We start from the raw sequence: 226,997 nt of genomic DNA, 5'->3' as shown, positions 1-226,997 counted from the left end.
ATGAGTGCCGGGCTGATCGCCGGCGTGGTGCTCGCGCTGAAGATCGCCCTGCTGCTCGAAATGCCGCTCACCCCGCTGCCCGAGGTGGTCTCCTCGACGCCGCAACAACTTCCGATCATCGTCATCGGCAGCATCGGCGCGTCCGCCTGCTTCGCGCTCGCCTCGTATTCGACGCTGCGCGCGATGATCGTCGCGGGCGCGGCGGGTGCCATCGGCGGCGCGGTCTACGGCGCGTTGATGCTGACCGATTTCGAGGCCGTCAGCTCGTCCGCGGCGGCCGCCACGCTGGTCGGCTTCTGCGGCGGCGTACTCGCCAGGCGACTCAAGGTGACGCCGCTCGTGGTGGCTGTGTCAGGCATCACTCCCCTGCTCCCGGGCCTCTCCACCTATCGTGGTCTATACCAATTGGGCGTTGAACAAGGCGGCAACATCTCCACGTTGATGACCGCGGTCGCCATCGGGCTTGCCCTGGCAGCGGGTGTGGTACTCGGTGAATACCTGGCGCAGCCGGTGCGCACGGGCCTCGGCAGGCTCGAACGCAAATTCGCCGGGCCGCGGATGGCGGGTCCCATGGAACCCGCCGAACGACGCTTGGAGTGATCGCGCGACGCCCGGCCGTCGCGCGAGCGCGCGATAGGGTTCTTCCCTAGGGCAGCGACCCGCGATTTTGAGGGAGCGGCTGGTGGACGACGGCATTCTTGAAACAACTCCGGCGGAGACGGGCGGATCGGCAGCCGCGGACTTCGTCGTGGTGGCGAATCGGCTCCCGGTGGACCTCGAACGGACCGCCGACGGGAGCAGGCGCTGGACGGCGAGTCCCGGTGGGCTGGTGTCGGCCCTCGAGCCGTTCCTGCGGTCCCGCAAGGGCGCCTGGGTCGGCTGGCCGGGTGTACCCGACGTCGACGTCGAGGAATTCGACGACGACGGTCTGGTGCTGCACCCGGTCTCCCTGACCTCGGACGACGTCCGCGACTACTACGAGGGCTTCTCGAACGCGACGCTGTGGCCGCTGTACCACGACGTGGTGGCCCGGCCGGTGTTCGACCGGAGCTGGTGGGAGTCCTACGTCCGGGTGAACCGGCGCTTCGCCGAGGCGAGCGCGAAGGTCGCCGCCGAGGGCGCGACCGTGTGGATCCAGGACTACCAGTTGCAGCTCGTCCCGGCGATGCTCCGCGAACTGCGCCCGGATCTGCGGATCGGGTTCTTCCTGCACATCCCGTTTCCCCCGGTCGAGCTGTTCATGCAGATGCCGTGGCGGACCGAGATCGTCCGCGGCCTGGTCGGGGCCGACCTCGTCGGTTTCCACCGACCGGGTGGCGCACAGAACTTCCTGTGGCTGGCGCGACAGCTGGCCGGTCTCGAATCCAGCCGGGGCGCGGTCGGTATCCGCACCCGCCCCGGCCTGATGCAGGTCGGCGACCGTACGGTGCGGGTCGGCGCGTTCCCGATCTCCATCGACGCCATCGGCCTCGACAAACTCGCCAAGACCAAGGGCGTCGCCGAACGCGCCGCCCAGCTGCGGCGTGATCTCGGCAATCCGAAGAAGGTCCTGCTCGGCGTCGACAGGCTCGACTACACGAAGGGCATCGACCTGCGGCTGCAGGCACTGCACGAGCTGCTGCACGAAGGCCGCGTCCGCCCGGAGGACGTCACGTTCGTCCAGCTGGCCACGCCGAGCCGTGAGCGCGTCGAGCACTACCAGCGGATGCGCGGCGACATCGAGCAGATGGTCGGGCGGATCAACGGCGAATTCGCCAGGGTGGGCCGCCCGGTCGTGCACTATCTGCACCAGTCGGTCAACCGGACGGAACTGGCCGCGTTCTTTTCGGCGGCCGACGTCATGGTGGTCACTCCTTTGCGTGACGGGATGAACCTCGTCTGCAAGGAGTACGTCGCCTGCCGCCACGACCTCGGCGGCGCGCTCGTGCTGTCCGAGTTCGCCGGCGCCGCGGCGGAGTTGACCAGTGCTCTCCTGGTCAACCCGCATGACCTGGATGGGGTGAAGAACGCCTTGGAGACTGCCATTACGCTCGACCCCGCAGAGGGACGCCGCCGTATGCGCGCCATGCGTCGCCAAGTCCTCACGCATGACGTCGACCGCTGGGCGCGCTCGTTCCTCCAGGCGCTCGGTACCGAACCGGCCGACTGACTCTTCCCCCATACCCCGCATACTCCCCGAGGAGAAATCGTTGACCGCCGAGGCACTGCCCGCCGAGCTGAGGCGCGCGATTGTCCAGGTCGCGCGCACGCCGCGGCTGCTGGTCGCCTGCGACTACGACGGCACGCTGGCTCCGATCACGGCCAATCCGGACGAAGCCCGGCCGCTGCCCGAATCGGTAGGCGCGCTCAGGTCGCTGGCCGGCCTGCACGAGACGACCACCGCGGTCATCTCGGGCCGCGCCTTGCGCGATCTCGCCACCCTGTCCCGTCTCCCGGCCGAGGTGAACCTGGTCGGCAGCCACGGGTCGGAGTTCGACATCGGCTTCATCCACGCACTCGACGACAAGGCCCGTGAGCTGCACAGAAGGCTTGAGGCCGAGCTGGAAAACCTGGTACTCGACGTGCCGGGCGTCTCGCTCGAGGTCAAGCCCGCGAGCATCGCGGTGCACGTCCGCCGCGCCGAGCACGAGGCGGGCCGCCGCGTGCTGCGGGATGTCCACAATGGCCCTTCGCAGTGGGAGGGCGTGTCCACGACCGACGGCAAGGAGGTCGTCGAGCTCGCGGTCGTCCAAACGGACAAAGGCCGCGCACTGGACACCCTGCGTCATCAGGTCGGCGCGACCGCGGCGGTCTTCGTCGGCGACGACGTCACCGACGAGAAGGCGTTCGCCCGCATCACCGGCCCGGACCTCGGGGTCAAGGTCGGCGACGGCGAAAGTCTCGCGCAGTTCCGGGTCCCGGACACCGTCGACGTCGCGCTGGTGCTCGCGTTCCTGCTCGAAGAGCGCCGGAACTGGCTTTACGGCGAGCAGGCCCCGCCGATCGAGCGGCTGTCGATGCTGGCCAACGAGCGTTCGGTCGCGCTGGTCACGCCGGACGCCCGGCTGACCTGGCTGTGCCACCCCGGCCCCGACGCGCCCGCGATCTTCGCGGACCTGCTCGGCGGTGCCGCCGCCGGCCACTTCTCGATCAAGCCGCACCGCAACGGCCTTCCGCTCGGGCAGCGTTACCTGCCGAACACCATGACGGTGGAGACCCGCTGGTCGCGGCTGCTCGTCACCGACTACATCGAGCCGGAGAGCCCCGCGCACCGCACGGACCTCGTCCGGGTGATCTCGGGCGAGGCGGCGGCGGAGATCGTGTTCGCGCCGCGGCCCGAATTCGGCGGCGTGCCGGTGAAGCTGGTCGCACAGGGCGACGGGATCCTGGTGCAGGGTACTTCCGAGCCGTTCGCGCTGCGTTCACCGGGCGTGGAGTGGGAGATCACCTCCGACGGCATGAACGACACCGCGACGGCGCTGGTGACCCCCAGCCAGGAGAAGCCGGTGGTGCTCGAACTGCGCTGCGGCACCACGGATCTCGGACCGCACGAATTGTCCGAAGTGGAGCGGCGCGCCCGCGCGGGCGACTACTGGAGCACCTGGGCGCAGACGCTCAAGCTGCCCAGCGTGCAGACCGACCTGGTCGGCCGCTCGGCGCTGACGTTGCGCGGACTGGTCAACACCGACACCGGCGGCGTGCTCGCGGCGGCGACGTCGTCGCTGCCGGAGGAGATCGGCGGCGTCCGCAACTGGGACTACCGCTACTGCTGGATCCGTGACGCGGCCATGACCGTGCGTGAGCTGGTCCACCTCGGCTCGATCGAGGAAGCGGAGGGCTACCTTCGCTGGCTGCACGGCGTGCTGTCGACCTTGGCCGGGCCGGAACGGCTGCACCCGCTGTACACCTTGGCCGGCAGCGTGATCGGTGCCGAGGCGGTCATCGAGTCGCTGCCCGGGTATGCCGGATCGCGGCCGGTCCGCGTCGGCAACCTGGCGAACCACCAGGTGCAGCTGGACGTCTTCGGTCCGGTCGTCGAACTCGTGCAGACGCTGGCCGAGGCGCGTGGCGAACTCCGCGACGAGGACTGGCAGATGGTGCGCGCGATGGCCGAGGCCGTCACGCGGCGTTGGAACGAACCGGACCACGGCATCTGGGAGGAGCGGCACGTGCCGCGCCACCGGGTGTACTCGCGGGTGATGTGCTGGGTGACCATCGACAGGGCGATCAAGCTGGGCGAGGTCTACGGCCGCGAGGTGCCGGGCGCGTGGCCGTCGCTGCGCGACGAGATCGCCACCGACGTGCTGGAGAAGGGCTGGAACGACGAGGTCCAGGCCTTCACCACCGCTTACGACGGCACCGACCTCGACGCCGCGTCGCTGTTCGTCGGGCTGACCGGGTTGATCGACCCGGCCGACCCGCGGTTCCAGTCGACGGTGACCGCGATCGAGGCGGAGCTGCGCAGTGGATCCACTGTGTACCGTTACCGCCGCGACGACGGGCTTCCCGGCGGCGAAGGCGGCTTCCACATCTGTGCGGCTTGGCTCATCGAGGCGTACCTGCTCACCGGGCGGCGCACCGAGGCCGAGGAACTGTTCACGCAGATCGTCGACGCCGCCGGCCCGACCGGCCTGCTGCCCGAGCAGTTCGACCCGATCGCGGAGCGCTCGCTGGGCAACCACCCGCAGGCGTACTCGCACATCGGGCTGATCCGCTGCGCGAACCTGCTTTCCCGGTAGTCATGAACGAAATGAAGGGGCCTTTCCTGGCAGATTTCGCCAGGAAAGGCCCCTTCATCGCACCGGATCAGCCACCGGCGACCGACGGAATGATCTGGACCTCCTTGGCGTCGGTGAGCGAGGTCTCGGCGCCGTCGAGCCGACGGCACTCCTCACCGTCCACATAGAAGTTCACGTAACGCCGCAGCGCACCGGTCTCGTTACGCAGACGGCGTTCCAACGCGGGGAACTCGGCGCCGAGCGCGTCCAGTACGGCGCTGATCGTCGGAGCGTCGACCTCGAACGTCCCCGCCCCACCGGCGAGCGGCCGCAACATCGCGGGCAGCAGGACGCGGACCACCTAGACCACCTGGGCCCGCACGCACAGCACGTCCGGCAGATGCGCGGCCACCTGATGCCACGTGTCGCCCTCGTCGGGACTGGCCCACACTTCACCGGACCGCGTGCCGAAGTAGATCCCCGCCTCTTGGTCGACGCACATCCCGTCCCGGAGCACACCCGCGTAGAAACCCTTGTCCGGCAAGCCGTTTCCGAGCCCTACCCAGGTCTCGCCCGCGTCGTCGCTGCGATAGACCCGGCAGCGGCCGTCCGGCGGGAAGCGGAGAACGTCCGCCACCAAAGGGAAGTTGTAGATGGTGTCCGGTTTGGACGGATGGACGACGATGGCGAACCCGAAGTCGTTCGGCAGCCCGTCGGCGATGGGCGTCCACGTCCTCGTGTCGTCGTCGCTGCGGTAGACGCCGCCGTGGTTCTGCAGAAAGAACCGTTCGGGCCGAGCCGGATGCATCGCGACCTTGTGCACGCATTGCCCGAACTCGGGCTCCTCGTCCGGCAGGAAATCCGCGCTGATCCCGCGATTCGACGCCGTCCAGCTCTTGCCGCCGTCCTCGGTGCGGTAGACACCGCCTGTCGACATGGCGACGGTGACGCGGTCCGGGTCCGCGGGATGCGGCAGGATCGTGTGGATCATCTGGCCGCCGCCCCCGGGAGTCCAGTGTGGACGATGCTCGTGCTCCCACAGTCCACGCACCAGTTCGAAGGTCTCGCCGCCGTCTTCGGACCGGAACAGGGCGGAGGGTTCCACCCCCGCGTAGATGACGTCGCCGGAGATCGCGATCTGCCAGATGCCTTCGAGCGCGGTGCCGGTGTCGGCGGGGAAGGCCACCGGGGCGTGATCGGGTTCCGACCAGGTCTCACCGAAGTCGTCGGACGTCGCGATCGTCGGGCCGAAATGCTCGTTGACGGCCGCGGCGTAAACGCGGGACGGGGTCAGCGCGACCGCCCGCACGGCTTCCATCGGGAACTTCGGGGTGGACAGTTCCCAGTTCTCCCTGTCCTCGCTGGTGGCGAGGAACAAACCCTTCCTGGTTCCGATCCCCAGCTGAAACTCCACGACGACGGCCTCCTCGATCGATACTGTGACTCAGATCACTCAGCACCGTACTACCGGGAGCGCGTGGAGGCGTCGCGCCGGCTGCTGTCCAAGGGGTCGTGACACTCGCCTTCTCGGGAGAACGAGGCCACAGACGAACAGCCGGCGCGACGGGCTTGTGGTGGGATCAGGTCCCGCTGATCAGGCGCAGGGCCAGGTCGGGGCTGAACTGCCCGGCTTCCACGTTCGGCGCGATCCCGCATTTGCCGTCGGAGTCGCCGGGCACCTTGACCCAGAGCAGCATCTCGGCGCCGCCGCCGGTCTGCGAAGTCGCCCCGAGCTTGCGCCCGGCCGGGTTGCACCACTCGGAACCGAGGGGGCCGTTGCCGTTGCGGCTCGTGTCGATGACGAACGGCTTGGTGTAGCCGTACTTGCTCGACAGCGCCGCGCTGACGGCCTTGCCGTAGTTCGCCGAGTCGGTGGTGGTCTTGTAGTTCGACACGTTGATCGCGAGACCGCGGATCGACTTCACGCCGACGGCGTTGAGCCGGTCGGCCATGGTGGCGGCGGGGATCCAGGTCGAGTTGCCACCGTCCAGGTAGGCCCAGGTGTTCGGCGCCTTCGCGGCGAACTGCTCCGCGGCGAACTTGAGCAGGTCGAGACGGGTCTGGCGCTCACCGGCAGGCAGGCAGTCGAGCTGCGCGAGGGCGTCCGGCTCGATGACGACGACCGCGGGCTTGCCGCCGATGCCGTCGGCGAAGTTCGAGATCCAGGTCCGGTACGCGTCCGGGCTGCCGGCGCCACCGCCGGAGTGACCGCCGCAGTCGCGGCCGGGGATGTTGTAGGCGACCAGGATCGGCAGCTTGTCCGCGACGTCGGCGGCGTAGGTGTAGCCGTCGACCGCGGTCTTGATGTTCCCGCTCCAGTTGCCGAACCAGCGCGCGCCCGCCTTGGTGGAGATGGCGGCCTTGATCTTGTCGGCGGTGCTGCCCGGGTGGTCCCTCACCCAGACGGCGGGGTTGGAGTTCGGGTCGACGTAGAAGCCGTTGGTCTTCTCAAGGGGGTTGCCGTCGGCGGCCTGTGCCGGCGCGGCGATGAGGGCCAGCATCGTGGCGGCCAGCAGACCGAGCGTCTTGATGCGCATATCGGCAGCTTCGCGCCTTCCCGTACAAGATCCGTACAACCCCGCGTTTCGTCCTCTAAATGCGGTAGTCGCGCGTGGCAACTACCGCAAGTAGAGGACGAAACGCATCGAGGGTCAGGCCGAGTAGCCCTTCGGCGGGATCAGGGTGGCGAGCTGGTTGAAGGTGAGCCAGTAGATCTGATTGCCGCCGAAGTTGGCCGGGTCGGCGATCTTCACCGTCATGTTGTCGCTGTTGTAGCCGATGATCGTGAAGTAGTGGTAGATCGTGTAGTTCGGGTAGCCCGGCGGGTGGTTGTTCGCCGGGGCGACGATGTTCGCGACGATCGCGTAACCCTTGTCGACGTCCAGCACGATGTCGCGCCACAGAAGGTCACGCTGCGCCTGGGTCGGCGGGTCGTTGGGCATCTCCTTGGTCTCGTACCAGCCGCCCCCGATGTGGTTGTTGAGGACGCGGGTGACCTGTCCGATCCAGTCGGTGCCGTTGGTGCTGGTCGGCAGCTCGTTCGCCAGCTGCTGCTGACTCGGCGGATTGCCGTTCTTGGCCGAGATCGCGATCCGGGTGGCGGCCGGGCCGCACCAGTAGCCGGTCTCCTGGATCTGGTACTGGATGTTGAGTTCCGCGGCCGCCCGGACGCCCTCGACCTTGGCGGGCGCGGGCATCGATTTCACGAAGTCGGGCGCGGGTACGACATGGTCTTCTTGAGCGACGGCCATCGCCGGCGCGGTGATCAGTGCGGACACCGCCAGCGCGGCGACGGCAGCGGTCCTGAGTCGACGCATGATAATCCTTCCCCAGTTCGGACATCCGTTGGTGAATATCCGATAGCTCGATCTTCGCGTTTCGGACCCCGATTTGTCTGCCCCCTCACCTGCGCATTCACCGATCGGCGCACGACGAAAGTAGGGTCGAATGAACACTGGAGGGGTCATCGGGCAAGAGTGATCGTGCAGGTGATGAAAAAGGATCACGAGCAACCCGGTTCGCGGGGGCCGGACCGGCCGGATCTCGACGGTCCCGACCCCGCGCCCGTCTTCGGCATGCTCTTCGACGCCCACGCGGCCCCGCTGCAGCGCTATCTCGCGCGCCGCGTCGGCGTCGAGACCGCGCACGACCTCGTCGCCGAGACCTTCCTCGTGGCACTCCGAAGGCGGGAGACGTACCGCCCGGAGGCCGGCACCGCCCGAGCCTGGCTGTACGGCATCGCGACGAACCTGCTGCGACACCACGTCCGCACCGAGACCCGTGCGCTCAACGCGACGGCCCGGCTCGCGGCCGCCGAGCGCAGCGTCTCGGCCGGACACGACGGCCGCGTCGCCGAACGGGTCGACGCGCAGCTCCGCGCGGCCCAGCTGGCGGGCGCGCTGGCCGGACTGAGCGTGGCGGACCGCGACACGCTGCTGCTGGTCTCCTGGGCGGGACTGGAGCCCGGCGAGGTCGCCGAGGCGTTGGGCATTCCCGCCGGTACGGTCAGGTCCCGCCTGCACCGGATCCGAAGATGGTTGCGCGCCAACGCGCCGGAAGTCACTACACAGTCCACAAAGGACGATTTGAACGAAGAAGGGATACCCGGACGTGGACGGCGGTAGCATCAGGAAGGTGTGGTCCGACGCCGAACTCGACGAGGCGCTGGCCGACCTCCACGCCGAACCCGAAACCCGGCAGGACGAACTGACCCGCGCCAGGGCGGCGCTCCTGCGCGCGGCCGGGGACGTCGAGGACGAATTCCTCCCCGTGTCCGTGTCACCGGTGAGGAAGCGACCGGGCTCGTGGCGCTGGATCGCGGCCGCGGCCGCCGCCGCGCTGGTGTCCGGCGGCGTTGTCGTCGCGACGGACGTCCTGACCGGCGACAACGGCCAGGACACCGCGGCCCACTCGACCCTCGCCCCCGGCGACGCCGAGCTCGACGCCCTCCATGGCGAAGATTTCCCCCTCGGGGAAAACCAGTACCGGCTCGTCACGGAGTCCACCTGGACCACCCATGTCACCAAGACCGGCCTCGCCTACCAGACCCACGAGATCCTCGAACGCTGGCTGCCGCCCCACACCCGGCTGCCCGCCAAGATCCGGTCCACCGGAACCGGCGAAATCCGCTGGATCAAGGGCGACTACCAGACCGCGATGACCTTGGGAGAGGCGCTTCCCGGCCCGTCGACCCAGATCACCACGGAGCAGGCCTCGCCGCCGCGTACCACCACCACTTCAGAGCCTCCAGCGCCCACGAAACCAACGCTCCAGCAGCCACGGAGCCGGTTGCCGTCCGAGAGCGGTTGGACGAACCCCACCACGGAGTTCCTTTCCGAACTGCCGACCGACCCGGCGAAGCTGTCCGAACGCCTCCGCCACGACGGCCTCTGGCCGGACGGACGCTCACCGGAACAACCGAACTCCCCGACCGAGATGTTCGAGATGGCCTACAACGTCCTCCGCTCGTCACAGGGCTTCGGCGCGCTGCGGGTAGCGCTGTGCAAAGCGCTCGCGAGAATGCCCGGCATCACCACGGAAAGCGTGACCACTCCCGACGCGCGACCCGCGCTGTCCTTCTCGGCCGTGCTGCCGAACCAGACGCGCACGTTCATCGTCGACCAGGCGACGGCGGCCGTCGTCGGGAACCGCGCCGTCCGGTCCACCGGCGACAGCGAGGGCTGGCCGGGACTGCCCCTGTTCGACACGACGATCTCGGTCGTGATCACCGATCGGGGCGGCCCCTAGCGAGCGTGTTCGGCGCGCGCGTCATTTTGGCCATTGACGGGAACGACAGGCAGAAATTCCTCGATCCATGCGCCGAACAGCTCGATACACGACGCTCGCAAGGTTCGAGCGAACCGGTCGATCTCCGCGTCAACGTGGTCGGCACTCCAAACCGACCGTGCGATTTTGAGCCGCCAATGGTCGTCCAGCGAAAGTGAGTCGAACTCGAAATCGCTCCGCGAAGTGAAGGGCGTTTTTCTCCACTCCCACAGCGCAACCACAACACAGCGCAACCACAAGCTCCACCGCGGGAAATGATGATTCGCACCAGAACTCCCAGAAAACGCGAATCTCAACTCAAGCACTCCTCACCGATCAGCTGACCCGTGTCGACGAAATCGGGAAAGACCTTCCGCGGCAAGCGCCCTTTTCTGCTCCCGACTGTGCCGACATGAACTTCGGAAAGCGACGTCGACCTTCCCTCCCTGCGAAACGAAGACGCGGGTCGGTTATCGGATGCGTGCCCTTGATGCCGCCGCTTCCTCGACGAGGCGGTTGAGCGCCGCGCGCCACGGTCGTTCAGCGGGCGTGTTTGGCGGCGTTGAGCGCGCTTCCGACGTCGGCCACTTCGAGTACCCGGATCCCCGGCGGGATCTTGCCGGAGTCCGGCGGCACCAGCGCGTAGGTGTAGCCGAGCCGGGCGGCCTCCGCGAGCCGCCGCGTGACGCTCGGCACCCGCCGGACCTCACCGGAGAGCCCGACCTCGCCCATCGCGACGAGTTTGGGCGAGAGCGGGGTGTCCCTCGCCGACGAGATCAGCGCGAGCACCACCGCCAGGTCGATCCCCGGTTCGGTGATCTTCATGCCACCGACCGTCGCGACGTAGACGTCCTTGTCGCCGACCTTGATGTTGGCCCGCTTCTCGACCACGGCCAGCACCATCGCCACCCGCGCCGAGTCGAGGCCGCTCACCGCGCGCCGGGGCTGCGGTGACTGGGTCGCCGAAACGAGCGCTTGCACCTCTCCCAGCAGCGGGCGCTTGCCCTCCATGGTCACTGTGACGGCGGTGCCCGCGACCGGCTCGGCGGTGTGGCTCAGGAACAGCCCGGATGGGTCGGGCACGCCCACGATGCCCTCCTCGACCAGTTCGAAGCAGCCGATCTCGTCGGCGGCGCCGAAGCGGTTCTTGATCCCGCGCAGCATCCGCAGCGTCGAATGTTTGTCGCCCTCGAACTGCAGGACGACGTCGACCAGATGTTCCAGCACCCGCGGCCCGGCGACCGAGCCGTCCTTCGTCACGTGACCGACCAGCACGATCGGCAGCCCGCGCTCCTTGGCCAGCGCGACCAGCCCGGAGGTGACCGCGCGGACCTGGGTGACCCCGCCCGGCGAACCCTCCACCTGAGGCGACGCCATGGTCTGGACGGAGTCGACGATCAGGACACCCGGTTTGACGGCGTCGACGTGGCCGAGGATCGCGGAGAGATCGCTCTCGGCGGCGAGGAACATCTCGTCGTGGACGTTGCCGGTGCGCTCGGCCCGCAGCCGGACCTGCCCCGCCGACTCCTCCCCGGTGACGTACAGCGCGCGGCCGGCGGTGGCCGCCCATTGGTAGGCGACCTCCAGCAGGAGTGTCGACTTGCCGACACCGGGCTCTCCGGCGAGCAGGATGACCGCGCCCGGGACGAATCCGCCGCCGAGCACGCGGTCCAGCTCGGAGACGCCGGTGGGTTTGGCGCGAGCCGTCTCGACGTCGACCTCGCCGATCGGGCGCGCCGGGGCACTGGGCGCGCCCGCCGCGACCCTGGCTATCGCGGGACGGGCGGCACCGCGTTCCTCGATCGTTCCCCATGCCTGGCATTCCGGGCAGCGCCCGACCCACTTCGGCGCCTCGTACCCGCATTCACCGCAGCGGTAGGTACTGCCTTTCTTGACCACCCCGCGAGGCTAGCGGCCACCACCGACAAACCCCGGGACCGACGCAAGTACATGAAGGCCCCCTTCACGGCGCTAGGCGCAATGAAGGGGGCCTTCATGTACTTGCGGAAAGACTTAGTGCCCGCCGCCCTCGGCCTTGGGCTTCTCCGGCGCGGGCGCGCGGCTGCCCGGGTGCGACGGCGCCGCGATCGGGAGGTCCAGCGTGACCGAACCGGAGTTCTTGAAGACGAAGGTGACCTTGATGGTCTGGCCCGCCCACACCGGCTGCTTCAGGCCCTGCAGCACGACGGTGGCCTTGCCCACCTGGTCCGGGGTGTTGGACGGCTCCGGACCGGCCGACGGCGTGACCGTCCCGGCGATGCTCGACGACGGGGCCCCAGAGGACGACGGGGCGCCTGAGGAAGACGGGGCTCCCGAGGACGGCGGTACGGAGGGGCCGCTCGTCGGAGCGACCTCCTTGGTCGACTCGACCGCGTCGGACGGGCCGATCACCAGCGCGTGGCTGGAGACGATGGCCTTGGCCCCCGAGATCTTGGCGTCACCGGTGGCGACGTCGGAGGTGACCGAGACGAGCTCGTCGTCCTGCTTGCCCTGGTTCACGATGGTCAGGGTCAGCGGCACGGCGGCTCCGGCCGGGTACGCCTGGCCTTCCTCCGGGAACTGGAGCGCGGCGTTCCGCAGCACCAGGTCCTTCGCCTGTGCGTACGTCCCGTTGACCGCGGGCTGCTGCGAGTCGGTCTGGGTGATCTGACCAGCACCGCAGCCGGCGAGCACGAGCGCGGCGCCGAGCGCCAGCACACCTGCGCCGAACACGCGACGATTCTGCAGCCTCACGTCGGAGTCCTTCCATCTCACGGCCTCTTCACCGCGAAGACTAGCCGGGCGGCTTCGCGGGCGGAGAACCCGGTGCGTGTTGACACGCCACCAATGCGGTGACGTGCCCAAGATCAATCGTCCACAAAGGATTCGGAAATCGTTCGCTTCTCACCTGCATGAGCATGGGCGAATTGAGTTTGTCAACCCCCGGGCGGACCACCGTCAGGCCGCTGACCTGCGACGACGATCGCAGGCCGCTAGGTGGGCCTCGTCGGCACGTGCTAAGATGAATTCAGCGAAAGGGGCAGAGGACACATGGTTTTCAAGGTCGGAGAGACCGTCGTCTACCCGCACCACGGTGCCGCACTCATCGAAGCCATCGAAACCCGCGTGATCAAGGGCGAGGAGAAGAAGTACCTCGTCCTCAAAGTCGCGCAAGGGGATCTTACGGTTCGCGTGCCCGCTGACAACGCCGAGATCGTCGGCGTTCGCGATGTCGTCGGGCAAGAAGGACTGGACAAGGTTTTCGACGTTCTGCGTGCTCCGCACACCGAGGAGCCCACTAACTGGTCTCGTCGGTACAAGGCCAACCTCGAGAAGCTCGCCTCCGGCGATGTGAACAAGGTGGCCGAAGTGGTGCGCGACCTCTGGCGGCGAGAGAAGGACCGCGGACTTTCAGCCGGCGAGAAGCGCATGCTGGCGAAGGCGCGGCAAATTCTGGTCAGCGAGCTCGCGCTCGCGGAGGGCACCGACGAGGACAAGGCTGAAGTCCTCCTCGACGAAGTTCTGGAAACCGCGGCAGTCTGAACCTGCGGGTGTCCCGCGCCAGGTGAGGCTGCGAGGGATACCTCTACGATCGCGCACATATGAGCACCGTCCCTATGAGCACGATCGTGTTCGTCACTGCCGTTCATCACCATGCCTCCGACGCGGAGCTCGCTCTCGCGCCGGTCAATGGTGAAGCGCTACTCACGCACACCGTGCGGGGGCTGCTCGCGCTGCCGGATCTCGATCTGGTGGTCGTGGCGGCCCCCGAGCGGTGTGCTCAGTTGTTTTCGGCCGCTCTGATCGACTTCCCGGAGCGTTGCCGGATAGTACCCGGTTCGTCACTCCGCCATGTTTTCGACTCCGTCGAAAATGACATCGCCGGAGATCCCGTCTTCCTCGTGCACGACGCTTTGCGGGCTTTCACGCCCGCCGACACGGTCCGTGCCGTCGCGGACGCGGTCCGTGCGGGTTCGCCGTCGGTGGTTCCCGTACTACCGATGGCTGACACCGTGAAGGTGACCGACGCGACAAAGGTCATCACGGGCACCGAAGACCGCGCACATCTGCGCACGGCGCAAACCCCGCTCGGCTTCACTCGTGAGACTTTTCTCTCTTATGTCGACAAACCGTCCCTCGACGGCGCGCACACCATCGCCGGGCACCCCGACGCGATGCGGGTCACCAACTCGTTCGAACTGAAACTGGCCGAGGCGATCGCTTCCGCCGGGAAAGAGGAAGTGCTGTGAGGATCGGGAACGGTGTCGACGTCCACCCCGTCGAAGCAGGCCGCGAATGCTGGATCGCCGGCCTCCTCTGGCCCGGCGTCGACGGCTGCGCGGGGCATTCCGACGGCGACGTCGCGGCGCACGCGCTGTGCGACGCGCTGCTGTCCGCGGCCGGGCTCGGTGACCTCGGAGCGGTCTTCGGCACCGGCGATCCGCGGTGGGCGGGCAAGCACGGTGTGGAGTTCCTCGCCGAGGCCCGGCGCCTGGTCGAGGCGGGCGGCTGGACCGTCGGCAACGCGACCGTCCAGATCGTGGGCAACGCGCCGCGCGTCGGGAAGCGCCGCGAAGAAGCGCAGAAGGTGCTGAGCGAGGCTGTCGGCGGACCGGTGAGCGTCTCCGGGACGACGACCGACGGACTCGGCCTGACCGGACGCGGGGAAGGCATCGCCGCGTTCGCGACGGCGTTGCTCCTGCCCTCGCAGGAATAGGGCGCGCCGGAGGCAGGTTCTGCCCTGGCATGGCAGTCACACTTCCCGAACCGGTCCGCGAACTGGTGAACGGCAAGAACTTCGCGACCGTGGCCACGCTGGACGCCGACGGCGGCCCGCAGACCTCGGTCGTCTGGGTGGGCCTCGACGAAGGCGATCTGGTCTTCAGCGCCACCGAAGACCGGCTGAAGGTGCGGAACCTGCGGCGCGATCCGCGCGCGAGCGTGTCCATCACCGACGCCGAGAACCCGTACCGGCACACGCAGCTGCGTGGCACGGTCACGATCACCCCGGACCCCGGCAAAGAACTCCCGAAGGCGTTGAGCCACAAGTATCTCGGCCAGGACCCGCCGCCGGAGGGGCCGGAGGTCGAGCGGGTGCTCGTCCGCCTGCGGGTCGACAGGATCGCCGGGAACGTTCGTTGATTAGGCTCTCGCCATGGGTGTGACTTTCAACGACGCGATCAAGAAACTTCTCGACGGCAACAACTTTCCCGTCCTCGCCACCATCAACGCCGACGGCTCCGCGCAGACGTCCGTGCTGTGGGCGAAGCGGGACGGCGACACGGTGATCTTCGCGACCGTCCGCGGCCGTCTCAAGGAGCGGAACATGGCCAGGGACCCGCGGGTGTCCGTGTCGGTGTTCGACCAGGAGAACCCGTACGACTATGTCGAGATCCGCGGCACCGTGGAGATGACCGACGAGGGCGGGCGCGAGCTGATCAACGAGCTCTCGCACAAGTACCTCGGCAAGGACTACCCCGAAGAGCCGGCGGACGTCGTCCGCGTGCTGGTCCGGATCACGCCCACCAAGATCACCGGTAACGCCGCCTGATTCGAGTCGCGGCGTGAGATGAAAGGCCCCTTCATCGCAAAATTTGCGATGAAGGGGCTTTCATCTCACACGCGGGAGGAGGCGAAGATCCCACGATCGTGGCTAATGTGGGCTCCGTGACCTTTCGCGCTGTGTTGTTCGACTTCTCCGGCACGATCTTCCGGCTCGAGCAGGACGAGACCTGGCTCGCCGACCTCACCGATCACGAGGGTGAACGTCTCGACATCGAGGCCCAGACCGAACTGATGCGCCGGATGACCGCGCCGGTCGGCCAGGTCGTCGATCTCGACGAGGAACACCTCCACGCCTGGCACAACCGCGACCGCGACCCGGTGCTGCACCGCAAGGTGTACCTCGAGGTGCTCAAGCAGTCCGGCGTCCCGCACGCCGACCAGGCCGTCGCGCTCTACACCCGGCTGATCGATCCCAGCCAGTGGACGCCGTACCCGGACACCGAGGCCGTCCTCAAAGGCGTCTCCGGCAAGGGCGTGAAGCTCGGGGTGCTGAGCAACATCGCCTTCGACATCCGGCCCGCGTTCAGCCGCCGGGGCTGGGACGCCTTCGTCGACGAGTTCATCCTGTCGTTCGAGGTCGGGGCGGTGAAGCCCGAGCCGGAGATCTTCCGCACGGCCGTCGAGCGGCTCGGCGTCGACCCGGCGGAGACGCTCATGATCGGCGACAGCGACGAGGCCGACGGCGCCGCGCGCGAGATCGGCTGCGCGTTCGCGCTGGTAGAGCCGCTGCCGACGATAGAGCGGCCCGACGCTCTCCTCAACGTCCTGCGTGCCCATAACGTGCTGTAATACGGTCACTGCGACGCCGCTCACCCGGACCCCGTACCCTTTTAGGGTGGCACTACACCTCTATGACACCGCGACCCGGAGCGTGCGGGAATTCCACCCCGCCCGTAGCGGAACGGCGTCCATGTACGTGTGTGGTGCCACCGTGCAGGGCGTACCCCATATCGGCCACGTCCGCGGCGCGCTGAACTACGACGTCCTGCGCCGCTGGCTCGTCCACAGTGGACTCGACGTGCTGATGGTCCGCAACGTCACCGACATCGACGACAAGATCCTCACCAAGGCCGCAGACGCGGATCGTCCCTGGTGGGAGTGGGCGGCCACGCACGAGCGCGCCTTCGAGTCGGCGTACGAGTCGCTGGGCTGCCTGCCGCCTTCGATCGCCCCGCGGGCGACAGGGCATGTCACGCAGATGGTCGAGTTGATGCAGCGGCTGATCGACGGCGGGCACGCGTACGCCTCGGGCGGCGACGTGTACTTCTCGGTCAAGGCGTTCGACGGCTACGGCGACCTGTCCGGACAGAAGCTCGACGAGGTCCAGCAGGGCGAGAGCCTCGGCGAGGGCAAGCGCGACCCGCGCGACTTCACGCTGTGGAAGAGCGCGAAGCCGGGTGAACCGTCGTGGCCGACGCCCTGGGGTCCCGGCCGTCCCGGCTGGCACCTCGAATGCTCGGCGATGGCGACGACGTACCTCGGTGCCGAGTTCGACATCCACGGCGGCGGCGTCGACCTGGTCTTCCCGCACCACGAGAACGAGCGGGCGCAGTCCAACGCCGCCGGTGACCCGTTCGCGCGGTTTTGGCTGCACAACGCCTGGGTGACCCTGTCCGGCGAGAAGATGTCGAAGTCGCTGGGCAACACGGTCTCGATCCCGGAGATGCTCAAGAACTACCGGGCGCCCGAACTGCGGTACTACCTGGTCCAGCCGCATTACCGGTCGACGATCGAGTACTCCGACGGAGCACTCGCCGAAGCCGCGCAGGGCTACCGAAGGATCGAACAGTTCCTGCGGCGCACCGCCGGCAGCGTCGGCGCGGTCGGCCTCGGCGAGGTCCCGGCGGAGTTCGCCGCCGCGCTCGACGACGACCTCGCCACCCCGCACGCCTTCGCAGTGCTGCACAACACGGTCCGCGACGGTAACGCGGCCCTCGACGCAGCCGACAGTTCCAAGGCACTCGAACTCGCCGCCTCCGTGCGCGCGATGGTCGACGTGCTCGGCCTCGACCCGCTCTCCGCACGCTGGTCCGAGGCGGGCGGCAATGAGACGCCCACCCGGCAGGCGCTGTCCGAACTCGTGGAAGGGCTGCTCGCCGAACGGCAGCAGGCCCGCGCCGAGAAGGACTTCGCCCGTGCGGACGCCGCGCGTGACCGCCTCCAACAGGCGGGCATCGTGGTGGAAGACACCCCGAACGGTCCACAGTGGACTGTCAAGGACGTCTGACACTTACTCGGTTTCTAGCTCAAGGATTCTCACTGATGGCAGGCAACTCCCGGCGCCAGGGCGCTATTCGCAAGCCCGGCACGAAGAAGGGTCAGGTCGTCGGTTCCGGCGGCCAGCGCCGGAAGGGCCTGGAAGGCAAGGGCCCGACCCCCAAGGCCGAGGACCGGCCCGGGCACAAGGCGTACCGCATCTCGAACGCGCGTGACCGCAAGGAACAGGCGCGGCAGAAGAAGGCGGACAAGCCGGAACTGATCGCCGGCCGCAACCCGGTCGTCGAGGCGCTGCGTGCCGACGTGCCCGCCACCGCGCTGTACGTCGCGGTGAACATCGAGATCGACGACCGCGTCAACGAGGCCGTCCGGCTCGCCGGCGACAAGGGCATCTCGATCCTCGAGATCCCGCGCGAGGAACTCGACCGCAAGACCAACCGGGCCATGCACCAGGGCCTCGGCCTGCAGGTCCCGCCGTTCGAGTACGCGCACCCCGGCGACCTGATGACCGCGGCGCGTGACTCCGGCAACACGCCGCTGTTCGTCGCGCTCGACGGCGTCACCGACCCGCGCAACCTCGGCGCGGTGATCCGCTCGGCCGCCGCGTTCGGCGCCCACGGTGTCCTCCTGCCGGAGCGGCGCAGCGCGGGCATGACCGCGGTGGCGTGGCGGACCAGCGCCGGCACCGCCGCCAAGCTGCCGATCGCCGTCGCGACCAACCTCACCCGCCAGCTGAAGGCGTGGAAGGAAGACGGCCTGATGGTCGTCGGCCTCGACGCGGACGGCTCCGTCGACATCGACGAACTCGACGTCGCGGCGGACCCTCTGGTCATCGTGCTCGGCTCCGAGGGCCGCGGCCTTTCCCGGCTGGTGCGCGAGACGTGCGACGCGACGGTGTCGATCCCGATGGCGGCCGGTGTCGAGTCGCTCAACGCGTCGGTCGCGGCGGGTGTGCTCCTCGCCGAGGTGGCACGCCGTCGTCGTCTCGCGGGACGTGTCTGACCCCGCACTTCGTCACAGTGCGGGGGCCCGCAGGCTAAGGTCACCAGCGGATAACGCGTAACCGCCCTGGGGGACCCCGCACCGATGTCGTTCATTTCGCCGCTGTTCCTGTGGTACTTCATGCCGGCGGTGCTGCTCGCCGTCCTGGTGTGCCCGCGCGGCTGGCGGAACGGCATCGTCGCGGTCGGCAGCCTGATCTTCTACGCCACCGGCGCCGGGCCGTACACGCTGGTGCTGATCGGCTGCATGGTGGTCAACTTCCTGGCCGGGCCCGCGCTGGAACCGAACGCCTGGGACTTGCAGAACAAACGGCGCAAGCGGCTGCTGCTCGGCGTCATCGGCCTCAACGTCGGCATGCTGCTGATCTGGAAGTACGCGGGGTTCGCGACGCAGCAGATCGCGGCCGTGACGCATTGGTTCGGCGGCGGCTTCCCGGTGGCCGACCTGGTGATCCCGATCGGCATCTCGTTCTACACCTTCCACCACATCTCCTACGTGGTGGACATCTACCGAGGTGAACGCCGCGCGCTGCGCGATCCGGTGTCGTTCGCCGCGTACATCGCGATGTTCCCGCAGCTGGTCGCCGGGCCGATCGTGCGGTACCGCGAGATCGCCGACCAGCTGCCGCAGCAACGGTCCCACCGCCTCGACGACATCGCCGCCGGTTTCCCGCGTTTCGCGCTCGGACTGTGCAAGAAGACGATCATCGCGGACTCGCTCAGCCCGATGGTGGACGCGTGTTTCACCACGCCATCGGATCAGATGACCTTCGCGATCGCCTGGCTGGGCGCGATCGGCTACACCCTTCAGCTGTTCTTCGACTTCTCCGGCTACTCCGACATGGCGATCGGGCTCGGCCGCATGCTCGGCTTCCGGCTGCCGGAGAACTTCGCGCGGCCGTACTCGTCGGTGACGATCACCGAGTTCTGGCGACGCTGGCACATGTCGCTGTCGCGCTGGTTCCGCGACTACGTCTACATCCCGCTGGGCGGCAACCGTACCGGCGCCGGGCATACGTACCGGAACCTGTGCATCGTGTTCGTGCTGACCGGGTTCTGGCACGGCGCGCAGTGGACGTTCCTGATCTGGGGCGTCTACCACGGCGCGCTGCTGATCGTGGAACGCGCTTTCGGCTACGACGTCACCCCGAAGACCCAGGCCGCCCGCGTCGGGCGCCGCGCGTTGACCCTCGTGCTCGTCGTCTTCGGCTGGGTGTTCTTCCGCGCCAAGGACCTGCCGCACGCGCTCGGCATGATCGGGCATATGGTGCTGCCGGACTTCACCGGCCTCACCGACGTCGTCGAGGGCGCGGTGACCAACCAGCGGCTGATCATCCTGCTGTGCGCACTCGCGATCGTGTTCCTGCCCGCGCATCCGGTGACCGGGCCGCTGCTGGAGTCCTCACGAAGCCGCCCGGCCACCGCGCTGCGGATCGGGGTGATGACCGCGGGGCTGGTGTACGCGGCCATCCTGATCGCGACCGGCACGTTCAGCCCGTTCCTGTACTACCAGTTCTGAGGGAGCCCCGAACATGACCGAACCGACCGATCTGGCCAAGCTGCCGGGTGTGATCCCCTACGTCGACAACCACGACGGCCCGCGACGGCTGCTGACCATCGACGTACCTCCCGTCAGCATGAACGCGGTGCGCCATTACTTGCCCTTCACGAGCATCGACGGCAGGCAGTACGTGGTCTCGTGGGGCTCGATCAGCTTCGAGATCCCCGCCGACCGCAACGTGCATGTCAGCGTGCATCTTCAGACCAACTACGGGGCCGGGCTGACCTCGACCCCGTACGCCTCGATCGTCCTCGCGCCGCACCCTTCGCCGGTCAGGCTGGCCACTCGGTTCACCGGCGCGGAGGGTTCGCTTCTGCCGGTCGGCTAGCCAGACCGCGTGCCGCGTCGAACACCAGGCGCGAGAACTCCTGACCGCGCACCATCGGCAGGTAGTGCCCCGCCTTGGGGACGTTGACCAGCCTGCCGTCGGCGCAGACGTCGAGGAAGCGGCGCTCGTGGCGCCGGAAGTGGTCGCGTGAGCCGTTGATCAGCCACGTCGGGCCCGGATAGCTGCCCAGCTCTCCGAGCACGTCGAAGTCGGCGAAGGCCTTGGCGACGTCCGGGATCACCTCGGTCGCGATGCCGCCGTCGATCACGGCTCGGGCCAGTTTCGGCGGAAGCATGCTTTCGAACTGCCGTCGGCCGAGTCGCTCCCCCTGGTCCGGCAACCGCGTGAGCAAGCGATGCGCGATGCGGAAGGGTGCCTCCAGGGTCCTGCCGGGCAGGAAGGTCGAGCCCGCGACGACGAGGCCCGCGACGCGTTCCGGATGCCGTGCCGCCGCGGCGATCGCGACGTAACCGCCGAGGGAATGCCCGACGACCAGCGCGCGTTCGTCGATCGCTTCGGCGACCGCGTCCGTTGCCGCGGCCAGGGTGAACCGCACTCCTCGACGAGTGCCGTGCCCCGGGAGATCGACCGCGTTCGCGGGATGTCCGAGCAGTTCGAGTTGCTCGGACCAGGCGGCGCCGCTGAGCCGGATGCCGTGGACGAAGACGACGGGAACCATGGACGACCTCCAAAACGCAACGCACCGTTGCGTTGCAACGTACCCGCGTCCGCGGTACAACGCAACGGTGCGTTGTATTCTTTGCTGGTGACCGTCCGGAACGGACCCCGTAAGGCCGAGGCGATCTTCGCCGCCACCCTCGAACTGCTGGCCGAGCACGGCTACGACAAGCTCGCCGTCGAGGCCGTCGCCGCGCGGTCCGGCGTCAACAAGACGACGCTGTACCGGTGGTGGCCGTCGAAGGACGCCCTTCTGGCGGCCGCCCTGCGCGATTCGGGACTGTTCGCCGTCGACCTCCCCGACACGGGCAGCCTTCGCGGCGATCTCCTCACCGTGGCAACACAAATCCACCGGCTGCTGACCTCGGAGCACACCGCGCCGATCGTCACGGCGACGTTGACCGCCGGCCCCCGCCGCCCGGAACTGGGCGAAGTGTCACGGAGTTTCTTCGCCGACCGGATGGCGCGCGAAGAGCCGATCTTCGAACGCGCCGTCGCCAGAGGTGAACTGCGCCCCGGCGTCGATCCGGTGCTGGTGATGGATCTGCTCGCGGGGGCGATCTGGTTCCGGCTGCTGCTGCGCGGCGGTGAAGCCGGTCCGAAATTTCTCGAAAAGGCTGTCGACACAGTGCTGGGCGGTGCCGCGTGAAAATCACCCTGGAGATCGAATCCGAGCGGCTCGAAGATTATCTCGTCGCCGACGCGGTCGTCGATCACGAGCATCCGCTGATCCGCGAAACGGCTGACCGCCTGGCACCGACCGGCGGCACCGAGGTCGACGTGATTCGTTCGATGTTTCACTTCGTGCGCGACGACATCGCCCATACGGTGGACGCCGCCGATTCTCGCGTCACTCTTATGGCCTCGGAGGTTCTGCGCGAGCGGGTGGGCCTCTGCTACGCGAAGAGCCATCTGCTGGCCGCTTTGCTGCGCAGTCAAGGCATCCCCGCCGGGTTCTGCTATCAGCGGATCGGCGTCCTGCACGGCCTCAACGGCGTGTATCTCGCTGGTCTGGACCGGTGGATCCGGCTCGATCCGAGGGGCAACAAAAATGGCGCGGACGCCCATTTTCGCCTGGAAGATGAGCGGCTCGCGTGGACACTGGACTCCGCGCGAGGCGAGATCGACTTCCCGACGGTGCACACCACACCGTCTTCGGCCGTTGTCGAAACACTCTCGTCGGCGACACCCGGTCCCGCGTGGTACGAAGGAATCCTTCCGTACGCTCCGTGAGTGGTTTTTCCGTGATCCGGCGAAACCTCCGATGCGAAAGCGGTATCGCCGAGCGTCACGCTCGCTGTTGGTACCTTTCCCCCGAATTTCTTATTTCGGCATTGTCACGAGGCGCGTAGAGTAACTCCCCGCACTCGAACAGATACGCAATGCGTTCGTCCGTTCGGGTGCGGATCAAGGAGGTGACCCCCGTGCCCGCGGAAGCCGACCGGCTCCGCCGTACCCCACTGCAAGAGATCTTCTGGACCAGGACGAGTCTGCTGCTCACCGTACTGGTCGTCGTCGCGGGCCTCAGCCTGTGGATCTCCAGCATGATGGATCCCGGCGCCGGTAGAACGCTGCTCACTTCACTGGGCACCGGCACGCTGATCTCCGCGGTGGTCGGCTTCGGCCAGACCCTGATCACCGCCACCGCGTCACAACGCGCGATGGTGACCCCGGTGATCGAGGAAAGCCGCCGAGCGCTGGAAGCGCTCAGCGCCGAATACCGTTCGCTCAACAAGGAGTTCTTCCCCACCCACGTCTTCGAGGCGACCACGGACCCGGATCCGTTGTTCAACCGGATCATGACCGAAGACCTCGACGCGACCCGGCACTACTTCTTCCGCGGGTTTTCCGGCAGGCATGCCGCGGCCCGGTTGCTGTTGTCCCGCACCGAAAGGGAGCTTCGCGTGGTCATCGCCGACCCGCGCGACGAGGGCGCCATCAGCGGCAGGGCGCGGTATCTCCTGCGCAGCGAAGAAGCGGGCATGGACTACGAGACGATCCAAAAGCGGCTCGACGACGAGATCAGCATCGGCCTGGTCGGGCTGTTCCTGGCCCGCAGCCGGTGCTCGCTGGTGGACATCACCGTCGTCGCCGATCCGCCACTGGACCGGCTCGAAGTCTTCGACGAGAGCGTGTGGGTGACCTTGTACAGCGACATCCGCGGCGCGACCACGCTGTATCCGCGAACGCTGCGGTTCAGCGAAGGTTCCTTCCTGTACAACAAGGAACGCTCGGAATTCCTGCGGGTGTCCCAATCCCGGTCCGGACGGCACTTCCGCATCTCCACCTCGACGACGAGGGCGGATTTCCTGGCACTGTACGAAAAGATCACCGGTTCTCCCCTGTCCGAAGAGAACTTCCTCGAACTGGAAGCGAAGTTCCACGCCTTCCGGAAGGAGTTCACCACACTCGCCGAGCTGAACCCCTGACCTCTCGGCGCCGAAAAGCACTAGAACTGAGGAGCTGAAGTTGCTCACTCGTTTGTCCCCCCTCACCCAGCTGGCCGCGTTGCTCCGCACCACGGATCTTCCACTGGCGCAGCATTGGCAAGTCGTCGACGAGATCTTCCGGGATTGGACCTCGAGACCGGATCTGCGCACCGATCTCCGGCGGCATTTGGATTCGCTGAGCCCCGACGAGGCGAGCGCGGTACTCGGACGATCCCGCGAAACGACCACCCACTTCGCCTGGTGCCTGCTCGACTCCCCGACGGATCCGTTTTCGATCTGGCTTCACGAGTACAAGGCACCGGAGGACTGGCGCGAAGGTTACGCCGACTCCGTGCACAACCACAGATATCACTTCTGCACCACACTCCTCCGCGGTAACTATGTCCACGAGCGCTACTCGACCCTGCGAGATCAACTTTCCGGATTGATCACATCGGTTCGGTTACGACGTAGCACGCTGTGTCAGGCGGGGTCGGTAGGCGTCATGTACGCGGACGAGTTCCATCGGATTCCCGAGGCCACCGAAGGGACTATGACGTTTTTGGTGAAATCACGCCCCGTGAGCGAGTTCAGTCTTTCCTATGACCCGAAGACAGGAATCGGGCATCGTCACGTTCCGGTTGAGGTCCGATTGGGGGACCTGGCCGCCCGCATCTAACTACACACCGCCGTCGAAGGCGCATACCATTACTCCACCCGAAAGCGGGATCGGAGAGGTGTATGCGCGCGCGAAAGAGCACGATTCCTTCCCAGACCATCGACGCCGTCGAGCAACGTGTCCGGCAACTGTGCTGGAGATATGCGGACAAACTGCAATTCCACGGCTGGCACCACGTGAGTTTCGTCCGGGCGAAGGCCGCGGGATTCGCCGAGCACAACGGTGCCGATCGCACCGTCGTCGAGGTGGCGGCACTGGTGCACGACGTGAACTACATCGTGCTCCGGAACTCCCCCGCGGCCGCCGGCCGGGATCTCCGGCTGGGCATCCTGCGGGAGTGCGGGGTCGAGGACACCGTGGCGCGGTGGATCGACGACATCGTCGACGAGGCCGAAATGGCCACCCGCGGCCGCCACATCTCGCTGGAGGCGCAAGCGTTGAGCGACGCCGACACGCTGTTCAAGGCGCTGCCGGTGACGCCCGTCGTGCTCGCCCACCGCTACCTGCGGGAGAACGGCCTGAGCCTGCGCGAGCTGGCGCACAAGATCGTCGGCGAGCAGCGGGACGTCCACGACAGTGGCTACTACTTCTACAATCCGAAGGCCGCGGAGACCTACTCCCGGTGGGCGCTGGCGAATCTTCAGCTGTGGCAATGCATCAAGGAAGCCGTCGACGATCCGACGGTCGTCGAGCTCCTGGACGCGGTGCACGCGGTGGACGGTATGGACTTCGAAGCGGAACCGGCGGCCTCCTAAGGCTGCCCGTAGCCGCGGAGTTTCTCCACGACGTGCTCGATCTCGGCCGGCGGGAGCAGGTTCGGCGTTCCCGCCGCCCGCGCCGTCAGCCAGACCCGGCAAACCCATTCGAGCTGCTGGGCGCGGCTGTACGCGGAGCCGAGGCTGTCGCCGAAGGTGATCGTGCCGTGGTTGGCCAGCAGACAGCCCCTACGGCCTGCCAAGGCCTCCAGCATCGCCTTGGCGAGCTCTTCGGTGCCGTACGTCGCGTAGGACGCGACGCGGGCCGTCGGACCGATCGCGGCGAGCATGTAGTGGATCGGCGGCACCTCGTCGACGAGGGTGGAGACGGCCGTGGCGTGCACGGAATGGGTGTGCACCACGGCGGAGACCGCCTTGCCGTCCGGATCCGCCGCTTCCCGGTACACGGTGAGATGCATGGGGAGTTCGCTGGTCGGTTTGAGCGAGCCGTCGACGACCTCGCCGTCGAGGCGGACCACCGGCACGTCTTCCGGCCGGAGCCCGGCGTAGCCGACCCCGGTCGGGGTCACCGCGACCAGATCGCCCCGCCTCGCGGAGACGTTGCCGGACGTGCCGACCACGAGTCCGTCCGCGGTCATCCGGCGGACGAATTCGCAGACCGCCGCGCGTTCTTCGGCCAGGATCATCGGTCAAGGATGACGTATCGGTGCGGGTGGTCGTGAGTGGCGATTCGGGAAGTCCATCATGTACCAGGAGTCGCGCGATCAGGGCGAGGACCGGTGGTCTTGGTGGAGGCCGGCTTCTGCGCGGCCTCCGGTTTGGCGGCTTCGGCGTCGGAGGCGGGCGCCAGCAGCCGGATGGCCTCCTGGACGGCGACGTCCGTGGCGGAAAGCCGTTCGGCGACCTTCGACCGCAGTTCCATCGCGAGCTTCCGGGCCTGCTGAGCCTCGGTCTGCTGAGTCTTCGCGTCGGCGAGGGCCTCCGCGACCTGCTCCTGCTTCGCCGCGATGTCCTCGGCCGAAGCCTTCTCCGACCTGGCGATCTTGTCCGCCGAGGCCTTCTCCGCCTCCGCGCGACGAGCCGCCGAAGCCTCTTCGGCCTTCTTGTCCGCGGCGGCGCGGGTCCGGACACTCTCCATGTCCAGGTCCTTGCGCTTCTGCGCCGCCTCGGCGTTCAGCCGCTCGATCTCGGCCTTGGCGTCCGCGAGCAATTTCTCGCGCTCCGCCTGGGCGTCCTTGGCCGCCTTGTCGATGGCGCGCTGGGTCTCGTGGGCGTACTTGTCCGCTTCGGCCCGCGTCGACTTGGCGTCCGCCTCCGCGGCGGCCTTGAGGTCGGCGATCTCCTCCTCGGCGAGCTGCATCATCATGCGGACGCGCTCGGCCATCGCGCCGGCGCCGGACGGACTCGAGCTCATCCGTACGAGCGCGGCCTTGGTCTCGTCCAGTTCCTTCTGCGCGTGGCCGAGCGCCTTGGTGAGTTCGGCGGCGGTCGCCACGGCCTCGTCGCGGTTGCGCGAGAGCTGTTTGAGTTCGGTCGACAGTTCGGCGAGCCGCTCGTCGACCTGACGCTTGTCGTAGCCGCGGACAGAGCCCGCGAATCGGGGCGATTTCGCTGAGGGCGCCTGAGGCGCCGACTTCTCAGGAGCGACCATGGCGGCCACCTTAATGAGCAGGGGCCAGGCGGGTAGTACCGCCAAACGGCTGCACTCGGCGCACGACCGGTCGATCACATGGCATCCTGCGTTGTTGACAGGTCGTAAGCAGGGAGGCCCGGTTGGACATCTCGGCGATCCTCGACGACATCCGGGACCACTGGCACGTCTACGCCACGATGCCGTTCATCGCCGCGCTCATCGGCTACCTCACCAAACGCGTCGCCATCGAGATGATGTTCCGCCCGCTCGAATTCGTCGGGATCAAACCCTTCCTCGGCTGGCAGGGGGTCATCCCGGCCAACTCGCGCCGGATGGCGGCCACCGCCGTCGACCTGCTGACCAAGAACCTCGTCGATCCGCGGGAGATCTTTTCGCGGCTCGATGCCGACGAGGTGGTCAAGGAACTGGAAGAACCGCTCCTCAAGGCCGTCGAAGACGTCACCCGCGAGGTGATGGAGCAGTACCAGCCCCGGTTGTGGGAGCTGCTGCCGACGCGGGCGCAGCGGATGCTGGTCGACCAGGTCCGGGCGCAGGCGCCGAAGGTCGTCGCGCGGCTGATGCGCGAGGTGTCGACGAACATCGACGAGGTCCTCGACGTCAACGAGATGCTGATCAACGCGATGGTCCGGGACAAATCGCTGACCTGCCGCCTGATCAAGGAGGTCGCGACCCCGGAACTCCGCTTCATCGCCCGGTCCGGGATCTACTTCGGCTTCATCATCGGCCTGGTCCAGTTTGTCGTGTGGGCGCTGACGAAGCAGCCGTTGATCATGCCGATCTTCGGTTTCGTCACGGGGTTCGTCACGGACTGGCTGGCCTTGAAGATGATCTTCTACCCGCGTGAGCCGCGCCGGTTCCTGTTCTTCAGCTGGCAGGGCATGTTCCAGAAACGCCGTCAGGCGGTCGCCCGCGACTACGGCACGTTGATCGCGGACGAGGTCCTCACCGTCCGGAACGTGATGGAGGCCGTGCTCACCGGGCCGAAGTCGGACAAGCTGTTCGCGATGATCACCCGCGAGGTGCGGCGGACCATCGACGCGCAGGCGAGCGTCGCGAAACCGCTGGTGGCGCTGACCGTCGGCGGCAAGCAATACCAGGAGATGAAGCAGGCCGCGGCGGAGAAGGTGATCGCGTACCTCCCCGAAACGGTGAAACACGTGGAGAGTTACGCCACAGGCGCGCTCGACGTGCGCAACACGATCGTCGTGAAGATGCAGCAACTGACCCCGCTCGAGTTCGAGGGGATCCTGCGCCCGGCCTTCCAGCAGGACGAATGGAAACTGATCGCGGTCGGCGCGGTGATCGGCGGGCTCGTGGGTGAACTTCAGGTCCTGCTCATCCTCCATTGAGGACCGGCGGCTAGGTTCCCCTCAAGCGAGACGCGGGAGGGGCTGGAAGTGAACGCCGTCATCGCCGACCTCGGCGAGCACTGGCCGGTGTACGTCACCATGCCGTTCATCGCGGCGTTGATCGGCTACGTCACCAAACGCGTCGCCATCGAGATGATGTTCAAGCCGGTGGAATTCGTCGGCGTCAAACCGTTCCTCGGCTGGCAGGGTGTCCTGCCCGCGAACGCCGAGCGGATGGCCGCCACCGCCACCGAGATGCTGACGAGCAACCTCGTCGACCCGAAGGAGATCTTCGCCAGGCTCGATCCCGCGCAGGTGGCGAAGGAGATCGAACAGCCGCTGCTCCGCGTCGTCGAGGACGTCACCCGCGAGGTGATGGAGCAGTACCAGCCGCGGCTGTGGGAGGTGCTGCCGAACACCGCCCAGCAGCTGCTTCTCAAACGCGTGCAGGCCGAAGCGCCGCGAGCGATCACGAAGATCATGGGCGAGATCGCGGAGAACATCGAGGACGTCCTCGACCTCAAGCACATGGTCGTGACGAACCTGGTGCGCGACAAGGCCTTGCTGAACCGCCTGATCCGCGACATCTCGCGGCCGGAGATGCGGTTCATCGCGCGGTCCGGGATCGTGTTCGGCTTCTCCCTCGGCTGTGTCCAACTGCTCGTGTGGGCACTGACGAAGTCGCCGATCGTGCTGCCGCTGTTCGGTATCGGCATCGGCTGGTTCACCGACTGGATCGCGCTGAAGATGATCTTCCTGCCGCGTGAGCCGAAACGGTTCTTCGGCTTCTACACCTGGCAGGGCGTGTTCCAGAAACGCAAGGACCAGGTGGCCGCCGACTACGGCGACATGATCGCGCGCGAGATCATCACCATCCCGAACCTGCTCGAAGCCGTGCTGAGCGGGCCGAAGTCGGACAAACTGTTCACGATGATCACCCGCGAGGTGCAGCGGACCATCGACGCGCAGGCCAGTGTCGTGAAGCCGTTCGTCGCGATGGCCGTCGGGAGCAGGCGGTTCCAGGAGATGAAGCAGACGGCGGCGGCGAAGGCGGCGGCGCGGATCCCGGAGACGATCCGGCACGCCGAGGCCTACGCGGTCAACGCACTCGACGTCCGGAACACCATTGTGGACAGAATGCGGCGGCTGAACCCGCTCGAATTCGAGCAGTTGCTGCGCCCGGCGTTCCGGCAGGACGAGTGGAAGCTGATCGCCGTCGGCGCGGTGATCGGCGGCCTTGTCGGTGAACTTCAGGTGCTCCTCCTGCTTCACTGACGGGTACCCGATACCGTTTCCCATCCGCCGGAGAACGAGCGAGGAGGTCCCGTGGACGCCGTCCTCGACGACCTCGCCCGGCACTGGTGGCTGTATGCCGCGATCCCGTTCATCGCCGCGCTGATCGGCTACGTCACCAAACGCGTCGCCATCGAGATGATGTTCAAGCCGCTGGAGTTCGTCGGGGTCAAGCCGTTCCTCGGCTGGCAGGGCGTGGTGCCCAAACACGGTGGGCGGATGGCCGCCGTCGCGACCGAGCTGTTGACGTCGAATCTGCTGGACGTCAAAGAGGTCTTCCGCCGGATCGATCCGGCGATCATCACGCGCGAGATCGAGCAGCCGCTGCTGCGGGCCGTGGACGAGGTCGCCCGCGAAGTGCTCGAACAGCACCATCCCAGGCTTTGGGAGGTCATGCCGACGATGGCCCAGGAGCTGCTGATCAAGCAGGTCCAGGCGGCCACCCCTCGGCTGGTGCGCGAGTTCATGGCGGAGCTGACCGAGAACCTCGACGAGGTGCTCGACTTCCAGCACATGACCGTGCAGCGGCTCACCAGGGACAAGAAACTGCTCGTCCGGCTGATCCGCGAGACGTCACGGCCGGAGATGGCGTTCATCGCGCGCACCGGGATCTACTTCGGCTTCGGGCTCGGCGTCGTGCAGGCGATCGTCTGGGCGGCGACGAAGGAACCGTGGGTGCTGCCGATCTTCGGCGGCTGCATCGGGCTGTTCACCGACTGGCTGGCGATCAAGCTGATCTTCGTGCCGCGCGAGCCGGTGCGGCTCGGCCGGGTGATCCTCCAGGGCAAGTTCCAGCGGCGGCGGGCCGAGGTCGCGCACCAGTACGGCGAGATGATCGCGAACGAGATCCTCACCGTGCCGAACCTACTCGACGCGGCGCTGCGCGGGCCGCGGTCGGACCGCTTGTACGCGCTGGTCGAACGGCTCGTGGCGAAAGCCGTCGACGAGCAGGCCAGTGCCGCGCGACCGATGGTGGCACTGGCCGTCGGCGGGCAACGGCTGCAGGTGATCAAGCAGGCGGCCGCGCGGAAGGCGCTGGAGCGCCTGCCGCCGACGATCCGCCACGCCGAGGGCTATCTGACCGAGGCGATGGACGTCGCGAAGATCGTCGAGCGGCGGATGCTCGGGCTGACGCCGCTGGAGTTCGAGGGCCTGTTGCGGCCGGCGTTCCGGCAAGACGAGTGGAAACTCATCGCCGTCGGTGGCGCCATCGGCTTCGTGGTCGGTGAGCTGCAGGTCCTGCTCATGCTCCACTGACTGATCGCCTTCAGCGGGCTAAACGCGATCCGGGCGCGCGAAGTGGGGCGTTCTCACGTGCGGGAGACACGGGGTGATTACGGTGGTGGGGTGGCGTCCGAACCCCAGCAACTGCCGGCTGTGCACGAGGCGTGGCTTCCGCGTGAACACGCCCTGCACCGTCCCCGCCACGGCGGCAGGCAGCTGACCGCGCTCATCAGCGCGCTCCTGTTCTTCACCACCCCGGCTCTGCTGTGGGTGTTCGGCGTGCGACCGGGTGAGATCGAGAACCACAAGCTCGCGAGTTTCCCCGGCCTCGACAAGGGCTGGGGCTTCTTCACCGACATGCCTGCCTGGGCCATCGACCAGTTGTCGTTCCGGCCGGGCGCGATCGCCGCCGCCGACGCGATCAGCCGCGGGATCTTCGGCGAGGGCGCCCCGCTCGACCAGCCGCCACCGCAGCAGCAGGCAGGCCCGATCCCCGCCCCGCCCGCCCCCTCGCCGACCAAGATCGCGCCCACCCAGGGTCCGACGCCGAACGCCGCGTCCGGCTATCGCCGCGTCGTCCAGGGCCGTGACGGCTGGCTCTACTACGGTTACGACGCCGACGCGAAATGCGATCCGTCCCGTCCGCTGCCCGAGACCATCGCCAAGATCAACGAGCTGCGGCGCGCGGTCGAGCAGTCCGGGCGCCGGTTCGAACTCGTCGTCGCGCCGGACAAGTCGACGATGGTCCCGCAGTTCCTGCCCGACAGCTACCCCGGCAAGGACTGCTCGCGTTCGGCCGAGGCGAGCACCTGGCACCGGATGATCAAGGACGCCCGCGCGATCGACCTGCGGCCCGAACTACGCGCGTCCGAGGGCCGGGTACAGCACCCGATCTACCCGTCCAACGACACGCACTGGGCCGACGAAGGCGCGCTGGTGATGACCCGCGCCATCGCGAACGCGATCAAACCGGGCGTCACGCAGACCTGGGTCAGCGTGCCCGTCGGCCAGTACGACACGGTCGCGGACCTGCCGCCGCTGATCAACAGACAGGGCACCAAGACGAACACGCTCTACAGCCTCCGTCCCGACGGCATGGTCGAGCGCGCGGGCGAATCCAACGGCGACATCGACCGGCCGGTGTACCGCACCGCCAGCCCGCTGATCGGGACCGTGGACGACAAGATCCTGATCTACGGGGACTCGTTCACGAAGGCGTCTTCGCGGTACCTCTCCGGCGCGTTCACGAACCTGACGATGCTGGCGCATTTCACCCAGAAGACGTCGCAGGCCGAAGCCGTCAACGCTTTCGTGAACGCGAACATCGTCGTCCTCGAAGCCGTGGAGCGCAGTGTCGCCGGTGGGCAGCTCGCGTTCATCGACCCCGGGTTCCTCGAAGCGGTCAAAAAGGCGCTCGCCGAGAACCCGATCCGCTAACGCAGGGCGGGCTGTGCCTTCGCGGTGGGCTCGACGCGGACCCGGGTGCTTCGGCCGCGCAGCCACGCGATGAGGCGGCACACCAGGTAGATCACGAACGAGATCGTCGTGACGAACGCGCTCACCGGCTTCCCCGGCGCGAGCGAAAGGATGATCCCGCCGAGCGCCGCGATCTCGGCGAACACGATCGACAGCACGGTCGCCTTCCACGGGCTGGCCGTGACCCGCGCGGCCGCCGCGGCCGGGGTCACCATCAGGGAGACCACGAGCAGCGCGCCGACGATCTGCACGCCGAGCGCGCTCGAAATCCCGACCAGCACCGCGAAGATCAGCGACAGCAGCCGGACCGGCACGCCGCGGGCCGCCGCGACCGCGGGATCCACCGTGGCGAACAGCAGCGGCCGGTAGATCACCGCGAGCACCACCAGTACGACGACCGAGGCGCCGACGAGCAGGTTCAGGTTGGTGGAGTCGATGGTGATGATCTGCCCGACGAGGATGCCGAACTTGTTGGCGCTGCGGCCTTCGTAGAACGAGAGCAGCAGGACGCCCATGCCGAGCCCGAAGGCGAGGATCACGCCGATCACGGAGTCGCGTTCGGACTCGCGGCCGCCGAGGATCCCGATCAGCAGGGCGGCGATCACCGCGCCCGCGAGGCCGCCGAGTTCGACGCCGACGCCGAGCAGCAGCGCGCCCGCCGCGCCGGTGAAGGCGAGTTCGGCGGTGCCGTGCACGGCGAACGACATCCGCCGCATGACGACCAGCGGGCCGAGCACCCCCGCGACCAGGCCGAGTACGGCGGCCGCCAGCAGCGCGGTCTGCACGAAGTCGAGGCCGAGAAGTTCGCCGGTCAGGGCGAAGTCGAACATCTTGTCCACGGTGTTCAGCTGGCCTGTTCGTCGATGTGGTGGGGTTCGTCCTCGCACAGCGCGCTCTGTGCCCCGGCGACGTGGATCTGGCCGCCGACCTTGAGCACCTCGATCCGCGTGCCGTACAGCTCGGACAACGTCTCCGAGTTCATCACCTCGTCCGGTTTACCGACCCGGAACTGGCCGTTCACCAGGTACAGCATCCTGTCCACATAGGACAAGATCGGATTGATCTCGTGGGTGACGAACAGGACGGCGGTGTTCGCCGAACGCCGCCGCTCGTCGATCAGCTCGCTGACGGCGCGCTGATGGGCGAGGTCGAGGGAGAGCAGCGGCTCGTCGCACAGCAGGACCTCGGGGTCACCGACCAGCGATTGCGCGACGCGAAGCCGCTGCTGCTCGCCGCCCGAAAGCCGCCCCACCGGCTGCTTCGCATAGGCCTGCGCGCCGACGGACTCGATCGCCCGCGACACCAGCTGACGTCGTTTCGCGAGGCCGAAGAGCCCTGTCCCCCATCGGTGCCCGTCCAGGCCGAGGCCGACCAGGTCCACCCCGCGCATCGTCAGGCCCTCGTCGAGGGCGCGCTGCTGCGGGATGTAGCCGATCCGCCGGTTCTGCCCGCCGGGCTGCCGGCCCGCGATCTCGACCGTGCCCTCCGGCAGCCCCTGCTGACCGAGCAGCACCTTGAGCAGGCTGCTCTTCCCGGAGCCGTTCGGCCCGAGGATCGCGAGGAACTCGCCGGGCTCGACGTCGAGGTCGAGTCCGGACCAGAGGGTTCTGGTGCCGAACGCGAGGCTCGCCCCGCGGACACGGACCGCGGGGCGCGCCTCGGCGGGTACGGAGGTCACTACTTCAGTGCTCCCGCCAGCGAGTCCACTTCCTTGGTCATCCATGCAATGTAGTCGGTCACACCCTGGGGAAGCGTTTCGGTCACGTCGACGACCGCGATCCCGGCGCTCTTGGCGTCACCGACGACCTGCTGGGTGACCGGGGTGGTGGTCTGGGCGTTGTTGATCAGCGCCTTGACCTGCTTGCCGGAGATCAGCTGCTTGACCTCGTTGAGCGCGGCGGCCGGCACGTCCTGCTCCGCTTCCACGGCCTCGGCGAAGGCGGGCGGAGTCGCGTCGGTGACCTTCGCGCTGTCCAGCAGGTAGTACGCCACCGGTTCGGTCGCGACGACCTTGGCGTTCGAAGCGCCCAGCCCGGTGACCTTCTTCAGCAGCTCCTGGGTCTTGCCCTTGAACGCGGTCGCGTTGGCGGTGAAGGCGTCCTTCGAAGCGGGCTGGATCTCGCCGAGCTTCGCGGCGACCTGGTCGGCGATCTTCTCGACACCGGGCAGGCTGTACCAGACGTGCTCGTTCTCGTTGCCCGTCGCGGCGATGTCGACGGCGACCAGCTTCTGGGCGCCGGTGGCCTGGTCGGCGAGCTTGGAGAAGAAGTCGTCGTAGCCGCCGCCGTTGGACAGCGTCAGCTTCGCGTTCTTCGCGGCGATGGCGTCGCTGGCGGTGGTCTCGTAGGAATGCGGGTCCGCCGAGGGGTCGTGGATGATCGAGGTGACCTCGACCTTGTCGCCGCCGACGGCGGTCACGACGCTGCCCCAGACGTCCGTCGAGGCGACGACCTTGATCTTGTCACCGGCACCGGGGTTCGCGGCGGACGCGTTCTGAGCGCCGGAACCGGTCGATGCCTTGTCGCTCGACGCGCAAGCCGTCGCGCCCATGGCGAGGACGGCCAAGGCGGACACAGCCGCGAAAACACTCTTGGTACGGCGGGAATTCATCTACTGCACTCCTGCGGATGCCCAGGCCAGGTGTCCCAGCTGCCGGGTAATGGAAACCGTTGTCAGATTCAACTGTACCCCATCCGGCTCATACCACCCCATCGATCACGGTCCCCTGTACCCAGGGTCACTCTGAATCGAGACCTGCCACACGTCGGGTGATGCTTCTGGAAAACGTTCTGAACCGTTACGGTTTGCGAATGGGCCGTCCTATCCGCACCAGGAGGCAGGCGACACTGGCGTCGCTGGCCGCAGAGCTCGGTGTGTCGAGGACCACCGTCTCGAACGCCTACAACCGACCGGACCAGCTGTCCCCTGAACTGCGCCGCCGCGTCCTCGAGACCGCGCGGCGCCTCGGCTACCCGGGCCCCGACCCGGTGGCCCGTTCGCTGCGGACGCGCAAGGCCGGCGCTGTCGGCCTGCTGCTCACCGAGAACCTCTCCTACGCCTTCCGCGACCCCGCCGCCATCGGCGTGCTCGAAGGACTCGCGCTGGCCTGCGAAGACGCGGGCGTCGGCCTGCACCTCGTCCCCGCGAGCCCGGGCCGCGAGGACGTCGCGGCCGTGCACCGCGCCGGTGTCGACGGCTTCGTCGTCTACTCGGTGCCCGACGACGACCCGCATCTCGGCGCCGTCCTGGAGCGCCCGGTGCCGACGGTGATCGTCGACCAGCCGAGGGTGGACGGCGTCGACCGCGTCGGCCCGGACGACGCGGCCGCGGTCACCGCCATGGCCGAGCACCTCATCTCGCTGGGGCACCGGCAGATCGGCGTGCTGTGCATGCGGCTGGCCCGCGAGCGCAACGACGACTTCGTCTCCATCCAGCGGCAGAGCGCCGCGCATTTCCATGTGCAGCGGATCCGGCTGGAGGCGCTGGCCGCCGCGTTCTCGTCGGCCGGGGTCGACTGGGCGACCGTGCCGGTGGTCGAACGCTTCGACCACACGGTGGACGACGGCGCGTCGGCCGCGCGGCAGCTGCTCGACGCGTATCCGCAGGTCACCGCCGTGATCTGCACCTCGGACATCCTCGCGCTCGGCGCGCTGGCCGAGGCCGAACGCCGCGGGTTGCGGGTGCCGCAGGACTTGACGGTCACCGGTTTCGACGGCATCACCGAGGCCGAACGCTCCGGGCTCACCACGGTCCACCAGCCGGTGCTCGAAAAGGGCAAGGCGGCGGGCAAGCTGCTGCTCAGCTCGGCCGACCGGGTCGGACCGAAGGTGATCACGCTCGCCACCGAACTGCGCGTCGGCCGTACGTCGGCACCGCCACGGACGGCTGAGGAACGCTGGTTCGGGCCGTGACCTGAGCCGGTGAGGAGTTGCCCTCAACGGCTCACCCGGTTCCAATGGTCCGGTGACCTCCATCGATGTACTGCTCAAGCGCAATCAGGAGCTGGGCGACGTCACCCCTGGTGACCGCTCCTCCCCGAGGCCATCGCTCCAAGTGACGATTCTGACCTGCATGGACGCCCGTATCCGGGTGTTCGAGATCTTCGGCCTGATCCAAGGCGAGTCACACATCCTGCGCAACGCCGGTGGGGTCGTCACCGACGACACGATCCGTTCGCTCGCGCTCAGCCAGCGGAAGCTGGGCACGCGCGAGGTCCTGATCGTCCAGCACACCGACTGCGGTCTCTCCATGGTCACCGAAGACGACTTCAAGGACGAACTCGAAGCCGCCAGCGGCCTGCGCCCGACCTGGTCGGTCGAGGCGTTCCGCGAGGTCGAGGACAGCGTGCGCCGGTCGGTGCAGCGCGTACGGCGCAGCGACTTCCTGCCGCATACCGACAACGTGCGCGGCTTCGTCTACGACGTCAAGACGGGGCGCCTCAGCGAAGTCGCGTAAGGGTTTTAAGCTTGACCGAGTGGGCGTCGACGCGGATGTACTGATCGAGTGGTTCGACGAGGTGGGGCGCGATCTGCCTTGGCGTGAGCCGGATTGCACCGCCTGGGGTGTGCTCGTCAGCGAGATCATGTTGCAGCAGACACCGGTCGCGCGCGTCCAGCCGATCTGGCTCGACTGGATGGCGCGCTGGCCGGTGCCCTCGGCGCTGGCGGCGTCGTCCCAGGGCGAGGTCGTCCGCGCCTGGGGCAAGCTCGGTTACCCGCGGCGCGCGCTGCGGCTGTACGCCGCGGCGGCCGTCATCGCCGCCGAACACGGCGACGTGGTTCCGTCCGATGTGGACACTCTGCTCGCGTTGCCGGGCATCGGCGCGTACACCGCCCGCGCGGTCGCGGCCTTCGCCTACGGCAAGCGGGCGCCGGTGGTGGACACGAACGTCCGGCGTGTGGTGGCCAGGGCGGTACACGGCGCGGGCGACGCCGGACCGCCGTCGAACACCCGCGACATGGCCGACGTCGAAGCCTTGCTGCCGCCGGAAGACGCGCCCGCCGCGAAACTCTCCGCGGCGCTGATGGAACTCGGCGCACTCGTCTGCACCGCCCGGTCGCCGCGCTGCGCGGACTGCCCGATCTACGACGACTGCGCTTGGCAGGCCGCGGGCAAACCCGCCTACGCCGGCCCCGCGAAGCAGGTCCAAAAGTTCGCCGGAACCGACCGTCAGGTGCGCGGGCTGTTGCTCGACGTCCTGCGTGGCACCGAAGGCCCGGTCGAGAAGGCGCGGCTCGATCTCGTCTGGCACGAATCCGGGCAGCGCGACCGCTGCCTCGACTCTTTGTTGGTCGACGGCCTGCTCGAACAGACCAGGGACGGCCTGTTCGCACTGCCCGGCGAACACTAACGCATTACGACAAAAGTTGGTCAATGGTTGTCATCGACGCGATGGCGGGTTAGCTTTCCGGCCAAAGCGCACGATGGGAGCTCGCCCGTGGCCGACTTCGACCGACGTACCGCGCTCAAGGGCGGCCTGACGGTAAGTGCCGTCGGGCTACTGGGGACAGCGACGACCTCCGCCGCGTCCGCGGCGGCCGGGATACCGGAACCGCAGATCTACGGCACGGCCGCGTGGGGCGCCCGTCCGCCGAACGGAACGATCGAGGTGCAGAACCACAAACCGACGTACATCGTCGTGCACCACACGGTCGATCCGGGCAACGTCACCGACTACACGCTCGAACACGCCTTCTGGGCGTCGCGCGCGATCCAGAACTTCCACATGGACACGCGTGGCTGGGTGGACAGCGGCCAGCAGTTCACGAACAGCCGCGGCGGGCACATCACGGAAGGGCGGCATCGCAGCCTGGAGGTGCTTCGCGGCGGAACGCGGCACGTACTGGGCGCGAACGTGGGAAACCACAACAGCACGTGCATCGGGATCGAGAACGAGGGCCTCTACAGCAAGGAAGACGTCCCGCCGGCGTTGTGGAACTCGCTGGTGAAGATGGTCGCGTACATCGCCTCGCAGTACGGGATCGCGCCGGAGTTCATCAAGGGACACCGAGACTTCAACTCGACCGAATGCCCGGGAACGGTGCTGTACAACCGGCTTCCCGAGCTGCGGACCGCGGTCGGAAGACTGCTGGGCTCGGCGTCGCCGAAGGTGGACGTGCCCGAATGGCCGTTGCTCAAGCCCGGCGACTCCGGACCGCGCGTGCGGACGGCGCAGGAACTCCTGCGAGCACGCGGCTTCGCCGTTCCCGTCGACGGCGTGTTCGGTCAGTCCACAAAGGACGCCGTCGCCGCCGTCGCCGCCCGGCACGGACTCGAACGTGATGGCTGCGGCGCGACCGCGGCGACCGACGAGACCGGCTTCCTCGGCTCCGACGTCTGGCCGCTCCTCACGCGACCCGGGACGGATCCGCGCGCGCTGAAAGCACGACTCGCCGGCTGAACAGCACCGGCAAGAGGATCACGAAGGCGGCGCACCACGGGAGCAGGAACGTTCCCAGTGGCAGCAGCAGGCCGCCGATGAGCGCTCCACCGGCGACGGCGCCGTTCCAGGCCGCGATCGTGAGCGACTGGGCGGCGTCGGCGGTGGTGCCCGCGATCAAGGCCGTGACGGCCTGGAAAGCGGTCGGGGCACCACCGAAGGCCAGGCCCCACAGGCAGGCCGCGGCCAGCACCAGTCCGGGAACGCCGTCGCTGAGTCCGATGAGGACGATCGCGGCGGCTGTCATGCCCGTACAGCTGAGCAAGACGGCGCGCGGATGACGGTCCAGCGCGGCACCGACGGCGACCAGCCCGCCGACCGTGCCACAGCCGAACACCAGCAGCGCCGCACCCAGCATCCGCGCCGAGTCCAGTCCGACGAGGACCGGCCCGATGTAGGTGTAGGCGACGTTGTGCCCCAACGAGAACAGCGCCACCGTCGCCAGCACGGGGCGCATCCCCGGCAGCCGTGACGCGGCCAGCGGGCGGGTGGGGCGTGCCGGATCCGCCGGCACGGTCGGCACCGCGACGAGGACCCAGCCCAGGAGCGGCACGGTGATCAGCGCCATCACACCGAACGCCCAGCGCCAATCGGCCAGTTCGCCGAGCGCGGTACCGGCGGGCACGCCGAGGGCGAAGCCGATCGGGGTGCCGGACATGGCCACGGCCAGCGCGCGTCCGGTGAGCCCAGGCGGGACGAGGCGCATCGCGTAGCCGGCCACGAGCGACCACATCACGCCGGTCAACGCGCCGGAGCCGACTCGCGCGGCCAGGATCAGCGGGTACGACGAGGACACGGCGATCACCAGGTTGGTCAGCAGGAAACCGATGATCAGCGCGACGAGCAGGTGTTTGCGCGGCACCCGGAGCGTGACCGTGGTGAGCGGGATGGCGGTGAGCGCGGTGGTGATCGCGTAGACCGTCACCAGCTGACCGGTCGCCGACGGGGACACCCCGAGATCCGCCGACATGCCCAGCAGCAGACCGGCGGGCAGTACCTCGGTGAGGCAACCGAGGAAGACCGTCGTCGTCAGCGCGAGCAGCGCCGGGAGGGGCAGCATGCGTCGACGATCTCTTTCCCGGCACTGCGCGCGATAGTCCCGGGCGGGTATGCCGCGGCGTTATCGGGCCACAGGCGAGGAGTGGCGCCGGTGAGGCGTCGGTCGGGTTGGTCGTGAGTGGCGATGCGGGTTAGAGCGAACCGTCTCTTAGATACGTGGCCTGCGGTCTTGCTCGCGGGAGGTACATGATGGCGGCCTGTGTTTCCTCGGCTGAGCCACACACCGCGCCGCTGCGTCTGTGGCGTTTACCGAGTCCGTGAAGGCCTCCTTCCCTACCTTGAGGGTAGGCAAGGAGGCCTTCACGGACCGACCGCTGCCCGGATAACCCCAAGGCATGGCGGGCTGGCAGTGCCGCGACCGGCGTGGACGACCGCACGATGGCCGGGCACCCTCCCCAGTAGAGAGAAGGCTCGTTCATGACCGTGCGGCTTCGGTGGCAGGAGCCACTCTGCACCGCGTTGCTCGCCACCACGATGATCGGCACCTGCCAGACGTCGGCGGCGGCGCAGCCGTCACCCGGCAGCGACGGGTACGTCCACGTCTCGCCCGATGGCACCGTCCTCGGCGCCGATCCCTACTACCCGAAGGACGGCAACGGCGGCTACGACGTCTCCGGCTACTCGCTCGCGTTGGACTACGCGCCGTACTCGATGCTGTTGCGCGGCAAGGCCACGATCACCGCGACGGCCACCCAGGACCTGAGCCGGTTCAACCTCGACCTGCGCGGTCTCACCGTCCGCTCGGTGACCGTCGACGGAGTGGCCGCCGCATTCCGGCGGGAGGGTGAACACGAGCTGGTGATCACCCCGCGGAACCCGGTGACCGAAGGAACCCGGTTCACCGTGGTGGTCGGATACGACGGGCGCCCGGAGCCGATCAGCACGGCGCGTGGCCGGGTCGGCTGGCTGGCCACGTCCGGTGATTCCGCCGTCGCCACCGGCCAGCCGCATTCGGCGATGACCTGGTTTCCCGTCAACGGTACCGAAGTCGACAAGGCGACCCTGCGCGTCTCCGTCACCGTCCTGGACGAATTCTCCGTGACAGGCAACGGTTTCCAGGTATCCGACAGTCCGGCGGGCCACGGACGGCACACCGTCACCTTGGCGGAGGACACCGCCCTCGCCCCGAGCACGGCCATGCTCGGCATCGGCCGCTGGGAGGTCGAGAGAATCACGCTTCCCGGCGGTCGCACGGCGATCAACGCCTACCATCCGTGCGCCGTCGACAAGCGGAAAATCGGCGGACGGCTGCCCGAGGTGCTGGAGTTCCTCACCGGCAAGTTCGGCGACTACCCGCAATCCGCCGCGGGTGGGCTGTTCCTCGACCGCTCTCTCGGCTACACGCACGGCGCGCAGACCCGGCCGGTGTACGGACGCACGGCGACCGTCGCCGATCTCGTGTACGCCACCGCGTACCAATGGTGGGGCGCCGGGGTGAGCGGCAAGATGTGGCGCGACGCGTTGATGCCCGAGTCCATCGCGCGGTACGCGGTCTGGTTGTGGGACGAGGCCAAGAACGGCGCCGACCTGGACCGGCGGTACCGCGAACTGGTCGCCCGGGTGAGGGACGACGCGGGATTCTGGGCGCCCAAGCTCACCGATCCGGGCAAGGGCACCGAATTCGCGCCCACCACCAAAGCGGTGCTGATGGTGCACGCGCTGCGCCGTCTCATCGGTGACGAGGCGTTCTTCCAGATCGTCGCGGGCTTCCCGGTGATCAACCCGCAGGGCAACCAGAACTGGCACGACTTCGAGCTGTACGTCTCCGCGATGACCCAGCGCGACCTCGGCGAGTTCAACCACGCGTGGCTGGACGGCACGGTGCGGCCGCCGGACGAACTCCTCTTCCCCGGCAAGTGACCGGGCCTCGTGCGTGATTTGGGTAGTTAGAGCGACCCTCTCTTAGGTACCTACTCGTCACCTGCGGTCTTGCTCGCGTGAAGTACATGATGGCCCCCTTCCTTGCGCTAGACGCAATGAAGGGGGCCTTCATGTACTGGGAAAAGGTGGACCTGCACTTGTGCAGCTCGTGCCGACCGGCAGCCCGCACCAGCCCCACACCAGTGGGTGACAAAGGAGTCCTTCACGGACCGGTCACTACCGGGCTCACCCGCCGTAGGTACCTGAACCACCCTTGGCCAGAACGACCCAAATCACTCACGAGGCTTTTCCAGGTAAGCGGCGTAAACCGGTGCCGTCTTCGCCTCGGCCCAGTACGTTTCGACCACGGCGGAGAGCAGTTCCACCTGCCGCCCCGCGACGAAGGTCTCGCGGTTCCAGGCAAGAATATGCCTGCGTGGCAACACATCCCCGCGTAGCGGCCGGGTGACGATCCCGAAGTTGCGCGGATCGCAGATCGGCTGCGACAGGCCGATCGCGCCTGCCCGCACCACCATCAGCGCCACCTGCTGCGAAGTCACCTGATGGGTGACCGACGGACTGAAGCCGAGACGCGCGCAGGTGTCGGCGAAATACTTGCTGAACGTCGTCGCAGACGAATCGGACACCATCACCCACGGTTCGTCCCGCAACGCACGCAGGTCGACGACCTCCTCGCCCGCCAACGGATGGCCTTCCGGCAACAGGACGAAGGTCGGCTCGGTCACCACCACCGCGGTCGCCACGTTCGCCGGGATCTCCAGTTCGTGTCCCGGATATTCCTTGACCAGTCCCAATTCCGCGCGCCGCTGCGCGAGCAGTGGCAGCAGCCGCTCGGGATGGTCGTCGTGCACGACCTGCACCTCGGCGACCTCCGGCCACAACCTGGTCACCAGCGACGGCAGATGCGCCACCAGCGCGCTGGCCACCGCCGCCACGCGGACGACGTCGGGCGGGCCGCTGGGGCAGACGCGCTGCTCGATGTCTTCGAGCAGGTTGTCCAGCTGTGGCAGCAAAGCGGCCGTCCGGCGCAGCAGCAACTCGCCCATCGGCGTCGGCGTCACACCGCCTTCGCGCCGCTCGAACAACTGATAGCCCAGCATGTTCTCCAGGCGTTTGAGCTGGGTGGACACGGCGGGCTGGGTGACGCCGAGAGCGATCGCGGCACGGGAAAGGCTGCCCGTGTCCGCGATCGCCCTGATCACCCGCAGGTGGTGGACATCCAGTTGTACGACGTCGAACTCCTTTGTCACGTACGGGTTTTCGACCCGTCGGAAGAAGTCATCGCCACGGGAACCGATGCGGCCGTGGTCCGTCTGCCGAGAAAAATATACAGGAGAAAAGCCCCGAAAACGGAGTTCACCGTGGGAATTCCCCACGGCAGCCAGGCGCCCACCGCGGCACCCGCCACCCAGCAGATCAATGCGGAGGGAACCCAACCGGGGCAAGACGACGGCAACTCTCCCGACGCCCGTGTCGCCACCAACGCCGGTTTCCAGCGCCGGACCACGTAGTACTCGGCGATCACCACCCCCGCCACCGGCGGCGTGAGCACACCGACCCAGGTCAGGAAGGTGGTGAAGTGATCGAGGATGCCGATCGCGGAGAGCACCGTGCCGAGACCGCCGAGCGCCACGGTGGCGGTGGTGCGGTCCAGGCGCCGGGACAGCAGCACCTGCACGGTGTTCACCAGCCCGAGCGAGGACGAGTACAGATTCCAGTCGTTGATCTTCAGGATCGCGGTGACCAAAATGAGCGTGCCCAGCACCCCGGACGACGACGTGATGATCCCGACCACGTCGGCGCTTTTCGCCGCGTGCGCGAGCAGCACCCCGATCAGCCCGATCAGGTACTGCCCGAGGGTGATGCTGACCAGCGTCTGCTTCACCACGTCGGCCGCCGTCCGGTTGAACCGGGTCATGTCCGGCGTCATGATCGCGCCCATGATGAACGCGCCCGCCACCAGCGTGGTGCCCTGTGCCAGCGACATCGCCGGACCCGGCGGCGGCGCCGACATGAGCGCGGGCAACGAATGGTCGCCCAGCGCGGCGATGATCGAATACCCGGCCAGCGCGAGGAAAGCGGGCACCGTCAGATACGCCGTCCAGGCCATCGCGTGGAAGCCGAACACGACGATCGCGGTGACCAGCGCGCCGCCCGCCAGCGCCCAGACCCACACCGGCGGGCCGCCCATCAAGGCGTGGAGACCGTGGGCGAACACGTCGTTCTGCACCCCGAACCAGCCGGCCAGGCTCAGCGTCATGAGCAGCCCGACCAGCGAGGATCCGCCGGTGCCGAAGCCGGTCCAGCGCGCGAGTACCGAGGTGGACAGCCCTTCCCGGGTGCCGGCGATGCCCATCAGGATGGTGATGATCTCCAGCAGGACCGAACCGATCGTGATGGCCAGTACCGCGTCCCAGAACGTCATGCCGAAGCCGAGCACCGCCCCGAGCAGGAACTGGTGGAACGAGGACACCTGCCCGAACCGTTGCAGTGCCACGGACACCCAGGAATAACGGCTTCCGGCGGGTACACGGCGCAGGGAGAAATCGTCGTGTTCCATGGTCACTCCGCTCGTTCCGGGACGGCGTTCTCGAGGACGACGAAGCCCTGCCCCGGCAGCGGTCGCCACGACAGTTCGCCGCGGTAGAGCCGTTCGAGGAAGGCGACCCGCTGGTGGTAGGCGAACACCGAACTGCCGACGCCCGCCACGGCCACGGTGCCGACGAACATCGGCAACTCGGCCAGGAAGTACCGGACCGCGCTGCGCAGCTGGTCACGGCTGGGATGTTCACCGTGGGGCAGCCGCCGGTCGAGCACCCAGCCCGTCGCGCCGAGACAGTGCTCGGCGAACTCCGCGTCGGTCGCGAAGCGTTGGTGCGCCTCGGAAAGCAGGTTCAAGTAGGCGGGATCGGTTTCGAGCACGGTGGCGTCGAGGATCCGGACGTGCGGATCCGAGGGATACACCTGCCGCAGCGCGCGGACGATCTTGTTACGCGTGTAGTTGCCTTGCCGCTGTGCCTTCTGCGCGGCGCGAACCGGGTCGTAGCCGAGCGCTTCGAGCGTGAACGCCGACGGCCCGTCGGGGACGAAGAAATGGAAACCGCGAAAGCCGGAAATGGCCCAGCGGGCCAGATCGGCGATACGGTCCACCGTGAAATAGCTGTTGAAGGGGCTGACGCCGATGCACACGTGCTCGGCTCGCGACAGCGGATCGGCGCAATGCTCGGTGAGCGGCAGTGGTCGCAGCAAGACGGCTCCTGATTCGCGGGATACGCGCCGGAGAAGAGGCGCCGACCGAAAGTAGCCACGGCGCGCTGATCCGGGTATTGCCGGAAAACAGTGTCATGGGTTTATGGGAAAGCGCGGCTCTCTACTTTCGGAGGTGCCGGACGCGGGGCGAACCGCGGTATACGAAGTCATGGAGATTCAGGTTCGGCATCTTCGCGTGATCTGTGAGATCGCTTCATCCGGAAGCCTCAACCGGGCCGCGGCCTGCCTGGGGCTCGGACAGCCCGCGCTCAGCCATCAGTTGCGCCGGATCGAGCGGATGGTCGGCGGTTCGCTGTTCCACCGCGACCAGCACGGGGTGCGGCCCACCGAACTCGGCGCCCTGATCCTGCGGCGGGCCAGGGCGATCGTGCTGACCTTCGACGAACTGGAGCACGACTTCCACCGTCAGGAACCCGAATCGGGCGAACCGCTCAGGATCGGCTGGAACGACAGCGCCATCACGGGTTCGCTGCTGGGCGGGCTGCGCGATCTGCGGCCGGGCGAACCGTTCCGCACGCGTGCGGACACCTCGCGCACCCGGCTGCTCGCCCAGGTCGCGAACCGCGGCATCGACCTCGCGCTGATCATGATCTGTGGCGGGCGCGGTCTGCCGGTGCCACCGGAAGTGCGGACCTTGACCCTGGCCAAGGAACCGTCGTTCGTCGCGCTGCCGGCCGGGCATCCGCTCGCCGACAAGGACGAAATCGAACTCGCCGAACTGGCGGGCGAGGACTGGATCGTGTCGAACGGCGGTGACGGCTGCCGGGTGGTGTTCCGCGAAATGTGTCTCGCGCACGGTTTCGATCCCCGCATCGCCCACGACGTCGACTTCGACACCGCGCGGGAGGATCTGGTCAGCGGCGGATACGGTGTCGGGCTGGTCCAGCCGACCCGGCCGCAGACGGACGGCCTGGTCATCCGGCCGCTGTCCGGCGCGCCGATGTGCGTGCGGCACGTGCTCGCGTGGCGTGAAGACGGCCCGTGCGCGACCGCCGCCGGGGAACTCGCCGCCGAGGCGACCTCGGGATATTGGCGGCTGGCCGAGCGGACGGCGCCGTACCGGACCTGGCTGCGCCGGCACGGCAGGCTCGCCGTCGGATAACCCACTGGCATGCCGAGGCGGCACTAGAGCGTCCTTCGGGAAACGGCCGACGATGGAAATCGTCAATCACGGTCGTGGAGAAAAGGGGCACCATGCTGCCGTTGATCACTCGTACGGAACTGCGCCTCCGGATGGAGGCCGGAACGGTGGTCGTCGTCGACACCATGCCGGTCGCCTATTTCGAAAAGGAGCATCTTCCCGAAGCTCGCAATATTCCGGGATTCCCGTACGAACAGGCCGCCGAGTTCACCGATCGGCTGGCACCGTCGGTGCTACCGGACAAGGCGGCCGAGATCGTCGTCTATTGCGCGAACACACCCTGCCGAAACAGTGAATTCGTCGGACGACGGCTGCTGGAGCTCGGGTACACGAACGTCCGCAAATACCGCGAAGGCATCGAAGACTGGGTGGCGGCGGGATTGCCGACCAGTTCTTCGTCCTGAGCGGATCCTCGTATCGAAGGAGAACGTCTTGTCCAAGTGCAAACGGTTCGTCTGCGTGCTGGCCGGCGTGCTCGCGCTCATCACCGGCTTCGGTTCCGGCGCGGCTTCCGCAGCACCGTCGCCGACGGCCGAAAACGTGGTCACGGTGACTTCGGCCAACTACGCCCAGGTCATGGACATCTCGCGGCAGAAGCTGGTCATCATGGACTTCGGCGCGACCTGGTGCCCGCCGTGCCGCCAGATGAAGCCGGTGATCGAACGGCTCGCCGCCGAATACGGCGGCCGGTTCCTGCTCGGCGAGGTCGACGTCGACCAGAGCCGCGACCTGGCCGGCCGGTACAACATCCGCTACCTCCCGACGCTGGTCGGCGTCCGCGACACCGCCGAGCTGCCCAACTCGCGGAACATCGGCTACCCGGGCGAGGCGCGGTTGCGCGCGTGGATCGACGCTCAGCTGGCGAAGGGCTGACCAGGGCTACCCGATGACGTCGGAGAGGAACGCTTCGACGGCACCGAGATAGGTCTCCGGCGCTTCGTCGTGCACCACGTGCCCGGCGCCTTGGACGACGATGTGCCGTCCGAGGCCGCCGGGCACCCGCGCGGCCAGTTCGGCCTGCTGACCGTGGGGCATCGCCGTCCGCTCGCCCTCGATGGCGAGCAGTGGGCACTTGACGCGCTCGACGTACTCCCAGAAATCGCGCCGCCCCCATTCCGCGGCGATCTCGTACAGATCCGGAAGCGACGCGATCAGGTGATAGCCGTCCTCGCGTTCTTCGACGCATTCGATGAAGTAGTCACCGGTTTCGCCGAAGAACTCGCGCACGTGGGCCAGCGAGCGGAACGGGACCGGCCAGGATTCGAAGTAGCCACGCCATTCGTCGACGGTCCGCCCGCGCTGGTCCGGCGCGAAGTCCTCGCAGACCACGGCGCGGACGAGGTCGGGATGCATGGCGGCGGTGACCCAAGCGTGCAGGCCGCCCATCGAATGGCCGATCAAGACCGCGGGCTCGTCGAAGGTCCGCAGCACCGCGGCGACGTCGTCGCCGAAGCGCTCGGTGCGCCACGGTCCGCCACGCGGGCCACGGCCGTGCCCGCGCGCGTCGAGGCCGTGGACACGCCCGTATGGTTCGAGCCTTCGCGCGACCCACCACCACGTCGTCGCCCTGCCCATCAACCCGTGCAGGAGGACGATCGGTGGCCCGTCACCGCCGAAAGTGATCAACCCGTCGCGCTGAATCACCACTAAGCTCCCCTCCATGCGCAGCCGTGTCCCCGCCGCCGGTCTGGTCCTGGGGGTCGTCAGCGCCCTGATTATCGGTTGCAGCGTCGATGATCCCCCCGCCGCGCCCCCTCCTCCGCCGCCGATGAACCCGGTGCCGGGCGCCTCCGGCGCGGGCGACCCGTACTACCCGATGGACGGAAACGGCGGTTACGACGCCGTGGAATACCAGGTCGGGATCACTTACGATCCCACCAAAGGGCGGCTCGACGGCGACACCACGGTCACCGCGAAAGCGACCCAAGACCTCAATCGGTACAACTTGGACTTACGCGGTTTGACGGTGCAATTCGTTGAAGTGGAGGGGAAACCGGCGAAGTTCGCCCGCGAGGGCGAATTCGAGCTGGTGGTGACGCCCGCCGAGCCGATCCGGAACGGGACCACTTTCAGCACGAAGGTCGTCTACGGCGGTGACCCGTCGGCGACGCCCAAGGCGGGCGGCAGCGAGAACGGCTGGCAGAAGTCGAAGGACGGCGGCGCGTTCATCGTCGGCGAGCCGCATTCGGCGTCGTTCTGGTATCCCGTCAACGAAACGCCGCGCGACAAGGCGATGTTCACTCTCACCGCCCGGGTGCCGGACGGCTGGACCGTCATCTCGAACGGACGCGAGATCCAGAAGGCCACGGCCAACGGCTGGTCGACGACGTCCTGGCAGGAACGCACGCCCATCGCGGCCTACCTGACCACGGTCGCGATCGACAAGTTCACCGTCGACCGGATGTCGCTCCCCGACGGGACGCCGCTGGTCAACGCGTACGCGCCGGGCGCGGAGGACCGCCGCGACACCGGCAGGCGGCTGCCGGAGATCATCGGCTTCCTGACGTCGAAACTCGGGCCGTACCCGGTCGACGCGGCGGGTGGGATCTACCTCGACGAGGACATCCACTTCTCGCTGGAGACCCAGACCAGGCCGACCTACGCGAAGTGGGCCGACCTGATCACCGTGGTGCACGAAACCGCACACCAGTGGTTCGGCGATTCGGTGACGCTGAATTCGTGGTCCGACGTCTGCCTCAACGAATGCCTCGCCTCGTACGCGCAATGGCTGTGGCAGGAATCGCGGGACAACGAGAACCTCGACGACCGCTACCGCGCCGCGCTCGAGATCATGCGGAGCAGCCCGGGCTTCTGGGCGTCGAAGCTGGTCGACATGGGGACCGGTCAGGAGTTCCACGGCGTGTACGACAAGGGCATCCTGGCCATCCACGCGTTGCGGCGGAAGATCGGCGAAGGGGCTTTCGCGCGCCTGCTGAAGGAGTGGCCGGCGGCCCACCGGAACGCCAACGTCTCCTGGGCGGACTTCGAGGCGTTCACGATCAAGCTCTCGGAACAGAACCTGCGGCCGTTCTTCGACGCCTGGTTCCACGGCACGGTGATCCCGCCGGAGGCCGAACTACTGCCCGGCACCCTGCGGGGCTAGCCCCCACCCGCATTCAGTCCTCTAAATGCATGTCGCGGCACGCGGTGGAACGCGTTCAGTCCTCTGAATGCGGGTAGGTGGGGAGGTCGATGCCGCTTACGACGTCCTGCATCTTTCGCGAGGCCAGAGCGGCGATCGGCTTGAAGCGCATCGCCCGCATGGCCAGGTACTGCGTCCGCAACGCCGTCCGCGACTTCGCGAAGACCGTCTTCGCGTTGGCCCGCCCCATCGCCTGCGTCTTTTCGACGAAATCGCGCATGATCGCCTCGTACCGCTTGAGCCCGGTGCCGAGGTCGGCGGCGAGTTCACCGGCGAGAACGTACGCGCCGACGAACGCCAGGCTCGTGCCCTGGCCCGAAAGCGGCGAGGGGCAGAAGGCGGCGTCGCCCAGCAGCCCGATCCGGCCGCGCGACCAGGAGTCCATGATCACCTGGGCGCACGAGTCGAAGTAGAAGTCCGGCGCGTCGTCCAGCTGGTTCAGCAGCCAGGGCGCCTCCCACTCCATCCCGGCCGCGAACCCGCGCACCAACGCCTTCTGTGCCTCGACGTCGCGATAGTCGTAGTCGACCTTTTCCGAGGCGAACCCGAAGTACCCCATCGCGACCTCGCCGTCGCGGACGCCGCGGATCCCGGCGGACCGGCCGACGTCGGTGAAGCCGATCGCCCAGTCCCGCAGGCCGAGCCGGTTCGGCACGGTGAAGAACGCCAAGTACGCACCGAGGTGCCGCACGTAGGCCGACTCGTCGCCGAAAGCCAGCGCGCGCACTCCCGAATGCAGCCCGTCCGCCCCGATGACCAGGTCGAACGTCCGCCGCGCCCCACTGGCGAAGGTGACGTCGACGCCGTCGGCCCGCTCGTCCAGCGCGGTGATCCGATCGCCGAAGACGTACTCCGTCTTCTCCTTGGTCGCCTCGTACAGCACTTCGGTCAGGTCGCCGCGGAGGATCTCGATCTCGGCGATGAGGCCGTCGCCGCCGAAGTCGTCTGCGCGCAGTGTGGCCTTCGTGCGGCCCTTCCGGTCGACGAGCGTCTCGCCCTTGGTGTCCGTGCACGCCGCGCGGATGCGCTCGTCCAGCCCCATGCGGCGGGCGACTTCCTTGGCTGTCCCGCGGAGGTCGACGGCCTGGCCGCCGGGCCGCAAGGACGGCGCGCGTTCGACGACGGTCACTTCGAAGCCGTATCGGGTGAGCCAGAAGGCCAAAGCGGGACCGGCGACACTCGCGCCGGAGATGAGAATCTTCGCGTCCACCATTCTCCGGAAGGTCCCACGCATCACATCGCGGCGCAAAAGAGTTTCGCCGTAGGCTGGCGGCATGGCAGTCGTGAAGATCAACGCGATCGAGGTCCCCGAAGGCGCAGGCCCCGAGCTGGAGAAGCGGTTCGCCGCGCGGCTGCACGCCGTCGACAACCAGCCCGGCTTCCTCGGCTTCGAGCTGCTCCGCCCGGTCTCCGGCGAGAGCCGCTACTTCGTCTACACCAAGTGGGAGTCCGAAGAGGCGTACCAGGCGTGGGCGTCCGGCCCGGCGCGGGAGGCGCACGCGGGTGAGCGCGCGAAGCCCGTCTCCAGTGGGGCGAAGCTGCTGGAATTCGAGGTCGTCCAAGCTTCGAAGCCGGGTGAGTGAGCTCGAACGAGCCGCGGAACTGATCGACGGCGCCGGCGCGCTGCTCGTCTGTGCCGGCGCCGGGATGGGCGTCGACTCCGGCCTGCCCGATTTCCGGGGTGACGAAGGTTTCTGGAAGGCGTATCCGCCGTACGAACGGCTGGGCATCAGCTTCGTCGAACTGGCCGACCCGCGGCATTTCGCCGAAGATCCCGAGCTGGCCTGGGGTTTCTACGGGCACCGGCTCGCGCTGTACCGCGCCACCGTCCCGCACGCGGGGTTCCGGCTCCTGCTGTCCTGGGGAGCGCGGAAACCCGGCGGCACACGCGCCTTTACGTCCAATGTGGACGGTCAGTTCCAGAAGGCGGGCTACCCGCACGTGGCCGAGGCCCACGGGTCCATTCACCACCTGCAATGTCTCGACCGGTGCACCACCGACATCTGGCGGGCGGACGAGGTCGAGGTCCCGATCGACGAAAACACGATGCGCGCGCTGAAGCCACTGCCGTCGTGCCCGCACTGCGGCGGCCTCGCGCGGCCCAACATCCTCATGTTCGGCGATTACGAGTGGCTCGATCACCGCAGCCAGGCCCAGCTCGACGAGCTGACCGCGTGGCGGCGCGCGCATCGCGACCTCGTGGTGGTGGAACTCGGCGCCGGGCAGGCCGTGCCGACGGTGCGGCGCTATGCGGAACTGGCCAGCGCCGCGACCGGCTCACTCATCCGGATCAATCCGCGTGAGCCGCAGGTCCGGCACGGCCGGGGTGTCTCATTGGCGAGCAACGGCCTCGAAACCCTCGAAGCGCTGGACGCGCTGCTCACTCAGGGCAGGACGACCTCGGCGTAGACGGCGTCGTGATCGCTGCCCGGCATCTCCAGCACCTCGAAGTCCGCGATGGCCGCCCGCTTGTCCGCCAGCACGTGGTCGATCGGCACCGGCGGCACCATGCCGTTCGTCCAGGTCCCCGTCAGTGCCTTCCCCACCTGATCGGCCGCGTCCACGTATCCCCTGGTCAGCAGCTCACGGAAGAGCGCGTGGTCGACGCTGGCGTTGAAGTCGCCCGCCAGAATGCGGATGTCGTGCTCGGCATCGGCGTAGGGCAGGTCCTTCGCTTCGTCGACCCATACGTGCCTGTCCCACATCGGCGCGGCCGGATGGACCGCGACGACCTCGATCCGGACGCCGTCGCCGAGGTCGATACTCGCGCTCGGCTGCTTGGAGTTCGAAGCGCCGGTCAGCTTCAACGGCGTGAGCGGGTACTTCGACACCAGCCCGGAGCCGGACGCCCACGCAGCCGGGTGCAGCACGTGGAACGGCAGGATCTCGAACAGCCCGGCCCGCTCCAGCTTCGTGACCGCCTCGGGCGTCATCTCGGTCAGGCTCAGGACGTCGACCTGGTGTTCCTTCACGTAACCGACGATCTTGCCCGGGTCCGCCCGTCCCCCGAGCATGTTCGACGCCAGCACGCGGACGTGCTTCCCGCCGAGTGCCTTCTGTTCGGTCGCGAAGGCGCGTGGCAGCACCAGCGCGGCGATCGTGAAGGTCAGCACGAGCGCGACGACCCCGGTCCACCAGCGGCGCAGCCCGAGCGCGAGGACGGCGAGAACCAGCGTCGCGACGCCCGCGTACGGCGTCAGCGCGAGTGCCGCGATCGTGTACGTGTTGCCGTCGTAACCGACGAGCCGCAACCCCGTCAGCGCCGCGAACGGCACGACCGCCCCGATGAGCAGCCCGCTGACCAGCGTCCCGCGAGCGCCACCACGCGTCCGGCGGACGACCGCGGGCGCCCGTTCTTCGATCACCATGTCGTCGAGTATGCCGATCGACGGCGGCGTGACGGCGCTCTACACAACACCTTCACAACCTCCTCACACCGCGTCTACCAGCGCTTATCAGCCCCTGCCAGCGCGCTGTGCGCGGTCTGCCAGTCGTGGCGGGCACCTTTGTCCGCGGGGCGAGATCCACAGGAGGAAACATGTCGCACGCGATCAGGGCCGAGGGCCTGGTCAAACACTATGGGGAGACGAAAGCACTCGACGGGGTCGATCTGGAGGTCCCGGCGGGCAAGGTGGTCGGGGTGCTGGGGCCGAACGGCGCGGGGAAGACGACCGCCGTCCGGATCCTGGCCACCCTGATCCGGCCGGACCGCGGCCACGCGAGCGTGTTCGGCTACGACGTCGTCAAGAACCCGATGGCGGTCCGCAGCATGATCGGGCTGACCGGGCAGTACGCGTCGGTCGACGAGGACCTCTCCGGCACGGAGAACCTCGTCCTGATCGGCAGGCTGCTGGAGCTGTCGAGGGCGGACGCGAAGAAGCGCGCTGCCGACCTGCTGGAGCGGTTCGAACTGACCGATGCCGCCGGACGCGCGATCAAGACCTACTCGGGCGGCATGCGGCGGCGACTCGACCTCGCCGCGAGCCTGGTCGGCCGTCCCAAGGTGCTCTACCTGGACGAACCGACCACCGGTCTCGACCCGCATGCCCGCAACGAGGTCTGGGCCGTGGTCCGGACGCTGGTCGCCGACGGGACGACGGTGCTGCTCACCACGCAGTACCTGGAAGAGGCCGACCAGCTGGCCGACACGATCACCGTGTTCGACCACGGTCACGTCGTGGCGAACGGGCGGGCCGACGAACTCAAGCGGCGGACCGGCGGCCAGACGCTGCAGGTCCGGCCGAGCGCGCTCGGCGATCTCGACGCCGTCGAGCGCATCCTGACCGGGCTCACCGGGGCCCGGCCGAACCGGGACGACGACACCGGGTTGCTCACCGCGCCCGTCGCCGACCCGGTCCTGCTGTCCACCCTGGTCCGCAAGCTGGACGAAGCCGGGATCACCGCGGACGAGCTGGCGCTGCGGCTGCCCAGCCTCGACGAGGTGTTCCTCGCGCTGACCGGCAAGAAGACCGACGAGTCCACAAAGGACACCACTCCGGAAGGGAGCCTGGTATGACGACCATCGCCGCGCCCGCCCCACCACGGCGCGTTTCCCTGTCCAGCGGCGTTCAGCACGGGCTTTCCCTTGCCTGGCGCGGCATCCTGAAGATCCGGAAGAATCCGGAGCAGCTGGCCGACGTCACCATCGCGCCGATCATCTTCCTCGTCATGTTCGTCTACCTCTTCGGTGGCGCGATCATGGGCAGCACCGAGGGTTACCTGCAGATGATCGTGCCCGGCATCATGGTGTTCAACATCCTGCAGGCCAGCATGACCGTCGGCGTCCAGCTCAACACCGACGTCACCAAGGGCGTGTTCGACCGGTTCCGCGCGATGCCGATCTCCCGGTCCGCGCCGCTGGTCGGCGCCGTACTGGCCGACATCGTGCGGTACCTGGTGTGCATCACCGTGCTGATGATCGTCGCGACGATCATGGGCTACCGGATCCAGACCGGGCCGGCGGAGTTCGTGCTCGCCGTCGTGCTGGCCATCGCGTTCGCGCTGTCGTTCTGCTGGGCGTCGGTGTTCGTCGGGATGCTGGTGAAGAGCCCCGGCGCGGTGCAGGGCCTGATGTTCGTGGTCCTGATGCCGCTGACCTTCGGCAGCAACGTCTTCGTGCCGACCGGCACCATGCCCGGCTGGCTGAAGGCGTGGGCCGACATCAGCCCGGTGACGCAGATGTCCGACGTGCTGCGGGGGTTGATGAACGGTGGCGCGATCGCCGGTCCGCTGACCGGCTCGCTGATCTGGATGGCGGCCGCGATCGCGGTCTTCTTCCCGCTCGCCACCTGGGCTTACCGGAAGCGCGTCTAGAGATGTCGTGAGTGTTTCGTCACCCGCTGGTGGGACGTTGAGTGCCTTCCCCAGTACATGATGGCCCCCTTCCTTGCGCTAGGCGCAAGGAAGGGGGCCATCATGTACTTCACGCCAGCAAGACCGCAGGTGACGAGTAGGTACCTAAAAGAGGGTTCGTTCTAACGACCCGAATCACCCACGACATCTTTCACCCAGGTGAGCAACGCGTCCCGGGACAGTTCCGCGTCCTGGACGAGCAGGGCTTCGTAGCGCTCCTCGCCGAAATGCTCGCGGAGATCGTCGGTCAATTGCCGGATGGCGGGCTCGCCGAGGTCGAGCCTGCCGCGGACGAGCTTCGCCGCGCCGAGCAGGCGAACGGCGACGTCCGGACGGCCCTGCCGGAACCGGATCAGACCGACGACCTCGACGATCCGCCCGAGATCGGGCATGTCGCCCCGCGCCACGGTGGACCTCACGACGATCGCGGCGGCGCGCTCGGCCGCCTCCAGATCTCCGGCGGCCAGAGCGACTTCCGTGTCGATGTACCCGCCGAACTCGTCGGCGAACATGCCAGGGAGCGGCACCTTGTCCATCGACTCCCGGAACCGGGCGGCGACCTCGCGCGCCTCGGCGACGCGGCCGGCGCGGCTGAACAGATCGGCCTTGCCCACCAGCACCATCACCGCGAGCTGGTCGTTGCCCGTGTCGATCGCGTACCGCTCAGCCTCGCGGATCTCGCGCATCGCCGTGTCGAGGTCACCCGCCCGCGCGTACTCCGTCGCGAGCCGCCAGCGCTGCTGGATCACGTCGTCCTGCGAACCCAGTTCGAGGGCGAGGGCGAGCCCCTGCCGGTACAGCGAAAGCGCGGCTTCGTGGTCGCCGGACATCGAGATGTCGGACGCCTTCATCCCGACCGCCATCGCGGTACCCCAGCGGTCGCCCACGGCCGAGAACCCGTCGAAGGCCCTGTCCCGCGCCTGGTCAGCGCCCTCGGAGTCACCTTGGTCGGCGAGGATGAAGCTTTGCGCCCACGACGCGGCGGCGCGAGCCCACGGATCCGGGCTCGACAGCGCACGCGTCACCTCCCGGTGGGCCAGTTCCCTTTCCTTGCAGAAGAACGCGAGCATCGGCAGGCCGAGGGCCAGCCCGGCGACCCGTTCGTACGCCTTCGTCCGCACACAGTGGTCGATGAGCGCGAGTCCCTCCACGGGGTCGCCGACCCCGGGTGCCATCGCCATCATCGCGCGGATCGCCCGGAACGCGGCGGCGAAATCTTCGGCCAGCCTGTCACCGAAGGCGAGCACCTCGGCGACGAACGCCTCCGCCCGGTCACTGTCACCTTTGATCAGCCAGTACCAGAAGATGCCGCTGAACAGGCGGGTCGTCATTTCGACGTCGTCGGCGTCGATCGCCTGACGCAACGCGGTCACGATGTTGCCGTGCTCGGCGTCGTACCGCGAGATGGCGGTGAGCTGGTCCCTTGTCCGCAGCGACGGCTCCAGCCGCTCGGTGAGCTCGGCGTAGTAGCGGTGATACGCCTTCGTCAGCCGCTCTCGCTCTTCGGCCTCGTCGAGCCGTTCCGCCGCGTAGGCCCGGATGGTCTCCAGCATGCGGTAACGGGGCTCGCCCTGGTCACCGGCCACCGCGTCCACAATGGACTTCTCGACGAGCGAGCCGAGGACGTACAGGATGTCTTCGGCCGGCAGGTCGTCACCGGAGCAGACGGCTTCGACCGCTTCGACCTCGGCACCGGCGCCGAACACCGACAGGCGTCTGGCGAGGACGCGTTCGGCGTCGTCGAGCAGGTCCCAGCTCCACTCGACGACGGCGCGCAGGGTGCGCTGCCTCGGCAACGCCGTCCGGCTGCCCGAGGTCAGCAGGCGGAACCGGTCGTCGAGGCGCTGCGAGATCTGCGCGACGGTCATCGAACGCAGCCGCGCGGCGGCCAGTTCCAGCGCCAGCGGCATCCCGTCCAGCCGTCGGCAGATCTGCGCGACGTCGTCCACGGTGGACTCGTCGAGGACGAAATCCGGGCGCACGGCCACCGCCCGGTCGACGAACAGCCGGATCGCGCCCGCCTCGGCCGCCTGCGGAACGGTCGGCTTCCCGTCCGGTACCGCCAGCGGGCCGAGCGGGCACAGCGTCTCGCCGTCGATGGCCAGCGCCTCGCGGCTCGTCGCGAGGACTCGCAGGGTCGGCACGCGTCGCAGCAGGGTGTTCACCAGCTCCGCGGCCGCGTCGACCAGATGTTCGCAGTTGTCCAGCACCAGTACCGACTCACCGGCGCCGAGCGTCTCCACGACCCGGACCAGCGCGTCCACCGGGCGCCGCATCGGCTCGCCGCCATGTGAAAGCCCGAGGTCCCACAGTTCCAGCGCCGCGAAGACCGCGCCGGGCAGGTCACCCGGGTCGCGGACACCGGCGAGCGGGACGAACCAGACGCGGCCGCGCGCGTGTGCCGGATGCCGCGTCGCGACCTCGGTGGCCAACCGGGTCTTCCCGGCGCCGCCTGGCCCGACCAGCGTCACCAGCCGTGCACCGGCGAGGAGTTCGGCGACCAGCTTCAACTCGTCGTCGCGGCCGACGAAGCTGGTCAACCGCACCGGAAGATGGTCGGCGGCCGCGGGCGGCGGGCCGAGTTCCCCGCGCAGCGCGGCGAGGTGGAGCCGGCGGAGTTCGGCCGAGGGATCGACGCCCAGCTCGTCGGCCAGTGCCGTCCGGACCTCTTCGTAGACGGCGAGCGCGTCGGACTGCCGGTCCGCCGCGCACAGCGCCCGGATCCACAGCCCGGCCAGGCGTTCGCGCAGCGGATTCCGCGCGGCGGCCTCCTTGAGATCCGCGAGGACCCGGTCGTGCCCGCCGATCCGGATCTCCGCCTCGAAGCGATCTTCAGCGGCTTCGAGACGCAGGTCTTCAAGTCGCGTCGCCGGCGCCTGCGCGAAGGGGGCTTCGAGCACGTCGGCCAGTGCCTCACCGCGCCAGAGACCGAGCGCCTCGGCGAGGATCGCGGCCGCGGCCGAGTCCCGGCCCGCCGCCAGCTCGGCGCGGCCCTCCGCCGCCAGCCGTTCGAAACGGAAGACGTCGACGTCCTCGCGGGCGATGTCCAGCCGGTAGCCGCCGGGGCCCGAATCGAGGGTGACGTCGTCGGCACGCAGTACCTTGCGCAACCGCGAGACCAGGGATTGGAGTGCGTTCGCCGCGTCGGAGGGCGGTTCCTCGCCCCAGAGACCGTCGATGAGCGCCGCCGCCGGGACGCCGCGGCCGGGGTCCAGCGCGAGCCTGGCCAAGAGCATGCGGAGGCGGACACCGCCGATGTCGACCGGGGTGCCGTCACCGGCCTCCGCTCCGACCGGGCCCAGCAGCGTCACACGCACGGCCCCAGCTTTCCAGAACCCGCGACCGGTCAGCCCCTAGGCTGTGCATCTCAAAGCGCGCTGTCCCGGTTTCCAGGCTCTGCTCAAGCGACGGAAGTGGGGATTATCCGGGCACGGAGGAGCTTTCCGGGCGGACGGCCGAGGTCACGGGGTTAGGTTCGGGACCAAATGACAGCCGATCGACTGGAGCGTGAATGAGGAACCGGAGTGTGGCCGTCATCGCCGCCGTTCTGGCCGCGAGTGTCCTCGGCGGTGGGACCGCCCTCGCCGACACCGGCAAACCCGGCGCCGACGGCGCGGGCGACAGCTACTATCCGCAGGACGGCAACGGCGGCTACGACGTCGGCGACTACAACCTGAAGATCGGCTACGAACCGGCGACCAAGCAGCTCACCGGCCTGCAGACGATCACCGGCCGGGCGACACAGGCGCTCAGTTCGTTCAACCTCGACCTGCACGGGCTGACCGTCGACTCGGTCAGGGTCAACGGACGGACGGCGACCTTCACACGGACCGGTGACCACGAACTGGTCATCACCCCGGCCCGCCCGCTGCGCGTCCGCGAGCGGTTCACCGCCGAGATCGCTTACCACGGCGTCCCGCAGCCCATCGAGGATCCGTCGCTGGGCCCGAACGGCTGGCAGTACGCGAAATCCGGCGGCGCGTTCGTCGCGGGCGAGCCGAAGTCCGCGACGACCTGGTACCCGGTCAACGACACCCCGCGCGACAAGGCGACCTTCCACCTCGCGATCACCGTGCCCTCGGAATGGGGCGTCATCTCGAACGGCCGCGAGCGCGGGCAGTTCAAGGGCGACAAGGGCACCACGTACGTCTGGGCCGAAGAGACCCCGGCGGTGCCGTACATGACGACGGTCGCGATCGACAAATGGGAGTTCGAGCGGACGAAGCTGTCCGACGGCACCCCGGTCGTCAACGCCTACGCCCCGGGCACCCCCGCCGCGACCAAGCAGGCCGAGGCGCGGCTGCCGGAGATCATCGACTTCCTGTCGTCGAAGTTCGGCCGGTACCCGGTGGACGCCGCGGGCGGCATCTTCCTCGCCGAGCCGATCGGGTTCTCGCTGGAGACGCTGAGCAGGCCGATCTACTCGGGCGCGGCGGGCAACGTCCCGACGATCGTGCACGAGAACGCCCACCAGTGGTGGGGTGACTCGGTCGCCGTCGACAAGTGGAAGGACGTCTGCCTCAACGAATGCTTCGCCTCGTACGCGGAGTGGATGTGGTCCGAAGCGAAGTCGGGCCAGGACCTCAAGGCGCGCTACCTGTCCGCCGTGCAGAAGGCGACGGACCGGTTCTGGGCCGGGAAACTGTACGACATGGGGCCCGGCAACGAGTTCACGTACGTGTACTCGAAGGGCCCGGTGGCGCTGCACGCGCTGAAGAACTACATCGGCGCGGCCCCGTTCGACCGCGTCCTGAAGACGTGGCCGGCCCTGCACCGGGACGGCAACGCGAGCCTGCCGGAGTTCCAGAAGTTCGCCGAGCGCGTCGCGCACAAGAACCTCCAGGGTTTCTTCGACGCGTGGTTCTACGGCAACACCAAACCGGCGCCCGAGTTCCTCTACCCCGGGGACCTCAAGCCGGCCGCCTGACGTCCGTCACACGTTAGGGTGAGTGGCATGACGTCCGTGCTCCTCACCGGCTTCGAACCGTTCGGCGGTGAGCGGGTGAACCCGTCGTGGCAGGCGGTTTCCCTGCTCACCGGCCGGCGGCGCGACACCGTGGCCGTCGAGCTGCCGTGTGTGTTCTCGCGTTCGCTGATCACCTTGCGGGACGCCATCGACGAATACCGGCCGGAACTGGTGATCTGCGTCGGCCAGGCGGGCGGCCGCCCCGACGTCACCCCGGAACGCGTCGCGATCAACCTGATCGACGCGCGGATCCCGGACAACGCGGGCTCGCAACCCGTCGACGTCCCGGTGATCCCCGGCGGGCCCAACGCGTACTTCACGACACTGCCGGTGAAGGCGTGCGTCGCGGGGATCAAGCACGCGGGCCTTCCGGCGTCGGTCTCGCACACCGCGGGGACGTACGTGTGCAACCAGGTCTTCTACGGGCTGATGCACTTGCTGGACAACGACTTTCCCGGCGTGCGGGGCGGCTTCGTGCACGTTCCCTACACGCCGGAACAAGCCGCGCGGACGACGGCGCCGAGCCTTGCCGTGCATCGGGCGGCGGAGGCGCTGGGGATCATCGTGGACACCGCGCTCTCGGTGACCGAGGATCTTTCGACACCGGCGGGCACCCTGCACTGAGCGGTTCGTGCTCGGTACAGGTGGTCGTGAGTGGCGATTCGGGTTAGAACCCGAATCGCCACTCACGACCACCTGTACCGAAGACCGAACCGCCGCTCTCGACCGCTCAGGGCTTGAGCTGTGCGGTGAAGAAGTCGACCATCTCCTGCGTCGTCCGCGCGGCCCCGTCGCGGCGGGTCGAGACGAGCATCGCGCTCAACGGCGCGTCATCGGTCCCGAAGAGCACGATGCCGCTTCGCTTGCCGACACCGGCCAGGTAGCGGCCACGCAGCCCGTCGGCGGCCCAAGTGCCTTCCACGGGCTTGCCCTTGGTCATCTGCCGCCGCGCGTCGGCCTCCAGGCCGGTCATCGCGACACCTTGGTAGTAGTTGATCGCGTTCGACGCCTCGTCGCTCTTGAACACGCAGGTGACCGCGGACGGGGCTCCCATCGCGGCGGCCGCCTCCGGCGCGTCCCGGCAGGCGTCCCGCTGCGGGATGACGGCGGCGATCCGGCGGAGACAGTCCGTGAACCCCTGCGCGTCCTTCTGGCCCGGTTGATCGCAGTTCGGCTTCTGTGCCGGAACGGCGGGGTTCGGCGCCGCGACGGGTTCGTCCTCGCCGCCGGTGAGCAGGACGATCGTCGTCACGATCGCCGCGAGGGCCGGCGCGATGACGCCGTACGCCGTGGGCTTCCGCCAGTTCGGGCCGGGCGGTGGCGGGGGCGGCGTCCACCGCGGCGGTTGGGGGCGCCGAGGTGGCTGCTGGACGGGCCGCTGCTGCACCGGTGGTGAGACCGGCGCGAACGCGGGCACGGTCAGCTGGGAGTCCTCACCGCCCGCCGGCACGTGGTGCAGTCCGAACGCGACCGCCGTCTCCGGCTGGTCCTGTGTCGTCGGCGCGATGCGGAGCTGGTTCGCCAGCAGGCTCGCCAGCAACGGCATCCGGCTCGGCCCGCCGACGAGGTAGACGCCGCCGAGCTGCGCGGGGGTGAGCCCGGCGCGATGGATCGTGGTGGCGAGGAGTTCGGCACTGCGCAGGAAACTCGGCCGGACGAGCGCCTCGAGTTCCGTCCGCGTCACCCGCACGTCCCCGAACGGCTCCGGCATCGGGATCTCGGTCTGCTGATGCCGGGACAGGCTTTCCTTGGCGTCACGGACATCCTGGAGCAGCGAGCGGCGCGTCCGGCGGTCCCCGATCGACTGCGGGCGCAGCACCCGCTGCCACACCGCGGGATCGGAATGCGAGACCTCGCGGCCGATGTGGACCAGCAGAGCCTGGTCGATGTCGAGGCTGCCGAGGTCGGGCAGACCGTCCTCGGCGAGCACGGCGAACCCCTGCGCGCTGACCCCGACGACGGCGCAGTCGAAAGTGCCCGCCCCCAAGTCGTACACCGCGATCGGACCGGGCGGCCGGACCTGGCCGTGGTTGAGCGAGGCGTAATGCGCGGCGGCGGCGACCGGCTCGGGGATCAGCAGCGTGGTCCCGAATCCGGCCTTGAGCGCGGCGTCGCGGAGGATCTGCTTGCGGTCCGGGCCCCAGCCCGCCGGATGGGAGATGCGCACCTGCGCGGGCAGACGCTGGAGGAGCAGCTCGGCCTCCTCGCCGACCCGGCGCAGGACAGCGGCGAAGGCGTCGGCGATGGGAAGCGTGACGTCGCCGAGCTGGAGAGCACCCTCGTCGATGCGGCGCTTCGGATTCGCTTCGAACCGGCTCGGATCCAACCTGGCACGACGTTCGGCGTCGCGGCCTACGAAGACGGTGCCGTCCTTGTCGACGTAGATCGCCGACGACATCGTCACCGATCCGTCGATTTCGACGACCTGCGTCCCCCTGCCGTGGATCGAGAGCACCCCGACCGTGCTGGAGGTACCGAAATCGATCGCCAGAACGTCCACCTGACCCCCTCCCGGACCCGGTGGCATCGTCTCACGCGGCGATCGGCCGTCCGGGAGCGGTCAGACGGCGGTGGAGATGGTGACGTCGTGATCGCCGAAATCGGCGACCACCCGCATTCGGCCGCCCAAAGCGACGATGTACCTGCGGAGGGTGTCCAGTTCCATCTGGCTCGGATCCCCTTGTTCGAGCTGGCTGATTCGCGGTTGGCTCACGCCCATGCGGTTGGCGACCTCGGTCTGGCTCAGCCCGACGTCTTCGCGAAGCCGCGACAGCCGAAAGCCGAAAATGTAGGCCTGCGTGGCTTCTCGCGCCTCGGCCCGCGCGGCCTCGACGTCACGACCCGCTTCGCGATCCGCGGCGAGCTTTTCGGCCTTGACCTCTTTCCAGGACCGACCCATTTCAGCTTTCCTCCATCGCGTCCAGATGCGGCCGGTATCGCTCCTCCGCGATCGGGATGTTGATGTCGTACCACCGTTTCCAGTTTCCGGCTTTGTCACCGGCGACCAGAAGCACGGCTCTCCGCACCGGATCGAAGACGAACAAGATCCTGATCTCGTTGCGTCCGGCCGAGCTGCGGCCCCTCACAAGCCAGCATGTCGATCGCTTCCTCGACTCGGTCCGCCGTACCAGGATCTTCCCTGCACAGCGACCCGAACCAGCGATCATCAAACGACCATAATGTAGACCTTATATCGATTGGAGCTTGCAGACCAGGGTTCCCACGAAAGCGCGCTCTTCGCCACTGGACACGAACGGGTGCAAACGGAAAAGCCCGCCGCGGCCAACCCGCGACGGGCTTTTCCGTGAATCACCGAGACTCACTCGCTCTCGGCTTCGCCGTTCTCTTCGCTCGTGCCGGCGCCGATGCTGACCGGCGGGGCGTCCGGGACCGACGAAGGCCGGGCCTCGCCGCGGAAGACGAAGTGCGCCTTGTCGTCCTTCTCGCCCTCTTCGTCGTTCCAGCCTTCGACGTCGACCAGGATGATCTGACCGGCCTGGACCTCGCCGAACAGGATCTTCTCCGACAGCTGGTCCTCGATCTCGCGCTGGATCGTGCGACGCAGCGGCCGCGCGCCCAGCACCGGGTCGAAGCCGCGCTTGGCGAGCAGCGACTTGGCCTTCGGAGTGAGCTCCAGCTCCATGTCCTTGGCCTTCAGCTGCGTCTCGACCCGCGCGATCATCAGATCGACCATCTGGATGATCTGATCCTTGGTCAGCTGGTGGAAGACGATGATGTCGTCGATCCGGTTCAGGAACTCCGGCCGGAAATGCTTCTTCATCTCCTCGTTGACCTTTTGCTTCATCTTCTCGTACCGGTTGGCGGTGTCGCCTCCCTGCGAGAAGCCGAGCGAAACGGACTTGGAGATGTCCGAGGTACCCAGGTTCGAGGTGAAGATGAGCACGGTGTTCTTGAAGTCGACCGTACGTCCCTGACCGTCGGTGAGCCGGCCGTCTTCGAGGACCTGCAGGAGCGTGTTGTAAATCTCCTGGTGGGCCTTCTCGATCTCGTCGAACAGCACCACCGAGAACGGCTTGCGCCGCACCTTCTCGGTCAGCTGGCCGCCCTCTTCGTAGCCCACGTAGCCCGGAGGGGCACCGAAGAGCCGCGAAGCGGTGTAGCGGTCGTGGAACTCGCCCATGTCGATCTGGATGAGCGCGTCGTCCTCGCCGAACAGGAACGCCGCCAGCGCCTTGGACAGCTCGGTCTTACCGACACCGGACGGACCGGCGAAGATGAACGAGCCGGAGGGGCGCTTCGGGTCCTTCAGACCGGCGCGGGTACGGCGGATCGCCTGGGAGACGGCCTTGACCGCGTCCTCCTGGCCGATGATCCGCTTGTGCAGCTCGTCCTCCATGCGGAGCAGACGCGTGGTCTCCTCCTCGGTGAGCTTGAACACCGGGATACCGGTCCAGTTGGCGAGGACCTCGGCGATCTGCTCCTCGTCGACCTCGGCGACGACGTCGAGGTCGCCGTCCTTCCACTGCTTCTCCCGCTCACCCTTCTGGCCGAGGAGGGTCTTCTCCTCGTCACGGAGGCGGGCGGCGCGCTCGAAGTCCTGCGCGTCTATCGCGGACTCCTTGTCCCGGCGCACGTCGGCGATCTTCTCGTCGAACTCGCGCAGGTCCGGCGGCGCGGTCATCCGGCGGATGCGCATCCGTGCGCCCGCCTCGTCGATCAGGTCGATCGCCTTGTCCGGCAGGAACCGGTCGTTGATGTACCGGTCCGCCAGCGTGGCGGCGGCCACGAGCGCCGAGTCGGTGATCGAGACGCGGTGGTGCGCCTCGTACCGGTCGCGGAGACCCTTCAGGATCTCGATCGTGTGCTCGAGCGACGGCTCGCCGACCTGGATCGGCTGGAAGCGGCGCTCCAGCGCGGCGTCCTTCTCGATGTACTTGCGGTACTCCTCGAGCGTGGTCGCGCCGATCGTCTGCAGCTCGCCACGGGCCAGCATCGGCTTCAGGATCGAGGCGGCGTCGATCGCGCCCTCGGCGGCACCCGCGCCGACGAGCGTGTGCAGCTCGTCGATGAACAGGATGATGTCGCCGCGGGTCTTGATCTCCTTGAGCACCTTCTTGAGGCGCTCTTCGAAGTCACCGCGGTACCGGGAACCGGCGACCAGCGAGCCGAGGTCGAGGGTGTAGAGCTGCTTGTCCTTCAGCGTCTCCGGGACTTCGCCCTTGACGATGTTCTGCGCGAGCCCCTCGACGACGGCGGTCTTGCCGACGCCGGGCTCACCGATCAGGACCGGGTTGTTCTTGGTGCGCCGCGACAGCACCTGCATGACCCGTTCGATCTCCTTGCCGCGGCCGATGACCGGGTCGAGCTTGCCTTCGCGGGCCTGCACGGTCAGGTTGCGGCCGAACTGGTCGAGCACCAGCGACGACGACGGGGTGCCTTCACCGCGTCCGGAGCCGGTCTCGGTCGACTCCTTGCCACCCTGGTAGCCCGACAGCAGCTGCAGAACCTGCTGACGCACCCGGTTGAGGTCCGCGCCGAGCTTGACGAGCACCTGTGCGGCGACGCCTTCACCCTCGCGGATCAGCCCGAGCAGGATGTGCTCGGTGCCGATGTAGTTGTGGCCGAGCTGCAGCGCTTCGCGCAGCGACAGCTCAAGCACCTTCTTGGCCCGCGGGGTGAAGGGGATGTGCCCGCTCGGGGCCTGCTGCCCCTGGCCGATGATCTCCTCGACCTGCTGGCGGACGCCCTCCAGCGCGATGCCCAGCGATTCCAGCGCCTTGGCGGCGACACCTTCACCCTCGTGGATCAGACCCAGGAGGATGTGCTCGGTGCCGATGTAGTTGTGGTTGAGCATCCTGGCCTCTTCTTGGGCCAGGACGACCACCCGCCTCGCGCGGTCGGTGAACCTCTCAAACATGTGCACTCCCTCGACTGCTGCGACGGCGGCCCGTTTCCATCGTGCTTTCACCGCGATGGATTCAGCACCGTGAGACCACTCTAGTAGCCAAGCGGTCGCGCTGGCGTACCACTACGGCTGATTGCGGCCCGTTCGCACCCCGGCCGTTCTCCGGCCGTGCGCGCTTTCATCTTCCGGTTGCCCTGCACCTTTACGTCAAGCACAACGTGCGAACAAGCACTTGGATTCCGCCGGATACCCCTTGTCCGCTGAGCGCGAACACGGGTCCGCCCAGTGGATGGACACCCGTCCGGAGTAGTGACGGATAGTATGTAAGGTAAGGCGTACCTAATGACGGGAGGCCGGTGTGTCACCACACTACGCTCTCGCGTCCCCCGCGGAAGGGCTCCGGGCCTCCCTCTCCAGGCTGCCCGAGGACGCCCGGCTCCGCGGAGACGTGCCGGAGGAGGAGCCGGGTTGGGTCCACTGTGCCGACCTGCTCGGCGAACCGGCTCGTCTCGTTCGCTGGCGGGAGCGCCTCGGCGGCTGGCTGGCCGAGCGATACCCGGAGGCGGCCGGGATACCCGAGCGGATCCCGGCGAGCTGGATCCTTTCCTGGTATCTGCACGTCCCGGCGTTCGCCGGCGCGATGCTGCTGCACCACGAGCGTCGCGTCCCGTCGCTGGCGCCGTCGGCGCTGGCCTTCCGGATCGGCGGCGACCGGCCGCATCCCGATTCGGTCGCCGTCCTCGGTGACCGGTTCCACTGCCTGCCGACCGATCCGGGTTCGGCGCGGCCGGGAGCCGTCGTCGTCCCGGACGAGCGGACACTGGCGACCGTGCTGCGTGGCCGGTTCGTCGGGCACGCGAGCCGCTTCATCGACGTCTACGGGCCATTGACGAGGCTCGGGCGGCGGCAGTTGTGGGCGGCCGCCACGGACGCGCTCGACAACGCGCTGTGGTCGGCCGGACGGCTGGGCGGCACCCCGGCGGCCGAGGGCGCCGGGGTCGCGGACGCCGCGCTGGTCCTCGGATCGCGGTTCCCGCCGCTGACGTCGGCGTCGAAGCTGCGGTTGGCCGAGGGTGCCGACGGGCGCCGCGAGTGGACGAGAAACCGCGAAGGCTGCTGTTACAACCATCTGTTGCCCGCGGAATCGGAATGCGGTGGTTGTCCGCGAATCCGCGACAAGGGTCAACGCTTCCACCCCGGATCTCGGCCCGAAGCGCCCAAAGCGCGTTCGAAGGTCGTCGCGTCTTCCGGCACGGCCACCTCTTCGCCGTAGACCTTCATCGACCGCGCTTGGTCGCCGATCTCCAGCGCGATGGCGTAGACGGCCTCCGCGACGTCAGGGCGCACGGTGAACTTCGCGCCGATGGCACTGGCGAGGTCCCAGCCGTGGAAGACGAATTCGTCCAGCACCATGTACCCCACCATCGACGCGGGCAACGGAGTACCGCCGAAGGTGGTTTCCCCCTCCCACGCCGCGGGCGCGCCGAAGAGCTCGACGAGCCGCGCGGTCCGGCCCTCGATCGCGGCGAGCCAATCGGCGCCGACGAGATCCGACTCCGCTTCACCGGAGGACACCGCGGGCGGTGCCGCCTTGCGCCCGGCGGCTTCGAGCCAGGGACCCCAGTAGAGAAGGTGGTTCAGCAACGCGCGGACGTCGTATTCGGCGCAGGGCGTGCGCGCGGCGAGATCGATCTCGCCGATCCCGCGCAGGACCGCCGTGAATTCCGCGGCGGCGGGTGCGATCAGGGCAGCGTGTTCGGACATACGGGCATGATTACCCGGCGGCGGGCCGCGCCGTCTTGAAGAAACGCGACACGGTTACGTTGAGCGGATGAGCGGGCATCGGATCCCGGCGGGGATCGTCAACGCGCGGGAGGCGAGCGCGAAGTTCAGCCTCGTCCGGCATCCGCCCGCGCCGGAACTGCGCCCGTTCGTCGACCACCACTGGGTGCTGCGCTGGGATCTGACCGGCCGCGAGCCGCATGAACAGGTGGTACTGCCGAATCTCGCGGTCAACGTGACGTTCTTCCGCGACGCGGCCGGCGCCTTCGGACCTGGAAAACGGCCTTTCCGCTACCTCGTCGGCGGCGTGGACCAAGGTATCGGCGTGCGATTCCGGCCAGGGGCTTTCCGGGCATTCCTCACCGGTCCGGTCAAGATGATCTCCGGCGGTTCCGTTCCGCTCACCGATCTCTTCCCCGCCGCAGGCGGAGTGACGGAATCGGTACGCAATGCGACGAACGACTTCGAAATGGTCCGCGTCGCGGAGGAACTGCTCCTCGCGAAACACCCCGTCCTCACCCCTGCGGCACGGACGGCCATCGAAGCGGTGGAAACAATCGCGGGTGATCCGGCCATTACCAGGGTCGGCGTGTTGTCAAGCCGAACAGGCTTGTCTCAGCGAAGCCTGCAACGACTGTTCGCCGAACATGTCGGCGCCGCCCCCAAATGGGCGATTCAGGTATACCGGTTGAACGAGGCGGCGGCACGGATCGCTGCCGAGGAACGGCTGGACTACGCGAAACTGGCGCTCACGCTGGGCTATAGCGACCAAGCGCACTTCATCCGGGATTTTCGCTCCGTGACCGGATGGGCGCCCACCGAGTACGCCCTCTTGAACCGTGTACAAGAACAAGAAAACCGCCGGGAATAGGTTTCCCGGCGGCTTGAGGGTCCAGCAGACCTTCAGTTCTTCTTGTGGTACGCCTCCACGACCTCGGACGGGATACGTCCACGGTCGGAAACCTGGAAGCCGTTCTTGCGGGCCCAGGCGCGAATGGCCTGGTTCTGCTCACGGTCCACGGTCGCGGGGCGGGCGGCGGCCTTCACGCCGGCGACCGGACGAATGGCGGTGCGCTTACGGCCACCCGCGCGGCGGGCGTGCTCCACATACTGGGCCAGCGCGTCACGAAGCTCTTCCGCGTTTTCCGCGGAAAGGTCGATCTGGTAGCTCACACCGTCCAAACCGAACTCGACGGTCTCTTCCGCCTCGCTGCCGTCGAGGTCGTCAACGAGCGAGACGAGCACCTTCTGTGCCATCTGTTTCCTCCTGCTGGGGGCTTACACGAATGATCTGGTACGGGGCATGCCCCGGACAGAAGACTTTGTCTAGCGACATTAATACCCGCTACCGTCACATAACGCAAATCTTGTTTACGAGAACGATCGAGGTATCTCTCACGCGGACGGGTTATTCCGGTCGGACGAGCGGGAACAGGATGGTCTCCCGGATACCAAGGCCCGTCAGCGCCATCAGCAACCGGTCGATCCCCATTCCGACACCACCGCTCGGCGGCATTCCGTACTCCAGCGCACGGAGGAAATCCTCATCCAGGTTCATGGCCTCACTATCGCCCTGCGCACCCAGCCGAGCCTGTTCCACCAGACGCTGACGCTCTACCACGGGATCGACCAGCTCGGAGTATCCGGTCGCCAGTTCGAAACCGCGAACGTACAGATCCCACTTCTCCGCCACCCCCGGCTTGCTGCGATGTTGCCTGGTCAGCGGGGATGTCTCGACCGGAAAATCACGGACAAAAGTAGGTTCGTGAAGATGATCGCCGACGAGGTGTTCCCACAGTTCCTCGATGAGTTTGCCGTGCCCTAACTTGGGGTCGAACTCCAGCTCTCGCGCTTCGGCATAGGAACGGAGCTTGTCCACCGATGTCTCGGGAGTGACCTCTTCCGACAACGCCTCGGACAACGACTCGTACATTCCGAGTGTGGTCCACTCGCCGGAGAGGTCGTACTCCGAACCGTCGGCGAGAGTGACCACCTGGGTACCGAGAACGTTCTGCGCCGCCTCCTGGATGAGCTGCCGCGTCATCACCGCATTGGAGTCATAGGTCGCATACGCTTCGTAGTACTCCAGCATGGCGAACTCCGGCGAGTGAGACGAGTCGCTGCCCTCGTTCCGGAAGTTCCGGTTGATCTCGAAGACCTTCTCGATACCGCCGACCACGCAACGCTTGAGGTAGAGCTCCGGCGCGATCCTCAAGTACAGATCGAGGTCGAAGGCATTCGAATGCGTCACGAATGGCCGAGCCGCGGCGCCTCCGTGCAGCGTCTGCAGCATCGGCGTCTCGACCTCGAGAAATCCTCGGCCGTGAAACGAGTCACGCAGGGAACGCAGCACACCGGCGCGGGTACGGACCACATCCCTGGCCTTGGGACGCACGATCAGATCGACATAACGCTGCCGGATCCGCGTTTCCTCCGCCAGGTCTTTGTACATGACGGGCAACGGGCGCAATGCTTTCGAAGTGATCCGCCAGGAGTCGGCCATCACGGAAAGCTCGCCGCGCTTGGAGGTGATGACCTCACCCTCGACGAATACGTGGTCGCCGAGATCGACATCGGACTTCCACGCCGCGAGCGCGTCCGCGCCCACCTTCGCGAGGCTGATCATCGCCTGCAACTCCGTGCCATCGCCTTCACGGAGACTCGCGAAACACAGTTTGCCGGTATTGCGCATGAACATGACCCGGCCGGTGACGCCGACGATCTCGCCGGTGGCGGCGTCGACAGGAAGGTCGGAATGCTTCGCGCGCACTTCGGCCAGCGAGTGCGTCCTGGGCACCTCGACCGGATACGGATCGATACCCTCCGCGATTATCCGGTCGCGCTTGTCCCGGCGCACCCGCATCTGTTCCGGCAGGTCTTCGTCGGGGCTCACGCCCTCGGATGCGGGGATTTCAGTCATGGCGCACAGCGTACGAACCCGCTGCTTCCCTACGCCAACCGGATTACCTTTTCCGGGTCGGGCGCAGCCGGTTTTCTCTCCATTAACCTGGAGCGTGTGAACTCATCCACTCCCGGCATCGAAGCCGAACTGCACGCACGACGCGCCGCTTCGTTCGGCGCGAAGGCCGCCGCCTATGCCGCGCACCGGCCGGATTATCCGGAAAAGGCACTGGCCTGGGGGCTGGCGGCGGCGAGTGACAGCCCGAAGCAGGTCCTCGACCTGGGCGCGGGGACCGGCAAGCTCACCGGAGGGCTACTCGCCCTCGGCCTCGCGGTCACCGCGGTCGAACCGGACGCGCAGATGCTCGAAGAGCTCACCAAGGCGTACCCGGCCGTCACCCCGCTCATCGGGACGGCCGAGAAGATCCCACTCCCCGACGAATCCGTGGACGCGGTGCTCGTGGGACAGGCCTTCCACTGGTTCGACCTCGATCGGGCCTATCCGGAAATCGCCAGGGTGCTCAAGCCGGGTGGAGTCCTTGCCGCGCTGTGGAACCACGACGACGAGTCGGCGGGCTGGCCGGCGGAGTTCAACAAGCTGATCAAGAGCACCGCGAGCAGGCGCTGGCTGAGCGACTACGAATCGCTGCCGGAACACGAGGCCTTCGAGCCGTTCGAGAAGGCGACTTTCGGCCACAAACAGCCCAGGACGGCGGAAAGCCTCGTGGAGACGATCGCCACCCATTCGCATCTTCTGGTGGCACCGGAAGCGGAACGCGCGGCCAAACTGCGCGCGGCTCGGGAATTCCTCGACCGGAACCCGGAAACCGCGTCGGGGGAATTCGACCTTCCACTCACCACGACGGTGTTCCGGACTCGCCGTCGATGAACACCGACTGGAAGGCCACGTTCACCGCGACGTTCGGCGCCCCCGCCTCCGCGGTGTCGGCGGAGATCTGGGCCGAGGTGTACGGCGACGACTACCCCGCCGAACTGGACACCTACAGCTTCGTGACCCGGACCGACCTGCACCGCATCGCGACCGAAGCACGGCTGGAACCAGGAGGACGGCTGGCGGACATCGGCTGCGGGCGCGGCGGGCCCGGGCTCTGGGTCGCCGCGCGCACCTACGCGACCCTCACCGGCGTCGACATCGCGGAGACCGCACTGGCTTCGGCGCGACGCCGGGCCGAAGCGATGGACGTCGAAGCGGCCGAGTTCCACGTCGGCAGTTTCGCGGACACCGGTCTGGACGACGCGTCGTTCGACGCGGTGATGAGCGTCGACGCGTTGTTGTTCGCGCCCGACAAGCAGCGCGCCTGCGCGGAGTTCGCGCGGATCCTCGCGCCGGGCGGGCGGCTGCTCGTCACGACGTGGGACTTCGACGGCCAACCCGAGAACCGGCCGCCGCAGGTGCCCGACCACCGGCCGCTGCTGGAGTCGGCCGGGTTCGAGGTCCTCTCTTACGAGGAGACGCCGGACTGGCGCGCCCGCCAGCAGCGGACCGCGGAACTGTCCTTGGAGCGCGTGGCCGACTTGGCGGCGGAATCCGGCGCGGATCCGGCGCAACTGCGGGCGAGCATCGAGCTGGTGCTGCGGAACCAGGAGCTGATGACGCGGCGGGTGCTCGTGATCGCCCGCGTTTAGTCCTCTGAATGCGGTACTTGCCGAACGCAATCACCGCGTTCAGAGGACTAAACGCGGTGGTTGCGGTCGTAGACCAGCCGCAGGCCCAGCAACGTCAGATCCGGAACGTGCTCGGTGATCGTCTCCGACTCCTCCAGCACCAGTGGTGCCAGGCCGCCGGTCGCGATCACCGCGACCGGATCCGACCCGTCCGGCGAAAGCTCGCGCTTGATCCGCTTCACCAGGCCGTCGACCTGCCCGGCGAAGCCGTAGAGGATGCCGGATTGCAGGCATTCCACGGTGTTCTTCCCGATCACCGACCGCGGCGGCACCAGTTCCACCTTGCGCAGCGCCGCGGCCCGCGCGGCCAGCGCGTCGACGGAGATCTCGATCCCCGGCGCGAACGCGCCGCCGAGGAACTCGCCCTTGGCGGAGATGGCGTCCACATTGGTCGAAGTCCCGAAATCCACCACCACACAGGCGGTGGCCGGATGCAGATGGTGCGCGGCGAGGGTGTTCACCAGCCTGTCCGCGCCCACCTCCTTCGGATTGTCGACCAGGAGCGGCACCCCCGTGCGCACCCCCGGCTCGATGACGATCTTCGGCAACTTCCCGTAGTACCGCGAAAGCATGACGCGCAGCTCTCGCAGTACGGCGGGAACCGTGGACAGCGCGCTGATCCCGGTGACCGTGTCCGCGTGCGCGCCGAGCAGCCCGCGCATGGTCAGCGCGAGCTCGTCGGCGGTGATCCGCGCGTCGGTGCGCATGCGCCAGTCACCGACCAGCGTGGGCCCGTCGTAGAGCCCGAGCACGATATTGGTGTTGCCGACGTCGACGGTGAGCAGCAACGACTCAGCTTTCGGCGTGCAGCAGCGCGTCGAGACGGCGGGCGTCGGCGGTTTCGGCGACCGGGAAGGTCATCGTGTCGTCGTCGGCCAGTGTCACGGTGCCGCTCAGCAGGCCGGAACCCTCCGGCGCGTGCCCGGGGTTGGTGCCCTTCTCGACGATCCGGTTGTCCGCGTCGACGAAGATGACCCTGGGCCGGAACGCGGCCGCCTCGGCGTTCTCCATCTGCGCGTACGAAATCAGGATCACCAGATCACCGGGGTGCACCAGATGCGCCGCGGCGCCGTTGATGCCGAGCACCCCGCTGCCGCGTTCGCCCGCGATCACGTAGGTCTCGAGCCGCGCACCGTTGGTGACGTCCACAATGGACACCTGTTCGCCCGGAAGCAGATCCGCCGCGTCCATGAGGTCTTCGTCGACCGTCACCGAACCGACGTAGTGGAGATCGGCCTGGGTGACCGTCGCCCGGTGGATCTTCGATTTCAGCATTGTGCGGTACATCGTGGACTCTCCCTTATTCCCCTGCGTCCAGCGCGTGTTCCGGATGGTCCGCGGCGGCACCGAGCACCACCGGCACGTTGTCGATCAGCCGGGTACTCCCCACCCTGGCCGCGATCAGCAACCGCGCTTCACCGTCGACGGGCGCGGGCCCGAGGTCGGTTCCCCTCAGTTCCAGATAATCGACCTCGACCGCCGGTCGCGCGGCGAGGGTCTTCCTGGCGGTCGCCAGCACGGCTTCCGCGCCGTCGCGTCCGACGAAGGCACCCGCGGTGAGTGCCGCCGACAACACGATCGCGTCCTCGCGCTGTTCAGGAGTCAGGTAGACGTTGCGCGAGGACAACGCCAGCCCGTCGCGTTCCCTGACCGTCGGCACCCCGATGACCCGGGTGTCGAAGTTCAGGTCACGCACCATTTTCTTGATCAGCACCAGCTGCTGGTAATCCTTCTCCCCGAAGAAGGCGTAATCCGGCCGCACGATGTTGAACAGTTTCGCCACCACGGTGAGCACGCCGGCGAAATGGCCCGGTCGCACCGCCCCTTCGAGCTCGTCGCCGAGCGGGCCGGGGTGCACCGTGACGGTGGCGCCGTCCGGGTACAGATCCGACGCCTTGGGCAGGAAGCCCAGTTCGACGCCGTCCTCCTTCAGCACTTCGAGGTCCTTGTCCAGCGGACGCGGGTACGCCTCGAAGTCTTCGCCTTCCCCGAACTGCAGGGGGTTCACGAAGATCGATGTCGCGACCACCGTGTTCGGCAGCCGCTTCGCGCGGCGGATCAGTTCGCGGTGTCCCGCGTGCAGGGCGCCCATGGTGGGCACCAGCGCGACCTTGCGGCCGACCCCGTGCAGGGCACGCGTCACCTTGCTCACCTGCTCCGGCGGCTGGAAGGTGTGCAGCGTGCCTCGGGCGAATTTCGGTGTGGTCACTGGTTTTGCTGCCCTTCGGCGGGATCTGCGGGGTCACTGAGGAGTTCGGTGAGCTCGGCGACGGCCGAGGCGTCCAGGAGCCCGGCGGCGTCACCGCGCGCCAGCGTGCGCTTGGCCAGCGCGCGATAGCTCGGGGCGACGTCGGGGCCACGTTCGGCCAGCACCGCGAGATGCTTACGCACGGTGCCGAGATCACCACGGGCCACCGGCCCGGTCAGCGCCCGGTCCCCGTGCCGCAGAACATTATCCAACGCCGCCGACAGCAAGGGAGCCACCAGGCGTTCGGGCTCGGCGATTCCCGCTTCCCGCAACAATTCCGCGCAATCGGCGACCAGCGTCATCAGGTGGTTCGCGCCGTGCGCCAACGCCGCGTGATAGAGCGCTCGCGCTTCGTCAGGGACCCGGACGGGCTCCGCGCCCATCTCCACGGTGAGCGCCTCGCCGACGTTCCAGGCCGCATCGTCACCCTCTGTGGCGGTGACGCCGACGCTGCACGTCGCCAGCCTGTCCAGGTCCTCCGTACGGCCGGTGAAGGTCATCACGGGGTGCAGGGCCAGCGGCAGCGCCCCGGCCTCGGCGGCGGGTGCGAGGACGTCGATGCCGTGCGCTCCGGACGTGTGCACGACGATCTGCCCCGGACGCAGGGAGCCGGTCGCGACGAAGCCGCGCACCATCCCGGCGAGCGCGTCGTCGGGCAGGGCGAGCAGAACGAGGTCCGCGCGGCGGGCGACCTCGTCGGGGGGCAAAAGTGGCACGTCGGGGAGCAATTGCTCCGCCCGGCGTATCGAAGCGTTGGAAAGGCCCGAAGCGGCGACGACCGTGTGCCCGGCCCTCGTGAGTGCCGCGCCGACGACGCTGCCGACCCGGCCCGCGGAAACGACTCCAACGGCCAAGCGAGCGGGCCTTGTCATGGCGTGCGCCGATGGACGCTCATGGTGGAAAACTCCTCAACTCGTTCCAGTCCCGCTCGGTGGTCGCGGGTACCAGACGACGGCGCGAGAGTAACCCTCCGCCCCGGGTCTGAAACGACCCTCGTGACCAGCTTCACCTGACCGAGGTCATCCGCGGGGAGCACCGTCCGCCAGCCGGACCGCCTCGGCACGCGAGGTCTTGAGCACCTGCAGCAGTTCACGCTGCCGCTGTTTCCCCTCGTCGGTGAGCTTCCGGCCGCGCCGCAGGAAGGCGAGTTCGGTCACGCTGGACTGATAGCGGCCGACGGCCTTCGCCGCGTCCCGTCCCGACTGCTTGCGCGCCTGCTTCCGCCACGACCGCCGTCCGGAGAGGCTGGCCAGCAGCGGCACTTCCGACGGCGCGATCCAGCGCGCGTCGACCATCATCGGCAGCGCGGCCGCGACGATCCGCTGCTCGCGGCGCCGCTGCATGACCACCACCGAGAAGACGCCGATGAACAGCGGCACCATGATCAGGAAATAGACGTTCAGGAAGGTCTTGGCGCCACCCAGCAGCGCGGCGCCGTTCCACAGCGCGTGCAGCAGCACGGCGACGACGTAGCCGCCGATCGGCGCCAGAATCCGCAGCGAGCGCACCTTGCTGCTCGCGGCGATCCCGAGCCCGATCCCAGTCATCACGGCGAACAGCGGATGCGTGAACGGCGAAAGCACGCCACGGAGGAAGAACGCCGCGAGCACGCCCGCGCTCGTGCCGTCACCGAAACCGTTCTCGGCGAAGGCACGGCCGAAGTAATAGATGTTCTCGGTGAAGGCGAACCCGGCCGCGGTGAACCCGGCGTAGACGATGCCGTCCACGACGCCGTCGAACTCGATCGGACGACGCCACCACAGCAGCAGGATGAAGGCGGCCTTCGCGGCTTCCTCGACCAGCGGCGCGGAGACCAGCCCGCTGATCTTGCCGCCGGCGCCGGTGCCGAGCAGCAGGTCACCGACGGCCTCGGCGCCGCTGTTGAGCAGCAGCGCGATGATCGTCGCGACGCAGGCTCCCCAGACGAAGGACAGCAACAGGAGCTTCGGCGGTTCCGGTTCCCAGCGGTCGACCCACAGGAACGCCGTGACCACCACGGCGACCGGGACGAGTGCCGCGAGCACGCCGATCGTCACCGCGGGCAGGCCGACCTTCTCGGTCACCGTGCCGAAGACGAACAGCCCGCACAGCGCGACGGCGATCAGCCCGAGCACCGGCAGCAGCACGGTGATCGACCGAGGCCGGCGGACCCGGTCGGAACCGGGCGCCGGGGAGGAAGGCTCGCTCACAGCGGGTCACCCTACCGTCGGTACGGACTCAGTCCTCCGCGCGTCGCCTGCGCCGCGGGGTGGACTCGTTCGCGCCGTTGGCGGCGAGCAGGTCCATCACCGATCGACCGGACGCGTGCGAACCGGCGGCGGGGGTTTCAGGTTCGGGGCGGCTGTGCGACGACCCGTTGCGGGACGGCGCCTCATCATCGGGCTTCGCTCGCTTGCCACCGTGACGGCCGCCTGTCTCGGCCGCGGCGCTCTGCCACGCGGGAGGCTCGCCGTCCGGACGGCGACGACGGCCACCGCCGGTCGGCTCCGCCACGTTGGGGGCGGGCGTGAGCGAAGCCGAGGAGTCCTCCGCCGCGCGGCGACGACGTCCACCGGGACGGCTCTGCATCGCGCGGACCTCTTCGGGCAGCGTCGGGTTGACCGCGGGCGGCTCCTCGCTGCCGCCACCGTGCCGCGAAGGCGTCTCGGCGGCCGCAGGGCGCACGGGTTCCGGCTCCGGCGGACGCACCGGCTCGGTGCGACGCGGCGGCGGCTCGGACCCGACCGGGCTCGGGGGCTCCGGACGCGGCTCGGGACGCGGCGGGGGGGTGGTGGTGGCCTGAGGCCTCGGCGGGGAGGCCGACGGCTGGGGCTTCGACGGCGGCGTGGGCCGCAGGCGGTCCTGGAAGTCGTCCTTGCGGGGGAACGCGGCGCCCAGCTCGGAGACCGGGCGCTCCTGCGTCCACGACGGCTTCCACTCGCCGGTGGCCTCCATCGGCTCCGGCTCGGCGGCGGGCTTGTTCACCGGCGGCGGCGTGCCACCGGCCGGACGCGGTCGTTCGACCGGCTTCATGCCCGGCCTGGTCAAGCCCAGCTCACGGTTCGGCCGGGGGCGGTCCGGCTCGACCTTCTTGACCGGCTTCGCCTGCGCGGGAGGCTTCACCGGCGGCGTCTGCTTGCGAGTCTGCTCCTCCGGCCGCGGGGCCGGAGGACGCTGGACGTTGCCGGCGTCGAGACGCTGCTGCAACGAAGGCTGCTGCGGACGTCGCTGCGGCTCCGGGCGCTGGGCTTCTTGACGTTGGGGTTCCGGACGTTGGGGCTGCCTGGCGATGGCGGGCATCGACGGCTGCGAGACCTCGGCGCGCGAAACGTCCGGCATGGACGGGCGGGACTCCTCGGCCGGGGACACCGGCGGCGGGGTCTTGCGCTTCGCGTCGACCCTGGGCATCGGCCGGGAGACCTCGGCGGGCGACATACCGGGGTTGGACATCTCGAGCCGCTCGCGACGGGCGGCTTCGGCGGCGAGCGCCTCGGCGGCCTTCGAGGCGCGGGCGTCCGCCTTGCGCATGCTGCGGCGAGTCGATTCGTCGACCGGCTTCGGCCGAGGGACCTGGTTGCTCTGGCCGTAACCGCCAACCTTGTGCCCACCGTTGTTCACGCCGTTGTGGCCGTTGACCTGGCCGTTCGACGGCTTGCGGCGGGCGGCGGGCGAAGCACCGGCACGGGCGGACACGGGTTCGAGGACGCGGTCGATCATCTCGGTCGGGCGGTCTCGCCCGCGTTCACGGTCGTCGACGTCGATCGTGGTGCCGTTGGCGGCCATGAGCTGAGGTTTGCCGTTGCCGTTGTCCGAGCCCGCGCTCATCAGCTGTTTGTTGTCGAGGGACCGCATCCGGGTGGCCTGCGCGGTGAGCGCGACACGTTCGAGGAGAACCTCGCCACCGAAGAGCGACTGAAGGCTTTCACGCAGGGCGCTCACCTCGGCTCTGAGCGCTTCGAGTTCGTCATGGGAACGACTCTCGGCGGCCTGCCGGGTCTCCGCTTCCATCTCCAGCTCGAACTCACGGCGCGCGGCGATCTCGCGTTCCAGCTCGAGCTCGTAAACGGCCTGCGCCTCGGCGACGGCTTCTTCGCTCTGTGACACGTGCTTGCGATAGCGGACCGCCAAGAAGGCACCGATCAAGGCGGCCCACAGCGCCGCGACGATACCCAGCCGCAAGTAGCGGAGGTCGTCGGAAAGCACCAATGCGAGAGTCGCGCCGACGGCGAGAACCAAGCCGACGACAAGCCACGGCCTACCCGCAAGGCGGCCGCGCGAGTCGTCACCCACCCCGGTCATGCCCAACACCGTACCTTCTAGTAATCCGAACGAGACCTAGTCGGTACTTCGAGCGGTGCTTCTCAAGCGTTAACCGGTCGGCTGCCGATCGCCGTCCCGATCACCGCTCTCGGGGGTCCGGCAGCAGTGTTCGAGCCACAAAGCCGCAGCTACCAGGGCCACCGAGCTGACGATCCCGACCGTCGCCGAACGGAGGTCACCGCTCGCCGCGAGGAGTTCGTCACGTCGCGGAAAAAGATACGCGAAAGCCGCCAGCCAGACACCCGTCATGGCGGATCCGGCGAGCGAAGAAGCCTTGGCGAGTGCCACCGATCGGGCGACGGAGATCGCGGCCATCACCCTGCCCTCCTTGATCCGCGAACGGATGATGAAGGCGAGCACGACCTCACAAAGCGCGAGGACGAGCAGCGTCATCCCCGCGAAGAGCGGAAGCGCGGGAATGGAGCCGTAGGCGACCTGGAAGAGCAGATAGGCCAGGACCAAGCCCAGTAGGCCGGCCACCGCCAGCTCGCGTGGCCGGGTGAAGTGCATGGTTCAACGCTACCTGGCAGGCTTGACTCTCCACCAACTGGAGAGTCGAACATGAAGCACATGGGCACCGCAGCGGTTTTCACCATCGGGGAGCTGGCCAAACGGACCGGCCTGCCGGTGAAGACCATCCGCTTCTACTCCGACGAAGGCCTCCTGCCGCCGACCGACCGCACCGACTCCGGTTACCGCCTCTACGACGCCACCGCGATGGCGCGCCTGGAGCTGGTCCGAACGCTGCGAGAACTCGGGCTGGGCCTCGCGGATGTGGAGCGGGCGCTGACCAGGGAAGCGACCATCGGCGACCTCGCGGTCCAGCATGTCGCCGCCCTGGACGAGCAGATCCGACGGCTGGAATTGCGCCGGGCGGTCCTGCGAGCGGTGGCCAAACGGGACTCACCACTGGAGGAGGTCGAACTGATGAACAAGCTCGCGTCGATGTCGGACGAAGACCGCAAACGTTTGCTGGACGAGTTCTGGGCGGACATGGTCGAAGGACTCGAACTGGATCCGGAGTTCTACGGGCGGATGCGCTCGGCGAAACCGGAACTGCCCGACGACCCCACGCCGGAGCAGCTGGAGGCCTGGATCGAGTTCGCCGAACTCGTCCAGGACGAGGAGTTCCGCGCGTCCATCCGCCGGATGAGCGAGTGGCACTCCCACCTCCGAAAGGAGGACGGGGCCGACTTCGGCCAAAAACAGCAGCAACTGTGGATGGCGTGGAGCGAGAAGGCCTCCGAAGCGCTCGAAGCCGGCATCGCGCCGGACTCGGCGGAGGGCAGGGAACTGGCGGAGACGATCTTCGCGCAGTCTTCGCGGAATGGGCGGGACCCGAACGACCCCGCCTGGCGGAAGCGGCTGGCCGACGGGATGGCGATCAGCATGGATCCCCGCGCCGAACGCTACTGGTTCCTGCTGGGGAAGATGAACGGCTGGCCGTCGTTTCCCTCCCAGATGCCGCAGGCGGAATGGATCATCGCCGCCCTGCGTGCCACCCTCGCCTGAACCGCATTTCGTCCTCTGAATGCGGTAGTTCGTGGCACCAACCACCGCATTCAGAGGACTAACCGCAGGGAGGTGCGCCGCACCGAATCGCGATCGTCCTGGGGGCGGGCCGCGAGGAGGCCGGTGACGGGGCCGTGGCCGGGGAGCACCGCGTCGGGCTCGATCTCCGACCACGGGATCAGCACGCTCGCACGCTCCGGCGTGCCGGGATGCGGAAGCAACAGCCGGGGGTCGTCGGAGCGCACCCCGTCCACGGTCACTATGTCGACGTCCAGCGTGCGCGGACCCCAGCGGAGTTCGCGCACGCGCTCCGCCGCCTGCTCGGCAGCCTGCCCGGTGCGCAGCCAGTCCCAGTGATCACGCGCCGGGTCGTCGACCAGCACGACGGCGTTGAGGAAATCCGGCTGGTCCTCCACGCCCCACGCCTTCGTCTCGTAGACCGACGACACCGCGACGATCGCGGGCCGGACGGCGTCGACGGCCGACTGAAGGAACGCGAGCCGGTCCCCCAGGTTCGACCCGAGCGAAAGCAGCGCGCGGCTCATCGTTCGCGCCGTCTCGGTAAGCGCGCGTAGCGCGCGATCGGAGACTTCACCGCGCGCGCCCTCTTTCGCGGCCGCCAGGCCGCCCGAAAACGCGTTGCCGGGGTGCCGGTCACGAATACCGCCGGGAAGTCTCCGGCTCGCGCCCCGTCGGCGCGTTTTCGGTAGCGCGCGCAGAAAACACCGTGACGGCGACGTCGTCGAAGTTCAGCGGGATCGGCGCGGACGGCTTGTGCACCGTCACCTCGACGGCGGTCAGCCGCTCGTCACGCAGGACCTCGTCGGCGATCTTCCCGGCGACACTCTCGATGAGGTCGTACGGTTCACCGGCCACGATCCCGGCCGCGAGTTCGGCCAGTTCGCCGTAATGCAGGGTCTTGGTCAGGTCGTCGGACGCGGCGGCCGGGCCGAGGTCCAGCCACACGACGATGTCGACGACGAACTCCTGCCCGTCGCGCTTCTCGTGGTCGAAGACCCCGTGCCTGCCGAAGACCCGCAGGCCGGTCAGCGTGATGCGATCAGACATCGGGACTCCCCTTCCGCCAAGCGGCCGCGACGGTCACGGCATCCAGACTCGCGCCCACCTCGTGCACCCGGACGCCCCACGCGCCCGCCGACGCGGCCAGCGCGGAGACGGCGGCGGTGGCGTCCTCCCGGCCGTCCGGCGGAGCGGGATTTCCGTCCTTTCCGGCCAAGAGGCGGCCGAGGAACCGTTTGCGGGAAGCACCGACGAGTACCGGGAAGCCCAATGCCAGAAGGGAATCCAGGCCGTTCAGCAGCGCCCAGTCATGTTCGGCGTTCTTCGCGAACCCGAGTCCCGGGTCGAGCACGATCGCACCCGGGTCGACCCCGGCATTGACCGCTTCGTCCACTCGGGACAGCAGTTCGGCGCGAACGTCGCCGACGACGTCCTCATAGGACGCCAGCGCGTTCATGTCCTTGCTGTGCCCGCGCCAGTGCATGAGCACCCACGGGACACCGGTCTCCGCGGCGACCTTCGCCATGTTCGGATCGGCCAATCCACCCGAAACGTCGTTGATCACCGACGCGCCCGCCTCGATCGCGGCGGCCGCGACCTCGGCACGGGTGGTGTCCACGGACATCGCGAGACCGTCCGCCGCCAGCGAACGGATCACCGGCATGATCCGGGAAATCTCGGTCTCGGCGTCCACCCGGGACGCACCCGGCCGCGTCGACTCCCCGCCGACGTCGATCAGATCCGCCCCGCGCGCCCACATCTCGTGCGCGTGCTCCAACGCCTGCTCGACGCCGAGATAGCGGCCACCGTCCGAAAAGGAATCCGGGGTGACGTTCAGAATGCCCATCACCGCGCACCGACCCGGCCGGGGCAGGGCGGTCATCGACGGCCCTTGATCAGGTCCAGTGCCTCCGCCCGCGAGGACGCCGAAGACTGCAGCAGTCCGCGCACGGCCGACGTCGTCGTCCTGGCACCGGGTTTGCGGATGCCGCGCATGGCCATGCAGAGGTGCTCGGCCTCGACCACGACGATCGCGCCGCGGGGGTCGAGTTTGCGCATGAGCGCGTCGGCGACCTGGGACGTGAGGCGCTCCTGGACCTGGGGGCGCTTGGCGTAGAGGTCGACGAGCCGGGCCAGTTTGGACAGTCCGGTGACCTTGCCGTGCTCATTGGGGATGTACCCGACGTGGGCGACGCCGTGGAAGGACAGCAAATGATGTTCACAGACCGAGAACATCGGGATGTCCGTCACGAGCACGAGTTCTTCGTGCGCCTCGTCGAACGTGCGGTCCAGGACGTGGTCCGGTTCGGTGTAGAGCCCGGCGAACATCTCCCGGTAAGCGCGAGCGACCCGGGCCGGGGTCTCCAAGAGACCGTCCCGGTCCGGGTCCTCACCACAGGCGAGCAGGAGTTCGCGTACGGCTTTCTCGGCCCGATCCTGATCGAAGACCGGGCTCGCGCCGTTACCGCTTGGTGTCGTCCTGTCCGTCGGATTCACGCCGTTGTTGTCCTTCGTCCTGCTGCTGACCGCCGGGCTGGCCGGGCTGGTCCGCGAACCAGCCGTCACGCGGGCGGTCTTCGGCGGGACGCCAGGGCTGGTTCGGCCGGCCGCCCGGCTGGGTCGCCGGGGTCCATCCGGGAGGAGCCCCGTAGTTCGGCGGGCCGCCGACGGGCCCACCCTGGTAACCACCTGCCGGACCGCCCGGCTGCTGACCACCATATGCCTGCGGCCAGTGGCCGGTGCCGTTCGGCCCACCGTTCGGGCGGCCACCGTTGGGGTGCGCGCCCGGCTGCGGCGGAGCGTAGGGATTGGCGTTCGGGTCCGGCGGCGGAACCGGGGCGCCGTACGGCGGGCCACCGGGGAGGTCGCCGCCGCCCTGCGCGGTGCCGACCGGGGTCGGCGCCGGCTGCAGCACCGGCTGCTCCTTCTTCTCCTCCGGCGGCGGCCACGGCTCGCCGCGTTCCATCGCCAGCTCGCCGGGGGTCTTGATCGGCGGCTTGTCCGACGGCTTCCGCTCGCCGAACTCGTTGAAGATGGTGATGTGCGGGCGCTTCTCGACGGTCGCGAAGATCCGCTCGAGGTCCTTGCGGGTCAGCGTCTCCTTTTCGAGGAGTTCGATGACCAGCTCGTCCAGCACGTCACGGTAGGTGCTCAGCACGTGCCACGCCTCGGTGTGCGCGGTCTCGATGAGCTTGCGCACCTCCTCGTCGATCTCGTGCGCGACCTCGAGCGAGTAGTCCGCCTGGCGGCCCGCCGAGCGGCCGAGGAACGGGTCACCCTGCTCCTGGCCGTATTTGACCGCGCCGAGGCGGGCGCTCATGCCGTATTCGGTGACCATCGCGCGGGCGATCTTGGTCGCCTGCTCGATGTCGGAGGAGGCACCGGTGGTGGGCTCGTGGAAGACGAGTTCCTCCGCGGTCCGGCCGCCCATCGCGAAGACCAGGCGCCCGATCATCTCCGAGCGGGTCATCAGCTCCTTGTCGTCCTCCGGGACGAGCAGGGCGTGTCCGCCGGTGCGTCCGCGCGGCAGGATCGTCAGCTTGTAGACCGGTTCGATGTCCGGCATCGCCCACGCGGCGAGCGCGTGCCCGCCCTCGTGGTAAGCCGTGATCTTCTTCTCCTTCTCGGAGATGATCCGGCTCTTGCGGGCGGGGCCGCCGACGACGCGGTCGACGGATTCCTCCAGCGCGGCGTCGGTGATCACGTGCCCGTTCTCGCGGGCGGTGAGCAGCGCGGCCTCGTTGAGCACGTTCGCGAGGTCGGCGCCGGACATGCCGACGGTCCGCTTCGCGAGACCGCTCAGGTCGGTGCCCTGCGCGATCGGCTTGCCCTTGGCGTGCACCTCGAGGATCGCCTTGCGGCCGCGCATGTCCGGTGCGGACACCGGGATTTGGCGGTCGAACCGGCCGGGGCGCAGGAGCGCCGGGTCGAGGATGTCGGGACGGTTGGTCGCGGCGATCAGGATGATGCCGCCGCGCGCGTCGAAGCCGTCCATCTCGACGAGGAGCTGGTTCAGCGTCTGCTCGCGCTCGTCGTGGCCGCCGCCGAGGCCGGCGCCGCGCTGGCGGCCGACCGCGTCGATCTCGTCGACGAAGATGATGCAGGGCGCGTTCTGCTTGGCCTGCTCGAAGAGGTCGCGGACCCGCGAGGCGCCGACACCGACGAACATCTCGACGAAGTCGGAACCGGAGATCGTGTAGAACGGCACGCCGGCCTCGCCGGCGACGGCTCGGGCGAGCAGCGTCTTACCGGTACCGGGCGGCCCGTAGAGCAGGACGCCCTTGGGGATCTTCGCGCCGAGTGCCTGATAGCGCGCGGGGTTCTGCAGGAAGTCCTTGATCTCGTACAGCTCTTCGACGGCCTCGTCGGCGCCCGCGACGTCCCCGAAGGTCGTCTTGGGCATGTCCTTGTTGAGCTGTTTGGCCTTCGACTTGCCGAAGTTGAGGACGCGGTTCCCGCCGCCCTGCGCGTTGTTCATCATCCACATCAGCAGGCCCAGCACCAGCGCCAACGGGATGGCGAAGATCAGGATCTGGGTGAGGACGTTCTGCTGGGTGACCTTGGTGGTGAACTTGACCGGGTTGTCACCGTTCTTGAGGCCGATGAGCTGCCCGTAGACGGTGCCCGCGACGTTCGCCGGGTATTGGGCGATGATCTGGTCGACCTGCTGGCCGTCGACCTCGATCTTCTTGTTCAGGAGCAGCTTGACCTGCTGCTCCTTGTCCTCTTGCGAGGCTTCCTTGACGTTGTTCGCGGTGATCTGCTGATTCGCGACCGAGATGGGCACCTGGGTATAGCCACGATCACTGTCGAAGATCGTGTTGTACGCGAGAAACGCCAGTACCGCCGCGAGAATCCAGAGCACTGGGTTCTTGAGCACGCTCTTCCGGTTCATACGACTCGGCCCTGGTGGCCTCGACCCTTCCTGGTTGGGCGGCTGCTGTGATACCCGCCATCATGATCTTGACGACCCATGGTGCTCCGACACCCGCCCCTCAGGATACCGCCCGCCTGGACGGACGAGGGTGGTGAGCCTCTCGGAGGTAAACGGTGGACACCTCGCGAGGGTTCCCGGACGGGGGACGCGCCGGTCACCCTAACGTGTGTCGACCGCCACACCGGCGACCATTTCGCCCAACCTCGTCCGCAGTGCCTTGACGTCGGCGGGTGAGACGGTGACCCATTCGCGGCCGTCCGGTCCGGCCTGTGACGTGCTGAGGTAGCGCCCGCTGACGGTGTCGAACCAGCCGAGGACGCGGGACCGCTGCTTGGCGCCCACGTGGGACCGGCTGTTCGCCGCCAGCTGACCGCCGCGCAGCCGCGGCTGGCCGGTGAGCTTGCCGAACGCCTCGCGCGGGTCCGCGGTGATGCGTTCACTGAGTGAGACGCGCGGCTTCTCCTTGCGACGGGCCTTCGCCGCTTCGGGCTCTTCGGCCTGCTTCGTCGGATTGACCGCGGCGCGGATCGGCGGGGTCCGGCGGGCGTCGTCTATCGGCAGGGTGACGGACGCCTCCGAGCCCCGCTGTCCCGGCGGCAACAGGTCGACGACCGCTGTCGGCAGCCCGTCGGCCGGTGCCTCGCGCAGCCAGATGCCGGTCTGGTCCTGGATCGCCAGTACGCCGTTGCGGCCGTCGGTGGCGCCGAGCACGGCGACCGTCGGGGCCTGGAACTCGGGGATGTGCAGTGCGTCGATGGTCAGCGAGCCGCGGGCGAGGAGATACAGCCAGTCCTCGATCTTCGGCTCCAACCGCCCCCGGCTGTCGCGGATGCCGCGGGCCTTGAGTTCGACGTCGGTGCGGTTGCGCAGCGCCCGGCGCTCGGCCTCGGTCGCGCCGTGCGAGCGGTTCCGCAGCGGATACGGCAGGTCGCCGAGTTCGGCGGACTCCCAGAGGAAGTCGAACGCCATCGGCGTGAAGTGTTCCTGATGCATTGCTCCGTGCCCTCCCGGCACCTTGGCTCTTGCTGCGGGGGCCTGTGCGCGGCTGGTCGCTGTGCGTCAGGGCGGCCCCGGAGGTTCACGATAGCGAAGGGGTACGACAGACGGCGGGCGGATGGGCGAAAGGGCACGGGTGCGTGCGCTAAAACCCGTGGTGAAGGTCCGTGAAGGCCTCCTTCCCTACCTTCACGGTAGGGAAGGAGGCCTTCACGGACCAGGAGATATGGGCAAAAGGTAACTATCGGACATTTCTACCTTGAAGATGTTCTTTGTGGACGGTCGGGTGGATCAAGTGCCGCCCGCTCGTGGGGCGCGGTGGCCTGGCCACGGCCCGCCCGCACTCCAGCCGCCGACCAGGAGCAAAGAACGCCATGAAAGGTCCTTTCCTTGCAAATTCTGCAAGGAAAGGACCTTTCATGGCACGCGAGAGATACTTAAAGCGCGACAGAAGCTTCAGAAGCGATCTTCCCCAGCATTTCCGTGAGCCGGTGCCGCAGGGTCGCCGGGTCCGCGGGCGCGACGGTGATCCAGTCCCGGCCGTCGGAGCCGCGCGTGGCCTGGGTGAAGTACCGGCCCGACTGCGTGTCGAACCAGCTCAGCACGGCGGATCGGCTACGCGTGCCGTGACGGCTGCGCGCGTTGGCACCGAACTGGCCCCCGCGCAGCCGCGGTTGGGCCTGGAGCCGCGAGAGGGCTTTGCGGTCCTCGTCGGAGGTGGCCCGGCCGTCGACCTGCGGCTGGCGCCGCTGCAGGAAGTCCGCCCCCGAAGCGCCGACGAGTCCGTCCAAGGGGAGGGTGATCGACTTTTCCGTACCGCGCGAACCCGGCGGCAGGAGGGAGACGATCGCGCTCGCGAGGCCGTCCGGGGCGATGGGGTGGAAGTGGAAACCGCGCGGATCCTGAACCGTCAGCAGGCCCTGGCCGCCGAGCATCGACGCGACCGCGAGCAGCGGTTCGGTGTTGGGGTTGTTGAGCTGGACGCAGTCCAGGCTCAGATCCGGCCTCGCGAGGACGCCGAAGAAGTCTTCGATGTGGGGTTCGGGCCGCCCGCGCTCGTCGGCTAGACGGCGCTGGTTCAGCGACTGGAGTACCTGCTGCCGCAGGGCGCCGCGCTCGTCGACGGTCGCCCCGTGCGAGCGGAGCCGCAGCGGGTACGGCAGCTCGCCGACGTTCGCGCCCTCCCACAGGAAGTCCATTTCGACTGCCGCGAGCAGTTCACCGTTCGCCATGAAACGCCCCCATACAGGTCAGCGGGCGCGCGGCCGGTTCGGCCGCGCGCCCGGTGAAAACCGCTCTAGCGATCGTCGTCTTCGGTCCAGGCCCCGATGACCGGCGGCGGGGTCGCCTCGTTGGCGCCGAAGGCGTCGTCCGGGTCCGGCTCGATGAGGAACGACGCGTGCGTGTGCTCCTCTTCCTGTTCGGCCTGCGCGCCCATGCCCATGCCGCCGCCCATGCCCTGCATCGGCGGGGTGGCGGCGCCACCGATGGTGCCGCTGGAGGACACGATGCCCTGCTGCGGAACGGCCTGGGACGCGGCACTCTGCGCGGGCGCGTTGTCGGTCGCCGCGGCGTCGGTGCTGTCGGTCTCCTTGGCACCGGACTTGTTGCCCTGCCCCAGCGCCTTCGCACCGGCGTAGCCGAGGCCACCACCGAGCGCTGCGGCGGTGAGTGCCTGGCCGAGGCCGTTGCCACCGCCCGCCGACGGGGCGGGCGAGCTCATCGGGACACCGGAGCCGGAGGAGACACCGGCACCAGGTCCGGCCGCGACACCCGAAGCCGGTGCGGCGGGCGTGTAACCGGCCTGCGAGAACACACCCGAGTCCGGTCCACCGTGGACGGCCGCGGCGTGCTGGGCGCCTTGCACGCCGCCGTAACCGTGCGTGCCGGCGAGGACGGGGGTGCCGGAGACGGCGCCGGGGTTGATGCCGCCGCCGACGTTGCCGACACCGCTGAACGAGGCGCTGTTGTGCGTGGCCGTCGGCTTCATGCCGAGGGATTCGGGGCCGAAGCTCGGGGTCGAGCTGTCGACCTCGCTCATCTCCTTGGTGTAGGCCTCGAGGAACCTGGCCTGCTCCGCCCGCACTTCCTTGTCCTGGTCGGCGAGGGGCTTCTGGTCGGTGACCATGCCGAGCGGGCCCGCGGCGAGGGCCTGGCCCATCGCCTTCTCCGGGCTGTAGTCGGTGGGCTTCGGCATCAGCTTGACCTTGGTCGCGGCGTCGGCCTGCTTCTGCAGCCTGTCCGACATCGTGACCGCGGCTTCGGAGGCCTGCGAGCCCGAGTTCGCGATGGCGACCAGCGCGCCCTGCGCACTCGCCGCGCCCTGGCCGATCCAGGCGGCGCCCAGTTCGGAGATCGCGTTGTAGAGGTCGTTCGATGCCTGGCTCAGCTGGCTCCCGTGCGAACTCCACGTCTGGCTCAGCGCGGTCGCCGTGCTGGGGTCGTTGCCGATGTTGGCCTGGTTCCACAGGTCCTGGCTGGTCGGGGCGTTCTCCCAGTTCGGCGGGTTCGTGATGACGCGGTCGGCGCCGACCTCGAAGCCGTCCGAACGGCCGCGGGCGGACGCGACGATGTTCTCGGACTGCCCGCTGTCGCCCAGCTGGACCGGGGTGCTGCTGCTCTCGCCGTAAGAGTCGGCGCTGTGCTTCGGTGGCATGGCTTTCTGACTCCCCCTCAGACGTTACGGAACGGCCGGGCCGCGTCCTGGTCGATCTCGTGATAGCGCGCCATGGCGGTCACGATGCCGGACTCGGCGGCCTCGTACTGCTGGTACAGGTTCTGGAGCGCGGCGGCGTACGAGTCGCCTCCGCCGTCGGCGCGGTTCGCGACCTTCGCGGCGATGGCGTGACCGACCGGGTTGTCACCCAGCTTCGGCGCCTGCCCCAGGTCCCCCGACCGGTTCAGCAGCGCCTCGATGGCGTCCTTGCCGGTACGGATCTTGTTCAGGACGGTCTGGGCCGCGTCCGGGTCGATCCCGACCTGACCCTGGGCCGCGGCGTTCTTGAACGCGTTCACGTCCGCCAAGCTGCTGTTCCCCATCTGAGCTCTCTCCGTTTCCCCCGGGCCAGGCCACACGGCTGCGTCGGCATTGGTCTTCGCATAGGTTAACGCACTCGAACGCTGCCTATGACGCGTTCCCGGTGCTCAGGGTTCCGCATTTCCGCGGCCGCGGGCAAGCGGTTCTCACGACGTGTAGACGTGCGGATCCAGGGTGCCGATGTAGGGCAGGTCCCGGTAACGCTCCGCGTAGTCCAGGCCGTATCCGACGACGAATTCGTTGGGGATGTCGAACCCGATGTACTTGACCGGTACGTCGACCTTGACCGCCTCCGGCTTGCGCAGGAGCGAGACGACCTCGAGCGAGGCCGGGTTGCGGCTGGCGAGGTTCTTCAGAAGCCAGGACAGCGTGAGCCCGGAGTCGACGATGTCCTCGACGATGAGCACGTCGCGGCCGGCGATGTCGCGGTCGAGGTCCTTGAGGATCCGCACCACACCCGACGACGAGGTCGCCGAGCCGTAGGAGGAGACCGCCATGAATTCGAGCTGGGAGGGAAGAGGGAGTGCCCTGGCGAAGTCGGTCATGAACATCACCGCGCCCTTGAGCACCCCGACGAGCAGGAGGTCTCCCTGCCCGGCGCCGGGTCCGTCGGCCGGGTAATCCGCGGCGACCTGCGCGGCCAGCTCGGCGATCTTGTCGTTGATCTGCTGCTCGGTGACGAGCACGGAGGCGATCTCGCCTTCGTACACGGGAGGTTCCCCTCTAGGTGGTGGAATGGGGTGCTGACACCGAGAGCCTGCCATGCGCCCGCCCGGCCACCAAGTCGCCGGGTAGCCAGACTCCGCCCTGACCCCGCCAGTTCCCCACCAGCGCGTCGACCGAACGCAGGTGGGCGTCGGTGAGTTCGCGGACGCCGGAGTCCAGCAGCCACCTGCGGAGGACACGCCGTCGCAGCGCGGGCGGCTCGGTGGCGAGCACCGCGATGTCGAGCCCGTCCTCGGTGAAGGCACGCAGGTAGACGTCTCCGGCGAGTGTGTCCAACGCCTCGGTGTCCTCGCGCAGTTGCGCCGCCGTGCGGGCCAGCGAGGCCGCGACTCCGCCGGACAGCACCTCCTCCAGGAGGGGTAGTACTTCCGTACGCAACCGGACACGGGTGAAGCGCGGGTCCTCGTTGTGCGGGTCCTGCCAGGGGTCGACGCCGAGCGCGCGGCACGCCTGCCGGGTGGTGGCGCGGGTGACGCCGAGCAGCGGTCGTCCCCAGGGCGGGTCGTGCGGCCGCATGCCGGCGAGCGAGCGCGGTCCCGAACCCCGCCCGAGGCCGAGCAGCACGGTTTCCGCCTGGTCGTCGAGGGTGTGGCCGAGGAGGACGAGGCCGTGTCCCTCCGGCAGCGCCGAACGCAGCGCGCGGTACCGGGCCCGGCGGGCCGCCGCTTCCGGACCGCCCGCGCCCACCACCTTCACCGTGAGGACCTCGGCGGTGTCGACGCCCAGTTCACGAGCGGTGCTCGCCGCCTTCGCCGCGGTTTCGGCGGAGCCGTCCTGGAGGCCGTGATCGACGACGAGTGCCCGCACCTTCAGCCCGGCGCGGGAGCCGGTGAACGCGGCCGCTTCGGTGAGCGCGAGCGAGTCCGCACCACCCGAAACGGCGACGCACACCTCGCCACCGGCGTCGGCCGACGCGAGGAAGTCCCGCACGGCCGTCCGCACGGCCGCGATCGCCGGATCCGGCCCGCTCACCCGTGCAGACGCCGTACCCAGGCCGCCGGATCGGTGATCTCGGCCCTGGTCGGCAGCGTGTTCGGCGACGTCCACACCGCGTTGAAGCCGTCCATGCCGACGGCATCGACGACGTGCTTGGTGAACTTCGCGCCCTGTTCGTACTGACGCATCTTCGCGTCGATCCCGAGCAGGCTGCGCAGTACCCGATCGATCAGCCCGCCGCCCTTGCGCCGCGCGGTGAACCGCGACCGGATCAGCTCGACGCTCGGCACGACCTGCGGCCCGACGGCGTCCATCACGAAGTCGGCGTGCCCCTCCAGCAACGTGGAGAGGGCGAGGAGCCGGTCGAACACCGCGCGTTCGCTCGGCGACTGCAGGAGTTCGGCGAGACCGGCACCGCCCGTCTTGCCCTTGCCGATCTGCTTGATGGTGTCCGGCAGCCGCCCGACCAGGTCGCTCAGCCCGTCCGCGTCGCGGCCGGCGAGTCCGCCGATCAGGCGCTCGACCTCGTCGGCGAAGTAGTCGCGCAGCCAGGTGACCGCGGTGAACTGCAGCCGGTGGGTGCATTCGTGCAGGCAGACCCACAGCCGGAAGTCGTGCCCCGGCACGTCCATCGCGCGCTGGGCGGCGACCACGTTCGGCGCGACGAGTACCAGCCGGCCACGGCGGTCCGGCCCGCCGAACGGGTCGTACTGGCCGAGTACGCGGGAAGCGAGGAACGCCAGCACCAGACCGGTCTGCACCCCGGCGCCGGAGGCCAGCACGGGCCCGAGCGGCCCGCCCTGCGCCTGCGGCAGCGCGCGGCCGGTGAGCGCGTCGAGCCCGGACGCGGCCGAGCGGACCCAGCCGGGCCTGTCGACGACCTCGGCGGACAGCAGCGGCAGGTCGAGGCCGAGCCCGGTCAGCTCACGGACGTGCCCTTCCGCCTCGCTGGTCAGCTCACGCAGATCGGCGACGGCTGCTTCGGCCTCTTCGCGATCGACCACCGGGCCGCCGCGCACCAGGAGGGCACCCGTCGAGGCGGCCAGGGACCAGTCGACCATTGAACGTGTCTTGGTCGGCGCTTCCTCAGTCACTCTTATGACGCTACCCGCTGAAAGGCCGAATTCAGCCGCGACTTCCTCACGCTCCGATTCCGGTCGTGCGCTCAGCGGCAGCCGCACTTGTGCAGCGTCGCCGCGACGACGTCGAGCGCGGCCCTGCCCTTGTTCTGGTCCGAACCGGACGACATCAGCGCGAACACCAGCATCCGGCCGTCGGTGTCGAGCACCACGCCGGCCAGGGTGTTCACCCCGGACAGTGTCCCGGTCTTGCCGCGCACCCAGCCCCGGCCCGCCGACGACGCAGGATCGCTGTAGCGCTTCTCCAGCGTCCCGCTGCCACCCGCGACGGGGAGCCCGGCGAGCATCGGCCGCAGTTTGGCCGTCCTCGGATCCTGCCCGTCCGGCGCCGCCGCGACGGCGAGGATCTCGCTGAGCACCTTCGCCGGGATCTTGTTCTGGTCGGACAGCCCGCTGCCGTCGTTGAGCTGGACACCGGTGAGGTCGAAACCGGCCTGCTTCAGCACCTCCATCGTCGCGGTCGCGCCACCGGCGAACGACGGCTCCCCGCCCTTCGCCAGCGCGATCTGGCGGGCGAGGGCGTCGCCGAGCATGTTGTCCGAAAGCTGCAGCAGCGAGTTGGCGAACTCCGTCAACGGCTGCGACTTGACCTCGCCGAGCACCTTCGCGTCCTTCGGCGCCGTCGCCGTACCGCCCGCTTGGGCTTCGAGCTTTCCGGCGATCTTCTGGGTCAGCGCCATCGCCGGATTCGCGACGCGGGATGAGTGGTCGTTCTTCGGATCGGTGCGGCCGCCGTCGGCCATCACCGGGACGACCGGCGCCATGTAGGTGTTCCCGGCGGCGGTGTCCTCGGGATCCCAGCCCACCGCGGCCGTCGGCCCTTTGAACAGGCTCGCGTCGAGCTGGACCTTGGAGATCTTGCCGCCGGAGGCCTTCTTGACCTGGGCGACGAGGTCGTCGACGTGGGCGGCGCCCGGGTACAGCGGCGAGTCGGTGCCCAGCGGGAGCGAGGTCAGCGTCGGGTCGCCGCCCGCGACGAGGATGACCGTGCTCGGATCCGCGCCCTGGACGATCTTCGTCGAGATCTGCATCCCGTGGTCGAGTGACAGCAGCGCGGCCGCGACGACGAGGAGCTTCGTGGTCGACGCCGGGGTCAGCGGGGTGGCGGAGTTCTTGTCCCAAAGGACATCACCGGTCGCCGCGTCCACGACGGTGCCGGTGAGCGTGCCGAGGTCGGCGGAACCCGCAGGGCCCTTGAGCGCGGCGGCGAGCCCTTCCTTCGTCGGCCCGGAGCCGTTGACGTCCGGACCGTGCAGGACGCGGGTGACGCCGGCGGGCTTCGGGATGTCGCCCTTCGGCGCGTTCGGCGCCCAAGGCAGGCCGAGCCGGTTCGACACCTTCGGCATCGCGGCGGCCCCGCCCAGCCCGGCGAGCAGCAGCACCACGACCACGGTGGTGATCACGAGGACCTTGCGCTTGCGCTTCTTCGGCTTCGGCGGGGGCGCGGCCTCGGTGTCGGTCTCGGCGGCCGGGGGTTTCTCCGAGGGCGGTTCGGGCTGCCGCATCCCGACGGTGGCTTCGGCGTCCAAGCGCTCTTCGGCCGGCTCGATGCGGACCGGCCGCGCGTGCATGCTCGCCGACGGGACCGGCGCCGGACGTGGTGGCTCGACCCGGTTCTGCTCGGGACGGCGCTCCGGCTCTCGCGGCGAAGGCGCCGGGGGTTCCTCCAGACGCGGCTCCTGGCGCTGGGGCTCCTGACGGGACTCGGGCCTCGGCTCGGGATCACGCGACGGCGTGCGGGTACTCCGGTCGAACTGGTCCCAGTCCGGTTCGTCCTGACGCTGCTGCTGGACGGGCTTGACGAAGAGCGTCTTCGGCTCCTCGGGTTCCTTCGGCTCGACCGGGGTCACCGGTGCGAAGGCCGACCACCGCGGGGTGGGGGTCTCGGGGACGTCCGGTTCGTCCTCGACCTCGACCACGGGCTGGAACCAGCCGCCACTTTCGGGTGTGACCTTCGGCACGGACAGCTCTTCGGTCTTGCCGCTCGCCTGGCCCGACATCGGCAGCCAGACGGTGGACTCGCCGTTCCCTTCGGCACCCTTGGGCTCGGTGGATGAGGTGTCCTTGTCGTCCGACGGCCACCTCGGGTCATCGTTTTCCGGCACTCAACACTCCTTCATCCACCGCCCGGGGAAGGGGCCAAGCTCACATACGGCCACATCGATGCGACCGCCCGAGCCCCCGTGGTCCACACTAGTGAAGACAAAGACCATGATTTCGGTGAGCCGTCGCGACGGCGGGGCGTACCAAAGACGAGAGCAGCGAGGCCGGCGTGGAATTCGACGTCACTATCGAAATCCCCAAGGGGGAGCGCAACAAGTACGAGGTGGACCACAAGACCGGTCGGATCAAACTCGACCGGACGCTGTTCACCGCCACCCAGTACCCCGCCGACTACGGCTTCATCGACGACACCCTCGGTCAGGACGGCGATCCGCTCGACGTGCTGGTGCTCGTCCAGGAGCCGACCTTCCCGGGTTGCCTGATCCGCTGCCGCGCGATCGGCATGTTCCGGATGACCGACGAGAAGGGCCCGGACGACAAGGTCCTGGCGGTCCCGACGAACGACCCGCGCCTGGAGCACCTGCGCGACATCCACCACCTGAACGAGTTCCACAAGCTCGAGATCCAGCACTTCTTCGAGGTGTACAAGGACCTGGAGCCGGGCAAGAGCGTCGAAGGTTCGTCCTGGGTCGGGCGTGCCGACGCCGAGGCCGAGATCAAGCGTTCGCTGGAGCGTGAGACCGACAGGCTGGCCAAGGAGGCCATCGACGGTCCCGCGGCTCACTAGTTCTCTGCATCGAAGGGGCCCTTCACCGCGTCTGACGTGGTGAAGGGCCCCTTCGCGTTCCGCCGCGATTAGTCGACTGCTTGCGGCGAGGGGGCGTGAGCTGGGTGCTCGGTACAGGTGGTCGCGAGTGGCGATTCGGGTTAGAGCGAAGTCTCTTAGGTACCTGTTCGTGGCCCGCGGCTTCGCTGGCGTGAAGTACATGATGGCCTCCTTCCTTGCGTCTAGCGCAAGGAAGGAGGCCATCATGTACTGGGGAAGGTGTGGAGGACTCCTGCAGGACTCTGAGTCCCGCATTTGGGTACTTACGCCTGACCCCGCTGGCATCGCCGCCCCGTCTCACACCTTGATCACGACCTGGGAATCGGCAACCCGCACAAGCCCCACACCAATGGGTAACCAAAGACAAGTCCCCAAGGAGTCCCTCACGGCCAGGCGGCTACCGGGTTCACCCGCGGTAGGTGCCTAAACACTCTTGGCCAGGACCCGGATCGCCACTCATGACCAACCCGGCCACCCGCACCGGAAGCGCCACGCCTCGGCTAGGCCGAGTAACCCGGGATCGGGAAAGGCGTGAGGAATTCGCGGATCTCGGCGGCGATGGTGTCCAAAGCGGACTGTTCCTCGGCCGCCGCCGCGGTGATCGTGCGGTCGATCCAGTCCGCGACCTGTACCTGGTGCTCCGGCTTGAGCCCGCGGGTGGTGATCGCGGAGGTGCCGAGCCGGATGCCCGACGGGTCGAACGGCTTGCGCGGGTCGAACGGCACGGTGTTGTAGTTCAATTCGATCCCGGCGCGGTCCAGCGCCTGCGCGGCGGGTTTGCCCGGCACGTTCTTGTTGCTCAGGTCGATCAGCAGCAGGTGGTTGTCGGTACCACCGGACACGAGGTCGTAGCCGCGTTCGGTCAACGCCTCCGCGAGCGCCTTCGCGTTGGCCACGATCGCGTGGGCGTACTCGGCGAACTCCGGTTTCCGCGCCTCGCCGAGCGCCACCGCGATCGCCGCGGTCGTGTGGTTGTGCGGGCCGCCCTGCAGGCCCGGGAACACGGCCTTGTCGACGGCCTTCGCGTGGTCGGCGTCGGAGAGGATCATCGCGCCGCGCGGACCGCGGAGTGTCTTGTGCGTGGTCGTGGTGATGACCTGCGCGTGCCCGACCGGCGACGGGTGCGCGCCGCCCGCGACGAGCCCGGCGATATGCGCGATGTCGGCGACCAGGACGGCGTCGACCTCACGGGCGATCTCCGCGAACGCGGGGAAGTCGATGGTGCGCGGGATCGCGGTGCCGCCCGCGAAGATCAGCTTCGGCCGGTGCTGGAGCGCGAGTTCACGCACCTGGTCGAGGTCGACGCGGCCGGTCTCCTTGCGGACGCCGTAGCGGACCGGGGTGAACCACTTGCCGGTCGCGGAGACACTCCAGCCGTGCGTGAGGTGGCCGCCGTCCGGCAGCGCCATGCCGAGGACGGTGTCGCCCGGCTGCGCGAAAGCGAGGTACACCGCGAGGTTCGCCGGGGAGCCGGAGTACGGCTGGACGTTGGCGTGGTCGACGCCGAAGACGGCCTTCGCGCGCTCGATGGCGAGATTTTCGACCTGATCGATGAGCTGCTGGCCCTCGTAGTACCGCTTGCCGGCGTAGCCCTCGGAGTACTTGTTGGTGAGGACGGTGCCGGTCGCCTCCAGCACCGCCTGGGAGACGTAGTTCTCGGACGCGATCAGGCGGATCTTGTCGTGCTGGCGTTTCGCCTCGTCCTCGACCAGTCCCGCGATCTGCGGGTCGGCGGCGGCGAGCGCGGAAAGTGCGGGCTGGTGTGTCATCGGACGTACTCCTGCCAGAGACGGCCGGACCCAGGCGCGCGGTACCGGCCTTGTCGTCGCTTCCCGGTGGTGCTCCACCTCAAATGGCGCCAGTCGCTGGTGCACACCAGACTAGTGCACTCCGCTCGCGCGGGACTCGGCATGCGGACGATGTCCGGCACACCAACGGCGGCTGCAGCCCGCCGTGCGATCACAGAACGCCTGTGCGCAGACGGCGCAGCGTTTGAGGCGCCGCCAGCCGCCGAACGCGACCAGTTCGGCCAGCCCGGAAGCGGCCGCGACCAGGTCGCCGCAGCCCGGCCACGACGTCACCTGCACCAAGCGCCAAGTGTTCCCGGTGCGAGAAAGCCGTGGCGCCGCACCGTTCGCCGCCAGGATCCGGTTGAGCCGGTCCGCGGCCGCGTCTTCGTCCGGCAGTGCCGCCGCCACCCCGGCGAGCCACGGATTTCCCTGTGCCAGCAGCCTTTCCGCGACCCCGAGTGCCGGGTCGAGGTCGCGGAAAGGCGGCACGATCACGTGCTTGCGCGTCACGGTTCTTCGATCGCGACGCCCATCGAGCGGGCGGTGCCCGCGATCGTGCGCATGGCCGCTTCGAGATCGCCGGTGTTGAGATCCGGCAGTTTCCGTTCGGCGATCTCCCGCAGCCGATCCTGCGTGAGCTTCCCGGCGACCTCGTGCCCCGGACGGCCGGATCCCTTGCCGCCCAAGGCTTTCTTGATGAGGAACGACGCGGGCGGCGTCTTCAGCCGGAGTTCGAAGGAGCGGTCCTCGAACACCGACACGACCACCGGGACGATGTCGCCGCGCTGCGAGGCGGTCGCCGCGTCGTAGGCCTTCTTGACCTCGACGAGGTTCACGCCGGTCTGGCCGAGCGTCTTGCCGAGGTCGACCACCGGCGCGTCGCCCGCGGTCAGCTCGAGAGTCGCCTGGTGTGTTTTCTTCTTCGACTTCGGTGCCATGCGACCGAAGCTAAGGTCTCCAGTTACTGGAGAGTCAATCGATCTGCTTGACGCTCTCCGCATGCCTGCGCGCCAGCTCCTGGTAGATCACCGCGTTGTGCTCGACCCAGCCGCGGGCGGTCCCGTCGAGCGGGACGTGCTTCTTCGCCGGGCTGCCCATGGCGACGGTCTCGGGCGGGATGATCATGCCGGGCGTCACCGTGGCACCGGCCGCGACGAGGGCCTTCGCCCCGATCTGCGCCTTGTCGAGCACGGTCGAGCCGTTGCCGATCAGGGCCTGCTCGCCGATCGTGCAGTCGTGCACGAGGCACTGGTGCCCGACGGTGACGTTCTTGCCGACCTCGGTCACGCCGCCGTTGACGTGGATGACCGAGTTGTCCTGGATGTTGGCGCCCTCACGGATGAGGATCCGCCCGAAGTCGGCGCGCAGGACGGCGCCGTACCAGACGGAAGCGCCCTTCTCGACGACGACGTCGCCGATCAGGGTGGCGGTGGGGGCGATCCACGCTTCGGGATCCACCTGGGGACGGTGCCCCTCGAATTCGAACATCGGCATGCCTCGCACCCTATGCCGAAAGTCCGTGAAGGCCTCCTTCCCTACCTTGAGAGTAGGGAAGGAGGCCTTCACGGAACTCTGGAGCGTCAGCCGATGGCGGTGTTCAGCAGGAGGTCCACGGCCTTGTCGTTACGCGTGGTCTCCCGGACGATCACCTCGTCGGGCGGGTAGAAGCCGGGGTTGGAGCCCCGCGGGTACATCTCGAAGGTGAAGCTCAGGATCTTGTGCGTGCCCCACATCCAGTCGTCGATCGTCCCGTCCGTGATGTACAGGTCGCTCGACTGCTGCGGCGTGTAGCCGTTGGTCGCCGCCAGCTGCCTGCCCAGCGTCTGGAAACGCTGCGCCTCGGCCGCGGTCATCCCGGGCGCGGTGTCGTTGTAGGTGAAGCCGAACGGCCACAGCACGAGCTCCGAATAGGTGTGGAAGTCGATGCTCGCCTTGATCTGCTGGACGCCGCCGATCTTGCGCGAGTTCACGAAGTTGGACACCGCCCTGGTCTCCGGGGCGGAGAAGGCGGAGGGACCGCGGTAGGTCTCACTGGTCGTCGAGCCCGACGAACCGCCGCAGCAGCCCCAGTTGTAACCCCAGTTGCGGTTGGGGTCGGTGCCGTTGCCCTGCCGGTTCTTGCGCCAGTACTTGTAGCTGCCGCCGGAGATGTCGTACTCCGAGCCGTCCGGGTTCACGTTCGGGATCACGTAGATCTCGGTGCTGTCGACGAAGCGCTTGATCGCCGGGTCGGAGGCGTAGCCCTGGGTGAACCGGTTCACGATCCGCAGGCACATCTCGGTGGTGAGGTGCTCGCGCGCGTGCTGGTTGCAGGTGAAGAGGACTTCGGGCTCGTTCTCGTCGGTCGCGACGTTGTCGCTGATCTTGAGCATGTTCAACGCGCGGCCCTGGTAGGAGTTGCCGACGCTGCTCAGCCGCGCGATCGAACCGTAATTGGTCTGCGCGTTGCGCAGTTCCGTCGTGACCTCGGCGTAGTTGTGGAAGCCGGAATCCGACGGCGGGAAGTCGTTGATCGCGTTCGTGCTCACCTGGGGCGAACGGTCGACGACACCGCGCTGCTCGACACGGAAGCCGAGCGAGCGGACCTTCGCCGCGTCGGAAGCTTCGCCGATGAACGTCGTGCTGCCGCCCGCGGAGCCGAGGACGTCGACACCCAGCCGGGAGATCTGCGTGCGCTGCTGCGCGGTGCCGGTCCCGAAGACCTCGTAGATCTGGACCTGCGCGTCTTCGGCCTGCTGGTCGGCGGTCGCCGGGCTCGCGGCGACCGGGATGGTGAACGCCGCGACGGCCGCGATCGCCGCGGCCATGCACCGTCTTATGCGCATCGTCGTCTCCTAGCTGTGGGGCAAGGGAAGGGAACCCCACCATGGCCGGAGCCGGACGGACCGAACAATCCGTAACGGTACGGATCTAATGCGTATTTCTAGCCGTAGTTCGCGAAACAGAGCGCTTCGATGTCGCCGCGCAGCGCGGCGAACGGCCGCCGCCGCACACGCTGCTGGACGATGGCGCCGAGCAGATAGGACAGCAGCGCCCTCCCCCGTGCCCGCGGGTCCTCCACGTCCAACGGCGCGAGCAACTCCGCGAGCAGTTCGGTGATCGACGTCAGCATGACGTCGATGGCCTGCGGGTGCTGCGCGCGGCTCGCGGCGATCCAGTATTCGAACCAGAGGAAGGCGGCGTTCGGGTGGCCGGAGAACTCGGCGAGGAACGCCTCCAGCACGGCGAAGAGCCGCTCATCCGGGTGATCGTGCTTCGCCGAGATTTTGCGCAAATCGGCCGTGAACGTTGTGATGTGCGCCGCCATCGCCCGGTCGATCAGGACGTCGATGTCCGCGAAGTAGTAATGAATCGCACTCTTCGTGAGCGGCCCGGCCTCCGCGATCGCGCGAACGGTGCAGCCGGCGAGCCCGTCCCTGGCCAGCACGATCCGCGCCGCTTCGACGATCTGTTCCTGTTTCTGCAGCTGGTTGGGGGAGAGCCGCGCGCTGCGGCCGGGAACGGCGGTCACGAAGTTCCTTACATGAAGTAGTCAGGACAGGAGACCTGAAGCTTAGGGCAGGCGTCCTGGACGATCACAGCGGGTGAAAAATCGAGGTGGCTCGCGGCCGTTCTGTAGCGGACAATGCGCGGCATGGTGACCACAGGGGACAACGGGTTCAGCCCGGCGGCACGCCGGCAGCTGGAAAAGGAACTCGCCGATCTGCGTGCGCAGCGCGACGCGATGGCGCCGCTCGTCGGCGCGCAGGAACGGACCGGCGACGCGGCCGACCAGGCGGAGGTGCTGGACCGGGCGGAGGCCGCCGCCTACCTCGACCGGCGGATCGCCGACGTCGCCGCGAAACTCGAGCACGGCGGCCGGAACAGCAAGGGCCTGCTGCCCGACGGCACCACCGTCACCCTCAGGTTCGCCGACGGCGACGAAGACGAGCTTCACATCGTCACGATCCCGGGTGAGGACGCCGACGCCTCCACGGTCACCTCGGACAGCCCGCTCGGCCTCGCGCTCGTGGGCGCCAAGGAGGGTGACGAGATCAAGTACCGGACGCCGCGCGGCGAGACCAGCGCCACCGTCGTCACGCTGAAGCCGCCAGCCTGATCTCGGTCCAGGTGGTCGTGAGTGGCGATTCGGGTGCTAGCCAAGGGTGGTTCAGCAGCGCGTGGAACTCGACCTTCACACCTTTCCCAGTACATGATGGCCCCCTTCCTTGCGCTAGGCGCAAGGAAGGGGGCCATCATGTACTTCACGCGAGCAAGACCGCAGGTGACGAGTAGGTACCTAAGACCAACCCGACCCAGGGGTCACCGACCGTCCGCGAAGGCGTAGTCGTCGAGGTCGAAGAACCGGCTCGTCACCATCGTTTCGAGCGTGGGCGAGGCGCGGAAGGGCACGTCCCCGTTCGCGTCGAAGTAGTAGCTGTTGGCCAGCGAGCAGCTGTCCTGGAAGAACACCTGATGCTTGCGGCGGTCCAGCATGCGCTGGAAGTACCGGTCGTTGGCCTCGTTCGTGACCTCCACCCGCGTGGCGCCGGTCTTGCGGGCGTTGCGCAGGCACCGGACGATATGCGCGGTCTGCGTCTCGATCAGGTTGAAGTACGAAGAACCGTTGTAGCCGTAGGGCCCGAGAATGGTGAAGAAGTTCGGGAAGCCGGGGACGCTGACGCCCTGATAGGCCTGGAACCGGTTCTCCTCCCAGAACTTTTCCAGATCGACGCCGCCCGAGCCGCGCACGGTGAACGCCGGCATGTTGCCCTTCTCGAACACCTTGAACCCGGTCGCCAGCACCAAGACGTCGACGATGTGTTCGGTGCCGTCGACGGTGCGCACACCGGTCTCGGTGATCGCGTCGATGCCCGTGGTCTCCAACGTGACGTCGTCGCGGTCGAACGTCTGCAGATAGTCGTTGGAGAAGCTCGGCCGCTTGCAGCCCAAGGCGTATCGCGGCGTGAGCTTCTCGCGGGTCACGGGATCCTTCACCGCGCGGCGCAGATGCGCGCGGCCGATCCGCTCCCCCGCACCCGCGGTCGGCAGGAGGTTGTGGAAGTGCGCGGCCAGCGGGAAGGTCACCTCGACCAGCGCCTGACTGGCCAGCCGGGACACGAGCTTCGCGCCGGGCAGCCGCCGCAGCACGAGCCGCGCGGGCCGGGGCAGGACGGCGTCGGGTTTGGGCAGGCACCAGATCGGCGTCCGCTGGAACACCGTCAGATGGCCGGCTTCCGGCGCGATGGACGGAATGACCTGGACGGCCGACGCCCCGGTGCCGACGACGGCGACGCGTTTGCCGCGCAGGTCGACGCCGTGGTCCCAGCGGGCGGTGTGCATGACCGTGCCGCGGAAGTCGGCGAGGCCGTCGATGTCCGGCGGTTTCGGCTGGGTGAGCACGCCGGTGGCGCCGACGACGAACCGTGCCGTCATCGACCAGCCCTCGGCGGTTTCCAAGCGCCACAAGTGCGTTTCGTCGTCGAAGGTGGCCCCGACGACCTTCGACCCGAGTCGGGTGCGACGGCGGATGTCGTACTTGTCGACGCAGTAGTCGGCGTAGGCCTTCAGTTCACGGCCCGGCGCGTAGACCCGCGACCAGCCGGAGATCTGCTCGAACGAGAACTGGTAGCTGAACGACGGGATGTCGACGGCGACGCCGGGATAGGTGTTCCAGTGCCACGCGCCGCCGACGCCGTCACCCTCCTCCAGCATCAGGAAATCGGCGAATCCCGCCTTGTCGAGCAGGATCGCGGCACCGATGCCGGAAAAGCCGCCGCCGATGATCGCGATCTCGTGGTCGGGCGTGGTCATGCGGGAAGTCCTTCCTTGGCGAACAGCGAACTCGCGCCCAATACGACGACGTCCGCCTGGTGCTCGATGCCCTCGGCGGTGCGGATCCCGTTGGCGGCGAAGGCGTAGACCGGCCAGGTGATGAGCTTGCAGCCCGGCCGTTTGAGCGCGCCGTAGTAACCGATTCCCGCCGCCGTCCGTCGCGAGCCGAACCGTCGGTCGGGCGTCAGCAGCCTGCGAATCCAGGGATCTTTCACCTGCCAGCGCAGGAAAACCCGGGCGACGGCGATGCCGACGACGCTCGGTCCGGGTACCGGCATCGGCACCACCCAGTCCGGTTCCTCCTGGAACACCTTCACCGAAAGCGCGGTGGCCGCCACCTCGGGCACGATCTGCGCGGCCTCGCGGCCGGGTGCGACGACGGCGACCCGCTGCCCCGCGAAGTCGTGCCCGAACCATTCGGTGCCGCGCAGCACCTCGCCCCGGAATTCGCCTATCGTCATGACGCGACCGGTTCGTGGGTGATCTCCTCGGTCCACGACTGCGGTTTGCCCAGCAGTCGCGCGGGGATCAGGCGGGTCACCTTCACCATCGGGTCGGCGAGCAGCCGGTGGTAGACGTGCGAACGGTCGACGATCATCGCCGCCTGCGCCTTGAGCACGTGATACGCCGGGATGCGTTTGGTGAACTCGCCGCGGCCACCGATGGTGGAAAACCGCTTCACAGCGTTGTACAGCTTCTTCTCCGGCAGCCCCATCGCGACGATGTTGTCCCGCATCTTGTTGATCAGCGGCACGAACACCACGATCAGGCCCAGGACGATCTGCGGTTTGAGCGAGCCGATCGATTCGGTGAGCAGTCTGGTCGTCGAGCCGGCCCCGATCAGTTCCAGCACCTCGAAGTCGGCCGTGATGTGCCGCGACTCGTCCGAGTTGATATGCCGGAAGACCTGATGACACACCGGATCGGAGACCTCTTCGAGCAGGAACTTCACCAGCGCGCCGTCCAGCGCGCATTCCAGCAGCGGGATGAGCGTGGCCAGGGCCGTCAGCGGCAACGTGTCGCCGTAGTCGTCGAGGACCTTGATGGCGAGCTTGACGTTGATGTTCGGCTCCGGCATCGACCCGTGCTCGTCGAGCATGCCCCAGCGTTTCATCAACGCCAGTTCGGCGTTGGCGTGCTTCTGTTCCTCGGCGTGGAAGTAGCGGTAGATCTCCTGGATCACCGGCGTCGGTGCCTTTTTGGCCAGCGAGGCGAACCCGCGGGCGCCGACGTGCTCGATCCACACCAGATCGGCCATGAACGGCCGCATCTTGGCGCGCAGTTCGTCGGTCATCGTCTCCGCGCCGGGCGCGTCCCAGTCGATGTCGGCCAGCGACCACTGCTTGTCCTTGATGGTCTGGAGCATCGCGTCGAAGTCGTAGGCCATCACTTCTCCTTTTCGGCGGGCAGGAACCGGCCGAGGAGACCGGCGATCCGCGTGTAGGGGACGGGCACGAACCGCTTGGCGTGCCAGAGAAGCTGAGCGTCGGGCTGCGGCACCACATACAGGCGCCCGCGGTCGTGGGCGTCGAGCGTCATCTTTGCGACCCGCTCGGGTGAGAACCCGACCAGATCGGAGACACGCTGCGCGAGGCCGCGGGCTTCGGCGTCGATGAGTTCACCGCCGAAGATGTTGGTACGCACGAAAGTCGGGCACAGCACGGTGACCGCGACACCTTTGCCGGACAGCTCCGCGGCGAGCGTCTCCGAAAGACTGACGACCCCGGCCTTGCTCACGTTGTAAGCGGCCATTCTCGGCGCGGCGGTGAACCCGGCGGCCGAGGCGACGTTGATGACACCGCCCGCCTTCGCCGCGCGCATGGCGGGGACGAAGGTGTGGCAACCGTGGATCACGCCCCAGAGGTTCACGCCGAGGGTGCGCCGCCAATCGGACAGCGGACTCTCGCCGACGAGTTTGCCACCGGCGCCGATCCCGGCGTTGTTGACGACGAGGTCGGGGTCGCGCCCGAGCCACGAACGGGCCTGGTTCGCCAGCTCGCCGACTTCATCCACAGTGGACACGTCGCAGGCGACGGCGACCGCTTCACCGCCTTGGGATTTCAGCTCCGTCACGGTTCTCTCGGCGGAAGCGAGGTCGATGTCGGCACAGATGACGCGGCTTCCGCGCCGCACGAGCTCGGCCGCGATCGCCTTTCCGATCCCGCTCCCCGCGCCCGTGACGACGGCATGCGCTCCGTGGGTCCGTTTCGTCATGCCGCCCTCTCGATCGCCGGGAGATTCTCGGTCAGGAACCGGCAAGCCCGGTCCATCGCGGGTCGCGCTTCCGGGACGAACCGGGTCAGCGCCTGGAAGACGTGCATCTGACCGGGGACCACGTCCAGTTCGCAGTCCGCCCCCGCGCGGCGCAGTGCCCTGGCCAGTTCGATGGCGTCCGCGGCGAGCATTTCGAGGCCGCCCGCCTGGATGAGCGTCGGCGGGAAGCCCTTGATGTCGTCGAAGGCGAACCGCAGCCGCGTCGACGCGAGATCGGCGTCCACTGTGTACAGACCGACCAGCCGGGCGGCCGCGGCGGCGGAGATCATCGGATCGGGCCGCATGCGTTCCCGCTCGGCGGCCAAGGAGAACGTCACGTCGAACAGCGGCGAGAACAACGCGAGCGCGGCAGGGGGCGCCTTGTGCTCCCGGATGAGCTGCGCGGCGAGGTCGACCGCGAGATGCCCGCCCGCGGAGTCGCCCGCGACGAGAATGCGCTCGTGGCCTTGCTCGACGAGCCGGTCGTAGGCCGCGCGGACGTCGTCGGCGGCGTCCGGGAACCGGTGCCGGGGCGCGAGGCGGTACTCGCAGGCGAACACCGGCAACCCGGTGCCGGCGGAGACCCGCGTGGTCAGCCCGCGATGCGTGCGGGGCGAGCAGAGCGCGTACCCGCTGCCGTGGACGTAGAGGATTACGGCGTCGCCGTCGGTCACTCCGGGACCGCACACCCACTCGCCGCGGACGCCGGGCTCGACTCGGCTGCCCTTCAACGGTGGGGAAGCCAGCCACAAACTGCCTGAAATGAAGCCGCGGGAGAACACGATCCCGGCGCGGTTGGCCGGGATCGCCGAGGCGATCGGCCGCACGAAAGCGGACGTCAGCGCGGCGGCCACCCCGCTGCGGGTAAGGCGCAGGCTATTCTGCGGTCGCATGCCCTCAGAATGAATCTGAGGGCACCTGCTGTCAAGATGGAGGGGTGACCACGTCCCGCCGCTACAGCGGCAAAACCGCCGACGAGCGCCGTGCCGAACGACGGCTGGCCCTGCTCGGCGCCGCCCTGGACATCTGGCAGGAACAAGGCTGGGCGGCGGTCACCATGCGGGGCGTGTGCGCACGGGCGAACCTGACGGACCGGTACTTCTACGAGAGCTTCGCCAACCGCGACGAACTCCTCGCCACCGCGTGGGAAGAGGTCCGCGACGAGACCCTGCGGATGGTCCTCGACGCCGTGGCCGCGCACATCGACAAGCCCGCGCTGGAACAGCTCCGGGCCGCTCTCGACGTCGTCGTGCATCACGTCCAGGAGGAGCCGGCGCGGGCGCAGATCCTGTTCGGTGACCACGCGGGCAGCGCGGTGCTGGAGCAACTGCGGCGGCAGACCGTCCAGGAGACCACCGGCCTGCTGATCGAACTGGCGCGGCCGCATCTGAAGCCGGACGTGGACGGGCTGGAGTTCCGGGTCAACGTCCTGCTGGGCATCGGCGGGTTCGTCGAGATCATGCTCGCGTGGCGCTCCGGCCTGCTCGACGCGGACGCGGACACGCTCGTCGAGCACCTCACCGGCGTCGGCACCTCGCTGTCGCGGATGTTTCTCAAGGGTGACACCAACGGGTGAACTTCGCCCCCGGTGCCGAGCTGTCCCGGAAACGAGTCAGGGCCTCATCCGGTTTGCCCGAATGAGGCCCTGACCTGCGGAGCCGCCTAGGGGAATCGAACCCCTGACCTATTCATTACGAGTGAATCGCTCTGGCCGACTGAGCTAAGGCGGCGGACACCGGGCTCGCACCCGATGACGGAGACAAGTGTAGCGGAGGCTTGAACGTCACCTTCCAGGGCCACCGTCGTTAAGGTCCTATGACGCCGGTCTCAGTCCCCCAAGATCGGCCCATCCCCACTGGAGGACCTGTTCATGCGGCAACGACTGCCCCGTGTGCTGGCGCTTCCGGCCGCCGCGGCCCTGCTTCTGCTGACCGCGGCTCCGGCGACGGCCCAGACGATCCCCACCACGCCGATCCCCGATCCGGCGAACCCGGGACAGCCGCCGATGTCGGCGCCGATCGGGCCGCAGCCGCTGGGCAAGGCGGTCGGTGACGCCGGAGCGGCGCTCGGCGTGCTGCGGCTGCTGCCCAACGCCGTCCCGACGAGCGCGATCCTGCCCGGCGCGGGCGAGATGCTGCCGAAGCAGTCCGCGCTCGAAGCCGGGATGGGGCTTTCCAGCGCCCAGGCCAACTCCGAGGCCTACCTGAACTACGAGAAGTCGATCGCGCAGTCGTCGCCGTTCGGTCTGTCGGCCGCCGGCAACGCGCCGCAGACACCGGGCAGCCTCGTGCAGACGGCGCTGCCGGACAACCCGAAGCCGATCAGCGGCGGCCTCAACGCGCCGAAGAATCCGCTGTTCAACCTCGGCCTGCTCAACGGCGAGGCGCACGCGCGCTGGAGCCCCACGCTCGGGCCGTGCGTCGGCACGATCGCCGACTCGAGCACGTCGATCGCGAACCTCTCGCTGCTGCCGACCATCCCGAACCTGCCGGGTGCCGAGCAGCTGACTCAGGCGAGCGACCAGCTCAAGGCGGGCCTCGCCGGCCTGCCCGGCCCGCTCGCGAACCTGGGCGACCTGCTTTCGGGGAACAGCGCCGGCGGTGACGGCAAGGGCGCGGTGCTGAGCCTGCCGAACACGCTGTCGTCGCGGTCGGTCGTGCGGCTGGTCGACATCCCCGGCTCGAAGAACAAGGCCGTCGAATCGACGTCGACCCTGCAGGCGGCCAGCATCGAACTGTTGAAGGGCACGCCGCTCGGCCTGACGATCAAGGTCGCCAGCCAGCCGACGCTGCGGGTCACCTCGACCGGTGACAAGAAGACGTCGAAGGTCGAGTACAGCGCTCCGGTGCTGCAGATCATGCGTGGCGACAAGGTGCTGTTCACCCTCGACGCGCACAATCCCACCAAGGACATCCCGATCGGCATCCCGCTGCCGACGCTCAAGCAGGTTCCCGGCTTCGAGCAGCTGAAGAACGTGCCGGTCGTCGGCGGGCTCGCCGAACTGGTGAACGGTGCCACGAAGCAGCTCCCGGGCGGCGAGGCCGGTAACGGGCTCACCCTCGACATCGGGGTGCTGAAGCTGTCGATCGCCGGGCTGAACCAGAAGTCGAGCGACATGACCTCGCCGTTCAAGGGCTTCCAGATGGGCGCCTCCGCGCGACTCCTGGACCTGCAGATCCTGCCCACCACCGCGCTGCAGAAGGCGCTCTCGCCGGAGGTCGCGAAGAAGCTGCCTTCGTCGCTGGCCCAGGTTTCGCTCGGTGAGCAGATCGCCCGGGCGTACGCGCCCGCCGGCGGCGTCGAGTGCGGCACGGCGACTCCGCCGCCCGCGGGCAACAACGGTGGTGCGGCGCCGAAGGGCCCGGTCAAGAACCTGGCCTACACCAACGCCGCTTACGACACGGTGCCGATGTTCTGGACGGGCACCGCGATGCTGCTGCTCGGTGTGGTCCTGGTGGCCGCGATGCCGGGACGTCGTCGGCTCGTGCCGGTTGGTGTTTCGCCTTCGCCTTCGCCGAAGGACGATCCGGACTTCAAGCCTTCGCCGCGACCGCGGACCTAGACGGGGCGAGGAAGGTGATGAACGGTCCTTTCGCGCCTTGCCCCCGCGTGAGAGGACCGTTCGTGGCTCGCCGTCGCCTTTAGGCACTCAGGGGCCTTCGCCGCTTTGATGCGGCGAAGGCCTCTTTCGCCCCCCGCGCCGCTTCCCGCCTTCGCGACCTGGCCGCTTTCGCTCACCGCCCCAGCCCGCGATGTCCCCAATGCCGCATTGGGGACACTCAGGGTCTCTAATGCGACATTGGGAACACCGCTCTCGACTTGGAGCGACTTCACTTACCCACAGCACTTGTCCACAATCATCCCCACCTGTGGACAACTCCCGCTACCAGCCCTTTCCACCCCTCACCCCCGGTAGACTGGACTCGGGGTCGCCCCCCTGGGACGGGCGGGGGGCTGGGGTAGGCGTGAAAGCGGCTCAGCCTTGGCGCAGGGTGGTGACCATGGCTTCGACGGCGATTCGCGGTTTCACGTTCAGGTCGATGGCCTCGCGGCATTCCAGCACGGCTTCGAGCCGGCGCAGGATCGAGTCCGGCGCCCAGGCGGAGGCGGCCTGCGCGATTTCCGAGGCGTGGTCGGGGTGGTTCAGCGTCGCGTTCGCACCGCTCGCGGTCACGAGCACATCCCGGTAGAACGCGGCGAGGTCCACCAGCGCGAGGTCGAGGGTGTCCCGCTGGGTCCGGGTCGCCCGCGACTTCTGGCGCTTCTCGAGCTGCTTCACCGCGGCCTCGGCGGCTCGTTTCGCACCGGCGACACCCTTTCCGATGCCGTCGCCGCCCATCGCGGTGCGGATTTCGGAGCGCTCGGCCTCGTCACGGACCTTGCTCTCCTCGCCCGCGTCGGCCTCGGCCGCGCTGATCAGCTGATCGGCACAGGTGAACACATCGGCCGGACGGCGCAGGCCCAGCGGGATCCGCAGCACCGTCGCCCGGCGCTGCCGGGCGGCTTCGTCGGTGGCGAGCCGCCGCGCGCGGCCGACGTGTCCACTTGAGACGGCCGCGGCCCACTGCGCGCGCTCGGGATCGATGCCGTCCCGTTCCACCAGCACCTGCGCGATCGCTTCGGGCGGCGGCGTCCGCAGGGTGACCAGGCGGCACCGGGACCGGATCGTCACCGAGACGTCCTCCGGGTGATCGGACGGCGCGCACAGCAGGAACACCGTGCGCTCCGGCGGCTCCTCGACAGCCTTCAGCAGCGCGTTCGACGCGCCTTCGGTCAGCCTGTCGGCGTCCTCGATGATCACCACCTGCCACCGCCCGGTGGTCGGGCGGCGGGCGGCGGCCTGGACCAGCGCCCGCATTTCGGCGACGGAGATCGAGAGGCCCTCAGGCGCGACGAGCTTGACGTCGGCGTGGGTGCCGGCGAGCACGGTGCGGCAGCCGGGGCAGTCCCCGCATCCCGTGCCGGTACTGCACTGCAACGCCGCCGCGAAAACCCGGGCGGCGGTCGAGCGTCCCGATCCGGGCGGCCCGGTGACCAGCCACGCGTGGGTCATCGCGCCGGGCGCGACAGGCTGGTTTTCGATGATCCGCGCGGCCGCCATCGACGCTGAGGACAGGATGCGCGCGGCGGGATCCTGGCCGACGAGCTGCTTCCAGACACCGATCAGCGCAGGGGATTCCGTCATCTCACCTCGACCTTTTCCGCCGCCGGGGCGAGCCCGGCGAGTTTGCCGACGAGCACCGCGCGGACGGCGGCGCGTACCCGCTCGCACACTTCGTCTTCGCTGCCGTCCGCGTCGACCACCACGTACCGGTCCGGGTCGGCGGCGGCCATCTCCGTGAGCAGATGCTGCACCCGCCACTGCGCGTCCAGCGCCTCCGACTTCCGCATCACCGTGCCGGGATCGGCGTCGAGCAGAACGGTGATGTCGGGCCGCAGCCTGCCGGTCGCCCAGTCGGCGAGTCCTTCGAGTTCCTGGCTGTCCAGCCCGGCGACCGCCGACAGATGGGCCAGCGGCGAATCCACGAAACGCTCCATGACGACGACGGAACCGGCGTCGAGCGCGGGCTGGATGTCCCGTTCGACGATGTCCGCGCGCACCGCGGCGGCCGCGAGCGCCTGCGCCCGCGCACCGGACAGCGAAGCACCGGAGACGAGCTTCGCGAGCCGCTGGTCGTCCAACGCCGGGTCGGCGGCCAGCACGACGGGACGCGTCCCCGCGCGCAGCCATTCGGCCAGCCGCGCGGCCTGGGTCTCGGTGTTGATGGCCCTGGTGCCTTCGAGTGCGATCAGCAGCCCGTTGACACGGCGCGGGCTGCGGCGCAGGGCATTGCGGAGATCGGCGAGAATCGGCTCGGCGCGCCTGTCGTCCATCTGCCGGTAGGCGATGATGCCGGCGAGCAGGGCGAGGACACCGCCGCCGATCATCACCGGCCGCGTGCCGTCGATGGTGATCGTGCCGCCCCACAGGGTGAGCTCGGTCTGCTGGACCGCGCTGATCAGCACCGGGACCAGGATCGTCGCGCCGAACAGCACGATCTTCATCAGCGACTGGTAGATCGCGTTGATCCGGCCGCGGATGGAGTCCTCGATCCGCGAACCGATGATCGTGACACCGGTCAGGAACGCTGTCCCGGCCCAGACCCCGACGGCGGCGACGGCGACCAGCGAAACGGCGAGGTGCGGCGACAGCGCGACGACGACTAGGCACAGACCGGCGGCGACGATCGAGATGCCGAACAGCCGGTCGTGCGCGAGCCGTCGAGCGAGCTTCGGCGCCACGGCCATCCCGGTGGCGAGCCCGAGGAAGACGGCGAGCACGAGGAGGTTGAACGCCGCGTCACCGGCGAGCAGGCTCGACGAGTACGGCTTGGCCGAACCGATCACCGCGCCACCGGCGGCGAACGCGCCGAACGCGCCGATCATCAGCCCGCGCACCAGCGGCGTCGTCCGCACGAACCGGGCGCCGTCGGAGATCATCTGGCGGAAGCCGAACTTCTCCTCGTCGGCGGGCTTGACCTTGGGCTTCTCGACCGCGTGGACATTGCGCAGCGAGAGTTCGGGGATCCGGGTGGCGATCACGATCGCGCTGGTGAGGTACAGCAGCCCGGTGATGACGACGGCCACCTTCGCGATACCGAGCTGGGCGTCGCCGTCGAAGAAGTGGAACGTGGTGTTACTACCGGTGAGCAGGGCGTTGGCCCCGGCCGCGGTGATCACCGCGAGGCCGTAGGTCATGACCATGCCGAGCTGGTTGGCCGTCTCGACCTGGTCCGGCCGGCGCAGCAGGTTCGGCACCGCCGCGTCCTTCGACGGGATCCACATCATCGAGCAGCAGCCGACCAGGAAGTTGCCGACGAACACCCACCACGGCGTGCCGACGAACGCGATCGACAGCAGGAATCCGCACCGGCCGAGGTCGCAGAGCACCATCACCTTGCGACGGTCGAACCGGTCGGCCAGCAACCCACCGAGCGGGGCGAACAGCAGACCGGGCAGCAACGACGTCAGCACGACACCGACGAACGCGAAGTTCTGCGCCGCGTAATTGTCGGTCAGCTTGGTGACCAGGCCGGTCAGCGTCAGCAGGTTCAGCCAGTCCGCGACGCTGCACAGATAGGTGACACCCCAGAGGCGGCGGAACGGCTTGATCGCCAGCACCCGCCGCACGCGGTGCATGGTGGAAGCATCACGGCCCGCCGAACCACTCGTGCCCGCTTCGGGCACCGATCGCACGCCCTCGCTGATACGCCCACCCCACTAGTCACGCGGCGCCGAGGCGTGACCCGGGTGTCCGCCGAGTCCCCCGACCGTATTGGCCAGGGTATCCCGATGGATGAGGTCAGGACGGACGGGCCCGTCCGGCGCTACCGCCGGACGGGTTACCCGAAGATCCCCGCGATGCTGTTGAACAGGCTGGCCAGCAGCTGAATGGCGAGGATCGCGAAGACGATCATGAGCGCGATCGCGATCATCACGCCGGTGGTGTTCGACGACGGCTTGCCGAGCCTCGGAAGCTGCATCGAACGCTTGACACGGCGTACTTCGACCTCGGCCTCTTCGTCGGCCTCGACCGAATCTTCCTGCTTCAAGCGGCGAGGCTGACGGAGCAGCTGTGGCGGCCTCGTGGGCCACGTCCGCTGCTGGGGCAGAATCCCGATCGGCGTAGGACCCTGCTCACCGACCGTGCTGATGATCTTCGGGGACGGAAGAAGGGCGGACTGCTCCGCGCCCGGCGTGCGGGAGGACTGATCTTCCGCCAGCATCGCCGCGTTGACCATCCGGCTCACGTATTCGGGGTCGGGTTGGACGGGCCCAGGGACCGGCAGGTGAACTTCGTCGGCGGCGCCCGAAGAGTCCAGCTGCCCCGCCGTACCGGTCGTGACCAGCCCGGACACCGGGTCGGCGAAGGTGTCGCCCGGAGGATCTGCCTGAGTGCCGTCGCCTTTCGCGATGTCGGGGGCATCGAAGAAGGGTGTCTCGCCCTTCCCGCTCATGGTGACCACCTCACTACGGAATGTCCTCTGCTTCCAGGGTAACCACCTCGGCCCGGCGCACATCCGCCCAATGGGCCAGATAAATGTCACGCGCGGCAAGGCTGATCTTCACATCCTCCAGCAAAGGTTCGAAGAAAGAACGCCGGTACCGGGCATCTGTCGCGGTTGATGCGGCGAAGTACAAGCCGGAGAAAACCGCAAGGAAAAGCGACACGTTGATGAGCGCGGAACTCACCGGAAGGGGGACACCCAGCAGTGTCCCGGGCGCCGATTCACGGCCGGCGAACACCGTCACGACCTCCGGCCGGAGGATCAGCACCCCGAACACGACGAAGAAGGCGAACACCAGCACCCCGAACGCCACGATCTGCACCGCCTGCGCGAGGAACAGCACCAGGGCGATGTTCAGCCGCTCCGTCCTCGTCAGGGCCGCCCTCGACAACATGGCGGGCTCCGGCGACGTGTCATCGTCGTCGAACGGCGTACCGCGCAGCACGGTCATCCCGGGCTCGACGGTCCAGGACTTCAGCTCCTTGATCTCGTCGGACAGCATCGACGCGAGGAACACCGCGCCGATCAAGACGAGGAAGCCGACCACCAGCCACAACCGGCCGGGGCTCAGCCGTTCCACGGCCTGCCACAGCTCGGCGGTGAAGAAGCTGAACATCACCACCAGCAGGAGCAGCGGCAACGCCCGTGAAGCCAGCATGCCGATGGCCCTGACCTGCTGGACCGCGCTCCGCGCCGCCCAGGTCAGGATCGAGCCGACACCGATCCGCACCAGGAACATCAGCACGGCCAACGCGACGACGTTGGTGAGCACGGCGACCCACAGCGGGTCGTCCCACGACACCAGCCCGGTGAGACGTTCGCCGATCGGCAGCACCAGCAGCCAGAACCCGATCGTCACTCCCATGACGGCCAGCCGGACCCGGATGTCCGACAACACGCGGAGCAGCCTCGCCATCAGGCGTCCGGCGACCGCCGGCACCACGACCACGGCGAACATCAGCGCCAACACACCGAGGACATAGGCCAGGCCACTGCCGCGCATCCGGGCTTCGAGCACTTCCGCGGGAACGTCGAGCAGTTTCAGCAACCCGGCCAGCAACAGGTCGAGCAGGCACAGGAACACCAGCCCGGGCGTCGAACGGCGCAACACGCCCGAGCCGCGCCTTCGCCGGTGGATGACCATCGGCAGCCCTCGCCGCCGAAACCACGCGTCGGCCGCCCGCCGGTCCAGGTCCATCGCCGTCCCCCTCGTCCGTCAACGCCCGAAGGCGGCTACGTCCGGCTCAAGTCCACCGCCTCGTGCAGCCAGCCCGCCAGTGCCCGGCGGTCCATTCCACCGAACATGAGCCACCCTTCGGAAGGGGCCACGTACAAAACGAACCTCCCCGAATCGTTGTCGATGATCACGAACCCGTAGTCCGGGTACTCCGCGTTCAGCCCGCCGAAGGCGACCAGGTCGAGGATCGCCGTCCCGGTCCGCGGACGGCTCACCATCTCGGCGACCAGGCCGACCTCCTCTTCCTGGCCCGGCAACGGCACGCCGTGCTCGTCGATGCGGACGCGCAGCGGGGCGGTTTCACCGGCGGGGACGTGCGGGAGCCCGCCGAAGACCCGGGCGCCCAGTTCGCCGAAGTCGCTGAGGCTGAACGTGGTCCGCCGCCCGGACCGCATCCGCCACACGACCGCCTGGTGCCCGTCGCCGTAGCAATCGACCCGCACCGCACGGGGAGCGGACGCGAAGACGCCGGTGAGGACGCCTCGCACCGAACCCCGCAGCATCACGCCGTGCATCTGGACCGCGGCGGGATGGATCTCGCCGTTCTCCATCAGCCCGGCCTCTTCGAGCATCGCGGCCTTGGCCGCGTACCGCTCCGCCTGCGTGACCAGATCCGCCGGCTCGTCATAGGAGGGGCACAGACGGCGGATCTCGTCGTCGGTGATCTCCGGGTCGTAGCCCAGGTACACGCTCCGGCGCTCCGGCACCGCGCGCAGCACCGGCTCAGCGGCCCGCTTCATCAGTTCCCGCACCGTCGTCGGCTCACGCATGGTTCTGCACCGCCTTCACGATCCACTGTTCGGCCGTCGACCGGGTGGCCGGACCCCAGGTGAGCGTCCACCGGCCGGTGCCGTTCATCGCCGCGCTGAACTGGTAGCGGCCGAGGTCGTTGTCGACCAGGCCGAAGGCACCGTGCGGGTATTCGGCGAGGATGGCGTTCCGCACCGCGAGGTCGACCAGGACCGTGCCGTGACGCGGCCGCGAAGCACCCTCACGGATCACCTCGAGCGCTTCGCGGGCCTGCGCCGGGATCAACCCGCCCGCGTCCGTCTCGATGCGTACCGTCTCGCCCGCGCCCTGCGGATGGTCGGGCAGCCCGTCGAACACCCAGCCCGGCAGCGCGCTCAGGAAACCGGACCGCAGCCGCGCCCGCCTGCCGAGCTTGTTCAGCACCGTGGTGTAGTCCTCGTCGCCGAAGAACCGGACCTCCCACGGCTCACGGCGCGACGGGAACACCCCGGTCACCACACCGCGGATGAACCCTCCGCGCAGCGCGCGATACAGCCCGACGGCTTCCGGAGTGACCTCGCCGCCGGGGGCCAGCCCGATCGCCGTCATCCCGCTGACGAACCGGGTGTACTGCTCCACCTCCTCGGCAAGGGTGAGCCCCGGCGTCGGCTCCTCGTCGGCCAGCACCGGTGGCACGGAAAGGTCCGGATCGTAGAACTCCATCACCGAGGGTCGCTCCGGAACCTCGGCGGCCAGCGGGGCGACGACCTCGTCGATGACGTCGAAGACGGAAGTCGTTGAAAAACCGGTCGTTGAAGTGCTCACCCGACCATTGAACACCCTGGTACCGACAATTTTTAGAACTTTTGTTCGAATGGGTGAGGTCGGTCGGCGAGCGGTCGGTGAGCGGTATCAAGGGACCTTTGCCATCGCTTCCCGCCCCCGCCTTCCTCGTCTCCGCCGAACGGCAGGAGGGGTCTCCACGGGACGAAATTCGTCCTGTGGAGACCCCTTATGACACTTGGGCCGAGCTTGAGCGCGCTACTTCGTCTTCGTGGCCGTAGAGCGCGAAGCGGGCTTCTTCGCAGCCGCAGTCTTGGTAGTCCCGGTCTTGGTCGCGGTGGTCTTCTTCGCCGCGGCCGTCTTGGTGGCCGTCGTCTTCGACGCCGCGGGCTTGCGCGCCGGAGCCTTGCGCTTCGGCGCCGGACCCTTCGCGCGCTTCTCCGCCAGCAGTTCGGCACCGCGCTCGGCGGTCAGCTCCTCGATGCTGTCCGACTTCCGCAGCGTCGCGTTGTACTCGCCATCGGTCACGTACGGACCGAAGCGGCCGTCCTTGACCACCATCGGCTTACCGGACACCGGGTCGTCGCCCAGCTCCTTCAGCGGCGGCTTCGCGGTCGCGGAGCGGCCACGCTGCTTCGGCTCCGAGTAGATCTTCAGCGCCTCTTCGAGCGTGATCGAGAACAGCTGGTCCTCGGTCGTGAGCGAACGCGAGTCCGTGCCCTTCTTCAGGTACGGCCCGTAGCGCCCGTTCTGCGCGGTGATCTCGTCGCCGGACTCCGGATCCTTGCCGACCACGCGCGGCAGCGAAAGCAGCTTCAGCGCGTCTTCGAGGGTCATCGTCTCGATCGACATCGACTTGAACAGCGAACCCGTACGCGGCTTCGGCTGCTTCGCCTTCGCGGCCTTCTTCTGCGCGGCCGTCGCGTTCTCGGGCAGTGGCTCCGGCTCCGGCAGGAGCTCGGTGACGTACGGGCCGAAGCGGCCTTCCTTCGCCACGATTTCGTGCCCGCTGACCGGGTCCGTGCCGAGCACGCGCCCTTCCTGCGGCGTCGCGAAGAGCTTCTCCGCGACCTCCGGGGTCAGCTCGTCCGGCGGCAGGTCCTCGGGCAGGTTCGCCCGCTGCGAGGTCCCGTCGACCTCACGCTCGAGGTACGGGCCGTAACGGCCGACCCGCACGACGACGGTGTGGCCGTCGGCGTCGCTGAACAGCGGGATCGAGTTGATCTCGCGGGCGTCGATGTCCTCGACACCGGAGCCGACCAGCTTCTTCAGCCCGCCGAGCCTGCCCACGGAGCCGTCGACACCCATGTCGCCACCGAAGTAGAACTTCGACAGCCACTGCGTCCGGTGCTCGTCACCGGCGGCGATGCGGTCGAGTTCGTCCTCCATGCCGGCGGTGAAGTCGTAGTCGACCAGCCGCTCGAAATGGCGCTCCATCAGCCCGATCACGGCGAACGCGACCCAGGAGGGCACCAGCGCGGAACCCTTCTTCCACACGTAGCCGCGGTCCTGGATGGTCTTGATGATCGACGCGTACGTCGACGGGCGGCCGATGCCCAGCTCTTCGAGCTTGCTGACCAGGCTCGGCTCCGAGTAGCGCGCCGGGGGCGACGTGGTGTGCCCGTCCGGGCTCAGCTCGGTCGCGGTCAGCGCCTGCTCCTTGACCAGCTGCGGGAGACGGCTCTGCTTGTCGTCCGCCTCGCCACCGCTCTCGGTGTCGACGGCCTCGACGTACGCCTTGAGGAACCCGGCGAAGGTGATCGTGCGGCCCGAGGAGGCGAACGTGACCTCCTCGCCGCTGGTGGCGGTGCCGACGATGCGCACCGACATCGTGGTGCCCTTCGCGTCCGCCATCTGCGAAGCGATCGTGCGCTGCCAGATCATCTCGTAGAGGCGGTACTCGTCGGTGTCCAGATCCTTCGCGACCTGGCCCGGCGTGCGGAAGACCTCTCCCGAGGGGCGGATCGCCTCGTGGGCTTCCTGCGCGTTCTTCACCTTGCGGGTGTACTGGCGCGGCGACGGCGAGACGTATTCCTTGCCGTACAGCTGCGTCGCCTGGCTGCGCGCCGCCGAGATCGCCGACTCCGACAGCGTCGTGGAGTCGGTACGCATATAAGTGATGTACCCGTTCTCGTACAGCTTCTGCGCGATCCGCATGGTGCGCTCGGAGGTGAACCGCAGCTTGCGGCCGGCCTCCTGCTGGAGAGTCGAGGTCATGAAGGGCGCGTACGGCTTCCGCGTGTACGGCTTCTCTTCGACGCTCGCGACCTTGAAGTCACGGTTCTTCAGCGCCTCGGCCAGCCGCACGGCGTCGGCCTCGGCCAGCACGCGGATCTCGTTGTTCGAAGCCTTCAGCCGCCCGTCGGAGCCGAAGTCACGGCCCGTGGCCAGACGCGCGCCGTCGACGGCGATCATCCTGGCCGGGAAGTTCCGGGGCGACGCCTCGGCACCGGCGTCCATCGTCGCGGAGATGTCCCAGTACGACGCCGAGGTGAAGCGCATGCGCTCGCGCTCCCGCTCGACCACGATGCGGGTCGCCACGGACTGCACGCGGCCCGCCGAGAGCTTCGGCATGACCTTCTTCCACAGCACGGGCGAGACCTCGTAGCCGTAAAGACGGTCGAGGATGCGGCGGGTCTCCTGCGCGTCGACCAGGTCGCCGTCGAGTTCACGGGTGCTGTCGGCCGCGGCGCGGATCGCCTGCTCGGTGACCTCGTGGAAGACCATCCGGCGGACCGGGACCTTCGGCTTCAGGGTCTCCAGCAGATGCCACGCGATGGCTTCGCCCTCGCGGTCGGGGTCCGTGGCCAGGTAGAGCTCGTCGACGTCCTTCAACAAGCCCTTCAGCTCGGTGACCTTGGACTTCTTGTCCGGCGTGACGACGTAGAGCGCCTTGAAGTCGTTGTCGACGTCGACACCCAGCCGTGCCCACGACTCGCCCTTGTACTGGGCGGGCACGTCGGCCGCGCCGCGGGGAAGGTCACGGATGTGCCCGACGGAGGACTCCACGACGTAGTTCGCGCCGAGGTACGGGGCGATCTTGCGGGCCTTGGTCGGCGACTCGACGATCACCAGCCGACGACGCCCCGCGCCGTCGTCCGACGCCGCGGTCTTCTTCGTCCGTGCTCCTGCCACGCTGTCCTGCTCTCCGCTCATCTTCGGCGCCTTCGCGCCGCCTCTCGACCCGTCAGTGTGCACGCTCGCACCACCCGGACCACGTCTAGGTGGGGCAACACGCCGCCGATCGTGTGTCCAGCGCATCGCCGCTGACCTCGCCGATGTTTCCTTTCAACACCTAGCACGTGATGTCGGACACGTCCCCTGTGGGTACCGCGTGACGGGGCGAACACCCTCCGTTCGACGGTGGTGACACCGTGGCCGCCAACGCTTCACTTGATATCCACGCCGACCCGAAAGGACTCCACGTGACCCGACGACTTATCGGCACGCTGTTCGCCATGCTGACCGCATCCGCCCTGGTCGGCGCTGTTCCCGCGGAAGCGGCGACGACCACCTTCGCCGGAACGGTGGCGTTGTCGAACTGCTCCGGGTCGGTGGTCAAGCCGCCCGAGGCGAGCCTCGACGACCCCGCCCTAGTCCTCTCCAACGGGCATTGCCTCCAGGAAGGTTTCCCGGACCCTGGAGAAGTAATCGTCAACCAGCCCTCGGCACGGACCTTCAGCCTGCTGTCCAAGGACGGCCGTTCGTCACTGGGCACGCTCAAGGCGAAAAAGCTGCTCTACGCGACGATGACCGACACCGACGTCTCGCTGTACCAGCTCGACACCAGCTACTCCAAGATCCGAGCGACCTACGGTATCGCCCCGCTGACGCTCTCACCGACCCGTCCTTCGGCCGGCGTCGCGATGGACGTGGTCTCGGGGTATTGGAAGAAGATCTACTCCTGCAACATCGACGGCTTCGTCCACGAGCTGCATGAAGCGGACTGGGTCTGGAAGGACTCGATCAGGTACACCTCGGCGTGCAAGACGATCGGCGGGACCTCGGGGTCGCCGATCATCGAGACCTCGACCGGAAAGGTCGTCGGCGTCAACAACACCGGCAACGAAAGCGGTCAACGCTGCACGATGAACAACCCGTGCGAGGTCGACGCCGCCGGGAAGGTGACCGTGCGGAAGGGCATCAACTACGGGGAACAGACCTATCAGCTGACCTCCTGCCTTTCGCGTAGTGAGCTGGACCTGGCGAACCCGAACTGCAAGGCGCCGAAACCCTGACTCTCGTGCAATGAAAGGCCCCTTCATTGCAAAATTTGCAATGAAGGGGCCTTTCATTGCACTTGGCGAAGGTTCACCCGGCGCGGACCACGGGCACCAAACTCGGCCAGGCGGGCTCCGCACCCACGGGCGCGTCCCCGATCAGCTCCAGTACGTGCGCCAGGCGCCGACGGCCCGTGATCCGCAGCAACGCCTCTTCCCCCTTGAAGATCTTCGCCGGGACGCCCAGCTGGGCAAGCGCCTTGATCAGCCGCTCATGCGTCTCCGGCGCTTCCGGATCGAGTGCGAGCAGGTAGCCGTTGCCCTGCGGACTGCCCGCCGCCAGCACCCACATCCTCAGCATCGCGCCGTCGAGCCGGAACCCGTCCGGCAGCACCTTTTCTTCACCCCGCGTCCAGCGCCGCTCCAGCGGCAGCAGATCGACGCGGAACGGCGTCCTCACCAGCGGCCGTCCGCATTCGGCGGCCGAGACCTGCGCCTCCGCGCCACGACGACGGCATTCCCTGGCCAGGGCGCGCGCTCTCCACGGCTCGTCGACCACGGCGGACAGCCGCGCGGCCGTCCGGCCGAAGCCCGCCATCCGCCCCGGTCCGCACAGCACACCGGCGAGGTCGGCGAGCCCAGGCCCGCTCGCCTCCGCCGAGAAGAGCGAGATCGTCCCGTCCACCCGCACACAATAGAACACAAGTTCGACTCATGGCCAGTGACAGCTCGATGACTCAGCGCGGTCGCTTGACCAAATCCTGGCAACCGGGGATCCGGCTGGCCGCCGCGGCGAGCTGAGGGACGTCGTTAAGCCCCCTGAGAAGGTCGAGGCGGTCGAGTTCGTCGAGAGTCGTCCTCGCATCGCGAAGCGCCGTCTTCGCCGCCTCGGGATCCGTTGAGGAGTCGAGACGTCGACGTACGTCGTCGGCGCGAGCGCGGATGCCGTTGAGCTGAGCTATGGCGGCGTTCCGCGAAGCATCGCCACCGGCGACCGGGGACGGCCCGAGTTTCCCGAGCGCGGAAGACGTGCGGTTCAGCCCTTCGACCACCGAGGCCATCAGCTCACCGGAGGTCTGGGTCGCAAGCTGTGGCGTGCTCGGATTCACGCTGGGCAACGTCGCCAGCGTCCGCACGAGACCGCCGGACGCGGCGCAGTATCCCTCCGCCCAAGCGGAGGCGGGGTCGGCCTGCGACGCGCTGACCGTCGCGAGACCTTCTTGTCTGGCGTGGGAAGTCACCGCGGGCTGGTGCCCGCACCCGGCGAGGCCGAGTCCGATACCTGTTGCTAGCGCGGCAAGGACGGTGAACCGCGGCCGCACGAAAACACCTCCCGACCTGACGACTTCCCAGTTGGCCCCCGACCGTACCGATACCGGGGGGCATTGCAAATCAACGTGACGTCAAGAAAGTTCAGGAAGGCAGCTTCTTGCAGTTCGGGGCCTGTGCTGCCAGCGCTTTCAACGAAGCGTTCGTTTCCAGCTGCTGGAACGGGTCGGGCATGTCGTTGATGTCCTTGCCGATCCGCTGGAACGCGAGCCCTGCCTCGGCAGTGGCCCGCTTGTCGTCCTTCGGCGCGGCTTCCAGTTCGGTCTTCGCGGCGACGATCCGATCCCGGATCGGCGTCAGCGCGGCGACGATGTCCTTGCGCACGGTCTCGGCTTCCGCGTTCGGCGCCTGCCCGAGTGCGCTCAGGCCTTTCACCGCGTTGTCGAAACCAGGCGCGAAGACGGCGAAGGCTTCGTCCATCGCGTTCCGGGCCTTCGCGACATCGCCCTGTTCGACGTCGGGCATCTTGAAGTCACCGATCTTGGCGAAGTCGATCAGGGAACCGCAGAAGCCGTCCATCCACTCGGTTCCCGCCGGGGCGGCGGAAGAAGAAGGCGCGACGGCCGGCGTCTCGGCGGCGCCGCAACCCGCCAGCAGGAGAGCGGCGACGAACAAGGTGATCGAACGCCTCATGAGAGGGACTCCCCCGGTTCCGGATCGGTGTGACGCGCAGACCTTAACCTGCCCGGACAGCCGCCGGGCCCGCCACGGAAAACGTGACGGGCCCGGCGGAGGGAACTTTCCGTGTTATGCCTTCGCTTCCGCGGGTGTCTCGGAGAGAACCGACTCACGCCGCTTGGAGACGACGATCGCGGCCACGATGATCGCGACGGCGACCAGCGAGATCCCGATGCGGATGCCGACATTGGCGTCCGGGCCGATGGTGAACTGCACGATGGCCGGGGCGATCAGCACCGACACCAGGTTCATCACCTTGATCAGCGGGTTGATCGCCGGACCGGCGGTGTCCTTGAACGGGTCACCCACGGTGTCACCGATGATGGTGGCCTCGTGCGCGTCCGAACCCTTGCCGCCGTGGCTTCCGTCCTCCACGAGCTTCTTCGCGTTGTCCCAGGCACCACCGGAGTTGGCGAGGAAGATCGCCATCAGGGTGCCGGTCGCGATCGCACCACCCAGGTAACCGGCGAGCGCGCCGGTGCCGAGGCCGAAGCCGACCGCGATCGGGGCGAACACCGCGAGCAGACCGGGCGTGGTCAGCTCACGCAGCGAGTCACGCGTGACGATGTCGACGACACGGCCGTACTCGGGACGGGTGGTGCCCTCCATGATCCCCGGGATGTCGCGGAACTGGCGGCGCACTTCGTAGACGACCGCGCCGGCGGCACGGGACACCGCGTTGACCGCGAGACCGGAGAACAGGAACACGACCGCGGCACCGATGATCACACCGACGAGCGTGGCCGGGCCGACGATGTTCGCGATGAACTCCTTGCCGTCGCCGACCGCCTTGGTGATCGCGTCCTGATAGGACCCGAACAGCGCCGTCGCCGCGAGGACCGCCGTGGCGATCGCGATGCCCTTGGTGATGGCCTTGGTGGTGTTACCGACCGCGTCGAGTTCGGTCAGGATCTGCGCCGCGTCTTCGTCGACGTCGCCCGACATCTCCGCGATGCCCTGCGCGTTGTCCGAAACCGGGCCGAAGGTGTCCATCGCGACGATGACACCGACGGTGGTGAGCAGACCGGTACCGGCGAGCGCCACGGCGAACAGCGCGACACCGCCGCCGACCAGGTAGGCGCCGAACACGGCCGCGCCGATGACCAGCGCGGTGTACACGGCGGACTCGAACCCGACCGAGATACCGGCCAGGATCACCGTCGCCGCACCGGTTTCCGACGACTTGCCGACTTCCTTGACCGGCTTGTACTCGGTGCCGGTGTAGTACCCGGTGAGCTTGAGGATGATGGCCGCGAGCACGATGCCGATGATCACCGAGATGGTCGCGATGAGCGCCGGGCTTCCGGACTGGTTCGTGGCGCCTCCGGTCAGCTCGGAGAACGAACCGGGCAGGTAGACGAACGCGGCGATCGTCGAGAGCACCGCCGAAATCCCCGCGGAGATGTAGAACGAGCGGTTGATCGTGACCAGACCGCCTTCGCCCGCCTTGGCCTTGGTGATGTAGACACCGATGACCGCGGTGATCACGCCGATGGCGGGAACGATGAGCGGGAAGATCAGACCGTGCACGCCGAAGGCGGTGCTACCCAGGATCAGCGCCGCCACGAGCATGACCGCGTACGACTCGAAGAGGTCCGCCGCCATCCCGGCGCAGTCGCCCACGTTGTCACCGACGTTGTCGGCGATGGTGGCCGCGTTGCGCGGGTCGTCCTCGGGGATGCCCTGCTCGACCTTGCCGACCAGGTCCGCGCCGACGTCGGCGGCCTTGGTGAAGATACCGCCGCCGACACGCATGAACATCGCGATCAGCGCGGCACCGAAACCGAAGCCCTCCAACACCTTCGGGGCCTGTCCGGTGTAGACGAGGACGACCACCGCGGCGCCGAAAAGGCCGAGACCGACGGTGATCATGCCGACCACGCCACCGGTACGGAAGGCCACGCGCATCGCCTTTTCGCGACCACCGGGCTCACGCGAAGCGGCCGCGACCCGCAGGTTCGCCTGCGTCGCGAGCCACATGCCGAGGTACCCGATCGCGAAGGAGAATCCCGCGCCGACCAGGAAGAAGATCGACCTGCCGATCTTCTCGTTCCAGTCTTCGGCCGGCAAAGCGAAGAGCAGCAAGAACACGATCACGCCGAAAATCGCGAGGGTGTTGCGCTGCCGTTTCAGATAGGCAGCCGCACCTTCCTGCACTGCCTTCGCGATGTCCTGCATCTTGGTGGTGCCTTGGCCCGCGGCCAGCACCTCCTTGAGCAGAACGTAGCCGATGACCAGTGCGGCAAGGGCGACCACGGCGACTACACCGACGATGGTGTAGCCACCTCCGGAGAGCGTGAGATCGCTCCCCGCGAGGAACTGCCGGGACATTCGTCCTCCTGGAGACGTCGCCGTTGGCCAACGACGATCCGCCGATGGAGCCGGCGTGTCGACGTTGGCATGGGGATCTGAGCCGAACGTCACGCTAGTCGCACTGCAAGGCACGTCTCACATGACGCTCGCCACAGACGGTGTGGATTGCGGGAGTGTATTGGTAGTGGGATGGCGGGCGGCAAGGCGTCCCCGCCACCGTACGTTCCGTTACCTTGTGAGGCTGATCACTGTATCGATCATCCGCGCCCCGTCCCGCTGCTCGATCCGTTCGGCGGCGGCCGTTTTCTGTCGGTGCGCTGTGCGAAGCTCTGGAGGTGGACGGCAAGGCGGAATCCGGTAAGGGCCGGCGGCTTCTCGACCGCGCGACGGCGGGGATCCCGGCTTCGCTGTACCCGGTCACCCATGTGGCCGAACTCCCCGCTCGCCCGGCGGATTCGGTGGATTGGCCGGAGTGGGCGGCGGCTCCGGTCGTCGAAGCGCTGTCGGCGAGTGGGGTCAAGGCGCCGTGGCGCCATCAGGCCGAAGCCGCGTCACTGGTCCGCGATGGCAAGCACGTCGTGATCTCCACCGGCACGGCGTCGGGGAAGTCGCTCGCGTACCAGTTGCCCGTGCTCTCGGCGCTCGTCGAGGACGAGCGGGCTTCGGCGCTGTACCTGTCCCCCACCAAGGCGCTCGGCGCCGATCAGCTGCGCGCCGTCTCCTCGTTGGAACTCAAGAAGGTGCGCGCGGCGTCGTTCGACGGCGACACTCCCTTGGAGGAGCGGGACTGGGTACGCGCGCACGCGAACTGGGTGTTCACCAACCCGGACATGCTGCATCGCGGGATCCTTTCGTCGCACGCACGCTGGTCCCGCTTCTTCCGGCGGCTCTCGTTCGTCGTCATCGACGAATGCCACAGCTATCGCGGCGTCTTCGGATCCCATGTGGCGCTGCTGATGCGCAGGTTGCGACGGGTCGCCGCGCATTACGGCGCTTCACCGGTCTTCGTGCTCGCGTCGGCGACGACGGCGGACCCGGCCGCGTTCGCCTCGAAACTGTCCGGGCACGAGTGTGTCCCGGTCACCGAGGACGGCTCGCCGCGGGGTTCGCGCACGGTCGCGCTATGGGAACCCCCGCTGTTGTCGGAACTTTCCGGAGAGAACGGGGCGCCGGTGCGGCGCTCGGCCGGTGCCGAGGCTTCGCGGATCCTCGCCGAACTGGTCATCGAGGGTGCTCGCTCACTGGCGTTCGTCCGATCGCGGCGAGGCGCGGAGCTGACCGCGCTCGGCGCCCGCCGGATCCTGTCCGAAGTGGACGGTGCCTTGGCGGAATCCGTCGCGGCCTATCGGTCCGGCTATCTGCCGGAAGAGCGCCGCGCCCTAGAAGCGGCGTTGTTGTCCGGTCGGCTGCTCGGTGTGGCGACGACGAACGCGCTCGAACTCGGCGTCGACATCGCGGGCCTCGACGCGGTGGTGCTGGCCGGATATCCCGGCACCCTCGCGTCGTTCTGGCAGCAGGCCGGACGAGCCGGGCGCGCGGGTGACGCGGCGCTGGTGGTGTTCGTGGCCCGCGACGATCCGCTGGACACCTATCTCGTGCACCATCCGGCCGCGATTCTCGACCGGCCGGTGGAAGCCGCCGTCCTCGACCCGTCGAATCCGTATGTGCTGGCACCGCAGCTGGCCTGCGCTATCGCCGAGCTCCCGCTGACCGAACCGGAGGTCGCGGGCTTCGGCGGTGACGCGGCGAGGGCCGTGCTCGGCGAGCTGGTCAAGGAGAAGATCGTCCGGCGCCGGCCGAGCGGCTGGTACTGGACTTCACGCGACCGGCCGCACGCCGAGGTCGGCATCCGCGGTACCGGCGGCGAGCAGATCGCCGTGGTGGAGGCCGATTCCGGGCGGATGCTCGGCACGGTCGATCCGGGTTCCGCCTGCTACGCGGTGCATCCCGGCGCGGTGTACCTGCATCAGGGTTCGTCCTACGTGGTCGACGAGCTGGACCTGGAGACCGGGCTCGCGATGGTGCACGCGGAGGATCCGGACTGGACCACGTCACCGCGCGAGATCGTCGACATCAGTGTGCTGCGCACCGAAGAGACCCGGGTGTACGGCGGGGTCACGGTGAATCTCGGTGAGGTGTCGGTGAGTTCGCAAGTAGTCGGCTACCTGCGGAGGCGACCCTCGGGTGAGGTGCTGGACCAGACGCCGCTGGACCTGCCGGAGCAGAGCCTGCACACCCGCGCCGTCTGGTACACGATCTCGGCGGAACTGCTCGGCCCTTCCGATGGCATGGCGGGGACCGGGGGCCATCGGTCGGGGACCGAAGTTCTGGAGCCGGTGGGGACCGGACGCTCCAGGGTGGGGACTGAGAACCTTGGCGGGACACCGGGGACGAGCGCCGAGTTGGATCCGGCGCGCGTCCCCGGTGCCCTGCATGCCGCCGAGCACGCGGCGATCGGCCTGCTACCGTTGTTCGCTACGTGCGACCGCTGGGACATCGGCGGGGTGTCGACCGCGTGGCACGAGAACACCGGGGAGGCGACGGTGTTCGTGCACGATGGCCATCCCGGGGGTGCGGGATTCGCCGATCGCGGGTTTGCCGCAATTGTCCCTTGGCTGGCCGCAACGCGGGAGGCGATCGTTTCCTGCGAGTGCCCGGCCGGCTGCCCGTCCTGCGTCCAGTCGCCGAAGTGCGGGAACGGCAACGATCCGCTGGACAAGGCGGGGGCAGTGGCCGTTCTGGACACCGTGCTCGGGGCTTTGCGTCAGCACGGGCCGCAGTCAGGCCACTTGGTGGTTCGAAAGTGACGTGGCTTGAAGTTGTGGGTTGATCAGGCGGCGGTGGTCAGGGTCGCCACGGGAGTGGCGGCCTTGTCACCGGCCAGCGCACGGACGAGCACGTCGTGCACATCGGCGGCCGCGGGCAGCTGCCAGCCCCAGACCTCGGGCTTGACCCGCCAGTGCACGACACCGTGCTGGAACGGCGACGGCGGCAGCGGGATGTAGTCGTTCGCGCCGTGCCACTGGATCGAAGCCTGCGCGGCCAGTTCCTGCGGGATGCTCGCGGCGACGGTGGTGAGGAACAGCCAACGGCCGTTCGGCATCGCGACGATCGGGGCCGGATGGCCGGTGGCGCGCAGCAGGCGGGCGGCCCGCTTGCCGAGCTGGTCGTCGACCTCGATGGCGTCCAGCACGGTGCCGGTGGCCACGAGCAGACTGTGCGTGTCGTCGCCGAACCAGGTGGCGACCTCGTGCGGGTGGGTCTCGGTCAGTTCACGCCAGTTGTCCTGCGCCGGGACGGGGCGCCGCCAGGTGAGGTCGTCACCTTCCGGGGTGAGCGCGGCGGGCTCCGCACCCGGGAGCACCGGCCAGCCACGCCAGGCGAGACCGATCGCCTCCGCCCGCATCTCGATGCGGAAGGCGCCCCGCCAGCTGTCCGGCCAATTCGCGTCCAACATTACTGCCCCTGCCTCAGGTCAACTCTGTCCTGTGTCCGTGCCACCCGGCGACCTTCTCGAAGTGGCGTACATCTCAATAAACGGCAAGTTGCACATCGGGAGAAGCCCTCACGCGACAACCGGCGGTTACTCAGCGATGAACGCGCGGTAGTGCGACAGGACGGACCGAACGCCGCACGTCCGATGAACGGGCGTGCGCGACCGGTGCCGCACCGTTCGTCGCAGCTGAGCAGGGCGTCCCGCCCCGGTGACCGCGGTCGCGACGGGCGGCACTCGACCGTTCGGCGGGGCGCTGATCATGGCTTCGACCGCTCGCCGCGCATCAACGACCGCTGCTCGCGCCCGGCGGTTACTCGCCCGTACTACCGGCCGGTCACCACCGGGACGACCGTTCATCGTGCGACGTGCGTCACGGTGGCCGGTCGACCGGACCCGCCCTCGCCCGCGCCTCCGCCTGTCCCAGGGTCGCCAGGTGTTCCGGCGCCGCCGACCGCACCTCGACCAGCGCGTCGCCTCGCTCCCAGCGGCAGGTGAGCAGCGTGACCGACATCCGGGCGGCGACCTGCCGCGCCCGGTCGCAAGCCGCGCCAGGACCTTCCGTGGCGTGCGAGGCCGCGGCGAGTGCCGCCAGATCGGCGGCCGCCTCGGTGTGGTGCCGCGCGGCGACGGCGGCGCCGATCCAGAAGGTGAACACGGCGACGGAGATCAGGACGGCGACGATCGAGGCTGTCCAGGCGGTCGCGACTCCGCGATCGTCCGCGTTCACGGCCCGCCACCCGGCTCGGCGACCGGTTCGGCGATCGCGAAGGCGTGAGAGCGCACCCGGATACCCGGCAGCAGTCCGCCCGCCGGTTCGGCCTCGACGCCGGTGGTGATGGCGTCGCCGTCGCGGACGACGTCGAAGCGGGCACCGGATGGCGCTATCTCCCGCACCGCCTGTTCGGCACGGACGGGGTCGCCGCGGGCGAGGAGCCGGGCCGCCTCTCGGGCCGCGTCGGTGCAGCGCACCTGATCGGCGGCGACCCCGATCCCGGCCAGCAACAGGGCCGAGACGAACGTCAGCGCGCCGATGCCGAGTGCGGCCTCCACCGTGACGGATCCGCGGTCGCCGCCGGGCATCAGGACTTCACCGACAAGGCGCGCTCGATGAGCGCGGTGAGCCCGGCGACGACGGCATCGCTGCTGACGATCAGGTAGAGAACACCGGCCAGCGCGGCGGCGGCCAAGGTGGCGATGGCGTATTCGACCGTCGCCATGCCGTCGTCGTCGCGGAAGGTGGGGAACTTGTTCATGGGAACGCCTTTCGATCATGAGGATTCCTCCGGTCAAGGGATTCCGCCGAGACGCCCGGCGAGGCCGAGCACGACGGGCAGGACACCGAGGCAGAGGAACGCGGGAAGGAAGCACAGGCCGATCGGCGCGGCCAGCAGGACTCCGGCCCGTTCGGCGCGTTCCTCGGCTTCGGCGGAGAGCGACTCGCGCAGTCGTCGCGCGAGGTCTTTCGCGTGAGTAGCCAGCGCGGTGCCCGCCCTCGCGGTGCGCACCGCGGCGACGGCCAGTTCGGCCAGACCGGGCCGGTCACGGACAGGCGCCCAAGCGTCGGCGGCTCCGACGCCCACGGCGAGGTGCGACGCCACCGAACGCAGAGCCGCGGCGGTCGCCGGTGAGGCGGCCGGCCCGACGGCCTCCAGCGCGACGGGTACCGGCAATCCGGCCGCCAGACAGGCGGCCAGTAGATCGAGGGCGGCCGCCGAGCTGAGAAGTTCGGAGACGCCCTTGTCCCTGGACGCTCGTTCCCGCAACCACATGAGGAGCCGTCCCGGGCGCGCGGCGGCGCCGAGACCGACACGCGGCCAGCAACAGACGGCTCCGCCCAACAGGATCAGCGCCACTGGGGTCAGCACGGCGCCACCCGCCCGGTGAGGACCCGGCACCAGGCCGTGCCCGCCCAGATCAGGCCGCAACCCACGACGAGCAACAGCTGACCGGTGCCCGTCCCGGTGAGGACGCTGACCGGGCTCGCCCCCATCGCCTCGCCGAGCGGCAGGCACACCAGCGGCAGGACGGCGAGCACGGCGGCACTCGCCCGAGGACCGGCCATCTTGGCCTTGAGACGACGGCGGAAGCCGATCTCCGCCTCGGCGTCCCGTCGCGCGGCGTCGAGGACATCGGCCATCGGAAGCCCGTACCGGCCGGCGAGGGTCCACGCGTTCACCAGTGCCGGTGGCGCGTCCGGGTCGGCTGTCTCACCGCCGAGCCGGGCGGACGCGATCAGCCCGCGCAATCGTCCGGACGCCGCGGGCAGCGCCTCCGCCGTGGCTTCGGCCGCCGCCACCGGATGGGCACCCGCCCGGAGTTCCCCGACCATCGTCCGCAGCACGGACGCGGTGAGTTCGGCTTCGGCCAGCGCCGCGTTCGTGCGTGCCCGATCTCGATGCTCCTGGCGAACGGTCAAGGTGAGCATCAGCGTCGCCGATGCCCAGCCGATCCCGAGAACCGGCAGAACGAGCAACGCGGGCAGGGGCCACCACCGAGCGCGAACGGCCGCGGGAAGGCGCCAAGCGAACGGAGTGCGAGCCACCGGCCTCGGCCAGCAAGCCAGCCCCGCGCCGCAGGAGAGGAGGAGCCAAGGGTTCATGCCGCCATCTCCTCGAACGGTGTCTCGTCGCCGATCCAGTGGCCTTGGCTCCACACCGGGACGACCTTGGCCTCGCCCCGCAGTGACCGCAGTACGCCGACCTCGTCCAGCCGCCGGATGCCGCTCGGCAGGCGGCGCATGTGCAGGACGACCCGCACCGCCGCGGTCAGCTGGCTGTGCAACGCGTCCCGTTTCAGGCCGCCGAGGGCGGCCAGCGCCTCCATCCGGGCGGGGACCTCCGACGGCGAATTGGCGTGCAGGGTGCACGCTCCGCCTTCGTGGCCGGTGTTCAGCGCGTTCAGCAACGCGCAGACCTCCTCGCCCCGCACCTCGCCGACGACCAGGCGGTCCGGACGCATGCGCAACGCCTGTCGCACCAGTTCGCCGAGGCCGATCTCGCCTGCGCCCTCGACGTTGGGCGGGCGGGCGATCAGGCTGACGAACTGCGGATGGTCCGGTTGCAGCTCACCGGCGTCCTCGACGCAGACGATGCGTTCGGCCGGCGGCACCGCGCCGAGCAGTGCGGAAAGCAAGGTCGTCTTGCCTGCCCCGGTCCCGCCGGACACCAGGAACGCGAGCCGTCGCCGGATGACCGAATCGAGCAGGGCGGCGCCACTGCCGCCGAACATCCCGCGCAACCGCAACGCGGCGAGGTCATGGGTGGCGGGCCGCAGGACGCGCAGCGAAAGGGCGGTTCCGGCGGGTGCGATCGGCGGGAGCACCGCGTGCATCCGGATCCGGCCGTGCGGCCCGACTCCCGGCAGCCAGCAGTCGGTGAACGGTTGCGCGTCGTCCAGCCGCCGCCCGCCGGCGAGGGCCAGCCGCTGGGCCAGCCTGCGGACGGCCTCCTCGTCCGCGAAACGGATGTCCGTCCTTTCCAGACCGTCGCCGGTGTCGGTCCAGACCTCGTCCGGTGCGGTGACGAGAACGTCGGTGGTGCCGGGGTTTTCGAGCAGCGGGGCGAGCGGTCCGGCACCGACGAACTCGTCGCGGGCCAGCCGGACCGCTCCGAGGACGGCGTCCTGACCGAGTGCGCCACCCGCTTCGGCGCGGACCGCCCGCGCGACGCTCACGGGGTCCGCCGGCCCGGCCGATCCGGCCAGCCGCCGCCGGACCCGCTCGACGAGATCGTCGGTCATCGCAAGACACCGGCCAGATCTCCGCGCGCGGCCGCGAGGACCTCGGCGGCGGCCGTGGCCAGATGTCCGCGATGTCTCGGGACGAACTCGCCGCGGTCGAGCGCGGTCGAAAGGGACCGCTCGCGGCCCATCGAGGTGATGAGCGGGGCGCCGACGGCGTCGGCGATCTCCTGCGGGATCAGCCCGGTGGGAGACGGCCCTCGGACGGCGACGCCGATCCGTGTCGCATGGGGTTCCACTCTGGCGAGTACCTGTCTCGCCGCCGCGCAGGCGCGCAGTTCCGCGGGGACGACGACCACGACCAGATCGGCCAGCCCGAGCACGGTGGCCGTCTCGGCGCCGAAATACCTCGGCAGATCGCAGACGACCGTCCGCCCCGCTCGCCGTCCGGCGCACAACACACCCTCGATCGCGTCCGGAGCGGGACCGCGCCCTTCCCGCCCGTAGGACACAAAGGACAGTGCTCCGGCGGCGTACCGCTTTCGCGGCAGGGCTTCGCTCAACGCCGTCATGGAGACCCGGCCGCCGAGGTCGAGCTCCGGCCAGCGCGGTCCGCGATCGCGTTCGGCGGCGAGGAGGACGTCGATACCGCCGCCGAGCGGATCGCAGTCGACGAGCAGCCCGCCGCTCCCGGATTTCTCCGCCTGATACGCGACGGCGGCCGCCAGCACGGAGGCCCCGGCTCCGCCTCGTCCGCCGATGACCCCGATGACGACGCCGTCGTCCCGCGCCGGCCCGTCGACGACGTCCGCGAACTCGCCGATGAGGTCGCCTTCCTCGTCCGGCAGCGAAAGGACCTTTTCCGAACCGGTGTTGAAGGCACGCTCCCACGTCACCGGTGTCGGAGCGCCCTTGCAGACGAGCAGCACCTTGTTCCGCCGCAGCAGCCGGTTCGGCGTGCTCGCGGCTTCTTCGTCGAGTACGACGAGTGGCGCGCGAGCCCACCTTCCGCGAGCGGCGTCCAGATCGGGCGCGCGTTCGACCTCGCAGCCCGCGGCCGCGGCCACGCGCAGAATCTCGTCGAGCAGGACGTCGTCTCCGGCGACGACGAGCGGATGTTCCTCGGCCATGACTCCCCCGGGGGTTCGGTCGGATTCGGTCTGTGCCTCCACGGTCGCGCCGGGCCCCGGCAACGCACAACGCCATTCCGCCGCACCTGTGGACAACCGGGGTGTTGTGGACAACTCCGCCACGGGAAACCGATTTCCGATCCGTTTCCGTCGGACCCTTCTGGCACACTTTCCGGCTTTCCGCGGCAGGCACCGCAAGTTCGTTTTCCGGCCTGGACGGAAACGAAAGGATTGACAGCAAAGGAAATTAGCGAGCGAAAACCGATTCGGCCTTGTCTCGACGGAATTCCGCACGCCGCCAAGGTCTGAACCATTGGCGCGGCGGGAAGTTGAAGGGCGACCCCCGCCAGGGGGGAGGGACGGGGGTCGCCTGGGGTTCAGCCCCGGGGGGTCGGACTGAACCTGGGTCCGGTGCGATACCGGACAATCCAACTGTAACTCCGGTACCGGCCCGTTGCGGTGTGCGCCGGTACCCACAATTCGATAACGGCACGACGCGCCGGATCCGGTGTCCGGTCGTGAATTTTCCACCGCCGCGGCCCGATCGTGGTCGACCAACCGGCGAGCCGCCGTCCGGCTCTCCTATCCTTGGCGAGTGGCCCAACCCAGCACGACACCGAGCCCGGTCGCGGCGTTCTTCGATCTCGACAAGACGATCATCGCGTCCTCGAGCGCTCTGGCCTTCAGCAAGCCGCTTTTGCGCGAAGGCCTGATCAACCGCCGAGCCGCGCTTCGCAGCGCGTACGCCCAACTCGTCTTCTCGCTCGCGGGCGCGGACGCGGCGAAAACGGAACGGATGCGAGCCGAGGTTTCCGCGCTGTGCACCGGATGGGACGTCGCCCAGGTGTCCGCGATCGTCCGCGAAACGCTGCACGACGTCGTCGACCCACTCATCTACGTGGAGGCCGCCGAACTGATCTCCGCGCACCTCGCGGACGGTCACGACGTCGTGGTGCTGTCGGCGACCGGCGAAGAGGTCGTCGCCCCGGTCGCCGAAATGCTGGGGGCGACGCGCAGCGTGGCCACGCGGATGCAGATCGTGGACGGCCGTTACTCCGGCGAAGTCGATTTCTATTGCTACGGCGAGAACAAGGCCGTCGCCGCGAAGCAACTCGCTGCGACCTACGGCTACGACCTCACGCAGTGCCACGCGTACACGGACTCGAGCACGGACATCCCGCTCCTCGAGGTCGTCGGGAGGCCGCACGCGGTCAATCCCGATCGCGTCCTGCGCAAGCACGCGACCGAACAGGGCTGGGAGATCCTCGCGTTCGAGCGCCCGATGTCGCTGCGGACCCGGATCCCGGCCAAGTCGGCGGGTCTGGTCGCGCTCGGCGCCGTCGCCGCCGGCGCCACCTGGTACGGCTACAACCGGCGCAAGCGCACCCGCTGACCGCATACCCACACGGCGGTACCGAACCGGTTTTCGCAGTCAGGGCCGGGAATTGTCTGTCGCGGAGGGTGCCCGTGTCACTAGATCGAGCCTCTGTACCGGTGCACCCGTCTGCGCACTTGAAGTGACCCGGCTCACGGCGTAGAAAGTAGGTGCGGACGTTCGTTCGGCCAGGGAACAGGTAGAAGAGAAGCCTGTTCCACCCCGGCGAATCTCCGTGTGCGGACACCGGGTACCCACGCGCAGCGCGCCGCGGGAGGCTCGTCGTCTAGGGACTGCGTACCGGGACGCCGGACGCCGAGTCCATGAAGGTACGACCAGAGTTGCACGCTTGGTCGCCCGAGTTGTCCGCACTGACTGGCGGCGCCCGCCGGCTTCGGCCGACGGGCGCCGCCAGTGTTTTGCCCGTCTTTTCCGGCGTGACCGGTCCGGTCACACCCCGGTGACTCGTCCTTTTCAAGCGTGACAGGCCCCTTCGCGTCCCTTTGGGTATGAACGGACCTGTCGCGGGGGTGGCCGATGGACAAGCAAAGTGCTCGTGGGTAGCTTCCGGATATCAGTGCTTCCAGGTGGACTTCTTTCCGCCTGAGAGTCAGGCACGAATCTGGGAGGCTTGAGGTGACGACCCGAACCACGCACGCCCGTCATCGGAGGATCCATGCGCTCGCCGTGCCCCTCGCGGGTCTGCTCACCCTCGCCGCCACGGGCGTTCCGGCGACCGCGCAGCCGGTGACCGCGGACGTGGAGGCGCAACGGACGCTGCGCGGGCTGACTCTGGAGCAGAAGGTCGGACAGCTGTTCGTCACGTGGGTGAACGGGAAGTCCGCCGACGAGGTCAACGCCAAGAACAAGGCCGACTTCGGAGTGGACACCCCGGCGCAGGTGATCGAGAAGTACCACCTCGGCGGCGTCATCTACTTCAACAACGACAGCCGCGACAACTTCGACGACCCGGTACAGGTCGCCAAGCTGTCGAACGGCCTCCAGCGGGCGGCCATCCGCAGCGGCGCCCGCATCCCGCTGCAGATCGCGACCGACCAGGAGGGCGGCACGGTCACCCGGATGGGGGCCCCCGCCACCGAACTGCCGAACGCGATGGCGATCTCGGCCGGCCGCGACACCGCTGCCGCGCAGCAGGCCGCCCGGATCCTCGGGCACGAACTCCGCGCCGTCGGCATCAACCAGGACTTCGCCCCCGACGCCGACGTGAACTCCAACCCGGCGAACCCGGTGATCGGTGTCCGCTCCTTCTCCGGCCGCCCGGATCTGGCGAGCCAGTACGTCGGAGCACAGGTGAAGGGCTTCCAGGACTCCGGCCGCCGCACCGAAACGGTGTCCGCGGCCGCGAAGCACTTCCCCGGACACGGCGACGCGGCCACCGACAGTCACCTCGAACTGCCCCGGATCGACCGGAGCGAGGCCAGCTGGCGCGAAACCGACGTGCCGCCGTTCAAAGCCGCCATCGCGGCGGGCATCGACTCGATCATGAGCGCGCATATCCAGTTCCCGAGCCTCGACCCGTCCGGCGAACCCGCCACGCTGTCGAAGCCGATCCTCACCGGCAAGCTGCGCGGGGAACTCGGCTACCGCGGCGTCGTCGTCACAGACTCCCTCTCGATGGACGCCGTGCGCGAGCTGCACACCGACGCGGAGATCCCGGTGCTGGCGCTCAAGGCGGGCATCGACCAGCTGCTGATGCCGGTGAACCTCGACCTCGCGATCAACTCGGTGCTCGACGCGGTCCGCAAGGGTGAGCTGACCGAGCGCCGCATCGACGAGAGCGTGCTGCGCATCCTCAAGCTCAAGCTGAACCGCGGGATCCTGACCTCCCCGTTCGTCGACCCGGCCAAGGTGATGTCGAAGGTCGGTGTCCCGGCCAACCTCGCCACCGCGCAGGGCATCGCCGACCGGTCGATCACCGCGATCCGCAACGACGGTGGCCTCCTGCCGCTCAAGCAGCAGCCCGCGAAGACGCTCGTGACCGGCTGGGGTGTGAGCACGACGACCTCGCTGGCCGCGAAACTCACCGCGCACGGCACGCAGGCGACGGCGCTGCAGACCGGCCAGACCCCGACAGACGCGCAGATCGCGCAGGCCGTCGCGGCGGCCAAGAACGTCGACCTCGTCGTCGTGCTGACCAACAACGTCGGCACGTATCCGTTGCAGGGCAAGCTGTTGCAGGCACTGGCCGACACCGGGAAGCCGGTCGTCGCGGTCGCCGCCCAGATCCCCTACGACGCCGGTTACGAGAACCCGATCAAGACGTGGCTCGCCACGTACGGCTACATCTCGCCTTCGCTCGAAGCGCTGGCGAAGGTGATCCTCGGGAAGGTGAAGCCGCAGGGCAAGCTGCCGGTGGACGTCCCCGCCGGCAAGGACGTGGGCACGGTGAAGTACCCCTTCGGCCATGGGCTGACGTGGTGAGCCTCAACCGCCGCCACTTCCTCGTCACCGGGGCGCTGGCCGTCCCGGCGCTGACGGCCGCGTCGTCGGTCGCGCAGGCCCAACCCCAGGCCGAAGGGCACGGCGAGAGCAAAGGTCCCTCGCTCACCCGCACCGGGGCGGACGTCCTCGCGGCCAAGGGCTGGGCACCGCTGGCGGGCCGCAAACTCGGCGTGCTGTCGAACCCGACGGGTGTCCTCGCGAGCGGCGACCACATCGTCGATTCGATGGTCGCCGCCGGAGTCCGCCCGCTCGCCGCGTTCGGCCCCGAGCACGGTTTCCGCGGCAGCGCGCAGGCGGGCGGGTCCGAAGGCGACTACACCGATCCCCGCACCGGCGTCCCCGTATACGACGCGTACGGCGCCGACGCGACGAAGCTGGCCGGGATGTTCACGAAGGCGGGCGTCGACACCGTCGTCTTCGACATCGCCGACGTCGGCGCGCGGTTCTACACCTACATCTGGTCGCTGTACACGGCGATGGTCGCGGCGGCCAAGGCCGGCGCCGCGGTGGTCGTGCTGGACCGGCCGAACCCGTTGGGTGGCAAGGCCGCCGGGCCGATGCTGAACCCGGCGTACGCCTCGGGTGTCGGCCGGAAGCCGATCGTGCAGCAGCACGGCATGACCGTCGGTGAACTCGCGCGGTTCTTCGCCGCCGAGTTCCTGCCTGCCGAAGGGGTCACGCCGGGCAGGCTCGAGATCGTCGAGGTGCGCGGCTGGCGGCGTGACCAGCTCTTCGACCGCACCGGGCTGACCTGGGTCCCGCCGAGTCCGAACATGCCGACACCGGACACCGCGCTCGTCTATCCCGGCACCGGGATGTTCGAAGGCACCGTGTTCTCCGAAGGCCGCGGCACCACCAGGCCGTTCGAGATCATCGGCGCGCCCGGCCTCGATTGGCGCTGGCGCGAGAGGCTCGGCGAACTAAGGCTTCCCGGCGTGAAGTTCCGTGAGGCCTACTTCGTGCCGACGTTCGGCAAGTTCGTGAACGAGCCGTGCGGCGGCGTGCAGGTGACCATCACGGACCCGCGGGTGTTCGACGCGATCCACACCACGGTCACCATGTTCGTCACCGCGAAGCAGGTGCACCCGGACAAGTTCAAGTGGCGGCCCGACAACTTCCTCGACAAGCTCTCGGGCTCCGACAGGCTGCGCACGATGATCGACAAGGGCGCCGGGGTGGACGAGATCGTCGGGTCCTGGCAGGCCGAACTGGCCGAGTTCGACCGGAAACGCCGTCGCCATCTCATCTATCGCTGAGGGGAACGACCTTGCGTGTTAGGAAGATCCTGATCGCGGCTGTTTCCGTCCTGGTCGCGGCGACCACGTTGTCGACGGCGGGAGCACAGGCGATTCCGGGGAGCGAACAACAGCGAGACCGCGCGGCGGGCCGGTTCGACAAGCCGCGCGAGGGCTTCGCGCCCGCGTCCACCGTCCTGCGTGACGGCGCGCCCGCGGACGTCGGGCTCGACCCGGCACCGATCAAGGCGGCCGAACGGTTCATCGACAGCTGGACCCAGCCGGACGCGACGGGGCACCCGCACTTCTCCGGCGCGGTCGGCCTGCTGGCGCACGACGGCGTCATCGTCGAACGCCGCGCCGTCGGCGGCGCGGTCCGCTACGCCGACGCGAAGGGCACCGAGCTGCCGCCGGAGCAGCAGGTCCCGATGCGCGCGGACACGATCTTCGACATGGCCTCGATCTCGAAGCTGTTCACCTCCATCGCGGTGATGCAACTGGCCGAGACCGGGAAACTGGACATCTCCGCACCAGTGGTGCGGTATCTGCCGGAGTTCGGGGTGAACGGCAAGGAGGCCGTCACCGTCCAGCAACTGCTGACCCACGTGTCGGGGTTCGCCGCGACGCCGCTCCCGTCGCTGTGGGAGGGCTATCCGGACATCCCGTCACGCCGGAAGGCCGTCCTCGACAGTCCCCTGAAGAACCCTCCGGGCAGCACGTACCTCTATTCCGACCTCAACCTGCTGACGCTCGGTTTCCTGGTCGAGAAGGTGGCCGGTGCGCCGTTGGACAAGGTGGTCCAGGACCGCATCGCGGCTCCGCTGGGCCTCACCGACACCGGGTACAACCCGCCCGCGTCGAAACTCGCCAGGGTCGCGGCGACCGAGTACGCCGCGAAGCCGCCTCGGGGCCTCGTACGCGGTGAGGTCCACGACGAGAACGCGTGGTCGCTGGGCGGGGTCGCCGGGCACGCCGGCGTGTTCTCCACGGCCGGCGACATGGCCGTGCTGGCACAGACGATCCTGAACGGCGGCGCGTACCGCGGTCAGCGGATCCTGCGCGAGGAAACCGTGCGAGCGATGCTGACGAACTACAACCACAAATTCCCCGACAACTCCCACGGACTCGGCTTCGAACTCGACCAGCCCTGGTACATGGGCGCGCTGTCGGCGCCCTCGACCGCCGGGCACACCGGATTCACCGGAACGTCGCTGGTGATCGATCCGCTGTCACGTTCGTTCGCGATCCTGCTCACCAACCGCGTGCACCCGACGCGGAACTGGGGATCGATCAACCTCGCCAGGGAGACGTGGGCGAGTTCGCTCGCGAAGGCGATGGCGGTTCGCCCGGTACGCGGCCGGGACGCCTGGTTCAGCGGCGCGGGAGACGTCTCCACGGCCACGCTGACGACCCCACCGCTGCGGACCCGTGGCGGGCCGCTGAAGGTCTCCTTCGACACCTTCGTGGACACGGAAGGGCCGGCTGATTCGCTCTTTTTGGAAACAAGTACCGACGACGGAGTCACCTGGAAAACGATTACTCTGCGTGCAAGCGGAGCGGGTGCGCCCGTCGGCGATCAAACCGGCCTCGGCGGGCATGGCCATCGGGCTTGGTGGCGGGTCACCGCCGAGGTGTCACAAAGCTCACAAATCGCCTTTCGCTGGCGTTACACGACCGACGCTCGTTACACGGGACGCGGAATTTCTTTGGATGGTGTGAAAGTCACTGAACGCGGCCATTCACTGCTGGACAGTGAGCGACAACCCTCCGCTTTCAGTGCGTCAGGGTGGCAGTTGAGCGCTAGGTAGCCGGGCCGCTCCGCTGCGCTGTCCGCCTGCCCCGTTGACCGGGACGCAGCCCCTTGCATCGCGACACTAAGTTGCCAAGTCGTTAGCTCGACCTCGTTAACGGCCTCGACCTGGTTAGCGACTTTCTGGTCAACGATTAATCGCAAATCGAATCCGCAGACACGGATAGGTTGCGATCTTCCTGAAGGGTGTGGGTAGCCTTGTCGCAGATGCCAACGGTTAGTAACTTTCCCACGGTGGGCGATACCGATTCCGTAATCGCGGCCGCACCGTCCGAGGCCGTGCCGGCGCAGCCGACACGGGACGCTGACGCGAGCCCGCTTGTCCGGATCCGCTCACTGCTGCCTGGGCTCGCCAGGGCGGAACAGCGCGTCGCGAAGGTGGTCCTCGAAGACCCTGCGACGGTCGCGCGGCGCAGCATCACCGAGGTCGCGCTCGCGGCCAACACCAGCGAAACCACCGTCACGCGGTTCTGCAAGGCCGTTGGCGTCGGCGGATACCCGCAGCTCAGGATCGCCTTGGCGGCCGACACCGCCCGCACGGAGGCCAGGTCGAGCCGTAACCTCGGCGGCGAGATCGGCCCGGACGACGACCTGGCCGCGGTCATCGGCAAGGTCAGCTTCGCGGACGCGCGCGCCGTGGAGGAGACCGCCGACCAGCTCGACATCCCGTCGCTACAGCGGGTGATCGATGTCTTGGCGGGCGCGGGCCGCGTGGACGTCTACGGCGTGGGCGCGAGCGCGTTCGTGGCCGCCGATCTGCAGCAGAAGCTGCACCGCATCGGCCGGGTCAGTTTCGCCTGGTCCGACACCCACATCATGCTGACCTCGGCCGCCGTGCTGAGCCCCGGAGACGTCGCGATCGGCATCTCGCACACGGGCGCGACCACGGACACCGTCGAGGCCCTGCGGGTGGCGCGCGAACACGGCGCGATCACCGTCGCCGTGACGAACTTCCCCAGGTCGCCGATCACCGAGGTCTCCGACCACATCCTGACCACTGCGGCGCGCGAGACGACGTTCCGCTCCGGTGCGACCGCCAGTCGCATCGCGCAGCTGACCGTCATCGACTGTCTGTTCATCGGTGTCGCGCAGCGGCACATGGACGCGTCGGTCAACGCTCTCGACGCGACCAGGGACGCGGTTGGCTCGCACCGGCTGGGCGTACGGCCCGACGGCAGGCGGCGACCGCGGGAAACCGGCAAATGAGCGAAAAAGTGAGGCGCATGATGACCGTCCCACGCCAGGTGGTGCACGTCGATTCGCCAACCGAACAGCGTAATCCACGGACGACCGACATCGACCTGATGTCGACCATGGGCATTCTCGGCGCGATCAACGCCGAGGACCGCCGGGTACCCGAAGCCGTCGCGGCGGTGCTGCCGCAGGTGGCGCGGGCGGTCGACTTCGCCGTGGAGGCGCTGCGGTCGGGGCACCGCGTGCACTACTTCGGGGCAGGTACCTCCGGCAGGCTGGCGACGTTGGACGCGGCGGAACTCGTGCCGACGTTCAACGTGCCCTCCGACTGGTTCATCGCGCATCACGCGGGCGGCGCGCGCGCTCTGCGCCAAGCCGTCGAAGACGCCGAGGACGACACGAAAGCCGGAGCCGCCGAAGTGGCCGAGGACGTCGCGCCCGGTGACTTCGTGCTCGGGCTGACGGCTTCGGGCCGGACGCCCTACGTGCTCGGCGCGCTGGCCGCGGCCAGCCGTCGCGGCGCCCGTACCGCCCTGGTTTCGGGCAACCCGGCCGCGGTGCTGCCACCCGGCGTCGATGTCCTCATCGCGGTGGACACCGGCCCGGAAGCGATCGCCGGGTCGACGCGGATGAAGGCGGGGACGGCGCAGAAGATCATCCTCACCGCGTTCTCCACCGCGACGATGATCAAACTCGGCCGGACGTACTCGAACCTGATGGTCAGCATGCGCGCGACCAACGCGAAGCTGCGCGGACGGACCATCCGGATCCTGCGCGAAGCCACCGGCATGAGCATGGCGGACTGCTCCGACGCGCTCACCGAGGCCGACGGCGACCTGAAGGTCGCGCTGGTCCATCTGCTGTCGGGCGAGGACGTCGCGAACGCGGCGAAGGCGCTCGCGGCCAACGATGGCCACGTACGCAAGGCTCTCGACTCCCTGCGGGTGCGCGCGAGCTGAACCACCGATTGCCCATCATCTGCTCATCTGCTTAGGCTCTCAGGTATTGCGACTGAGAGGTCGGGTGGTCATGAGCACCGGCGGACGAACCCGTTCATCCCGACGCCTCGCGCTCACGCGACGCGAACGGGCGTCCGTGGCCGGAATGGCCGGATTCATCCTGCTGCTCAACGTCGTGGGCTGGGGGGTCCTGACGCTTTTCGTGGCGCCGCGCAACTATGAGCTCGGCGCCACGGGCGCTTTCGGGATCGGCCTCGGCGTGACCGCTTTCGTGCTCGGGACGCGGCACGCGTTCGACGCGGACCACATCGCCGCCATCGACAACACCACCCGCAAACTGATGGCCGAGGGTCAGCGGCCGCTTTCGGTGGGTTTTTGGTTCTCCCTGGGCCATTCCACGATCGTCTTCCTCCTGTGCCTGCTGCTGCCGCTCGGCGTCCGCGCGCTCGCCGGCGCGGTCGAGGACGACTCGTCGGCGTTGCACAAGGCGACCGGGCTGATCGGGACGTCCGTTTCGGCGGCGTTCCTGTACGTCATCGGGATCATGAACCTGGTGGTGCTGGTCGGCATCGTGAAGGTGTTCCGGCGGATGCGGCGGGGCGAGTTCGACGAAGCGGCGCTGGAACGGCAGCTCGACAACCGCGGCTTCATGAACCGATTGCTCCGTGGCGCGACGAAAGCCGTGCGCAAGCCCTGGCACATCTATCCCATCGGCGTGCTGTTCGGCCTCGGCTTCGACACCGCGACCGAGATCAGCCTGCTGGTGCTCGCCGGCGGCGCGGCCGCGTTTTCCCTGCCCTGGTACGCGATCCTGGTGCTGCCGATCCTATTCGCCGCGGGAATGACGCTGTTCGACACCGCCGATGGTTGCTTCATGAACTACGCGTACGGCTGGGCCTTCGCGAAGCCGGTGCGGAAGATCTACTACAACCTCACGGTGACGGCGCTTTCTGTCGCGGTAGCGCTGCTGATCGGAACGATCGAGATCATCTCGATCATCGCCGAACGCTTCGGCATCACGACCGGACCGCTCGCGGCGATCGGGGCGCTGAGTCTTGATTACGTCGGCTACGCGGTCGTAGCACTGTTCGTGCTTACGTGGCTCTTCGCGCTCCTCGTATGGCGCTTCGCGCGTATCGAGGAGCGTTGGTCGGCCCGGCTTTCCGTGAAGTAGGCCCCTGACCTGCGGAAAGAGAGCAAGGGACCGTTGCTGTCACTTACTTAGCGTACCTACGCTAACGATAGCAAAGGTCCCTTGCTATCACTTTTGATCAGGCGGGCTGGGCCACCCGCGTGCGCGAAGGCAGCGAAAGCGCGAAGGCGAGCAGAGCGACGAAGGCGGCCACGGGACCAATCCACCACACGCCCGCCGACGACAGGACGACCCCGCCCAGCGCGGCACCGAGGGCACCGCCGCCGTAGATGGCGGAACCGTTGAGTCCCAAGGCGACCGTCGGCGCGTCAGGCGCCAGCGAGAACAACCGGTGCTGCTGCGGCACCATCAGCATTCCGCCGAACACCCCCGAAGCCAGCGCCAGGACCAGCGAGCCGGGCAGGCTCAGCACGGCGACGTCCAGCAGCGCGAACGTCACCGCCGTGCCGATGAGCGAAATCGAGCGGACTCGTGCGGAACCGAGCGAGTCGGTGGCCCGGCCGGCGAAGGCGTTGCCCACGATCTGCCCGATCCCGAAACCGACGAGCAGCCACGAGATCATCGCGCCCGCCGCCACCGGCGCGACCAGCACCGGCAGGTACACGAAGGCCGCGAAGCCCGCGGCGGTGCCGAGAACGCTCACGCCGAGCACGCGCACGATCGGCGGCCGCCCGACGACGGCGAGCCTGTCGCGCAACGACACCGTCGGCATCCGGACTCCCGGCAGAAGCGGCACGAGCAGCATCACGATCAGCGCCACCGCGCCGATCCCCCACATCACCGCGCGCCAGCCGAACCAGTTGCCGGCCAGCACCCCGATCGGCACGCCGAGCACCATCGAAACGCTCATCCCGTTGGAGACCGTGGCCAGCGCGCGGCCCCGGCGTTCGTCCGACGCCAGCGCACCGGCGAGAACGTAAGCGTTGGATTGGAACGCGGCGGCCCCCAGTGCGGCCAGCACGCGAGCGACGGCGACCACGGCGAACGTGTCGCCGAGCGCCTGACCGGCCATGCCGATCGTGAACAGCACCATCCCGGCCCCGAGCACCCAGCGCCGGTCCAGCCGTCCGGTGAACGCCGCGATGAGCGGCGACGAGACCGCGTAGGTCACCGCGAAGACGGTGGTCAGCTGGCCCGCGACGGCTTCGGAAACACGCAGGTCGGCGGCAATGGCAGGCAGCAGCCCGTTCATGACGAACCCATCCGTGCCGACGGTGAAGGTACCGACGGCGAGTATCAGAAGAGCCCCCAGAGCGAGCCGATCATTTGATGATCGTCGAATCGTCATGAGAGGTATAGTGGCCGGATCATTCGATGGCTGTCAAACAGTTGGAGTGAAGTGAGCAGCACGCTGCCGCAACCGGCGACCGAGGAGATCCAGATCGTGGCGGTGCTCCAGGCGCTCGCGGATCCGGTTCGCCTGGAGCTGATCCGTGCCCTGCGAAGCAATCCTTCGCCGCGAAGCTGCGCCGTCACCGAGTACGACGTCGAGATCAGCGCGCCGACGCTCTCCCACCACTGGAAGGTCCTGCGCGAGGCCGGCCTGACGACGACGTTCGTCGAAGGCCGGACCCGCTGGGTCGAACTACGGACCGAGGACATCCACGAGCGGTTCCCAGGTCTACTGGACGCCGTCCTCGCCTAGCCGCCACTTCGCCGCGAGTTCTCCCGCCGCGCACACGCCGACGTCGAGCAGGTACGGCCCGGCCTGACCGCATCCGGACCCGGGCGCGATCGGCTGACCGTGGCCCATCCCGTTGATCGCGTGCGTGTCGACGGCGGCCCCGACGTCGCTCCACTGCTCGGAAAGCTCGCGCATGTTCATCGGGGCGACCGTGTAGTCCGCGGTCCCGTGCCAGACACTGACCGGCGAACGCGACCCCGTGCCCGCGGCACGCACCTTGTCGCCCCACTGCTTCGGCGTCAGATCCTTGCCGGGATTCATGCACGGGTACGCGTCGATCATCGAAGTCGCGCAGCCGTACGGCAAACCCGCCACGACACCGCCGCCCGCGAACAGTTCCGGATACGCCGCGAGCAGCACCGAGGTCATCGCCCCGCCCGCCGACAGTCCGGTCACGTAGGTCCGGCTTCCGGCCGCGGAGCGCGCCATCTGCGCGATCGATTCCGCTTCCCCGGAGCCGCGCTTGATGTCCCCTGACTGGAACCAGTTGAAGCACTTGTTGAAGTTGTTCGCCGAAACCTGTTCCGGCAGAACGAGCTCGAACCGCAAGCGGTCCGCGAGTCCGATCCAGCCGGAGCCACGCGCGTATCCGGCGGCGTCCTGGGTGCAGCCGTGCAGCACGACGACCACCGGACGTCCGGACGGCAGCCCGTCGGGGACGTATTCGAACATCCGCAACGCACCGGGATTGCTCCCGAACCCGGTCACGGGGCGGATCGTCGCCGCCTGCGCCGGAGCCGGGAATAGTAGGGCCAATGTCGAAACCACCGCGCCGATGAGGAGTTTTCGCATCATCCGAGGCCAAACCGCCGCCCTCGGATTTTCCACGTGGCGGACCACCACAGCGGCGACCCGTTTTGTGTGGTCACCCCGGGTACCGATCCGGAAGAGACCTGCTTACCGTCGGCCGATGCGGCTCATTCTGGTCCTCGCGATGATGCTGGCCCTGATCACTCCCGCCGAAGCGGCGGCGAGCGGATGCGCGAACGTGCGCGTTCCCGGGGCCGTGAAGCAGCACCTGTCCTGTTTGGACGATCTGACCACCACCGGAACCCTGGCCACCGGGCACACCGTCCCAGCCGATTGGGCAGGCCTGACGTCGGCCGGATTTCCTGCGCCCAAGGGTGTTCCCGGTATCCAGATCGACGGCTATTTCCCGGACACGTCCACGGCCAACACGGCACACGGGTGGAACCACGACGCACAGTTCGTGCTGCGCCTGCCCGACCGCTGGAACGGCGGCCTCGTGGTCTCCGGTTCCCCCGGTGTGCGTCGGCAGTACGCGAACGACCGCGCGATCGGCGACCAGGTCCTCGCCGCGGGCTACGCGTTCGCCGCGACCGACAAGGGCAACACCGGCGCCGATTTTCACACCGACGGACGCCGCCCGGGTGACGCGCTCGCGGAGTGGAACTCGCGGGTCACGCAGCTGACCATCGCCGCGAAAGCGGCCGTGGCCCATCGTTACGGACGCCTGCCGAGCCGCACCCTCGCGGCCGGGATGTCGAACGGCGGTTACCTCGTCCGCTGGCAACTCGAGAACCGGCCGTGGCTCTACGACGGCGGCATCGATTGGGAGGGCACGCTCTGGCACGAGGACGGCCCGAACCTGTTCACCTTCCTCCCGCCCGCCATCAAGGCCTACCCCGCCTACGCCGCCGGTTCCGAGGCAGCGCACCGAAAGATCCTCGACGCCGGCTTCGCACCAGGCTCGGAGTTCTTGTGGCAGTACCACAACGACGTCTACTGGGGACTGACGCAGCGCATCTATCAGGCCGAATTCGATCCGGCGTTCACCGGCACCGATTACGACTACGACGCTCGCCCGCCGTCGGTCCACCGCGCGGTCGAACGGATCTCGCTCACCGGCCGGATCGGCAAGCCGCTGATCACCCTGCACGGCACCCTCGACACCCTCCTGCCGATCACCCGCGACTCCGACGTCTACCAGCGGATGATCGCCGAGCAGGGCCGGGCGGGCCTGCAGCGCTACTTCCGGATCGTGGACGGGAACCACGTCGACGGCCTGTACGACGCGTACCCGGACAGGCTGCGCCCCATCGGTCCGTGTTTCCGGACGGCGTTCACCGCACTCGAAGGCTGGCTCGACGGCGTTGCGCCGCCCGCCTCGGCGACGATCCCGCGCGCGAGCGGTGACCTCGCGACCACCTGCGCCCTAGGCTGATCGCACCGTGACTTCGACGAGGTCATCCGTTTCGGTCATCGGTGAGGCGGTGCAGCCTGAGCGCGAGCTGGAGTTCCAGCGCGCGCTCAGGCGCCTGCCACTCCTCCCCCAGCAGCGACGCGATGCGGTCCAGCCGCTGCACGACGGTGTTGACGTGCACGTGGAGCAGGTCTTTGGCGCGCGTCAGGTTGCCGCCGCAGGCGAAATACGCCCGGAGGGTGCCGATCAGATCCGTGCCACGGCGTTCGTCGTAGTCGAGCACCGGGCCGATCGTGGCCGTCACGTACGCGCCGAGATCGGCGTGTTCACCCAGGAGCAGCCCGACGAAGCCGAGGTCGGCCATGCTCGCGCCCTCCCCGGCCCTCCCCAGGGCCAACAGCGACGCGACACACCGCGCGGCTTCGGCGTGTGCCTCGGCCAGCGCGCGGGGTGAGTCGGCCGGGCCCGCCGCGCCCACCGTCACCACGCAGTCCATCGTGGACGTGAGTTCGGTGGCGACCGATCGGGCCAGCGCACCGGGATCCGCGCCACGGACCAGCAGGACGACCTCGTCGGCGTGGACACCGACCAGGTCGGCGTGCCGGGCGGCGGCCATGGCCAGCCGCCGACGGGAGACGTCGTCGGAATGCGCGATCAGCACCGCGTGTGGTGCCGACAAATCGACCCCGAGTCGACGTCCTCGCGCCAGCAACGCCGCGGGATTGCGGCCGGGCGCGGTGAGCAGGTCCGACAGCAATTCCCCGCGAACCTCGTCTTCGGCTCGAGCCACGGAACGCCGCTGCATGAGCAGGACCGCGGTGACCACGCCCGCCCGCTCGAACAGCCGTCGATCCGCCTCGCCGAGCGACGGTCCACCGCCCAGTACCAGGCTGCCGAGGAACTCTTGCCCCGCTTGGACCGCGCACAGCCAACCGTCCTCAGTGGACACCGCGCGTCCGCTCGCCCTGGACGCCGAGACGGCGGCTCGCGAGAGGGTCGAATCCCCACCGGTCCGGGCCAGGACGGCGCCGTCGGTGTCGTAGACGGCGATGGCCCCGCCGAGCACGTCCGCGACCGCGGCGGCGACCTCGGCCAGGTCACCGCCGCGCAGCACGAGATCCATCAGCCGGTCGTGCGCGTCCTCGGCGCGGCGCATCGCGTCGTTGTGCGCGCTGATCGTCGCGTTGGCGGCGTTCAGCTCGGCGACCGCGCGGCGCGTCTCGTCGAGCAGATGCGCGTTGTCCAGCGTGATCGCCGCGTGGTCGGCCAGTGACGACAGCAGCGCGACCTCTTCCGGGCTGAACTCCCGCGTGGTCCGGTCCGAGGCGAACAGGACGCCGATGACCTTGCTCCCGATCGCCAGCGGCACCCCGAGGATCGCCGTCAGGCCCTCGTCGCGCACGCCGGTGTCGATCGACGACGTGTGATGGAATCGCTTGTCGTTGAAGTAATCCGCCGTCGCGTACGGCCGCGCGGTCTGCGCGACCAGTCCGCCGAGCCCCTCGCCCATCCCCAGCACGATGTCCTGGAACAGCGCGGAAACCGACCCGTCGGTCACGCGGACGTAGGTGTTGCCCTCGGTCTCGTCGTTGAGGCTGAGATACGAGACATCCACGGCGAGCAACGCCCGCGCGCGCCGCACGATCGACCGCAGGACGGCGTCCGGATCGTCCAGCCGCGCGAGGTCGCTCGCCGTGTCGAACAGCGCGGCCAGCTCCGCCTCGCGCCGCCGATGCTCGGCGACGGTGTCCCGGATCCGCAACGCCAGCTCGGTGGCCTTCGGATCGACCGGGACGTGCGCCAGCTGCTCGCTGCCCGCGCCGGAGGCGAGCAGTTCGAGCAGCCGGCGCAACTGTGCGGATCCGTCCACAGAGCTCATGCTGGCACGTGACCGCGCTCCGGAAGAACTTCGGAGTGCAGGGACTCGCCCTTGGTCTCACGAGCGGCCAGCAGCGCGATGACGGTCAGCACGCACATCGCGACGACGTAGAGCGAGACCGGGATCGTGCTGCCGAACTCCCTGAACAACGCGACCGCGACGAGCGGCGCCACCGCACCCGCCGCGATCGACGACAGCTGCCCACCGACCGAGAGGCCGGTGTAGCGGACCCGCGTCGGGAACTGTTCGGAGAAGAACGCGGCCTGCGGCCCGTACATCGCGCCGTGCAGGACCAGCCCGACGGTCGCCGCGAGAATGATTACGCCGGAATTCTTCGTGTCGAGCATCGCGAAGAACACGAAACTCCACACCGCCATGCCGATCGCGCCGAACAGATAGACCGGGCGCCGTCCGATCCGGTCGGAAAGAATGCCCCACAAGGGAATGGTCACGAAATGCACGGCCGAACCGATGAGTACCGCGTTGAGCCCCGCCGATTTCGGCAGGCTCAGTCCCGTGGTGACGTAAACCAGGATGAACGCGGTGATCACGTAGTACGAAACGTTCTCCGCCATCCGCGAGCCGATCGTGATCAGCACCGCCCGCCAGCTCTTCCGGAACACCTCGACGACGGGGGCTTGAGTGGTCTTGTGGTTCTTCTGCGCGGCGAGGAACACCGGCGATTCGCTGACCGCGAGCCGGATCCACAGCCCGATCACCACGAGGACACCGGACAGCAGGAACGGGAGCCGCCAGCCCCAGCTGAGGAAAGCCTCGTCCGACTGCGTCGCGGCGAGCACCGCGAGGACCGCCGTCGCGAGCAGGTTTCCGCCCGGGGCACCACACTGCGGCCACGACGCCCAGAACCCGCGGCGTTCGTCGTCACCGTGTTCGGAGACGATCAGCACCGCGCCGCCCCATTCGCCGCCGAGCGCGAAACCCTGCACCAACCGCAACAGCGTCAGCAGGATCGGCGCCAGGACACCGACGGCGGCGTACGTCGGGAGGACACCCATCGCGCAGGTGGAACCGCCCATCAGCAGCAGGCTCAGCACCAGCAGCTTTTTGCGGCCGACCCGGTCACCGAAGTGGCCGAACACGAGCCCGCCGACGGGCCTGGCAAGGAAGCCGACGGCGTAGGTGAGGAACGCGAGCAACGTGCCGGTCAGCGGATCGTTGCCGGGAAAGAACAATTTGCCGAACACCAGCGCCGCGGCGGAGGTGTAGAGGAAGAAGTCGTACCACTCGATCGTCGTGCCGATCAGGCTGGCGCTGACGACCTTCGCGATCGAGCCGCGGTTCTGCGTGGTCACCGAAGGCGTCCTTTCTTGGGGGTTCACGCGGCGGTCCAGCCGCCGTCGAGGGGAATGGAGGTACCGGTGACATGGGCGGCGTGGTCGCCGGACAGCCAGAGCACGCACGCGGCGACATCGGCGGGTTCGATCAGCCGCTTGATCGCCGAACGGCGCAGCAGGACCTGTTCGATGACGGCGTCGCGTTCGAGACCGTGTTCTTCGGCCTGCGCCTGGAGCTGTCCGGTGACCAGCGGTGTCCGGACGTAACCGGGGCTGACGCAGTTGCTGGTCACGCCGTGTTCCGCGCCTTCGAGCGCGGTGACCTTGGAAAGGCCTTCGAGAGCGTGCTTCGCGGTGACGTACGCGGATTTGAACGCGCTCGCGCGGAGACCGTGGACGCTCGACATGTTGACGACGCGCCCCCAGCCGCGTTCGTACATCCGCGGCAGCACCCGGCGGAGGAGCAGGAACGGCGCGGTGACCATGAGCGCCTGGATCCGGGCGAACGTCTCCGGCGGGAACTCGTGGATGGGCGCGATGTGCTGGAAACCGGCGTTGTTGACGAGGATGTCGATCTCGGCCGGGAGGGTCTCGATGGCCTGTGCGTCGGTGAGGTCGATGACGTGCGCGATGCCGTTGACGTCGGCCGCGGCCTTCTCGACGGCGTCGTCGATGTCGACGAGATGGACCTTGGCGCCGGCTCCGGCGAGTGCCTCGGCGCAGGCCAGGCCGATACCGCTCGCCGCCCCCGTGACCAGCGCGGACTTACCGGCCAGATCGCTGTGATACGCACCACTCATGCCCGACGACGTTAGGTCGCCGGAAGCACTTAAGCCATGTGGCTACGCACTACACCTGCTCACGATCTCGTGTGTGCTCTTCACACCCCTGCATTTCGTCCTCTGAATGCGGTAGTTGCCCACGCAAGTACCGCGTTCAGAGGACGAAATGCGGAGTCAGCCGGCGGCGTCGGAGATCGACTTCGCCTCGCGAGCACCGGCTTCGAAGGCTTCGCACGAGAAGAGCAGCCACGCCCGGACGCCCTCCGGAGTTCCCTCAGCGAAGGCCGAAGCGGCTTCGAGGTACTTCGGGACGCGCCGGAAGTACGCGACCTCGGGAACGGTCAGCGCCTTCGGGTCCAGCCCCGTCGCCACCGCCGAAAGCCGGGCCGCCGCCCGCGCGACGACCCCGTCCGCGGAGCCGAAAGGCCGCAGTGCCAACAGTTCCCCGTGCACGACCGCGGTCAGCACCGGCCCGGGGACCGACGTCGCACCGGTCACCAGTTGCGCCAGCATCTCCAGCCGCGGCCCGACATCGGCGGACGAGCGCGGTCGTCCCAGCGCGTCGAGGTCCGGCACCAGGTCCGACGCGGCGAGTACGTGCAGCCGCGCCAACGCCTGCAACGGCGCGCGCCGCCAGGCCGGGAGCAAGCCCTCCAACGCTTCCGCGACCCGCAACGCGCCGGCCAGCACCGGATCGGTCACCTCGCCGGATTCCGGGAGTTCGGGCGCGGCGCCTTCGATACCGGCCGATGCCCGCGCCGCCCGCACGGAGGCTTCGGAGGCCGTCGCCGCGCCGCCGCGAAGGTTGGCGGGCAGCCGGTGGACGGCGAACACCGCGTCCTGCGCCGTTTTCGAGGCCGCCGCGACCCCTTCGAGGTCCAGCAGCGGCTTCAAAGGATCCGTCATGCGTCCAGCACCTGTCCGGCGCGCCGCACCACGGGCGCCTGCACCGACCACGGGAAGTTGATCCACAGATCCGTGTGCTTCCAGACGTACTCGCATTTGACCTCGGAGCGCGGCTTCTCGTAGACGACCGCGCAGCGCACCTCGGCGACGTGGTCGGCGCAGAAGTCACGGACCAGTTTGAGGGTCGCCCCGGTGTCCGCGACGTCGTCGGCGACGAGCACCTTCTTCTTCGTCAGGTCGACGACGTTCGGCACCGGCGGCAGCATCACCGGCAGGTCGAGACGCTGATCGACACCGGTGTAGAACTCGACGTTCATCACGTGCAGGTTCTTGACGTCCAGCGCGTAGCCGAGCGCGCCGGCGACGAACAGCCCGCCGCGCGCGATCGACAGGATCAGGTCCGGTTCGAAGCCGTCGTCGGCCACGGCCCGCGCCAGCTCCCTGCTGGCCGACCCGAACAACTCCCAGGTGAGCTCTTCCCGCTCCTCGGCCATGCCGCCTCGCCTTCTCGATCGTTCCCGCGAGCATAGGCAACGCCCTAGTGGCCTTCTCAAATGCTTCCAAACTGGATATCCAGTAAGGCCATTGTCCAGTCGTACCGTCGCGATCGTGAACGACTGGAATGACCACGCGACCCTGGCCGGCGAACGCGTCCGCCTCGAACCGCTCACCCGCGACCACGCGAAGGGCCTGTTCGAAGCCGGGGCAGACCCGGCGATCTGGACCTGGCTCAGTCTCCGGCGCCCGGAGGATCCAGCCGCGGCCGAAGCGATGGTCGAGGACATCCTCGCCGACCCGGACCGCCGCGCCTGGGCGCAGATCGACGCGCGCACCGGCGAGGTCGCGGGTACGACGTCGTTCTACGCGATCGACGCGCGTCACCGGATCCTGTCCATCGGCCACACCTGGATCGGTTCCGCCTGGCAGCGCACCGGATTCAACCGCGAGTCGAAACTCCTGTTGCTGCGCCACGCTTTCGACGACCTCGGCGCCAACCGCGTCGCGTGGGAGACCGACATCCGCAACCTGAAGTCGCAACGCGCGATCGAACGTCTCGGCGCCCAACGGGAAGGCATCCTGCGCGCGCACCGCGTCCGGCCCGACGGAACCGTCCGCGACACCGTCGTCTACTCCCTCACCGGACCAGAATGGCCGGCGGTCCGTACCGCTTTGTCCTCCAGCGTGTGAATGCCGCGCGCAACCACGATGCAACCTTTTACTTCGCGTCGTAACGTCGATAGCGTGCCAACGGGCGTGAAGACACGCGAATCACAGGAGGCATCGCACCATGACCGAGCAGTCGCCGGCACTGGACAATTTGCTCACGGAGAGCAGGACCTTCCCGCCGAGTGAGACCTTCAGCGCGCAAGCGAATGCCACCGCCGACTTCTACGCCGAAGCCGACGCCGACCGGGAAGCGTTCTGGGCCAAGCAGGCGGAGCGCCTCCACTGGGACACGAAGTGGTCACAGGTACTGGACTGGACCAATGCGCCGTTCGCGAAGTGGTTCGTGGGCGGCAAGCTGAACGTGGCCTACAACTGCGTCGACCGCCACGTCGCGGACGGTCACGGTGAGCAGGTCGCGATCCACTGGGTCGGCGAGCCCGGTGACAACCGCGACATCACCTACGCGCAGCTGAAGGACGAGGTTTCCAAGGCCGCGAACGCTTTCGAGTCCCTCGGGATCACTTCGGGCGACAGGGTCGCCATCCAGATGCCGATGGTCCCCGAAGCGATCTTCGCGATGCTCGCGTGCGCCCGCATCGGCGCTGTGCACAGTGTCGTCTTCGGTGGTTTTTCCCCGACAGCACTGCGTTCCCGTGTGGACGACCAGGCGGCGAAGATCGTCATCACCACCGACGGCCAGTACCGCCGTGGCAAGGCCGCCCCGATGAAGGTGAACGTCGACGAAGCGCTCGAAGGCGCCGAATCGGTCGAGAAGGTCATCGTCGTCCGCCGCACCGGCGACGAGGTGCCCATCACCGAAGGCCGCGACCTCTGGTGGCACGAACTGGTCGACGGCCAGTCCGCGGAGCACGCGCCGCAGGCGTTCGACTCCGAGCACCCGCTCTTCATCCTCTACACCTCCGGCACCACCGGGAAGCCGAAGGGCATCCTGCACACCTCCGGCGGCTACCTGACCCAGGCGGCGTACACGCACCACAACGTCTTCGACCACAAGGCGGGCGAGGACGTCTACTGGTGCACCGCCGACATCGGCTGGATCACCGGGCACACCTACATCGTGTACGGGCCGCTGGCGAACCGGACGACGCAGGTCGTCTACGAAGGCACGCCGAACACCCCGCACGAGGGCCGCCACTGGGAGATCGTGCAGCAGCACAAGGTCTCCATCTACTACACGGCGCCCACGCTGATCCGCACGTTCATGAAGTGGGGCAACGAGATCCCGCAGAAGTACGACCTGTCCTCGCTGCGCGTGCTCGGCAGCGTCGGCGAGCCGATCAACCCCGAAGCCTGGATCTGGTACCGCGAGAACGTCGGCGCGAACTCCGCGCCGATCGTCGACACCTGGTGGCAGACCGAGACCGGCGCGATCATGATCTCGCCGCTGCCGGGCGTCACCGCCACGAAGCCGGGTTCGGCGCAGAAGGCGCTGCCGGGCATCTCGGCGAAGGTCGTCGACGACCAGGGCGTCGAGGTCGGCAAGGGTGGCGGCGGCTACCTGGTGCTCGACAAGCCGTGGCCGGGGATGCTGCGCGGCATCTGGGGCGACGAGGAGCGCTTCCGCGAGACGTACTGGTCGCGCTTCGCCGACCAGGGCTACTACTTCGCCGGTGACGGCGCGAAGTACGACGCCGACGGCGACATCTGGCTGCTGGGCCGCGTCGACGACGTGATGAACGTGTCCGGGCACCGCATCTCGACCACCGAGGTCGAGTCCGCGCTGGTCTCGCACCCGACGGTCGCCGAGGCCGCCGTCGTCGGCGCGACCGACCCCACCACCGGACAGGGCATCGTCGCGTTCGTCATCCTGCGCGGCAACGCCGTGGACGGCGGGGAGGAGGCCGTGCAGGAACTGCGCGACCACGTCGCCAAGGAGATCGGGCCGATCGCGAAGCCGCGGCAGATCCTGGTCGTGCAGGAGCTGCCGAAGACGCGGTCCGGCAAGATCATGCGCCGCCTGCTGCGCGACGTCGCCGAGAACCGCCAGGTCGGTGACGTCACCACGCTGGCCGACTCGTCGGTGATGGACCTGATCTCTTCGGGTCTGAAGTCGGGCAAGACCGAGGAGTAACCCCCGCACGCGCAATGAAGGGGCCTTTCATCGCAAATTTTGCGATGAAAGGCCCCTTCATCTCAGCCGGGGCGCCTTAGCACACCCCAGCGCGCCTCACTCGAACGCCTGTTCTAGGATGTGCCGGGTACCACCCCATACCCGGGCAAGGAGACGACACCGACGATGACCGTGGATGCCTTGACGCGCACTGACGCCGCGTCCGAAGAAGCGGCTACCGAAGCGCACGTCGACTCGACGCCGCAGGCGGAGGCCACCGAGACCCCGGCCGAGTCCAAGGCCGAGACTCCCGAAACGACCGACGCCCCGAAGTCCGACGAGGCCCCGGCTTCCGACGAGCAGGTGGCGGAGTCCCCCAAGCCCAAGCGTGGCCGCCCGAAGGTCGCCACGACGGCGAAGAAGACCCGCACCGTCGAGCTGACCCTCACGGTCACCGGCACCGCCGACGGCGAGTGGCAGGCCGAGCTCAAGAACGGCGCCAAGTGGGTCGCGAAGGGCCTGGAGATCCCGGCCGCGGCCGTGTCCCGCGCCGCCAAGGAACTGCACGCCGACCTGTCGGGCCCGATCGACGAGGTCATCAACGCCGCCCGCGAGCTGCAGGCCGCGAAGGTCGCCCAGCTCGAAGCCGAGCTGGAGAAGGCGAAGCTGGCGCTGGCCGAGCTGGACGCGTAAGACTTTCCTCCCGACGGGGCGGACGCTGGATATCAGTGTCCGCCCCGGTTTCTTTTACCCGCCGATCGGCGGGCGCGAAGGCGGTGGCGTCTTGAACTCGACCCACTGACTGTCCGCAACGGCCTCGACGCTGTGCGGGACACCGCGCGGGTGAACGATCGTCCCGCCCGCTTCGAGCGCGACCTCCCGCCCGTCGAGCGTCCCCCGCAGCGAACCCGACAGCAGATACACGATGCTGTCGTGATCGTGGCTGTGGACTGGGGAAGCGACGCCCGCCGGGTAGCGAATCTCGTACGCCAGGCCACCTTCCGCCCGCGCGAGCGTCCGGAACCGGCCCTGCCCGCCGATCAGCGGCAGACCCTCCACTGTGGACATCGGCGTCCAGGTCATCGCGCGGGCTCCGGCTCCAGGACCTCGTCACGGTCCGGGTCACGGGCGAGCACGACGCCGATGATGCTGACGACTGCCGTCGCGAGCAGGTAGACACCGATCGCGAGCCAGGTCCCGTAGCCGGCGAGCAGCGCCGTCAGCAGCAGCGGCGCGGGCGCCCCGCCGATGACACCGGCGAGCGTGTAGGCCAGCGAGCTGCCGGTGTAGCGCAGACGCGGCGAGAACTGCTCGGTGACGAGCGCGGCCTGCGGACCGTAGAGCGCGGCGTGGATGACCAGCGCGAGCACGATCCCGGTCACCAGCATGACGAACGAGCCGCCGCTGACCATGGGGAAGAACACGAACGGCCAGATCCCGGCCGCGATGGTCGCGAACAGGTACATCTTGCGCCGCGAGATCCGGTCCGACAGCGCGCCGAACAACGGCATCAGCACCAGCTGGAACGCCGAGCCGATCATCACCGCGGCCAGCCCGGCACCGCGCGAGAGGCCGGTGTGCGTGGTGACGTAGGTGAGGACGAAGACGGTGAACAGCGCGTACAGCACGTCCGGGCAGACGCGGATCAGCACGGCCGCGACCAGCGCGCGGCGTTCGGTGCGGAAGACCTCGGAGATCGGCGCCGACGAACGCTCACCGCGCTCCTGGAGCTGCTTGAAGACCGGCGTTTCCTCCAGCTTGAGCCGGATTCACAGGCCGAAACCGACCAGCGCGCCCGACAGGAGGAACGCGATCCGCCAGCCCCAGCTGTTGAACTGGTCCTCGGTGAGCAGCGCGGCGAGGACGGCCAGCACGCCGTTCGCGAGCAGGTTGCCGGCGGGTGGGCCGATCTGCGCGGCCGACGCCCAGAACCCGCGTTTGGCCGGATCCCCGAATTCACTCGACAGCAGGACGGCGCCACCCCACTCGCCGCCGATGCCGACACCCTGCACGAACCGGAGCGCGACGAGCAGAACGGCCGCGAAGCCGCCGATGGTCTCGTACGTGGGCAGGACACCGATGAGGAACGTCGCGACACCGGTGAGCACGAGCGTCATGACCAGGATGCGCTTGCGGCCCAAGACGTCGCCGAGGCGACCGAAGAGGAACCCGCCGAGCGGCCGGGCGAGGTAGCCGACGGCGTAGGTGGAGAACGCCGCCATCGTGCTCGCGAGCTGGTCTTCCGAGGGAAAGAAGAGGTGCCCGAAGATCGTCGCGGCCGCCACCGAGTAGGCCGCGAAGTCGTACCACTCGAGCGCTGTTCCCGAGAGGCTGGCCGCGAAGGCCTTGTGCAGCGAGCGCCGGTCACCGGCTGGTGAAGTCATGTCCACATCCCGTCCGTTCGAGGTCCTCAACCCCGCCGGGAGGGGTTGAATTGCGGATATACTCCTTGTATACAAGGCGTATGCGCAACCCCCAATCTCGGAGGACAGATGCCTGAGCTGCGTTTCACCCTTCCCGACGGCCAGGAGCGGCGGACCGAGGTCCACACGCTGCTGAACGCCGGATACGCCGGTCGCAGCCAGGAGGACGTCGCCGCCCACGTGGCCGAACTGGCCGAACTCGGCGTCCCCGCGCCCTCGGTGATCCCGGCGCTCTACCCGGTCGCGCCGTACCTGGCGAGCCAGGCCGAAGAGGTCCCGGTGCAGCACGAGCGGACCTCCGGTGAGGCCGAATGGGCCATCGTCATCACCGGTCCCGCGCCCGAGGACGTCCTCCTCACCGCGGCCTGCGACCACACCGACCGCGCGCTCGAAGCGCACGGCGTCGCGTGGAGCAAGAACGCGGGCCCCGACGTCCTCGCCGCCAAGGCGTGGCGCCTTGTCGACGTCCAGGACCGGCTCGACGACCTCACGCTTTCCGCCTGGGCCGGGGAAACCCTGATCCAGCGAGGAAAACTCGCGGAACTGCTGCCGCCGTCGTACTGGCTGGACGTCCTGCGCGACCGCGACCTGCACGCCCCGGGCACCGTGCTGATCTCCGGAACGATCCCGATGGTGCCCGGCGTCGACCAGTTCGCCGACTCGTGGCGCGTGGAACTGGGCGACCCGGCGACCGGCGAGACGATCGATCTCGCCTACCGGGTGCGACGGTTGCCCGAACCCATCGGCTGAAGCAGTTCGCCGAGGAAGGCGCGGTACTCGTCCTTCATCGGCAACTCGCGCTCGACGCGAACGCGGCGGCGGGCCGCGGCGACCTCCCTTTCGCGCACCGGATCGAATCCCGTGCGCTCGTAGGTCTCCCAGTACAGCCCGACGCCGCGCCGCTGCCACGCGGGCAGTTCGGTGAAGTTGACGCCGTGCGCGTAAAGCAGCTCGTTCTTCTCCGGAATGCCCGCGCCCTCCAGGACGTCACCCGCTTCCCGCGCGGATTTCCCGGCCTTGCGCAGGGTCCAATAACACCAGCCGTTGAGCGCACACTGCGTCGCGTCCGACTGGCGCCACGAGAAGTAGTCGACGACGTCGTCCGGCGTCGTGCCGAGCCAGATCCGCCCGTCGAAGTGGGCGGGCACTCCGGCCGCGTGCGTGAACGCCGCCGACGCGACCCCGGCGGAGATCGACACGAGCTTCTCGACGCCGCGGCCGAACAGGTCGGCGACGGGGTCGAGCAAGATCGAGATCTCGTCGCTCTCGGTATAGACGTAAGGCGCGGCGAATTCCGCCATCAACGCCTGAGCCGTCTCGATCATGACCGCGCCGAACCGCGGATCGAACGGCTTCTCGAAACGCGCTTCGGTGAACTTGGAGAAGCCGCGGCCGTCGACGCGGAGCACCGTCCACGAACCCGGCGGCACGGTCAGACCGTGGAACCACTCCCGTTCCCGCTGCCGCGCCTCGAAGCCGACGGCCTCCACAGTCACCTCCGCTCCACGACGAAACCGCCCTCGCCGTCGAAACCGACGGTGTACAGCTCGTCGAACCCGTCCTCGGCACCAGGTGGCCGCAGGCGCTTGAGCGTCGCATACAGACCGACGTCCGGCACCCGGGTTTTGCCGGCCCTGAGCGCGTTGCGCCGTCGCGACCCGGCGAGGTCGGGCGGGAACCAGTACCCGACGACTTTCGCGCCGTGCCGCCTCGCCACCTCGATCAACGGCACCCACTCCTCCGGCGAAGGGTTGGTGTTGTCCACCACCACCGAGCGGCCGTCGCCGAGTGCCTCGGTCAGCATCCTCAGTTGCCGCGCCTGCGGTCGGCGGGCGTTGGGGAAGGTGTCCTTGCTGACGTGGACGTGTGTGCCCGCGAACAGCCGCCGGAAGAACGTCGTCTTCCCGGACGCCTGAAGCCCGATCAGGACCACCATGTCGGCCATGGGCACAACTTAGCCGACGAGTTAGGTAAGGCAATAATGAATAAGGTTTGCCTAGCATCAACCAACGAATTTCCCGCTCGCCGATTGCCGTTCTTCGTGTTTCACTGAATAGGTGACCGAAACCATCTCCGATGAATCGACGTCGCATCCGCACGAACCGCACACGGGCCTCGGCGGCAGGCTCAACTGGCTGCGTGCCGGGGTACTCGGTGCGAACGACGGAATCGTGTCGGTCGCCGGCATCGTGGTCGGCGTCGCGGGCGCGACCACCGACTCCACCACGATCGCGACCGCGGGAATCGCGGGCCTGGTCGCGGGCGCGCTTTCGATGGCGGGCGGCGAATACGTCTCGGTGAGCACTCAGCGCGATACCGAGCGCGCGCAGTTGCGGCTGGAAAAGCGCGAACTGAAAGAGATGCCGGAGGCCGAAGAACGCGAACTCGCGGAAATCTACGAGTCGAAGGGCCTTTCCCCGGAACTCGCCGCCGAGGTCGCCCGCGAACTGACCGAAAAGGACGCCCTGCAGGCACACGCGGAGGCCGAACTCGGCATCGATCCGGACAATCTGACCAGTCCGTGGCAGGCGGCGTGGGCGTCGCTGGCGGCGTTCACCGTCGGTGCCCTCCTGCCGCTGCTGTCGATCCTGTGGACGTCGACCTCGGCGCGGGTCTGGGCGTGCGCGGCGGCGGTGGTGGTCGGGCTGGCGCTGACCGGGTTCGTCAGCGCGAAACTCGGCGCCGCCCGGATCGGCCGCGCGATCGCGCGGAACGTCGGGGTCGGCGCGCTGACGATGCTGGTGACCTACTACGTCGGTGTGGTCTTCGGGACGACGGTGGCGTAGGTGCCAGCTTGAGATGAAAGGCCCCTTCATCGCGAATTTCGCGATGAAGGGGCCTTTCATGGCACGTTCGAGGATCGCTCGTCAGTGCGACATGAAGCGCGTCAGTGCACGCCCTTCATGAGCTTGCGGATCATCGGCGTCGCGACCAGCAGCGCCACCCCGATCACGATGGCCACCCCGCCGACGACGCTGAAGTACGGCGCTTCGTCGTCCACCGAGTAGTACTCGGCGAGCTTTCCGGACATCGCGGTGCCTAGCGAAATGGACAGGAAGTTCAGCGCCACCATCTGCGTCCGGAAGGCCTCCGGCGCGAGTTTGGTCGAAAGCGACAGACCGACCGGCGAAAGCATCAGTTCCGCCATGGTGAACACGAACAGGATGCCGGCCAGCGCGAGCAGCGGGCTCGCGTTCTTGCCGCTGCCGACCATCGGGAGGAACAGCAGGAACGCCAAGCCCATCGCGACGGTGCCGAGCACGAACTTGATCGGCGAGGACGGCTGCCGCGAGCCGAGTTTCGTCCAGATCGCCGCGATGACCGGCGCGAACAGGATGATGAACACCGGGTTGATCGAGTTGACCCAGGCGACCGGCATCTCCCAGCCGAAGATGGTGCGGTTCAGCCGCTCGTCGGTGTAGGCCGCGACGACGGTGAACTGCTGCTGGTACAGCGAGAAGAACGCCGCGCTCGCGATGAACATCGGGATGAACGAGTACACCCGGCTGCGTTCGTCGGAGCTGATCTTCTTGCTGCTGATGATCACGACGAAGTAGATGACCGAGATGACCGCGACGGCACCGACGACGATGTCGACCAGGTTGGCCGGGTTGATGACGCCGAAGACCACCAGCAGCACGATCGCCGTGATACCCACGGCGGTGGCGACGTACACCACCGGGCGCTGCGACGCGGGCAGCGGGTTCGGGATCTCGCTCGCCTTGTCGCCGAGGTTCTTGCGGCCGATCGTGTACTGGATCAGGCCGAGCGCCATCCCGACGGCGGCGAGCCCGAAGCCGACGTGGAAGCCGACCTCGCTCTGCGCGAGGCCGGTCAGCAGCGGCCCGACGAAGCCACCGACGTTCACGCCCATGTAGAAGATGGTGAAACCGCCGTCGCGACGCTCGTCGCCTTCCGCGTACAACGTGCCGACGATGGCGGTGGCGTTGGACTTCAGCCCGCCACTGCCGACGGCGACACAGACGAGACCGACCCCGATACCGGCGAGGCCCGGCAGCAGCGCGAGGCTGATGTGCCCGACCATGATCAGGATCGCGCTGTAGAACAGTGTCCGTTCGGAGCCGAGCACGCGGTCCGCGACCCAGGCGCCGATCACCGCCGAGAGGTAGACCATGCCGCCGTACGCGCCGACGATGCCGAGCGCGGAGGCCTTCGGCAACGCGAGGCCGCCCTGGCTGACTTCGTAGTAGAGGTAGATGGGGAGGATGCCGAGCATCCCGTAGAACGAGAATCGCTCCCACATCTCGACGCCGAAGAGGTTCGCCAGTCCTCGTGGGTGCCCGAAGAACCTCGTGTCTTGCTGGACCTCGGTAGAGGTACTCACCATGCCGTCCTTATCGAAGACATCGTTGTCGTTTTCCGTTGACATGCTAGAAGCCCATGATGTGGAACGGACACCGACGTCCGTAGCGATCTTGTGGCACCAGTCATGAAGGCGAGATTTCCCCAGCTGGGAGCGTTAAAATCGCGTCAAGGTGCGCCGGGAAGTCTGGTCGGCAACAGTATTCGTCGTTGCCGAAAATCCGGAGGATGCCGTGACCAGCGGTCCCACCCGCCCCGCGAAAGCCGTCGTCGCCGACTTCGCCCGCTATCTCCGCACCGAAACCACCGGCGGGATGATCCTGCTCGGCGCCACCGCGCTCGCCCTTCTCTGGGCGAATTCGCCCATCGAAGACATTTACCGCGGGATTCGCGATTTCGAGCTCGGCCCCGAATTCCTCCACCTCGATCTGACGATCGGCGACTGGGCCAAAGACGGCCTGCTCGCGCTGTTCTTTTTCGTCGCGGGCCTCGAACTCAAACGCGAACTGGTGGTCGGCGAACTTTCCCGGTTCAAGCAGGCGATCCTGCCGGTGGTGGCCGCGATCGGCGGCATGATCGTCCCGGCGCTGGTCGCGCTCGCCGTCGGCTGGGGGACGCCGGGGATCGACCGCGCCTGGGCCATCCCGGTCGCCACCGACATCGCGTTCGCACTGGGGGTGCTGGCGCTGACCGCGTCGAACCTGCCGAGCAGCGCCCGGGTCTTCCTGCTCTCGCTGGCGGTGGTCGACGACCTCGGCGCGATCCTCGTCATCGCGATCCTGTTCACCACGAAGTTCGACCTCGTCGCCGCGGGTGTCGCCGTCCTCGCCCTCTCGCTCTACGCCTACCTGCAGCACCGCCGCGTCCGCAGTGCCTGGATCTACGTCCCGCTGGCGCTGATCACCTGGGTCGCGGTCCACTCGGCGGGCATCCACGCCACCATCGCCGGCGTCGCGCTCGGCCTGCTCACCCGCGTCCGCGCCGACGAAGGCGAGGAGCACGCGCCCGCGATCCGGCTCGAACACCGGCTGCAGCCGTGGTCGGCCGCCGTTGCCGTGCCGCTCTTCGCGCTGTTCGCCGCCGGGATCACCGTGAACGCCGACTCGCTCGGCGCCGTCTTCACCACGGCGTTGCCTCTGGCCGTCCTGATCGGGCTGGTCGGCGGGAAGTTCGTCGGGATCTTCGGCGCCAGCCTGCTCGCGGTGAAGTTCAAGCTCGCGGAGAAACCTCGCGGGATGGGCTGGCGGGACATCGGCGCGTTGTCGATGCTCGGCGGCGTCGGGTTCACCGTGAGCCTCCTGATCGCCGACCTCGCGCTCGACGACGACGCCGTCGAACTGGCGAAGACGGCGGTGTTGATCGCTTCCGCCATCGCCTCGCTTGCGGCCGCCGGAACGCTCGTGCACCGGAGCCGGGTGCACGCCCGGGACGATTGAGATCGCGACACTCGCCGGTCCGCCGCGCCCGGGATGAGGGCACGTGGCACGATGACCGGTGTGAGCAGCCCCAAGCACGAACGCACCGGCCCCGACGGCGTGGGGGCCGTGCCCTACCTCCCCCTGTCGAGCGATGACGACGTGGTAGCGAGCGAGCAGTCCCTCGGGAAGCTCGTCGGCGATGCCACACAGCACGTCTCGACGCTGATCCGCGCCGAAGTCGAGCTGGCCAAATCCGAGGTCGTCGCGGAGGCGAAGAAGGGCCTCAAGGGCGCCGTCTTCTTCCTGGTCGCGCTGGTCATCGGGCTGTACAGCTCGTTCTTCTTCTTTTTCTTCCTCGGCGAACTGCTGTCGGAGTGGCTAAAGCGCCCGGCGGCGTTCGCGATCGTGTTCGGGCTGATGCTCGTCACGGCGTTCGTCGCGGGCCTCCTCGGCTACCGCAAGATGAAGAAGATCAAGGCGCCCGAGCGCACGATCAACAGCTTCAAGGACACGGCCGCCGCGTTCAAGCCCCGGCACGACGACTCGCCCGCCGACCGCAGCTGACGGGTCTTCGAGGCGGTGCAGGCGACGCCGGATCCGTCGATCGTCCGGATCGACGGTCCGTGGACTCATCGTGATGTCTCGGCGAACGGCATCCGGCTGCACGTCGCCGAACTCGGCGACGGACCTATGGTGCTGCTGCTGCACGGGTTCGCCGAGTTCTGGTGGACCTGGCACCACCAGCTGCCCTCGCTCGCCGACGCCGGTTTCCGCGCGGTCGCGGTGGATCTGCGCGGCTACGGTGACTCGGACAAGCCTCCGCGCGGCTATGACGCCTGGACGCTGGCGGGTGACGTCGGCGGGCTGATCAAGTCGTTGGGCGCGCGCAAGGCCCACCTCGTCGGACACGCCTGGGGCGGCATGCTCGCGTGGACCGTGGGCGCGTTGCATCCCCGGCTGGTCTCCTCGGTGAGCGTGCTCGGCGGCGCGCATCCGCTGGCGCTGCGCCGCGCCGTGCGACGACCGGCGCAGCTGCGCGCGTCAGGACATCTCTTGCGTTTCCAGGTCCCGATGGCCCCGGAAAAGTGGCTGGTCAAAGACGACGCGCTCGCCGTCGAGGAGCTGTTCCGCGCCTGGTCCGGACCACAGTGGACGAAGACATCGGACTTCGCCGACACCGTGGAGACGTTCCGGCAGGCGATGCTCGTGCCAGGGGTTCCGCACAGCGCGCTCGAGTACTACCGATGGGCGTTCCGCGCCCAGTTCCGCGGTGAAGGTCGCCGGTTCAGCGACGCACTGCGAGGCCGCTTCGCCGCCCGAGTGCTGCAACTGCACGGCGAAGACGATCGATGCGTCCTGCCCGCGACCGCGGCTGCGTCGCGCCGCTGGGCCCCCGACGCACGGCTCGAGCGCTGGCCCGGCATCGGGCACTTCCCGCATCTGGAGGCGCCGGAGCGTACTTCGGGCGCTCTGCTGGACTTCCTCCGTATGTTGGAGGCATGACCGAACGCAAACCGACGGGCGTGTCGTTCGAGTCCTGGGTCGACCGGCAGATCAGTGCGGCCGAGGCGAAGGGCGAGTTCGACAACCTGCCCGGAGCGGGTAAACCGCTGCCGAAGTCCAACGGCGACGACACCGCGCTCGCCTGGGTGGTGAACAAGGTCCGCGGTGAGGGCCACGACGTTTCGGCGCTGCTGCCGCCGTCGCTGGCGATCGCCAAGGAACTCGACGACCTGCCGGACACCTTGGCGAAGGTGCGTCGCGAGGCGCGGGTACGGGAGATCGTCGAAGACCTGAACGAACGGATCCGCGCCGAGCACCGGCGTCCGGCGGGTGGCCCGGTGCTGCGGGCACGGCCGCTGGACGTGGAGGAGGTCCTGACTGAGTGGCGGGAGGGCCGCTCTTCGCCCTCCTGACCGGTTCCCCTCCCGCGCGTGAGATGAAGGACGCTTTCATTGCAAATTTTGCAATGAAAGCGTCCTTCATCTCACGTCGGCAGCCCGCTCTAGCGGGACAGAAGGGGCTAACTCGCGCAGGGACCGGTCGAAGTGTTCGCGCTCAGCGCCGGAGCCGTGTCCACCACCGCCTTGACCTGTTCCGAAGTCAGCGTGAAGCCGGTCTCCGGGTCCTCGACGGCCGCGCCGAAGACCACCCCGATGACCTGCCCGTCCGGGTCGATCATCGGCCCGCCGGAGTTACCGCTGCGGACCTGCCCGCGCACGGTGAACACGTCGCGCTGCACGGTGTTGGCCTCGTAGATGTCCGGTCCGCGCAGGTTGATCCGGCCACGCACTCTGGCCGGCGTCGCGGTGTACGGGCCGTCGAGCGGATAGCCGAGCACGATCGCGTTGTCGCCGGCCCGCGCGACCCGCGGCGCCAGCGGGAGCACGGCCGCCTGCAGCCTCGGCACGGCGAGCACGGCCACGTCGGCTTCGGGGTCGAAGTAGACGACGCGTGCGGCGAACTTGCCCGAGGTGGACTCGATGGCGACCTCGTCGGTGCCCGCGACGACGTGCGCGTTCGTCATCACGCGCTGCGGCGCGATGACGAATCCGCTGCCTTCCAGCGCACGGGAGCAGGAAGTCGCGTTGCCCCGGATCTTCACGACGCTGCCGTGCACCTGTTTGACGATCTCGCTCGCCTGCAGCGCGGTGTCCGGCGGGCCGGTGTCCTCGACGTTCGGCTTCTGGAACGGGTCCACAATGGACGGGAAGCCGGACGCGTCCAGCAGTTTGCGCAGTTCGCTCGGGAAGCCCTGCGCCACCTCGGGCATGACGTTGTTCACTTCGCCGAGCACGACCGAGCTGTTGATCGACTTCGCGAGCCCCGGCACCCCGGAGACCGCCGTGAGCGGCGTCGCGATCAGCCACGCGACCACGAACACCACCGCGGCCTGCACCACCGCGCCGAGGGTCTTGTCGACGCCGGAAAGCTTGTCAGGGTTGATCTTCTGGCGCAGCTTCCGCCCGGTCCAGACGCCGAGGGTCTCGCCGAGCGCGACCAGGAACACCACGGTCGCGACCGCGAAGGCGACCTTCGCCGCCGGATGCTGGAACAGTTCGACGACCAGTGGCGCGATCTTGATCCCCGCGAGCGCGCCCAGCACCACTCCGACCAGCGACGGGAGGGCGATGATCACCCCTTGGAAAGCACCGGACACCCCGGCCAGCAGGGCGAGCAGGATCACCAGTATGTCAACCCAGTTCAACGGCGCCTACTCCTTCTCCGGCACTTGCCGCCCCTCGACCCGCGCCTGATGTTCGGCCAACGCTACGTCAAGGTCCCGGACGTCGCCGTGGTCCCATTCGCGTTCCCAGCCACCGAGCGACAACGTCATCGCGAGCAGCCCGCCCGTGAAGCCCCAGACGAAGAGCCCGCCGACGTCGAAGGCGGGCCCCTTCCAGCCGAATCCTTTGCGTTCGACCTGGAACCGGTTCGCCGGATCGGTGAGTTCGGCGACCGGCACCCTGGCCACCGCGGCCGTCTCGCCGGGGTCGACGGCGTGCACCGGGGACGGCGTCCGCCAGTAGGCGAGCACCGGCGTCACGGCGAAGCCGGACACCGGCACGAAAAGTTCGGGGAAGATCGCCACCGGCAGCACCCCCGATGGCTCGACGCCGGTCTCCTCCTCCGCCTCGCGCAGGGCGGTGGCGACCGGTCCGTCGTCGCCGGGCTCGGCGCCTCCGCCGGGGAAGGAGACCTGGCCGGCGTGTGAGCCGAGGGTGTCGGCGCGACGCTGGAGCAGGACGTCCGGTCCCTCCGGGCCTTCGCCGAAGAGCATCAGCACGGATGCCGGGCGATAGCTCGCGTCCGGCGGCACGCTGAACCGGCTGAACGTTTCGGCGCCGACGTCCCGGCTGATCTTGACCAGCGGTTGCAACCAGGCCGGCACTGCTTCCGGGTCCACGAGAGGGCCGGTCATGGTGTCCCTTCCACTGCGGCGCGCACCTGCTCAGTGTTCAGGAAGACGCGTGGGTTCTCGATGAGCCGGACGTCCCCGCCCGCCGTGACCACATACGTCGCGGGAAGGGAGGAAGGGACCTTCAGTGCGGTCCGCACCGGCCCTGACTGCCCGTCACCGTCGAACACGGAAGGCAGCCGGACACCCAGTTCGGCCAGCATCGCCAGCCCGTCGGCCCCGGAACTCGCGACCTGGACGAGAAGCACACGGGCGGCACCGGGCCGAGTCGCGTACTCCTGGAGCAGGGGTAGCTCGCCGCGGCACGGCCGGCACCACGACGCCCACAGGTTGACCAGCACCGGACCGCCCGAAAGCGCCTTGGCGAGGTCGACGCGGGAGCCGTCGCCGAGGCATTCGACGTCGACCCCGCGCAGCGTCGCCACCTCGCCCGGTCCGGGCGGCGGGCACGCGGCGAGCGCGGCTTTCGCACGGGCCGCCGTGAGGTCCCCCGCCGTCTTGACCGGCCCTTGGTCGTCACGGGCCGTGAGCAGCGCGACGATCAGGGCCACCACCAGCACCGCGGCACCGAGGGCCAGCTTGGTGACCTTGGTCACCGGCGCGCCGCCAGATCCAGGATGTGCTCGCGCTCCTCGCCCTTGACCAGTTTCGCGGCTTCTTCGAACTCGGTCGGGCCGGTTCCGTACGAGGGGCACAGCTTCGCCAACGGACAGGCGCCACAGGCCGGTTTGCGGGCGTGGCAGACGCGGCGGCCGTGGAAGATCGTCCGATGCGACAGGAGCGTCCACTCCTTGCGCGGGATCAGCTCGCCGACGGCGTGCTCGACCTTGACCGGGTCTTCCTCCTCGGTCCAGCCCCAGCGGCGGACCAGGCGCCCGAAATGGGTGTCGACGGTGATCCCGGGGACCCCGAAGGCGTCACCGAGCACGACGTTGGCCGTCTTGCGGCCGACACCGGGCAGCGTGACGAGGTCCTTCAGCTTGCCGGGCACTTCGCCGTCGTAGCGCTCCACCAACGCCGCGCCCAGCCCCATCAGCGAGTTCGCCTTGGCCCGGAAGAACCCCGTCGGGCGGAGGTACTCCTCGAGTTCGGCGCGATCGGCGGCGGCGTAGTCGGCGGCGGTTCGATAGCGCGCGAAGAGCGCGGGAGTGACCTGATTCACACGGACGTCGGTGGTCTGCGCCGACAGCACGACCGCGACCAGCAGTTCGAGCGGAGTGGTGAAGTCAAGCTCGCAGTGGGCGTCCGGGAACTCGTCGTCGAGGCAACGCTTCATCCGCCTGGCACGTCTGACCAACGCGAGCCGGCTTTCACCCTTACCCCCCGCACGGGGGGCATTGGTGGGGGCAGGAGGCACCCCGATAGCCTACGGGCGCCATCGGACGAGCCAGTGGGAGCACCCACCGGTCGTCGCCCGACACGCCAGAGCACCACCTCGGCGCTTCGATCGAGGACGCCATGAGCGAGGATCTGGAGTAATGCACAGTTTTTCGGAATTCCCCGGGCAGGGCTCATGACAGTCTGGTTCGTCATCCTGGTCCCGCTGGTGATCATGTTCTTCGCGCTGTTCATGGAGCGCGTGGAGACCAGGCTCAAGCACGTCGCGGTGCAGGAGAACGAAGTCGAGGAGTTCCTCGAGCAGGCACAGCCCAACGAGGTCAGGGCCCTGTACGGGCACGGCATCGGGCGCGCGCTCGAGCTGTTCCGGCTGCGCAGGCTGGGCGGGAAGGCGGCCAGGCTACGCGCGCGGCGCGTGCGGAGTTAGGCTCCACGTTCGAGCGAGATCGTTCTCGGCACGGACGCGCCTGCGGCGAGCCGACGGGCGATCTTGCCTGCACGCCCTAGACTGACGCGAAAAGTGATCGGCGACACGAGCCCCGGAAACGAGGGGGTCGGCGTCGTTTCTCGATGAGGAGGCACCCGAGGTGGACGAAACCCTGGCCCGAGCGGGCATTTTCCAGGGTGTTGAGCCGGCAGCCGCCGAGGCGCTGGCACAGACCTTGGAATCCGTGGAGTTTCCTCGCGGGCATGTCATCTTCAACGAGGGTGAACCCGGCGACAAGCTTTACATCATCCAATCCGGCAAGGTGAAGATCGGCCGCAAGTCACCTGACGGCCGCGAGAACCTGCTGGGCATCTTCGGCCCGTCCGACATGTTCGGCGAGCTGTCGATTTTCGACCCCGGCCCGCGGACGTCCAGCGCGACGACCGTGACCGAGGTCCGTGCGGTGACGATGGACCGCCCGGCGCTGCGGCAGTGGATCTCCACGCGCCCGGAGATCGCCGAGCAGTTACTGCGGGTCGTCGCCCGCAGGCTGCGCCGGACGAACAACATGGTCGCCGAGCTGATCTTCACCGACGTCCCCGGTCGCGTGGCGCGCGCGCTGCTGCAGCTCGCGCAGCGCTTCGGCAGCCAGGAAGCCGGTCTGCTGCGGGTCACCCACGACCTGACGCAGGAAGAGATCGCCCAGTACGTCGGCGCCTCGCGCGAGACCGTCAACAAGGCTCTCGCCGACTTCGCGCACCGTGGCTGGCTGCGGCTCGAAGGCAAGAGCGTCCTGATCCTGGACCCGGAGCGCTTGGCTCGCCGCGCCCGTTAGTCCCGTACTTCAAGTGCAATGAAGGGGCCTTTCATCGCAAATTTTGCGATGAAAGGCCCCTTCATTGCACTGGTGACCTGACACAACGAAGAGCCGGGCGCCACCCCCGACGTGGCGCACCGGCTCTTCGCTGTGCGCGGACCATCCCCCGACGATCCGCGCTCCCCGCCCTCCGGAACAAGGCCCCGACCCGTACGCCGGAGGGAGCTGGAGACTGCGTGCTGTTCTACAACCATCCACGGCCGTCGGCCGTGAACTCAAGTTCTTTCACTCTCAAGGACGCCATCCGGGGTCATTTGTTGCCCCGAACGACCCAGAATCGGCTGACTGTTACCTGATCGAGACGAACCCAGGCGACTCAAGGGGCGAGGTACCCAGAACCCGGGGGTGACAAACCTTACCGCCAGATAACTGGTACTCGCGTACCAAAGTAAGCATACTGGTACGCGTGTCCCAGTCTGTGTCCGAACACTCCGAGAGCCACCGCACCTCCCTCGCCGACTACCGAGCCGCGCTGACCGCGCCCGGGTCCCGCGGGGCGGTCATCGCGTCCCTGCTCGCCCGCCTGCCGATCGCGATGATCGGCATTTCCGCGTTGCTCTACGTCCAGCGCGAGACGGGCTCCTTCGCTTCGGCCGGGCTGGTGTCGGCAGGGTCACTGGTCGGCGTCTCGGTCGGCGCGGTCGTGCAGGGACGGCTCATCGACCGCTTCGGGCCGACGCGGCCGCTGCTGACGACCACGGTGCTCTTCGCGCTGGCGATGACCGCCCTGGTGTTCGCGATCGAGGCACACGCGCCGACGCTCGTGCTGGTCCCGCTCGCCTTCGGCACCGGGATCACCGAGCCGATGGTCGGTTCGGCTTCGCGGGCGCTGTGGACACGGCTCCTGCCCGCCGGGCCGACGCGGAACGCCGCGTTTTCCTACGAGGCGATCAGCATGGAGGTCTTCTTCATCCTCGGCCCCGGTTTCGCGGGTCTGCTGATCGCCGCGCCGTGGGCGGGCACCGGCATCGTGACCGGCGCGCTGACCATGATCGCGGGCGCGGTGCTGTTCGCGCTGAGTCCGACCGTGCGCGCCTGGGGTCCGTCGCCGTCGACGGGCGGCAAGCTGCTCGGCGCGCTGGCCAGCCCCGGCATGCGCACGCTCGCGCTCGCCGCGCTCGGCTTCGGTGCCGTGATCGGCTTCGTCGAGGTCGCCGTCCCGGCGGCCGCCACCGAGGCCGGGAACACCTCGATCGGCGGACTGCTGCTTTCGGCCTGGTCGGTCAGTTCGGTCGCGTTCGGCGTCGCGTACAGCCTGCGCCCGTGGCCACGGCAGATGGGTCTGCGCCTGCCGGTGCTGCTGGCCGCGTTCGGCGCGCTGGTGGCGCTGCTCGCGCTGCCGGGGTCGCTTTGGGGCCTCGCGCTCGCCATGCTCGCGGCAGGGGCGCTCATCACGCCCCAGTCGACGACGCATTCGGCAGCGATCGAGATCGCCGCGCCGAAGGGCACGGCGGCCGAGGCGTTCGGCTGGGTGCTCACCGCGGTGACCCTCGGTCTCGCGTTCGGGCAGTCGATCAGCGGTTACCTCGTCGAGCACGCGGGCACCGAAGCGGCGTTCCTCGCCGCCGGCGGGGTCGGCTTCGCGCTCGCCGCCGTGGTCTGGCTGCTGCGCGGCACCTTCCGCCCGCGGTCGCCCGAGGCCGTCGCCGAGGCGCCGGAACTTGTCGGTGCCGCCCGCTAGCTTGCGGGCATGGACCTGACCGCCGCCACCCGCTCCCTCTCGTCCGCCGTTTCCGCCGCCGCGAAACTGCTGTCCGCCCGGTCCGCCCTGCTTCTGCGCGCCGGGCGCGACGGGCTGACCGTCGGCGGCAGCGACAGCGAACGAGCGGTCCGCCTGACCAGTGCCGCCACGGTTCACACGGACGGTGAGGTCATCGTCCCGGCCGGGCCGCTCGCGGAGACGTTGCGCATGATCGACGACGACCTGGTGCGCCTGGTCGTCGAAGGCTCGCGACTGGCCATACGGGTCGAAGGCGGCCGCTTCGCGCTTCCGCTGCTGAGCCGCGAACTGCGGCTCCCGGACATGCCACCCAAGGTGTCCGAAGTGGACGGTCACGCTCTGGTGACCGCGTTGCGCACGGTCGCCGGCACGGCGGCCAAGGACGACGCGCTGCCGATGTTCACCGGCGTCCGTGTCCAAGGCTTCAGCCGTGAACTGCGGCTGACCGCGTCCGACCGGTACCGGATGGCCGTGGCCACCCTGCCGCTGCGCTCCGGAGGCGAGCCGATCGACGCGCTCGTCCCAGCCGGTCTGCTGGCCGAGACGGCGAAGCAGGCGCGGGGCATCGTCGGCCTGCATGGCGACGGGACCCGGTTCGGGCTGAGCTGGATGGACGTCGCCGTCACCACCGCCGTACTCGACGCGGGATTCCTGTCGGAGAAGCTGATCGAGTCGTCCACTGTGGACACGACGGTCGAGGTCGCCGCCGACACGCTGGCCGCCGCGGTGCGCCGGGTGGGCGTCTACGCGGATGAGCGTCGCGTGCTGACGCTGGAGGTCGGCGATGCGCACCTGCGGCTCGCCAGTTCGAAGCAGGACACCGGCGAAGCCGAGGAGACTCTGAAAGCCGAGGTCTCCGGCGGCCGGACGTCACCCTCGTTCCAGGCGCGCTACCTGCTGGACGCGCTGCAGGGTTTCGCGGGAGAACGGGTCCGACTCGATATCCAGCCCGGCATGCGGGCTTGCGTCATCCGGTCGGTGAACCCGGGCGAGGTGGACCTGACGTACTACGTGATGCCGATGCTTCCCCGCTGAAAAATGCAATGAAGGGGCCTTTCATTGCAAATTTTGCGATGAAAGGCCCCTTCATTGCGCGGGCGGGAGGCTGACGTCAGGCGGAAGCGGCCTTCACCGCGGCTTCGATCTCCGCGAACGAAGGGTTCACCATCGCTTTCGAGCCCACGAACACGGTCGGCACGACCTCGTTCCCGTCAGCCACCGAACGCACGCGCGCGGCGGCGGCCGGGTCCTCCCAGATGTTGACCCGCTTCACGTTGAAGCCACTCTTCGACAGCGGCCGCTCCAGCGCGGCGCAGAATCCGCATCCGGGGCGCCAGTAGAACTCGACCTCGACGTCACTCATTCGCCGTCCTCCGACCTCAGGTAGTCCAATTGTGCCTGCACACTCCACTCCGCGGGCGCCCACAAAGCCTTGTCGACGTCGGCGTAGACGACCTCGACGACCTGGCGTGGCGTCGCGTCCGCGCCGAGGACCTTCAGTGCCGAACGCACCTGGTCCAGCCGCTGTTCCCGGTGTGCCAGGTATTCGCGCGCGGTCGCGGTGAGATCGGGCAGTTCGGGGCCGTGCCCCGGGAGACCGATGGTGCCCTCGGGTAACTCGACGAGTTTCCGCAGTGAGCGCAGGTAATCGCCGAGGTCGTGCAGCACCGTGGTGCCGCGGCCGAGGATGGTGTCGCCGGTCAGGAGCTGCCCTTCGGACCGCAGGCAGATCGAGTCGCCGGTGTGCCCGGGCGTGTGCAGCACTGAGATCTCCAGGCCGCCTGCCTCGATCACTTCACCGTCCACAAGGGGCTTGCCGCCGACGCACAGCGACTCGTCGAAGGCCCGCACCGGAGCGCCGACCCGGTCGGCGAACCACGGGGCGCCCTCGGCGTGATCGGGATGATGGTGGGTAAGGATGATCAGCTCGACGGCGCCGGTCTCGGCGAGCAGCGTCAGGTGTTCGATGTCCTCGTGACCGGGGTCGACGACCACGGAACCGGACGCTCCCGGCCCGCGCAGCACCCACGAATTGGTGCCCTCCAACGTCATCGACGACGGGTTGTGCTCCAACAGCACCGAAGCCGTCGGCGTGACCTGGCGCAGCACGCCGTACGCGGGGGCGCTCACGCCGGGTCCAAAACGACGCGGACCTTGTCACCGTCGCGGATCAGCGTCGGCATGATCTTGATAATCTCGCGCTCGCTGGCCTGCGCCGTCGCCGCCGTGTCGAACGTACCGAGTTCCGCGAGCGTGAGCCAGGTCGGTGGCATGAGCATGCGGCGCCCTTCCTTGGCGTCGGTGAGGGCGTCCTCCGGCCGCTGCCAGCCGGAGGCGACGGCTTCGGAGGTGGCGCCGTCGGCCTGCTGCCCCTCCGGCAGCACGGCGACGAAGAAACAGGTGTCGTAGCGGCGCGGTTCCTCGGGCGGGGTGACCCAGTTCGCCCACGGGCGCAAGAGATCCGCGCGCAGCGTCAGGCCGTTCGCTTCAAGGAACGCGGCGAGTGAGAGTTCACGAGAGACCAGTTTCTCGCGGGCGTCGTGGTACCGAGTCGCGTCGGTGACGACGGAGTCCCCGAGGCTCGCGAGCAGGACGCCCGACTCCTCGAAGGTCTCCCGCACGGCCGCGCACACCAGGGCGCGGGCCAGCGATTCCGCACAGCGGAAGCGTTCCGCCCACCAAGCGGGCTCCGGACCCGCCCAGCTCACCGAGGCGTCGACATCGCGGGAATCCACGCCGCCGCCGGGAAAGACGGTCATCCCGCCCGCGAACGGCATGCCCTTGACGCGATGTTGCAGGAAGACCTCGACGCCTTGCTCGCCGTCGCGGAGGAGGATCACGGTCGCCGCGTCCTTGGGCGTCACCGGCGTGCCGCCGGCGTTGGCGCGCGTGCCCACCCCGGCCCCCACCGGGATGTCGAATGTCAGTTCTTCAGCCACACCCGCAACCTAACATCGCGTTTCGTCCTCTGGTTGCGATCGTTGCGCGTGCAACTACCGCATTCAGAGGACGAAACGCGGGGAACTCGTCAGGAAGACCAGCCGCTGCTGCGTGAAGCCCCGTTCAGCCGGATCTTCGCCGCCTCGGCACGCTCCCGTTCGGCCAGCTCGGCGTGCAGCTCGCGCAGAAGCGCGCGATCGCGCTCGCTCAGGCTCGGGTCGTCGAGGTCGAGAGCGGGCAGCTCGACGACCTCGTGCATGCTCGGCTTGCCCGTGGCGATCTCGCGGCCCTTTTCGGGGTCCTCCTTGAGCGCCTGCCGCAGCTGCGCCACCTCGGCCGGGGTCAGATCCGCCGTGCGCTCGGCGCGGGTCTCCGCCCGCGACTTGCGCGGCGTGGCCTGCTCCGAAGACGACGTCGTAGCCGACGACGACGAAGCGGGCGCCTGCTGCACGATCGGCACCACCGGCGCGATCGGCTCGGAACCGCCGACCGGCCGCAGCCCGTGCCTGCTCGGCTGCTCCTTGACCGGCTCGGCAGCCGGGGCCGGAGCGGGCGGCGGAGTCACCGGCTCGGACCGAAAGTCACTGGAGTGGGCACTCCCCGTGACCCAGACCGGACTCGCGGCCGACGACGCGGCCTGGTGGTACGCGGACCGCGCGACGCCGGGGCCCGCGACCTCGACCACCGACCGGATACCCGCGCGGCGAAGTGCGGTGTCCACGCGGAACGCGACCGCGGGCGGGTTGCCCTCCGGACCGATCTCGACCAGGACGACCCGCTGCGGCAGCGCGCCGGGCACGCTTCCGGCGGGCGTGTTCCGCCACACCGCGTGCACCGAACGGACGTCCGGCAGCACCTGCAGGGTGCGGTCGAGCGCCTCGGCGAGGCCGAATTCGGGCTGGTTCTCCCCGGTGAACCGGTGGGTGAGCACCGGATCGTCCTCCTCCACCAGCAGGTCGTTCGCCAGGGTGGCGTCGGACCGGCTCATTTCGAGGACGAGTGCCAGTTCACGCTGTTCGGACGAGCTCACCGGGATCTTCCCCGCGATCAGGGTGCCGGTGGTGAGCTCCACCGCTTCGTCGATGTGCGCACGCGCGATCAGCTCACGCGCTTCGGTCAAAGCACTGTCGTCGATTCGACCCGCCAGGGCCAGTAACAGGTTGTGCAGGCGCAGGGGCACCGAGAACCCGTCCATGGGCGGGCCGTCGTGGACCTCCACCATTGCTCTGCTCCCTCCCGGCTCGCCTGGTGGTGCGAGCGTTAAGCGGCGACCAGCCGACTTCCGGTGTCCACCGCGCCCACGCAGACCAGCTCGGAGTTGGCGAGCGCGGTGCGGTGATAGCCGGTGAGGTCGATGCTCGGCGGGAGAACCTCGACGCCGGGCTCCTCGTCACCCAGCACGCGCAGGACGCGCTGCAGTTCGCCGGTCAGCCTCGGCAGCCCGTTGAGCGCCGTGACCAGGAGGACTCGTTTCGCCCCACCCTCGCCGACCACACCGAGGTGTCGCCAGCTTTGCCGCACTTCACCCACATCCGGCCGTCCCCGCAACGTTGCGTGGATCAATACGGACACTGAGTCGACCGAGTTCACCCATTCGGGCGCACTCTGCGTGAATGTGTACCTGGTCTCGGTGACGTCGTCTACCCCCAGGGTGGAACTCACTTGATGCCAATCGGCGCCATGCGGGATGAGCCCGGCGACTAGCAGGCGATACTCGGTTTGGTCCAGGTCGATCCTGTGCTTAAGCAAAGACCTGGGCAAGGTCCGCGCGAGGGTGCCCATCGCGCCCTCTCCGAGCCAGTCACGGAACCGCCAGAGGAGTTGGTCCGGCAGCCGTCCGGCCAGCCGGAGCAGGAGCTCGTGCGAGGACTTCTCGATATCCGGGTCCATCACTTCACCTCCACGATCAATTCGATCTCGACCGGCGCTCCGATCGGCAGCTCGGAGACCCCGACGGCCGAGCGGGCGTGGATGCCCGCCTCGCCGAAGATCTCGCCGAGCAGCTCGGACGCCCCGTTGATCACCGCGGGCTGACCGGTGAAGCCCTCCGCGGACGCCACGAACCCGACGACCTTGACCACCCGCACGACGTTGTCGATCCCGACGACCGAGTCGACGGCGGCGAGGGCGTTGAGGATCGACGTCCGCGCGTATTTCTTCGCTTCTTCGGGGCTGACCTCGGCACCGACCTTGCCGGTCGCTTCGAGCTCACCGGAGACGAAGGGCAGCTGCCCGGCCGTGTAGACATACGAGCCGGTGCGGACGGCGGGCACGTAGGCCGCCAGCGGAGCGGCGACGCCGGGGAGTTCGATACCGAGCTCGGCGAGCCGATCGGTCCAGGTCATGGCTTCAATCCCCTAGTTCTTGGCTCGTTTGAGGTAGGCGACGTGCTGTTCGCCGGTCGGGTTCGGGAGCACGGTGACGAGCTCCCAGCCGTCCTCGCCCCACTGGTCGAGGATCTGCTTGGTGGCGTGGATCAACAGGGGGACGGTCGCGTACTCCCACTTGGTGGCGCTCATGTCGGGGAGCGTAGCCAAACCGGCAAGCGCGCCCGACACACATGCGGAAAACCCTCTCGCGAGGGGTTCGCCGATTTCCCGCGGATGTGGTTCACTTCACACCTACTCGGGAGTAGATAGGACATCGACATGCGGACAATGAGGTTTTGGCCGCCGCTTGCGTGGCCGCGGCACTTGCCCTGATCTGCGCTTCACCGGCGAACGCCGACGAGAAACTCCCCGTTCCGTGGACCCTCGCCGCGGCTTTGCCCGCGCAGGCGGCGACCCCCGGCGGCCCGCCACCGGGTGCGAACGACTTCGGCTGCCGGCCCGGCACCGCCCATCCGAATCCAGTGGTGCTCACGCACGGCCTCAGCGCCAACCAGACGGTGAACTGGCAGACGTTCGGTCCGCTGCTCAAGAACAACGGGTACTGCGTTTTCTCCCTCACCTACGGCGTCCCCGGACCACCGCTGCCGATCTACCAGCCGGGTGGCCTCGTCCCGATGGAACAGAGCGCGAAGGAACTGTCGGTGTTCGTCGACAAGGTGCTCGGCGCGACCGGCGCGTCCAAGGTGGACATTCTCGGACACTCCGAAGGCACGCTGATGCCTTCTTATTATGTGAAGTTCCTCGATGGCGCGTCCAAAGTGGACAAATATGTCAGCCTGACGCCACTGTGGGACGGGACCACGCTCTTCGGTGCTTCCCATTTGTATGCGCTCGCCGGCGCACTGGGCCTGGCGCCCGGGTTCAACGGGATCCTCGACCCGCTCTGCGGCTCGTGCCGCCAATTCCTGCGCGGTTCGGAGTTCCTCATGAAGCTGCGTGGCGGCAACGGCGTCTTCCAGCCGGGCGTGACGTACACGAACATCATGACCCGCTACGACGAAGCGGTCGTCCGTACACGAGCGGCATGGGCAAGGGACCGAATGTGAAGAACATCGTGCTGCAGGACAGCTGCGTGCTGGACCTCGCCGAGCACGCCGGGGTCGCCGCCGACCGCAACGCCGCCGGGCACGTCCTCAACGCGCTCGACCCGGCGCACGCGAAGCCGGTGCCGTGCGTGCCCGCCACCCCGATCGGGAGCTGACCCGCCGCGCGTGGGCCGTAAGTGGCGATTCAGGTTCTAGCCAAGGGTGTTTCAGGTACCTACGGTGAGCCCCGGTAGCCGCCTGGCCGTGAAGGACCTCAGTAGCAACACCAGTCACAACGGCGGCGCCTACCTTCCGACAAAGACGCAGGCCCCGAGTAGGTACCTCAGAGAGGATTCGGGTTCTAACCCGAATCGCCACTCACGACCACCTGTACCGCTCCGATACCGTCATCTCCGTGGAGACCTGGCGTGTGGTCGCGACCGTCCTGCTCGCCGCGGCGGGGCTGCCGCTGGTGCTGGTCCTGATGGCGAAGGCACGGGACCGTACGGACAGCTCCGGGACGGTCGCGGTCACCGGCGCGGTGGCCTTCGTGGTCCTCCTGATCCTCGGTGTGGTGATGCTCACGGTGCTGCCCGGAGCTTTGACCTGGATTGTTCTGGGTCTGGTCGCCGCCGCGCTCGGCGTCATGATGCTGGCAGGCTGAACCCTCAATTAGGGTGGGACCGGTGAGCACTCCCCTTGCCGGCTGGACCGACGAACTCGCGAGAGCACGGCTGCATTTCGTCACCGGTAAGGGCGGGACGGGCAAGACCACGCTCGCCGCCTCGCTGGGCCTCGCGCTCGCGAAGGGCGGGCGCCGGGTGCTGCTGATCGAGGTCGAGGGCCGCCAGGGCATCGCCCAGCTCTTCGACACCGAGCCGCTGCCCTACGCCGAGCAGCGCATCGCGGCCGTCCCCGGCGGCGGTGAGCTGCGCGCGCTGCACATCGACGTCGAGGCCGCGTTGCTCGAGTACTTCGAGATGTTCTACAACCTCGGCTTCGCCGGGCGGACGCTGCGGCGGATGGGCGCGATCGAGTTCGCGACCACGCTCGCGCCGGGTCTGCGCGACGTCCTGCTCACCGGGAAGATCAAGGAATGCGTCGGCCGGACCGAATCCGACGGCCGCCACACCTATGACGCCGTCGTCGTCGACTCGCCGCCCACCGGCCGGGTCGTGAAGTTCCTCGACGTCACCAAGGCGCTGACCGACCTCGCGAAGACCGGCCCGATCCGCGGCCAGGCCGACGGCGTCGTCCGGCTGCTGCACTCCGGCGAGACCGCCGTGCACCTGGTGACCCTGCTCGAGGAGATGCCGGTGCGGGAAACCGTCGAGGCCGTCGCCGAACTCGACGGCGCGGATCTGCGCCCCGGCGCGGTGCTGGTCAACCGGGTCCGCCCGCCGCGGCTGCCCGCGCGCTCGGTCACCGCCGCCGCGGACGGCCGCGTCGACGCCTCCCGTGTCCGTTCCGGCCTCGCGTCGGCCGGGTTGAACCTGCCCGAGAGCACCCTCGACGCGCTGGTCGAGGAGACCGTGGAACACGCCGTCCGGGTCGCGGCCGAACAGCGCGCCCGCGAGCAACTGGCCGAAGCCGATCTGCCGGGCCTGGAACTGCCGGATCTGACCGACGGCGTCGACGTCGCGGCGCTCTACGAGCTCGCCGAAGCGCTGACCGAGCAGGGGGTGCGCTGATGTCGGACGTCCTGGAAATCGACAAGCTGATCGACGATCCGGAAAGCCGGGTCATCGTATGCTGTGGTTCCGGCGGGGTCGGCAAGACGACCACCGCGGCGGCGCTGGCGTTGCGCGCCGCCGAACGCGGACGGCAGACGGTGGTGCTCACCATCGACCCGGCACGGCGGCTGGCGCAGGCGCTCGGCCTGCGCGAACTGGGCAATCACCCGAAACAGGTGCAGGTCGAAGGCTTCGAGCCCAAAGGCGAACTCTGGGCGATGATGCTCGACATGCGCCGCACCTTCGACGACATGGTGCGCGTGCACGCCGGCCCGGAACGCGCCGAGCAGCTGCTGCAGAACCCCTTCTACCAGACCATTTCCACGTCGTTCTCCGGAACGCAGGAGTACATGGCGATGGAGAAACTGGGGCAGCTCGCGGCCACCGACGAGTGGGACCTGATCATCGTCGACACGCCGCCGAGCCGCTCCGCGCTGGACTTCCTCGACGCGCCGACCCGGCTTTCGACCGCGCTGGACGGCCGGATGATCCGGCTGCTCACCGGTCCCGCGAAGGCGGGCGGCTGGGGACTGCGCAAGGTCGTCAACGCCGGATTCTCGATGTTCGCGAAGGCCGTCTCGACGATCATCGGCGGCCAGTTGCTGACCGACGCTTCAGCGTTCATGCAGGCCTTCGACAGCATGTTCGGCGGCTTCCGCGAACGCGCGCGCAAGACCTCCGACCTGCTGCGGTCCGGCGGCACGTCGTTCCTCGTGGTGGCCGCGCCGGAGCCGGACGCGCTGCGCGAGGCGTCCTACTTCGTGGAGCGGCTTTCGGAAGAGAGCATGCCGCTGGCCGGGCTCGTCGCGAACCGGACGCATCCGGTGCTCGCTCCGTTGTCCGGCCCGGAGGCCCTCGCCGCCGCCGAGCAGCTGACGAAGGGCGAGAACAGCGCGCCACTGGCCGAGGCCGTCCTCCGCCTGCACGCGGACCGGGTCGCGCTGGCCGATCGAGAGACGCGCTTGCTCGCCAGGTTCACGCGGGCGCATCCCGAGGTGCCGCTGGTTCGGGTGCCCGCGCTCCCCAGCGACGTGCACGATCTCGACGGCCTGCGCGACATCGGCACGCGGCTGGCCACTCAATCCTGAGACTCCGTGAAGGACCTCTTCCCTACCTTGGACTCAGGGAAGAGGCCTTCACGGAATCATGATCACGAGACTCGGACGCGTACGTCTTCCTCTTCGTCGATGCCGGCGAACCTGCGTTTCGCTTCTTCCAGCAGATCCGCCCAGCTGGTCACGTCCGGCCGCCGCCGCAGCAGCGCCCGCCGTTCCCGTTCGGTCATACCTCCCCAGATACCGAAGTTGATCCGGCCATCGAGCGCTTCGGCGAGGCATTCCGTCCTGACCGGGCAACCGAGGCAGACCGCCTTGGCCCGGTTCTGTTCCGCTCCCCGGACGAACAACCCGTCCGGATCGGTGTCGCGGCACGACGCATTGACTCGCCAGCTCGACTGGTTGGTTTCCATACCCCCAGCTCCCTACCCTGGTGTTCGACACACCACGGGGGGACGAAAAGCGTGCGCTCCTGCCCCCATGAGCGTGTCTCCCTTGTGCTCACGTCTGTTCCTCCCGGCACCTCCCCGGTGCCGGTGCCTCCGTTCGGCCGAATGCGACTGCCGCTCGCACTCACCCGTCTGTCGGCTTTTTCATACGTGAGACGTTGACGGACTGTAAGGGCCCTCGGTTCCCTCCGCCAAGCCCTAGAATGCCTCCCATTACCAGACGTCACCCCATGGGGTCCGTTTTGTAACCGGATTCGCACACACAGCGAGGTGACGTCACGGTGGGCTAACGGCATCCGCGTACCCTGGTCCGCGTGCGCAAAACAGACGGTCTGCTGAAGCTCATTGGCCTGTGTGTGCTCGCGGGGGTGCTGGTCGCGGGGATGTTGTTCCCGGTGGCCGGCGCCGCGGGAGTCCTCTCCAACCAGGCGAGCGAAACCGTCGACAAGACATCTTCGGACCTCGCGGACATTCCGCCGCCGTTGGTGACCACCATCACGGACAACACCGGTAAGCAGATCGCGACGCTGTACAAGCAGTACCGCATCCCGACGAACGAGACCCAGATCAACGACGCCATGAAGTGGGCGCTGATCTCGGTCGAGGACAAGCGCTTCTACGAACACAACGGGGTGGACTGGAAGGGCACGCTGCGCGCCGCGGTCAGCAACACCACCGGCGGCGACACGCAGGGCGCGTCGACGCTGACCCAGCAGTACGTCAAGAACTACCTGATCAACGTCGTCTACCGGGACGACAAGCCGGGCCAGAAGCGCGCACAGGAACAGTCGGTCGCCCGGAAGCTGAAGGAAGCCCGCATCGCGATCCAGCTGGAAACCAAGCTGAACAAGATGCAGATCCTGACCGGCTACCTGAACGTCGTCGAGTTCTCGCGCGAGATCTACGGCGTCGGCGCGGCCGCGAACGCGTACTTCAACACGCCCGTCGAGAAGCTCACGGTGCCGCAGGCGGCGCTGCTGGCCGGCCTGGTGAACAACCCGGTCGTCAACGACCCGTGGAAGAACCCGGCGAAGGCGACCGAACGCCGCAACCTGGTGCTGGACCGCATGGTCGACAACCAGAAGCTCGCGAAGGCGGACGCGGAACGCTTCAAGGCCGAGCCACTCGGCGTCGTCGAAGGCGGGCCGCAGAAGCCCGCGGCGAACTGCGTCGGCGCCGGACCGGAGAACGGGTTCTTCTGCCAGTACGTGGAGGACTACCTCCTCAAGGCGGGTATGACGCTGGACGACCTCTACACCGGCGGCTATCAGATCAAGACCACTTTGGACGAACGGGCGAACCACGAAGCCAAGGTGTCGGCCGAAACCCAGGTCAAGAAGACGCAGGACAACGTCGCGAACACGCTTTCGCTGGTGAAGCCGGGCAAGGACCGGCACGAAGTGGTGGCACTGGCGGCGAACCGCGACTACGGCCTTCACGAAGACCAAGGGCAGACGACGTTCGCGTTGCCTTCCGGCGTCTACAACACCGGCGGCGCGGGCTCGGCGTACAAGGTCTTCACCGCCGCCGCGGCTTTGGAAGCGGGCGTGGCCGGGATCAACAGTCCGCTCCCGGTGCCCGACTTCTACACCTCCAGCGTGTTCGGGGGTGGTGGCAACCGATGTGCCCCGGCTCCGCGACCGCCTGCCGGGCCTGGTGGCAAGTGGTACTGCCTCGGCAACGCGGGTGACTACAACCCGGCCGGCGGGGCCATGTCGCTGCAGCAGGCACTCGCGACCTCGCCGAACACCGCGTTCGTGGCCCTCGAGGAGAAGGTCGGGAGCACCGGACCGATCGTGGAGATGGCGCGCAAGCTCGGCATGCGCGACACCATGGCCAGCAACCTCGGCGGTGGCGCCGTCGACCCGAAGTCCGGCAACCCCGGCGTAAACGCCAGTCAGCTGCAGGCCTTCGGTCCCAGGCCCGGTTGGGCCGGAAACGCCTCGTTCACCCTCGGCCCCGCCCCGCTGAGCGGACTGGAACTGGCGAACGTCGGCGCCACGATCATGAGCGGCGGCGTCTGGTGCCCGCCGACCCCGCTGGCCGGGATCACCGACCGGGACGGAAAGCCGGTTCCGGTCAAGGAAGCCGCTTGCGAACAGGTGGTGCCGGAAGGTCTCGCCAACACCCTCGCGGTCGGCATGAGCCGGGACAGCCAGCCCGGCGGCACGTCGTTCGGCGCCGCGAACGGCGTCCGGTGGAACCGGCCGGTGATGGGCAAGACCGGGACCACGCAGAACAACGGTTCGGGTACGTACCTCGGCGCCACTCCGCAGCTCTCGGGCGCGGCGATGGTGTTCCGCCCGAAGGGTGGCAGCGGTGGTCTCTGCTACCTCGGCCCCGGTAACGTCACCACTCGCGGCTGCGAAAACATGTTCGGTGGCAAGACGCCGGCGCAGACCTGGTTCGGGGCGATGTCGAAGATCCTCGAAGGCCAGGAAGCACCGCCGTTGCCGCAGCCGGACCCGAAGTATCTGGGCGGCGGGCGCTGACCACGAAGAGTTGCATTCACCAGCGCAAATCACAAAGAGTCACGGTATTCTAACTCTAAGTGAGCACCCGGCGGCCTAATGGGGAGCGGCGGTCGACGAAACGATGTCGCCTGATCGCCACACCCCGCGTCGACCACGGAAAGTAAAGAAAAGAGGCCATTCCAGCGATTTCCCGGCATCGCCGGAATGGGGGCGAACGACCACCCGCGATGAGCACGTAAACTGGACAATGTGAGCACGCTCAGTAACAACAACACTTCGAGGGCGACGGTACGGCGCTTGGCCGTGGGAACCGTCGCTCTGGGAGCCGCGACCCTCGGTTACGCGGTCGGCATCGAAAGGCGCCGGTGGACGCTTCGCACCGCGGAGCTCCCGGTCCTCGCGGCAGGGGCCAAGCCCTTCACAATCCTCCACATCTCGGACCTGCACATGCTCCCCGGCCACGTGAGCAAGCAACGCTGGGTAGCCGCGCTGGACGAACTCGAACCGGATCTCGTCGTCAACACCGGTGACAATTTGTCACATCAGCACGCGGTCCCGTCCGTCCTGCGCGCACTCGGCCCCCTGTTGAACAGGCCCGGCGTGTTCATCTTCGGCAGCAACGACTACTACGCGCCGAAACCGAAGAACCCCGCGCGCTACCTCATGCCGAAGGGCAAGAAGAAGCGGATCCACGGCGAGCATCTGCCCTGGCGCGACCTCCGGGCCGCGTTCATCGAGCACGGCTGGACCGACCTCACCCACGTGCGCCGCACCATCGAGGTCGCCGACCAGTACGTGTTCACCGCCGGCGTCGACGACGCGCACCTCCGACGCGACCGCTACGCCGACATCGCGGGCCCTGTGGACACCGCGGCGGCCGTCCGCATCGGCGTCACGCACTCCCCGGAGCCGCGCGTCCTGGACGAATTCGCGGGTGACGGCTATGACCTCGTCCTCGCCGGGCACACGCACGGCGGACAGCTCCGTATCCCGGGCTACGGCGCGCTCGTCACCAACTGCGAGCTCGACCGCACCCGGGCCCGCGGCGCCTCTCGCTGGGGCGCCCAGATGTGGCTCCACGTCTCCGCCGGTCTGGGCACCTCTCCGTACGCCCCGGCGCGCTTCGCGTGCCCTCCAGAGGCCAGCCTGCTGACCCTCGTCCCACGGGGCACGACCAGCGACAATCACCGGAAAGCAGCCCCCCCGCAAAGCCCGAAACACCGTCCGCTAAACTTCTCCTCGACCCGCTAAGAAGTATCCGGGGTGTGGCGCAGCTTGGTAGCGTGCCTCGTTCGGGTCGAGGAGGTCGTGGGTTCGAATCCCGCCACCCCGACGTTAGGTCCGTTAGGGCCGGTGTGTTGGCAGATAGCGCCAACACACCGGCCCTAACGGCGTTTCTGGGGGTGCAACCCCCAGACCCCGCCCGGGAGGGCTTCGCCCCCGGAGTGCGTGGGGCGCGGATCGTGTGGGGGTGCCGTGAGTGCCCCTGATCGCTCCCGACATCTTGGGTCGTGAGTGGCGATTCGGGTTAGAACCCGAATCGCCACTCACGACCTTTCTTGATCAGCGGGTCGCGAGGAGTTCGGTCCAGCATTGGGCGAAGTCACCGTCGCCGGAACGTGCCCACGACCATGCCGAGCGGGCGGCGGAGGCGAGTTGGTCGCGGTCCGGGGTCGTCGCGGTTTCCAGCGCCGTCACCAGCCGCGCCTCCACGTACGTCGCCAGTGACCGGTATGTCGCGTCCGTGCGGTAACGGGTTTTCGTTCGCACGTCCCGGAAACCGGCGGCCGTGACCGCGGCGGGGATCGAACGCCCGGCGAACGGGTCACCACCCGCACGACGGCACAACAAATAGTGCCCTCGCAGGGCCGCGTCGACATTCGCCGTCTTCGGCCGGAGACGCGCCCGACTCCAGTCCGATGTGGACAGTGCGAGCGTTCCGCCCGGCTTGAGCACGCGGCGCATTTCCGCGAGCGCGGCACCGGGTTCCTTCAGCTGCTCGAAGACGGCGTGCGCGAAGAGCACGTCCACCGAAGCTTCGGCGAACGGCAACGCGCGCACGTCCGCGACCAGAAAGTCCACTGTGGACTTTCTGTGGCCGCCGTCGATACCGAGGGTGATCGAACCCGGGCCGCAGCCGACGTCGACGAGCCCCATCCCCGGCCCGAACAGCGGTTGCGCGAACACGGCACGTTCGACCGCCTGACGCGCGGACCGCGCGCGTGGCGCGTTTCCCTCCAGCACCCCGCACACAGTACGGCTCCGGAGTGGCAGGATCGAGGGGTGAGCACGCAGCCAGGCAACAAATATCCGTCCGCGGCGGTCCCGGACCGCCTGTTCGACGACGCCGAAGCCGAGGCCAGGTGGCGGGCCCGTTTCCACGCACCGCGGATCTCGGTTCCCGAGTGGGCCATCGACGCACCGGACGCGAACATCTACGTCTCCAACGCCAGCGGCGTCTGGGAGGTCTACTCCTGGGACCGCTCCACCGGCGAGCACCGCCGCGTCACCGACCGGCCCAACGGCACCATGCACGCGACCCCGTCCCCTGACGGGCGCTGGATCTGGTGGTTCAACGACACCGACGGCGACGAATTCGGTTCCTGGGTCCGCGAACCCTTCACCCCGGGGGCCGCCGCCGAACGCGCGGTGCCGGACGTCCACGACGGCTACCCCGCCGGGCTCGAGATCGGCACCCGCGTGGTCGCCGTCGGTGTTTCGACCGACGACGGCAGCGAACTGTTCGCCAACATCGACGGCGAGACCACCCGCTTCTACCGCCATGACGACGACGCCGGGATCGCGTCGCTGTCCCGTGACGAGTCCTTGCTCGCGATCTCGCATTCCGAGCACGGTGATTCACGACACCCCGCGCTGCGCGTCCTGTCGACCGACGGCTTCACCACCGTCGCCGACAAGTGGGACGGCGAAGGCAAGGGCCTCGGCGCGCTGGAGTTCTCGCCGGTCGCCGGTGATCAGCGGCTCCTGGTGCTGCACGAGCGGCGCGGCCGCGAAGAACTCCTGATCTGGGACACCGCCGCGGACACCGAGCGGGAGATCGAACTCGATTTGCCGGGCGAGGTGGTCGCGGGTTGGTACCCGGACGCACAAGCGCTCCTGGTCGTCCATTTCCACCAAGGCCGCAGTTCCCTGCACCGGTACGACCTCGCACGCGACGAACTGTCCTCTTTGGACACACCGCCGGGCCGGATCGGTGGCGCCGGGGTGCGGCCGGACGGGACCGTCGAGTATTCGTGGTCCAGTGCCGCGCAGCCGACGGCGGTACGCGCGCGGACCACGGACGGCGCCGACTCGGTGCTCCTCGAACCGCCGGGTGAGCGGGCTCCGGAATCCGCCCCGGTCACCGACGCGTTCGTCGACGGGGTCGGCGGGCGGATCCACGCGCTGGTGTCCCGTCCGATCGACGCGCCCGAAGGCCCGCTGCCGACGGTCTTCTCCTTGCACGGCGGGCCGCATGCCGCCGACGAGGACCGGTTCTCCGCCTATCGCGCCGTCTGGCTGGACGCCGGATTCGCCGTCGTCGAGGTCAACTACCGCGGCTCGACCGGCTACGGCTCGGCCTGGCGCGACGCCATCGAAGGCCGCCCCGGGCTGACCGAACTCGAGGACGTCGCCGCCGTGCACGATTGGGCGGTCCAAAGTGGACTTTCTGATCCGGAGAAGTGCGTGGTGAACGGCGCTTCGTGGGGCGGTTACCTGTCCCTGCTGGCGTTGGGCACCCAGCCCGCGCGGTGGGCGGCGGGAATCGCCGGTGTCCCGGTCGCGGATTACGTCGCCGCGTACGAGGACGAGATGGAGCAGCTCCGCTCGTTCGACCGGGCGTTGTTCGGCGGATCGCCGGAGACGGTGCCGGCAGTGTACCGGGAATGCTCGCCGATCACCTACGTCGAGGCCGTGACGGCGCCGGTGCTGGTGCTCGCCGGGGACAACGACCCGCGATGCCCGATCCGGCAGGTGGAGAACTATCTCGACAGGCTCGCGAAGCGGGAGATCCCGTTCGAGTTCTACCGGTTCGACGCGGGGCACGGTTCACTGGTGATCGCCGAGACGATCAAGCAGACGGCGATCGAGGTGTTCTTCGCGCTGCGGGCCGTCGGGCTCCGCTGACGTGAGATGAAGGGGCCTTTCATGGCAAAATTTGCGATGAAAGGCCCCTTCATCTCAGCCGCGGGATGGCTCAGCGCTCCGAGAAGAGGGTTCCGCCGGCCGCCCAGTGCTCGGCGGGGATCTCGTTGATCGTCACCCAGACGCCTTCGGGGTTGCCGCCGCAGGTGCGGACGAAGGCGTCGGTCACCTCGCGGACGAGGGCCTGCTTCTGTTCGGCCGTGCGGCCCGGGAACATCGAAACGCTGATCATCGGCATGGCCGAACTCTAAAGGCCGCGGTCGTGCTTCCGAAGCCTGTCCACCGCGTAGGCGTCACCTTCGAAGCTGATGCGGACGGCGTCGCGGCCGAAGACGAACAGCAACAGCTCGACCGGCGCACCGATCACGGTCACCGTGTCCGGGCCTTCCTTCACCAGCGTCTCGCGGCCTTCGGGGGTCTTCAGGATCACGCCGACCGGTGATTTCCGCAGGTTCAACTTGGCCGCCTGCTTCGCCGACTTCCACGCGGCCGCGTCCCGCGCGGGATCCGCCGGACGCGGCTCCCAGCCGGGCTGACCTCGGCGGACGTCCTCGTGATGCACCAGGAACTCCGGGCCGTTCACCAGCTCGTCGAGAGGGCCGATCGTGGTCGGCCAGTACCAGGCCGGACCGGACCGCACCTTGCCGACGACCTCGGACCACGGTCGCGCGGCATAGGAGTCCTGCACCCGCTGCGTGTAAGAGGCGAGCACGGGCACCAGGATCCCGGGCGCCGCGTCCGGCCGTCGCTCACGGACCAGCAGGTGCGCCGCGAGATCCCGCGTCTTCCAGCCCGCGCACAGCGTCGGCGCGTCCGGGCCGACCTCTTCGAAAAGCTCGCTCAACGCACGACGTTCGTCTCCGGCGACTCCCATACCCCACGACGTTACGCGCCGGTAGGGCGCGGGGAAATCCGGCGTGACGCAGGGCACCCGGCTCAGTGATGGAACGCGGTCCGCGGTCGCGGGCCGTGATCAAGCTCGGGTAGCAGGCGCCGGAGGTCGGCGAGCAGCAGATCGGCGAGATCGTGCGTGAAACCGTTGCGCACCACGATCCTCAGCACCGCGAGATCGGTCCGGTTCTCGGGGAACGTGTACGCGGGGACAAGCCAGCCGCGCTCGCGAAGCCGCCTCGACACGTCAAAGACGTCGAAGCTGTCGACATCGGCCTTCGTCGTGAAGGCGAACACGGGCAGCTCATCACCACGCGTCAGCAGTTCGAACGGACCCAGTTCGGCGATGCCATCCGCCAGCTGGGTCGCCACGTCCCGCGAAGCCTGTTGCACGGCACGGAAGCCTTCTCGCCCGAGCCGCACGAACGTGTAGTACTGCGCGGCCACCTCCGCGCCGGGACGCGAAAAGTTCAAGGCGAAAGTCGGCATGTCACCACCGAGGTAGTTGACGTTGAACACCAGCTCCTCCGGCAACGCCTCCTTGGCACGCCACACCACCCAGCCGACACCCGGGTAGACCAGCCCGTACTTGTGCCCCGAGGTGTTGATCGACGCCACCCTCGGCAACCGGAAGTCCCAGACCAGCTCCGGATCGAGGAACGGCGCGATCATCGCCCCCGATGCACCGTCGACGTGCACGGGAATGTCCCAGCCGGATCGTTCTTGGAGCCCGTCGAGCGCCGCGGCGATCTCGGCGACGGGCTCGTAGCTACCGTCGAAAGTGGACCCGAGGATCGCGACGACGCCGATCGTGTTCTCGTCGCAGCGGGCGATCGCCTCGTCGGCGGTGAGGTGGAAGCGGTCGCCGTCCATCGGCACCAGCCGCGGCTCTACCTCCCAGTATTCGCAGAACTTCTCCCAGCAGACCTGGACGTTCGCGCCCATCACCAGGTTCGGTTTCCCGGCGCGCCCCAGTTTCGACCAGCGGCGCTTCAACGCCATCCCGGCGAGCATGCAGGCCTCGGAGGAGCCAGTGGTGGAGCAGCCCATGATCGCGAGCGGGTCGGGCGCGTGCCACAGATCGGCGAGGATGTTCACGCAGCGGCGCTCGAGTTCCGCGGTCTGCGGGTACTCGTCCTTGTCGATCATGTTCTTGTCGACGCATTCGGCCATCAGCTCGCGGGCCTGCGGCTCCATCCACGTGGTGACGAACGTGGCGAGATTCAGCCGGGCATTGCCGTCGAGCATGAGTTCGTCGCGGACCAGCTGGAGCGCGGTGTCGGGCGGCAGCGGTTCCTCGGCGAGGCTGTCGTGCGGGAGGCGGATTCTCGCGGCGAGCGCGGGGTACGCGCCGGCGTGCAACGGGTTGGCCCCGCCCTTGCGGTCCGGATCGGTCGCTTTCCCCTTGTGCAGCACCATGGACCCGAAGGTAGTCCGGCACGGGTGAACCGGCACGTGGAGACAGCCGCGACCGATGCAATGAAGGGGCCTTTCATTGCAAATTTTGCAATGAAAGGCCCCTTCATTGCACGCCGGTGGCGCGCGAAAGGAGGGTCAGGCCTGCTGCGCCTGCCACATCCAGTGCGCCTTTTCGAGCTCCTGGGTGATCTCGATGAGGAGGTCCTGGGTGACCAGGTCGCTCTTGTCGGTCTCGTCGATGCGCTTGCGGAGCCGCTCGATCAGCGCCGCGAGGATGTCGACGATCGCGGCGACGGTGGACTCGACGGACTGCCAGTTGTCGGGATAGGCCGGCAGGCCGGAGCTTTCCACGACGGCCTTCGCCTGCCCGTTCGGCGAGATGCCGATGGCGTTGGCGCGTTCGGCGACCTCGTCGACGTACTGGCGCGCGGTGGCGACCAGTTCGTCGAGCTGCAGGTGAGCGCTGCGGAAGTTCGCGCCGACGACGTTCCAGTGCGCCTGCTTCGCGATCAGCGACAGATCGACGAGATCGACCAGCGTGGCCTGCAAGGCGTTACCGGTGATCTCCTTGTCGGCTTCGCTCAGCGGACTCTGGATCGGGGACTTGCCCATCTTCGGTCTTCCTTTCAGAAATTGCCGGTACGAGTGGAGCTGTCGTGGACGGGATCAGACCGTCGCGGACAGCGCGACCTCGATGTTCCCGCGGGTCGCGTTCGAGTAGGGGCACACCTGGTGCGCCTGCTCGACGAGCTGATCGGCCTGCGCCTGCTCCAGGCCGGGCAGCGAAACCTTGAGCGCCACCCCGAGGCCGAAACCCTCGCCCTGCTTGAGCACGCTGACCTCGGCGGTGACGGTCGAGCCGTCCAGCTTCACTTTCGCCTGGCGCGCGACGAGCTGCAGCGCGGAGTGGAAGCAGGCGGAATAGCCGGCGGCGAAGAGCTGCTCGGGGTTGGTCTTGTCACCGCCCGGTCCGCCCATCTCCTTCGGGATCGCCAGCGACTCGTCGATGACGCCGTCAGAGGACGTGACCTCACCATTGCGGCCGTCGCCGCGAGCGGTGGCCACAGCGGTGTACAGAGCCTGGGTCATTCTTCGCCTACCTCCTGGTCTCAAGGCACGCCCCCGGTGAGCGTCTCTTCTGTGTCAACGTCCCGCGACCGCGAAACCTTGCCACCCCATGGCAGGCATCACGTCCGGAAATTACCCGGACGACGACCGGAGCAAACGACTAGTGACCGGCGCGACTCAACGCGAATTCCGCGACCTGGCTTCCGATCAGCCGGAGGGTGCGGACGGTCTTCTCGTCGGAAGCGCCGTCCGCTTCGTCGAACTTGGTCTCCGCGGTGTTGATCGAACCACCCAATGGGGTGGCCCAGCCGCGCAGCGCGTGCGTGATCGTGCGCAGCTGTTCCAGCGTGGTGACCGCGGCCTGCCAGCCGAAAGCGACGGCGGCGAGGCCGACCGCGCGGCCGTCGAGGTACGGGCGGGCGTCGTCGCGCAGGTCTTCGACATAGTCCAAGGCGTTCTTGACCAGGCCGGACAACGCGCCGTGGTAGCCGGGCGAGACGACGATGAGGCCGTCGGCGCGGCGAATCGCCTCGACCAGCCGCACGGCCTTTTCGTGCCGCTCTTCCAACGCGGTGTCGTAGAACGGCAGCACCAGTTCCGGTCCGGCGATCAGTTCGGTGGTGACGCCGACTTCGGCCGCACCGGCCAAGGCGATGCGTACCGCGCGCTCGGACTGCGATCCCTCCCGCAGGGAGCCGCCGATACCAAGCACATGAACCGAGTTCGTCGAAGTCACGCTTCGAGGCTAACCCCTCTACTTAAGTGGAGGACCAGGATCTGGAACGGAGGCCTGTGTCACACCCGTTCGCCGCAACGCCTCCTTCTCGCGCTGGACGGTCTACCTACTCATAAGTAACCTGTCGGGAAGCCCTCAGGAGGAAGTATGGCGATCCCGCTCCAGATCCGTGCCGAGGCGGCGTTCTCGCAGCTGGCGTTCTGGCTCCCGAAGCCGGTCAGAAGGGCCATCGCCGGACCTCCGCTTCGCCTGGACGGACAGGAACTCGCCCTGGACGCCCAACTCCTGCTTCGCCTGCAGAAGCTGGCGAAGGCGTCGCTGGTGCGAGACACCGTCGAGGAGTCGCGCAGTCTCCTGCTGGCGAGCAGGCATCTGGTCAGCGGCAAGACCATCGAAGCGGTCGCCACGAGGGAGCTTCTGATCCCGACGGGTGACGGTGACGTGCCCGCCACCCTCTACACCCCGGCCGGGCTGCCCGATCCGTCCGCGCTGCTGGTGTTCTTCCACGGCGGCGGCTGGGTGGTCGGCAGCCGCGTCTCCCACGACAACACCGTCCGCTACCTGGCGAAGCAGGCGGGCGTGCGGGTTCTTTCGGTGGAGTACCGGCTCGCGCCGGAGACGCGGTTCCCCGGCGCCACCGAGGACGCGATCGCGGCTTTCGAGTACGCCTATGCGAAGGCGCGGGACCTGGGCGCCGACCCGGCCCGCATCGCCGTCGGCGGCGACAGCGCGGGCGGAAACCTCGCGGCGGTGACCGCGCAACAGGCGGTGAAACGCGGCGGTGGCGTCCCCGCGTTCCAACTGCTGTTCTATCCGGCGACCGATTTCACCGTGCGCCGACGTTCCCGGGAATTGTTCGCCGAGGATCTTTTCCTCACCGACTCGGACATGACCTGGTTCGAGGGGCATTACGTGCCGAAGGGCACGGATCTGTACAACCCGAAACTCTCCCCGCTGCACGGCGACGTTTCCGGTTTGCCGCCCGCGTATATCGCGACGGCCGGATTCGATCCGCTGCGTGACGAGGGCGAGGCCTACGCGGAGAAATTGCGGAAGGCCGGGGTTCCGGTGGCGCTCAGCCGCCAGCCGGACCTGATCCACGGGTACATCAACTTCATCGGCGTCGGTCAGCGGTTCCGTGAAGCGACGGCCGAAGCGGCGGGCGCACTGCGGCTGGGCCTCGCCCCCAAGTGACGGCTCCCATGCGTGACCGATCGACACGGTAGAACAGGGCGTTTTGGCGCAACGCGTTGCAAACGTGAGTGCGGAGACGGAAACGCACCCGGTGCGCGAGGACGACGCGCCCCGGGTGCGTTCCGGTGGTGGGAGCAGCCTCTCGAAGAGAGGTCGTTCTATTCGCGGAAGGCGTCCGCGACCTTGTCGCCGAGGTCCTTGTCGACGTTTCGCCAGTACTCGAAGACGCGCTCGAGCACCGGCCGCGAAACGTCGTTCGAGGCGTGGCCGATGATGTTGCTCGCGAGCCGCGCACGCTGCTCATCGTCCATCACCTCGCGCACGAGTGTGCCCGGCTGGCCGAAGTCGTCGTCCTCCGCGTGGAGCTTGTAAGCCGACCGGATGACCTCGTCCTCGACGCCGTAGCTCGACGCGGTCTCGGAGGCGATCTCCGCGTCGGCGTGCGGACCGCCGTAGGAGTTCGGCGCGTACACCGGGTCGCCTGGGTTGTTGTAGCGCATCGCGCCGTCTCGCGAGTAGCTGTTCACCGGGGACTTCGGCGCGTTGACCGGCAGCTGGGTGTAGTTCGCGCCGATCCGGTAGCGGTGCGCGTCGGGGTAGGCGAACAGGCGGCCCTGCAGCATCTTGTCCGGTGAGGGGCCGATGCCCGGCACCAGGTTGGACGGCTCGAACGCGGCCTGCTCGATCTCCGCGAAGTAGTTCGCCGGATTGCGGTCGAGCACGTAGCGGCCGACCTTGATCAGCGGGTAGTCGCCCTTCGGCCACACCTTGGTCAGGTCGAACGGGTTGAAGCGGTAGTCCGCGGCTTCGGCGTAGGGCATCACCTGTACGTGCAGCGTCCAGCTGGGGTGGTTGCCCAGCTTGATGTTCTTGAACAGGTCGCGGATGTAGAAGTCCGAGTCCTCACCCGCGATGCGGTCCGCGTCGGCCTGCGACAGGTAGCCGATGCCTTGGTCGGTCTTGAAGTGGTACTTGACCCAGAACTTCTCGCCGCCCGCGTTCTCCCACAGGTAGGTGTGCGAGCCGAAGCCGTCCATCTCACGCCAGTTCGACGGGATGCCGCGGTCGCCCATCAGCCAGGTGACCTGGTGCGCCGACTCGGGACGCAGGGTCCAGAAGTCCCACTGGATGTCGTGGTCGCGCAGATGGTTGTCGGCGCGGCGCTTCTGCGAGTGGATGAAGTCGGGGAACTTGATCGGGTCGCGGATGAAGAACACCGGAGTGTTGTTGCCGACGAGGTCGTAGTTGCCCTCGGAGGTGTAAAACTTCACCGCGAAGCCGCGCGGGTCGCGCCAGGTGTCGGGCGAACCGTTCTCCCCGGCCACGGACGAGAAGCGGATCAGGCTCTCGGTGCGCACCCCCGGCTGGAAGAGCGCGGCCTTGGTGAACTGGCTGACGTCTTCGGTGACCTCGAGGAAGCCGTGGGCGCCGCCACCCTTGGCGTGCACGACGCGCTCGGGCACGCGCTCACGGTTGAACTGGGCGTTCTTCTCGATGAGGTAGTGGTCCTGGAGCAGGATCGGGCCGTTGGCGCCCAGCGTCAGCGAGTCGTTGTCGCTCGCGACGGGGATGCCCACGTTGTTCGTGGTCGGCAGGGTCACGCCGGTGCCTCCTGGTTCGTGGTGGTCCCACCACCCTCCCGCGTTTTCTGGAATGAGTCAAGAAACTCTCTCAGGCCGGGTGAGGAGCACGACGAAATAAAGTTGCACGCGCGTACCAAGTTACGTTCTCATCCAACGTATGGCCCTCGCTCCGTACCGTCGCGTGTTAGCCGTGCCCGGGGTTCCCAGCTCGATGCTGCTGATGTTCCTGGCGCGGCTCCCGATGACGGCCATGGGCGTGACGATGACGCTGTACGTGGTCAACGACCTCGGCCGCGGCTACGGCGCCGCCGGGCTGGTCGGCGCGGCGACCACCCTCGGCAGCGCGATCGGGGCGCCACTCGTCGGCCGGTACGTCGACCGCTACGGGCTGCGGCCGGTGGTCGCGATCTGCGGGCTGGCGTCGACGGCGTTCTGGGTCGGCGCGCCGCATCTGCCGTATCAAGCGCTGCTGGTGGTCGCACTCCCCGCGGGTGTGCTGTCGGTGCCCGCCGGGACGCTCGCGCGACTGGTGCTCACCGCGCTCGTGCCGCTGGAGCAGCGCCGGGCGGCCTACTCGCTCGACACGATCCTGGTGGAGGCGTCGTTCATGATCGGGCCGTCGGCCGGGATCATGGCGATCACGCAGCTTCCCGCGGTCTACGCGCTCACCGGTATCGGGGTCTGCTTCGCGATCTCGGCGACGCTGATCTACCGGCAGAACCCGCCGATCCGCGCCGAGGCCGACGCCGAGGTGTTCACCGGGGAGCGGCCGCCGGTGCGGAGCTGGCTCACCGGGCGGCTCGTGATGGCGATGTTCATCGCCGCCGGCGCGCTGTTCTGCCTGGTCGGCATGGAACTCGCGGCGCTGGCGACCCTGCGCGCGAGCGGCGACATCGCGTGGTCCGGACTGCTGATCACGCTGATGTGCGTCGCGTCCGTCCTCGGCGGGGCGATCCACGGCGTGGTCCGGCGCTCGCTTTCGCAGGGCACGCTGATGGTGCTGCTCGCGGTGCTCACGCTGCCGGTCGGGCTGATCGCCGAACCGTGGTGGCTGCTGGCGATCGTGTTGTTCCCGAGCAACGTGCTGTGCGCGCCCACGCTCGCGGCGAGCACGGAGACGGTCAGCGCGGCGGCCCCGGCGCGGGTGCGCGGCGAGGCGATGGGCCTGCTGGACGCGGCCAGCCGGATCGGGCTGGCGATCGGGAGCCCGATCATCGGGTTCGTGATCGACCACTCCAGCCCGGGCTGGGGGTTCGCCGCCTCGGCCGCCGGGGCCCTGGTGATCGCGTCGGCCGGCCTGTTCTGGCGCCGCACCCGCACCCCCGCCAAGGTGCCCGCGATGGCTTCGTCCTGACGCGTTTCGTCCTCTAATTGCGGTAGTTGCGCACGCATCCCACCGCACTTAGAGGACGAATTGCGAGGGTTGGTCAGGCGCAGACCTGGCGGAGGGCGTCCACCCGGTCGAGGTTGCGCTTGGTCCAGGCCGCGATCTTGCCCGCGTCCTGGAGGTTCTCCTTCTGGACCTGCAGGTACGAGTCGGCCATGCCGGTGAGCGCACCCGCCACGTTCTGCTCGCCGACGCTGTTCGCCAGCCCACGCAGGCGCTTTTCCTTGTCCGCGGCCCGCTCCTTGATGGTCGCCGGGTCCGGATTGAGGTCGACGAGGCTGAGTGCCTCGGCGCAGGCGCCGACCTTCGTCGCGGCCTTGTTCGTCTGATCGACCGCGTTCGTGACCTCGCTGCAGCCCACCAGCGTGAGTCCGGCGGCCACCAGCAGCGCCGCGATTCCCAACCTCTTCATGAAAACCACAGTAGCGAGAAACGTGGGTGGAATGTCGGGTTCCCCGGCACCCACCCACGCTTCACCCCTTGACGCAGATGACCTGCTTCAGGTGCGCGACCACCTCGACGAGGTCGGTCTGCGCCTTGATCACCGTTTCGATGTCCTTGTACGCGGCCGGGATCTCGTCCACGACGCCGGAGTCCTTCCGGCATTCCACCCCGGCGGTCTGCGCGGCGAGGTCGTCGGCGGTGAACAGCTTCTTGGCCTTGTTCCGCGACATCCGGCGGCCCGCGCCGTGCGACGCGGACTGGAAGGACGACTCGTTGCCGAGACCGCGCACGATGTACGAACCGGTGCCCATGCTGCCCGGGATGATCCCGAGGTCGCCCGAACCCGCGCGGATCGCGCCCTTGCGGGTCACCAGCAGGTCGACGCCGTCGTAAGTCTCTTCGGCGACGTAGTTGTGGTGGCACGAGATCGCGTCGTCGAACGTCGTCTGGGGGACGACGTCCTTCAGCGCCTGCTTGACGAGCGCGACCATGGTGGCCCGGTTGCGTGCCGCGTAGTCCTGCGCCCAGAACAGGTCCCGCCGGTACGCCCGCATCTCCGGCGTGCCCGCGACGAACACCGCGAGGTCAGGATCCGGCAGGTCCGCGTTGTGCGGCAGCTTCCGCGCGACGGCCATATGGCGTTCCGCGAGTTCCTTGCCGATGTTGCGCGAGCCGGAGTGCAGCATCAGCCATACGCGGCCTTCGTCGTCGCCGCCCTGTTCGAGGCAGACCTCGATGAAGTGGTTGCCGCCACCGAGGCTCCCGATCTGCCGTGCCGCGCGGTCGTGCAGGTCCTGGACGCCGGCGTGCAGGTCACCGAAGGACTTCCAGAACGCGTCCCAGCCACCGACACCGTGCACCTTCGCCGGATTCACCGGCGATTTGTGCAGGCCGAAGCCGACCGGGACGGCCGATTCGATCCGGCGGCGGAGCTTCAGCAGGTCGTCGGGCAGATCCGCGGCGGTGAGCGAGGTCCGCACGGCGCTCATCCCGCAGCCGATGTCCACCCCGACCGCGGCCGGGGACACGGCGTCGCGCATCGCGATCACGCTGCCGACGGTCGCGCCCTTGCCGTAGTGGACGTCGGGCATGACCGCGACGCCGTGCACCCACGGCAGGTTGGCGACGTTGTGCAGCTGTCGCATGGCCTGGTCTTCGACCGAGATGGGATCAGCCCACATCCGGATCGGAACCCGCGAGCCTTCGACCGCCGTGTACATGACTTTCCCTTCGTGGAAAACGTTTGTCGCCTTCGAGAATGCACTGGCCGGACGAGCCGGACAAGGCAATTACCAGTCTCCACAGTGGACAGTCCACACGCGACCACCGGGGAGCGAGGTGATGTTCATCGCGAAGTCTTCGATCGTATTCGAAAAGTGATCGGCCGTCGCGGGTGATTCGGGCACAATGAGCGCTCGGTGTCGGGGGTACACCAACTCTGGGGAAGGTCCGTTTCACGGTGAAGTCTTTTCGTGGGCTGCTCGCTGCCGTCCTGCTCGCCGGGTTTCCGCTGCTCGTACTGGCGTTCGTCGGCGGGATCGTGGCGCTCGAAGTGGTCGCGCTGCAGCACAACGTTTTCGCGGCGGTGAAGCTCGGCATCATCACGGTCCCGGCCGCGTGGATCCTGCTCAAAACCCTGCTCAAGGTCGAACGGACGACCGATGACGAGGTACCGGGCGTCCTGGTGACGCCGGAAGCCCAGCCCGCGCTCTGGGCGCTGGTCCGGGAGCTAGCGGGCGAGGCGGGCACGCGGCCGCCGGACGAGATCTACCTCGATCCGGACCTCAACGCCGCGGTGACCGAGCGGACCTCCTGGCTCGGGCTGAGGGTCCTGCGCCGCCGGATGATCATCGGTGTCCCGCTGATCATGGGCCTGCGCCAGGACCAGTTCCGCGCGGTGCTCGCGCACGAACTGGGGCACTACAGCAACAAGGACACCCGGTTCTCCGCGCTGACCTATCGCGGGCGCAAGTCGATCGCGCGGGTGGTCAACAGCCTGAGCCGCGAAAACTACTTCGAGCGCTTCGTCGGCTGGATCTTCAAGCAGTACGCGAAGCTCTACTTCGCCGTCTCGATGAGCGTCTGCCGTGCCCAGGAATTCGCGGCCGACGCCGTCTCGGCGCGGCTCGCCGGTACCGAAGCGGCCGTCTCGGCACTGCGCGAGCTCGAACCGCTGGCCGTCACCTGGCAGTTCTTCATGAACAACTACGCCGCGATCGGCTGGGACGCGGGCTATCTGCCCGACCGGTTCGGCGAGGGTTACCGCGCGCTGCTCACCGACCCGACCAGGGCCGAGCAGATGGAGGAGCTGCGGCGGAACCCGGCGGAGGAGAAGACCTCGCGGTATGACACGCATCCGGCCACCCGCGACCGCGTCGCGACGCTCGAAGCCGGTGCGCCGGTTCCGGTCCGTGCTCGCGGCGAGCGCCCGGCGACCGACCTGCTGACCGGCGCCGAGGCGATGCTCGACCAGGCACTTTTCACCGTCTTCTCCGACGAGGCGCGCGCGAAGCGGCGTACCGACTGGCACTCCTTGGTCGCCATCGGCCGCCGCCACGCCGCCGCCGAAGCGGCCGCCGAAGTCTTGGGCGAACGGACCCTGGACACGGCGCTGGACCTGCTCGACGCGGGCAGGCACGAAGAACTCGCCGACCCTGCGGAGAAGCCGCCCGCCGGCGCCGGGCCCCGCGCGCGGCGCGAGCTCGCCGCCGTCTCCGTCCGCGGGCGGCTGGAGGTCGTGGTCCGCGCGGCGCTCGCCGACGTCGGGGTCGCGCGGTGGTCGCTGTCGTGGTCGGGCCCGTCGCCGTTCACCGTGGACGGCTCGCTCGAAGACCTGCTGCCGTCCGCCCTCGGCAAGGCGACCGCCGCCGAAGCCGACACCGCGCCACTGCGCGCGCTGCTGACGGCCGCCGGGGTGTCCACCGGTTACCGGCCGTCCGTCACGCTCGTTCGTTCTTGAAGGAGTTCCGAAGTGCTTTGGCTGCTCAAATCCCGTGAACGCAAGGCCGTCTTCGCCCTGATGAAGGAGGCGAAGCGACGCGGCATCAGCGTCGACGAACTCACCGACGTCATGACGCCGGAAGAGCTCGCCGCGATGCTGCCGCCGGTGAAGCCCAAGTTCAAGGGCAAGATCCCGGACGTCACACGCTGGGGTCTCCCGCCGGACAGTGAGGTGTCGACCAAGGAGTACTGGACCGACGAGGACATCCTCGCCGTCCATGAGTCGGCCGCGCGAGGCGATTGGGAGGACGCCGCGGCGCTGCTGGCGTCGACCTGGGGGACCTGGGATCGCCGCGACCTGGTGAACGGCGCGCTCGGCGAGGCCGCCGCGAAGGACGACGAATGGCTGCGGGCGTGGCGCAAGGCCCGCCCCGGCGACCCGGGCGCGGCGCTGGTCAACGCGGAATCGCTGGTGCACGTGGCGTGGGAGGTGCGCAGCGGGCTGCAGGCGAAACACGTCACCGAGGAGCAGTTCGCCGCGTTCTTCCGGATTCTGGAGCAGGCGGAGGAGGCGGCGAACGAGGCTTCCGCACTCGCTCCCGACGACCCGACACCGTGGGTGACCATGCTCGCGATCGCGATGGGACGGCAGTACGAAAACGACCAATACCTGCGGGTCTGGGCGGAACTCGTCGCGCGCGATCCTCAGCACCGCGGAGCGCATACGCGGGCACTGCAGTACTGGTGCCCGAAGTGGTTCGGCTCGGCCGAACTGATGTGGGAGTTCGCCGAGACCGCCGCGGCCAAGTCGCCGAAGCTGGCGCCGCTGCTGCTGATCGCCGCGCACGAATCCGAGTTCCATGACGTGCCCGCTTGGCGTGACTCGCGCGTCGCCGGCGCGCTCGACGGGATCGTCGCGTGGCTCAACGGCGAAGGCCGCGACCACCCGGCGACGCGGGGGGACCGGGCGTACGCGGCGAAGGCGCTCGTCGAGAACGGCCGCTTCGACGAGGCCGTCGAGCAGTTCCGGCACTTGGGGACGCGGGCCGATGGCGGGATGTGGGCCTACAGCGGGGACGCGCGGGCCGAGTTCCTGGCGACGCGGTATGCGGCCTGCTTCGGGGCCGCGAAGCCCTGACGCGTTTAGTCCTCTAAATGCGGTTGGGACCGGGGCGCGCGCGCAATGAAAGGTCCTTTCCTTGCGAAATTTGCAAGGAAAGGACCTTTCCTCTCACGCCACTGAGGTAGAACGCGTTTCGTCCTCTGAATGCGGGACGGGTGTCAGGACTGCGCGACCAGTTCGGCGATCTGGACGGCGTTGAGCGCCGCGCCCTTGCGCAGGTTGTCGTTCGACAGGAACAGCACCAGGCCGCGACCACCGTCGACGCCCGGATCCGTCCGCAGCCGCCCGACGTAGGACGGGTCCTGGCCCGCGGCCTGCAGCGGGGTCGGGATCTCCGACAGCTCCACGCCGGGAGCGCCGGTCAGCAGTTCCGTCGCGCGCGCGACGGAAAGCGGCTGCGAGAACTCCGCGTTGATCGAGATCGAATGCCCCGAGAACACCGGCACCCGCACACACGTGCACGAAACACGCAGCTCCGGGATGCTCAGGATCTTGCGGCTCTCGTTGCGGAACTTCTTCTCCTCGTCCGTCTCGAACTCACCGTCGTCCACAATGGACCCGGCGAGCGGGAGGACGTTGTGCGCGATGGTGCGCGCGTACTTCTTCGGCTCGGGGAAGGTCACCGCCGCGCCGTCGTGGGTCAGCGCGCCCGCGTTCGACGCCGACGCGGCGAGCTGGCCTTCCAGCTCCTCGACACCGGCGAGCCCGCTGCCGGACACCGCCTGGTAGGTGCTGGCGACCAGCCGCACCAGGCCCGCCTCGGCGTGCAGCGGCTTGAGCACCGGCATCGCGGCCATCGTGGTGCAGTTGGGGTTCGCGATGATCCCCTTCCGTGCCTCCTTGACCGCCTCCGGATTGACCTCGCTGACGACCAGCGGGACATCCGGGTCCATGCGCCAGGCCGACGAGTTGTCGATCACCGTGGCACCGGCGGCGGCGAACCGCTCGGCCTGCGCCTTGGAAGTCGAGCCGCCGGCGGAGAACAGCGCGATGTCCAAACCGGACGGATCGGCGGTCGTCGCGTCCTCGATGACGATTTCCTCGTCCCGCCACGGAAGCTTCGAACCGGCGGACCGCGCCGAAGCGAAGTACCGCATTTCGGCGACCGGGAAACCCCGTTCGGCCAGCAGACGGCGCATCACGCCACCGACCTGGCCGGTCGCCCCGACGACTCCTACCCGCAAACCTTCCGGCATCAGCGACCACTCCCCGCGTAGACGACGGCTTCTTCATCGCCGCCGAGCTCGAACGCCTCGTGGATCGCGCGCACCGCGTCGTCGAGCTGCGCGTCCCGGATCAGCACCGAGATCCGGATCTCCGAGGTGTTGATGATTTCGATGTTGACGCCCGACTGCGCGAGCGCCTCGCAGAACGTCGCCGTGACACCGGGGTGCGAACGCATCCCCGCGCCGACGAGCGACACCTTGCCGACGTGGTCGTCGTAGAGGACCGACTCGAAGCCGATCTCGCCCTTGATCTTCTCCAGCGACTGCACGGCCTTCGCCCCGTTGGCCTTCGACAGCGTGAAGGTGATGTCGGTCCGGCCGGACACCGTGCTGGACACGTTCTGCAGCACCATGTCGATGTCGATCTCGTTGTCGGCGATCACCCGGAAGATCCTGGCGGCGGCACCGGCGTGGTCCGGGACGCCGGTCACCGTGATCTTGGCTTCGGAGCGGTCGTGCGCCACACCGGTGATCAACGCTTGTTCCACGGGGATCTCCTCGATAGAACCGGCCACCGTGGTGCCCGGCTTGTCACTGTAGGAAGAACGGACTCGGATCGGGACGCCGTAGCGGCGCGCGTACTCCACCGAGCGCAGGTGCAGGATCTTCGAACCACTGGCCGCGAGTTCGAGCATCTCCTCGTACGGAATGGTCTCGAGCTTCTTCGCGTCCGGCACGATCCGCGGGTCGGCCGAGTACACACCGTCCACATCGGAATAGATCTCGCAGACATCGGCGTTCAGCGCCGCGGCCAGCGCGACGGCGGTGGTGTCCGAACCGCCGCGGCCGAGCGTGGTGATGTCCTTGGTGTCCTGTGACACGCCCTGGAAGCCCGCCACCAGCGCGATATAGCCCTGGTCGAGGGCTTCGGTGACCCGGCTGGGGCTGACGTCGATGATCCGCGCGTTGCCGTGCACCGACGTCGTCACCACGCCGGCCTGCGAACCGGTGAACGACCACGCCTCCGCACCCTGCGCCGAGATCGCCATCGCCACCAGCGAGTTGGAGATCCGCTCACCCGCCGTGAGCAGCATGTCCATCTCACGCTCCGGCGGCGCCGGGTTGACCTGCTGAGCCAAGTCGAGCAGCTCGTCCGTCGTGTCTCCCATGGCGGAGCAGACGACGACGACGTCGTTGCCCGCCTTCTTGGTGGCGACGATGCGTTCCGCGACGCGTTTGATCCGGTCGGCACTTTCCAGCGACGAACCGCCGTACTTCTGGACCACGAGGGCCACGCCCGAACCTCCTCGACGGGCCGGGCGGCTCCTGGTGGGCACCGAGGAGCCCCCGCGTCCCTTATTTGGGCGAAAGCCTACCGGGGTCGCGCACGCCTGCCACCCTCGTAAGTGGTCCTGACCACCGCTTCGAGGACTCAAGGAAGTAAATCTTCCTTGACACCAACGAAATGGTGGGAGGGCTTTCACTTTAGTGACGGAGAGCACCCCCTTGTTAAGGTCCGGCGGTGCACAAGCCAGCCGAGACAAGTACCCCGATCGCGTCAATCCTGGCCGCGAGGTGGAGCCCTCGCGCCTACGACGAGTCAGCCATCGTCACCGAAGAGCAGCTCCGCGCGCTGCTCGAAGCGGCCCGATGGGCGCCCTCGTTCGGCAACACCCAACCCGCCCGCTACCTGGTCGGCCTGCGGGGTACGCCGTCGTTCGACCGGATCCTCGCGACACTCAACTCGGGCAACCGCGCGTGGGCCCACCGCGCCGGGCTCCTGCTGATGGGCTTGATGGTGACCACGAACGAGAAGGGCGCCGTCCCTTACGCCGAGTACGGGCTGGGCCTGGCGACCGAGAACCTCGTGCTCCAGGCCGTCGACCTCGGCCTGATCGCGCACCAGATGGCGGGATTCTCGGCCGACGCGGCGAAGGACTTCTTCGGCCTTCCGGACGACGTCGTCCCCAAGGTCGCCATCGCCGTCGGCTCGCCCGCGGACCCGTCGGTGCTCGAAGAGGACTGGCGCATCGAGCGGGAGAAGGCGCCGAGGGAGCGGCTGCCGCTGGCGGAGTTCGCCTACTCGGACACGTGGGGCGCGAGCGCCTTCACCGACGGAGACTGAGGGAGCCAGCGCAGCGCGAGTGCTCCCAAGGCGAAGTGCAGCAGGCTCAGCACCACCACGGCCGTGTGCAGCCCCGAAACGAAGGCCTTCTTCGCGCCAGCGGCGGCCGCTGGCGCGATTCCAGGCAGCTGGAGGGTCTCGTCGAGCGTGGGAGCGAGCTCCGGCCCCGCCACGCGGAACACCACCGCGGCGAGCGAGCCCATGAGCGCGATCCCGAGCGCGTTGCCGATCTCGTTGCTGGTCTCCGCGATCGCACCCGCCGCTCCCGCCCGCTCGGCGGGCACCGCGGCGACTGCCGTGTCGGCCACCACGCTGAACGAGATGCCGTAGCCGACGCCCGCGACCACTGTCGAGGCGACGTACCAGCCCGCCCCGCCCGAGACACCGGTCATCAGCAACAGCAGCAGGCCGACGGCGATGGAGAAGTGACAGAGGACCAGCGCCGTCTTCTTGCCGACCCGGTCGACCAACGCCGGGGTGACGACGCACATGATCGTCAGCACCGCCGCCCCCGGCAGGGCCAGCAGCGCCGCGGCCGAAACGGCCAGGCCGAGGACGGACTGCAAGTGGATCCCCGCCAGGTAGGCGGCCGCCGACCACGCCGCCAGCGGCAGCAGACCGGTGACGATCGCGATGGTGAAGATCCGGTCGCGGAACAAGGAGAAGTCGATCAACGGCTGGTCGAGGGTCCGCTGGCGGCGGGCGAACCATCCCAGCAGGACCATCCCGGCGATCCCCGCGGCCACCCCGGCGGCGGACAGCCCTTCCGCCGCGGTGTGCTTGACGCCGTAGATCGCGAGGAGCAGGCCGGTGGCGGACAGGACCACGCTCGGCACGTCGACCCGGCCGGTCCCGGCGGCCCGGACCTCCCGGAGCAGCACCGGCGCGAGCAGCAGGAAGACCGCGATGACCGGCAGGTTGACCAGGAAGACCGAGCCCCACCAGAACCGGTCCAGCAACGCGCCGCCGAGGATCGGACCGATCGCGAAACCGGCGGCGAACGCGGCCGCGAAGACGCCGATGGCCTGGGCGCGGCGCCGGGGATCGGTGAAGATTTCGCTCAGCACCGCCAGCGCCGACGGCAGCAGCGTCGCACCCGCCAGACCCATCACCGCGCGGAACGTGATCAGCAGTTCCGGGCTTGGCGCGAAGGCCGCGCCTGCCGACGCGGCACCGAACACCGTGGCGCCGATCATCAGCAGCTTCAACCGGCCGTACCGGTCGCCGATGGCGCCGAACGCGATCAGCAGCGAACCGACGGCGAACCCGTAGACGTCCAGCAGCCACAGCTGCTGATCGGCAGTCGGGGTCAGCGCCTGGCTGATCCTGGGCATCGCGAGGAACAGGATCGACCCGTCCATGGAGACCAGGAGTACCGGGCAGAGGATCACCAGGAGGCCGAACCAGGACCGTGTGCTCTCTCGTGTCATGACGCCGACGGTGCGACACCGCCCATCCGGCAGCCAGCCACCTGTCCTGGGTACCCCTGACAGGTATACCCACGGACCGGCCGGGCGCGCTTAAGCTCGCAGTCGTGGAGAGCCTGGGGACGTTCTTGAAAAGCCGCCGGGATCGGGTGACGCCCGCCGAGCTGGGCCTGCGCACCTACGGCACCGCACGTCGGGTGCCCGGCCTTCGGCGGGAAGAACTCGCCCAGCTCGCCGGGGTGAGCGCCGGGTATTACACGCGACTGGAACAGGGCCAGGCCGAGACCGCTTCACGCCAGGTCCTCGACGCGCTCGCCAGGGCGCTGCGGCTCGACGACGTCGAGACCGGCCATCTGCTCAACCTCGCCCGGCAGCCCGCCCTCCCCCGGTTGGCCGACCCGGGGCCGGAGGAGCCGCACCCCCGCGTCGTCGCGCTGCTGGAAAATCTCGGTGAGGCCGTGCCCGCGCTCGTCTTCGGCCGTCGCGGCGACGTGCTCGCGTGGAACCACGCCGGGAACGCGCTCATGGCCGAACATGTCGCTTTCGACGCGCCGCGGGATCCGGAGCGGCGCCCGTCCCTCCCGCGGATGTTCTTCCTCGACCCGCTCACCCGCGACCTGTACCGGAACCGGGCCGAACTCGCCCGCGTCCACGTCGCCTACCTGCGGCTGACCGCGGGCCGTCATCCCACCGACGCCCGGCTGGCCGGGCTCATCGGCGAACTGACCATGCGCAGTGACGACTTCGCCGCGCTCTGGGCGACCGGAGACGTCGCCGATTGCACCGTCGGCGCCATGCACCTGCGGCATCCCACGATCGGCGCGGTGAGCGTCGATTACCAGGTGTGGCTTCAGCCGGACAGTCCCGATCACCGCTTGGAGATCTACACACCGAAGGATCCGGGTTCCGCCGACGCGCTGAAGATCCTGGCTCAGTTCGATCGCTAGCCTGGGGATATGGGGGCTTTGCGAAGTCATTTCCGGAACGAGGCACGTACGCTGGCCGGCCTCTGGCTGTACCTGAGGCGCCGCAAGGACGGTATCGACGGCGACGCGGTCGCCGTCCCCTACGGATCGAACGGCAAGGCGATCTTCATCGTCTTCGCCATGGTCAGCCTGGTCGAAGCGGGCTTGTTCTGGCTCATCGACCTCGGCCCGTTCGCCGATCTCCTGCTACTCGTCCTCGGCGTCTACTCGGTGCTGCTGATCTTCGGGGTCTACGCGGGCACCGTCGTCCGGCCGCACGTGATCTCCTCGCGAGAAGTGCGGATTCGCTACAGCTCGTTCTACGACGTGCGGATCCCCAGGGAGAACATCGTCAGCCTGCGCCACCTGAAAGAGAGCCACGATCCCGCCAAGGCGAAGGCCTTTCGCGACGAAACGTGGCTCAGCCACGACAACTACTACGAGACCAACCTGGTCGTCGAGCTGCGTGAACCGGTCACCGTGACCAGACCGCTCGGGAAGACCGAGTCCGTCCGCGTCGTGAAGTTCACCGCCGACGACCCGAAGGCCGCCGTCGAGGTATACGAACGTCTCGGCGTCGACCGCGTTTAGTCCTCTGGATGCGGTAGTCGCACGCGCAAGCAGCGCATTCAGAGGACTAAACGCGGCTAGTTCGAACCGCCGACGCGGCGAATGACCTTCGCGAGGATCGCCGAGACGACCATCCAGAAGACCGCCGCGACGCCGTAGTTGATCAGCACGCGCAGCTTGGCGTCCTCGGGCATGAAGAGGTCCTTGAAGCCCAGCAGGAGCCCGTCGGCCCAGCCGCGGACGAACGAGACGATGCCGTTGTCGGGGTTGGCCTCACCGATCACGAAGACGACGTGCAGCACCAGGATCGCCGCGAAGATCAGCCCGATCCAGCGGACGATCCCGGCCAGCAGACCGGCCGCGCGCCCGCCGCCCGCGCGCCAGTCGATCTTGCGCCTGGTCGCCTGATCTGCGGTTTCCTTCTCTTCAGCGTGCTCGCCCATGCCGGGCAGTGTGGCACGGCCTCAGGGCCGATTGCTACCCGCGAGTAACCCGAATGGGCGCCACTCTGGTCACGGTTCGATCGCGGCCCGGGTTTCCTTTCGAGAGATCTCGTGGTTAAGGTGACGTCGTGGCTCGAGCTCTCCTGCTTCGCTGCCGCGACGGGGCCTGATCTGACCGGCTCCCCGTCGCGGGGCTTCGTGGTGCCGGTCGTCGCACCCGATTCTTCAGGAGAACCGTCTTCTCATGAGCATCCGTAAGCCCACGCGCCCGGCCCCGTCCGGACAGGCTCCGTGGAACACCCAGCGCGGCACTTCGATGCCCGTACATCGCTATCGCCCCTGGTACCAGCTGGTCGAGGACATCGACCTGCCCGACCGCACCTGGCCGGACAAGCGCATCGACACCGCGCCACTGTGGTGCGCGGTCGACCTGCGCGACGGCAACCAGGCCCTGATCGACCCGATGTCGCCCGCGCGCAAGCGCAAGTTCTTCGACCTGCTGGTCCGCATGGGCTACAAGGAGATCGAGGTCGGCTTCCCGGCGGCGTCGCAGACCGACTTCGACTTCGTCCGCGAGATCATCGACGAGGGCGCCATCCCGGACGACGTCAGCATCCAGGTGCTGACCCAGTGCCGTCCCGAGCTGATCGAGCGCACCTTCAAGGCACTCGAAGGGGCGCCGCGCGCGATCGTCCACATCTACAACTCGACGTCGATCCTGCAGCGCCGCGTGGTGTTCCGCGAGGAGCGCATCGGCATCACGAAGATCGCTTCGCAGGCGGCTGAACTCGTCGTCGACTACGCGGCGAAGCAGCCCGACACCGACTTCCGCTTCCAGTACTCGCCGGAGTCCTACACCGGCACCGAGCTGTCCTACGCGCTCGAGGTCTGCAACACGATCACCGAGATCTGGCAGCCGACGCCGGAGAAGCCGGTCATCCTGAACCTGCCGGCCACCGTCGAGATGGCGACCCCCAACGTCTACGCCGACTCGATCGAATGGATGCACCGCAACCTGGACCGCCGCGATTCGGTGATCCTGTCGCTGCACCCGCACAACGACCGCGGCACCGGCATCGCCGCCGCCGAACTCGGTTACCAGGCCGGCGCGGACCGGATCGAAGGCTGCCTGTTCGGCAACGGCGAGCGCACCGGCAACGTCGACCTGGTCGCGCTGGGCATGAACCTCTACAGCCAGGGCGTCGACCCGCAGATCGACTTCTCCGACATGGACGAGATCAAGCGGACCGTCGAATACTGCAACCAGCTGCCGGTGCCCGAACGCAGCCCGTGGGCCGGCGACCTGGTGTTCACCGCGTTCTCCGGCAGCCACCAGGACGCGATCAACAAGGGTCTCGACGCGCTGAAGGCCGCCGCCGACAAGGCGGGGACCCCGGTCGACGAGCACCCGTGGGAGGTCCCGTACCTGCCGATCGACCCGAAGGACATCGGCCGCAACTACGAGGCCGTGATCCGGGTGAACTCGCAGTCCGGCAAGGGCGGCGTCGCCTACATCATGAAGGCCGAGCACCAGCTCGACCTGCCGCGGCGCCTGCAGATCGAGTTCTCGAAGGTCGTCCAGCGGCACACCGACACCGAAGGCGGCGAGGTCGACCCCGCCACGATGTGGAACGCGTTCTCGGCCGAGTACCTGGAGCTGAAGACGCCGCTGGAGCTGGTCCGCCAGCACGTCAGGGACAACGGCGACGGCGAGTACGACATCACCGCCACCGTGCGGGTCGAAGGCGACGAACACGAGGTCACCGGCCGCGGCAACGGCCCGATCGCGGCGTTCTTCGACGCGCTGTCGACCGTCGGGTTCGACCTGCGGCTGCTGGACTACAGCGAGCACACGCTCTCGCCCGGCGACGACGCGCGGGCGGCGTCGTACATCGAGTGCGCGATCTCCGACCGGGTGTACTGGGGCATCGGGATCGATCCGTCGATCGTGACCGCTTCGCTGCGGGCCGTCGTGTCCGCCGTGAACCGGGCGAACCGGTAGCTTTCGCTTCGCACGGACAGCGGTGAAGTACATGATGGCCCCCTTCCTTGCGCCTGGCGCAAGGAAGGGGGCCATCATGTACTCACCCGCAGATACCTAAAGCCCGCCAATCACGACCCTGCGACCTTCTACAGGGCCTTGACCGCGGCCAGGATGTCGGCCGGGTCGGTGCGGGTGGTGTAGTCCGGGTGGACGTCGATGAACCGGATGACGCCTTCGCCGTCCACCACCAGGACGGTCGGATACGGCAGTTCCCATTCCTCCGCGCCGTTGATCTTCTCGACGTCGCCGATGAGCGTGTCGAACGTCGGTTTCGTCGCGGGGTCGAGGCGGAACGTGATGCCGAGCGCGCGCCCGAGTTCGTTGCCGACATCGGACAGCACGGTGAATTCGAGATCCTTTGTGGACAGTGAGTCGTCCGGGAGCTGCGGACTGACCGCGATCAGCTTCGCCCCCAGATTCTCCAACTCCGGCAAGACTTCCCGCTGATACGTGCGCAGCGCCAGGTTGCAGTACGGGCACCACGCCCCGCGATAGAACACCACGACCGCGGGACCGTCGGCGACCGGTACCCGGCCGCCGGAAGCGTCAGGCAGCGTCAGGTCCGGCATCGCGGTCCCCGGCTTCGCGGCGGCCTCGGCGATCACCCCGACGAATCCTTCCCGGTCGGCCTTGAGCACCTCGGCGATTTCCGCCGGGACGTGGCTCGCGACGTCGGCCCGCAGCTCGGCGAGGTCGGTGTTGAGATCCCCCATGGTCAGCTCCCTTGATTGTACTGATCGGTACAGTGCGGCTGACTGTACTATTCGGTACATGGACAGTCAACCGGCGAAGACGCCTCGCGGACGCCAGACCCGGGAGGCGATCGTCGACGCGGCGGCGGAGCTGATGTACGTCCACGGCGTGGCCGGCACGAGCGTCGACAAGGTGCTCGCGGCGAGCGGGGCCGGGAAATCGCAGATGTACCACTACTTCAAGAACAAGGATCAACTCGTCGAGGCGGTCATCAAGCGCTACCTCGAAGCGATCCTCGGCAACCAGCCGACCATCTTCGAACTACACGAATGGGCCGACTTCGAGCAGTGGACCCAGGAGATCCTGGCCATCCAGAGCACGCCGAAGGGTCCGATCGCCTGCCCGCTCGGCAACCTCACCGGCGAACTCGGGGACGACCCGAAGATCGCGCCGCTGCTCGACAACGCGTACCGCGAATGGGAGTCCCATCTCCAGCGCGGACTGGAATCCTTGCGGGAGAAGGGAAAGCTAGCCGAAGACGCCGACCCGGCCCGGCTCGCGCAGGCCGCGATGACCTGCGTCCAAGGCGGTCTGCTGATGGCGCACCTGCGGCACGACATCACGCCGATCGCCGACGCGCTCAAGATCGCGCTGGAGCACCTGAAGGGTCACGCTCGCCCGTGAGCGCGGCGACCTCGTCGGCGAGCGCGTCGAGCACCTTCGCCACCGCGGGCCGCGAGGACGCGCCGAGCCGGTAGACCGCTTCGACGTGTCGCGCCGCCTTGATCCCGGCGAGCGGACGGCACACCAGACCGCTGCCGCGCCGCGTGTCCATGGTGTACCTCGGCAGCAGCGCGATCCCGTGCCCGGCGGCGACCAGTCGTTCGGTGATGCGGAAGTCGTTGATTCGCTGCACGACCTGCGGCCGAACGCCGGTGCGGATGATCAGCGACTGGAGGATGTCGTCGACCGGGAAACCGGCGTTGACGCTGATCCAGCGTTCGTCGGCCAGTTCGGCCAGTTCGATACGGCGCTTCTTCGCGAGCCGATGCCCCGCGGGGAGCGCGACGTCGAGCGGTTCGCGCAGCAGATGCCGCGTCTCCAGCCGTTCCGAACCGAGCGACGGCGCGTGCTCGTCCCGGTGCGCCACCACGATGTCGTAATCCGCGACGAGCCCAGGCACCTCCGGGGGCGTCATGTCGACGTCGCGCACGATGACGTCCAGCCCCTCGAATTCCGCCGTGCGACTCAGCAATCCGGGCAGCAGCATCAACCCGGCCGACTGGAAGATCGCCATCCGGACCCGGCCACGCGGGGCGCTGCGGTAAGTGTCCAATTCGGACTCGGCGCGATCGAGGGCGGCGAGGACGTCGTCGGCGCGGGCGACCAGCGCGCGGCCCGCGTCGGTCAGCCGGAGCCCCCGGCCCGCCGGTTCCGTCAACGCGAGCCCTACGTCGCTCTGCAAAGCGCGCAGTTGCTGGGAAACCGCGGACGGGGTGCAGTGCAGCGCCTTCGCGGCCGCCGTCACGCTGCCACGGTCGGCGAACTCCCGCAGGGTCCGCAACCGGCCGATGTCCATCCCGCCACCTCTGTGAAGCCGAACTGAACGGTCACTGAAAATATTATCGCTTGTCCTTCACGATATGCACCCGTAAGAGTGAAGGTATGCCCGCCCGCGACCGTCTGCTCGCCCTGTTCGTCGCCGTCCTCTGGGGCTGCAACTTCCTCGCCATCCACGCCACCCTCGGCCAGTTCCCGCCGGTCTTCGCGGGCGGGCTGCGCTTCGCCGTCATCGCGATCCCGACGATCTTGTTCGTGCCGTGGCCGAAGGTGAAGATCCGCCACCTGCTCGGCTACGGTCTCGGGTTCGGCACCGGGCAGTTCGCCTTCCTCTTCATCGCGATGGACACCGGCATGCCGACCGGTCTCGCCTCGCTGGTGCTGCAGGCGTCGGCCCCGTTCACCGTCCTGCTCGGCGCCGTCTTCCTGCGGGAACGCGTGTCCGGGCGACAGCTCGCCGGAATCCTGCTCGCCGTCGCCGGAATGGCGACGATCGCCTGGCAGCAGGCCGGGAACGCCGCCCTGCTGCCGGTGATCCTGACCCTGCTCGGCGCGCTGAGCTGGGCGTTCGGCAACCTGAGCACCCGGCAGGCAGCACCGGACAACCCGCTGAATTTCGTCCTCTGGATGTCCGTGGTGCCGCCGCTGCCGATGTTCGCGCTGTCGCTGGCCATGGAGGGACCGGCCCAGATCGGCCACTCGCTGAGCACGCTCGGCACCACGACCGGGCTGATCGGCCTCGGCGGGCTCGCCTACGTCGTGTTGTTCGGCACGATCGTCGGCTCCGGGATCTGGACCTCGCTGATGCGCCGCAATCCGGCGGGCGTGGTCGCGCCGTTCTCCCTGCTCGTGCCGGTGGTCGGGCTGTCGATGGCGTTCCTCGTCCTCGACGAGCGGCCTTCGCTGCTCGAAGTCATCGCGGCGGCCGTCGTCATCGGCGGCGTGCTGTTCGGTTCGACAAAACGCCGGACGCGCGAGCCGGAGTTCCTCGCCGAAGCCGAAACGCCTCAGCCCACTGGTGTGCGGTGAGGTTCTCGAACGGGCGAACTACGCGCCGATCCGGCTGGTGCCGAGATGCTCGACCGGACCGGACAGCGCGGCCTTGACCTGGCGGGTGAGGTCGTCGGCGAGCACCTCGGTCTCTCCCTTTTCCAGCCCGTCGACGACCTGCCGGGCGACGTCGCGCGGGTCGTTCTTGGGGATGTCGAGGCCCTGGGTCATGTCGGTGTCGGTGTAGCCGAGGTGGACGCCGACGACCTGAGTGCCCTGTTCGGCGAACTCGATGCGGAGCGAGTTGGTGAGCGACCAGAAGGCCGCCTTCGACGCGCCGTAGGAACCCGAGCCCGCCGCCCACGACAGGACCGAGTGGACGTTGACCAGCGCACCACCGTCCTTGAGCTGCGGCGCAAACGCTTGCGCGATGCGCAGCGCACCGAAGACGTTCGTCTCGAAGACCGGGCGATGCGCGTCGACGTCGTCGGTCAGCAGCGAACCGAGGCCGAGGACGCCGGCGTTGTTGAAGACGATCGTGGCGTCACTCGCCTATTCGGCCAGCGCACGGACCGATTCCGGGTCGGTGACGTCGAGCGGGAGCGGGACGATCCGCGGGTCGGTCTCCTCCGCGGCGTCCTGGCCGTGGCGTAGACCTTGGCGGCGCCACGGTCGAGCAGTTCGGCGACGAACGCCTTGCCGAGCCCGCGCCGGCCGCCGGTCACCAGGACGACGGCGCCTTCGATGGCAGTCATGACAGTTCTCCTCTGACAGAAGTGTTCGGGTTTTGCCTCTGTCATCAGCATGGAGACGGTTTCGACAGAGTCAAGTAGGCTTGACCTATGTCATGGACCGCGACGGACCGATACCGGTTGCGCGCCGCCCCGTCGGGACTGGCGCTCGTTCAGGACTTCCTCAACACGAGGGCGATCCAGACCTACGGCCTGGACCTGCTGAGTGACGCCGACCTGGCGCGACCTTGGGCAGCCGAGGCGCTGGCGGAATGGTCGCGGGCACGCGAAGCCGAAGTGCCCGACATCACGCTGGGCTCGAGCGACCTTCGCGCGCTTCGCGACTTGCGGGAGTCGTTCGTTTCGCTCGTGGACGGACAGGACGCGGCCGTCGAGAGACCGATCAAAGCGGAACTGGTCCTGCGGGACGGCGTCGTCCGGCTGTTCCCGTCCGGCACCGGACGGCAGTGGCTCACTTCGGCGCTGTGGACGGAGACGCTCCTCGCGCAGCAGTCCGGGATCTGGCCGCGCCTGAAACTGTGCCGTCTCGACGGCTGTCGCTCGGCCTTCTACGATGTCTCGCGCAACAACAGCGGCGTCTGGCACGACGTGCGCACCTGCGGGAACATCGCGAACCTGCGGGCGTCGCGGGAACGAAAGAAAGCGCTCAGCTGAACGAGGACAAGGCCGACGGGATCGGGATGTCGCCGCCGATGACGTCGAAGCCCTGGTTTTCGGTCAGCGGTTCTTCGAGGGTGGCGACCATGACGGCGGCGACGTCGGCGCGACAGACGCGCCCGGGTTCGAGGTGACCGGCGACCTTGACGTGCCCGCTGGGCGGGTCGTCGGTGAGCGTGCCGGGGCGGACGATCGTCCAGTTCAGGCTGGAGCGGCGGAGAACGCTGTCGGAGATCTGCTTCGCCATCAGGATCGAGCGCACCAGCCTGTCCCCTTGATCCGGCGAATCCGCGAACTGCGCGGAAAGCTGCACGAACCGCGAGACGCCCGCCTTCTCCGCGGCACGGATCGCCGTGATCACGCCGTCGCGGTCGACGAGGTTCACCGACGCCGGATCCGGATCGGGCGCGCCGATCGCGCTGAGCACGACCTCGGAACCGGCGAGCGCCTCGACGAGGTCGTCCGCGTCGGCGGTGACGTCGGCGACCACGGTTTCGGCGCCGAGTCCGGCGACCTCCTCGGCGCGGCGACGACTCCGCAGCCCCGCCCGCACCTGATGTCCCCGCCCCCGCAGCAGCCGGACCACGTGAATCCCCGTCCGCCCCGACGCTCCCAGAACTGTGACCCGCATAACAGAAGTCTGCCTGAAAGCGGCGGCCCATGCCGGGTCATCACTAGAACGCATTTAGTCCTCTAAATGCGGCAGTACGTGAAGGCCCCCTTCATTGCGCTAGACGCAATGAAGGGGGCCTTCACGTACTTGCCACCTAGAGGATCTCCGCCGCCGAGCCGACGTCCGGCAGGCCACCGATGTCGGGGTTCAGTTCCCCGGCCTCGACGAGTTCCGCCTTGACCTCGTGCGGCTTGATCCGCCCGTCACGGATGTCCTCCGCGTAGTGGCAGGCCACCCGGTGCCCGGCGCCGATCTCCCGCAGCTGCGGGCGGTCGGTGGAGCACAGGCTCTGCTGCTTCCACGGGCACCGCGTGTGGAACCGGCAGCCGGACGGCGGCCGCGCCGGCGAGGGCAGGTCACCGGCGAGCAGGATCTGCTCCCGGGTGTCCTCCACCGTCGGGTCCGGCACGGGGATCGCCGAGAGCAGCGCCCGCGTGTACGGGTGCAGCGGGTTCTCGTACAGCGCGTCGGCGCCCGCCTCCTCGACCAGCGAGCCGAGGTACATCACGCCGATGCGGTCGGAGATGTGCCGCACCACCGCGAGGTCGTGCGCGATCACCAGATACGTCAGCCCGAGCTTCTGCTGCAGGTCTTCCAGCAGGTTGACCACCTGCGCCTGCACCGAGACGTCCAGTGCGGACACCGGTTCGTCGGCGACGATCAGGTCCGGCTCGACGGCGAGCGCCCGCGCGATGCCGATGCGCTGACGCTGACCGCCCGAGAACTCGTGCGGGTACTTCCGCAGCGAGGACTCGGGAAGACCGACGGCCGCAAGGAGTTCACGCAGCCGCCGGGCGGTCGCTTCCTTGTCCTTGTCGAGGCCGTGCGCCTTCATGCCTTCCACCAGAATGGATTCCACCGACTGCCGGGGGTCCAAACTGGACATCGGGTCCTGGAAGATCATCTGCATCCGGCGGCGGGCCTTGCGCAGGTCCTCGCCCTTGAGCCCGGCGACATCCGTGCCGTCGAAGACGACGTTGCCGTTCGTCAGCTCGGTCAGCCGGAGGATGGCCCTGCCCAAAGTGGACTTGCCGCAGCCGGATTCCCCGACCAAACCGTAGGTTTCACCCTTGCGGATGGCCAGGTCGACACCGTCGACGGCGTACACGTGCCCGACCGTCCGGTCGAACACGATGCCGCGTTTGATCGGGAAGTGCACCTTGAGGTCATTGACCTCGAGCAGCACTTCCTGCGGCGCTACCGGGTGCGTCATCGGGCCCCTCCTCGTGCGGCCACGGCCGGGACCACCGGGTTGTGGCAGCGCAGCAGTCCGCCGCGATCGGGCGTCAGCCGCGGTGAAACCTCCCGGCACACGCCGAGAGCGTTCGGGCAGCGGGGCGCGAAGGCGCACCCGTTGTCCCATGGGATGTTGTCGGACACGGAACCCTTGATCGGGATCAGTTTCTCGCCGCGTCCCGCGTCGAGACGCGGGATCGACGCGAGCAGGCCGTGCGTGTACGGATGCCGCGGCTCGGCGAACAGCGCGTGCCGTTCGGCGCGCTCGACGATCCTGCCGCCGTAGAGCACGTTGACCTCGTCGCACAGACCGGCGACGACGCCGAGGTCGTGCGTGATCATGATCAGCGCGGTCCCGGTCTCCTGCACCAGTTCCCGCAGCAGCGCGAGGATCTGCGCCTGGATCGTCACGTCGAGCGCGGTGGTCGGCTCGTCGGCGATGAGCAGCCGGGGACGGCACGCCAGCGCGATCGCGATCAGCGCGCGCTGCCGCATTCCGCCGGAAAGCTGGTGCGGGTACTCGGAAAGCCGCCGTGTCGGGTCGGGGATGCCGACCTTGTCCAGCAGTTCCGCCGCCTCCACCGACGCCGCCTTGCGCGACATCCCGCGGTGCCGTTCCAGCACCTCGGTGATCTGCAGGCCGATCGGGATGACCGGGTTCAGCGAGGACAGCGGGTCCTGGAACACCATGCCGAGGTCACGACCTCGGCGATCGCGCATTTCCCGGTCCGACAGGCGAAGCAGATCCGTGCCTTCGAACGAGACCGAACCGCTGACCTGGTTGCCGCGCTTCGCGAGCAGCCGCATGATCGCCAGTGACGTCACGGATTTACCGCAACCGGACTCACCGACGAGGCCGACCGTCTGACCGGGCTCGACGTCGAAACTGACCCCGTCCACCGCGGCGAACGGCTTCTCACCACGCCGCTGGAAAACGACCTTGAGGTCGCGGACTTCGAGGAGTGCCATCTTCAAATCACCGCCTGTTCTTCGGATCGAGGGCTTCCCGCAAGGACTCGCCGAGCAGCGTGAAGCCGAGCGCGACCACGATGATCGCGATGGCCGGGTAGTACGCCAGCTCGGGGCGGATGTCGAGGAACTGCCGAGCGCTGCGGCTCAGCATGATGCCCCATTCCGCCCGGTTCGGGTCCGGGTCACCGAGACCGAGGAACGACAGCGCGGCCGCTTCGAGGATCGCGGTCGCCAAGGTCAGCGTGGCCTGCACGATGACCGGGCCGAGCGAGTTCGGCAGCATGTGCCGCAGCACGACCGCGCCGCGTTTGACGCCGAGCGACGTCGCCGCGAGCACGTGGTCGCTGTTGCGCTGCGCGAGCATCGAACCGCGCAACAGCCGCGCGAAGATCGGCACGCCGACCATCGACACCGCGACGATCACCGTCCATTGGCTCGGCTTCTGGAACAGCGCGGCGACCGAGATCGCCAGCAGCAGCGACGGCACCGACAGCATGACGTCGACCAGGCGCATCAGCACCGTGTCGACCCAGCCGCCGAAGGCACCGGCGAGCCCGCCGATGATCATGCCGACCACGACCCCGATGATCGTGGCGAGGACACCGACCAGCAGGGTGTTCTGCGCGCCGACGAGCAACCGCGAGAGGTAGTCGCGGCCGAAGTCGTCGACACCGAGCGGGAAACCGGGCTGCGCGCCGGGGATGACGCCCTGGCCGAGGATGACCTGGCTCTGCAGGTACCGCTCGTAGGGATCCTTCGGCGCCAGCAGCGGCGCGAAGATCGCCACCAGCAGGAACAGCCCGGTGATCACCGCACCGGTGATCGCGACCGGGCTGCGCCTCATCCGGCGGAGCGCCTCGCCACCGAGGCTGTGCCCCTTCGCCGATGACGCGGCGAGCTTGTCGATCGGCTCCTTCTTCTTGTTCAGCAGTGTGTTCATCGGACACGCACCCTCGGGTCGATGAGCCCGTACGAGACGTCGACCAGCATGTTCACCAGTACGTAGACCAGCGCCCCGAACAACAGCAGCGCCTGCAGCCGCGGGTAGTCACGCCGTTCGATGCCTTCGGCGAGCAGGAAGCCGAGGCCGCGGAAGTTGAACACCCGCTCGGTCAGCACGGCGCCACCGAGCAGCGCGCCGGTCTGCAGGCCGATGGTGGTGACCACCGGCAGCAGGCCGTTGCGGAGCACGTGACGGCGCCGGACGACCGGCTGGGTGAGGCCCTTCGAGTTGGCCGTGCGGATGAAGTCCTCGTTCAGCACGTCCAGCACCGACGCGCGGGTGATCCGGACGATCACCGCGAGCGGGATGGTGGCGAGCGCGAACGCCGGGAGGATCAGGTGCGTGATCGCGTCCCAGGCGGCGTCCCATTCCTGGGTGATGACGCCGTCGAGGATCGCGAAACCGGTGACGCTGGTGGCGTCGAGACCGGCCATCTGACGGCCCTGCGACGGAAGTCCCAGCGGGGCGGCCAGCACGTCCTGCATCATGTAACCGAGGAAGAACACCGGCACGGCGACGCCGACCAGCGAGAGCACGATGATCACGTTGTCGACGGCCCCGCCGCGGAACCGGGCGGCCAGGTAGCCGAACGGGATACCGAGACCCACCGCGATCAGCATCGCGAAGAAGCCGAGTTCGATGGTGGCGGGAAGGAAGTTCCCGATCTCCGACATGACCGGCTGGGCGGAGACCAGCGAGTTGCCGAAGTCGCCGGTGATGGCCCGGCCGAGGAACTTGAAGTACTGGACGAAGATCGGATCGTCGAGGCCGAGGATCCGGTTCAGGTCGGCGATCTTCTCCGGGGTCGCCTTGTCACCCAGGAGGGCGCCGGCGGGGCCACCGGGCAAGGACCGGAGCCAGGCGAAGATCAAAATGGACAGGATCAAGAGCGTCGGTATCGCTTGTAGCAGCCGACGCACGAGAAAACGGAGCACGTGCGTTCCTTTGTTGCCAGCCCGGGAATGGGCCACAGGGGGCGGGCGCGGTAGCGCCCACCCCCTGGTGCCTCAGTGGTGGTGGATCAGTTGACCGTGACGGTGTAGAAACGCTCGTCGGTCAGCGGGCTGGCCACCAGGCCCTTCACCTTCGGGCCGACGACGATCGCCGGGGGGCCGTAGGAGATCGGGATGGCGGGCAGGTATTCCATGATCTTCTGGTTCACGTCCTGGTACGCCTTGGTGTGCGTCTCACCGGCGGGTGCGGCGTCCGCGGCCGCGATGGCCGAGAACAGCTCCGGGTTGTTGAAGCCGAACTCCGGCTTCTCGCGACCGAAGAAGGTACCGACGAAGTTGCCGGCGTCGTTGTAGTCACCGGTCCAGCCGAGCAGGTGCACGTCCTGCTTACCCGCCTTCTGGACGTCGTCCTTGTAGCCACCGTTCCACGGCTTCGCGATCGGCTCGACCTTGATGCCCATGGCCTTCATGTCCTCGGACAGCGACGTGAAGATGTCGGCCGGGTTCGGCATGTACGGCCGGGTGACCTCGGTCGGGTAGTAGAACTTCAGCGTCATGCCCTCGGCGCCGGCCTCCTTCAGGAGATCCTTCGCCTTCTGGAGGTTGTAGTCGTACTTGGTGACGTTCTCGTTGTAGCCGTCGATCGCCTTCGGCACGAACTGGGTCGCGGTCTCGGCGCCCTCGGGGAGCTTCGACTTCACGAACTGCTCACGGTTGAGGCCGTAGGCCAGCGCCTGGCGGACCTTGAGGTCCTTCAGCTTCGGGTTGTTCTTCTGGTTGATGCCCAGGTAGAGGATGTTGAACGACGGGCGGATGAGCACCTGCTCGCCGTCGTTGCGCAGCAGACCGTAGTCCGCGGGCGACGGGTAGTCGTAGCCCTGGATGTCACCGGCCTTGAGCGCCTGCTTGCGGGCGTTCTCGTCCGGGATGACCTTGAAGACCAGCTTGTCGAGCTTGGCCGTCTGGGTCGGCGCGTCGGTGGCCTTGGAGAGCGTGATCTCACCCTTGGCCTGGTCCCAGCTCTCGAACTTGAACGGGCCGGTACCGGTCGGGTGCTTCAGCGCGTACTCCGGGTAGGAGAACGAGTCACCGCTCTGGGTGACGGCGTCGGCGTTGTACTTCTTCAGCGCGTCCGGGCTCTGGATCGAGAACGACGGCAGCGTGAAGGCCGCCGGGAAGGCGCCCTTGGCCTTGTTCAGGTTCAGGACGGCGGTCGACTCGTCCTTGGCCTGGCAGTCCTTGAACACCGGGGCGCCGGAGGCGTCACCCTCGTTCTTGGCGAAGCCTTCGAAGACGTCGCCGTAGTAGATCATCTGGCTCTGGGCGGCGGCGCCCTTCATGTTGAACATGCGGTTGAAGTTGAAGCAGACCGCTTCGGCGTTGAACGGGGTGCCGTCGTGGAACTTGACGCCCTTCTTCAGGGTGAAGGTCCACGTCTTGCCTTCGTTGCTGCCTTCCCACTTCTCCGCCAGGCCGGGCTCGAGGTCCGCGGTCCCCGGCTTGTTCATGATCAGGGTGTCGAACATCTGGCGGATGATGCGGAAGGTCTCACCGTCGTCGTTGAACAGCGGGTCGAAGGTCTTCGGGTTACCGGCGGCGCCGAAGACCATGGTGCCTCCCGAGCCACCTCCTGCGCCCTCTTCACGCTTCGACTCGGCACAAGCGGAAATGGAGACCGCGAGTGCGCCGGCAAGCCCGATCAGGGCCACACGGCGCGCTCTGGTCGCCCGCAGTTGCTGCATCTGGCACCCCTTGAGGAGATTTTCGGTGTTTTAGTCACCGTCCGGTCGGTCGGAAACTCGAACTCCGCGGACGATCGGTGTGCTCGCCGACACTAGCGGGAACTCGGCCCGCACTTAAGCACGTGAGGTTACGATCGCGCTACGCGAAGGCCAATACGACCGCAAAGTGTCCGCAATTCCAGACGGAGCGTAATCAATTCTCGGCCACTAACGCGCAGAGTGCCGGGTCACTAACACAAATGGGTGTCCACCACTACGCTCTTCGGGTCACTGACAAAACAGGACATCGGCGAAAACCCTCTTTACCACTCACGAGTGGTGACCACGCGATCCGCCGCCGCCCTGGTCCCGTCCACGGAGAACCAGCCTCGTTCGAACAGCTGCCAGCGGCGCAGGGGCTCCCGGGATTCCGGGCCATCGCGGCCGACACCGCGGTCCAGGCGTTCGGTCTCGGTTCCGCCGTCCAGCCAGACCAGCAGGGACAACGACGGCCGGATCCGTGCCCTGCCACTGGAAACGCCCTCCAGCACCAGAACCTCGGGGACCTCGATCTCGACTTCTTCACCCGGCTGAGGGACACCACGGGACCAGGCCACCCGCCGGTAACCGCCCGGCCTGCCCGCGCGCAAAGGCTCCAGAACGCCGGTTTCCAGCCGTGGCCACCACGAAACGGGTTCGTCCCAGGTGGCGAATTCGTCCGTGCTGACCAGCGCGGTCCGGATCCCGCGGCCGGCGAGCTCCGCGACGATCTTCCCTGCCAGCGTGGACTTCCCGGAGCCGGAAGGCCCGTCGACGGCGAGCACGCGGACGGCGCCCAGCCTCGGCGGAGCCGCCAGAAGGGCGTCGATCAGCGTGCGCGTGCGGGGCTCACTTCGGGGAGCCCTTTGACGGTGTCGGGCGTGGCCGTCCTGGCTTCCAGTGCGGCGACGCGTTCTTCCAGTTCGCGCTGCGCGTCGGCGAGTTCGCAGCGGAGCAGCGCGATCTCCTCGACAGAGGTCCGGACCTCTTCTTCGAGATGCCCGACCTCGGTCGACAGATGCAACGCGACCAGCGCCAGAACCACGCCTGCCAACAGGAATACGAAGTTCGACGGCGTCTGGACGCCGGTTACGCGAGCCAGGAAGTCGGCGGCCTGCGGAACGAGAGCGAGGACCACCACACCGATGGCGAGGACGAGCCACACACCCGCGTACTTCTCACGCAATTTCCGCCGTCGCATCATCTCGAGGACGACGAACAGCACGAGACAGGCGACGACGATGCTGAGAATGCGCCAGCCAGCCATAATCAGCTCCTTTTACGCCGAATCCGACGAGTCGACGGCGGGACGGCGGCGCACCAGCGCCAGCAGCAGGGCGAGTCCGGCTCGGCCGAGGTAGACGGCCGATTTCACCGGCGAATGGCTCGGCGTTCCGGCCGCCCGTTCGCGCATGATCACCGGGATTTCCTTGATCTTCAGTTCGGCCCGGATCGCCATCACCAGCGATTCGACCGTGTCGCCGAGGTATTCGGCCGGGTAGTACGCGGCGAACAGTTTGATCGCGCGCGGACCCATCGCCTTGAACCCGGAGGTCACGTCGGTGAGCTTGGTCTTCCCGAGCCGGGAGAAAACGAGCGAGAGCACGACCATCGCGTATTTCCGCGGGCCGCTCGCCTTGTACGAACCCTTGCCCGCGAACCGCGATCCGATCGCGATGTCGGCGTCGTCGAGCGCGTCGAGCAGGGCGCCGACCTCTTCCGGGTCGTGCTGGCCGTCCGCGTCCACCTGGACGACGACGTCGTAGCCGCGGGCGGCCGCGTACCGGAAGCCGGTGCGCATGGCCCCGCCGACGCCGAGGTTGACCGACAACCGGGCCACCTCCGCGCCCGCGGCACGGGCGAGCTTGGCGGTGTCGTCGGAGGAACCGTCATCGACCACCAGCACGTCCATGCCCGGCAAGGACTGCTTGACCTGGGAAATGACCGCGCCGACGCTGGCCTGCTCGTTCAAGGCAGGCATCACGATGAGTACGCGACGACTGGTCACGGACGTACTGGACACTGGATCACTCTATCTTCTTACTGGCCGTGAGCGGTGTCGGACCCGGTGGCGGCGCCGGCGGCGACCACACCTTGCTGACCTTCGATTTCGTAGATCGACGCGTCGGAGTTGTGGAAGACGCGCTTGAAACCCGGAGTGATGTCGAGGCGCTGGAGTCCCACCGCCGGCTTCGATGCGGGCGCCACCTTGCCCTTGCCGACGATCACGTAGCGCACTTTGAGTTCGTCGAGCGCCTGCCGGACCCGGGGCTCCCGGTTGATGTCGTTCAGGAACACGCTGAGCCAGCCCGCCTTGGTGGTGAACTCGGCGCCGTAGTTGGTCCACTCGACCGGCTGAACCCCGGAAAGGGCGTACATCCACACCGAGCCGTCGGCCTTGTCGTTCATGACCCGTTCGCCGGGAACGACGTGCTGGCCGAGCCAGGTGTAGGCGGCTTCCTCGGCTTTGCTGACCGCGGGACCGTCGCCGTACTTCATCGCGAGCGTCGAGGAGTTCCGGCCGATGTAGCCGCCCTTGCTCAGCGCCGTGACCACGAGACCGATCAGCACCGCGCCGACGATCGCGGCGGTGAACGGGTTCAGGTCCGGCTTGCGCTCGCCGAGCTTCTCGGCGAACTTGCCGGAGGCGGTGTGCACGAACTCGCCGAACGCGACCGCGCCCGCGAGCGGCACGAGCGCGCCGATCCGCCAGTGGTCGTTGTAGAACACCCCGGTCAGGGTGTGGATGAGCGGGGTCTCCATCGAGATCGTCGCGGCGAACAGGCCACCGAGCACGACGTACGCCCCGACCATCCAGAGCATCCGCCGGTGCCGGACCAGAAAGAACACGCCGATGATCGCCGGTACGCCGATCCACCACTGCGGGAAGGACGCCATCGGGGAGAAGGTGATCGTCTGCCCGAACGCGCCGGAGACGGTGGCCTCCGACGCCCAATACGCGCTGGTCACACCGCCCGCGTTGTAGAGCGCCGGAAGGACCTGCGGCACACCCAGCACGACGGCCGCCACGATCGTGGCCACCAAGGAGGCCGCGCTGCGGCGCCAGCCGATCTTCTCGAGGCGGAACAGCACCGCGAGCAGGATCAGCAGGAAGTAGACCATGATGACGAAGATCAGGCTGGTGTGCAGACCCGCCAGCCCGGCGACGCCGACACCGATCGCGACCGGCCCGGCGATCCCGCGCGGCTTGAGCAGCAGGTGGGCGAGCGCGAGCATGGCGGGGACGAGGGCCACACCGGCGACGTACGGCCACAGCGGACCGCGCCACAGCGAGTCGTACGGGAACGCGGTGAACCAGGTGGACACGGCCGCCGCGGCGGCGACCCCGAGCACCGGCATCCGCCAGGCGCGGCACATCGCGGCGACGCCGAGCGGGATGGTCAGCACGACCATGAGCGCCGCCAGGTTCAGCGTCGGCATCATCGTCAGGCCGCCCTTGCCGAAGACCAGGGCGAGCAGTGCGTGGTAGGTGTCCGGGTAGAAGTAGTCGGTCTGATTCGGCAGGTTCGCGATGGCGCCGACCGTGGACGGCCGCGCGTCGCCGTGCTCGGCGATCCAGCGCACCAGGTTGCCGTGGAAGGGGGCGTCCCAGTCCTGCTGGACGTTGTCCAGCGAATGCGAACCGCGCAGGAAGGTCACCGCGCCGACGCCGACGCCGACCAGCACACCCGCGCCGATCAGCAGGTGGTCACGTGAAGAACTCTTCGGGGCCTCGTCGTCTTCAGCCCAGTCGGGGTGCCGTTTCGCGGTGAACCGGAGTACGAGGAACGACAGTCCGAAACCGACGACGGACAGCGCCAGTACCCACAGCCCGACGTTGAGCATCGACCAGCGGATACCGAAGCGGCCGAGGATCGGGATGGCGATCGCGACGAGGCCGAAGGTCAGCAGCGGGGCCGCCGCGGCGAGGGTCCAGCCGCGCAGCCTGATCGCGGCGCCGAAGACGAGCCCCGGCAGCCAGAACGCCAGTACCACCAAAAGAACGTTCATCGAATTCGCTGTCCAACCCTATTTCGGCGTATGAACGCCATCGCGTTTCGCGGCGCGTGATGGCGCGGCCACACTATCGAGACGTTTCGGACGGCCGTGCGTTGCCCGTCTCCGGGGTGCCCCGCACCACGAACGCCATGACGACCAGCAACCCGACCGTCGGCCCCGCGGCGAGACCGACGACGGCGCGCACGACGGTGTCGCCGGGGAAGAACAGCAGGACCAGTGCGGTCGCGACGACGACGGCGGCCCAGGTGATCAGCACCTTCGTGGCCTTGGCCCGCGCGACCAGGACGGCGGCGAGCAGCTGCATCGCGGCCAGCAGCACCGACGACCAGACCAGCCCGGCCATCCACCAGGCCTCGGGGTCGTTCTTGGCGCCGTAGACCAGGCGGACCACCCACGGGCCGATCAGGTAACCGATCAGCGCGCCAAGGGCCGCGAGCGCCAGCGCGCCCGCCGAACCGAGCGCGAGCAGCCTGCGGAGCCGGTGCTTGCCCTCTTCGGTGCTGGACAGCCGCACCACGGTCGGGACCGCGAGCGCCTGGACCGGCGCCATCAGGGTCAGCGGCGTCCTCGCCACGAACAGGGCGAGGAAGAGCACGCCGAGCTTGTCCTTGTCGCCGCCGGGCGCGAGCAGGCTGACCAGCGCCGGGTAGCCGGTGATGACGCTCGCGGTGAGCCCGGCGCCCGCGAGGAGCATCAGCATGTTCGTGACGATCGGCTTCGCGGGCTCGTCGGCGTCCAGCTTGGGGTCGACCAGCTTGGCGGCGCCGCGGGCGAACAGCAGCCAGGCGAACGAGCCGGTCGCGGCGGCGATGGCGAACCAGTACAGCTGGGTGAGCCCGGCGACCACCAGCGCGGCGACCACGAGGATCCGCACGGCCGCCTCGACGAGGATCAGCCACGAGTAGGACCGGACGTGGTTCTGGCCGATGAGCAGGCCGCGCGCGGCGAACTGGAAGGCGAACGAAAGGCCGCCGGCGAGCACGATCACCGCGAGCGCGAACTGGCCGCCGTAGACCTTGCCGGTGATCGGCGGGAGCAACGTGACCAGCCCGACGACCGCCACGGCGATCGCGCTGGTGACGAAGGCGATCACCGCGGGGCGCCCGGCCTTGCGACCTTCGAGCGCGGCGTGCGCGGATTGGCGCGAGATCTCCTGTTCGAGCGGGGACAGGGCGGCGCCCAGCCCCATCAACATGCCCCAGAAGGAGAGCAGGACCGCGTTGTCCTCAGGAGGAAGGACGCGTCCCCAGACCACGGTGAGCGCGTAGCCGAGCGCGATGGCGATCAGCAGGTAGACGCCGATGCGGCCGGCGGACTTCCCGGTGTCCTTGGCCAGTTCTTCACTGCTCACCGCGTTGCTCATCGACGCGACTTGGCCCGCAGTGCCATGAAGAGGCCGCGGAGCGCTCCGGCGCCGAAACCGGCGGCGAACACCGGCGCGAGCTGGGCGACGGCCTTGGCCTCGGCCTTGGTCGCGCCGAACTTCGTCACCGCGAACCCGGCGGCCGTCGATCCGGCGGCGGCCAGCGCGACGGCGGTCTTCGGGCGCTTCGCGGCGACTCCGAGTCCGAGCACACCGACTGCCATCGCGGCGAACAGGCCGTTGCGTGCCGGGCCGGGCGACGCGAGATAGGAATCGACGAACGTGGTACCGCGGAAATACGACTGCCCGATGAACTTCTTGAACGAATCGCGGCCGTGGTAGGTAGCGGAGAACTCAGGGGAGAGGAAGATGCGGTGCCGTTCGGCGATCCAGCGCAGAACACCCGTGTCGTCACTCGCGAAACGGACGTCTTCGAAGAGCGACTCGAACGCGTTTGACGAATCCTCGAGAACGTCCTTGGGCGCGGAAAAGAATCCGGTGCCTTTCGGGAAGACGTCGAACTCTTCGATACCGAAGGACATCAAGCGCGGGTTCGCGCAATAACGGCGCCACGGGATCTTGACCAGACCCGCCATGAATCCCGCATACGGATTGTGTTCGGACGCGACGTTGACGTGACCGTTCCACACCGTGCGTTCGGGGTGGTCCACGAGCTGGTCGCGGAGGAAGGTGAGCGAGCCCGGGTCCACGATCACGCGGCTGTCGAGCAGCAGGATCTGCTGTCCGGACGCCTTCGCGATCCCCGCCCGGCGCGCCTCGAACCGGCCGCTGTTCGGCTGGGTGAGGACCGTGATGCCGTACAGTTCCTGCAGCTCGGCGAGCTTGTCGCCGGTGCCGTCGGTGCTGCCGTCGTCGACCACGACGACCTCGACCGGCCAGTTCGCCGCCTGTGCCGACGCGATCAGCGCGCCCACACTGCGGTCGATCCAGTTCTGCTCGTTGTAGACCGGGATCACCACGGACAGGGCCGGGAGGAGCGAATTCGCACTCACCCCGGCGAGGCTACCTTGCGCGGGCCACCAGTATCCTTCGGGCACCGCAGACCCCGACAGAATGGCCCTTCCGGTGATTTCCTTCATTCTCGGCACCACGGCGGAACTGATCAAAATCGCGCCGGTCTACCACGGCATCCTCGAACGCGGGGTCCGGCCGAAGATCTGGTTCACCGCGCAGCACGTCGACGAGGTCTCGGACGTTCTCGCCGACCTGAACCTCCCGGAGCCCGACGTCTGGCTGGTGCCGAAGGAGAAGGCGCACAACCTGGAGTCCCCCGCGCAGGTGCCGGGCTGGGCCGCGCAGGTGCTGCGCACCGCGTGGAGCCGCCGCGCCGAGCTGAAGGCCGCGCTGGTCGAGGACGGCCGTCCGCCGCTGGTGCTGGTGCACGGCGACACCTTCACCACGCCGTACGGCTCGCTCATCGGAAAGCGGATCCTCAAGTCGCGCGTCGGGCACGTCGAGGCGGGCGCGCGGTCGGGCAGCATCATGTCGCCGCTGCCGGAGGAGCTGAACCGGAAGATCGCCGCGAAGATCGTCGACATGCACTTCGCGCCGAGCGCGCGTGAGGTCGACAACCTCCGCAACGCCCGCGGCGTCGTCGTCGACACCGAGGCGAACACCGCGATCGACGCGATGCGGCTGGCCATCAACGGACCGCTCGACATCGAGGGGCTGCCGGAGAAGTTCGGTCTCGCCACCCTGCACCGCTTCGAGCTGGTCTCGCGCGCGGACAAGTACCGCGAGGCGCTGGAGATCCTGCGCGAGCAGAGCAAGCAGATGCCGATCCTCTACATGGCAGGCGCGCCCGAGCGCGAGAAGATCCGCTCGCTGGGCCTGGCGAACCTCTTCGACGAGAAGAACTTCATCATCCAGCCGAAGATGCGGTACCTGAAGTTCCTGCCGCTGGTCGCGCGCGCCGAGTACGTCGTCACCGACTCGGGCGGCCTGTCCGCGGAGTGCTACTACCTCGGCCTGCCGTGCGCGGTGCACCGCGAGCGCACCGAGACGCCGCAGCACCTCGGCGAGACCGTCGTGCTGACCGAGATGCGCGGGGACAAGCTGCAGAACTTCCTCGACACCTACCAGAACCGCCGCGGTGAGTCCTGGGTCGACAAGTTCCACCCCTCGGAGATCATCGTCGACACGCTGGCGCGACTGGGCTACTGCTGACGCGTCACGCGGCCTTCACGGACTGACATGAAAGGCCCCTTCATTGAGCCTTTTTCATCTTGGTGGTGGGGTGGGCGTGTTGGTG

At 68.4% G+C, this 226,997-nt stretch carries 217 protein-coding genes, 2 tRNA genes and 4 pseudogenes (1 of these 223 running past the window's edge); 92 read left to right on the top strand and 131 right to left on the bottom strand.

Annotation, left to right across the window (positions count from 1 at the left end; all coding sequences use genetic code 11):
* The 3 genes from AVL48_RS22560 to otsB all read left to right on the top strand — a co-directional run.
* Positions 1–600, top strand: partial view of a threonine/serine exporter family protein gene (locus tag AVL48_RS22560; protein WP_082857725.1) — the end only. Its footprint begins 966 nt before the window's first position; only the last 600 of its 1,566 coding nucleotides appear in the window; the start codon falls outside the window, past its left edge; it ends in the stop codon at positions 598–600.
* An 82-nt stretch (positions 601–682) separates the two neighbouring features.
* The gene (locus AVL48_RS22555; protein WP_244162391.1) at positions 683–2,149 is read left to right on the top strand and encodes an alpha,alpha-trehalose-phosphate synthase (UDP-forming); all 1,467 of its coding nucleotides are present in this window, start codon (positions 683–685) and stop codon (positions 2,147–2,149) included.
* A 40-nt stretch (positions 2,150–2,189) separates the two neighbouring features.
* On the top strand, positions 2,190–4,718 hold the full coding sequence (gene otsB, locus AVL48_RS22550; protein WP_061989258.1) for a trehalose-phosphatase: 2,529 nt from the start codon (positions 2,190–2,192) through the stop codon (positions 4,716–4,718).
* A 67-nt stretch (positions 4,719–4,785) separates the two neighbouring features.
* Here otsB and AVL48_RS22545 read toward each other — a convergent pair whose 3' ends face one another.
* The 4 genes from AVL48_RS22545 to AVL48_RS22530 all read right to left on the bottom strand — a co-directional run bounded on the left by AVL48_RS22545 (position 4,786) and on the right by AVL48_RS22530 (position 8,014).
* Complete coding sequence (locus AVL48_RS22545) at positions 4,786–5,058, bottom strand: MoaD/ThiS family protein (RefSeq protein ID WP_143104954.1); 273 nt, start codon at positions 5,056–5,058, stop codon at positions 4,786–4,788.
* A complete protein-coding gene (locus AVL48_RS22540; RefSeq protein WP_061989260.1) occupies positions 5,059–6,111 on the bottom strand; it encodes a WD40/YVTN/BNR-like repeat-containing protein in 1,053 nt (350 codons plus the stop codon). It lies immediately after the preceding gene.
* Between the two features lie 166 nt (positions 6,112–6,277).
* A complete protein-coding gene (locus AVL48_RS22535) occupies positions 6,278–7,234 on the bottom strand; it encodes a glycoside hydrolase family 6 protein (RefSeq protein ID WP_061989262.1) in 957 nt (318 codons plus the stop codon).
* A 114-nt stretch (positions 7,235–7,348) separates the two neighbouring features.
* Entirely contained in the window at positions 7,349–8,014 is a 666-nt protein-coding gene (locus tag AVL48_RS22530; protein WP_061989264.1) for a C39 family peptidase, read from the bottom strand.
* Between the two features lie 165 nt (positions 8,015–8,179).
* Here AVL48_RS22530 and AVL48_RS22525 point away from each other — a divergent pair, with 165 nt between their 5' ends.
* Both AVL48_RS22525 and AVL48_RS22520 read left to right on the top strand, forming a co-directional pair.
* Entirely contained in the window at positions 8,180–8,821 is a 642-nt protein-coding gene (locus tag AVL48_RS22525; RefSeq protein ID WP_082857729.1) for an RNA polymerase sigma factor, read from the top strand.
* Positions 8,808–9,944, top strand: coding sequence for a CU044_5270 family protein (locus AVL48_RS22520; RefSeq protein ID WP_061989266.1), 1,137 nt, complete (start codon positions 8,808–8,810; stop codon positions 9,942–9,944). Before AVL48_RS22525 ends, AVL48_RS22520 begins: the two co-directional genes overlap by 14 nt.
* Before the next feature lie 558 nt (positions 9,945–10,502).
* On the opposite strand, the gene radA is transcribed toward AVL48_RS22520, so the two are convergent.
* Positions 10,503–11,861, bottom strand: a complete 1,359-nt coding sequence (gene radA / locus AVL48_RS22510) for a DNA repair protein RadA (protein ID WP_061989270.1) — start codon at positions 11,859–11,861, stop codon at positions 10,503–10,505.
* 114 nt (positions 11,862–11,975) lie between these two features.
* On the bottom strand, positions 11,976–12,695 hold the full coding sequence (locus AVL48_RS22505; protein ID WP_061989364.1) for a copper chaperone PCu(A)C domain-containing protein: 720 nt from the start codon (positions 12,693–12,695) through the stop codon (positions 11,976–11,978).
* 297 nt (positions 12,696–12,992) lie between these two features.
* Here AVL48_RS22505 and AVL48_RS22500 point away from each other — a divergent pair, with 297 nt between their 5' ends.
* From AVL48_RS22500 to AVL48_RS22455, 10 genes are all read left to right on the top strand, one after another.
* Entirely contained in the window at positions 12,993–13,484 is a 492-nt protein-coding gene (locus tag AVL48_RS22500; protein WP_005165253.1) for a CarD family transcriptional regulator, read from the top strand.
* 59 nt (positions 13,485–13,543) lie between these two features.
* Positions 13,544–14,191, top strand: coding sequence for an IspD/TarI family cytidylyltransferase (locus AVL48_RS22495; protein WP_244162390.1), 648 nt, complete (start codon positions 13,544–13,546; stop codon positions 14,189–14,191).
* Positions 14,188–14,658, top strand: a complete 471-nt coding sequence (ispF, locus tag AVL48_RS22490) for a 2-C-methyl-D-erythritol 2,4-cyclodiphosphate synthase (protein ID WP_034310203.1) — start codon at positions 14,188–14,190, stop codon at positions 14,656–14,658. The genes AVL48_RS22495 and ispF overlap by 4 nt, the downstream gene beginning before the upstream one ends.
* Positions 14,659–14,687: 29 nt before the next feature.
* Complete coding sequence (locus AVL48_RS22485; RefSeq protein WP_061989274.1) at positions 14,688–15,083, top strand: PPOX class F420-dependent oxidoreductase; 396 nt, start codon at positions 14,688–14,690, stop codon at positions 15,081–15,083.
* A gap of 13 nt (positions 15,084–15,096) precedes the next feature.
* Positions 15,097–15,492, top strand: a complete 396-nt coding sequence (locus AVL48_RS22480) for a PPOX class F420-dependent oxidoreductase (protein WP_061989276.1) — start codon at positions 15,097–15,099, stop codon at positions 15,490–15,492.
* A gap of 116 nt (positions 15,493–15,608) precedes the next feature.
* Complete coding sequence (locus tag AVL48_RS22475; protein ID WP_061989373.1) at positions 15,609–16,295, top strand: HAD family hydrolase; 687 nt, start codon at positions 15,609–15,611, stop codon at positions 16,293–16,295.
* Positions 16,296–16,341: 46 nt separating this feature from the next.
* Positions 16,342–17,733, top strand: coding sequence for a cysteine--tRNA ligase (gene cysS, locus AVL48_RS22470; protein WP_061989278.1), 1,392 nt, complete (start codon positions 16,342–16,344; stop codon positions 17,731–17,733).
* Positions 17,734–17,768: 35 nt separating this feature from the next.
* On the top strand, positions 17,769–18,725 hold the full coding sequence (rlmB, locus tag AVL48_RS22465; protein ID WP_061989280.1) for a 23S rRNA (guanosine(2251)-2'-O)-methyltransferase RlmB: 957 nt from the start codon (positions 17,769–17,771) through the stop codon (positions 18,723–18,725).
* Between the two features lie 84 nt (positions 18,726–18,809).
* Positions 18,810–20,243: an MBOAT family O-acyltransferase gene (locus tag AVL48_RS22460; RefSeq protein WP_061989282.1), complete on the top strand. Its 1,434-nt coding sequence runs from the start codon at positions 18,810–18,812 to the stop codon at positions 20,241–20,243.
* Between the two features lie 13 nt (positions 20,244–20,256).
* Positions 20,257–20,613: a hypothetical protein gene (locus AVL48_RS22455; RefSeq protein ID WP_061989284.1), complete on the top strand. Its 357-nt coding sequence runs from the start codon at positions 20,257–20,259 to the stop codon at positions 20,611–20,613.
* Here AVL48_RS22455 and AVL48_RS22450 read toward each other — a convergent pair.
* Entirely contained in the window at positions 20,576–21,292 is a 717-nt protein-coding gene (locus AVL48_RS22450) for an alpha/beta fold hydrolase (RefSeq protein ID WP_061989285.1), read from the bottom strand. The two genes, AVL48_RS22455 and AVL48_RS22450, sit on opposite strands and share 38 nt — an antisense overlap.
* An 87-nt stretch (positions 21,293–21,379) precedes the next feature.
* On the opposite strand from AVL48_RS22450, the gene AVL48_RS22445 reads away from it, so the two are divergent.
* From AVL48_RS22445 to AVL48_RS22425, 5 genes are all read left to right on the top strand, one after another.
* Positions 21,380–21,940, top strand: a complete 561-nt coding sequence (locus tag AVL48_RS22445) for a TetR/AcrR family transcriptional regulator (RefSeq protein WP_061989375.1) — start codon at positions 21,380–21,382, stop codon at positions 21,938–21,940.
* Positions 21,937–22,524, top strand: a complete 588-nt coding sequence (locus AVL48_RS22440) for a transglutaminase-like domain-containing protein (protein ID WP_061989287.1) — start codon at positions 21,937–21,939, stop codon at positions 22,522–22,524. The genes AVL48_RS22445 and AVL48_RS22440 overlap by 4 nt, the downstream gene beginning before the upstream one ends.
* Before the next feature lie 149 nt (positions 22,525–22,673).
* A complete protein-coding gene (locus AVL48_RS22435) occupies positions 22,674–23,720 on the top strand; it encodes a hypothetical protein (protein ID WP_082857724.1) in 1,047 nt (348 codons plus the stop codon).
* Positions 23,721–23,760: 40 nt separating this feature from the next.
* Positions 23,761–24,399 (top strand): hypothetical protein, encoded by a 639-nt coding sequence (locus AVL48_RS22430; protein WP_061989289.1) that lies wholly within the window; start codon positions 23,761–23,763, stop codon positions 24,397–24,399.
* A gap of 62 nt (positions 24,400–24,461) precedes the next feature.
* Entirely contained in the window at positions 24,462–25,154 is a 693-nt protein-coding gene (locus AVL48_RS22425) for an HD domain-containing protein (protein ID WP_061989291.1), read from the top strand.
* Here AVL48_RS22425 and AVL48_RS22420 read toward each other — a convergent pair.
* Together AVL48_RS22420 and AVL48_RS22415 are read right to left on the bottom strand one after the other, a co-directional pair.
* Entirely contained in the window at positions 25,151–25,801 is a 651-nt protein-coding gene (locus AVL48_RS22420; protein ID WP_061989293.1) for a class II aldolase/adducin family protein, read from the bottom strand. The genes AVL48_RS22425 and AVL48_RS22420 overlap by 4 nt on opposite strands.
* A gap of 56 nt (positions 25,802–25,857) precedes the next feature.
* A complete protein-coding gene (locus AVL48_RS22415; RefSeq protein WP_061989295.1) occupies positions 25,858–26,766 on the bottom strand; it encodes a coiled-coil domain-containing protein in 909 nt (302 codons plus the stop codon).
* A gap of 122 nt (positions 26,767–26,888) precedes the next feature.
* On the opposite strand from AVL48_RS22415, the gene AVL48_RS22410 reads away from it, so the two are divergent.
* The 4 genes from AVL48_RS22410 (at position 26,889) to AVL48_RS22395 (ending at position 32,072) form a co-directional block, all read left to right on the top strand.
* Positions 26,889–28,118, top strand: coding sequence for a DUF445 domain-containing protein (locus AVL48_RS22410; protein ID WP_061989297.1), 1,230 nt, complete (start codon positions 26,889–26,891; stop codon positions 28,116–28,118).
* A 48-nt stretch (positions 28,119–28,166) separates the two neighbouring features.
* Complete coding sequence (locus AVL48_RS22405; RefSeq protein ID WP_425266092.1) at positions 28,167–29,393, top strand: DUF445 domain-containing protein; 1,227 nt, start codon at positions 28,167–28,169, stop codon at positions 29,391–29,393.
* Positions 29,394–29,444: 51 nt separating this feature from the next.
* The gene (locus tag AVL48_RS22400) at positions 29,445–30,668 is read left to right on the top strand and encodes a DUF445 domain-containing protein (RefSeq protein WP_061989300.1); all 1,224 of its coding nucleotides are present in this window, start codon (positions 29,445–29,447) and stop codon (positions 30,666–30,668) included.
* A 90-nt stretch (positions 30,669–30,758) separates the two neighbouring features.
* Positions 30,759–32,072, top strand: a complete 1,314-nt coding sequence (locus AVL48_RS22395) for an alginate O-acetyltransferase AlgX-related protein (RefSeq protein ID WP_061989302.1) — start codon at positions 30,759–30,761, stop codon at positions 32,070–32,072.
* Here AVL48_RS22395 and AVL48_RS22390 read toward each other — a convergent pair.
* From AVL48_RS22390 to AVL48_RS22380, 3 genes are read right to left on the bottom strand one after another with little or no spacing between them, the layout of a single operon-like run.
* Positions 32,069–32,950, bottom strand: coding sequence for a metal ABC transporter permease (locus AVL48_RS22390; RefSeq protein WP_061989304.1), 882 nt, complete (start codon positions 32,948–32,950; stop codon positions 32,069–32,071). The genes AVL48_RS22395 and AVL48_RS22390 overlap by 4 nt on opposite strands.
* A gap of 5 nt (positions 32,951–32,955) precedes the next feature.
* Positions 32,956–33,789, bottom strand: a complete 834-nt coding sequence (locus AVL48_RS22385) for a metal ABC transporter ATP-binding protein (RefSeq protein WP_061989305.1) — start codon at positions 33,787–33,789, stop codon at positions 32,956–32,958.
* Positions 33,789–34,721 (bottom strand): metal ABC transporter solute-binding protein, Zn/Mn family, encoded by a 933-nt coding sequence (locus tag AVL48_RS22380; protein ID WP_061989307.1) that lies wholly within the window; start codon positions 34,719–34,721, stop codon positions 33,789–33,791. The genes AVL48_RS22385 and AVL48_RS22380 overlap by 1 nt, the downstream gene beginning before the upstream one ends.
* Positions 34,722–34,921: 200 nt before the next feature.
* Between AVL48_RS22380 and AVL48_RS22375 the strand changes: the two genes are divergently transcribed.
* From AVL48_RS22375 to AVL48_RS22360, 4 genes are all read left to right on the top strand, one after another.
* Positions 34,922–36,022 carry a LacI family DNA-binding transcriptional regulator gene (locus AVL48_RS22375; RefSeq protein ID WP_061989379.1) on the top strand — a complete coding sequence of 367 codons (1,101 nt, stop codon included), beginning with the start codon at positions 34,922–34,924 and terminating at the stop codon, positions 36,020–36,022.
* A gap of 52 nt (positions 36,023–36,074) precedes the next feature.
* Positions 36,075–36,566: a beta-class carbonic anhydrase gene (locus tag AVL48_RS22370; RefSeq protein ID WP_061989309.1), complete on the top strand. Its 492-nt coding sequence runs from the start codon at positions 36,075–36,077 to the stop codon at positions 36,564–36,566.
* A 19-nt stretch (positions 36,567–36,585) separates the two neighbouring features.
* Positions 36,586–37,461: an HhH-GPD family protein gene (locus AVL48_RS22365; protein WP_061989312.1), complete on the top strand. Its 876-nt coding sequence runs from the start codon at positions 36,586–36,588 to the stop codon at positions 37,459–37,461.
* Between the two features lie 87 nt (positions 37,462–37,548).
* Positions 37,549–38,511: a peptidoglycan recognition protein family protein gene (locus AVL48_RS22360; RefSeq protein WP_061989314.1), complete on the top strand. Its 963-nt coding sequence runs from the start codon at positions 37,549–37,551 to the stop codon at positions 38,509–38,511.
* Here AVL48_RS22360 and AVL48_RS22355 read toward each other — a convergent pair.
* The gene (locus AVL48_RS22355) at positions 38,459–39,610 is read right to left on the bottom strand and encodes an MFS transporter (RefSeq protein ID WP_061989317.1); all 1,152 of its coding nucleotides are present in this window, start codon (positions 39,608–39,610) and stop codon (positions 38,459–38,461) included. The two genes, AVL48_RS22360 and AVL48_RS22355, sit on opposite strands and share 53 nt — an antisense overlap.
* A gap of 416 nt (positions 39,611–40,026) precedes the next feature.
* Between AVL48_RS22355 and AVL48_RS22350 the strand changes: the two genes are divergently transcribed.
* The gene (locus AVL48_RS22350; protein WP_061989319.1) at positions 40,027–41,469 is read left to right on the top strand and encodes a M1 family metallopeptidase; all 1,443 of its coding nucleotides are present in this window, start codon (positions 40,027–40,029) and stop codon (positions 41,467–41,469) included.
* A gap of 293 nt (positions 41,470–41,762) precedes the next feature.
* On the opposite strand, the gene AVL48_RS22345 is transcribed toward AVL48_RS22350, so the two are convergent.
* From AVL48_RS22345 to AVL48_RS22335, 3 genes are read right to left on the bottom strand one after another with little or no spacing between them, the layout of a single operon-like run.
* On the bottom strand, positions 41,763–42,740 hold the full coding sequence (locus AVL48_RS22345; protein WP_061989321.1) for a LysR family transcriptional regulator: 978 nt from the start codon (positions 42,738–42,740) through the stop codon (positions 41,763–41,765).
* The gene (locus AVL48_RS22340; RefSeq protein ID WP_061989323.1) at positions 42,737–44,050 is read right to left on the bottom strand and encodes a purine-cytosine permease family protein; all 1,314 of its coding nucleotides are present in this window, start codon (positions 44,048–44,050) and stop codon (positions 42,737–42,739) included. Before AVL48_RS22340 ends, AVL48_RS22345 begins: the two co-directional genes overlap by 4 nt.
* 2 nt (positions 44,051–44,052) lie before the next feature.
* On the bottom strand, positions 44,053–44,739 hold the full coding sequence (locus AVL48_RS22335; protein WP_061989325.1) for a tRNA-dependent cyclodipeptide synthase: 687 nt from the start codon (positions 44,737–44,739) through the stop codon (positions 44,053–44,055).
* Positions 44,740–44,908: 169 nt separating this feature from the next.
* On the opposite strand from AVL48_RS22335, the gene AVL48_RS22330 reads away from it, so the two are divergent.
* From AVL48_RS22330 to AVL48_RS22320, 3 genes are all read left to right on the top strand, one after another.
* Positions 44,909–45,862, top strand: a complete 954-nt coding sequence (locus tag AVL48_RS22330; protein ID WP_061989327.1) for a LysR family transcriptional regulator — start codon at positions 44,909–44,911, stop codon at positions 45,860–45,862.
* 92 nt (positions 45,863–45,954) lie between these two features.
* Positions 45,955–46,305, top strand: coding sequence for a rhodanese-like domain-containing protein (locus AVL48_RS22325; protein WP_061989329.1), 351 nt, complete (start codon positions 45,955–45,957; stop codon positions 46,303–46,305).
* Positions 46,306–46,333: 28 nt separating this feature from the next.
* Entirely contained in the window at positions 46,334–46,774 is a 441-nt protein-coding gene (locus AVL48_RS22320; RefSeq protein WP_061989331.1) for a thioredoxin family protein, read from the top strand.
* Between the two features lie 6 nt (positions 46,775–46,780).
* Here the strand turns inward: AVL48_RS22320 and AVL48_RS22315 are convergent, their stop codons facing one another.
* Positions 46,781–47,563 (bottom strand): alpha/beta fold hydrolase, encoded by a 783-nt coding sequence (locus AVL48_RS22315; protein WP_143104956.1) that lies wholly within the window; start codon positions 47,561–47,563, stop codon positions 46,781–46,783.
* On the opposite strand from AVL48_RS22315, the gene AVL48_RS22310 reads away from it, so the two are divergent.
* Positions 47,562–49,004: a M1 family metallopeptidase gene (locus tag AVL48_RS22310; RefSeq protein ID WP_061989332.1), complete on the top strand. Its 1,443-nt coding sequence runs from the start codon at positions 47,562–47,564 to the stop codon at positions 49,002–49,004. The two genes, AVL48_RS22315 and AVL48_RS22310, sit on opposite strands and share 2 nt — an antisense overlap.
* Before the next feature lie 55 nt (positions 49,005–49,059).
* Here AVL48_RS22310 and AVL48_RS22305 read toward each other — a convergent pair whose 3' ends face one another.
* A complete protein-coding gene (locus AVL48_RS22305) occupies positions 49,060–50,256 on the bottom strand; it encodes an FAD-dependent monooxygenase (RefSeq protein ID WP_167386344.1) in 1,197 nt (398 codons plus the stop codon).
* Positions 50,257–50,317: 61 nt separating this feature from the next.
* Here AVL48_RS22305 and AVL48_RS22300 point away from each other — a divergent pair, with 61 nt between their 5' ends.
* Positions 50,318–50,626, top strand: coding sequence for an antibiotic biosynthesis monooxygenase family protein (locus AVL48_RS22300; RefSeq protein WP_061989337.1), 309 nt, complete (start codon positions 50,318–50,320; stop codon positions 50,624–50,626).
* The gene (locus AVL48_RS22295) at positions 50,619–51,452 is read left to right on the top strand and encodes an SIR2 family NAD-dependent protein deacylase (RefSeq protein WP_061989338.1); all 834 of its coding nucleotides are present in this window, start codon (positions 50,619–50,621) and stop codon (positions 51,450–51,452) included. Before AVL48_RS22300 ends, AVL48_RS22295 begins: the two co-directional genes overlap by 8 nt.
* On the opposite strand, the gene AVL48_RS22290 is transcribed toward AVL48_RS22295, so the two are convergent.
* Positions 51,428–52,411 (bottom strand): endonuclease/exonuclease/phosphatase family protein, encoded by a 984-nt coding sequence (locus tag AVL48_RS22290; RefSeq protein WP_061989340.1) that lies wholly within the window; start codon positions 52,409–52,411, stop codon positions 51,428–51,430. The two genes, AVL48_RS22295 and AVL48_RS22290, sit on opposite strands and share 25 nt — an antisense overlap.
* A 170-nt stretch (positions 52,412–52,581) precedes the next feature.
* Between AVL48_RS22290 and AVL48_RS22285 the strand changes: the two genes are divergently transcribed.
* Together AVL48_RS22285 and AVL48_RS22280 are read left to right on the top strand one after the other, a co-directional pair.
* Positions 52,582–53,559 (top strand): ATP-binding cassette domain-containing protein, encoded by a 978-nt coding sequence (locus tag AVL48_RS22285; protein ID WP_061989342.1) that lies wholly within the window; start codon positions 52,582–52,584, stop codon positions 53,557–53,559.
* Positions 53,556–54,356, top strand: coding sequence for an ABC transporter permease (locus AVL48_RS22280; protein WP_061989343.1), 801 nt, complete (start codon positions 53,556–53,558; stop codon positions 54,354–54,356). The genes AVL48_RS22285 and AVL48_RS22280 overlap by 4 nt, the downstream gene beginning before the upstream one ends.
* Positions 54,357–54,517: 161 nt before the next feature.
* Here the strand turns inward: AVL48_RS22280 and AVL48_RS22275 are convergent, their stop codons facing one another.
* Positions 54,518–57,712, bottom strand: a complete 3,195-nt coding sequence (locus AVL48_RS22275; RefSeq protein WP_061989345.1) for an AfsR/SARP family transcriptional regulator — start codon at positions 57,710–57,712, stop codon at positions 54,518–54,520.
* A gap of 194 nt (positions 57,713–57,906) precedes the next feature.
* Here AVL48_RS22275 and AVL48_RS22270 point away from each other — a divergent pair, with 194 nt between their 5' ends.
* Positions 57,907–59,322, top strand: coding sequence for a M1 family metallopeptidase (locus AVL48_RS22270; RefSeq protein ID WP_061989347.1), 1,416 nt, complete (start codon positions 57,907–57,909; stop codon positions 59,320–59,322).
* 27 nt (positions 59,323–59,349) lie between these two features.
* On the top strand, positions 59,350–59,985 hold the full coding sequence (gene pcp, locus AVL48_RS22265; RefSeq protein WP_061989349.1) for a pyroglutamyl-peptidase I: 636 nt from the start codon (positions 59,350–59,352) through the stop codon (positions 59,983–59,985).
* Between the two features lie 106 nt (positions 59,986–60,091).
* Here the strand turns inward: pcp and AVL48_RS22260 are convergent, their stop codons facing one another.
* The 4 genes from AVL48_RS22260 to AVL48_RS22245 form a co-directional block, all read right to left on the bottom strand.
* Complete coding sequence (locus AVL48_RS22260; protein ID WP_061985529.1) at positions 60,092–61,861, bottom strand: Hsp70 family protein; 1,770 nt, start codon at positions 61,859–61,861, stop codon at positions 60,092–60,094.
* 60 nt (positions 61,862–61,921) lie between these two features.
* Positions 61,922–62,260: a helix-turn-helix domain-containing protein gene (locus tag AVL48_RS22255; RefSeq protein WP_061985531.1), complete on the bottom strand. Its 339-nt coding sequence runs from the start codon at positions 62,258–62,260 to the stop codon at positions 61,922–61,924.
* A gap of 1 nt (position 62,261) precedes the next feature.
* A complete protein-coding gene (locus AVL48_RS40190) occupies positions 62,262–62,447 on the bottom strand; it encodes a type II toxin-antitoxin system RelE/ParE family toxin (RefSeq protein ID WP_244162389.1) in 186 nt (61 codons plus the stop codon).
* A gap of 233 nt (positions 62,448–62,680) precedes the next feature.
* Positions 62,681–65,239, bottom strand: coding sequence for an ATP-dependent Clp protease ATP-binding subunit (locus tag AVL48_RS22245; RefSeq protein ID WP_061985533.1), 2,559 nt, complete (start codon positions 65,237–65,239; stop codon positions 62,681–62,683).
* A gap of 346 nt (positions 65,240–65,585) precedes the next feature.
* On the opposite strand from AVL48_RS22245, the gene AVL48_RS22240 reads away from it, so the two are divergent.
* The gene (locus AVL48_RS22240) at positions 65,586–66,500 is read left to right on the top strand and encodes an iron-sulfur protein (protein ID WP_244162388.1); all 915 of its coding nucleotides are present in this window, start codon (positions 65,586–65,588) and stop codon (positions 66,498–66,500) included.
* Here AVL48_RS22240 and AVL48_RS22235 read toward each other — a convergent pair.
* Positions 66,410–66,991, bottom strand: coding sequence for a TIGR03086 family metal-binding protein (locus AVL48_RS22235; RefSeq protein WP_061985535.1), 582 nt, complete (start codon positions 66,989–66,991; stop codon positions 66,410–66,412). The genes AVL48_RS22240 and AVL48_RS22235 overlap by 91 nt on opposite strands.
* Before the next feature lie 67 nt (positions 66,992–67,058).
* Between AVL48_RS22235 and AVL48_RS22230 the strand changes: the two are divergent.
* Positions 67,059–67,902: pseudogene (locus AVL48_RS22230) on the top strand (AraC family transcriptional regulator); the annotation flags it as partial.
* Positions 67,903–67,912: 10 nt separating this feature from the next.
* Here the strand turns inward: AVL48_RS22230 and AVL48_RS22225 are convergent.
* Positions 67,913–68,266 (bottom strand): histone-like nucleoid-structuring protein Lsr2, encoded by a 354-nt coding sequence (locus AVL48_RS22225; protein ID WP_037318336.1) that lies wholly within the window; start codon positions 68,264–68,266, stop codon positions 67,913–67,915.
* Positions 68,267–68,417: 151 nt separating this feature from the next.
* A complete protein-coding gene (gene lysS / locus AVL48_RS22220; protein ID WP_061985538.1) occupies positions 68,418–69,929 on the bottom strand; it encodes a lysine--tRNA ligase in 1,512 nt (503 codons plus the stop codon).
* Positions 69,930–70,025: 96 nt separating this feature from the next.
* Between lysS and AVL48_RS22215 the strand changes: the two genes are divergently transcribed.
* Positions 70,026–70,799, top strand: a complete 774-nt coding sequence (locus AVL48_RS22215; protein WP_061985540.1) for a class I SAM-dependent methyltransferase — start codon at positions 70,026–70,028, stop codon at positions 70,797–70,799.
* Positions 70,796–71,557 carry a class I SAM-dependent methyltransferase gene (locus AVL48_RS22210; RefSeq protein ID WP_061985542.1) on the top strand — a complete coding sequence of 254 codons (762 nt, stop codon included), beginning with the start codon at positions 70,796–70,798 and terminating at the stop codon, positions 71,555–71,557. The genes AVL48_RS22215 and AVL48_RS22210 overlap by 4 nt, the downstream gene beginning before the upstream one ends.
* A gap of 47 nt (positions 71,558–71,604) precedes the next feature.
* On the opposite strand, the gene AVL48_RS22205 is transcribed toward AVL48_RS22210, so the two are convergent.
* From AVL48_RS22205 to AVL48_RS22175, 7 genes are all read right to left on the bottom strand, one after another.
* A complete protein-coding gene (locus AVL48_RS22205; RefSeq protein ID WP_061985544.1) occupies positions 71,605–72,384 on the bottom strand; it encodes a type III pantothenate kinase in 780 nt (259 codons plus the stop codon).
* Between the two features lie 4 nt (positions 72,385–72,388).
* Entirely contained in the window at positions 72,389–72,883 is a 495-nt protein-coding gene (gene panD / locus AVL48_RS22200; protein ID WP_061985545.1) for an aspartate 1-decarboxylase, read from the bottom strand.
* A gap of 13 nt (positions 72,884–72,896) precedes the next feature.
* Positions 72,897–73,805: a pantoate--beta-alanine ligase gene (panC, locus tag AVL48_RS22195; RefSeq protein WP_061985547.1), complete on the bottom strand. Its 909-nt coding sequence runs from the start codon at positions 73,803–73,805 to the stop codon at positions 72,897–72,899.
* Positions 73,802–74,716 (bottom strand): Rossmann-like and DUF2520 domain-containing protein, encoded by a 915-nt coding sequence (locus tag AVL48_RS22190; RefSeq protein ID WP_061985549.1) that lies wholly within the window; start codon positions 74,714–74,716, stop codon positions 73,802–73,804. The genes panC and AVL48_RS22190 overlap by 4 nt, the downstream gene beginning before the upstream one ends.
* A gap of 147 nt (positions 74,717–74,863) precedes the next feature.
* Positions 74,864–76,033: a PrsW family intramembrane metalloprotease gene (locus AVL48_RS22185; protein WP_082857723.1), complete on the bottom strand. Its 1,170-nt coding sequence runs from the start codon at positions 76,031–76,033 to the stop codon at positions 74,864–74,866.
* 28 nt (positions 76,034–76,061) lie between these two features.
* Entirely contained in the window at positions 76,062–78,122 is a 2,061-nt protein-coding gene (locus AVL48_RS22180) for a DUF6779 domain-containing protein (RefSeq protein ID WP_061985551.1), read from the bottom strand.
* A 69-nt stretch (positions 78,123–78,191) separates the two neighbouring features.
* The gene (locus tag AVL48_RS22175) at positions 78,192–78,653 is read right to left on the bottom strand and encodes a DUF3180 domain-containing protein (protein ID WP_061985553.1); all 462 of its coding nucleotides are present in this window, start codon (positions 78,651–78,653) and stop codon (positions 78,192–78,194) included.
* Positions 78,654–78,713: 60 nt separating this feature from the next.
* On the opposite strand from AVL48_RS22175, the gene AVL48_RS22170 reads away from it, so the two are divergent.
* Positions 78,714–79,655 carry a MerR family transcriptional regulator gene (locus AVL48_RS22170; protein WP_061985778.1) on the top strand — a complete coding sequence of 314 codons (942 nt, stop codon included), beginning with the start codon at positions 78,714–78,716 and terminating at the stop codon, positions 79,653–79,655.
* A 50-nt stretch (positions 79,656–79,705) separates the two neighbouring features.
* On the opposite strand, the gene folK is transcribed toward AVL48_RS22170, so the two are convergent.
* From folK to dacB, 13 genes are all read right to left on the bottom strand, one after another.
* Positions 79,706–80,200, bottom strand: coding sequence for a 2-amino-4-hydroxy-6-hydroxymethyldihydropteridine diphosphokinase (gene folK, locus AVL48_RS22165; RefSeq protein ID WP_061985555.1), 495 nt, complete (start codon positions 80,198–80,200; stop codon positions 79,706–79,708).
* A gap of 109 nt (positions 80,201–80,309) precedes the next feature.
* Entirely contained in the window at positions 80,310–80,723 is a 414-nt protein-coding gene (folB, locus tag AVL48_RS22160; RefSeq protein WP_061985557.1) for a dihydroneopterin aldolase, read from the bottom strand.
* Positions 80,716–81,558 carry a dihydropteroate synthase gene (gene folP / locus AVL48_RS22155; RefSeq protein WP_061985559.1) on the bottom strand — a complete coding sequence of 281 codons (843 nt, stop codon included), beginning with the start codon at positions 81,556–81,558 and terminating at the stop codon, positions 80,716–80,718. The genes folB and folP overlap by 8 nt, the downstream gene beginning before the upstream one ends.
* On the bottom strand, positions 81,555–82,172 hold the full coding sequence (folE, locus tag AVL48_RS22150; protein ID WP_061985561.1) for a GTP cyclohydrolase I FolE: 618 nt from the start codon (positions 82,170–82,172) through the stop codon (positions 81,555–81,557). The genes folP and folE overlap by 4 nt, the downstream gene beginning before the upstream one ends.
* On the bottom strand, positions 82,138–84,570 hold the full coding sequence (gene ftsH / locus AVL48_RS22145) for an ATP-dependent zinc metalloprotease FtsH (protein ID WP_061985562.1): 2,433 nt from the start codon (positions 84,568–84,570) through the stop codon (positions 82,138–82,140). The genes folE and ftsH overlap by 35 nt, the downstream gene beginning before the upstream one ends.
* A gap of 201 nt (positions 84,571–84,771) precedes the next feature.
* Positions 84,772–85,605: an ESX secretion-associated protein EspG gene (locus AVL48_RS22140; protein ID WP_061985564.1), complete on the bottom strand. Its 834-nt coding sequence runs from the start codon at positions 85,603–85,605 to the stop codon at positions 84,772–84,774.
* A gap of 440 nt (positions 85,606–86,045) precedes the next feature.
* Positions 86,046–86,840 (bottom strand): ESX secretion-associated protein EspG, encoded by a 795-nt coding sequence (locus tag AVL48_RS22135; RefSeq protein WP_061985566.1) that lies wholly within the window; start codon positions 86,838–86,840, stop codon positions 86,046–86,048.
* A 65-nt stretch (positions 86,841–86,905) separates the two neighbouring features.
* The gene (locus AVL48_RS22130; RefSeq protein ID WP_061985568.1) at positions 86,906–88,264 is read right to left on the bottom strand and encodes a WXG100 family type VII secretion target; all 1,359 of its coding nucleotides are present in this window, start codon (positions 88,262–88,264) and stop codon (positions 86,906–86,908) included.
* Between the two features lie 17 nt (positions 88,265–88,281).
* Positions 88,282–88,647, bottom strand: a complete 366-nt coding sequence (locus AVL48_RS22125; protein WP_061985570.1) for a hypothetical protein — start codon at positions 88,645–88,647, stop codon at positions 88,282–88,284.
* 144 nt (positions 88,648–88,791) lie between these two features.
* Entirely contained in the window at positions 88,792–89,355 is a 564-nt protein-coding gene (hpt, locus tag AVL48_RS22120; protein ID WP_061985572.1) for a hypoxanthine phosphoribosyltransferase, read from the bottom strand.
* Between the two features lie 13 nt (positions 89,356–89,368).
* Complete coding sequence (tilS, locus tag AVL48_RS22115) at positions 89,369–90,343, bottom strand: tRNA lysidine(34) synthetase TilS (RefSeq protein ID WP_061985573.1); 975 nt, start codon at positions 90,341–90,343, stop codon at positions 89,369–89,371.
* Positions 90,340–91,368 carry a zinc-dependent metalloprotease gene (locus tag AVL48_RS22110; protein WP_061985575.1) on the bottom strand — a complete coding sequence of 343 codons (1,029 nt, stop codon included), beginning with the start codon at positions 91,366–91,368 and terminating at the stop codon, positions 90,340–90,342. Before AVL48_RS22110 ends, tilS begins: the two co-directional genes overlap by 4 nt.
* Positions 91,369–91,472: 104 nt before the next feature.
* On the bottom strand, positions 91,473–93,551 hold the full coding sequence (dacB, locus tag AVL48_RS22105) for a D-alanyl-D-alanine carboxypeptidase/D-alanyl-D-alanine endopeptidase (protein ID WP_061985577.1): 2,079 nt from the start codon (positions 93,549–93,551) through the stop codon (positions 91,473–91,475).
* A gap of 167 nt (positions 93,552–93,718) precedes the next feature.
* Here dacB and AVL48_RS22100 point away from each other — a divergent pair, with 167 nt between their 5' ends.
* A complete protein-coding gene (locus AVL48_RS22100; protein ID WP_037318389.1) occupies positions 93,719–94,237 on the top strand; it encodes an inorganic diphosphatase in 519 nt (172 codons plus the stop codon).
* A 539-nt stretch (positions 94,238–94,776) separates the two neighbouring features.
* Here AVL48_RS22100 and AVL48_RS22095 read toward each other — a convergent pair.
* From AVL48_RS22095 to AVL48_RS22070, 6 genes are all read right to left on the bottom strand, one after another.
* Positions 94,777–96,045 carry a serine hydroxymethyltransferase gene (locus tag AVL48_RS22095; RefSeq protein ID WP_061985579.1) on the bottom strand — a complete coding sequence of 423 codons (1,269 nt, stop codon included), beginning with the start codon at positions 96,043–96,045 and terminating at the stop codon, positions 94,777–94,779.
* A gap of 111 nt (positions 96,046–96,156) precedes the next feature.
* Positions 96,157–96,576 carry a CGNR zinc finger domain-containing protein gene (locus AVL48_RS22090; protein ID WP_061985581.1) on the bottom strand — a complete coding sequence of 140 codons (420 nt, stop codon included), beginning with the start codon at positions 96,574–96,576 and terminating at the stop codon, positions 96,157–96,159.
* A complete protein-coding gene (locus tag AVL48_RS22085) occupies positions 96,573–97,004 on the bottom strand; it encodes an uL11 family ribosomal protein (RefSeq protein WP_061985583.1) in 432 nt (143 codons plus the stop codon). Before AVL48_RS22085 ends, AVL48_RS22090 begins: the two co-directional genes overlap by 4 nt.
* Before the next feature lie 34 nt (positions 97,005–97,038).
* Entirely contained in the window at positions 97,039–97,560 is a 522-nt protein-coding gene (locus tag AVL48_RS22080; protein WP_061985585.1) for a gamma carbonic anhydrase family protein, read from the bottom strand.
* An 86-nt stretch (positions 97,561–97,646) separates the two neighbouring features.
* A complete protein-coding gene (locus AVL48_RS22075; protein ID WP_061985587.1) occupies positions 97,647–98,873 on the bottom strand; it encodes a M14 family metallopeptidase in 1,227 nt (408 codons plus the stop codon).
* Positions 98,874–98,989: 116 nt separating this feature from the next.
* Positions 98,990–99,577 carry a TetR/AcrR family transcriptional regulator gene (locus AVL48_RS22070; protein ID WP_061985589.1) on the bottom strand — a complete coding sequence of 196 codons (588 nt, stop codon included), beginning with the start codon at positions 99,575–99,577 and terminating at the stop codon, positions 98,990–98,992.
* Between the two features lie 123 nt (positions 99,578–99,700).
* Here AVL48_RS22070 and AVL48_RS22065 point away from each other — a divergent pair, with 123 nt between their 5' ends.
* Positions 99,701–100,165 carry a GreA/GreB family elongation factor gene (locus tag AVL48_RS22065; protein WP_061985780.1) on the top strand — a complete coding sequence of 155 codons (465 nt, stop codon included), beginning with the start codon at positions 99,701–99,703 and terminating at the stop codon, positions 100,163–100,165.
* Between the two features lie 203 nt (positions 100,166–100,368).
* On the opposite strand, the gene AVL48_RS22060 is transcribed toward AVL48_RS22065, so the two are convergent.
* Genes AVL48_RS22060 through AVL48_RS22040 form a run of 5 tightly spaced genes read right to left on the bottom strand, consistent with a single transcriptional unit; the run spans position 100,369 to position 105,026 of the window.
* Positions 100,369–101,859 (bottom strand): flavin-containing monooxygenase, encoded by a 1,491-nt coding sequence (locus tag AVL48_RS22060; protein WP_061985591.1) that lies wholly within the window; start codon positions 101,857–101,859, stop codon positions 100,369–100,371.
* A complete protein-coding gene (locus AVL48_RS22055; protein ID WP_061985593.1) occupies positions 101,856–102,341 on the bottom strand; it encodes an NAD(P)/FAD-dependent oxidoreductase in 486 nt (161 codons plus the stop codon). The genes AVL48_RS22060 and AVL48_RS22055 overlap by 4 nt, the downstream gene beginning before the upstream one ends.
* Complete coding sequence (locus AVL48_RS22050; RefSeq protein ID WP_061985595.1) at positions 102,338–103,267, bottom strand: hypothetical protein; 930 nt, start codon at positions 103,265–103,267, stop codon at positions 102,338–102,340. Before AVL48_RS22050 ends, AVL48_RS22055 begins: the two co-directional genes overlap by 4 nt.
* Positions 103,267–104,094 carry an SDR family NAD(P)-dependent oxidoreductase gene (locus AVL48_RS22045; RefSeq protein WP_061985597.1) on the bottom strand — a complete coding sequence of 276 codons (828 nt, stop codon included), beginning with the start codon at positions 104,092–104,094 and terminating at the stop codon, positions 103,267–103,269. Before AVL48_RS22045 ends, AVL48_RS22050 begins: the two co-directional genes overlap by 1 nt.
* The gene (locus tag AVL48_RS22040) at positions 104,091–105,026 is read right to left on the bottom strand and encodes an alpha/beta hydrolase (protein WP_177242361.1); all 936 of its coding nucleotides are present in this window, start codon (positions 105,024–105,026) and stop codon (positions 104,091–104,093) included. The genes AVL48_RS22045 and AVL48_RS22040 overlap by 4 nt, the downstream gene beginning before the upstream one ends.
* Positions 105,027–105,070: 44 nt before the next feature.
* Between AVL48_RS22040 and AVL48_RS22035 the strand changes: the two genes are divergently transcribed.
* Positions 105,071–105,709, top strand: a complete 639-nt coding sequence (locus AVL48_RS22035; RefSeq protein WP_061985601.1) for a TetR/AcrR family transcriptional regulator — start codon at positions 105,071–105,073, stop codon at positions 105,707–105,709.
* Positions 105,710–105,789: 80 nt separating this feature from the next.
* Here AVL48_RS22035 and AVL48_RS22030 read toward each other — a convergent pair.
* Positions 105,790–105,863 (bottom strand) — tRNA-Thr (locus tag AVL48_RS22030).
* A 140-nt stretch (positions 105,864–106,003) separates the two neighbouring features.
* Here AVL48_RS22030 and AVL48_RS22025 point away from each other — a divergent pair.
* Positions 106,004–107,695, top strand: a complete 1,692-nt coding sequence (locus AVL48_RS22025; protein WP_143104957.1) for a hypothetical protein — start codon at positions 106,004–106,006, stop codon at positions 107,693–107,695.
* Positions 107,696–108,109: 414 nt separating this feature from the next.
* Here the strand turns inward: AVL48_RS22025 and AVL48_RS22020 are convergent, their stop codons facing one another.
* The 7 genes from AVL48_RS22020 to topA form a co-directional block, all read right to left on the bottom strand.
* Positions 108,110–109,318, bottom strand: a complete 1,209-nt coding sequence (locus tag AVL48_RS22020; protein WP_061985603.1) for a DNA polymerase III subunit delta' — start codon at positions 109,316–109,318, stop codon at positions 108,110–108,112.
* Positions 109,315–111,369, bottom strand: coding sequence for a bifunctional MFS transporter/dTMP kinase (locus tag AVL48_RS22015; protein WP_061985605.1), 2,055 nt, complete (start codon positions 111,367–111,369; stop codon positions 109,315–109,317). Before AVL48_RS22015 ends, AVL48_RS22020 begins: the two co-directional genes overlap by 4 nt.
* 146 nt (positions 111,370–111,515) lie before the next feature.
* On the bottom strand, positions 111,516–112,130 hold the full coding sequence (locus AVL48_RS22010) for a hypothetical protein (RefSeq protein ID WP_244162387.1): 615 nt from the start codon (positions 112,128–112,130) through the stop codon (positions 111,516–111,518).
* A 13-nt stretch (positions 112,131–112,143) separates the two neighbouring features.
* Entirely contained in the window at positions 112,144–113,379 is a 1,236-nt protein-coding gene (locus tag AVL48_RS22005) for a hypothetical protein (RefSeq protein ID WP_061985609.1), read from the bottom strand.
* 35 nt (positions 113,380–113,414) lie between these two features.
* A complete protein-coding gene (locus AVL48_RS22000) occupies positions 113,415–114,188 on the bottom strand; it encodes an ESX secretion-associated protein EspG (RefSeq protein ID WP_061985611.1) in 774 nt (257 codons plus the stop codon).
* Positions 114,181–114,987, bottom strand: a complete 807-nt coding sequence (locus AVL48_RS21995; RefSeq protein WP_061985613.1) for a hypothetical protein — start codon at positions 114,985–114,987, stop codon at positions 114,181–114,183. The genes AVL48_RS22000 and AVL48_RS21995 overlap by 8 nt, the downstream gene beginning before the upstream one ends.
* A gap of 201 nt (positions 114,988–115,188) precedes the next feature.
* The gene (topA, locus tag AVL48_RS21990; RefSeq protein ID WP_177242362.1) at positions 115,189–118,086 is read right to left on the bottom strand and encodes a type I DNA topoisomerase; all 2,898 of its coding nucleotides are present in this window, start codon (positions 118,084–118,086) and stop codon (positions 115,189–115,191) included.
* Between the two features lie 269 nt (positions 118,087–118,355).
* Here topA and AVL48_RS21985 point away from each other — a divergent pair, with 269 nt between their 5' ends.
* Positions 118,356–119,168 (top strand): S1 family peptidase, encoded by an 813-nt coding sequence (locus tag AVL48_RS21985; protein ID WP_061985785.1) that lies wholly within the window; start codon positions 118,356–118,358, stop codon positions 119,166–119,168.
* 73 nt (positions 119,169–119,241) lie between these two features.
* Here AVL48_RS21985 and AVL48_RS21980 read toward each other — a convergent pair whose 3' ends face one another.
* The 4 genes from AVL48_RS21980 to AVL48_RS21965 all read right to left on the bottom strand — a co-directional run bounded on the left by AVL48_RS21980 (position 119,242) and on the right by AVL48_RS21965 (position 123,488).
* Positions 119,242–119,853, bottom strand: coding sequence for a hypothetical protein (locus tag AVL48_RS21980; RefSeq protein ID WP_061985615.1), 612 nt, complete (start codon positions 119,851–119,853; stop codon positions 119,242–119,244).
* 34 nt (positions 119,854–119,887) lie between these two features.
* Positions 119,888–120,472: a hypothetical protein gene (locus AVL48_RS21975; RefSeq protein ID WP_061985618.1), complete on the bottom strand. Its 585-nt coding sequence runs from the start codon at positions 120,470–120,472 to the stop codon at positions 119,888–119,890.
* Between the two features lie 91 nt (positions 120,473–120,563).
* Entirely contained in the window at positions 120,564–121,112 is a 549-nt protein-coding gene (locus tag AVL48_RS21970; RefSeq protein ID WP_244162386.1) for a putative periplasmic lipoprotein, read from the bottom strand.
* 114 nt (positions 121,113–121,226) lie between these two features.
* Positions 121,227–123,488 (bottom strand): sodium-translocating pyrophosphatase, encoded by a 2,262-nt coding sequence (locus AVL48_RS21965; RefSeq protein WP_061985620.1) that lies wholly within the window; start codon positions 123,486–123,488, stop codon positions 121,227–121,229.
* A gap of 317 nt (positions 123,489–123,805) precedes the next feature.
* Between AVL48_RS21965 and AVL48_RS21960 the strand changes: the two genes are divergently transcribed.
* Positions 123,806–126,277, top strand: a complete 2,472-nt coding sequence (locus AVL48_RS21960) for a DEAD/DEAH box helicase (protein WP_061985622.1) — start codon at positions 123,806–123,808, stop codon at positions 126,275–126,277.
* 23 nt (positions 126,278–126,300) lie between these two features.
* On the opposite strand, the gene AVL48_RS21955 is transcribed toward AVL48_RS21960, so the two are convergent.
* The 8 genes from AVL48_RS21955 to ssd form a co-directional block, all read right to left on the bottom strand.
* Positions 126,301–126,927 (bottom strand): bifunctional DNA primase/polymerase, encoded by a 627-nt coding sequence (locus AVL48_RS21955; protein ID WP_061985624.1) that lies wholly within the window; start codon positions 126,925–126,927, stop codon positions 126,301–126,303.
* Positions 126,928–127,336: 409 nt separating this feature from the next.
* Positions 127,337–127,693 carry an Rv3654c family TadE-like protein gene (locus tag AVL48_RS21950; RefSeq protein WP_061985626.1) on the bottom strand — a complete coding sequence of 119 codons (357 nt, stop codon included), beginning with the start codon at positions 127,691–127,693 and terminating at the stop codon, positions 127,337–127,339.
* Positions 127,690–128,046, bottom strand: coding sequence for a TadE family type IV pilus minor pilin (locus AVL48_RS21945; RefSeq protein ID WP_061985628.1), 357 nt, complete (start codon positions 128,044–128,046; stop codon positions 127,690–127,692). Before AVL48_RS21945 ends, AVL48_RS21950 begins: the two co-directional genes overlap by 4 nt.
* Complete coding sequence (locus AVL48_RS38455; RefSeq protein WP_074038133.1) at positions 128,046–128,219, bottom strand: DUF4244 domain-containing protein; 174 nt, start codon at positions 128,217–128,219, stop codon at positions 128,046–128,048. The genes AVL48_RS21945 and AVL48_RS38455 overlap by 1 nt, the downstream gene beginning before the upstream one ends.
* A 33-nt stretch (positions 128,220–128,252) precedes the next feature.
* The gene (locus AVL48_RS21940) at positions 128,253–128,831 is read right to left on the bottom strand and encodes a type II secretion system F family protein (RefSeq protein WP_061985787.1); all 579 of its coding nucleotides are present in this window, start codon (positions 128,829–128,831) and stop codon (positions 128,253–128,255) included.
* Positions 128,825–129,565 (bottom strand): type II secretion system F family protein, encoded by a 741-nt coding sequence (locus tag AVL48_RS21935; RefSeq protein ID WP_061985630.1) that lies wholly within the window; start codon positions 129,563–129,565, stop codon positions 128,825–128,827. Before AVL48_RS21935 ends, AVL48_RS21940 begins: the two co-directional genes overlap by 7 nt.
* Complete coding sequence (locus AVL48_RS21930) at positions 129,562–130,704, bottom strand: TadA family conjugal transfer-associated ATPase (RefSeq protein WP_061985632.1); 1,143 nt, start codon at positions 130,702–130,704, stop codon at positions 129,562–129,564. Before AVL48_RS21930 ends, AVL48_RS21935 begins: the two co-directional genes overlap by 4 nt.
* On the bottom strand, positions 130,701–131,774 hold the full coding sequence (gene ssd, locus AVL48_RS21925; protein ID WP_061985634.1) for a septum site-determining protein Ssd: 1,074 nt from the start codon (positions 131,772–131,774) through the stop codon (positions 130,701–130,703). The genes AVL48_RS21930 and ssd overlap by 4 nt, the downstream gene beginning before the upstream one ends.
* 595 nt (positions 131,775–132,369) lie before the next feature.
* Between ssd and AVL48_RS21920 the strand changes: the two genes are divergently transcribed.
* The 7 genes from AVL48_RS21920 (at position 132,370) to nicT (ending at position 141,984) form a co-directional block, all read left to right on the top strand.
* Positions 132,370–133,167: an HAD family hydrolase gene (locus tag AVL48_RS21920; protein ID WP_061985788.1), complete on the top strand. Its 798-nt coding sequence runs from the start codon at positions 132,370–132,372 to the stop codon at positions 133,165–133,167.
* 618 nt (positions 133,168–133,785) lie between these two features.
* Complete coding sequence (locus tag AVL48_RS21915; protein ID WP_063816565.1) at positions 133,786–135,591, top strand: glycoside hydrolase family 3 protein; 1,806 nt, start codon at positions 133,786–133,788, stop codon at positions 135,589–135,591.
* Positions 135,588–136,868: an exo-beta-N-acetylmuramidase NamZ family protein gene (locus AVL48_RS21910; protein ID WP_061985789.1), complete on the top strand. Its 1,281-nt coding sequence runs from the start codon at positions 135,588–135,590 to the stop codon at positions 136,866–136,868. The genes AVL48_RS21915 and AVL48_RS21910 overlap by 4 nt, the downstream gene beginning before the upstream one ends.
* A gap of 11 nt (positions 136,869–136,879) precedes the next feature.
* Positions 136,880–138,655, top strand: a complete 1,776-nt coding sequence (locus tag AVL48_RS21905; RefSeq protein ID WP_143104958.1) for a serine hydrolase domain-containing protein — start codon at positions 136,880–136,882, stop codon at positions 138,653–138,655.
* A gap of 209 nt (positions 138,656–138,864) precedes the next feature.
* Positions 138,865–139,863 (top strand): MurR/RpiR family transcriptional regulator, encoded by a 999-nt coding sequence (locus AVL48_RS21900; RefSeq protein ID WP_425266091.1) that lies wholly within the window; start codon positions 138,865–138,867, stop codon positions 139,861–139,863.
* 17 nt (positions 139,864–139,880) lie between these two features.
* Entirely contained in the window at positions 139,881–140,810 is a 930-nt protein-coding gene (locus AVL48_RS21895; RefSeq protein WP_061985636.1) for an N-acetylmuramic acid 6-phosphate etherase, read from the top strand.
* Positions 140,811–140,880: 70 nt separating this feature from the next.
* The gene (nicT, locus tag AVL48_RS21890) at positions 140,881–141,984 is read left to right on the top strand and encodes a Nickel transporter NicT (protein WP_061985638.1); all 1,104 of its coding nucleotides are present in this window, start codon (positions 140,881–140,883) and stop codon (positions 141,982–141,984) included.
* Between the two features lie 97 nt (positions 141,985–142,081).
* Here nicT and AVL48_RS21885 read toward each other — a convergent pair whose 3' ends face one another.
* Positions 142,082–143,251 carry an MFS transporter gene (locus AVL48_RS21885; RefSeq protein ID WP_061985640.1) on the bottom strand — a complete coding sequence of 390 codons (1,170 nt, stop codon included), beginning with the start codon at positions 143,249–143,251 and terminating at the stop codon, positions 142,082–142,084.
* Between the two features lie 51 nt (positions 143,252–143,302).
* Here AVL48_RS21885 and AVL48_RS21880 point away from each other — a divergent pair, with 51 nt between their 5' ends.
* Positions 143,303–143,608: an ArsR/SmtB family transcription factor gene (locus AVL48_RS21880; RefSeq protein WP_061985642.1), complete on the top strand. Its 306-nt coding sequence runs from the start codon at positions 143,303–143,305 to the stop codon at positions 143,606–143,608.
* On the opposite strand, the gene AVL48_RS21875 is transcribed toward AVL48_RS21880, so the two are convergent.
* Positions 143,585–144,442, bottom strand: coding sequence for an extracellular catalytic domain type 1 short-chain-length polyhydroxyalkanoate depolymerase (locus tag AVL48_RS21875; RefSeq protein ID WP_082857722.1), 858 nt, complete (start codon positions 144,440–144,442; stop codon positions 143,585–143,587). The genes AVL48_RS21880 and AVL48_RS21875 overlap by 24 nt on opposite strands.
* Before the next feature lie 115 nt (positions 144,443–144,557).
* Here AVL48_RS21875 and AVL48_RS21870 point away from each other — a divergent pair, with 115 nt between their 5' ends.
* Positions 144,558–145,832, top strand: coding sequence for a 3-hydroxybutyrate oligomer hydrolase family protein (locus AVL48_RS21870; RefSeq protein WP_177242363.1), 1,275 nt, complete (start codon positions 144,558–144,560; stop codon positions 145,830–145,832).
* Positions 145,833–145,854: 22 nt separating this feature from the next.
* On the opposite strand, the gene AVL48_RS21865 is transcribed toward AVL48_RS21870, so the two are convergent.
* From AVL48_RS21865 to AVL48_RS21845, 5 genes are all read right to left on the bottom strand, one after another.
* The gene (locus AVL48_RS21865; RefSeq protein WP_061985644.1) at positions 145,855–147,690 is read right to left on the bottom strand and encodes a helix-turn-helix domain-containing protein; all 1,836 of its coding nucleotides are present in this window, start codon (positions 147,688–147,690) and stop codon (positions 145,855–145,857) included.
* A complete protein-coding gene (locus AVL48_RS21860; RefSeq protein ID WP_061985646.1) occupies positions 147,687–149,003 on the bottom strand; it encodes an MFS transporter in 1,317 nt (438 codons plus the stop codon). The genes AVL48_RS21865 and AVL48_RS21860 overlap by 4 nt, the downstream gene beginning before the upstream one ends.
* Positions 149,004–149,026: 23 nt before the next feature.
* Positions 149,027–149,785 carry a 3-hydroxybutyrate dehydrogenase gene (locus AVL48_RS21855; protein ID WP_061985648.1) on the bottom strand — a complete coding sequence of 253 codons (759 nt, stop codon included), beginning with the start codon at positions 149,783–149,785 and terminating at the stop codon, positions 149,027–149,029.
* A 156-nt stretch (positions 149,786–149,941) separates the two neighbouring features.
* Positions 149,942–150,673: a Fic family protein gene (locus tag AVL48_RS21850; RefSeq protein WP_061985651.1), complete on the bottom strand. Its 732-nt coding sequence runs from the start codon at positions 150,671–150,673 to the stop codon at positions 149,942–149,944.
* A complete protein-coding gene (locus AVL48_RS21845; RefSeq protein ID WP_061985653.1) occupies positions 150,670–151,167 on the bottom strand; it encodes a phosphoribosyltransferase in 498 nt (165 codons plus the stop codon). The genes AVL48_RS21850 and AVL48_RS21845 overlap by 4 nt, the downstream gene beginning before the upstream one ends.
* Positions 151,168–151,282: 115 nt before the next feature.
* Between AVL48_RS21845 and AVL48_RS21840 the strand changes: the two genes are divergently transcribed.
* The 3 genes from AVL48_RS21840 to AVL48_RS21830 all read left to right on the top strand — a co-directional run bounded on the left by AVL48_RS21840 (position 151,283) and on the right by AVL48_RS21830 (position 154,604).
* Positions 151,283–151,861, top strand: coding sequence for a GNAT family N-acetyltransferase (locus AVL48_RS21840; RefSeq protein ID WP_061985799.1), 579 nt, complete (start codon positions 151,283–151,285; stop codon positions 151,859–151,861).
* 100 nt (positions 151,862–151,961) lie between these two features.
* Positions 151,962–153,932, top strand: a complete 1,971-nt coding sequence (gene acs, locus AVL48_RS21835; protein ID WP_061985655.1) for an acetate--CoA ligase — start codon at positions 151,962–151,964, stop codon at positions 153,930–153,932.
* Between the two features lie 165 nt (positions 153,933–154,097).
* Entirely contained in the window at positions 154,098–154,604 is a 507-nt protein-coding gene (locus tag AVL48_RS21830) for a DUF6319 family protein (RefSeq protein WP_061985657.1), read from the top strand.
* Positions 154,605–154,658: 54 nt separating this feature from the next.
* Here AVL48_RS21830 and AVL48_RS21825 read toward each other — a convergent pair whose 3' ends face one another.
* Together AVL48_RS21825 and AVL48_RS21820 are read right to left on the bottom strand one after the other, a co-directional pair.
* On the bottom strand, positions 154,659–154,994 hold the full coding sequence (locus tag AVL48_RS21825; RefSeq protein WP_061985659.1) for a cupin domain-containing protein: 336 nt from the start codon (positions 154,992–154,994) through the stop codon (positions 154,659–154,661).
* Positions 154,991–156,295: pseudogene (locus tag AVL48_RS21820) on the bottom strand (MFS transporter). Before AVL48_RS21820 ends, AVL48_RS21825 begins: the two are co-directional and overlap by 4 nt.
* A gap of 108 nt (positions 156,296–156,403) precedes the next feature.
* On the opposite strand from AVL48_RS21820, the gene AVL48_RS21815 reads away from it, so the two are divergent.
* Positions 156,404–157,084, top strand: coding sequence for a DUF2848 domain-containing protein (locus AVL48_RS21815; protein WP_061985661.1), 681 nt, complete (start codon positions 156,404–156,406; stop codon positions 157,082–157,084).
* Here AVL48_RS21815 and AVL48_RS21810 read toward each other — a convergent pair.
* Complete coding sequence (locus tag AVL48_RS21810) at positions 157,048–157,830, bottom strand: tRNA(His) guanylyltransferase Thg1 family protein (RefSeq protein WP_244162384.1); 783 nt, start codon at positions 157,828–157,830, stop codon at positions 157,048–157,050. The two genes, AVL48_RS21815 and AVL48_RS21810, sit on opposite strands and share 37 nt — an antisense overlap.
* Complete coding sequence (locus AVL48_RS21805; protein ID WP_061985665.1) at positions 157,827–158,279, bottom strand: ATP-binding protein; 453 nt, start codon at positions 158,277–158,279, stop codon at positions 157,827–157,829. Before AVL48_RS21805 ends, AVL48_RS21810 begins: the two co-directional genes overlap by 4 nt.
* A gap of 112 nt (positions 158,280–158,391) precedes the next feature.
* Between AVL48_RS21805 and AVL48_RS21800 the strand changes: the two genes are divergently transcribed.
* The gene (locus AVL48_RS21800; RefSeq protein WP_061985667.1) at positions 158,392–159,120 is read left to right on the top strand and encodes a VIT1/CCC1 transporter family protein; all 729 of its coding nucleotides are present in this window, start codon (positions 158,392–158,394) and stop codon (positions 159,118–159,120) included.
* A gap of 101 nt (positions 159,121–159,221) precedes the next feature.
* Here AVL48_RS21800 and AVL48_RS21795 read toward each other — a convergent pair whose 3' ends face one another.
* On the bottom strand, positions 159,222–160,682 hold the full coding sequence (locus AVL48_RS21795) for a peptide MFS transporter (protein ID WP_061985801.1): 1,461 nt from the start codon (positions 160,680–160,682) through the stop codon (positions 159,222–159,224).
* Positions 160,683–160,890: 208 nt separating this feature from the next.
* Between AVL48_RS21795 and nhaA the strand changes: the two genes are divergently transcribed.
* The 4 genes from nhaA to AVL48_RS21775 are packed head-to-tail and all read left to right on the top strand — an operon-like array spanning position 160,891 to position 163,991.
* Positions 160,891–162,093, top strand: coding sequence for a Na+/H+ antiporter NhaA (nhaA, locus tag AVL48_RS21790; RefSeq protein ID WP_061985669.1), 1,203 nt, complete (start codon positions 160,891–160,893; stop codon positions 162,091–162,093).
* A gap of 51 nt (positions 162,094–162,144) precedes the next feature.
* Positions 162,145–162,639: a phage holin family protein gene (locus AVL48_RS21785; protein WP_143104959.1), complete on the top strand. Its 495-nt coding sequence runs from the start codon at positions 162,145–162,147 to the stop codon at positions 162,637–162,639.
* Between the two features lie 15 nt (positions 162,640–162,654).
* The gene (locus tag AVL48_RS21780) at positions 162,655–163,578 is read left to right on the top strand and encodes an alpha/beta fold hydrolase (RefSeq protein WP_061985671.1); all 924 of its coding nucleotides are present in this window, start codon (positions 162,655–162,657) and stop codon (positions 163,576–163,578) included.
* Positions 163,575–163,991, top strand: a complete 417-nt coding sequence (locus AVL48_RS21775) for a DnaJ family domain-containing protein (protein WP_061985673.1) — start codon at positions 163,575–163,577, stop codon at positions 163,989–163,991. The genes AVL48_RS21780 and AVL48_RS21775 overlap by 4 nt, the downstream gene beginning before the upstream one ends.
* Before the next feature lie 107 nt (positions 163,992–164,098).
* Here AVL48_RS21775 and AVL48_RS21770 read toward each other — a convergent pair whose 3' ends face one another.
* Genes AVL48_RS21770 through nth form a run of 4 tightly spaced genes read right to left on the bottom strand, consistent with a single transcriptional unit; the run spans position 164,099 to position 167,270 of the window.
* On the bottom strand, positions 164,099–165,283 hold the full coding sequence (locus tag AVL48_RS21770; protein WP_061985675.1) for a MarP family serine protease: 1,185 nt from the start codon (positions 165,281–165,283) through the stop codon (positions 164,099–164,101).
* 6 nt (positions 165,284–165,289) lie between these two features.
* Positions 165,290–165,997, bottom strand: coding sequence for an NUDIX hydrolase (locus AVL48_RS21765; RefSeq protein ID WP_061985677.1), 708 nt, complete (start codon positions 165,995–165,997; stop codon positions 165,290–165,292).
* A complete protein-coding gene (locus AVL48_RS21760; protein ID WP_061985679.1) occupies positions 165,994–166,590 on the bottom strand; it encodes a TlpA family protein disulfide reductase in 597 nt (198 codons plus the stop codon). Before AVL48_RS21760 ends, AVL48_RS21765 begins: the two co-directional genes overlap by 4 nt.
* The gene (gene nth, locus AVL48_RS21755; protein ID WP_061985681.1) at positions 166,587–167,270 is read right to left on the bottom strand and encodes an endonuclease III; all 684 of its coding nucleotides are present in this window, start codon (positions 167,268–167,270) and stop codon (positions 166,587–166,589) included. Before nth ends, AVL48_RS21760 begins: the two co-directional genes overlap by 4 nt.
* Before the next feature lie 237 nt (positions 167,271–167,507).
* Between nth and AVL48_RS21750 the strand changes: the two genes are divergently transcribed.
* The 4 genes from AVL48_RS21750 to dnaN all read left to right on the top strand — a co-directional run bounded on the left by AVL48_RS21750 (position 167,508) and on the right by dnaN (position 171,391).
* The gene (locus AVL48_RS21750; RefSeq protein WP_005166943.1) at positions 167,508–167,759 is read left to right on the top strand and encodes a hypothetical protein; all 252 of its coding nucleotides are present in this window, start codon (positions 167,508–167,510) and stop codon (positions 167,757–167,759) included.
* Between the two features lie 160 nt (positions 167,760–167,919).
* Positions 167,920–168,594: a Crp/Fnr family transcriptional regulator gene (locus tag AVL48_RS21745; protein WP_003081747.1), complete on the top strand. Its 675-nt coding sequence runs from the start codon at positions 167,920–167,922 to the stop codon at positions 168,592–168,594.
* A 448-nt stretch (positions 168,595–169,042) separates the two neighbouring features.
* A complete protein-coding gene (locus AVL48_RS21740; RefSeq protein WP_061985683.1) occupies positions 169,043–170,317 on the top strand; it encodes an MFS transporter in 1,275 nt (424 codons plus the stop codon).
* A gap of 9 nt (positions 170,318–170,326) precedes the next feature.
* Positions 170,327–171,391 (top strand): DNA polymerase III subunit beta, encoded by a 1,065-nt coding sequence (gene dnaN, locus AVL48_RS21735; protein ID WP_061985685.1) that lies wholly within the window; start codon positions 170,327–170,329, stop codon positions 171,389–171,391.
* A 76-nt stretch (positions 171,392–171,467) separates the two neighbouring features.
* Here the strand turns inward: dnaN and AVL48_RS21730 are convergent, their stop codons facing one another.
* The 7 genes from AVL48_RS21730 to sp36 form a co-directional block, all read right to left on the bottom strand.
* On the bottom strand, positions 171,468–171,719 hold the full coding sequence (locus AVL48_RS21730; RefSeq protein WP_061985687.1) for a glutaredoxin domain-containing protein: 252 nt from the start codon (positions 171,717–171,719) through the stop codon (positions 171,468–171,470).
* Positions 171,716–172,486 (bottom strand): MBL fold metallo-hydrolase, encoded by a 771-nt coding sequence (locus AVL48_RS21725; RefSeq protein ID WP_061985689.1) that lies wholly within the window; start codon positions 172,484–172,486, stop codon positions 171,716–171,718. The genes AVL48_RS21730 and AVL48_RS21725 overlap by 4 nt, the downstream gene beginning before the upstream one ends.
* The gene (locus AVL48_RS21720; RefSeq protein WP_061985691.1) at positions 172,483–173,295 is read right to left on the bottom strand and encodes an NUDIX hydrolase; all 813 of its coding nucleotides are present in this window, start codon (positions 173,293–173,295) and stop codon (positions 172,483–172,485) included. Before AVL48_RS21720 ends, AVL48_RS21725 begins: the two co-directional genes overlap by 4 nt.
* A gap of 89 nt (positions 173,296–173,384) precedes the next feature.
* The gene (locus AVL48_RS21715) at positions 173,385–174,518 is read right to left on the bottom strand and encodes a hypothetical protein (RefSeq protein ID WP_061985693.1); all 1,134 of its coding nucleotides are present in this window, start codon (positions 174,516–174,518) and stop codon (positions 173,385–173,387) included.
* 38 nt (positions 174,519–174,556) lie between these two features.
* Positions 174,557–175,186 carry a hypothetical protein gene (locus AVL48_RS21710; protein ID WP_037318589.1) on the bottom strand — a complete coding sequence of 210 codons (630 nt, stop codon included), beginning with the start codon at positions 175,184–175,186 and terminating at the stop codon, positions 174,557–174,559.
* Entirely contained in the window at positions 175,186–175,641 is a 456-nt protein-coding gene (locus tag AVL48_RS21705; protein WP_044853655.1) for a RidA family protein, read from the bottom strand. The genes AVL48_RS21710 and AVL48_RS21705 overlap by 1 nt, the downstream gene beginning before the upstream one ends.
* A 12-nt stretch (positions 175,642–175,653) precedes the next feature.
* On the bottom strand, positions 175,654–175,815 hold the full coding sequence (sp36, locus tag AVL48_RS39095; protein ID WP_005166970.1) for a Sp36 family protein: 162 nt from the start codon (positions 175,813–175,815) through the stop codon (positions 175,654–175,656).
* A 146-nt stretch (positions 175,816–175,961) separates the two neighbouring features.
* Here sp36 and AVL48_RS21700 point away from each other — a divergent pair.
* The 4 genes and pseudogenes from AVL48_RS21700 (at position 175,962) to bagB (ending at position 179,532) form a co-directional block, all read left to right on the top strand.
* Positions 175,962–176,887, top strand: a pseudogene (locus tag AVL48_RS21700) (esterase/lipase family protein).
* 239 nt (positions 176,888–177,126) lie between these two features.
* On the top strand, positions 177,127–177,375 hold the full coding sequence (locus AVL48_RS21695; protein WP_061985695.1) for a hypothetical protein: 249 nt from the start codon (positions 177,127–177,129) through the stop codon (positions 177,373–177,375).
* 22 nt (positions 177,376–177,397) lie between these two features.
* Entirely contained in the window at positions 177,398–178,402 is a 1,005-nt protein-coding gene (gene bagA, locus AVL48_RS21690) for an ATPase BagA (RefSeq protein WP_061985697.1), read from the top strand.
* Entirely contained in the window at positions 178,402–179,532 is a 1,131-nt protein-coding gene (bagB, locus tag AVL48_RS21685) for an ATPase BagB (RefSeq protein WP_061985699.1), read from the top strand. The genes bagA and bagB overlap by 1 nt, the downstream gene beginning before the upstream one ends.
* A 62-nt stretch (positions 179,533–179,594) precedes the next feature.
* Here bagB and AVL48_RS21680 read toward each other — a convergent pair whose 3' ends face one another.
* Positions 179,595–179,912, bottom strand: a complete 318-nt coding sequence (locus AVL48_RS21680) for a WhiB family transcriptional regulator (protein WP_061985701.1) — start codon at positions 179,910–179,912, stop codon at positions 179,595–179,597.
* Between the two features lie 350 nt (positions 179,913–180,262).
* Here AVL48_RS21680 and AVL48_RS21675 point away from each other — a divergent pair, with 350 nt between their 5' ends.
* From AVL48_RS21675 to AVL48_RS21665, 3 genes are all read left to right on the top strand, one after another.
* Positions 180,263–182,440, top strand: coding sequence for a transglycosylase domain-containing protein (locus AVL48_RS21675; protein ID WP_143104960.1), 2,178 nt, complete (start codon positions 180,263–180,265; stop codon positions 182,438–182,440).
* A 231-nt stretch (positions 182,441–182,671) separates the two neighbouring features.
* Positions 182,672–183,673 (top strand): metallophosphoesterase, encoded by a 1,002-nt coding sequence (locus AVL48_RS21670; RefSeq protein WP_061985703.1) that lies wholly within the window; start codon positions 182,672–182,674, stop codon positions 183,671–183,673.
* Between the two features lie 8 nt (positions 183,674–183,681).
* Positions 183,682–183,755 (top strand) — tRNA-Pro (locus AVL48_RS21665).
* A 230-nt stretch (positions 183,756–183,985) separates the two neighbouring features.
* On the opposite strand, the gene AVL48_RS21660 is transcribed toward AVL48_RS21665, so the two are convergent.
* Positions 183,986–184,666 carry a class I SAM-dependent methyltransferase gene (locus AVL48_RS21660; RefSeq protein WP_061985705.1) on the bottom strand — a complete coding sequence of 227 codons (681 nt, stop codon included), beginning with the start codon at positions 184,664–184,666 and terminating at the stop codon, positions 183,986–183,988.
* 39 nt (positions 184,667–184,705) lie between these two features.
* On the opposite strand from AVL48_RS21660, the gene AVL48_RS21655 reads away from it, so the two are divergent.
* Positions 184,706–186,550 carry a prolyl oligopeptidase family serine peptidase gene (locus AVL48_RS21655; RefSeq protein ID WP_061985707.1) on the top strand — a complete coding sequence of 615 codons (1,845 nt, stop codon included), beginning with the start codon at positions 184,706–184,708 and terminating at the stop codon, positions 186,548–186,550.
* Positions 186,551–186,620: 70 nt separating this feature from the next.
* Here the strand turns inward: AVL48_RS21655 and AVL48_RS21650 are convergent, their stop codons facing one another.
* The 6 genes from AVL48_RS21650 to AVL48_RS21625 form a co-directional block, all read right to left on the bottom strand.
* Complete coding sequence (locus tag AVL48_RS21650) at positions 186,621–186,806, bottom strand: 2-hydroxymuconate tautomerase (RefSeq protein ID WP_061985709.1); 186 nt, start codon at positions 186,804–186,806, stop codon at positions 186,621–186,623.
* 9 nt (positions 186,807–186,815) lie between these two features.
* On the bottom strand, positions 186,816–187,442 hold the full coding sequence (locus tag AVL48_RS21645) for a TIGR03085 family metal-binding protein (protein ID WP_061985711.1): 627 nt from the start codon (positions 187,440–187,442) through the stop codon (positions 186,816–186,818).
* 62 nt (positions 187,443–187,504) lie between these two features.
* The gene (gad, locus tag AVL48_RS21640) at positions 187,505–188,878 is read right to left on the bottom strand and encodes a glutamate decarboxylase (protein ID WP_061985713.1); all 1,374 of its coding nucleotides are present in this window, start codon (positions 188,876–188,878) and stop codon (positions 187,505–187,507) included.
* Between the two features lie 135 nt (positions 188,879–189,013).
* Positions 189,014–189,490 carry a Dps family protein gene (locus tag AVL48_RS21635; RefSeq protein ID WP_061985715.1) on the bottom strand — a complete coding sequence of 159 codons (477 nt, stop codon included), beginning with the start codon at positions 189,488–189,490 and terminating at the stop codon, positions 189,014–189,016.
* A gap of 54 nt (positions 189,491–189,544) precedes the next feature.
* Positions 189,545–189,967 carry an organic hydroperoxide resistance protein gene (locus AVL48_RS21630; RefSeq protein WP_061985717.1) on the bottom strand — a complete coding sequence of 141 codons (423 nt, stop codon included), beginning with the start codon at positions 189,965–189,967 and terminating at the stop codon, positions 189,545–189,547.
* A 139-nt stretch (positions 189,968–190,106) separates the two neighbouring features.
* Positions 190,107–190,682, bottom strand: coding sequence for an NADPH-dependent FMN reductase (locus AVL48_RS21625; RefSeq protein WP_177242364.1), 576 nt, complete (start codon positions 190,680–190,682; stop codon positions 190,107–190,109).
* 147 nt (positions 190,683–190,829) lie between these two features.
* On the opposite strand from AVL48_RS21625, the gene AVL48_RS21620 reads away from it, so the two are divergent.
* A complete protein-coding gene (locus AVL48_RS21620; RefSeq protein WP_061985719.1) occupies positions 190,830–191,876 on the top strand; it encodes an alpha/beta hydrolase in 1,047 nt (348 codons plus the stop codon).
* Between the two features lie 158 nt (positions 191,877–192,034).
* Here the strand turns inward: AVL48_RS21620 and AVL48_RS21615 are convergent, their stop codons facing one another.
* Positions 192,035–193,477, bottom strand: coding sequence for a catalase (locus AVL48_RS21615; RefSeq protein WP_061985721.1), 1,443 nt, complete (start codon positions 193,475–193,477; stop codon positions 192,035–192,037).
* Positions 193,478–193,670: 193 nt separating this feature from the next.
* Here AVL48_RS21615 and AVL48_RS21610 point away from each other — a divergent pair, with 193 nt between their 5' ends.
* Entirely contained in the window at positions 193,671–194,813 is a 1,143-nt protein-coding gene (locus tag AVL48_RS21610) for an MFS transporter (protein ID WP_061985723.1), read from the top strand.
* Between the two features lie 73 nt (positions 194,814–194,886).
* On the opposite strand, the gene AVL48_RS21605 is transcribed toward AVL48_RS21610, so the two are convergent.
* Both AVL48_RS21605 and AVL48_RS21600 read right to left on the bottom strand, forming a co-directional pair.
* Entirely contained in the window at positions 194,887–195,258 is a 372-nt protein-coding gene (locus AVL48_RS21605; protein WP_061985725.1) for a hypothetical protein, read from the bottom strand.
* Between the two features lie 61 nt (positions 195,259–195,319).
* Positions 195,320–196,510, bottom strand: a complete 1,191-nt coding sequence (locus AVL48_RS21600) for an RtcB family protein (RefSeq protein WP_061985727.1) — start codon at positions 196,508–196,510, stop codon at positions 195,320–195,322.
* A gap of 239 nt (positions 196,511–196,749) precedes the next feature.
* On the opposite strand from AVL48_RS21600, the gene AVL48_RS21595 reads away from it, so the two are divergent.
* Positions 196,750–198,249 carry a M48 family metallopeptidase gene (locus AVL48_RS21595; RefSeq protein ID WP_061985729.1) on the top strand — a complete coding sequence of 500 codons (1,500 nt, stop codon included), beginning with the start codon at positions 196,750–196,752 and terminating at the stop codon, positions 198,247–198,249.
* A 12-nt stretch (positions 198,250–198,261) separates the two neighbouring features.
* Positions 198,262–199,368 carry a DUF4034 domain-containing protein gene (locus tag AVL48_RS21590; protein ID WP_061985731.1) on the top strand — a complete coding sequence of 369 codons (1,107 nt, stop codon included), beginning with the start codon at positions 198,262–198,264 and terminating at the stop codon, positions 199,366–199,368.
* Between the two features lie 143 nt (positions 199,369–199,511).
* Here AVL48_RS21590 and AVL48_RS21585 read toward each other — a convergent pair whose 3' ends face one another.
* Together AVL48_RS21585 and AVL48_RS21580 are read right to left on the bottom strand one after the other, a co-directional pair.
* Entirely contained in the window at positions 199,512–200,549 is a 1,038-nt protein-coding gene (locus AVL48_RS21585) for an aspartate-semialdehyde dehydrogenase (protein WP_061985733.1), read from the bottom strand.
* The gene (locus AVL48_RS21580; RefSeq protein ID WP_061985735.1) at positions 200,549–201,814 is read right to left on the bottom strand and encodes an aspartate kinase; all 1,266 of its coding nucleotides are present in this window, start codon (positions 201,812–201,814) and stop codon (positions 200,549–200,551) included. Before AVL48_RS21580 ends, AVL48_RS21585 begins: the two co-directional genes overlap by 1 nt.
* 227 nt (positions 201,815–202,041) lie before the next feature.
* Here AVL48_RS21580 and AVL48_RS21575 point away from each other — a divergent pair, with 227 nt between their 5' ends.
* Complete coding sequence (locus AVL48_RS21575) at positions 202,042–202,644, top strand: nitroreductase family protein (RefSeq protein ID WP_061985737.1); 603 nt, start codon at positions 202,042–202,044, stop codon at positions 202,642–202,644.
* On the opposite strand, the gene AVL48_RS21570 is transcribed toward AVL48_RS21575, so the two are convergent.
* A complete protein-coding gene (locus AVL48_RS21570) occupies positions 202,599–204,074 on the bottom strand; it encodes an MFS transporter (protein WP_061985739.1) in 1,476 nt (491 codons plus the stop codon). The two genes, AVL48_RS21575 and AVL48_RS21570, sit on opposite strands and share 46 nt — an antisense overlap.
* A 104-nt stretch (positions 204,075–204,178) precedes the next feature.
* Between AVL48_RS21570 and AVL48_RS21565 the strand changes: the two genes are divergently transcribed.
* Entirely contained in the window at positions 204,179–205,018 is an 840-nt protein-coding gene (locus AVL48_RS21565; RefSeq protein ID WP_061985741.1) for a helix-turn-helix transcriptional regulator, read from the top strand.
* A 9-nt stretch (positions 205,019–205,027) separates the two neighbouring features.
* Positions 205,028–205,627, top strand: coding sequence for a hypothetical protein (locus AVL48_RS21560; protein WP_244162376.1), 600 nt, complete (start codon positions 205,028–205,030; stop codon positions 205,625–205,627).
* Between the two features lie 56 nt (positions 205,628–205,683).
* Here AVL48_RS21560 and AVL48_RS21555 read toward each other — a convergent pair whose 3' ends face one another.
* Positions 205,684–206,049, bottom strand: coding sequence for a hypothetical protein (locus tag AVL48_RS21555; protein WP_061985743.1), 366 nt, complete (start codon positions 206,047–206,049; stop codon positions 205,684–205,686).
* A 244-nt stretch (positions 206,050–206,293) separates the two neighbouring features.
* On the opposite strand from AVL48_RS21555, the gene leuA reads away from it, so the two are divergent.
* The gene (leuA, locus tag AVL48_RS21550; RefSeq protein WP_061985745.1) at positions 206,294–208,051 is read left to right on the top strand and encodes a 2-isopropylmalate synthase; all 1,758 of its coding nucleotides are present in this window, start codon (positions 206,294–206,296) and stop codon (positions 208,049–208,051) included.
* A 128-nt stretch (positions 208,052–208,179) separates the two neighbouring features.
* Here the strand turns inward: leuA and AVL48_RS21545 are convergent, their stop codons facing one another.
* Positions 208,180–208,806 (bottom strand): peroxiredoxin-like family protein, encoded by a 627-nt coding sequence (locus AVL48_RS21545; protein WP_061985747.1) that lies wholly within the window; start codon positions 208,804–208,806, stop codon positions 208,180–208,182.
* A 58-nt stretch (positions 208,807–208,864) separates the two neighbouring features.
* Here AVL48_RS21545 and AVL48_RS21540 point away from each other — a divergent pair, with 58 nt between their 5' ends.
* Positions 208,865–209,470 carry a TetR/AcrR family transcriptional regulator gene (locus AVL48_RS21540; protein WP_061985749.1) on the top strand — a complete coding sequence of 202 codons (606 nt, stop codon included), beginning with the start codon at positions 208,865–208,867 and terminating at the stop codon, positions 209,468–209,470.
* Here AVL48_RS21540 and AVL48_RS21535 read toward each other — a convergent pair.
* Entirely contained in the window at positions 209,427–210,365 is a 939-nt protein-coding gene (locus AVL48_RS21535; RefSeq protein ID WP_061985750.1) for a LysR family transcriptional regulator, read from the bottom strand. The two genes, AVL48_RS21540 and AVL48_RS21535, sit on opposite strands and share 44 nt — an antisense overlap.
* Before the next feature lie 86 nt (positions 210,366–210,451).
* Here AVL48_RS21535 and AVL48_RS21530 point away from each other — a divergent pair, with 86 nt between their 5' ends.
* Positions 210,452–211,375: an EamA family transporter gene (locus tag AVL48_RS21530; RefSeq protein ID WP_061985752.1), complete on the top strand. Its 924-nt coding sequence runs from the start codon at positions 210,452–210,454 to the stop codon at positions 211,373–211,375.
* An 18-nt stretch (positions 211,376–211,393) separates the two neighbouring features.
* On the opposite strand, the pseudogene AVL48_RS21525 reads toward AVL48_RS21530, so the two are convergent.
* A pseudogene (locus AVL48_RS21525) lies at positions 211,394–212,091 on the bottom strand (SDR family oxidoreductase).
* Between the two features lie 87 nt (positions 212,092–212,178).
* Between AVL48_RS21525 and AVL48_RS21520 the strand changes: the two are divergent.
* Complete coding sequence (locus tag AVL48_RS21520; RefSeq protein WP_061985754.1) at positions 212,179–212,742, top strand: CGNR zinc finger domain-containing protein; 564 nt, start codon at positions 212,179–212,181, stop codon at positions 212,740–212,742.
* Here the strand turns inward: AVL48_RS21520 and AVL48_RS21515 are convergent.
* The 12 genes from AVL48_RS21515 to AVL48_RS21460 all read right to left on the bottom strand — a co-directional run bounded on the left by AVL48_RS21515 (position 212,735) and on the right by AVL48_RS21460 (position 225,738).
* The gene (locus AVL48_RS21515) at positions 212,735–213,376 is read right to left on the bottom strand and encodes an SDR family oxidoreductase (protein WP_063816566.1); all 642 of its coding nucleotides are present in this window, start codon (positions 213,374–213,376) and stop codon (positions 212,735–212,737) included. The genes AVL48_RS21520 and AVL48_RS21515 overlap by 8 nt on opposite strands.
* A 136-nt stretch (positions 213,377–213,512) precedes the next feature.
* Positions 213,513–214,631 (bottom strand): ABC transporter ATP-binding protein, encoded by a 1,119-nt coding sequence (locus tag AVL48_RS21510; RefSeq protein ID WP_061985759.1) that lies wholly within the window; start codon positions 214,629–214,631, stop codon positions 213,513–213,515.
* Positions 214,628–215,623 carry an ABC transporter ATP-binding protein gene (locus AVL48_RS21505; protein ID WP_061985810.1) on the bottom strand — a complete coding sequence of 332 codons (996 nt, stop codon included), beginning with the start codon at positions 215,621–215,623 and terminating at the stop codon, positions 214,628–214,630. Before AVL48_RS21505 ends, AVL48_RS21510 begins: the two co-directional genes overlap by 4 nt.
* A 7-nt stretch (positions 215,624–215,630) precedes the next feature.
* A complete protein-coding gene (locus AVL48_RS21500; RefSeq protein ID WP_061985761.1) occupies positions 215,631–216,566 on the bottom strand; it encodes an ABC transporter permease in 936 nt (311 codons plus the stop codon).
* Positions 216,563–217,564 carry an ABC transporter permease gene (locus AVL48_RS21495; protein WP_061985763.1) on the bottom strand — a complete coding sequence of 334 codons (1,002 nt, stop codon included), beginning with the start codon at positions 217,562–217,564 and terminating at the stop codon, positions 216,563–216,565. Before AVL48_RS21495 ends, AVL48_RS21500 begins: the two co-directional genes overlap by 4 nt.
* A gap of 86 nt (positions 217,565–217,650) precedes the next feature.
* Entirely contained in the window at positions 217,651–219,324 is a 1,674-nt protein-coding gene (locus tag AVL48_RS21490) for an ABC transporter substrate-binding protein (protein WP_482746679.1), read from the bottom strand.
* A gap of 302 nt (positions 219,325–219,626) precedes the next feature.
* On the bottom strand, positions 219,627–220,127 hold the full coding sequence (locus AVL48_RS21485; protein ID WP_061985765.1) for a uridine kinase family protein: 501 nt from the start codon (positions 220,125–220,127) through the stop codon (positions 219,627–219,629).
* Between the two features lie 44 nt (positions 220,128–220,171).
* A complete protein-coding gene (locus AVL48_RS21480; RefSeq protein ID WP_061985767.1) occupies positions 220,172–220,609 on the bottom strand; it encodes a DUF2304 domain-containing protein in 438 nt (145 codons plus the stop codon).
* Between the two features lie 12 nt (positions 220,610–220,621).
* On the bottom strand, positions 220,622–221,323 hold the full coding sequence (locus AVL48_RS21475) for a glycosyltransferase family 2 protein (protein WP_061985814.1): 702 nt from the start codon (positions 221,321–221,323) through the stop codon (positions 220,622–220,624).
* Between the two features lie 59 nt (positions 221,324–221,382).
* Positions 221,383–223,353: a DUF6541 family protein gene (locus tag AVL48_RS21470; protein ID WP_061985769.1), complete on the bottom strand. Its 1,971-nt coding sequence runs from the start codon at positions 223,351–223,353 to the stop codon at positions 221,383–221,385.
* Positions 223,354–223,426: 73 nt separating this feature from the next.
* Positions 223,427–224,725 carry a polysaccharide biosynthesis protein gene (locus tag AVL48_RS21465; protein WP_061985770.1) on the bottom strand — a complete coding sequence of 433 codons (1,299 nt, stop codon included), beginning with the start codon at positions 224,723–224,725 and terminating at the stop codon, positions 223,427–223,429.
* Complete coding sequence (locus AVL48_RS21460; RefSeq protein WP_061985772.1) at positions 224,722–225,738, bottom strand: glycosyltransferase family 2 protein; 1,017 nt, start codon at positions 225,736–225,738, stop codon at positions 224,722–224,724. Before AVL48_RS21460 ends, AVL48_RS21465 begins: the two co-directional genes overlap by 4 nt.
* A gap of 61 nt (positions 225,739–225,799) precedes the next feature.
* Here AVL48_RS21460 and AVL48_RS21455 point away from each other — a divergent pair, with 61 nt between their 5' ends.
* Positions 225,800–226,912 (top strand): UDP-N-acetyl glucosamine 2-epimerase, encoded by a 1,113-nt coding sequence (locus tag AVL48_RS21455; RefSeq protein WP_061985774.1) that lies wholly within the window; start codon positions 225,800–225,802, stop codon positions 226,910–226,912.
* Positions 226,913–226,997 lie beyond the last annotated feature (85 nt).

The organism is Amycolatopsis regifaucium, assembly GCF_001613935.1.
Taxonomy (GTDB): Bacteria; Actinomycetota; Actinomycetes; order Mycobacteriales; family Pseudonocardiaceae; genus Amycolatopsis; species Amycolatopsis regifaucium.
This window is presented reverse-complemented; position numbering and strand designations above follow the sequence as displayed.

Bases quoted from the DNA above. Each gene is read 5' to 3' on its own strand.
- AVL48_RS21830 (WP_061985657.1), top strand. From the start codon at position 154,098: ATGACCGTGGATGCCTTGACGCGCACTGACGCCGCGTCCGAAGAAGCG.
- AVL48_RS22125 (WP_061985570.1), bottom strand. From the start codon at position 88,647: ATGGGGAACAGCAGCTTGGCGGACGTGAACGCGTTCAAGAACGCCGCG.
- AVL48_RS21805 (WP_061985665.1), bottom strand. From the start codon at position 158,279: ATGGCCGACATGGTGGTCCTGATCGGGCTTCAGGCGTCCGGGAAGACG.
- AVL48_RS21610 (WP_061985723.1), top strand. From the start codon at position 193,671: ATGCTGCTGATGTTCCTGGCGCGGCTCCCGATGACGGCCATGGGCGTG.
- AVL48_RS21470 (WP_061985769.1), bottom strand. From the start codon at position 223,353: ATGAACGTTCTTTTGGTGGTACTGGCGTTCTGGCTGCCGGGGCTCGTC.
- AVL48_RS38455 (WP_074038133.1), bottom strand. From the start codon at position 128,219: ATGAACAAGTTCCCCACCTTCCGCGACGACGACGGCATGGCGACGGTC.
- AVL48_RS22285 (WP_061989342.1), top strand. From the start codon at position 52,582: ATGTCGCACGCGATCAGGGCCGAGGGCCTGGTCAAACACTATGGGGAG.
- panD (WP_061985545.1), bottom strand. From the start codon at position 72,883: ATGTACCGCACAATGCTGAAATCGAAGATCCACCGGGCGACGGTCACC.
- AVL48_RS21510 (WP_061985759.1), bottom strand. From the start codon at position 214,631: ATGACGCACCCGGTAGCGCCGCAGGAAGTGCTGCTCGAGGTCAATGAC.
- nicT (WP_061985638.1), top strand. From the start codon at position 140,881: ATGAGCACCGGCGGACGAACCCGTTCATCCCGACGCCTCGCGCTCACG.
- AVL48_RS21895 (WP_061985636.1), top strand. From the start codon at position 139,881: ATGATGACCGTCCCACGCCAGGTGGTGCACGTCGATTCGCCAACCGAA.
- folK (WP_061985555.1), bottom strand. From the start codon at position 80,200: ATGAGCCGCGCGCTGCTTTCGCTCGGGTCGAACCTGGGGGACCGGCTC.
- AVL48_RS22020 (WP_061985603.1), bottom strand. From the start codon at position 109,318: ATGACGGAATCCCCTGCGCTGATCGGTGTCTGGAAGCAGCTCGTCGGC.
- AVL48_RS22270 (WP_061989347.1), top strand. From the start codon at position 57,907: ATGAGGAACCGGAGTGTGGCCGTCATCGCCGCCGTTCTGGCCGCGAGT.
- AVL48_RS21710 (WP_037318589.1), bottom strand. From the start codon at position 175,186: ATGGACCCGGATATCGAGAAGTCCTCGCACGAGCTCCTGCTCCGGCTG.
- AVL48_RS22480 (WP_061989276.1), top strand. From the start codon at position 15,097: ATGGGTGTGACTTTCAACGACGCGATCAAGAAACTTCTCGACGGCAAC.
- AVL48_RS21885 (WP_061985640.1), bottom strand. From the start codon at position 143,251: ATGACGATTCGACGATCATCAAATGATCGGCTCGCTCTGGGGGCTCTT.
- AVL48_RS22060 (WP_061985591.1), bottom strand. From the start codon at position 101,859: ATGACCACGCCCGACCACGAGATCGCGATCATCGGCGGCGGCTTTTCC.
- AVL48_RS21545 (WP_061985747.1), bottom strand. From the start codon at position 208,806: ATGGGGGATCTCAACACCGACCTCGCCGAGCTGCGGGCCGACGTCGCG.
- AVL48_RS22455 (WP_061989284.1), top strand. From the start codon at position 20,257: ATGACCGAACCGACCGATCTGGCCAAGCTGCCGGGTGTGATCCCCTAC.
- AVL48_RS21490 (WP_482746679.1), bottom strand. From the start codon at position 219,324: ATGCAGCAACTGCGGGCGACCAGAGCGCGCCGTGTGGCCCTGATCGGG.
- AVL48_RS22485 (WP_061989274.1), top strand. From the start codon at position 14,688: ATGGCAGTCACACTTCCCGAACCGGTCCGCGAACTGGTGAACGGCAAG.
- AVL48_RS22500 (WP_005165253.1), top strand. From the start codon at position 12,993: ATGGTTTTCAAGGTCGGAGAGACCGTCGTCTACCCGCACCACGGTGCC.
- AVL48_RS21645 (WP_061985711.1), bottom strand. From the start codon at position 187,442: ATGGGAGTCGCCGGAGACGAACGTCGTGCGTTGAGCGAGCTTTTCGAA.
- AVL48_RS22350 (WP_061989319.1), top strand. From the start codon at position 40,027: ATGACCGTGCGGCTTCGGTGGCAGGAGCCACTCTGCACCGCGTTGCTC.
- AVL48_RS21845 (WP_061985653.1), bottom strand. From the start codon at position 151,167: ATGGCCGAGGAGCGGGAAGAGCTCACCTGGGAGTTGTTCGGGTCGGCC.
- AVL48_RS21850 (WP_061985651.1), bottom strand. From the start codon at position 150,673: ATGACGGATCCTTTGAAGCCGCTGCTGGACCTCGAAGGGGTCGCGGCG.
- AVL48_RS22330 (WP_061989327.1), top strand. From the start codon at position 44,909: ATGGAGATTCAGGTTCGGCATCTTCGCGTGATCTGTGAGATCGCTTCA.
- AVL48_RS22095 (WP_061985579.1), bottom strand. From the start codon at position 96,045: ATGACACACCAGCCCGCACTTTCCGCGCTCGCCGCCGCCGACCCGCAG.
- lysS (WP_061985538.1), bottom strand. From the start codon at position 69,929: ATGACTGAAATCCCCGCATCCGAGGGCGTGAGCCCCGACGAAGACCTG.
- AVL48_RS21855 (WP_061985648.1), bottom strand. From the start codon at position 149,785: ATGAGTGGTGCGTATCACAGCGATCTGGCCGGTAAGTCCGCGCTGGTC.
- AVL48_RS21650 (WP_061985709.1), bottom strand. From the start codon at position 186,806: ATGCCGATGATCAGCGTTTCGATGTTCCCGGGCCGCACGGCCGAACAG.
- AVL48_RS21815 (WP_061985661.1), top strand. From the start codon at position 156,404: ATGCCTGAGCTGCGTTTCACCCTTCCCGACGGCCAGGAGCGGCGGACC.
- AVL48_RS22135 (WP_061985566.1), bottom strand. From the start codon at position 86,840: ATGGCGAACGGTGAACTGCTCGCGGCAGTCGAAATGGACTTCCTGTGG.
- AVL48_RS21570 (WP_061985739.1), bottom strand. From the start codon at position 204,074: ATGACACGAGAGAGCACACGGTCCTGGTTCGGCCTCCTGGTGATCCTC.
- AVL48_RS21945 (WP_061985628.1), bottom strand. From the start codon at position 128,046: ATGCCCGGCGGCGACCGCGGATCCGTCACGGTGGAGGCCGCACTCGGC.
- AVL48_RS22005 (WP_061985609.1), bottom strand. From the start codon at position 113,379: ATGGACCTGGACCGGCGGGCGGCCGACGCGTGGTTTCGGCGGCGAGGG.
- AVL48_RS21620 (WP_061985719.1), top strand. From the start codon at position 190,830: ATGGCGATCCCGCTCCAGATCCGTGCCGAGGCGGCGTTCTCGCAGCTG.
- acs (WP_061985655.1), top strand. From the start codon at position 151,962: ATGACCGAGCAGTCGCCGGCACTGGACAATTTGCTCACGGAGAGCAGG.
- ssd (WP_061985634.1), bottom strand. From the start codon at position 131,774: ATGGCCGAGGAACATCCGCTCGTCGTCGCCGGAGACGACGTCCTGCTC.
- AVL48_RS22310 (WP_061989332.1), top strand. From the start codon at position 47,562: ATGCGCAGCCGTGTCCCCGCCGCCGGTCTGGTCCTGGGGGTCGTCAGC.
- pcp (WP_061989349.1), top strand. From the start codon at position 59,350: ATGACGTCCGTGCTCCTCACCGGCTTCGAACCGTTCGGCGGTGAGCGG.
- AVL48_RS22305 (WP_167386344.1), bottom strand. From the start codon at position 50,256: ATGGTGGACGCGAAGATTCTCATCTCCGGCGCGAGTGTCGCCGGTCCC.
- AVL48_RS21505 (WP_061985810.1), bottom strand. From the start codon at position 215,623: ATGGCACTCCTCGAAGTCCGCGACCTCAAGGTCGTTTTCCAGCGGCGT.
- AVL48_RS22415 (WP_061989295.1), bottom strand. From the start codon at position 26,766: ATGGTCGCTCCTGAGAAGTCGGCGCCTCAGGCGCCCTCAGCGAAATCG.
- AVL48_RS22450 (WP_061989285.1), bottom strand. From the start codon at position 21,292: ATGGTTCCCGTCGTCTTCGTCCACGGCATCCGGCTCAGCGGCGCCGCC.
- AVL48_RS22065 (WP_061985780.1), top strand. From the start codon at position 99,701: ATGGTGACCACAGGGGACAACGGGTTCAGCCCGGCGGCACGCCGGCAG.
- sp36 (WP_005166970.1), bottom strand. From the start codon at position 175,815: ATGAGCGCCACCAAGTGGGAGTACGCGACCGTCCCCCTGTTGATCCAC.
- AVL48_RS22000 (WP_061985611.1), bottom strand. From the start codon at position 114,188: ATGCGTGAGCCGACGACGGTGCGGGAACTGATGAAGCGGGCCGCTGAG.
- gad (WP_061985713.1), bottom strand. From the start codon at position 188,878: ATGGTGCTGCACAAGGGGAAAGCGACCGATCCGGACCGCAAGGGCGGG.
- AVL48_RS22225 (WP_037318336.1), bottom strand. From the start codon at position 68,266: ATGGCACAGAAGGTGCTCGTCTCGCTCGTTGACGACCTCGACGGCAGC.
- AVL48_RS21515 (WP_063816566.1), bottom strand. From the start codon at position 213,376: ATGCGGGTCACAGTTCTGGGAGCGTCGGGGCGGACGGGGATTCACGTG.
- AVL48_RS22010 (WP_244162387.1), bottom strand. From the start codon at position 112,130: ATGAGCGGGAAGGGCGAGACACCCTTCTTCGATGCCCCCGACATCGCG.
- AVL48_RS21775 (WP_061985673.1), top strand. From the start codon at position 163,575: ATGACCGAACGCAAACCGACGGGCGTGTCGTTCGAGTCCTGGGTCGAC.
- AVL48_RS22055 (WP_061985593.1), bottom strand. From the start codon at position 102,341: ATGACGATAGGCGAATTCCGGGGCGAGGTGCTGCGCGGCACCGAATGG.
- AVL48_RS21480 (WP_061985767.1), bottom strand. From the start codon at position 220,609: ATGGCTGGCTGGCGCATTCTCAGCATCGTCGTCGCCTGTCTCGTGCTG.
- AVL48_RS21500 (WP_061985761.1), bottom strand. From the start codon at position 216,566: ATGAACACACTGCTGAACAAGAAGAAGGAGCCGATCGACAAGCTCGCC.
- AVL48_RS22040 (WP_177242361.1), bottom strand. From the start codon at position 105,026: ATGCGACCGCAGAATAGCCTGCGCCTTACCCGCAGCGGGGTGGCCGCC.
- AVL48_RS21795 (WP_061985801.1), bottom strand. From the start codon at position 160,682: ATGGTGAGTACCTCTACCGAGGTCCAGCAAGACACGAGGTTCTTCGGG.
- AVL48_RS21970 (WP_244162386.1), bottom strand. From the start codon at position 121,112: ATGAGGCGTTCGATCACCTTGTTCGTCGCCGCTCTCCTGCTGGCGGGT.
- AVL48_RS21455 (WP_061985774.1), top strand. From the start codon at position 225,800: ATGGCCCTTCCGGTGATTTCCTTCATTCTCGGCACCACGGCGGAACTG.
- AVL48_RS21600 (WP_061985727.1), bottom strand. From the start codon at position 196,510: ATGTACACGGCGGTCGAAGGCTCGCGGGTTCCGATCCGGATGTGGGCT.
- AVL48_RS22325 (WP_061989329.1), top strand. From the start codon at position 45,955: ATGCTGCCGTTGATCACTCGTACGGAACTGCGCCTCCGGATGGAGGCC.
- AVL48_RS21765 (WP_061985677.1), bottom strand. From the start codon at position 165,997: ATGACCGGCCCTCTCGTGGACCCGGAAGCAGTGCCGGCCTGGTTGCAA.
- AVL48_RS21465 (WP_061985770.1), bottom strand. From the start codon at position 224,725: ATGAGCAACGCGGTGAGCAGTGAAGAACTGGCCAAGGACACCGGGAAG.
- AVL48_RS22110 (WP_061985575.1), bottom strand. From the start codon at position 91,368: ATGGTCGACTGGTCCCTGGCCGCCTCGACGGGTGCCCTCCTGGTGCGC.
- AVL48_RS22280 (WP_061989343.1), top strand. From the start codon at position 53,556: ATGACGACCATCGCCGCGCCCGCCCCACCACGGCGCGTTTCCCTGTCC.
- AVL48_RS22495 (WP_244162390.1), top strand. From the start codon at position 13,544: ATGAGCACCGTCCCTATGAGCACGATCGTGTTCGTCACTGCCGTTCAT.
- ftsH (WP_061985562.1), bottom strand. From the start codon at position 84,570: ATGAACCGGAAGAGCGTGCTCAAGAACCCAGTGCTCTGGATTCTCGCG.
- AVL48_RS22130 (WP_061985568.1), bottom strand. From the start codon at position 88,264: ATGCCACCGAAGCACAGCGCCGACTCTTACGGCGAGAGCAGCAGCACC.
- rlmB (WP_061989280.1), top strand. From the start codon at position 17,769: ATGGCAGGCAACTCCCGGCGCCAGGGCGCTATTCGCAAGCCCGGCACG.
- AVL48_RS22210 (WP_061985542.1), top strand. From the start codon at position 70,796: ATGAACACCGACTGGAAGGCCACGTTCACCGCGACGTTCGGCGCCCCC.
- AVL48_RS21555 (WP_061985743.1), bottom strand. From the start codon at position 206,049: ATGGGCGAGCACGCTGAAGAGAAGGAAACCGCAGATCAGGCGACCAGG.
- AVL48_RS21930 (WP_061985632.1), bottom strand. From the start codon at position 130,704: ATGACCGACGATCTCGTCGAGCGGGTCCGGCGGCGGCTGGCCGGATCG.
- AVL48_RS21955 (WP_061985624.1), bottom strand. From the start codon at position 126,927: ATGTTGGACGCGAATTGGCCGGACAGCTGGCGGGGCGCCTTCCGCATC.
- AVL48_RS22085 (WP_061985583.1), bottom strand. From the start codon at position 97,004: ATGGCACCGAAGTCGAAGAAGAAAACACACCAGGCGACTCTCGAGCTG.
- AVL48_RS21715 (WP_061985693.1), bottom strand. From the start codon at position 174,518: ATGGTGGAGGTCCACGACGGCCCGCCCATGGACGGGTTCTCGGTGCCC.
- AVL48_RS21585 (WP_061985733.1), bottom strand. From the start codon at position 200,549: ATGCCGGAAGGTTTGCGGGTAGGAGTCGTCGGGGCGACCGGCCAGGTC.
- AVL48_RS22375 (WP_061989379.1), top strand. From the start codon at position 34,922: ATGGGCCGTCCTATCCGCACCAGGAGGCAGGCGACACTGGCGTCGCTG.
- AVL48_RS21730 (WP_061985687.1), bottom strand. From the start codon at position 171,719: ATGAGTGACGTCGAGGTCGAGTTCTACTGGCGCCCCGGATGCGGATTC.
- AVL48_RS22180 (WP_061985551.1), bottom strand. From the start codon at position 78,122: ATGACCGGGGTGGGTGACGACTCGCGCGGCCGCCTTGCGGGTAGGCCG.
- AVL48_RS22380 (WP_061989307.1), bottom strand. From the start codon at position 34,721: ATGAATTCCCGCCGTACCAAGAGTGTTTTCGCGGCTGTGTCCGCCTTG.
- AVL48_RS22340 (WP_061989323.1), bottom strand. From the start codon at position 44,050: ATGGAACACGACGATTTCTCCCTGCGCCGTGTACCCGCCGGAAGCCGT.
- AVL48_RS21680 (WP_061985701.1), bottom strand. From the start codon at position 179,912: ATGGAAACCAACCAGTCGAGCTGGCGAGTCAATGCGTCGTGCCGCGAC.
- AVL48_RS22175 (WP_061985553.1), bottom strand. From the start codon at position 78,653: ATGCACTTCACCCGGCCACGCGAGCTGGCGGTGGCCGGCCTACTGGGC.
- AVL48_RS22235 (WP_061985535.1), bottom strand. From the start codon at position 66,991: ATGTCCGAACACGCTGCCCTGATCGCACCCGCCGCCGCGGAATTCACG.
- leuA (WP_061985745.1), top strand. From the start codon at position 206,294: ATGAGCATCCGTAAGCCCACGCGCCCGGCCCCGTCCGGACAGGCTCCG.
- AVL48_RS22045 (WP_061985597.1), bottom strand. From the start codon at position 104,094: ATGACGAAACGGACCCACGGAGCGCATGCCGTCGTCACGGGCGCGGGG.
- AVL48_RS21520 (WP_061985754.1), top strand. From the start codon at position 212,179: ATGTCATGGACCGCGACGGACCGATACCGGTTGCGCGCCGCCCCGTCG.
- AVL48_RS22420 (WP_061989293.1), bottom strand. From the start codon at position 25,801: ATGATCCTGGCCGAAGAACGCGCGGCGGTCTGCGAATTCGTCCGCCGG.
- AVL48_RS22025 (WP_143104957.1), top strand. From the start codon at position 106,004: ATGCGGCAACGACTGCCCCGTGTGCTGGCGCTTCCGGCCGCCGCGGCC.
- AVL48_RS22190 (WP_061985549.1), bottom strand. From the start codon at position 74,716: ATGACAAGGCCCGCTCGCTTGGCCGTTGGAGTCGTTTCCGCGGGCCGG.
- nth (WP_061985681.1), bottom strand. From the start codon at position 167,270: ATGAAGCGTTGCCTCGACGACGAGTTCCCGGACGCCCACTGCGAGCTT.
- AVL48_RS22300 (WP_061989337.1), top strand. From the start codon at position 50,318: ATGGCAGTCGTGAAGATCAACGCGATCGAGGTCCCCGAAGGCGCAGGC.
- AVL48_RS22245 (WP_061985533.1), bottom strand. From the start codon at position 65,239: ATGTTTGAGAGGTTCACCGACCGCGCGAGGCGGGTGGTCGTCCTGGCC.
- AVL48_RS21630 (WP_061985717.1), bottom strand. From the start codon at position 189,967: ATGACCCAGGCTCTGTACACCGCTGTGGCCACCGCTCGCGGCGACGGC.
- AVL48_RS21475 (WP_061985814.1), bottom strand. From the start codon at position 221,323: ATGCCTGCCTTGAACGAGCAGGCCAGCGTCGGCGCGGTCATTTCCCAG.
- AVL48_RS21965 (WP_061985620.1), bottom strand. From the start codon at position 123,488: ATGTCCCGGCAGTTCCTCGCGGGGAGCGATCTCACGCTCTCCGGAGGT.
- AVL48_RS21870 (WP_177242363.1), top strand. From the start codon at position 144,558: ATGCGGCTCATTCTGGTCCTCGCGATGATGCTGGCCCTGATCACTCCC.
- folB (WP_061985557.1), bottom strand. From the start codon at position 80,723: ATGTCTGATCGCATCACGCTGACCGGCCTGCGGGTCTTCGGCAGGCAC.
- AVL48_RS22315 (WP_143104956.1), bottom strand. From the start codon at position 47,563: ATGGAGGGGAGCTTAGTGGTGATTCAGCGCGACGGGTTGATCACTTTC.
- AVL48_RS22050 (WP_061985595.1), bottom strand. From the start codon at position 103,267: ATGGCCTACGACTTCGACGCGATGCTCCAGACCATCAAGGACAAGCAG.
- AVL48_RS21635 (WP_061985715.1), bottom strand. From the start codon at position 189,490: ATGGGCAAGTCCCCGATCCAGAGTCCGCTGAGCGAAGCCGACAAGGAG.
- bagB (WP_061985699.1), top strand. From the start codon at position 178,402: ATGTCGGACGTCCTGGAAATCGACAAGCTGATCGACGATCCGGAAAGC.
- AVL48_RS21535 (WP_061985750.1), bottom strand. From the start codon at position 210,365: ATGGACATCGGCCGGTTGCGGACCCTGCGGGAGTTCGCCGACCGTGGC.
- AVL48_RS21560 (WP_244162376.1), top strand. From the start codon at position 205,028: ATGGGGGCTTTGCGAAGTCATTTCCGGAACGAGGCACGTACGCTGGCC.
- AVL48_RS22080 (WP_061985585.1), bottom strand. From the start codon at position 97,560: ATGCCGATGTTCGAATTCGAGGGGCACCGTCCCCAGGTGGATCCCGAA.
- AVL48_RS21540 (WP_061985749.1), top strand. From the start codon at position 208,865: ATGGACAGTCAACCGGCGAAGACGCCTCGCGGACGCCAGACCCGGGAG.
- AVL48_RS22425 (WP_061989291.1), top strand. From the start codon at position 24,462: ATGCGCGCGCGAAAGAGCACGATTCCTTCCCAGACCATCGACGCCGTC.
- AVL48_RS22435 (WP_082857724.1), top strand. From the start codon at position 22,674: ATGCGTTCGTCCGTTCGGGTGCGGATCAAGGAGGTGACCCCCGTGCCC.
- AVL48_RS21865 (WP_061985644.1), bottom strand. From the start codon at position 147,690: ATGAGCTCTGTGGACGGATCCGCACAGTTGCGCCGGCTGCTCGAACTG.
- AVL48_RS22460 (WP_061989282.1), top strand. From the start codon at position 18,810: ATGTCGTTCATTTCGCCGCTGTTCCTGTGGTACTTCATGCCGGCGGTG.
- AVL48_RS21935 (WP_061985630.1), bottom strand. From the start codon at position 129,565: ATGAACCCTTGGCTCCTCCTCTCCTGCGGCGCGGGGCTGGCTTGCTGG.
- AVL48_RS22140 (WP_061985564.1), bottom strand. From the start codon at position 85,605: ATGCATCAGGAACACTTCACGCCGATGGCGTTCGACTTCCTCTGGGAG.
- AVL48_RS22170 (WP_061985778.1), top strand. From the start codon at position 78,714: ATGGGCACCGCAGCGGTTTTCACCATCGGGGAGCTGGCCAAACGGACC.
- topA (WP_177242362.1), bottom strand. From the start codon at position 118,086: ATGAGCGGAGAGCAGGACAGCGTGGCAGGAGCACGGACGAAGAAGACC.
- dnaN (WP_061985685.1), top strand. From the start codon at position 170,327: ATGGACCTGACCGCCGCCACCCGCTCCCTCTCGTCCGCCGTTTCCGCC.
- AVL48_RS22530 (WP_061989264.1), bottom strand. From the start codon at position 8,014: ATGCGTCGACTCAGGACCGCTGCCGTCGCCGCGCTGGCGGTGTCCGCA.
- AVL48_RS22075 (WP_061985587.1), bottom strand. From the start codon at position 98,873: ATGGCCGCGGCGATCGCGGCCGTCGCGGCGTTCACCATCCCGGTCGCC.
- AVL48_RS22535 (WP_061989262.1), bottom strand. From the start codon at position 7,234: ATGCGCATCAAGACGCTCGGTCTGCTGGCCGCCACGATGCTGGCCCTC.
- AVL48_RS22355 (WP_061989317.1), bottom strand. From the start codon at position 39,610: ATGCTGCCCCTCCCGGCGCTGCTCGCGCTGACGACGACGGTCTTCCTC.
- AVL48_RS21530 (WP_061985752.1), top strand. From the start codon at position 210,452: ATGCCCGCCCGCGACCGTCTGCTCGCCCTGTTCGTCGCCGTCCTCTGG.
- AVL48_RS21705 (WP_044853655.1), bottom strand. From the start codon at position 175,641: ATGACCTGGACCGATCGGCTCGCCGAGCTCGGTATCGAACTCCCCGGC.
- AVL48_RS21825 (WP_061985659.1), bottom strand. From the start codon at position 154,994: ATGACCTGGACGCCGATGTCCACAGTGGAGGGTCTGCCGCTGATCGGC.
- AVL48_RS22290 (WP_061989340.1), bottom strand. From the start codon at position 52,411: ATGGTGATCGAAGAACGGGCGCCCGCGGTCGTCCGCCGGACGCGTGGT.
- AVL48_RS22255 (WP_061985531.1), bottom strand. From the start codon at position 62,260: ATGGGTCGGTCCTGGAAAGAGGTCAAGGCCGAAAAGCTCGCCGCGGAT.
- AVL48_RS21785 (WP_143104959.1), top strand. From the start codon at position 162,145: ATGACCGGTGTGAGCAGCCCCAAGCACGAACGCACCGGCCCCGACGGC.
- AVL48_RS21750 (WP_005166943.1), top strand. From the start codon at position 167,508: ATGACAGTCTGGTTCGTCATCCTGGTCCCGCTGGTGATCATGTTCTTC.
- AVL48_RS21605 (WP_061985725.1), bottom strand. From the start codon at position 195,258: ATGAAGAGGTTGGGAATCGCGGCGCTGCTGGTGGCCGCCGGACTCACG.
- folP (WP_061985559.1), bottom strand. From the start codon at position 81,558: ATGACCGCCCTGCCCCGGCCGGGTCGGTGCGCGGTGATGGGCATTCTG.
- AVL48_RS21900 (WP_425266091.1), top strand. From the start codon at position 138,865: ATGCCAACGGTTAGTAACTTTCCCACGGTGGGCGATACCGATTCCGTA.
- AVL48_RS21875 (WP_082857722.1), bottom strand. From the start codon at position 144,442: ATGATGCGAAAACTCCTCATCGGCGCGGTGGTTTCGACATTGGCCCTA.